Below are 227,324 nucleotides of genomic sequence, written 5' to 3' on the forward strand. Positions count from 1 at the left end.
CCGGCTTTGAAGATGCGCGAGGGAGAGAAGTCGCAGTCATTGACAGCGTTCGGGTTCGGGCCCCAGGCCGGATCACTGAAGCACGCCTCTTCACCGGCGGGCAGTTCAACGAACTGAACGTCATAGGCCGACATCGCCCAATGCGGCTGCCAGAAGGTGATCAGCAGTGGCGATTTGCGTTCGGTCGAAGCGCGCAATTCCGCGATCAGCGCCCCTTCGGACCCTGCTGGTACGGCTTTGAACGGCAATTCCAGACCGGTCATGCGATCCGCGCCCGGAGTACCCCAATCGGCCGGGTAGTCGACCAGACGACCACCGGGCAGAGTTTCCGCCGTCGCAAAGACCTGTGCACAATCTTTCAGTGCTTCCCATGCGGGCAGGCCCGGGCACAGATCGGCCACATGCGCCGGGTATGCGATGCCTTCCTTGGCATCCAGACCCAGATCACCGATTTCGACCACAGTGCCTTCACCGATTTTCTTGGCGTATTCATCGGAAACGTTGGAAGACCAGATTTCCAGTGTCGCGTCGATGTCGCCATCGGCCAGCGCCTGGAACTGGTTCATCATGCCAGCGGTCACATATTCGACGTTGTACCCGGCTGCCTTGAGCATCTCACCCGCCACATGCGTCGTGACGTGCTGGCCGGTCCATTCGTTGATCGCCAGTTTGATCGGTTCATCCACGGCGCCCATATCCGCCGCCTGCGCCGCGCCTGCAACGCTCAGAGCCATTAGGCTTACACTTAGTTTTTTCATGGACTTAACTCCCTGTGATATTTGTTTTGCCCATCCCGGCAAGGATTTTCCCGCCGGTCTTTCTGTCTGATGACAATGCCATGCCGCAGCATGCACAAATTTGGCTGGAAAAGAACAGTGATCCGTTTCCAAATTGTGGAAAAGATTTTTCTGCCAGATTGTTTCCCCCTCCCGGCTCCCTTTACGCATCCAACCCGGCTAGCCCTTGTTTCATTTCGCTAAGACGGGACATTGACTGACGAGTCAATCAGAAAACATTTTGCCACCTTTTGTCGAGAACTTCTTTCAAAAAACCGCATTTTTCTGCGAATTCGGTTATTCCGGGGACTGCCTCAAATCTGGAAACGGTCATATTTTTTATTGCCAAACAAGAACAAAAGACAAACATTCATTGTCGGGCAACATCAAGGTTAGAAAGATGCGAACGTTTGACGAAATCTTTGAAATCGCAGCCGCGCGCCACGGCGGGCCAGAAGCACTGGACGCAAAACTGAGCAAACCGAAATCCCCTGAGGAACTGGCAGCGATGCCCGAGGATCGCTGGCTGTCGATCATCACGAAATGCATCTTTCAGGCCGGTTTCAACTGGAAAGTCATCGAAAACAAATGGGACGGGTTCGAAACAGCCTTTGACAGGTTCGACGTGGGGCGATGCGCGTTCATGGATGATGAGAAGTTTGACACCCTGTTGCAGGATACGCGCATCGTCAGGAATGGAACCAAGATCGCGGCTGTACGGGATAACGCTGCGTTCCTGCTTGAGCTGCGCGAGGAAGGCGGCGTGGGTAAAGTGCTAGGCGGCTGGCCATCTGATGACTACGTCAATCTTCTGGCCATGTTGGCCAAACGCGGGGCCCGACTGGGCGGCGCTTCGGCACAGTACGCGATGCGGTTTGCCGGGCGGGACAGCTTCATTCTGTCCCAGGATGTCACCGCCCGCCTGATTGCCGAAGGTGTGATCGACAAGCCTGCCACCTCGAAGAAAGCGATGGAGGCGGTTCAGAACGCCTTTAATACATGGATGGGTCAGTCCGGGCGATCACTTACGGAAATCAGCCGGGTTCTGGCCATGAGTCTGTGAAAACGGTTTGCGGAATACCCGCAGCGGAATAAGATTCAACTTATGGTTCTGCGTATATTCTTTGCTTCTTTTTTGTTGCTGGCCGCCTGCGGTCGTCAGTTGACCGAACAGGAGCGCGGTTTTGCGGAAACCATTCAGGGGGGAACCCTGAATCTGGATCACATCCGTCTGGTCGAAGGTGCCCCGGTGGCAAACGTGACGTATTTCCGCGAAGAACGCCCGCGACTGGCCTGCCGCGAGCGCATTCTGCCCCCGGTGGACCCCGGGCCGGTGACGGGCAAACCCGCCGCCGTGGCCCTGTTCAACAAAGTCTACTTTGCCCGCGACTGGTATCTGGAGGACTATATGTCGGAATTTCCGGATCAGATGAACCTGCTGGCCGCGATGCTTTTGGCCCATGAGCTGACGCATGTCTGGCAATGGCAGAATCGCCGGACCACGGGTTACCACCCCCTGCGCGCTGCGGCGGAACATGGGGGCCGGAGGGATCCGTATCTGTTCGACCTCGAAACCTCTCCGGATTTTCTGACCTACGGGTTCGAACAGCAGGGCGCGATCGTCGAGGAATACGTGTGCTGTCGCGCATTGGCCCCCCAGGCCAAGCGTACCAAAAGACTGCACGACATGCTGGGCACCCATTTTGATCTGTCGCCCCTGCCGGAACAAGGGCGCGAGCGCCCGGTCCTGATCCCATGGAGCGAAGCCAGGATCGAAGGGATTTGCAGTTAGTTCCGTGCGCGCTGCACGGTTTCCAGATATGCCACCAGATCAACGATCGGCTGGCTGGTCAGGATCGGCTGACCTTCCGGTGTTTTCATGGATGTGTCCTGCCCGTCGAAATAAGGGCCATAGACCGGCATCGGGCTGCCATGGCTGACCAGCGGGTCCCTACCGTCGATGCGGGCGACAACGCGGGCGGTCGGGAACACCCCGCTTTCGCCGGACAATGCGGTCAGATCGGACGGCTGAACAACCAGCACGCTGGCCATCGGCCCCTGCCCGGTTGCGTCAATCCCGTGACAGGTCGCGCAGTAATGCAAATAGAGTTCCTCTCCGGTCGCGGCATCCTGCGCCCAGGCAGCTTGTGCGGCAGCAGCCGAAACCCCGAGAACCAGCATACCGATCGTTGCCTTGAACATCGTATCCTCCTGTCACGATTGACATTTGCAGGGTTGCCCGACAGGCATATGGGCGCAATGATCCAGATCAACGAAATAGGTGCAGAGGGTTCGGGCAATGACACAATACGCAGCCATCATGCTGGCCGCCGGATTTGGAATTCCGATACTGGCCGCTCTTAACGCGGCCCTTGGCAAGGTCATCGGATCACCGACAACGGCAGCTGTGGTGCTGTTTGCAATTGCCCTGGCCGCCTCGGTGCTGACCATGCTGTTGTTTCCCGGTTTTGCAGCCTTGTCCAAGGTTGCGCAAGCCCCGAAACACCTGTTGTTCGCTGGCATCCTGATTGCATTCTATGTGTTGTCGATCACCCATGTCGCCCCGCATTTCGGTGTGGGAAACGCTGTGTTCTTTGTTCTGTTGGGGCAATTGATCAGTGCCGCGGCAATCGATCACTTCGGCCTGTTCGGCGCACAGGTGGCACCCCTCACCCTGATGCGGGCAGGTGGTATCGCGGTCATGGCCATCGGTGTTGCGATCACTCAACTGGCCTGAGCACGCCGCCCTCAAGCCTGACCATGCGATCCATGCGCGCCGCCAGTTCGAGGTTGTGGGTCGCGATCAACGCCGACAATCCCTCGTCCCGCACCAGCGTCATCAGCGCATCGAACACCTGATCCGAAGTTTCAGGGTCCAGATTGCCTGTCGGTTCGTCTGCCAGCAAAACACGTGGCGCGTTGGCAAGCGCCCGGCAAAAGGCCACGCGTTGTTGTTCACCGCCCGACAGCGCCGCAGGGCGGTGGCTGGCGCGCGGGGCGACGCCCACACGGTCCAGCAAATCCAACGCCCGTGCCTGAGCAGCTTTTTCGGACGCGCCATTGGCCAGTTGCGGCAATGTGATGTTTTCCAGCGCCGTAAACTCGGGCAGCAGGTGATGGAACTGATATACGAACCCTATATCCTGCCGACGCAACGCCGTTCTGGTTCGGTCGCCCTTGCCGTTCACATTCTGTCCCCCGATTTCGACGGTTCCGTCGTCAGGCTTATCCAGCAGACCGGCGATGTGCAGAAGCGTTGATTTGCCCGCACCGGACGGCGCAACCATGGCCACGGCCTCACCCGCGCGCAGCTCCAGATCGACCCCACGCAGAACCTGCACCTCGCCCGGTGTACCTTTGAGGTAGGTCTTGGTCAGACCGTTCAGACGCAAGGTGACTTCATTCATAGCGCAGCGCCTCGACCGGGTTCAGCCGCGCCGCGCGGCGGGCGGGGAAATAGGTGACGATGAAAGACAGGCCAAGCGACAGGCACGTCGCCTTGAGCACATCGCTCAGATGCAGTTCGGCCGGCAGAGCGTAGATGCCGCGGATCGACGGATCCCACACGCCACCGCCCATCACGTAGTTCACGAATGAGAAGATCGGATCAATGTAGATTGCAAAGAGGCATCCCAGGATGACCCCCATTGCAGTGCCGATCAGGCCGGTGAACGCACCGCAGATGAAAAAGACACGCAGAACCGATCCTTCGCTCAGGCCGATTGTGCGCAAGATACCGATATCGCGCCCCTTGTTTTTGACCAGCATGATCAGGCCCGAAACGATGTTCATCGCAGCAATCAGAACGAGGATCGACAGGATGATGAACATCACGTTATCCTCAACCTCGAGCGCGCGCAGGAAGCCGCCGGATGCGTCCTGCCATGTCCAGATTTGACTGCGCTCGCCCGACGCCTCAAGAATGGGGATCAGGATCGGGCCGAGGTCTTCGGGCTTGTCCACCATCACTTCGATCTCATCCGCCACACCTTCACGGTTGAAAAAGCCCTGCGCCTGCGAAAACGGCATGTAGACGCGGGTGCGGTCGATGTCATAGCGACCGGCCGAAAACACATAGACAACGCGATAGGCATTCACGCGCGGTGACGTGCCAAAGGCGGTTTTGACCCCGTTGGGCGAGGTCAGTTTGACCACATCCCCGACAGTGACCCCAATACTGCGGGCCACACCCGATCCAATGGCGATTACATCCTCACCTGTCTGGAAGTCCGACAGGTCCCCCGCCGCCTGGTCCGCCTGCGCGATACCCGGCAGGTCGAACAGATCGTCTGGTCGGATGCCAAACACCTCGACCCCGCTGCTGCTGTCGCGGTTGGTGATCAGCACCTGCCCCTTCACCAGCGGTGCGGCACGTTCAACACCGGGCACCAGCGCAATGCGGTCAGTGCGTTCGTTGTAGTCGGCAATTGTCCGATCCACCCGGCCCTGCGCGTCAAATTCACCCGAGGAATAGACTGTCACATGCGCATTGGCGCCCAGAATGGTGCCGACGAATTCAGACCGAAAACCCGAACGGACGGCCAGCGTTGCAATCAGCGCGAACACGGCAAGCGTGATCCCGATCAGTGAGATCCATGTCATCACGCTGACGCCGCCTTCGGCCCTGCGCGCGCGCAGATATCGCCAGGCGATTTTCCATTCAAAAGGGGCAAAGGGCGGGGGTGTCTTGGCCATGCCTGCTCCGGGTTTTCTTGTTTGCGGCGACCCTTTCGGCATTTCGCCCAATGGTCAAGCCGGTTGTCACCCTGAACCGGTTCCTCAGCCTGAATGAGCCGAATCGTTTCGGGACATGACCAAAATACATGTGCAAAACAGGTGTCTTTCAATTCGGGCGCTACACCATGAGTTGTGAAGCGCATCACAGACAGAAGGTGATTGTTTCAGGTATGACGTTAATCATCGCGCATCGTGAGCCACTGAATCGTAAAGGCAACAATAAGTGCGAAATTTTATTACTCTTTTTGATTATTTTCAGAAACTTTGCCACCCTGACCATGGGGGAACACATTTAAAGAGCGGGGGTCGCTCAATGAATTTAGAAATTTCAACCAATGGTGCGGGTGCAATTTCGACCCGTCAGGCTTCAACAGAATTAGATTGTGAAACCGCAGCCTTGCTGCGCGCGGCCATTCGGCCAATCTTTGTCACCGCGGCAAGCTGGGGCAATTTGGCAGACATCCTGAAAGACAAAGGATATCGTCTGGTTTTCCGGCAAGGCCGTTTGTGTATCACGGATCGGGCAACTGATGCGCGGATTTGCGGATTGCGCTTTCTGGATATCGAGTTTCGCGAACTGATCAGCCGCCTTGGCCGTCCGATTGTTGTGGCGACAGGTGACGGAGCCAACGGAGACGTCCTGGCCGAGCGCCCGACGTCGGATCAAAACTGAGAACCGACCGACTGACGCGGTCGGTATTCAGGTAGCTTGGGAAGGGCCGCCAGGTCTGAGCCTCCGGCACCCCATCCAGATCACAGGGTGAGTTTCAACACCACCTCGCAGCAGCAACTGATGGTCGCTTATGCGATCCGCTGGTAAATCTCAGCAACTTTGGTAACGGCCGCCTCGGGGCTCAGTTCCTCGTTTTCGCCAGTGCGGCGACAGGTCAGTTCAACCACACCATTCTTCAGACCACGCGGGCCAACCGTGATGCGCCAGGGCAAACCGATCAGGTCCATCGTGGCGAATTTGCCGCCAGCACGTTCATTGCGGTCGTCATAGAGCGGTTCCAGACCCAAAGCCGTCAGCGCCGTGTAGATCTTGTCACAAGCTGCATCGGCTTCGTCATCGCCCTGCTTGAGGTTGACAATACCGCAATTGAACGGGGTCACGCCCTCGGGCCAGATGATGCCTTTATCGTCATGGCTGGCCTCGATGATGGCTCCTACAAGGCGGCTGACACCGATACCATGGCTGCCCATGTGAACCGGAACCGGTTTGCCATCCGGGCCTTGGACAGTTGCGCCCAAGGGATCGGAGTATTTGGTGCCAAAGTAGAAGATTTGGCCCACCTCAATGCCGCGCGCCACGCGGCGGCGTTCTTCGGGGATCTGGTTGAACAGAGCTTCATCGTGGGTTTCATCAGTGCGGGCGTATTTCGAAGTGAACTCTTCCAGAATGGCTTGACACTGTTCGCGGTTGTCATAATCGATTTCACGATCGCCAAAGGTCAGGTCGGTGACGGCGCTGTCATAGAAAACCTCGGATTCACCGGTATCGGCCAGAACCAGAAACTCATGCGTGTCATCGCCACCGATGGGGCCTGAATCGGCGCGCATCGGAATCGCCTGAAGTCCCATCCGTTCATAAGTGCGCAGATAGCTGACCAGATGGCGGTTATAGGCGTGCAGCGCATCTTCCTTGGTCAGGTCGAAGTTGTATCCGTCCTTCATATAGAACTCGCGCCCCCGCATCACGCCAAAACGCGGGCGGATTTCATCGCGGAACTTCCACTGGATCTGGTAGAGCGTCAGCGGCAGGTCCTTGTAGCTGCTGACGTGGCCGCGGAAAATATCGGTCACCAGTTCTTCGGCTGTGGGCGTGAACAGCATGTCGCGGTCATGACGGTCCTTCATCCGCAGCATCTCTTGACCGTAGTCATCATAGCGCCCGGATTCACGCCACAGATCCGCCGACTGGATTATAGGCATCTGAATCGCGATGTGACCGGCCCGCGCCTGTTCTTCGTGGACGATGTTTTCCAGCTTGCGCAGCACTTTGAAGCCCAGCGGCAACCAGGAATATATCCCGGCAGAGGCCTGCTTGATCATCCCTGCACGCAGCATCAGCCGGTGGCTGACGATCTGAGCCTCGGACGGGGTTTCCTTGAGAACGGGCAGAAAGTAACGGCTCAGGCGCATGGACGGACCTTCAAAGGTAAGAATTCGACTGGACAGGTGATTATGCCAAAGCCCCGCCGGGGGCAATCGCGCATTGGTGTTTTCCGACCTTGCGGCAGTCGGTTTTTTGATTGACCCGCCAATCGGGACTGCCATGGTAGCGGAAACGCAAATTCCATGAGGCGCCGATGCAGACCATTCAGGAACCCGCACGCCAAATCCCCGTCATTCATCAAACCGATGTTCTGGTCGTTGGTTCCGGCCCTGCCGGGTTGGCAGCAGCGCTTGCGGCGGCACGTGCGGGGGCCGAGGTATCTTTGGTTGATCGTTTCGGCTGCATGGGCGGCAATATCACTGCCGTCGGCGTCGAAGGATTTGCCTGGTACCGGCACGAGCAAACCGTCGAGGCAGGCGGCATCGGGATGGAGTTTGAAACCCGCGCCAAGGAGATGGGAGCCGCCGTTCCGGAAAGCCAGTCCCTGAGCTATGAGCTGGACAGCGAAGGATTCAAACTGGTGGCCGACAAGCTGGTCGAAGAAGCGGGCGTGCATCCGATGTTGCATCGGCAATTCGTGTCCCCGATCCTGGAAGGCGACCGGATCACCGGTGTCATCACAGAATCCAAGGCCGGGCGCGAAGCGATTTTGGCCAAGGTCGTCATCGATGCCACCGGCGACGCGGATGTGGCCCATCGCGCGGGTGCGCCGACCCACAAAACTCCGCGCGAGGACATGATGGCGGCCTCGGTCATGTTCCATCTGGCGGGCGTCGACAAGCGGGCCTTTATGGAAGGTGTAAAAGCTGACCCGCAGACCTACAAGGACTGGGGCGGCGGCGGAGAGTGGAACATTGAGACCTCCGGTAAAGAGGACGATATGTTCTCACCCTTCGTGCACAAACCGTTCCAGCAAGCAATCGATCAGGGGCTGATCCCGCCGCATCTGAACACCATCGCCGGCACCTGGGGCGCGATGCATGACACGGGCGAGCTGACATACATGAACCTCATCCATCTGGCCGAGGTTGACGGCACCGATCCCGACAGCCTGACGCGCGGCGAGATTGAAGGTCGCCGCCAGACCATGCTGGCCATCGAGGCGCTGCGACGGTTCATGCCCGGTTGCGAAAACGCACGTTTGCGGAATTTCGGGATGACCATCGGCATCCGCGACACCCGCAAGATCGACGCGGTCTACAACATGACCGAAAACGATGCCCGCCATCAGGGCCGGTTCGAGGATACGATCGGCATCTATCCCGAGTTCATCGACGGCTATGGCATCCTGATCCTGCCAACTACGGGGCGGTACATGCAAATCCCTTATCGCTCGATGCTGCCCAAGGGCATCAAAGGCCTGCTGGTTGCAGGACGGTCGCATGGCGCGGACCGGGTGGCACATGCCGCAACCCGAAACATGGCTTGTTGCGCGGTCTTAGGTCAGGGCGCGGGCATCGCCGCTGCGGTCTCACTGAAAAGCAATCAGGAGCTGGACCAGCTGAATCTGGCACCGGTTCGAACTGAACTGCAACGCCAGGGGGTGAGGATTCACTGATGGACAGTATCCCAACGATTGATATTGCGCCTTTGACTGCCCCGGGAACCGCAGCCTATGACGCGACGGTCCGAGACATCCTTGCGGCCTGTCAGGGGATCGGCTTCTTGTCGATCACCGGGACAGGCGTATCCCGGCAGACCGTGGATCAGGTACGCCAGATCACCCGACAGATTTTTGCCGTCGATGACGCACAAAAATGGGATCAGGCCATCACCCGCGCCAACTATCGCGGCTATATACCCATGGGGTTTTTCACACCCAATGATGGCTCGGGCAAGGCCGACAAGTACGAGGGGTACAAACTGCATCACGAGGTCGCAGCAGACGACCCGGTGCGTGAGGATTGCGCGTTATACGGGCCAAACCTCTGGCCCGACGGTGTACCCGGTGCGAAGGAGGTCATTCTGGGTTACTGGCGGCAACTGGATCGCGTCACCGATCTGTTGCTGGGCGCGTTAGAGGCGGGACTGGATCTGAAAGCCGACGCGCTGCGCAGTGCATTCCGGGTCCCGATGACCAACATGACCCTGCTGCATTACCCGCCACAGGCCGAGGATGAGGCAGGCTATGGTATCCATCCGCACAAGGATACCGACGCCTTGACCATCATTGCCCCCGATCCGGTGGGCGGGCTTGAGGTGCAGACCCGCAACGGCGGCTGGATCACGCCCGACTGCCCGCCCGGTGGTTTCGTGGTGAATATCGGTGACATGCTGGAGCTGTGGTCGGGCGGGCGGTTGAAATCCACGCCGCATCGGGTTGTGAACCGATCGGGGCGGGAACGGTATTCTTTTCCCTATTTCGCGGTGCCCCGTCACGACATCGTCGTCGCGCCTTTGCTGCCGCCCCTGCCCGGCTTTGACCGTCCGGCGGTTCATTGTGGTCACTGGTCGGCCGAGATTTGGCGCACGAACTGGCCCGATGAGACCGCCACCGAAGACACACCTGAATTGGGAACCTTGCGCGGCTGACCCCTGCAAACCCAAGCGCCATGAACCGCTTGCATCATGGGCTTTGATGCGCCAAGAACACCTGCAAGGGCCTGAACAAGGGGATCGCCATGGCTTTGCCGGTTAAGGATCAGCTGAGATACTGGAGCATCGCCGCTGCGGTTTTCGCGTTGATCCTGTGGGCGCTTGGGGATGTCTTGCTGCCTTTTGTCATCGGCGGGGCCATTGCCTATTTCCTGGATCCGGTCGCTGACCGGCTGGAGCGGTTGGGCCTGTCGCGTATGGCCGCCACGGCAGTCATCACGGTCGTCGGTGTTCTGGGGTTTGTACTGGCAATTCTGATGGTGGTCCCTGCGCTGATCACCCAGTTGCTGGATCTTGTCGATGTACTGCCCGATCTGTTCAAACAGTTGCGCAGTTTCATAGAAAAACAGTTCCCGTCATTGCTTGACCGGGAATCGAGCACGCACGCGATGCTGGTGTCCTTTGGCGAAACGCTGAAATCCAAGACCGGCGACGTTATGCAGACGCTGCTGACCTCGCTGGGCTCCGCGATCAACATCGTTGTTCTGTTGGTCATTGTCCCGGTCGTTGCCGTTTACTTGCTGTTGGACTGGGATCGCATGACCGCCCGCATCGGAGAGCTGCTGCCACGTGACCACGCCCCCATCATCAGGCGGCTTGCCGGAGAGATCGACGCGGTTCTGGCCTCGTTCGTGCGCGGCATGGGAACGGTCTGCTTGATCCTTGGCAGCTATTACGCGGTCGCACTGATGCTTGCTGGCCTGCAATTCGGTCTGATTGTGGGCTTTATCGCGGGCTTGGTCACGTTCATTCCCTATCTGGGCGCCCTTATCGGTGGCTCGCTGGCAATCGGGCTTGCGCTGTTTCAGTTCTGGGGCGACTGGGCTCATATCGGGCTGATCGCGGGTATCTTTGCCATTGGACAAGTCACCGAGGGCAATTTCCTGACACCCAAGCTGGTCGGCAGCTCTGTCGGGCTGCACCCGGTCTGGTTACTGCTGGCCCTGTCGGTCTTTGGCGCGCTGTTCGGCTTCGTCGGCATGCTGATCGCTGTCCCGGTCGCCGCAGCATTGGGCGTGCTGGCCCGCTTTGCCACATCGCTATACCTCGACAGCAGATTGTACACTGGTCTTGAAGGTCTGGATCAGGAAACCGAGTAAATGGCCCGACAACTCAGCTTTGATCTGCCTGCCAAAACTGCGCTCGGGCGAGAGGATTTCTTTGTGTCACCGGCCAATGCGCTGGCGGTGGCAATGATCTCGGCCACGTCCTGGCCTGGCAACAAGCTGGTACTGAGTGGGCCTGCTGGCGCGGGCAAAACCCATCTGGCCCATGTCTGGGCCGCTGAAACCGGCGGGCGTATCCTTCAGGCCAGAGACCTGCGATATGACGATGTGCCAGACCTGGCGCGTATGCCGATCGCGGTCGAAGACGTGCCTTTGATAGCCGGTGATCTCGAGCAGCAAAAAACGCTGTTCCACCTGCATAACCTTGTTCTGGCCGAGGGGCACCCCTTGCTGATGACCGGCCGTCTTGCACCGAAATTCTGGGAGTTGCCGCTGGCCGACCTGCAAAGCCGGGTCGAAGGTGCCCATCACGTCGCACTGGATCCGCCCGACGACGCATTGCTGGGCGCGGTTCTTGCCAAGCTGTTTGTCGACAGGCAGCTCAACCCCGGCCCCGATGTCATCGCCTATCTTGTCAAGCATATGGACCGGCGGTTTGAAAGCGCAGCCGACGTTGTATCCCAACTGGACCAACTGGCCCTGGCGGAAAAACGCGACATTACACGCGCGCTGGCCATTCGCGTACTGAACACGGCTCCGGATGAGGTCGAGACCAATGATTGACCCGCTGACGTCAATTTCGCATCCTCAAACAGGACAATCTGGAAGGCACATGGATCAGACCGTCGAAACCGATATCCCGGACTGGGGAACAATCGGAAAGCCCCTGTTTGACAAACCGGATGCACGGGCACTATCCCGCGTCGGGGTTGTCGATGTCGGGTCGAACTCGGTCCGGATGGTCATTTTCGACGGGGCGGCGCGATCACCGGCCTATTTCTACAATGAAAAGGTCATGTGCGAACTGGGGGCAGGCCTGTCCGAAACCGGACGACTGAACCCGCGTGGCCGCGACCGCGCCTTGTCGGCCCTACGACGGTTCCAGCACCTGGCAATGGATCTGGATTTGCCCGGTTTGCACGTTGTGGCCACCGCTGCTGTGCGCGAAGCCTCGGATGGGCCCGAGTTCTGCGATCAGGTGCAGGCTGAAACCGGTTTGCAGGTGGCCATCATTGACGGTGACGAAGAAGCCCGCCTGTCGGCGCAGGGTGTCTTGTTGGGGTGGCCCGGAGCTTATGGACTGATCTGCGATATCGGCGGGTCGTCGATGGAATTGGCCGAAATCGGCGGTGGTCAGGTCGGCCGCCGCGTGACCTCGCCGCTTGGGCCGTTGAAACTGCGTGACATCAAAGGCGGGCGACGTGCGCGAAAAGCGCATATCAAGGAAACGATGGAGGATCTGCGCAATCAGATGGGTCAGCAGCGGGACCGTTTATTTCTGGTCGGCGGCAGCTGGCGTGCCTTTGCGCGGCTGGACATGCTGCGGCGGGGCTATCCGCTGAACGTGCTGCATGAATACCGCATGACCACCAAACAGGTGCGCGAGACGATCAAATACATCGAAAAACACGATAGCGAAAAGCTGCGTGCTCAGGCGGGCGTGTCCAGCTCGCGCATGGCGCTTATCCCTTACGCGATGGACGTTCTGGCGCGACTGATCCGCACGTTCAAACCCAAAGATATCGCCATCTCAAGCTATGGTATCCGCGAGGGCTTGTTGTATGAGCAGATGCCGCAGGAAGTGCGCGACCGCGACCCGCTGATCGAAGCCAGCCGGTTCTCGGAAGCAAAGGACGCCCGCCTGCCCGGATTTGGCAGCAATCTCTATGATTTTGTCATCCCGCTGTTCAGATCCGCACCGCCCAGCAGGGTGCGCCTGATCAAAGCGGCCTGCCTGCTGCATGATGTAAGCTGGCGCGCGCATCCCGATTATCGGGCCGAGGTGTGTTTCGACAACGTCACGCGCGCCAATCTTGGTGGCTTGAAGCACTCCGAGCGTGTCTTCATCGGATTGGCACTGCAACACCGCTATCGCAACAAGCGGGAAGGCAACCGGTTCTCTCGGCTTTACGAGTTGCTGGACGAAAATAGCCAGAAACAGGCCGAGATTCTGGGCAAGGCCATGCGCTTTGGCGCGATGCTGTGGATGCACAACGATGCCAATATGGGGCAGCTCAAGTTTTTCCCCAAGAAGCGAGAGCTGGAACTGTATCTGCCCGAAACCGCTGCCCCCCTGTTCAGCGAAGTGGCTGAAGCCCGGCTGAACGCTTTGGCAGCGGCGCTAAAATCTCAGACTCGCGTGATTGTCAAAGGCTGACTCTTGAGCGGGTCAGATATCTGTGGGTCCTTTGGGCACCTCGATATCTTGCTTTTCGGGCTGAGAAGGCTCTTGGGGCGGTTTTCTGCGGATAATGATATCGCCATTGGGCAGGATCTCGGGTGGTTCATAAACACTCCAGTCATTGACCTCAGCCGCCAGTTCGGCAAGTGCCGGGCCCATCTGCTGCAAGAATGACTGCATTGCCGGGCCAAGCTCTTCCGCCAGACCCAGCAAGTTTTCCAATGCCGGTTCCATTTCCTTGCGCAGACCTTCGAAAAACAGTTCGGCCCCCTGCTCCATCAGGGATTTTTCATTGTCTTCCTGCGCCATCGCAGGCGCGGCAAGGAACATTGAGATCGTACCGATCAGCAAAATGCGTGTCATACCTGACATATAAGGCCCGTGTGGCGGGCTGGAAAGGTCACAGTTCAATATCCAGCGTGACCGGAAAATGATCAGAGGCCGTCAAAAGCGCCTGCCGCAATTCCTGTTCAGTCCAACAGGTGGCATCCTGAAACGGGTGCCAGATACGCCAGGACGGGCGATATGCTTGCAGGTCCGCGGTAATCATTATGTAATCCAGCAAAGCGTCCAGAAATTTGCCTTCCTCAGGACGGGCAAAGCGCGCAGTGGCAGGCACCGGGCCGGGCCGAAACCTGTAGGCTGTGACGGCGTTCGGATCGAACAATCCGGCTTGCAGCAACACCTCGACCGACGAGCGGCCAAAGAGGTGTTCAAACTCATCCAGCCCGGGGCCATCGTTCAGATCGCCCAGCAAAATGACAGGCTGTTTTTGCGCAACATGCCATTCGACGCGCCGTGCAAGCCAGATCGCTTGCGCCAGCTGCTTGCGGCGATTGGCAATCGAGATCCGGATCGCCTCGTCCCGCGATTCGGCACCGTGCGGTGCCTTGGATTTCAGATGTGCCCCGATCAGGCGGATGTTGTGCCCGGCTTGCGTCGTCACCGCCAGTTCCATCGGCGGTTTGGAGAACCGCACGACGTCCTCGGTCGCATCAATATCGAGGTCGATTTTGAACACGCCATCGAACCGGGGGGCTGCCGTATCTGCAATATCTCCCTTGGGGTCATGGCGAACACTCAGCACCGTTCTGTCATAGAGCAATGCCAGTTCCTGATGTGTGTCGTTTGCATAGCCCATCACCGCATCAGACGTGCGCAAGTCGAACGCTTCGGCAAAGGTTTGCAGGGCCCGAACCGTGTTCTGGCGTCTGCCGGTGTTGGGCGCCTCGACGATTACAATCGCATCAGCGTCAATTGCGGTCAGCACCTTGGCAATCGCTTCGACCTGCTGCGCTTTGGTGACGTCGTGCCTGCCAGACCAGCTGTCATCGACGATCAGCCTGTCTTTCTGGTCAAACAGATTGGCGAACCATTCGATATTATAAGTCGCCAGCCGCATCTGATCAGGCCCGCGCGCCGTTGATTTCATCCCAGGCACGATTGATGTCGATCATCTTTTTTTCGGCCAGCCGGATCGCCTCTTCGGGGACACCCCGGGCCATCATGGCGTCGGGGTGCGTTTCCCGAACCAGCTGCCGCCAGACCTTGCGAATATCGGGCAGCGGCATGTCATGCGGAACGCCCAGTACCGTATAAGGATCGTTTGGCGCATCGGGGACAAAACGCGCCCGCAGTGCTTTGAACTGCGCGTCGGTTTGTCCGAAGATCTGGCTGACATCTTCGAGAAATGCGTTTTCGTTCGGATGATAGAAACCGTCCGCCATCGCAATGTGAAAAAGCCCCTCCATCAAGTCACACAGGGTTGTGCTGTCTTCCGAGAACATGCGTGCGATCTTGCGCGCGTAGTCCTGATATCCCGCCACGTCCGTACGGGCCATGTTGAAGACTCGGGCTGCACCTTCCTCATCTTCGCGCGCAATCTGAAACACGTCGCGAAAGGCGGTGACCTCATCACGGGTCACCTGACCGTCTGCCTTGGCCATTTTGGCACCCAGTGCGATGACCGCAATCGTAAAGGCCACGGACCGCTCCGGTGGCGAGCGTAGTTTTTCAAAAACTGCGGTCAGGCTTTCGCCTTGGGCAAGCGCGCTCAGCGCATCGGATATGCGGGTCCAGATCGACATGACCGCACCCTAGCGTCACAATTCGGGACTGTCAGGTGCAACAGGTCATTCAGCACCAAGAATTTTCTGCATCAGCACAAGGTCCAGCCGCTGGCCGAACTTAAAGCCGACTTCGGGCATCACCCCGACTTTCGAATAGCCAAGTGCGGCATGAAACGCCTCAGCCCCCGGATTGGCCGAGGATATGCCCGCGACCAGAACATGAACGCCTTGGGATTGCGCGATTTCCTCCAGCTCTGACATCAACGCACGTCCCACCCCTTTGCCCCACGCATCCGGTGACAGCTGGATCGTATGTTCGCATGTTTGCGCATAACCGGGCCCGGTTCGGAAAGGGCCATATGTGGCAAAGCCGATAACGTGGCTGTCGTGCTCGGCAACCAGATAACCAGGCACGCGTGCCTTGATATCTTCGGCAATCTGGGCGGCGCTGCGCTCGTCCGGCGTGAAAGTGACCAAAGTGTCCCGGATGATCGCATTGGTGATCCGGGCAATGGCTGGTGCATCTGACGCTGTGGCCGGGCGAATGTTCATTCCAGCACCCGAAGCCCATGAGCTGTCTCGATCTCTGCCTGCAAAGCCGCGGGGCCGGTGTCGAACACCACATGATCCAGTTCACCCAGTTGACGGGCCAGTGTCAGGGCGTCGGGGTGATAGACAACCAGGCGTCGCAACCGGCACGCGCTGTCCTGCAACATGTTTGCTGGGTGCAGGTCGCCTTTCCATTCGATAAGGGCGGGAAACAGATTGTCGAACGGCAAGCGCCCCGTTGGCGGAACCGCCATGCGCCATTGCAACGCGCCGCGGGTCAGGTCGATGGGCTGTCCGGTACCATCTGGGAAGATCGACAGCGTGGCCTCGATATCCTCGACCCGGCATATCCAGTTCGTCAAACGCGGGCCGCCCTGAAAATTGTCCAGATCGAACCATCGCGGCCTGCCCGGAGGTTGCGCCTGCGGATCGATGGCAATCGCTTCGAGATAGAGCCCATCCCTGAGACCCAGCAGCCTGTTATGTGTACCGAATTTTTCGTGTTTTCCACCGGGTTGCAGCGCAACGCCAAGCGCCTGTTCGATATGCGCAGACGCTTCTTCAAGCGTTTCGCCCGCGACGGCCAGATGATCGAGTAACATGCGCACCCTCCTTCGAAAAACGACCGGCCCCGAAGGGATCCGGTCGCATGTTTTCGCCATTGGCGCGGGATCACAAGAGCTTTCGTTGAAAGTCTTGCCTTGTGTCAGGGCCGTGCTTGGCGGATCAGGCGCAGAATGTCCTGAGCGGCCTCGGGAATGTTGGTGCCCGGACCAAAGATGGCCTTAACCCCGTGGTCATACAGGAACTGGTAATCCTGCTGCGGGATCACCCCGCCACAGATTACGATGATATCGCCGGCCCCTGCTTTCTTCAGCTCTTCCACCAGCTGCGGTGCCAGTGTTTTATGCCCCGCCGCCTGCGAGGAAATGCCGACCACATGCACGTCATTGTCCACCGCGTCCTGCGCGGCCTCGGCAGGTGTCTGGAACAGCGGGCCAACGTCCACATCAAAACCGATATCAGCAAAGGCCGTGGCGATAACCTTGGCACCGCGATCATGCCCGTCCTGCCCCATCTTGACCACCAGCAGACGCGGGCGGCGGCCCTCGGCCTCGGCAAAGTCCTCGATGGATTTCTGGATCGCGGCAAAGCCTTCGTCGCCCTCATAAGCAGCGCCATAGACACCGGCCAGGGTTTTCACCTCGGCGCGGTGGCGGCCGAATTCTTTCTCCATTGCCATGCTGATCTCTCCTACGGATGCACGGGCGCGGGCGGCTTCGACCGCAGCGGCCAGCAGGTTTCCGCCCTCTTGGGCGGTCTTGGTCAGGGCGTCCAGCGCGGATTGGCACGCGGCTTCATCACGGGTCGCGCGAATGCGTTCCAGCCGCGCCACCTGCGCCTCGCGAACGGCGACGTTGTCGACATCCAGAATGTCGATCGGGTCTTCCTGTTCCTTGCGGTATTTGTTGACGCCGACAATCACTTCGTCGCCCCGGTCAATCATGGCCTGACGGCGGGCTGCGCTTTCCTCGATGCGCAGCTTGGGCATACCCGAGGCAACGGCCTTGGTCATGCCACCCATCTCCTCGACCTCTTGCATCAGGGCCCAGGCTTTTTCGACCAGTTCATTGGTCAGGCTTTCGACATAGTAAGAACCGGCCAACGGATCGACCACATCAGTCACACCGGTTTCTTCCTGAAGCACAAGCTGCGTGTTTCGCGCGATACGGGCCGAGAAATCGGTGGGCAGCGCAATTGCCTCGTCCAGAGCATTTGTGTGAAGCGACTGGGTGCCACCCAGAACTGCGCTCATCGCTTCATAGGCGGTGCGGATGACATTGTTGTAAGGGTCTTGTTCCTGAAGCGATACACCGGAAGTCTGGCAATGGGTGCGCAGCATCTTTGAACGTTCGGACTTTGCTCCAAACTCGGTCATGACGCGATGCCACAGCGTGCGCGCGGCACGCAATTTGGCGATCTCCATGAAAAAGTTCATGCCGATGGCGAAGAAGAACGATAAACGGCCCGCGAACTTGTCCACGTCCATTCCGGCCTCAGTCGCGGCACGGACGTATTCGCGCCCATCGGCCAGCGTATAGGCCAGTTCCTGAACAAGGTTCGCCCCGGCCTCTTGCATGTGATAGCCCGAGATCGAGATCGAGTTGAACTTAGGCATCTCATTCGACGTGTATTCGATGATGTCCGAGATGATCTTCATCGACGGTTCAGGCGGGTAGATATAAGTGTTGCGCACCATGAATTCTTTCAGAATGTCGTTCTGAATGGTGCCGGAAAGGACAGACTTGTCGTGACCCTGTTCTTCACCCGCAACGATGAAACTTGCCAGGATCGGAACAACCGCGCCATTCATGGTCATCGAGACCGAGACCTTGTCCAGCGGGATGCCGTCAAACAGGATCTTCATATCCTCGACACTGTCGATCGCAACGCCTGCCTTACCGACATCGCCAACAACGCGCGGGTGATCACTGTCATAGCCGCGATGTGTCGCCAGATCGAAGGCAACCGAAACGCCTTGCTGGCCTGCTGCCAGGTTGCGTCGGTAAAACGCGTTCGACTCCTCGGCGGTTGAGAAACCCGCATATTGGCGGATCGTCCACGGACGCCCGGCATACATCGTGGCCTTGACACCACGGGTAAACGGGCCAAATCCCGGCAAAGACCCCATATGAGGCAGATCGGCGGTGTCTTCCTGGGTGTAAAGCGGTTTGACCGCGATACCTTCCAGCGTTTCCTTGGTCAGGTCGTCCAACGGACGTCCGCGCAGCTCTTTCTCGGCAAGCGCTTTCCAGTCCTTCGTGTCGGTCATTTCGATTTCCTCTCGTCAATACGGATGGCGGTCGCTGAAAGCGTCCGCGCCAAAGTCCTGCACTTGGCCTGTTCATTCAGGTGCAAGCGCGAAAATGTGGTCACCCGGCGCAAATCGCCGGTCGCAATCGCGGGCACAGGGGCTATATTCGAAAGAACAGGAGGCCACATGACACGCACGCTTGCCTTTGTTTTCTCGGCACTAATCCCTCTGGCTGTCCTAGCGGCAGACGGAACCGCGCCGTCTGATGACAGTTTTGTCCGCCCGGTGGGTGAAAGTGAACTCAGCGAGTTCTTGTGGGTCAAACGCCCCATCGTGGTTTTTGCTGACACGCCTGCCGATCCGAGGTTCCAGCAGCAGATCGATATGCTTGTCGCAGAAGAAGCAGCCATGCGCGACCGCGATGTCATCGTGCTAACAGACACGGACCCGTCTGCCCGGTCCCCGATCCGGACCAAGCTGCGACCGCGTGGTTTCCAGATGGTGTTCGTCGACAAAGACGGTGTGGTCAAATTGCGCAAACCCAGCCCGTGGAGCGTGCGTGAGATTGGCAGATCTATCGACAAGACCCCCCTGCGCGAACGCGAGATCCGCGACCGGCGCGAAGGGGGCTGAACGCTTTCGCCACACCCAATGGCCCCGGCGCGATGCGCCGAGAACGTTGGAATGTATATCGAAAGCGCCAACATGGTCACTCGAACTCGATGATTACGTCGTCCACCGCAAGGCTGTCACCGGGGCCTGCATTGACTTTGGCCACCACGCCCCTCTTTTCTGCACGCAGGATGTTTTCCATCTTCATCGCCTCAATCGTGCAAAGCGCCTGACCTTCCTGCACTTCCTGCCCCACTTCGACATCGACCTTCACGACTAGGCCCGGCATTGGGCAGAGCAGCAACTTCGAGGTATCAGGCGGCAGTTTTTCCGGCATCAGTTTGGCCAGTTCCGCCTGCCGTGGGCGGCGCACATGCACTTTCATGTCAGCGCCCCGGTTGCGAACACGGAACCCGCCCGAGACCTTGCCGATTTTCAGAACCAGCGGGCTGCCATCCACGTCCAGAACCGCCAGCTGATCGCCCGGCGTCCAGTCCGAGGCGACACGCAAGGACGGTCCGTCCTCAAACTTGACCGTTGACCCCTCTTTGTCGGCATTGACCTGCACGGCGAACTCCTGCCCCTGCAATGTCACAACCCAGCGCTTGCCTACTTTGCGTTCGTGATTGTCCATCCGCCCCGACACGCGAGTGCGCCGGATTTCGGCGACGCGGTGCATGGCCGCGCAGGAAGCAGCAATCCGGCGCAGATCAGCTTCGGGCAGCGTGACGCCCTCGAACCCGTCTGGGTATTCTTCAGCAATGAAGGCCGTTGTCATGTCACCGCTGACAAACTTTGGGTGATCCATAACTGCCGACAGGAACGGCAGGTTGTGACCGATGCCTTCCACTTCGAAACTGTCCAGCGCCACGCGCATCGCCTCGATAGCTTTTTCGCGGGACGGCGCCCAGGTGCAGAGTTTGGCGATCATCGGGTCGTAATACATGCTGATCTCGCCGCCTTCGTAGACGCCGGTATCATTGCGCACGGCGGTTTCGCCTTCTGGTGCTTCACCCTGCCATTTGCCGTTGACCAGCAACGGACCAGCCGCGGTTTCCTGCGGCGGGCGATACCGGGTCAGACGACCGATCGACGGCAGGAAGTTGCGATACGGGTCTTCCGCATACAGACGGTTTTCAATCGCCCAGCCGGTCAGGGTCACGTCATCCTGCGTTATCGAAAGCTTTTCACCCGCTGCGACACGGATCATCTGCTCGACCAGATCGACGCCGGTGATCAGTTCCGTAACAGGGTGTTCCACCTGCAGGCGCGTGTTCATTTCGAGGAAGTAGAAGTTCTTGTCTCCGTCCACGATGAACTCGACCGTACCTGCACTTGCGTAGTTCACGGCCTTGGCCAGAGCGACAGCCTGTTCACCCATCGCCTTGCGGGTTTCGGGATCAAGGAAGGGTGACGGCGCCTCTTCCACCACTTTCTGATTCCGGCGCTGGATTGAGCATTCACGCTCGCCCAGGTAAATGCCATTTCCGTGACTGTCGCACAGAACCTGAATTTCGATGTGGCGCGGCTGGGTTACGAATTTTTCGATGAAGATCCGGTCATCTCCGAACGAGTTTGCGGCTTCGTTCTTGGACGACTGAAAGCCTTCGCGCGCCTCTTCATCGCTCCACGCGATGCGCATGCCCTTACCACCGCCACCGGCGCTGGCCTTGATCATGACCGGATAACCGATTTCGTTCGAGATCTTGACCGCCTCGTCCGCGTCCTCGATCAGCCCCATGTAACCCGGAACCGTCGAAACTCCGGCCTCCTGTGCGATCTTCTTCGAAGTGATCTTGTCGCCCATGCTTTCGATTGCACCAACAGGGGGACCGACAAAGGCGACACCTTCGGCCTCGAGCGCCTCGGCGAACTTCGAATTTTCCGACAGGAAGCCATAGCCGGGATGAACCGCCTGCGCGCCGCTTTTGCGGATGGCATCCATGACCTTGTCGATCACAATGTAGGACTGGTTCGCCGGGGGCGGACCGATATGCACGGCTTCGTCGGCCATCGACACATGCAACGCGTTCTTGTCCGCGTCCGAATAAATGGCAACGGTGCCGATACCCATCTTGCGGGCGGTCTTGATGACCCGGCAGGCGATCTCGCCCCGATTGGCGATCAGGATCTTATTGAACATGAAACGTCCTTTGGCTTGGTGTTCCGAAAACGCAAAACGCCGCCGCAGGGAACGATCCCCACGACGGCGTGATGCGCGTTGATGGCTGAGGCGCCAGGCGCCCCGAAAGATTTGCGTTAGTTACAGGTGTTCTGCGTCTTGCAGTACAGCACGTTGCCCGCTGCGCCGACGGCCGCGCCAAACAGCGGGTCGGCATTGAGGACCGCGGCCCCCACAGCCCCGGCACCGCCGCCGAGGATTGCCTGTTCGCCCGTGGTGTCACCGCACGCGGCCAGACCAGCACAGGTCGCCGCAACAAGGATGAGTTTCGAGAATCGCATTGTGTCTGCCCTTTTAGGTTTCTTGGTTCGTTTAGGGCCAGATGCGCGAAATGCGGCTTGTTATTCAATATCAATGGGGTTGCAGGCAGGTTTTGTGCGGGATTTCGCCACTTTTTGGCTGCGCGGCCCACAAAGAAAAACGCGGACAGGTCTATGTGGGGAACACAAGCCTGCCCGCGCAAGGAAGGGGTACGGAATAGTAGGTGCATGTGCGGCGCAGGCAAAGTAGAGCCGCACGGCCCATTCAGATTGCACGGCACAATCCGTTGGGCAAACACAGTATTGTTTCCCAAGGGCAACTCGGCTGGTTTCTGCCCAAGCCGCAACATGGCGCGCAACTTCGTGCCGACAGCATTCATGGGAATTACCAGCGCGATAGACCCGTTTACCGTCACAGTTTCGTGACGAAAGGGGCCGCTTCCGATGTTTTCTGCGACTGCAACATCACGAATCGCCGCTACTGCACAGGCGAAGGAATTCCCTCGCAGCAGTGCGTTAGATGACAGGTTCAAGACGCCGTGATTCAAGAAGCCGAAAAAGGCACATTTTCTTGAGAAATCAGACGGTTCTATTCTCTTTCTCGTGATTTCCAAAGATTTCTGCTGCGTGAAACGGTCCTTGGGCACACTCGCACTCAAAGGAACACCCACATGACTATGACTAGAAAAAAGGCACTCCTGCTCGCTGCCTCTGCGCTCAGTGTGACTGGCACGTTTGCTTTCGCTCAGGACGCCCAGACCCAGGCTGAACTCGACGCTTTGCGCGCACGGATCGAGGCGCTGGAAGCCGGCAAAAGCAGCCCCGCCAACGGAGATTTCCGCATCGGCAACACCGTTCTGGACATTTACGGATACGTGAAGGCCGATTTCTTTTATGACTTCGACTACGATCAGGGGGATACAGCGTTCGTGAATGTTATCGGCGAACCCTCGGCCGCGACCGACGGCACCTTCGGGGCAACCGTTCGCCAATCTCGGATCGGACTGCGTACCACCACCCCAAGCGGGATCGGTGACATTGGCGGACAGCTTGAGCTTGACCTGTTCGGTTCCGGTGGCACGGCTGAATTGCGCATACGCCATGCCAACATCACCATTGGCGACCAGTTCCTGATCGGTCAGTATTGGACAAACTTCCAACCATTGGACACCTACCCGACCACCGTCGAATTCAACGGCCCGGTGGGTATCGCATTCGCCCGTGTCCCGCAGTTGAGATACACTGGGCAGCTTGGCAGCAATGCACAGTTTGCGGTCTCGATCGAAGAGAACGTGAGCGGGTCGAATTCCGATGATCCCGTCCTGACGGCCTCGGCGGAGTATAACGACGGCACATATATTGCCCGTGGAGCCGTTTTGTACGGCAAAGCCAATTCCGGCAATGTCGAAGTGGATCAGACGGGCTTTACGTTGTCGGGCGGCATTCGCCCCTGGCAAGGTGGATTGTTCCAGGTCAACTACGTCACTGGTGAGGCGCTTGGGCCGTACCTGATCGGTCTCGGCGATGCCATTGTCGGAGGACAGGCCAACGATGTGGATGGCTATACCGTGGAATTCAGGCAGGACCTCAGCCCGAAGTTGAACGTTGGCATTTCCTATGGTCGCGAGAGTTATGATCTGCCGACCTCGACCGGCACCCTGTCCTTCACCGAGCTGGAAACGATCCATGTCAACGCGTTCTACAAGGCGACAGACAGTCTGACACTCAGCGCCGAGTATATCTATGGCGAGCGGAACGACGCGCCCACCGGCAGAACCTTTGATGGCAGCCGTGTTCAGCTTGCGGCGCAGTTGAACTTCTGAGACCACACACAAATCCTGCCCGGTTTCGGGCAGGATCTTCCCGAAACCGGCAGTGATTGGCTTATGTACGGCGGCGAATATCACAATCAGTCCATCCCGTCGATGATGTCCGGGAAGGATGCGCGCGCAGCATCTACGTCGATGACAAGCAAGGCATCATAGTTAGCCGGATCAAAGGGGTCTTCTGCCGGAATGACTTCGCGCCCGAACAGCCAGCTCAAACGCCCGGCATCCAGATTGCCCCGTTCGAACGGCTGGTCACCGAAATGGGTCCAAAGGGCTTCCATGAACGCAATATCAGCGCGCTTGTCCGCAGGTTTGCGATCCCGAAACCGCTCCCGCCGCGTTAACGGTGTAACGCCCTTTGGGTTGGCGCGACGAATGGTGAACTGAAAGTCTGTGCCTGAAAGGCGACCGGGAAAACCACGATGCTTCAGCATGAAAGGCCCCCTTGTGTCATACTTGCAGACAAAAGCAATTCGAGCCCGAAACGGGATGGGTTCATGATGCGCACCTCCAAAGCCGCACAGTTGGTTTGAGATGCTTTGTACTCATGGAATCTTGCGGTCATGGTCAAAGCCCCTCCCAGATACACTGGGACTGCTCTAGCCGGTAGGCCTCAAAAAACTGGGTCGCATCAGGGGCGGCATCACCAAACTCAACCGGGCGATCGGACAAAGAGATCACGACCCGCGCCGGCTGCAATTCATGCTGCGCGACATATGGAACGGCCAGAATCTGGCACAGGTGCTCCATATCCTTCGACGCCACATCATACCCGATCCGCCCCACTGACGCGCCTATTCTGGGCGCGATAAAGCGAAAGCGCAGCCAAAGCTCGCCAGGATTGTTGTCCAGCAGGACATCGCTCAGTTGCACTGGCTGGCCCGACGGCACCGGCAGCAACGTATCGGTGTCCGCAAAAGCTGGATGGCTGAAGGTGAGAGCAATCAGACAAATGGCGCGACCCCGGACCCACCAGCGGCGAGCTCCTCCTTCCGGGGTCGCGCGCGCAGTACTATTGGTCTGCGCGGTTCTATGTCTGACGGGTCGGATCATTCAACTATTTGCTGGTTTTTGTCAATTCCGCCTCAATTTGAGGGGGTTTCAGCCTCGGAACCGCTGTGACGGTCAAAGATTGAGCGGGGCGGGCACCCCGCCCCCAGAAGGATCACAGCGGGATATTGTCGTGCTTTTTCCACGGGTTCTTCAGCTGCTTGCCGCGCAAGCTGGCAAATGCCCGGGACACACGTCGGCGGGTCGAATGCGGCATGATCACCTCATCGATGAAGCCGCGCTCGGCTGCCACGAAGGGATTTGCAAATCGGTCTTCGTAATCCTTGGTGTGAGACGCAATCTTGTCCGCATCGTCCAGATCGGCGCGATGAATGATCTCGGTCGCCCCTTTGGCCCCCATGACCGCGATTTCGGCGGTGGGCCAGGCATAGTTGAAATCACCGCGCAAATGCTTCGAGGCCATAACGTCATAAGCACCGCCATAAGCCTTTCGGGTAATCACAGTAACCTTCGGAACGGTCGCCTCACCATAGGCAAAGAGCAACTTGGCCCCATGCTTGATGACGCCGCCATATTCCTGGCTTGTTCCCGGAAGGAAGCCAGGAACGTCGACCAGTGTCAGGATCGGGATTTCGAAACAGTCACAGAAGCGTACAAAGCGCGCAGCCTTACGTGACGAGTCGATATCCAGACACCCGGCCAGCACCATCGGCTGATTTGCGACGACGCCAACGGTCTGACCTTCCAACCGGATGAACCCGGTAATGATGTTCTTGGCAAAATCTTCCTGAATTTCATAGAAATCGCCTTCATCCGCTACTTTGGCGATGAGTTCCTTCATGTCGTAGGGGGTGTTCGGATTCTCTGGGATAAGAGTGTCCAGCGAAGCCTCGATCCGGCCGGGTTCGTCAAAGAACGGGCGCACGGGAGGCTTTTCGCGGTTGTTGAGGGGCAGGAAGTCCACCAGGCGCCGCACCTCGGCCAAAGCTTCGACGTCGTTTTCGAACGCGCCATCAGCGACCGAGGATTTCTTGGTGTGGGTCGAAGCCCCGCCCAGTTCCTCGGCAGTCACCACTTCGTTGGTTACGGTTTTCACCACATCCGGGCCAGTCACGAACATGTAAGAGGTGTCTTTGACCATGAAGATAAAGTCGGTCATCGCCGGGCTATACACTGCACCACCGGCACAGGGGCCCATGATTACACTGATCTGCGGCACCACGCCCGAAGCCATGATGTTACGCTGGAACACTTCGGCATAACCCGCCAGCGAAGCCACACCTTCCTGAATGCGCGCGCCGCCCGAATCGTTGATGCCAATTACCGGCGCACCGTTCTGCACCGCCATGTCCATAATCTTGCAGATCTTTTGAGCATGGGTTTCTGACAGCGATCCGCCAAAGACGGTAAAATCCTGGCTGAACACATAAACCATGCGCCCGTTGATCGTGCCCCAGCCGGTGACGACACCGTCACCCGCAGGCTTTTGTTTTTCCATCCCAAAATCGGTGCAGCGGTGGCTGACGAACATGTCAAACTCTTCAAAGCTGCCCTCGTCCAGCAGAAGTTCGATCCGTTCACGTGCGGTCAGCTTGCCGCGCGCGTGCTGGGCATCGATCCGTTTCTGCCCGCCCCCCAGACGTGCGTGATCACGGCGGGCTTCCAATTCGGAAAGAATGTCTTTCATGACGACTATCCCCTTATAAATTTGCCGGGACCCTACCTGTTTGGGCCGCTCATCCAAAGCTATTTTCGGCAAATTTGCAAAATTTCAGCAACAGTAATTTGGATAACTGCAAAACTGCGAATTTTCACGAGCAATTCTGCGAATGACTGGCAATCCGAAAATCCACGGCTATACATGTGAACCATGCAGTTCAGCTCTGACGCGGTCCACCGCACACCACCCACATTGGCGACGCTTGTTTTACTCTCGGGCCTTTCCGCCCTGAGCATGAACCTGTTTCTGCCCAGCCTGCCAAACATGGCCGAGTATTTCGAAACCGATTACAAGGTCATGCAGCTGTCGATTGCGCTTTATCTGCTGATCAATGCCATTCTGCAAATTCTCATAGGTCCAATCGCGGATCAGGCAGGCAGACGGCCGGTTTTGCTTTGGGGCCTTGGCCTGTTCCTGATGGCAACCCTGGGATGCATCTTTGCCCCCAATGCTACGGTTTTTCTGGCGTTCAGGATGTGTCAGGCGGTTGTGGTCGTCGGTATGGTTCTCAGCCGCGCTGCGGTGCGGGATATGTACGATCAGGATCAAGCTGCCTCGATGATCGGTTATGTGACGATGGGCATGGCCGTGGTTCCAATGATTGGCCCTGCCATCGGCGGCTTGCTGGAAGTGAGTTTTGGTTGGAAAGCGAATTTCTGGCTGCCCTTTGCCGTAGGTCTGCTGACTATGGCACTGACCTATTCGGACTTTGGGGAAACATCGGCAAAAAGCGGCAAGACACTTGTCCAGCAATTCAAGGAATACCCCGAACTTCTAACCTCGCCACGGTTCTGGGGGTACTCACTGGCTTGCGCCTTCTCTTCGGGTTCGTTTTTCGCCTACCTCGGCGGCGCACCGTTCATTGGCACAGAACTCTTCGGCTTGAGCGCGGCACAGGTTGGCATTTATTTTGGCGCACCTGCGGTTGGGTATTTTGTAGGTAACTTTATGAGTGGGCGGTTTTCAGTACGGTTCGGCGTGAACCGCATGGTGCTGTGGGGAAGCCTGTTCAATGCGTTTGGCGTCGCTGTATCGGCATTGCTGTTTTTAGCGGACCGCGGAACCGCACTTAGTTTCTTTGGGTTCATGACATTTGTGGGCGTCGGCAATGGCATGGTCATCCCCAACGCAACCTCGGGCGCGCTATCAGTGCGCCCTCACCTGGCTGCAACCGCCTCGGGCCTGAGTGGCGCCATCATGTTGGGCGGCGGCGCCGGGCTGAGCGCGCTGGCAGGTGCCTTGCTGACGCGTGAAACCGGCGCGATGCCGCTGCTTTGGCTGATGCTGGCAACAGCCGTTCTGGCGATCGTCGCAATTTCAACTGTCGTACGAAGAGAACGGCAATTAGGGCTGTAACCGCTTGCCCCAATGACTTTGCAAAGTTATCCTCGGCAATTGGAAAACTTGCAAAGGCACCCTATGGCCACCCAAAAGCTCTATGCGGGCGCGAAACTGCGCGAAATGCGTACGCGCCTGACTCTGACGCAGCGCGAATTTGCCGCCAAACTGGGAGTTTCACTGCCCTACCTGAACCAGATGGAGAACAACAACCGGCCGATCTCGACCACGGTTGTGCTGGCTCTGGCGCAGGAATTCGGAATGGATGTTACCGAACTCAGCACCGGAGACAGCGAACGTCTTGTTTCAGACATGCGCGAGGCGCTGGCCGATCCTGTTTTTTCGGACATTCAGCCCCCACTGGCAGATCTGCGACTGACAGCTTCCAACGCCCCGGCTCTGGCGCGGGCGTTTATCGAATTGCATAAAACCTATCGGCAGACACATGAACGCCTTGCCTCGCTGGACGAGGCTTTGGGACGCGAAGATGCGCGCATTCAGGCCAGCCCGTGGGAAGAAGTGCGCGATTTCTTCCACTACTGCGACAACTACATCGACGCCGTGGACAGGGCTGCGGAACTGTTTGCCAACCGCGCCGACGGCCCCGGCGGTATCCGGCAAGCCGCCCTGAGCAGCCTTTCAGAGCGTGGAATTCAGGTGGTTTTTTCAGATACGGGCCCCTTGCGCGCTTATGATGTCGACAGCAAAATTTTGCGCCTGTCCTCCCGTGCTGCGCCGCAGACGCAAGTGTTCCAACTTCTGTTGCAGGTTGCGCTGATCAGTCAGGACCAGTTGCTGGAGGCGACGCTGGATTTCGCCAAATTCCAAAGCGACGAAGCCCGCGCCATCGCCAAGATCGGACTTGCCAACTATTTCGCTGGTGCCTCTCTGATGCCTTATACCGCGTTTTTGACCGCCGCTCAGGAAGAGCGTCACGATCTGGAGCTGCTCAGCAACCGTTTCGGGGCGTCGGTCGAGCAGGTTGCACATCGGCTGTCGACACTACAGCGTCCCGGCGCCAAGGGTATCCCGTTCTTCTTCGTCCGGGTTGATCAGGCCGGTACGATCACCAAGCGGCACTCGGCCACACGCCTGCAATTTGCGCGCTTTGGTGGGGCCTGCCCGCTTTGGAACGTGCATCGCGCCTTTGAAACGCCCGGCCATTTCCTGCGGCAGCTGGCGGAAACGCCTGATGGTGTTCGCTATATTTCGCTGGCGCGGGATGTCTCAAAATCTGGGGGCTCGTTTGGCGCTCCGGTCAGACGGTACGCCATAGCGCTGGGATGCGAGGTCCGTCATGCCCCGGCTCTTGTTTATGCTGATAACCTCGACATCAACAATGCCAGCGCCTACGAGCCTATCGGTATTTCCTGCCGCATCTGCGAGCGGCAAACCTGTCACCAGCGTTCGGTCCCGCCGCTGGAACGCCGTCTGAGCATCGACACCCATATTCGCGGCACCCTGCCCTATGAAGTGACCTGATCTTAGTCTGATTTATTATCCCACCGGTGTAGCGTCTCTGGTCACGACGGGGGCAGAGCCCCCGTCACTATGTTTAAGCCTTGGACAGGATCGCCCAAATCTCATCCTTCAGCGCCGCGCGCTTTTTGCGCAGGTCAACCTCAGCCAATTCTTCCATGGGCTCGACATTGGTTTCGGCGCGGTGAACTTCGCGGTTGACCTCATGATATTCATCGGCCAGCCGCGCAAAATGCGCATCCGTTTGCTTGAGCTGGCTCATCAGTTCAACTTTGTCCGGAAACTCTTCGGCCAGTTCATGCGGGGTGTGAGACATCTCTGTTCGCTCCTTCATATGTCGTTGCAAATCAGTGATAGAAGCGTGACCGAGCTTTCGCTTTGACCGGGATCAACTACCCGCAATAATCCCGTGAGTTTCAATACAACGCCACGCGCCATCCTGCCGTGCAGAGGGCAAGTTGTTCTGAAACGTGGCTCAGGCTTATCTGGACAAGAACACTGAACTTTTTGCTAATATACCCCCGGCAAGCGCCGAAAATTTACGCATTCAACCGGGGGCAGTTCAGAAGGATTAACGCTGCGCGGTTGCCCAGCCCGGGTGAATCCACGGGCGGTCATTGGCCTTGGGCAACGGGTCTTTGCCCAGCAGGGAATCCGATACTTTCTCGCCTACCATGATCGAGGGCGCGTTGAGATTGCCGTTGGTGATCTGCGGGAAAATCGAACTGTCCGCGACGCGCAGCCCGTCCACACCGATGACGCGACCCTCAGGATCGACCACCGCACCTTTGTCATCCGCACGCCCCATCCGGCAGGTGCCGCAGGGGTGATAGGCGCTTTCGGCATGTTCCGCGATAAAGGCGTTCAACTCTTCATCCGTTTGCAAAGAGGCACCCGGTTGAATTTCCTTACCGGCGTAAGGTTTGAACGCATCCTGCCCAAAGATTTCACGGGTCAGTCGGATACAGGTGCGGAAATCCTCCCAATCCTCTTCGTGGCTCATGTAGTTGAACTTTATCACCGGTGCGTCTTCAGCCCTGCCCGACCGCAGTGTGACCGCACCCCGCGAGGGCGAGCGCATCGGGCCGACATGTGCCTGGAATCCGTGCCCTTCAGCCGCAGCCTGCCCATCATAGCGGACCGCAATTGGCAGGAAGTGATACTGGATATCAGGGTATTCCACCCCCGGTTTCGACCGGATAAAGGCCGCGCTCTCGAATTGGTTCGACGCCCCTAGCCCCTTTTTTGTAAACAGCCACTGCGCCCCGATCAGGCCCTTGCTGAACAGGTTCCAGTGTTTGTAAAGCGTGATGGGTTGCAGCGAGGCCTGCTGAATATAAAGCTCCAGATGGTCCTGAAGGTTCGCACCCACCCCCGGACGATCTGCTACAATGTCGATCCCATGTTCCGCCAGATGCGCGCCCGGGCCGATACCGGACAGCATCAGCAGCTTGGGCGAGTTGATCGAGGACGCAGCCAGAATGACCTCGCGCCGGGCCTTGATGATCTCTTTCTTGTCGCCACGGATCAATTCCACGCCAGTGGCGCGACCGTTTTCCATAACAACCCTAGACGCAAGGCCCCGCACGATATCGCAATTGTCACGCTTGAGCGCGGGCTTCAGATATGCATTCGCCGCTGACCAGCGCCGCCCTTTCCAGACGGTCTGTTCCATCGGGCCAAAGCCTTCCTGCTTTTCGCCGTTATAGTCGCCGGTGACCTCGTATCCCGCCTGCTGACCCGCATCGACAAAGGCCTGAAACAGTGGGTTCGCACGTGGGCCGCGCGATACGTGCAACGGGCCGTTGGTTCCGCGCCAGGCCGGATCGCCGCCATGACCACCGTCATGCCATGTCTCCATGCGTTTGTAATAGGGCAGCACATCCGCATAGGACCAGCCGTCGGCCCCCATCTCGGCCCAAGTGTCGAAATCGCGTGCGTGACCGCGTACATAAACCATGCCGTTGATCGACGATGACCCGCCGATCACCTTGCCGCGCGGGCAGGCCAGACGGCGGTTGTTCAGATGCGGTTCGGGCTCGGACTGATATCCCCAGTCATAGCGCGACATGTTCATCGGATAGCTGAGCGCGGCGGGCATCTGGATAAACGGCCCCAAGTCGGTACCACCGTGCTCGATCACCAGAACCGAGGCCCCACCTTCGCTCAGACGATATGCCATTGCGCAGCCTGCGGACCCTGCGCCAACGATGACAAAATCTGCTTCCATATTCACAACTCCCCGCCCGCCGGGAAAAACGCCTCCGGCGGGAGTATTTTCAAAAAGACGAAGAGATTACTCGCCGCGTGGGAACCGGGCGTTTTCCTCGACGATGTTCAGATCCATATGATTGCGCATGTAGCGTTCGGACGCTTTTTGCAGCGGCTGATAATCCCATGGGTAATATCCGCCTTGCCGCAGTGCCTCGTACACGACCCAGCGTCGCGCCTGACTGGCGCGGACATCCGCGTCGAAGCGCTCCAAATCCCAGCGGGCCTCGGACTTTGCCCGCAGGGTTTGCAGCGTGCCCGCATGTTCGGGACTGTCTGCCAGATTGGTCAGCTCATGCGGGTCTGCCTCAAGATCAAACAGTTGATCCGGGTCCAGCGCGCATCGATTGTATTTCCACTTGCCATAGCGCAGCGACACCAGCGGCGCGTAAGATGCCTCGGCCGCGTATTCCATAGCCACAGGCGCGGTTCGCGTGCCACCTTGCGCCAATGGCACCAGGTTTTCGCCGTCCGTCCATGGTGCGATTTCGTCCATGTCAACGCCTGCCAGAGCCCCGAGCGTGGGTGTCACGTCGATGGTGGAAACCGGCGTATCGATCCGCCCCGCAGGCAAATCCGGGGACGATATCATCAAAGGTACGCGCGCCGAGCCTTCGTAGAAGTTCATTTTGAACCAGAGGCCACGTTCACCCAGCATGTCACCGTGATCCGAGACGAACAGGATGATCGCCTCTTGCCGTGTCGTTTCGAGCACTTCGAGGATTTCACCGATCTTGTCGTCCAGATAGGAAATATTGGCGAAATAGGCGCGGCGCGACTTTCGGATATCTTCTTGGGTGATGTCGAAGCTACGCCAGTCGTTGGCATCGAAGATCCGCTTGGCGTGAGGATCCTGGTTGTCATAGCCGATATCAGCGATTTCGGGCAGCAGATGCGCGCAATCCTCGTAAAGGTCCCAGTATTTGCGACGGGCGACATAGGGATCATGCGGATGGGTGAAGCTGACCGTCACGCACCATGGGCGGTCATCCTTGCCGCGCGCAAGGTCATACAGTTTGGCCTTGGCGTTATAGGCGACCTCGTCATCATACTCCATTTGGTTGGAAATCTCGGCAATACCCGCGCCGGTCACCGACCCCATGTTGTGATACCACCAGTCGATCCGCTCACCCGGCTTTCGGTAATCCGGTGTCCAGCCAAAATCGGCCGGGTAGATATCAGTTGTCAGGCGATCCTCAAACCCGTGCATCTGGTCCGGCCCGACAAAGTGCATTTTGCCTGACAGACAGGTGTAATAGCCCGCGCGACGCAGGTGATGTGCGTAAGTTGGGATATCGCTGCGAAACTCTGCCGCGTTGTCATAGACGCCGGTGCGTGAGGGCAATTGACCGGACATGAAGCTGGCCCGCCCCGGCGCGCAAAGCGGCGACGCAGTATAAGCGTTGGCAAAGCGGGTCGACCGTTCGGCCAGTTTCTTCAGGTTCGGAGCATGAAGCCAGTCAGCGGGACCGTCGGGAAAGAGGGTTCCGTTCAGCTGATCCACCATCAGGATCAGAATGTTTGGTTTTGTCATTTTTCAGCCTCGAGCAGAGTATCGAGCACGCGCATAGCGTGGTTCACGGCCAGTTGCGGTTCTTCCGGGGCGCTGAGTGCTGCGCGAATATAGAGCCCGTCAATCAGGGCAATCATATTCTCGGCAGCCTCAACCGGATCCAGCATCCTTGGACGCAGGGCATGAACCAGATTCGATCTGATGCGCGCCTGATAGATCTGCCACAATCGCAGCGCGTCACTGTTGGTCTGCGCCAACACATAAAACGTCATCCAGGCGGCAGTCACGTCAGGTGTGAAACACGAAGGGGCAAAACAGGCGTGGATAATCGCCTCTGCCCGATTGCCCGGTTTGGCCGCTTTCAACTGGGCCCTGGCTTCGTCGCTGAAGTCGGCGAGGATCTGACGCATTGCGGCCAGAAATATCTGATCCTTTCCGCCAAAATAATGGTGTGCCAATGCGCTGGACATGCCCGCGCGTTTGGCAATCTGGCTTACGGTTACATCCAGGGATTTCTTGACACCCAGTTCAGCAATCGTCGCTCGAACAATCGCGTCCTTGCGGATCGGCTCCATTCCAACTTTTGGCATCGCTTTCCCCATACAGGTGTCATGCGACCAAGCTAGGATGTTTTTATTGACTCGTCAATCAATGTAAACACTGAGATGTCTTGTTACAGCTTCGGCGCAATACTGGGAGGCGTCAAGTCCCGCCGGTTCAACATGAACTCGCGCCATGAGATGAAGCTTACAGCGCCCAGTATCAGGGTTCCGCCAGCCACAACCCAAAGGTCGACGCTTTCGTGGAAGATTGCTGCACCCACAAGCGTGGCCCAGATCAACTGCAGGAAAGTGACGGGTTGTGTGACGGCCACAGGCGCGGCCTGCAACGCCAATGTCATGAAGTAATGACCTGCGGTCGCAAAGCTGGCCACCAGAAACAGAACCCCGAGTTCTTGCATACTGGGCCGGGTCCAGACGGCAACCGCAAAGGGGATCAAGGCTATGGTTACCCAGATGGACAGATGCGCCACAACAACCGAAGGTGGAACGTCGCGGACAAGAAGCTTGGCCAGCAAATAGGACCCGCTTAGCATCAGGGCCGTTCCGAGCATGGCAAGGTGACCTTGTGAGACTTCGCGAAACCCGGGGCGCAGGATGACCAGCACGCCCACCAAAGCGACCAGAATCGCGGCGACCCTGCGAAAAGCCAACTTCTCACCCAGAAACAGGGCTGCACCCAAGGTGACATAAACCGGCGTCATGTAGTTCATCGCAGTTACTTCGGCCAAGGGAATTTGTGTCATGGCGAAGAACCAAAGCATGACAGCAATCGCGTGTACTACACCGCGCAAACCGAACAGCGTCAGCAGGCGGGGTGTCAGCCGGGTCGCCATGATCGACCGCAAGGCCGGTAACAGAAACACCAATCCCAGCGCATAACGCAGGAATGCGGCCTGGATCGGATTCATCGTCGTGCCCAGAGATTTGACCAATGCGGTCATCACAACAAAGGACAGCCCGGCGGCAAACATCCAGAACATAGCGGCAAGCGGGCGCGACGAAACGGCAAGCGATGTCATGGCTTAGGTTGAACACCGAAACCCTGCCGGGAACAACCCTTCACATGACAACAAGTTTCAGTGCGATACCCAGCATTACGACACCGATCACTGCATCCAGCACCTGCCAGGCGCGCGGGCGCGCAAACACCGGAGACAGAACACCTGCGCCGTATCCAAGTGAAAAGAAGAAGGCAAAGCTGGACGTGACCGCCCCGATGGCAAATTCGACCCGGTCATCATACTGTGCCGAGATGGAACCGATCAGAACCACTGTATCCAGATAGACATGCGGGTTCAGCCAGGTGAAGGCGATAACGGTAAGCATTGCGGTTTTAAGGCTGGTTCGCGGGCCGTTGCCCGTTTCCATTACCGCGCCACCCCGCAGGGCAGACCCGAAACTGCGCAGCCCATACCACGTCAGAAAAGCGGCCCCGCCAAATCGCAGTACAGGTTCAAACCAGGGGGCTGAATGCGCCAGAGTCCCGAACCCTGTGACGCCTGCAACAATCAAAACCGCGTCAGACATTGAGCAGGTCAGGCACAGAAGAAACACATGTTCACGCCGCAACCCCTGTCGGAGAATAAAGGCGTTCTGTGCCCCGATGGCGAGGATCAGACTGAAACCCAGCGCGAAACCGGCGATCATGGACGTGGGCATGGGACCTCCTGCTATTGCAAGACGTTGACTAAGATCGTCGGTGCGATCTATCAAATTAAAGATGTTATCCCGAGTTAAGCCTGACTAATGTTGCTGGATCCTCTTCACCTGTCCGCTTTGTCTGCCATTCTGCGTCATGGCAGCTTTGATGCGGCTGCGGCAGAGCTGGCGGTGACGCCCTCGGCGATATCCCAGCGGATCAGGGCGCTTGAGGATCGGATTGGAGCCACCCTGATACATCGGAGCACCCCTTGCACCGGAACGCCCGCCGGGCTGCGCATCGCCCGTTACGCGGAAGATGTCGGACTGCTTGAGGCACAGCTGGTTCGAGAGCTTACGCTGGAGCAGGAATCAAGGTCCGCCCGCGTCCGCATTGCCGTACCGGCAGACAGTCTGGCCACCTGGTTTGTTGATGCGATGGCGCAGGTGCCTGACATGCTGTTCGATCTGGTGATCGACGATCAGGATCACTCCGCAGACTGGCTGCGGCGGGGCGAGGTAAGCGCCGCCGTCACCGTTGGCGGCCAGACAGTGACCGGGTGCGACGCGATCCCATTGGGCGTGTTGCGGTACCTGCCAACGGCCAGCCCGGAATTCATCAACACCTGGTTTCGGGACAAAGTGACCGAGGCAGAACTGGGCAAGGCACCCTGCCTGGTTTTCAACCAAAAGGACGGGCTGCAAAGGGCCTGGATTGTTCAACACACTGGCAAACGTCTGTCACCCCCGTCTCATTTCCTGCCTTCTTCACAAGGATTTGTGGACGCGGCGATTGCCGGGCTTGGGTGGGGTATGAACCCCGCGGCTCTGGTGCAGGAGGCTTTGAAACAAGGGCTGTTGCGCCCCATCGTACCTGATGCGCCGTTGGATGTCGCGCTGAGCTGGCAGGTTGGGCGTGTTCTCGCGCCCGCACTCAAACCACTGACCCAGGCTGTCAAAAAAGCTTCAGAACGGATTTTGCTTCCGCCTCAAAGCGACTAAACAAACACGACATTTTCGGAGGAACCGATGTTCTCACGTGACGCTCTTAGCTATGACCCCATTCCCCTGCCGGATCGATGCGACATCAGCGATACAGACATGCTGGGCGCGGCGCAGGCATTTTACGAAAAGATGCGTCAGCGTCATACTGTACGGGATTTCAGCCCCCGCCCCGTTGCCCGTGAGGTAATCGAAACCAGCCTGAGCACCGCGGGTACCGCGCCGTCAGGCGCCAATCACCAACCCTGGCATTTTGCAGCCATCTCGGACCCTGCCCTGAAACACCGCATCCGGGAAGAAGCCGAAGAAGAAGAACGCCGATTCTACGCAGGTGGCGCCGGGGATGAATGGATCAAGGCACTGGAGCCCATCGGCACCAACGCGGTCAAAGAACATCTGACAATCGCCCCCTGGCTGATCGTGGTTTTTGCCCAGCGCTGGGGGCAATTCGAGGATGGAACGCGGTACAAGAACTACTACGTCCCGGAAAGTGTGAACATTGCCACCGGCTTTCTGATTGCCGCGCTTCATCACGCGGGCCTCAGCACCCTGACCCACACCCCAAACCCGATGCGGTTTCTGAACGACGCGCTGGACCGGCCCGCGTCGGAAAAACCAACCATGATTATCGCGGTGGGACACCCGTCAGAAGGAGCGACTGTGCCTGCTGTGGCAAAACTCAAGAAACCCCTGGAAGAGATTTCATCCTTCTTCTGAGGCTTTCGCGACGCTCGCCAAAAACTCAATTCGAGGGCTGTTCCGCCTTTTTTCGTTCTGGTTGCATCATGCGGTAGCAGTTTATACAGGACACCAGACTGGCGACGACGATGAATGCGACGGCCATCGCGACCTCGTGCATATGGGCGACAGCGGCAAGGCCCGCAGACAACAACACCGCGGTTAAACGCGCGAACGCCTTGACCGCCGCCGATCCCCGCACCCGCTGCTCTTTGGGTGCCACATCCAGAAAATAGAGCTTACGCGCACTGCTGGTCCCGGTCACAGCAACGGTGACAACGAACAGTGCAATTGCATGCAAGTGAATCTGATGGTCGATGCCCAAATAGTGGAACACCAAAAGAACACTGCCTGTTGCGGCGACCATCAATGTCCCGACCACCATGACCGCACGATGGGATTTCATGTTGATGATTTGCCACAGAGGGCCCGATACAAGATATCCCGAAGCGGAAGAGACGATCATCGCGGTCAATCCCTGTGTCGAGCTGTGATGCGCTTCGGCTGCGATGAGCGCGAAGAACGGAACGGACAGCGACACAGCAACCAAGGGCAGACGCATGATCATATAGCTCCGGAACCACTGGTATTCGAACATGCCCAGAACACCCTTGATATTCGCCTTAATCGAAATGCCCCTTTCGGACTCCTGCGGTGTCGTCGGCGCGACCTCACGCGCGGTTTCTGTTATCGCCAGCATGAACAGACCAGACAGCAGGAAGAATAAAACCGAAACGCCAATCATGACTGAATGGCGCGAAAAGGGTGGATTATCCTTGGTGATCTGATGCACCAGCAACGCAAGGCCAATGGCACATAGCCCCCCTGCACCAAGCTGTAGATATTGCATGATCATGCGCGAACGCGCCTGAACATGGTCCCCTAGCAGATCCGTAAGCATCAAGGTCTGCACTTCGCTGACAAGCCCGATCACAAGAAATACAGACAGGAAAACCACTGCGATCAATGGGACAGCCCCGGTCGCGGCCGCAGCTATTGCCAGAACCAGACAGGCGCCAATGACCGCTTCGGTCAACGCAATTGCATGTTTCTTCCGGCTTCTTGCTGCAACGGGTTGCGCCAGAAAGAAGTCGGCAATCAAGCAACCGACCATCCGCACCGACACCAGTGCCCCTGCTACAAACATCGGCAACTCGAAGGAAACGGCTAAAAACGGCAAAACAACCGACGGGCTGCCGAGCGTCCAAGCGACCTGAGACAGGATACTTTGCCCGGCCAGGACGGGCACGTTGCGCTTGGTCTGATCGGAAGTTTCGGATGTCATTCGTACTGTGTCTTCGTGTTTTCTGTATTTCCCGCACTTTCAGCCTAAGCGCATCGAATGTTTCAGCCAATAATTCAATAAGACCATCAAAAAACAAAAAACCCGGCCGTGCGACCGGGTTTCAATGAGTTGGTATTGGGTCAGCTTAAAGCTGCGCCATGACCTCGTCGGTGGCTTCGAAATTGGTCGTGACACGCTGCACGTCGTCATCGTCTTCCAAAGCATCTACCAGCTTCATCAGCTTTTGCATGTCTTCCAGGCCCAGTTCCGTCGTTGTGGTCGGTTTCCAGACCAGCTTGGTGGATTCTGATTCTCCAAGCGCGGTTTCCAATGCAGAGGAGACATCGTTCAGATCGGTATCGGCGCACCAGATGATGTGACCGTCATCCGAGCTTTCGACGTCTTCCGCGCCCGCTTCGATGGCCGCCTCGAAAATGGAATCTGCATCCCCTGCGGTCACCGGGTAAACAACCTCGCCTTTGCGTTCGAACATGAAACCGACCGAACCGGTCTCGCCCAGGTTGCCGCCATTCTTCGAAAAGGTCGAACGCACGGTCGATGCGGTCCGGTTGCGATTGTCGGTCATGGTTTCGACAATGACCGCAACACCATTGGGCCCATAGCCCTCGTAGCGGATTTCTTCGTAATCGTCACCTTCACCCGCTTGCGATTTCTTGATCGCGCGGTCGATCACGTCCTTGGGGACCGAGTTCGACTTGGCTTCTTTCACCGCCAGACGCAGGCGCGGGTTCTTGTCGGGATCGGGGTCGCCCATCTTGGCGGCGACAGTGATCTCTTTCGACAGTTTGGAAAACAGTTTGGACCGCGCGGCGTCCTGACGCCCCTTGCGGTGCTGGATGTTGGCCCATTTGGAGTGGCCTGCCATAGTGCGTCCTCGTCATCATGTTTGCGTGTTCGGCGCTCATATAGACGTTTGCGGGGGGCAGGATCAAGAGAGCGGCTTGCGACGACCTCACCGCCTTGTATGGTGACGGCATGACGACAGATCAGATCATTCTTTTCGCGCTTTTCATCACTGTCTTCGGAATGCTGCTTTGGGGTCGGTTTCGATACGACCTTGTGGCTTTTGCCGCGCTTATGATCGGTGTCGTGCTGGGTGTTGTGCCGGTCGATGATGCCTTTGCGGGCTTTGGCCACCCAGCGACCATTATCGTCGCGCTGGTGCTTGTAATCTCTGCCGGTTTGGTCAGGTCAGGTGCGGTATTTCTGATCACCCGAACTCTGGTTGATGCGTCACGGGGGCTGGGCGCGCATATCGCCCTGATGGGTGGGATCAGTGCGATTCTGTCGGCCTTCATGAACAATGTCGCGGCGCTTGCCTTGCTGATGCCCGTGGATATTCAGACCGCGCGAAAAGCAGGTCGGCCCCCGGGCCTTTCCCTAATGCCGCTAAGCTTTGCCACCATTCTGGGGGGCATGGTCACCCTGATCGGCACCCCGCCGAATATCATCATCGCCTCGATCCGGCAGGAAACGCTGGGCGAGCCGTTTCATATGTTCGACTTCGCCCCTGTTGGTGGAATAGCAGCGATCGCCGGTCTGGCGTTTGTCGCGCTGATCGGATGGCGATTGATACCCAATCGCGGCGTGCAACAAGAAACATCCGAGGTTCTGGCCGAATACATTGCCGAACTGACGATTCCGCCGGGCTCTGCCCATATCGGCAAACGGGTCAGCGAACTTTATGAAACGGCCGAAAAATCCGACGTGGCTATCATCGGCCTGATCCGGGATGGAAAACGGCGATATGGCCGGTCAACCCATGCCACACTGAACGATGGCGACGCGCTGGTACTGGAAGCGCGCCCCGAAGCGCTGGACGAATTCCGTTCTGCGCTGAAACTGGATTTCTCGGACACGCGACGGCAGGAGCTGCTGACGGCTGAAGGCGACGGGTTGGAAGTGATCGAAGTGGTTGTTCCGGAAAGTGCGCACATAGCCGGCCGTACAGCGCAGGGTATCGGGTTGGCTTGGCGCCAGAGCACCGTCCTGATGGGCATCTCACGTCAGGGTCGTCAGATCACCGAACAGGTTCGCAAGACCGAGGTTGAACCGGGCGATATCTTGCTGCTGCTTTGCCCCCGTGATCGCAGCGCCGATGTGACCGACTGGCTGGGGTGTCTGCCTTTGGCCGAACGCGGGTTGAACGTGACGGCAAATGACAAGGCCTTGTTGGCCATCGGTCTATTTGCAGTTGCCGTCTTCGCGGCCAGTGTTGGGTTGATTTACCTTCCCGTCGCATTGGGTCTTGTCGTCATAGCCTTTGTGCTGACCAAGGTCATGCCAATCACAGAAATTTATAACCATATCGAATGGCCCGTGGTTGTGCTGCTGGGCTCGATGATCCCACTGGGCAGCGCTTTGGAAACATCCGGCGGCACCGAGTTGATTGCCAATGCGCTGATTCAGCTGACCAATGGTCTGCCCGCATGGGCGATCCTGACCGTACTGATGGTCGTGACGATGACCTTGTCGGATGTTCTGAACAACACCGCCACCGCCATCGTCGCGGCCCCGGTGGGCATCCAGATGGCCCAAACGCTCGGGGTGTCGCCCGACCCGTTCCTGATGACCGTGGCCGTTGCGGCCTCGGCTGCGTTCCTGACGCCTATCGGTCACAAGAACAACACGCTGGTTCTGGGCCCCGGCGGCTATCATTTTGGCGATTACTGGCGCATGGGCCTGCCGCTGGAGGCTCTGATCATCGTGGTTTCCGTCCCCGCCATCCTTGTCTTCTGGCCATTGTGACGGGTAAAGGCTGTTCATGAAACGCTTTTTGATCCTGCAATTGCGCCCGGAAACGGATGCCTCCGACGCAGAATATGCCTCGATCCTGAACCGCAGCGGGTTGTTACCCGAACGCACGCATCGCATCCGTCTGGATTGCGAAGACCTGCCAGAAGGGCTGAAAGTCACCGATTATGCGGGGATTATCGTAGGCGGCGGGCCGGGATGCGTCAGTGATGACCCCGCGACCAAATCCGCGACGGATGCGCGGATCGAAGGAGCGATCCTGGGTTTGATGCCGCAGATTACCGCGCAGGATCATCCCTTCATGGGGTGTTGCTATGGCCTTGGTATTCTGGCCGTGCATTTGGATGGCAACGTGAGCAAAGCCCGGTATGGCGAGCCTGTGGGACCATCCAGGTGCCGCCTGACCCCCGAAGGACAACAAGACCCGTTGACCGCAGAGTTGGACGCCACCTTTGATGCGTTTGTTGGCCACAAAGAAGCGGTTCAAGCCCTGCCCGAGGGCTGCGTTCACCTTGTTGCGTCCGACCCCTGCCCGTTCCAGATGATCCGCTGGGGCCGGAACGTCTATGCCACTCAGTTCCATCCGGAAGCCGATGCCAAAGACTTTGAACAGCGTATCAACATCTACAGGAACCACGGCTATTTCCCGCCCGAAGACGCGCAGAAACTGATCGACCACTGCCATTCGGCGAAGGTCACGCAGCCCGGCGAAATCCTGCGCCGTTTCGTCCAGCGATACGAGTGACCCAACGGCGTGGTTGCCTGCGCCTTTCCGCCTCGCTTAGGCTGATCTGACGCAACTTTGCGAGGGGTTGATTGCGGATCATCAGGTTGCCATTGCCGGCCGCCCTGTTTCGCTGACCCTGCTTTCGGCCGTCTGTGGCATCATGTTGCCTGCCCTGGATCTGCCGTTCACCGCTTTGTTCCGCCGCCGCTGAAAGGAGTGTTCATGACAAACAATACTGCAGATGCGATTATCGTCGGTTCCGGGTTGGCCGGGCTGGCAGCTGCGGCGGAACTGGGCGACCGGGGCAAGAAGGTGATCATTGTCGATCAGGAACCCGAAACCTTTTTGGGCGGTCAGGCGTTCTGGAGCCTTGGAGGCCTGTTCATGGTCGACACACCCGAACAGCGCCGCATGGGTATACGCGACAGCCACGAATTGGCGCTGCGCGACTGGATGGGCAGCGCGCAATTTGACCGTGGCGAAGACGCATGGCCCCGCAAATGGGCCGAAGCCTATATTGAGTTTGCCGCTGGCGAAATGCGGCCATGGCTGCACGAAATGGGCCTGCGCTGGTTTCCGGTCGTTGGCTGGGCCGAACGTGGCGGGTCTTATGCGACGGGGCATGGCAACTCGGTCCCGCGCTTTCATATCACATGGGGCACCGGCCCCGGCGTTCTGGAACAATTTATCCGACGCGTCCGCGACCATGTCAGCGCCGGATTGATCCAGATGAAGTTCCGCCACCAAGTCAGCCATATCATCATGCAGAACGGAACCGCCAAAGGTGTTTCCGGAGAAATTCTGGCCGATGACACCGCCCAGCGCGGTAACAAAACCAACCGCGATGAGGTTGGCGAGTTCGAAGTTTATGCCCCATCAATCATTGTCACGTCCGGCGGTATTGGTGGCAATTTTGACATGGTGCGTCAAAACTGGCCCCGGGACCGTTTGGGTGAGCCGCCCAAAGATATGGTTGCAGGGGTACCCTTTCACGTCGATGGCCGCATGATCGCAATCAGCGAAAAGGCGGGCGGCCATGTCATCAATGGTGATCGGATGTGGCACTACACCGAAGGCGTGCGCAACTGGGACCCGATCTGGCCCGCCCATGGCATTCGTATCCTGCCCGGCCCAAGTTCAATGTGGTTTGATGCCAGGGGCAACCGCCTGGCACCGCCCTGTCTGCCGGGGTTCGACACTCTGGGAACTCTGCGTGAGATCCTGAAAACCGGATATGAATACAGCTGGTTCGTTCTGACCCAGAAGGTGATCAAAAAGGAATTTGCGCTGTCCGGGTCGGAACAAAACCCCGACTTCACTTCAGGTAGCTGGAAAGAGGTAATCCGCCAACGCATTCTGTCCGGTTCCAGCGCAACCGCCCCGGTTGAGGCGTTCAAGGAAAAGGGTGAGGATTTTGTTGTTGCCAACACGCTGACTGAACTGGTCAACGGCATGAACCATCTGGGCGACACTCCGATAGACGAGGCTCATCTGCGTGCCCAGATCGAAGCCCGGGATTTGCAGGTCGACAACCCCTTTTCGAAAGACGCGCAGATGATGGCGATCCTTGCCGCGCGCAATTATCGCGGAGATAAACTGATCCGCACAGCCAAACCGCATAAGTTTCTGGATCCGGCCAACGGCCCGCTGATTGCCGTCAAGCTGCATATCCTGACACGCAAATCCCTGGGTGGATTGCAGACCAATCTGGACAGTCAGATGATTGGATCAGACGGCAATGTCGTGCCGGGCCTGTTCGCTGCTGGTGAAGTCGCCGGATTCGGCGGCGGCGGTTATCACGGCTACAACGCGCTGGAGGGTACATTCCTGGGCGGCTGCATCTTTTCCGGTCGCAATGCCGGGCGTTCAAGGGCTGTCGCCTGACGCACTTTCCCGGTTACTTGCGCATCAGTTTGATCACCGGCTGGCCCTGCGCATCCAGCAGAGCCAGAGCGTTGCCCTGCATCGCGAAGGTCGTGACGTTCTGCAAGGCTTGCAGGAATTGCCGCTCGACCGCGTCCAACGGAGGTGGGCAAGCCATGAGTGTTGCCGCCATGTTGTCAGGAAACGCAATACGATTACCGGAGATCTCGGCCCGACCACTGAACCGGTTGCAGCCGCTGCTGCCTGAAAAGACGCCATCCTGATCAAAGACAAGCTCAGGGCGTTTTTCGGTCTCGATAGGCGCACCATTCAGGCCCGAGGCGGTCCATTGGGTGTTGTCCAGCGTTGCCGCCCCCTGCCCCTGGACCTGAACCAACAGCAGATCGGCGGCATTCTCTGCCCCATTCGTCAGAACCGGGTACACAGTATCTGTGGTGAACAGCAAGTTTTGCCCCTGCATCACTGAAGCCCGCACGCCATAGCGATGAGCATCCATGATCAGCGCGTCGTCATAGGTCAATTTGAACTGCGCGGGCACCCCGCTCAGCGCATACCGTTGCGCGGCAAGAGTGACAGCGGGGGCATCGGCCAGCGAGATATCCTGAAGCTCAACATAAAGGGTTGCGTCCGGTGGCAGTGCAATGCGCTCTCGGTACGTTGCGGTCCCTTCAACAATACCGGCAATAGCGACACTGCTTAAAGCTGCCCAAGTTGCTGCACCCGCCCATATTGCGCGACCCAAATGCTGCATCGGTCAAATCCTTTTGCAAACCCTCTTCGCAAAAGATCGTGTGCCCTTGGGTCTTTGCAAGATGTGCTTCGCCAAAGTGGCGATTCTGCGCCGAAATCACAAAGGCCAGATCAATGGAATAAGAAGGGATGCCAACAATCCGACCGTCAGGTTAAGCGGAACACCCACCTTCATGAAATCGGTGAACCTGTAGCCGCCAGGGCCGTAGACCATCATGTTGGTCTGGTACCCGATCGGTGTTGCAAAGGATGCCGAAGCCGCCACCATAACCGCAACCACCAACGGGCGCGGGTCCATTCCGACGGCCTGGGCCAGCCCGATGGCTATAGGCGTGACCACAACTGCGACCGCATTGTTGGAAACCAGTTCGGTCAGCACCGAAGTCAGCAGATAGATCGCCCAGATGATCAGGAAGGGCGGCAAAGCGCTTAGTCCCGGTGCCACGGCCTCGACAATCAGTGAAACCGCGCCAGAGCTGTCCAGTGAAGCACCGATGGCGAGCATCGCGAAGATCAGCGCCAACAGGCGACCTTCGACAAACGAAAACGCCTCGTCCGCATCGATGCAACGGGTCAGAAGAACCACGGCTACGGCCACAATCGACAACAGCAGGATCGGCGCGACACCCAATGCCGCCAAGACGACGATCCCGACCAGCGCGCCAATTGCAATCGGTGCATGACTGCGACGGAAGGCGCGTGCAGAGGGCTGGCTGACATCCACCATGTCCATGTCCGCGGCAAGGCGCTGGATATCTGCCGGGGCGCCCTCCAGCAGTAATGTATCCCCTACCCGAACCACCAGATCATCCAACTGGCGACCGATATTCTGATTGCGACGGTGAACGGCCAGCACATAGACACCATACCGGCGCCGAAGTCGCATCATTCCAAGGGTCCGACCCACCAAACGGCATCCGGGTGTGATCAGCACCTCGACCGTCTTGGTCTCGACAGCGGAAACCTGATCCACACGCTTCAGCTCTTTGTTGCTCTGTAGGCTCAGAAGTTCGGTCATCTCGGTGCGCAGAACCACGCGGTCACCGACCTGCAATTCAACGCCCTTCAGATTGCGCCGCAGCGATTCATCGCCCCGGACCACGTCGATCAGACGCACGCCGGGGCGTTTGAACAACTGAACGCCGGTCACTTCACGCCCGATCAGGTTGCTGTCGGGCGGAATGACCGCTTCGGTGAAAAACTTCATTCTGGACCGATCGCTGAGCAGCGAGGCCATGCTATCCCGCTCGGGCAACAATCTGGGGGCGATGAAACGCAGATAGATCATGCCGTAGATCACCAGTGCAATCCCCAGCGGCGTGACCTCGAATATCGAAAAAGCTTTCATCCCCTGCGCGCGGGCCACACCATCCACAAGCAGGTTGGTGGACGTTCCGATCAGTGTCAGTGTCCCGCCAAGAATGGCGGCATAACTGAGTGGAATTAGCAGCTTTGACGCGGGTACGTTCAGCGTGCGGGCGATTTGAACAAAAACCGGGATCATGACCACAACAACGGGCGTGTTCGACACAAAAGCCGAGGCCAGCACGACAAATCCCATCAGCAATCCGATGGCAATACGCGGGTTGACCTGCGCCTGCCTTTGCGCGGTCGACGTAAAGGCGTCCAAGGCCCCGGTCCGCACCAAGGCCCCCATGATGATGAACATTGCCCCAATCGTCCAGGGCGCGGGATTGGACAGGACCGCCAGCGCGCTTTGATAGGGCAGGATCCCTGTGACCAGCATCAGTGAGACACCACCGATGGCCACGACCTCGGCCGGATAAACCTCGCGCAGGAACATGACGAACATGCTCGCAACAATCAGCAGCGCCAGAATTGCGCTGCCCGTCTCTGTCAGTGAAAGGAAATTCATTCGTGGTATTCTGTCCGAACCCTGGCCCAAGCGCCTGATGACATGCAGTTTCACGCATTGCGCGTGGCAGGGCAAGCCTGACGTTCGTCAATCAGGCCCGGCTTGTTCCAAACGTCCACCAACGCGCACCATGCGAGCAGATTTGGCCTGGCCGTCGCGATCATCCGTTTCGACGAAAACTCCGCTCAGCGTGGCCTCGCCATTGGCAGGGGTAAACCGGGTCTTGGGCATCCCGGTTATGAACCGGCGCATCGGTTCCTGCTTGTCCATACCAATGACCGAGTCATAGTCGCCGCACATGCCCGCATCCGTCAGATAGGCTGTGCCACCTGGCAGAATCTGCGAATCCGCTGTCGGTACATGGGTATGTGTTCCCACCACAAGGCTGGCGCGCTTGTCGCAATAATGACCCATGGCCATCTTCTCAGACGTCGCCTCGCAATGCATATCGACGATGATGGCCTGTGCCTGTCCACCCCGTGGGTGCGACTTCAGGATAGGTTCAATGGCCGAGAACGGGTCGTCGAATGGCCGTTTCATAAAGACCTGCCCCAACACCTGCACCACCAGAACTTTGCGCCCGCCGGGTGCGTTAAACAGCCGGTGCCCGCGCCCCGGCGCACCCTTTGCATAGTTCACCGGGCGCACGATGCGCTGTTCTTTCTCGATATATTGCAGCATGTCTTTCTGGTCGAACGCATGGTCGCCCAATGTCAGGCAATCTGCCCCGGCATCCAGCAGCAGCTTGGCGTGATCGCCGCTCAACCCCATGCCGTTCGACGCGTTTTCGCCATTGACCACAACGAAATCCAGCCGCCATTCGTCGCGCAGGCGCGGCAAATGTTGCTGAACGGCCGCGCGCCCCGCGCGCCCCATCACATCACCAAGAAACAAAATCCTCATGATCCGGGTCGTAGGTGCTGTGCTGGGCAATAACAAGGCGGAACCGTGAAATTTAAGTTGAGCCGAACTTGAAATTGCATGCAGGCGTGGCAAAGTCTTAGCCATGCGCTTAAATCAAAAGGACATGTTGTGAAGCTATTGGCAATACTGACATTCGGCCTTGTGGTCGCTTCGGGTGTTATGGCGCAAGGCACAAAGACATCCATGCCCAATCCCGCGGCAACCTTTTGCGTCGAGAATGATGGGGTTTACCAACTTCGGAAGAACGAAGATGGAAGCGTCTTTGGTATCTGCATCCTGAAAGACGGTACCGAGGTGGATGCCTGGGACTATTTACGCAGCCACTTTCAGCAATGAGGCTTAGAACGTCAGCACCCGGCTTTCGGTGATAACCATGTTCAGCGGCTGATCGGTCGGCTCCAGCGGCAGTTTCTGCGCCTCTTGCGCGTCAAAAGCGAAACCGATTGCCAGTGTCGCGCGCTTGCCTCGCAATCCTTCCAGCGTGCGGTCATAAAATCCACCGCCATATCCCAAACGCCCGCCGTTGGCATCAAAAGCCACCAGCGGCACAATCAGGATTTCGGGGTCGAAATAATCATCAACCTCGGGCACTCTGGCACCGAATGGGCCGTCTTTCAGCGGTCCTTCTGGCGTCCAGCGCGAAAATTTCAGAGGTTTTCCAGCGGCTTGTATCACGGGAACACCGACAGGTCCATAAGCCGCAGCTTCAGCCATGGCAGACACCGGGTCGATCTCGGTTCGGATTGGCATGTAGCCTGACAAGGGCACGCCGCGATAACCCGCCAGAACCTCGGACAAACGTCCGGCCGCACCGGGAACACGCGTGTCGAACGCGACCTTGCGGCGCGCAAATGCCGCTTTGCGTGCAGCTGCTTTGATTTCAGTCAGATCGGTCACAATAGCACCACACTGGCAAGCCCAAGAAAGATGAAGAACCCCATGACATCGGTTGTGGTTGTCACAAAGGTTCCTGACGCCAGCGCCGGGTCAATTCCCAGACGATCCAGCACTACCGGTACTACCGTACCTGCAAAGCCCGCGATGATCATGTTCACGACCAAGGCTGACCCAATCACGACACCCAGCCAAGGTGAACCGAACCACAGCATTCCCACGGTCCCCAGTACAATGGCAAAACAGAGCCCGTTCAACATGCCCACCAGCAGTTCCCGCCTGATAACGCGCATCACGTTTGAGTTGGTCAGGTCGCGCGTCGCCAGTGCGCGCACTGCAACGGTCAGCGACTGCGTTCCCGCATTGCCCCCCATGGATGCAACAATCGGCATCAGGATGGCCAGCGCGACAAGCTGGTCAATTGCCGCCGCAAATTGTGAGATCACCAACGAAGCACAGATTGCCGTGCACAGGTTTACCGCCAGCCAGGGCAACCGTCGCCGACTGGTGGCCGCCACACTGTCGGACAGCGAGCTTTCGTCGCTCACACCGGCAAGGCGCAGGATGTCTTCTTCGTGCTCTTCATCCAGAACAACCATCGCGTCGTCGATGGTGATCACACCAACCAGACGCCCGTCGGCATCGACCACGGGGGCCGAGATCAGGTGATACTGGTTGAAGGCATAAGCCACATCCTCCTCGTCCTGATCAACGGGGATGATGTGAAACTCCTCTTCCGCCAGATCGCGCAACGGCACTTCACGTCGGGACGCCATCAGCTTGCCCAATGTCACCTGCGCTGTCGGTTTCAGGCGCGGATCGACCAGAACAACATGATAGAACTGCTCGGGCAGATCGTCATTGGCACGCATGAAGTCGATGGCTTGACCGACGGTCCAATGCTCGGGGGCCATGACGACCTCACGCTGCATCAAACGACCAGCAGAACTCTCGGGGTAAGCAAGCGCCTGTTGCGCTGCTAGCCGCTCGGAATCTTCGAGCGCGCCCAGAATGGCTTCCTGCTGCGGTTCCTCAAGATCTTCCAGAAGGTCAACGACGTCGTCGCTTTCCATCTCGCGCACGGCTTCCGCCAGAACCTCGGGGGTCAGAACGGCGATGATTTCCTCGCGAACCGATTCATCCAGTTCAGACAAGATGTCGCCGTCAAATTCCTTATCATAAAGCCGGATCAGCCGGGCCCGGTCATAAGGATTGATCTGCTCCAAAAGGTCAGCGATATCGGCCGCGTGCAGCGGCTCCATCAGCTCAATCAGCTTGTCGCGATCATCCACATCAACCGCATAAAGGATCGCCGCCACGGTCCGGCGATCCAGCGCATACGCGTCTTCGTCCTGGGGCAGATCGTGTTCGGCTTGGTTATTGCCTGTCGTCATGCGCTGCCCCCTTCTTTCGGCGATTGGCCCCTAAATAGAAGAAGCAGCTACCAGAAAACAATGACAATGCGCCGATTTACCCACTTCTTTCGTCTGCCTATGCTACAGCGCGGTCCCAAACAGGTGGAGAACAGGGCAAATGGCGCAAAAGACGCTTTTGAAAGGGCACGTTCTGAGTTTCACAGGCTCACCCTTTGACGGAGAGCCAACCGAAGCGACCCGGCTGGACGAAGCGGTCGTGATTGACAAAGGACGCGTTGCCGATGTCGGCGCGTCCGATGCGCTGATGCGGCGTCACCCTGATGCCGTCATCAAGAACTATGACAATCACCTGATCATTGCGGGTTTCGTTGACCCGCATGTGCACTACCCGCAGACCGCCATGATCGCCAGTTGGGGGAAGCGGTTGATCGACTGGCTGAACACCTACACCTTCCCCGAAGAGATGAAGTTTGGTGATCCTGAATACGCCTCTGAAATCGCCAACCGTTATCTGGATCTGACTGCCGCCCATGGCACCACGACGATGTGCAGTTTTTGCACCATCCACCCCGAAAGCGTGGATGCCTTTTTCACTGCCGCGCAGCAACGGGGACAGCGCGTGGTCGCGGGCAAGACCTGTATGGACCGCAATGCGCCTGAAGGTCTGCGGGACACGGCCCAGACAGCCTATGACCAATCTGCCGCGCTGCTGGAGAAATGGCACCGTGTCGACCGCCTGTCCTATGCCATCACGCCCCGGTTTTCGCCCACGTCCACCCCAGAACAGCTTGAGGCCATGGGCGCGCTTTGGGCGGAACATCCCCATTGCCTGATGCAAACACACCTGAGCGAGCAGACAGACGAAATCGAGTGGGTCCGCTCCCTGTTCCCCGATGCCCGGGACTATCTGGACACTTACGAAAAGTTCGGGTTGCTGGGGCAGAACGGACTTTATGGGCATGTCATCCATCTGGAAGACCGGGAACGCGATCGTCTGCGCGAGGTTGATGCGTCACTGATCCACTGCCCCACCTCGAACACCTTCATAGGGTCGGGTCTGTTCGACATGAACGGCTTGATCCACGATGGCCACCGGATCGGTCTGGCCACCGACACCGGTGGCGGATCAAGTTTTTCAATGCTGCGCACCATGGCTGCCGCTTATGAAATCGGTCAGTTGCGCGGGTGCCCCCTGCATCCGGCGCAATTGCTGTGGCTGGGTACAGTCGGGTCGGCGCGCAGCCTGCGGATGGATGATTGCATCGGCAACATTGCGCCGGGAATGGAGGCGGATCTGGTCGTGATTGATCTCGCCTCGACCCCGGCCATCGCCCAGCGCGAGGCTTGTGCAAACGATGTTTGGGAGGCAATCTTCCCGACCATCATGATGGGTGATGATCGGGCTGTGGCCGAGGTCTGGATCGGTGGGCGGAAGGCCGCTTAGGCCTGCAACGCCTTGGCAAGACTGTTTTGACGCTCAATCACGCGGGGCAGGTCAATCGTCGTGATATGCCCATCCCGCACGATCTGGCGGCCTTCTACAAACAGGTGCTTTACCTGCATCGGACCGGCCAGAAGCAGTGCTGCCGGGTCCCAACTGCCTGCGCATTCGATACTGCGCATATCCCAGACAGCGACATCCGCGCGTTTTCCCGGCATAAGCCGCCCGCAATCAGGACGCCCCAGCACATCGGCCCCGCCACGTGTTGCAATCTCAAATGCTTCGCGGGCCGACATCGCATCTGCCCCATTAACCACCCGCTGCAACAGCAGTGCCTGCCGGGCCTCAAGCATCAGATTACCGTTGTCGTTACTGGCCGAGCCATCAGCGCCGAGGCCGACCTTTACCCCCGCATCGCGCATCGCCCGCACCGGCGCGATGCCTGATCCCAGACGGCAGTTCGAACATGGGCAATGAGCGACACCGGTTTTCGTACGCGAAAACAGGTCAATCTCGGCCCCGTCCAGCTTGACGCAATGAGCGTGCCACACATCCGGGCCGATCCAACCCAGATCTTCGGCGTACTGACCGGGCCGACAGCCGAACTGAGCCTGTGAATAGGCGATATCTTCATCGTTTTCAGCCAGATGTGTATGCAACATCACGCCTTTGTCCCGTGCCAGAAGGGCGGCATCTCGCATCAGGTCCCGGCTGACCGAGAACGGTGAACACGGGGCCAGACCTACGCGGCACATCGACCCTTCGGACGGATCGTGAAAAGCATCCACAACGCGGATCATGTCGTCCAGAATAGCAGTTTCTTCTTCCACCAGGCTGTCCGGAGGCAGGCCGCCATCGCTTTCACCGATGCTCATCGCGCCACGTGTCGGGTGAAATCGCATCCCCAACTCGGATGCGGCAGCAATCGTGTCCTCCAGCCGCGATCCATTGGGGTAGAGGTACAGGTGATCGGAACTGAGCGTACAGCCTGACAGCGCCAGCTCTGCCAAACCGATCTGGGCCGAGGTGAACATCTCGTCTGGTCCGAACTTCGCCCAAATCGGATAAAGTGTTTGAAGCCACCCGAACAGCAATGCGTCCTGCCCGCCCGGCACCGCGCGGGTCAACGTTTGGTAAAGATGGTGATGAGTGTTCACCAGTCCGGGTGTCACCAGACAGCCCGAAACATCGTGAACCTCGCCTTGTGTCTGCAATCCGTACCCGATCCCCGCAATCTGGCCTTCGCGGATCAGAATGTCAGCCCCGGGGAGTTCCTGCCGGGACTCGTCCATCGTCAGGATCAGGTCAGCGTTTTTGAGTAGGATTTCCGTCATGTCGCGCTCCTGCATCTGCCCGTCTCTTGCAAGGAGTGCGAAGGTCGGCGGAAAACGGGCTTAAGAACCGACCGTGTATTATGTACCCGTCATCGGGATCTGCTACAACAGATTTCAGAACCGACGCAGGATCTGAAGGGCCTCTGCATGAATCTCTGCGTTGGCTGCGGCCAATGTCCTACCGCCCTCATGCGCCGGGCCACCTTGCCAATCGGTCACAATTCCGCCTGCCGCCTGAATAACCGCGATAGGCGCCTGAATGTCATACGAGTTCAGCCCTGCTTCGATCACCAGATCTGCCTGCCCAGCGGCCAACAAGGCATAAGCGTAGCAGTCCATTCCATATCGGGTCAGTTGCACCTGTTCCGATACGGCCTGAAACCCGGCCCGGTCATCCGGGGTGCCGACTTCAGGAAAAGTGGTGAACAGCGTCGCCTCCGCCAGAGATTTCGTCCCCCGGGTTTGCAGCTTACTGGTCCCCAGTGGCCCTGTAAGATGCGCACCAGCTGTCGATCCGACAAAGCGTTCGCCAATATAGGGCTGATCAATCACTCCGATGATCGGCCCGTCTGCTGTGCTGAGCGCGATCAGAACGCCCCAGGTTGGTGTGCCACTGATAAACCCGCGCGTGCCGTCGATGGGGTCCAAAACCCAGGTTCGGCCACTGCTGCCCTTGTGCGCACCGTATTCTTCGCCCAACACGCCATCTTCGGGGCGCAACCGGGACAGCACCTCTCGCATGGCTTTTTCGGCGGCCCGATCCGCCGCGGTGACGGGGTCAAACCCTTCGGTCAGCTTATTCGCAGTTTCCAGATTGGTCTGACGAAAAAAAGGAAGAATGGCCGCGCGTGCCGCTTCGGCCATTTCTTCTGCAATTTCAATGTCGCTTAAACTCGCCGGATGCATGGCACTCTGGTGCGGGCATTACCTGACAAAGTCAAGCCAGTCTGATCAGGCGACGTCGCTGAGGACACGTGCAAGTTCAAACAGGCGGCGGCGCTGGTTTTCCGGAATTGCGTAGTAAGAGCGTACAAGATCCAGGGCTTCTTTATCGCCCATCAGATCAGCTGGAACAGATTTCTTGTCCGAGCTGCTTTTCTCTGCTTCTTCCAGACCTTCGAAGAAGAAGCTTACCGGTACGTCCAAAGCCTCGGCAATGTCCCACAGGCGGGACGCGCTGATTCGGTTGGCTCCGGTCTCATATTTCTGGATTTGCTGAAACTTGATACCAACTTGCTGCGCCAATTGTTGCTGGGTCATCCCAATCAGCCAGCGGCGATGCCGAACGCGTTTGCCCACATGGACATCGACGTGATGAGTCATTGGTATTCTCCTCTACTACACACACATTTGTACGGGATCGAGCGACGTCCGAGATCGCAATACCAACAGGGGCTTCCTTAACCGCCCCCTAATCCGGACTGTGCCGTCCCCCGTTACCAGCACTGATAGTCTATATTGCCCGTTTTGAATTTTTTTTCAAGCTGGTTGAGTCGATCCCCCCTCACAAGGGCTGTGGTTGTATGTGTCAAAAGCCCTGTGCGCTTTTCGCTTGCCCCGGTTGGACATGCGACAGATTTTCAGTCGTTTCAGGACGCCGCGCATAAGGAATTGACATCTTGTACAGCCGACGTGCCAATGCCCGAAACACGTGAGGAGCCACATGAAGGCCTTTTGTATTCGATCCGAGGGAGCAGTTGCCCAGCTGTGCGATGTACCGAAACCCGAGCCGGGTGAGGGTCAGGTGCGGGTGGCGATCAAAGCCTGCGGTTTGAATTTCGCTGATCTGTTGATGCAGAAAGGAACGTATCAGGATACACCGCCTGCGCCGTTTACTTTGGGAATGGAAATAGCCGGTGTCGTGGATGCCATCGGTCCAGGTGTGCCCACCCTGAAACCGGGTGATCGGATCGCCGTCTATTCTGGTCAGGGCGGGCTGGCAGAGTATGGCGTTTTCGACGCCGATCGCGCGATCCCGTTGCCTGACACGACCCGTTTCGAAGATGCCGCCGCGATCCAGATTGCTTATGGTACCAGTCACATGGCCCTTGACCACCGCGCCCGGCTGCAACCCGGCGAGACGCTTCTGGTAACCGGAGCAGCAGGCGGCGTTGGGCTGACCGCGGTTGAGATCGGCAAGCTCATGGGCGCCACCGTCATCGCACAGGCCCGCGGCCCTGAAAAGCTGGCCGTTGCCCGTGCGGCGGGGGCCGACCACCTGATTGATACCTCAGAGGATCTAAGGGATCGGGTCAGATCGCTTGGCGGCGCGGATGTCGTCTATGATGCAATCGGCGGCGATGTGTTCAAGGCGGCCTTCCGCGCCACCAATCCCGAAGGCCGCCTGCTGCCCATCGGATTTGCCGGCGGCGATGTTCCGCAAATCCCTGCCAATCATCTGCTGGTCAAGAATCTGACTGTGATCGGTTTTTACATTGGCGGGTATCTGAAATTCCGGCCAGAAGCCGTGCGCGAAAGTTTTGACACTCTTTTCCGCTGGCACGCCGAGGGCCGTATCAATCCACACATTAGCCACGTCTTGCCTCTTGATGAGGTCGCGCAGGGCATGCGGTTGCTGAAAGAACGGAAATCGACAGGCAAAATCGTGATCACCGCCTGACCACAATCAGCCCACTACGGCACGGAGCTGCGTCCCCCCAAGAAGGCGGAAGTTCTGACGCACCAATTGTGCCAGCGCTTTGACAACCGCGTCTCGACCCGGTTCGCCACCATACAGGTTGATCATATGCGCAGGTAGGTCCGGTAACGCACCCCCGCTTTCGATCTGTTCAAGATGTGCGGCTTCGGTACCTTCCAGTGCCGCATACACTGCCAGATCAGCACTGACTGTGGCCTCGATTGTGCGGTCGTTTTCAGTTTCCACCGACAGTTCCCAGGGAATACCGGCTGCATCCAGCGCAGAGATCACCTGTGGTCGAAACAAGCAGCGACGTCCAAGTGCCAAAGGCAGCGGACGCTTGCGCCAGGCCGATCCACCCGGCGCACCTATCCAGCGCAAGGGCAGCTCTGCAATGGTTTCCGCACCGTCCACCGACGTCGGTTCCGTGGTCAGGATCACGTCACATTCGCCGCGTTTGTACATGTCTTTCAACTGCAAGGAATAAGACGAGACCAACTGAACTCGGACCCGTGGGAAATCCGCGTTGAACCGTTGCAGGACCCGTGGGATGGCCGGGTAAACTATGTCGTGAGGAACCCCCAATACCACCTCACCTTCAAAGGCCTGATCGGTCAGTTTCGAGATGACCTCATCATTCAATGCGATCATACGGCGCGCATAGGCCAGCAGTTGCTCGCCAGACGCGGTCAGGGCAATCGTTCTGCCACTGCGGTCCAACAATTGAAGGCCAAGCAACTCTTCCAGCCGTTTCAACTGCATCGAGACCGCAGATTGCGTCAGATGCAGAAATCCGGCAGCGCGAGTCACCCCACCCTGATCCGCCACCGCAACAAATGACCGAAGGGTTGTGATGTCCAGATTCCGCATCTTCACGATTCCTTATGTGTTTCATCAAAAATATTCGTTTTAAAAATATGTCATACTCCCCCATATCAATCAAGGAAATTGATGAAGACGAGATAAACCATCGAGAATGCACGAAAGGACAATAAATATGACCCAAATTGCCATTCATCACCATTGCAATCCCAAGAAGCAATCGCTCGGCACTATCATCAGGCGTGCTGTTTCCCTGAAGCGTCAACGCCGTCGGCTGGCGCGACTTGATGATCGCGCCCTTCAGGACATCGGAGTCTGTAGATCAGAGGCTGATGCCGAAGCCAGACGTTTCGTCTGGGACGCGCCGGAATTCTGGCAGAAATGATGCAAATACATATCTTTAGTTCATGAGTGGCGGTCACGTGTTGCGGATCGCCACTTTTGTTGCGTAAAATAGTAGGTTTTCCGCGGTAAATACTTGAAACACAGCCCTGAGTTGCCGATATTTGCCTAGAACGCTTCCCTCATAGCAGGGGGGCTGAATAATTATGTAAAGGGAGACCCTTTGATGGCACAATTCGACACGATCCGGACGGCGGCCGGCGCGCGCGCTGCCGAGATTGATGAGGGCCTGCGCGCCCATATGAACAAAGTCTACGGCACTATGTCCGTCGGCATGCTGATTACGTTCGCAGCAGCCTGGGCCATCGCGGGCCTGGCAACCACAAGCGATCCGTCAGCCGCGGCGGCACAGTTGAATGCCGATACCTATCTGACATCGCTGGGCTATAGCATTTACGCGTCGCCCTTGCGCTGGGTCATCATGTTTGCACCTTTGCTGTTTGTTTTCGGCTTCAGCGCCGGGATCAACCGCATGTCGGCAGCCGCCGCACAGCTGGTGTTCTACGTTTTTGCTGCGGTGATGGGCATTTCGATCAGCTGGATCTTCCTTGTTTTCACCGGTGAGTCGGTCATCCAGGTCTTCCTGATCACCGCAATCGCGTTCGCGGGCCTGTCCCTGTACGGTTACACAACCAAGAAAGACTTGTCCGCCATGGGCACTTTCCTGATGATGGGCCTGATCGGCCTGATCGTCGCGATGGTTGTGAACATCTTTCTGGCGTCTTCGGCGGTTGCCTTTGCAATCTCGGCCATCGGCGTTCTGATCTTCGCGGGCCTGACCGCCTACGATACCCAGAACATCAAGACCACATACCTGCAAATGGCCCACAGTGGCGATCAGGAATGGCTGGGCAAGGCTGCTATCATGGGTGCATTGAACCTGTACCTGGACTTCATCAACCTGTTCATGTTCCTGCTGCAATTCCTGGGCAACCGCGAGTAATTGCATACCATTGGTATGGGGAAAGGCCGGTCATCAGACCGGCCTTTTTTCGTTTTGAACCAACTGGTGATAGAGCTTGTCCGGCGCACAAGTTCTACCGGAAAAGGCAGCGATGTACGCGCGCCCGGTCAAGAAAAAGCCCCCGCTAGATCGGCGAGGGCATGATACATCAGAAGGTAAAAGACTTAGCTACAGTTCAACGGTACTGCAAAGCCCGAACTACGCTCGGACGTGCCTTTGCGGAACACATCGCCAGCAGGTATACACCCGGTGAAACGCTCGGCCTCTTGCGCAAAACCAACGCCGACCGAGTTGTCGACCTTAACGCTGTTCGTCGGCGTACGAAGGACACCATACAAGGTTCCGTTGACACTGACGGTGCTCAAGAACAGATTCGTATCGCTGCCCTGTAGCTGGACCGCATTGCCCGGCGTCTGCCCGCCATTGTCGATGGCAACGGACGCCACCTTGGATGGATCCACTTCATCAACCAAGAGAGTGACGGTCTGAAGCTCTGCCAGTTCGGCAGGGACGTTCGTTTCGGGCGGCAGAAAAGCGACGGCTCCGGGAACGTCGGAAATCGTGCGGGGTTCGCCATCGATTCCGGTAAACCCGACACCTTTGCGGTTGAACGGGTCTTCACAGGCCGCCAAAGTCAGAACGGCTATTGTGGATAACAAGATTTTTTTCATGGCGGTCAACATTTTGTGGCGATTTGCTCAAGCGTACTTGCAGGTCGGCACAAAAAGCAAGCCACAGGCCATGCGATTGCATCGGTGGCTGATGCGCTCCTGCAACGGCCCCAGATGGGCATGTTGACGTTTCTGGCAACCATCCACCGGAATTCAGCACGAAAAAAGGCCCTGCCAAGCAGAGCCTTTTTGGAAAGTCCAAATGGAACGGAAAGATTACTTGATCTTGCCTTCCTTGTACTCGACATGCTTCCGAACCACCGGATCGTATTTACGAATGGTCATTTTCTCGGTCATGGTGCGTGCGTTCTTTTTGGTCACGTAGAAGTGGCCCGTGCCCGCGGTCGAGTTCAGACGGATCTTGATTGTCGTCGGCTTCGCCATGGTTATCTCCTGCGTCCGGAAAGGCAGGGGCCTTTCGGTTGAATTCCTATGAGCGTGCGCTTTTACGCGCTACGCCGTGCATGTCAAGGCCAATCGGACGATCCTGGCCCAGGAATCGGGCATAGGTTCAACCCGGTAACGTTGGTGCGCCCATATAGTTGTGAATCTGGTCTCTTTCACCGTCCGAAAGGCCCAGCGCAGTGGACAATTGCCGCAAATATGCGGCCTCACGATCATTGTCCAACCGTATTGCCGCCAGAGATGTCGCATAAATCTGCGTTCTGAGAGGCGCCCCAGAATCAGCTGCCAGCCCCATTACGTCGACGGGTGCGTTCAGTTGTTCCTGCACAAATGCGCGTTCTTCGTCGCTGATGTCATCGCCCAGTTCACCCAGGATCGTTTCTTTCTCGTGTTCATCCAATTCGCCGTCTGCCTTGGCCGCCTGGATCATTGCCCGCAACATGAGCTTGGCCTGAGCTTCCATCGCAGCCCCGGCTGGTGTTCCGCCAAACACCGTCTCCATCATGTCGGTGGTTTGCTGGCTGCCAGTTCTGGCCGCCCCCTGCATCGCATTCAAAAGCCCGCCAAGACCGGCGGCACCGGCGGTACTGCCACCCAACCCCATCTTGCCCATCATATCCTGGAGGCCTGTCGCACCTCCGGGAAGGCCGAACTGTTCGGCCATCTTGCCGAGCTGATCCATGCCAAGGCCACCGCCTGCGCCTTGCATCATGTCCTGCAAGCCAGCCATTCCGCCCATTTTCTGGTATTTTTCCAGCCCCTTCGCGGCTGCGAAACCAACTGCAACGGACGCAAGTGTCTTCATAAAGCTCATGACAATCCTCCCGGTTTTTAAAAATATGCCCCAATTCTATCAGAGGAATGCAAAGGCGAATACCACGTTCAACCCCCACGGGATTCTGGACTGTATTTCCAAGCCGGTGAGGACCGGACGGCAGTGACTAAGTTTGTACATATCACGATATCGTGATAGGTTTACCGCGACTGATACGTCCAAGAGGCCGACTTCAGGCTCGACGGCCAAGGCAGTGTAAACAGGTAATGCCCGCGCGGAGCAGTGTTGTTTTACGCAGCTTTTCTTGGGGGGCTATCATGACAGAGTGGGTTATTCAGGGCGAAGAACTGGCCAATTGTAATTGCAATTTCGGTTGCCCCTGCCAATTCAGCGTTCTTCCATCTCATGGCAATTGCGAGGCAGTGGTCGTTTTCGACATCGAAAGCGGACATTATGGCGATACTGATCTGGCAGGTTTGCGGGCAGCAGGTGTTTATCACTGGCCGGGACCGATCCACGAAGGCAATGGTCAGATGCAACTGATCATTGACGAAAGTGCTACAGCCGAACAGCGCGCAGCATTGCAGGCCATCATGACCGGCGAAGACACCGATGAAATGGCGACCATGTGGTACGTTTACAGTGCGATGGCACCGACGAAACATGAAACGCTTTTTGTACCGATCGAATTGAACTGGAACCGCGATGATCGCAGTGGCTATGCCAGGGTTCAAGGGGTCTTCGACGTCGAGGTCAGCCCGATTCCTCATATCGTATCGGGCGCTGCGCACAGGGCATCGATCCAGTTGCCGAACGGCTTTGAGTACCGCCACGCCGAGGCTGCCTCGGGGTCGGCCAAAACAACGGGTGGTGAGATTAGTCTTACCTTTGACGCCACGCACGCTCATCTCGCACATCTGAACCTCTCCGGTCACGGTGTTCTGGGCGCGTAGCCGGAGACCCTCTCATGACCAGACAGAGTGCGACAGCCCCTGCCGGGGCGATTGAGCGGCTGTTGAGGCAGGACAATGCAATCGTGTTGGGCAGCGTCCTTCTGATCATTCTTGCAGCCACCTGGTACACAGTTGCCGGCGTCGGGATGAATATGTCTGCGGTCGAAATGACCCGCATGGCAGGCCCGGTTGGAGAGCCCATGCAGATGGGTTCCGCAACCGTCTGGAGCTTCGGTTACACCCTGCTCATCTTCCTGATGTGGTGGATCATGATGATTGCCATGATGACCCCAAGTGCCGCGCCAGCCGTGCTTTTGTTTGCCGCAACAAAGCGAATGGGTTCTGAGAAAGACCGTGCGGCAAAGTTCAGCCTGTGTTTCCTGTTGGGCTATCTGGTGACCTGGGGTGCGTTCAGCCTGGCTGCAACGGCAATGCAGTGGGAGTTGGAACATATCGGGCTGTCGAACGGGCCGATGATGACAATCCGCTCCGGCCTCTTCGCGGGATGTGTTCTGCTGGCTGCCGGGTTTTACCAGTTTTCGAGTTTAAAGAACGCGTGTCTTCGTTACTGCCAAAGCCCCGCAAGGTTTCTGGCCGGTCACAACCGGCCCGGCCCCTTCGGCGCGTTCAGAACCGGAGCCTTGCACGGCACACATTGCCTTGGGTGCTGCTGGGCTCTGATGTTGCTGCTATTCATCGGGGGGATAATGAACCTCTATTGGATTGTCGGTATCGCCGCTTACGTGGCACTGGAAAAGCTTCTACCCAGGACCAGGTGGTTGGTGCCAGTGTCAGGTGTGACACTGATCGGCACAGGTCTTTGGTTTATCATGGCACCGTTGATTTTTGACATTTGACACGTGACAGCCTTCGGGGTCGGCTGACTGAAAGGCCCTGTAATTTTCGTTAATACGGAGGTTCCAATGCCCATTTTCATTACCTATGCGACTTACTCGCAGGCTGGCGTCAAAGGCATGTTGCAAAAGCCCGAGAACCGCACCGGCCCGGTGAAAGCATTACTGGAGAAAGTCGGCGGTCGACTGTTGTCCTTCTATATGACGACCGGCAGCAATGACGTGGTCGTGATCAGCGAAGCGCCAGACGGAACAGATGCTGTGGCGGTCGGCATGGCAGTCGCGGCATCGGGTGCGGTCACGAACATAGAAACGGTTCGCGCCTGGACCGCGGACGAGTTCGTTTCGGTCACTGAGAAAGCCGCAAGGTTGACGGGGACGTACACGCCGCCCGGAGGATAAAAGGATACGCGCGGAGGGCCTGTAAGCCGGATCTTGTTCCGGGGTTTCCCCCTTCGATGACCATTCCTCTAGGCCGTGCATTGCTGCACGGCTCAAGCTGCCAACCCGGTCCCTCTCGGCCAAGACGCGCTTAGCGGCGGTATCGGCTTGCGCCGACCGGCCCGCGCGGGGACCCTATTTGGCATTGCTCCCGGTGGGGCTTGCCGTGCCGCCACTGTTGCCAGCGGCGCGGTGGGCTCTTACCTCACCGTTTCACCCTTACCCGGGGCCGAGGCCCTGGGCGGTCTGATTTCTGTGGCGCTTTCCGTCGGGTTGCCCCGCCCGGGCGTTACCCGGCACCGTTGTCTTGTGGAGTCCGGACTTTCCTCTCGGGCGTACGCCCCAGCGGCCATCCGGCCCTCCGCGCCTGGGCTGGGTAGGCTTTGTGGTCTGCGGCGTCAAGAGCTGACGGATCAGAGAAGGGGCCAGCCCCTTCTTGGCCTGCGGCCAATTCAACCCCGGGATATTTTTGGCCAGATGAAGAGCGGATCAGGTTGTTGTGCCCGACGGGGTGAGCGCATTCATATCCGCCATGTCCAGCGGACCTTTCGCCCAGGGTCGAAATCGCAATCGGACAGCGGCCAGCAGTTTTGCATCGTCCACGGGGGCGGTGAAACCTGCCATCCGAGCAGAGGCGCGAAATGCTTCTGCATCAGGTGACGTCGGATCAACTCCTGTGCCGCGCGGTTTGGCCAGCGCTTGCCTTTCGAGCCTGTTCCAGTCAAAGCGCGGCCCAGGGTCGGATTTGCGCCCGGGCGCCATGTCGGAATGTCCGATAACTCCGGACGGAGTAATGGACCAGCGGGTCATGATCAGGGGCAACAGCTGTTCCAACACCGCCATTTGCGGCTGCGAAAACGGATGTTTGCCGGTGTTGTCCAGTTCGATCCCAACCGAGCGCGAGTTGATGTCGTCCTTGCCGCCCCATTCCCCTGCCCCGGCATGCCAGGCGCGATCTTCTTCCCGCACCATTTGCCAAAGGGTGCCGTCATTGCCGATCAGGTAATGGGCCGAAACCTCGGAAGCCGGGTCGCACAGGCGATCCAGAGCCGCCAGTGCACTGTCCATGGCCGTATAGTGGATCACGATCAAGAATGGCACCAACCCGCCCCGGCGCTTGCCGAAATTCGGAGACGGATGCCAGATCGGCGTCAGGGCGTCAGTTGTTAACGGCACTGCGGAACGGGCTGGGGTCCCAGCCACAGGCATAGCCGTCGCCGTCTGGGTCCAGACCCTTGCGGTCACGTTGCGGACCGCCGTTGGACAGGAATTCGATCTGAGCCTGATCCGGTGACGGGAATTGCGCACAGTTCCGCTGTGCCTTGGCTTGCAGGTTGAAACCGGAGCGGCTGTAGAGTTGCGTGCCCACCGGATTGGAGGTGCTTAGCGCATATTGTACGATATTCGGCTGGCCGCTCGCCGTGCGCTCAGGCACGGCGGTTGGTGCGACAACTTCGTAGGTCTGGCGGTTTTGTTCAATCCGCGCGGCATCGGATTGGATGCTGCGCCTCTCGGACACGGCCGCGAAGTCCTGCTCGTCAGAGATCGCACTGCTGCTGGAGCCGGAAGCCGGCGACGCGGGGACCGCGGATTGCCCAGACGTGCTGGCCAACGCTGCGGCAGTCTGGTTGGCGATGTCCGCATTCTCACCCGTTGCAAAGGTTGATGCTCCTGACGCGCCCAGTGGTTGCTGGGAAACATCGACCGGAGCCAGCAGCGGATTGACCGCTCCACCCTGGCCGGCCAATTGAGCCTCGCGCCGCGCCTGATATTCAGGCGTGTTGAAACCCGTGCTGGTCAACGGCGCGACATTGGTGCAGGCCGCAGCCAGTGTCAGGGCCGGGACCAAAAGCAAAACACGCATTGTTTGGCTCCGTTTTTGGTAATCCACTTTCCCGAAGGCTTACCACCATTTGCCGGGCTTGGCCACAAATCCGGCTGCGTTTTCCAGCGCATAAGCGGTGTTGAGCAAGTCACCTTCTTCCCACGGGCGCCCGATCAGCTGCAACCCCAATGGAAGACCTTGTGCATCCAGGCCTGCGGGGACCGAGATACCGGGCAAGCCCGCGAGGTTCACGGTAACCGTAAAGACGTCGTTCAAATACATCTGAACAGGGTCCGCCTCGGTCATTTCCCCCAGACCGAACGCCGCCGAAGGGGTTGCCGGTGTCAGAATGGCATCGATGCCCGCGGCAAACACGTCTTCGAAGTCTTTCTTGATCAGGGTCCGGACCCGGCGCGCGCGGTTGTAATAGGCATCATAGAAACCTGCGGACAGCACATATGTGCCGACCATCACGCGGCGCTGCACCTCGGGGCCAAAGCCTTCGGCGCGGGTCTTTTCGTACATCTCGGTGATGCCATCGCCCTGCGCCAGCTGTGCGCGGCGGCCATAGCGAACACCGTCATAGCGGGCGAGGTTCGAAGATGCCTCGGCCGGGGCAATCACGTAATAGGCGGGCAGCGCGTATTTGGTATGCGGAAGCGAGATATCGACAATCTCGGCACCCGCGGCTTTCAGCATCGCTGCGCCATCGGCCCAGAGTTTTTCGATCTCGGCGGGCATACCGTCCATACGGTACTCTTTCGGGATACCGATCTTCTTGCCCTTGATGTCACCGGTCAGCATGGCCTCGAAATTCGGGACCGCCAGTTCGGCACTGGTCGAATCCTTGGGGTCATGTCCGCACATGGTTTCCAGCATGATCGCTGCATCACGCACGTTCTTGGTCATTGGTCCTGCCTGATCCAGCGAGGACGCAAAGGCGACGATGCCCCACCGAGAGCAACGACCATAGGTGGGTTTGATGCCCGTGATGCCAACGAAGGCCGCAGGCTGGCGGATCGAGCCTCCGGTGTCGGTACCTGTCGCAGCCAGGCACAAATCAGCAGCCACGGCAGACGCAGACCCGCCAGACGAGCCGCCCGGTGTCAGTTGCGCATCATCGTTGCCACGGCGCCACGGGCTGACCGCATTGCCATAGGTCGATGTTTCATTGGACGATCCCATGGCGAATTCGTCCATGTTCAGTTTTCCCAGCATCACCGCGCCTGCGTCGGCCAGTTGCTGAGAAACGGTGGATTCGTATTCCGGCTTGAACCCTTCCAGGATTTTCGACGCCGCCTGCGACGGCACACCCTTGGTGCAAAACAGATCCTTGATGCCGATCGGCAGGCCACACATCGACGGTGCGTCGCCACGCTGGATCCGCTCATCCGCAGCCTTGGCGCGTTCCATCGCAATTTCCGGCGTCTTGTGGACAAAAGCGTTCAGCGCATCTGCCTCGTCAATGGCTTTCAGGCAGGCGTCAGTCAGCTCGACAGAAGTGACGTCACCGGAACGCAGGGCATCGCGCGCCTCGGCCAGACCCAGTTTGTTCAGATCGCTCATGTCTTACTCCACCACTTTAGGGACTGCGAAGAACCCTTCGCGGGCATCAGGGGCGTTGGCCAGAACCTTGTCCTGCTGGTTGCCGTCGGTCACCTCGTCCTTACGGCGTTTCAGCCGCATCGGCGTGACCGAGACCATCGGCTCGACACCTTCGACATCCACTTCGTTCAGCTGTTCGATGAACCCGAGGATGGTGTTGAACTCGGATGCCAGCGCCGGGAGCGCGTCATCCTCGACCTTGATCCGGGCCAGTTTGGCCACTTTGGCGGCGGTGCTTTGGTCAATCGACATCGGCTTCCCTCATCTACGTTATGGGGCGTTTACCTGTCTGTTGCGGCAGTCGCAAGACCGCTGCGCCATGGGCCGTCCCGAGTTTGAGATCCACCGCATGACACCCGCCATTCAAAACTGAATGAGTGGTATGCAAAAAAGTAAACTAATTAGTTCAATATTGTCCTTGAAAACTGAACTGTACTGTTCATTTCTAGTTGTGCGACACAACGCAAACCGGAGAAAAACATGAAACCCCTGATGATTGCCGCGGTCTTGTCCGCCACCTTTTTGGCCGCACCGGCCATGGCCTTGGGTATCGACACAAGCAACCTGACACGCACTTTGACCTTCCCCTCGCCCGTGACGGAACCGGTCACTCAGGACAAGGTTAAACCTGCAAAGTGATGCGCAGGTTCCGGCCGGGTCGGATTTCCCCTCTCCGACCCGGCCAAAGCGCATATTCGAGGGTGCACAGCCCAAAGCGAGTCGTTAGCATTGCTGCAAATACCAAATTGGAACTGCATAAGGCACTTGCGGCTCCAATAAGCCAGTGGAGCAGCTGATGAACACGCAAAAACAAGCGGTCTTGGATGCCATCGATGCGGCCAACGCAAATGACCCCAACCGCGATGATGGCCGCCCCGAAGCGCAGCTTTACGGCGAGCGGATGAGCGCAGAGCTTGACCGACTGTTTCCGGGCGCGTCCGACGCCTTGCAGATTGCGGCGCGTGGTCAACATGTGGAGCGGTGGAAACTTGCCCGCAATGAATTCCCTGAAGGCCGGGCGGGTTATCTGGCCTGGCGCAAGGCGCAGGGTGTGCATCACGCGGATGTGGTAATGAGTTTGATGACCCAAGAAGGCTATGACGCCGAGCAGGCCGAAGCCGCGGGTCGCATGTTGCGCAAGCAAGGCATCAAACGCGATGCAGAGGTGCAGGCGCTGGAAGATGTGATCTGCTTTGTATTTCTGAAATGGTATTTCCAGCCCTTTGCGGCGAAACACTCAGCCGAGAAAATCCAAAGCATCGTTGAGAAGACTGCCCGCAAGATGTCGCCCGAGGGCCGCGCACGGGTTTTGTGCGAATTCGACCTGCCGGATCATCTGGCCGCGGCCTTTCAAGACTGAGAAAAGGGCCGCGCCGTTTCACCGACCGAATCATAAGTCTGAAGGATGGTCACGACAGGCCTCCACGACATATGCTCATGATCCACGAGTTTGGGTGAAGCGGCCCCTGATGAGGGCCGCACGATACACTTCGATCATCCAGCCCAGCATAATAGCATTCAGGATATGCCACATGAAATGTGTCCCCACCGGCCATTGAGCACAGAGACGCATATCGAGGGCACGGAAGGCAATCGACAGGATCAGGATCAACGCCCCGATTTTCAGCCCTTTGGCCAGAATCGGATCACGGTCGCGCAACGCAACAGCATAGATCAGGATCAGCAAAGCGACCGGCGCATAAACCGCCGACCCTCCAAGCCCCGGAACCTGTTGGAAAAGTGGGACAGCAGCAGCCGCATAGGGAAGAAAAAGAAGCATTCCCCCGAACGCCAGCCCCAAAGGCATCCTCCAGATGTTTTTGTTCACCGCAAAGATATAGACCAAAATGAACGACAGTATGGGCGCGACATCCGCCAAAGCCGCCCATACCTGCGCATGCGTGTGAAACAGGTAACTGCCAAACCCGATGATCGCCAGAAGCGCCACCAGAACCTTGGCCAGCGGCATGTTCTGATTGCGCACGCGCCGCCACATGACCCATGCGCAAATCAGAAAAGCAGCGTTTGTGACCGCGTTAACGGGCTCTGCCCAGTAGGCTGGAGACAGCCGCTCGCAGTACCCGTCTATTTCACGAAACCAATCCATGGAAATTTACTTATCCGATGTTAGGCTGCCGCCAACAGAATGATTGGGAGGAAATAATTATGAACATTATCTGGTTGGGCCATGGAAGTTTCCGTATCGAAACCCAGGGAAAGGTGCTGCTAATCGACCCCTGGCTGACCGGCAACCCGGTCTTGCCCGAGGAACAGCATGACGCCGCCGTTGATGGCGCCACCCATATCCTTCTGACCCACACACATTTTGACCATGTCGTCGACGTTCTGCCTTTGGCCAAACACCTGAAGATTCCGGTTGTGGGACAATATGACCTGATGGGGTACTGGGCCGAAGCCGAAAGCATCGAGACCATTGGTTTCAACAAGGGCGGTACGGTCAACCTGAACGGGGTCAAGGTAACAATAGTCCCGGCCTCTCACAGCTCAACATTTTCGACACCGGATGGCCTGCGCACGGGCGGCAGCGAGGTCGGCTTCATGATCAGTACCGAGGGCCGCATGGTCTATGTATCAGGTGACACGGATATCATGGCGGATATGGACTGGATGGGGGATTACTACAAACCCGATATCGGCATCCTGTCCGCAGGTGGGCACTTCACCATGGATATGAAAGGCGCCGCCTATGCAGCCAAACGATACTTCAACTTCAAAACTGTGATCCCCTGCCACTACAAGACCTTCCCGATTCTTGAGCAATCCGCTCAGGCGCTGGCAGGTGCTTTGCCGGGTGTAGACGTCATCGAACTGCAGGTTATGCAGGCGATAAAGCTGTAGGGATGATATGACCAGCGACATTGTCCCTTCACCTGAACTGATCGCAGTTGTACGGCGATGGAATCAAGCCGTTCATGACAAGGATCGGGCTGTGCTGGTCAATATGTTGTCATCCTCGGAACACCTGCGGTATCAGGGCTCGGCGGATGAAGAGGCATGGTCCGGGCAGGTGTTTCGCCGTGGCTTCGCGGATCACACCAAGGAAATCCCGGACTATGACTGGCAGGAACATTCGCTGGAAGCTTTTGAATGTGGGGATGTGGGCTGGGCATTTTGCGAAGCGACGCTGACCTTTCATTCGAACGGCAATTCAGCCTGGCACCGCTTTACATTTGTACTGCATCTGGAAGACGGCGTCTGGAAAATGGTGCAGCTGCATGTGTCCAACCCAACCTCGAACATGGAAAAGATCGGCATCGAACATGCGGCGTTGAATGCACTGATCGAAGCCGCAAAGCAGGAGTTCATACAGGATCAGACCGAGGGAACCGCCTCGGTCATGTTCACTGACATTGTCGGGTCGTCAGATATCACCCGGCAATTGGGCGACAAGAAATGGGCCCAGCTTATTTCCGGTCATTTTGATCTGACTGAAAACCTCATCCACGCCCATCAGGGACGGCTGGTCAAATCCCTTGGGGACGGCACGATGTCGATCTTCCCAACGGTCCAGGATGCAATCCAGGCAGCAATCGAGCTGCAAAGTAAGAACGCGTTGGCAAATGCCGAAACACCTCTGGGTCTGCGGATTGGAATTCATACCGGCGACGTCATACAGAAAGATGAGGATTTCTTCGGGTCCGTCGTCAATAAGGCCGCGCGCGTGACAGACGTAAGTGGCCCGAACGAAATTCACGTCACCGACGTAACCAGATTGCTGGTCAGCCCGGCGGGCGGTCTGAAATTCAGCACGCCAAAATCGGTCTCACTGAAAGGGTTCGGCGGGCAGCAGACAGTGTATCGCCTGGACTGGAACTGACAGTAGCCGTCCTGTCAGGCCAGCCTCATTTTTCTTTTCGTTTTTCTGCGAAAAAATCCAGCAGCAGGGTTTCACATTCTTTGGCCGCTAAGCCGTCATAGACCTCGGGCTTGTGATGCGCTTGCGGGTGGGAAAAAACCCTCGCGCCATGGGCCACGCCGCCGGATTTGGGATCGGAAGCCCCGTAATAAACGCGCCGGATACGCGCGGCCGCCAGGGCCGCTGCGCACATGGCGCAGGGTTCCAGTGTGACATAGATATCATGTCCGGGCAGTCTTTCAGATCCAGCATGGGCACAGGCCGCGCGCAAAGCCAGGATTTCTGCATGCGCCGTTGGGTCGTTCGACTCACGCGTCCGGTTTCCTGCCACCGCCACAACAGAGCCGTCCGGCCCGACAATGACCGCGCCAACGGGCACTTCGCCGCGATCCGCTGCAGCGCGCGCCTCACTCAGTGCCTGTTCCATATGCGATTTGAACATCATGCCCCTGACTGCATCAGAAACCTGCCTTTCGCAAGCGCGCGGGATAGGGTATGGCCCAGACATGAACAAGACCCCTCCTCCCGGCGACCGGATCGCCAAAGTCCTGGCCCGCGCCGGCGTCGCGTCGCGGCGCGAGGCCGAACGCATGATCGAAGCTGGCCGCGTGGCCGTAAATGGCAAGGCCATCGACAGCCCCGCCCTGAACGTAACAGAAAAAGACAAGATCGTTGTCGACGGTAAACCGGTCTCGGAACCGGAACCCTCGCGCTTGTGGCTGTATCACAAGCCTGCTGGGCTGGTCACAACAACCCGCGACGAAAAAGGGCGCGATACGATTTTCGACAAGCTGCCCGAAGACATGCCGCGGGTGATGAGCGTTGGCCGGCTTGACCTGAATTCCGAAGGTCTGCTGCTGCTGACTAATGATGGTGCTATCAAGCGCAAGCTTGAACTGCCAGCGACCGGCTGGTTGCGCAAATACCGTGTGCGGGTAAACGGCCGCCCGAAAGACGAAGATTTCGAACCGCTGCGCAAAGGGCTGGTGATTGAGGGAGAGCGGTTCCAGCCGATGACCGTCACGCTGGATCGCCAGCAAGGGGCCAATGCCTGGCTGACCATCGGTCTGCGCGAAGGAAAGAACCGTGAAATCCGCCGCGCGATGGAAGATATCGGTTTTAATGTGAACCGTTTGTTGCGGGTTTCTTATGGACCGTTCCAATTGGGCAATCTGAAGCCGGGCGAAGTCGAAGAAATCCGCCGCCGCGTTATGCGCGATCAACTTGGCCTGGATTCGGATGCCAAACCCGAAGCGGCCCCCAAACGCCCGACGCGACCACAAAGAAAACGCCCGCCCATCGGCAAGAATCCCCGCAAGTGATGCAGGTTCGGCAACCTTCCCCCTAGCGCCAAGCATGCGTATCCCCTAAATTTTCTGTGATTGCTGCTATTTGGGGAGCGTGATGTCCGGAAGCGGAGTGCAAAAATTCGCCTACGCCGTATTGCTGGTGCTTTTGTTTGGCGTGTGCACAGGCGTGCTTGGAGGCTTGTAACGCATGGCAAAGCGATTTGGCGGCAAATACAGCCCTCAGGATGATAAGTCCGGCGACACTCTTCAGCCCCGTGGGCAATTCGATGGCGCGCGGGTCGAACCTGCGGGCGCGCGTGCCAATGTCCTGTTCATACCGGCCATCCCATTGGTATTTCTGTCGCTGAACGACGGCGCGATTGGCATGACCATTGGTCTGATCGCAGCTGGCCTGCTGACGGCAGCTGCGTTTTTGCTGCGCGAAGGTCTGCGGGCCGAAGCCGCGTTTAACGCCCGTAAAACCGCCCGCCGACCTGCTTTTCCGCGTAAAATCTTTGCCAGCCTTCTGACAGGTCTGGGTGCCGCTTTTGCGTCGTACCGGACCGAGTTTCTGAATGCGGAAACGGCATCACAAGTCAGCCTGCTTGCCCCCGTCTTGTTCGGCGCGGCAGCAACCGTGCTGCATTCGGCCTCCTTCGGGTTTGATCCGATGAAAGACAAAGGCATGGAAGGAATTGACACCTTTCAGCAAGATCGCGTTGCCCGGGTCGTTGAGGATGCGGAAAACCGTCTTTCCGAGATGACGGACGCCATCAAACGTGCGGGTGATCGCCGGATCGAAGCCCGTTTAGAACGGTTTCAGGACACTGCACGTGACCTTTTTCGAACGGTCGAGGAAGACCCGCGCGATCTGGCGGGCGCGCGAAAATACATGACGGTTTATCTACAGGGCGCGCGTGATGCGACGGTCAAGTTCGCCGATGTCTATGCCCGGACCCGCGATGCGCAGGCGATGACGGACTACGTCGCGCTGCTGGATGACCTAGAACAGAATTTCGCCGCGCGTACGCGCAAAATGCTATTGGATGACCGCAGTGATCTGACGGTCGAAATCGACGTGCTGCGCGAAAGACTGCAGCGCGAAGGCGTCCGGTTGGACTGACCGGCCATTATTTGAGCGAGGAACATCCCCATGTCCGATGAGATCAAGAACAAGGCGGCTCAGGCCGAAACACTGGTGCAGGAAGTCATCGCAGTTGCCCTGCCCGAACCAAAGGCCGAGGTTATCTCGCTTGAAGAAGCCGACGAACCAGTGAGTGCCGAGATCCGCAAGCGCATGGACGAGATCGACATAAGCAACACCAATTCGATTGTTGCTTTCGGATCTTCCGCTCAGGCCGAATTGCAGGAAATCAGTCAGGCCATGCTGGCGGATGTGCGCAACAAGGATGTTGGCCCCGCAGGCGACAGTCTGCGCAATATCGTGACCACAATCCGCGGATTTTCGGTCAGTGAACTGGACGTGCGCCGCGAGCGCAGCTGGTGGGAAAGGCTGCTGGGCAGGGCCGCGCCATTTGCAAAGTTCACCGCTCAGTTTGAAGAAGTTCAGGGGCAAATCGACCGCATAACCGACGATCTTCTGGGGCATGAGCATACACTGCTCAAGGACATCAAATCGCTGGACCTGCTGTACGAAAAAACACTGGGCTTCTATGATGAACTGGCGCTGTACATCGCGGCGGGTGAAGAAAAGCTGACCGAATTGGACAGCCACGACATCCCCGAAAGGGAAGCTGCCGTTCAGGCCGCGCCAGAAGAAGAGCAAGTGATGAAAGCGCAGGAACTGCGTGACATGCGCGCCGCGCGTGACGATCTGGAGCGCCGCGTGCACGATCTGAAACTGACCCGTCAGGTCACGATGCAGTCGCTGCCTTCGATCCGGCTGGTGCAGGAGAACGACAAGTCTCTGGTCACAAAGATCAACTCGACGCTGGTGAACACCGTGCCGCTGTGGGAAACGCAACTGGCACAGGCCGTTACCATTCAGCGCAGCGCCGAAGCTGCCGCCGCGGTGCGCGACGCCAACGACTTGACCAACGAACTTTTGACCTCGAATGCTGCCAATCTGCGCCAGTCGAACAAGATGATACGCGAGGAAATGGAACGCGGCGTGTTCGATATCGAAGCTGTCAAAAAGGCCAACGCAGACCTGATCGGCACCATCAACGAAAGCCTTGCCATTGCGGATGAAGGAAAAGCCAAACGTGCCGCGGCCGAGGCCGAGCTGCAGAAGATGGAGGTGGAACTGCGCGACACTTTGGCGTCTGCCAAGGCGCGGCGGGATGGAATCGGCGATAACGCCGGTACGGCAGTTCCAGGCTAAAGGCGGGAGTGGCGTGAAGGCCTACGAATATCTGAAAAAGGCGCTGGGGATGGCGGCGGTTTTGGCTTTGGCCAATTGCGATGAAACACTGACTTCCTCGATTCCACCGCAAGCGCGCCCAGCGCCTGTTTCTGTTGCGGCGAATGCCTATGTACCGCCCTCTGCCGCAAGTCAGGATTTGGCGCGGTTTTACCAGCGTGTCGAACGCGACCTTCTGGTGCGGGGGTTATTGCGGACAGACGGGGGCGGCCCTGATACACCTTATGACGCCCAGGATCTGGCGCGAAATTTCGAAACGATTGCGTTCTACAGCGAATATCCGACCCAAAACGTTTCCATCGGTTCGCGCCAGACAGACGGGCAGCTCAGCCGGTGGTCGGGGCCGGTGCGCATCCAGACTGAGTTTGGGCCTTCCGTGCTGCCCGCCGTACGGCAACAAGATGCGGAACGGGTTCAATCCTTTGCGTCGCGCCTGGCGAGGCTGACGGATCATCCGATTTCCGTGGTCTCCCGAAACGCTAACTTCCACGTCTTCTTCGCGGGCAAGGACGACAGCGCCTATGTGGTGTCCCGACTGAAACAGCTGATCCCGAATATCAGTCAGGCTTCGCTTGATCTGGTCGCAAATCCGAGATCGAATTTCGATTGTTTTGTTTTTGCCTCGGCGACAACGGCCTCTCCGTATAAATATGTGCGCGCCGTTGCGTTGATCCGGGCCGAATTGACTGATCTGGTCCGTCGCAGCTGTATCCACGAAGAAATCGCACAGGGGCTGGGATTGTCGAACGACAGCCCGGCAGCGCGCCCATCGATCTTCAATGATGATGACGAGTTTGCCCTGCTGACGAGCCATGACGAAAAACTGCTGACAATGCTTTATGACAAGCGGCTTGAGCCCGGCGTGACAGTCGATCAGGCCCGCCCCATCGTGCATGTCATTGCCCGGGAATTGATGGGGCAGCCGCTCTGACCCCAAGGACAGGAGAACCCAAATGGGAATATTCGATTTTCTGACCGGAGAATTCATTGACGTCATCCATTGGGTTGACGACACTCGCGACACCATGGTCTGGCGGTTCGAGCGTGAAGGCCATGAAATCAAATACGGTGCCAAGCTGACGGTGCGGGAAGGTCAGGCGGCAGTATTTGTGCACGAGGGGCAGCTGGCGGATGTGTTCACGCCAGGTCTCTATATGCTTGAAACTAACAACATGCCGATCCTGACCACGTTACAGCACTGGGATCATGGCTTTCAGTCGCCGTTCAAGTCCGAGATCTACTTTGTCAACACGACCCGGTTCAACGACCTGAAATGGGGGACCAAGAACCCGATCATGCTGCGCGACCCCGAGTTTGGGCCGACCCGCATTCGTGCCTATGGCACCTATACCGTGCGCGTAAAAGACCCGGCCAGGTTCCTTGTGGAAATCGTTGGAACCGACGGCGAATTCACCATGAACGAGATCAGCTTTCAGGTCCGCAACATCATCGTGCAGGAGTTCAGCCGCGTTATTTCGGGATCTGGCATTCCCGTATTGGACATGGCGGCGAACACGGCTGATCTGGGCAAACTGATCGCGGCCGAAGTTTCCCCGGTGCTGGAAGGCTATGGGTTGGAAATGCCAGAATTCTACATCGAGAATATTTCGCTTCCGCCAGCGGTCGAGGCCGCATTGGACAAGCGGACCTCGATGGGATTGGCCGGAGATCTGGGTAAATTCACACAGTATTCCGCGGCGGAGGCGATGACGGCTGCGGCCAGCAACCCCAACCAAGGCGGTGGCATGGGCGCAGGTCTTGGCATGGGAATGGGCATGGCAATGGCACAGCAGATGTCAAACATCGCAGCAGGCCAGCCAAGCGGCCCGTGGGGAGCACCCGCCCCCGCTGCCCCGCGACCGGCAGCCTATGTGGCCCCGCCGCCGCCACCGGTCGAGCATGTTTGGCATATCGCCGTAGATGGGCAGACCAGCGGCCCGTTTTCCAAAGCCAGGATGGGCAGAATGGTCAGCGAGGGCGATCTGACGCGCGACACCTATGTCTGGACCGCGGGCCAGGACGGCTGGAAGAAGGCCGGAGACGTGCAGGAACTGGCGCAGTTGTTCACCATTCTGCCGCCACCGCCGCCGGGGGCCTGACCAAAACGCGATACTCCTCCATCTGTCCTGACACTATTGGGTAATGTATGACACACGCCCCTGACCTTGCAGAGCACCGCTTCCCCTGCCAGCAATGCGGCGCAGATTACCGGTTCAGCCCTGGCGATGGTACGCTGACATGTGATCATTGTGGTCATTCCGAACCCATCGGATCGGGTCCCTGGCAAGGTGCCAGCCTGCGCGAACTGGATTTTGACGCGGCCATTGCGGATCGTCTGCCTGACAGCGAGCTGGAACAGACCCGCGTTCTGTCCTGTCCGAACTGCGCGGCGCAGGTTGAATTCGACCCCAACACGCACGCTGCGGAATGCCCGTTCTGTGCCACGCCGGTGGTAACCGACACCGGTGTGAACCGGCATATCAAACCGAAGGGCGTTCTGCCTTTTGCTTTCGACGAGCGCGAGGCGCATAAGGCGATGAGCGATTGGCTGGGGCGGTTATGGTTCGCGCCAAACGGGTTGAAGGATTATGCCCGCAAGGGCCGCAAGATGCAGGGCATCTATGTGCCTTACTGGACCTTTGATGCCGACACCAAGTCCACCTACCGTGGTGAGCGCGGCGTGATTTATTATGAAACCCACACCGTGATACGGGACGGTAAACGGGTTCAGCAACAGGTGCCAAAAGTGCGCTGGTCGCCCAAATCAGGTCGTGTTGCGCGGTTTTTTGATGACGTTCTGGTGCTGGCCTCGCAGTCGCTGCCCAAGGCTTACACTGACGCGTTACAGCCTTGGGATCTGCCGGCACTTGAACCTTACCAGCCAGAATACCTCGCCGGGTTTCGCGCCGAGGCGTATACGGTTGAACTCAAAGAGGGCTATACCGAGGCCCGCGCGCATATGGCGCGCGTGATCGAACGGGATGTTCGCTTCGATATTGGGGGTGACAAGCAGCGTATCCACGCGGTGGACACCGAGGTGCGCGATGTCACCTTCAAACATATTCTGCTGCCGATCTGGATGGCGGCTTACAAATATCGCGGGCAGACCTATCGATTTGTGGTGAACGGTCGAACCGGGCGGGTTCAGGGGGAACGTCCCTGGTCAGCCATCAAGATCACGATTGCCGTTGTTCTGGGCCTGCTTGTTGCCGGGGTTGTCGGGTATCTGGCAGCCAACGGGCAGCAATAGCAACTGCTTGTACATCTCGCGCGGCATGATCAGCCTAAGGGTCGGAACATAACAACGAGGCGCTAGTGTCATTTGCAGAACTGAATAACCTTCTGGAGAAACGCCATTCCTGCCGGGCCTTCCTGCCCGACCCTGTACCAAAGGAGCAGATCGAACAAATCGTGGCCAGCGCGGCCCGGGTCCCAAGCTGGTGTAACGCGCAGCCGTGGCAATTGGTGATCACAAGCGGCGCAGAGACCGACAGGTTCCGCGCGGCGATGCAAAACGAAGCTGAAACAGGCGCACCGGCCCCCGATCTTCCGTTTCCCGCGTCATATTCAGGCGTCTATCAAGACCGCCGCCGCGCGTGCGGTTGGGCGCTTTATGAAGCAGTCGGTGTGGAACGCGGGGACCGGGCAGGATCGGCCCAACAAATGATGCGCAATTTCGCTCTGTTCGATGCACCGCATTGCGCCATCGTCTCAAGCCCGGCGGAACTTGGGCCATATGGCGCAATGGATTGCGGAGGGTTTGTTACGGCTTTTTCGTTGGCAGCGCAGGCGTTGGGCGTGGCAACCATTCCTCAGGCCGCATTAGCTGCGTATGGCCCGTTCCTGCACAGATATTTTCAGATCCCGGAAGACCGCCTGATCCTGTGCGCAATCTCCTTTGGGTATTCAGACAGAAAGCATCCCGCAAATAACTTTCGCACAGATCGTGCCGCGCTGGGTGACTTTGTCGACTGGCGCGGCTAAACCATCGCTCAGGCAAGATAATCGCCAAGGGGGGAACCGCGTGCGCGCATTGCTGCAAAGAGTTTCGCAAGCCAAAGTATCGGTCGATGGCAATGTCATTGGCGCATCCGGTCCGGGGCTTTTGATTCTTGTCTGCGCCATGCAGGGGGACGATGAAGCCCAGGCTGAAAAACTGGCCCGAAAAACCGCCAGACTCAGGATCTTCAAGGACGACGCGGGCAAGATGAACCGCTCGCTTCTGGATGTAAAAGGGTCAGCCTTGGTGATCAGCCAGTTTACATTGGCGGCAGATACAACAAGCGGTAACAGGCCGGGGTTTTCAACTGCAGCACCGCCCGAACTTGGCGAGCATCTGTATAACACCTTCGCAAACTACCTTGCTGCGCAAGGTGTAGCGGTGGAAACTGGACAATTCGGGGCCGACATGGCCGTTGAACTTGTCAACGACGGACCGGTCACAATCTGGGTGGAGACTTGATGGATACTGAAAAGCAAGCCGTTCAACTTTGGCGCGCCGGGGTTGAGGCCGTTGATGGATACACCGCCACCGAGGCCGCCCTGCACGACATCCCGAAACCGGACCGTATTCTGGCCGTAGGCAAGCCCGCCGCCGCCATGGCACGGGCGGCCTTGGCGCGGTTCGGCACGGTTCCCACGCTTGTTGTGACCAAGGACGATCACGGCCGTGACTTGCCGGACACTGTCGAGGTGATCGAAGCCTCGCACCCGGTTCCGGACAACCGCAGCCTTGAAGGCGGGCGTGCTCTGCGTAAGGCGCTGGAACAGATGGACCCCGGATCACATGTGCTGCTTCTGGTGTCGGGTGGCGCATCTTCGCTGGCCGAAGACCTTTTGCCCGGAAAATCACTGAACGATCTCGAAGCATTGAACCGCAAGTTGCTTTCAGAGGGGATGGATATCGGTGCGATGAACGCTGAGCGGCGCAAACTGTCCCGCATCAAAGGCGGGGGGTTACTGTCGCACTTTGCGGGCGCGCGCGCGACCGTTCTGGCCATCTCGGATGTACCGGGCGACGACCTCAATGTCATTGGATCGGGTATCGGCGCTTTGCCTTCCAGCCACACATTTGGGGCCACCACTCGGATCGTGGCCTCAAACGCCCATGCCCGCAATGCGGTTGTGCAAGCCGCCGAAGCAGCTGGGCTAAAGGTTTGGGCCAATGAAGAGGCGCTGCATGATGACTATCTGAATGTCGCCGCACATCTTGGCCAACTGCTGCGCGGAATGGAAAAAGGCGTGATGGTCTTCGGTGGGGAACCGACTGTGGTCTTGCCGGATCACCCAGGGCGCGGTGGACGAAACCAGGCACTGGCACTTGCGCTGGCGCAGGAGATTGCCGGGCAGTCAAACCTGACAGTTGTTGTCGGCGGAACGGACGGCACAGACGGACCGACCAATGCGGCAGGGGGAATCATTACCGGTGCAACATGGAACGACAGCGGGATGACTGCGCTTATAAATGCTGACAGCGGGTCGTTTCTGGACAAAGCACAAGCCTTGCTGACAACCGGGCCAACTGGCACCAATGTCATGGACCTGGTTGTCGCAATACGTGGATGAATTGACGCATATCGCACCGCGCCGTACCGCAAAGGCTCGGAAACTGGCCTGAAACAGAATTGTATCATAGTATTCTTGTGGAAAGGGCATCGCGCCAAACAAAGTTACTTGCGCTTCGGCCTTCGGCATCAAGGAGAAATATCCTTGCCCGGTCCGCCGAAATAAGTCAACGTTGACTCATGCGTCAACAAAAACCCGAAAAGGGTTAAAACCACTCGATAGGGAGAATACTCGATGAACGAACAAATCACGCATATGGCCGGTCAGGTCACAGCCGGAAAAATGACCCGCCGCGAATTCATGGGGAAAGCCGCGGCGCTGGGTGTTTCGGCTGCGATGGCCAGCACACTGTTCGCGGACGCCGCTCGGGCTGCTGGGCCGAAAAAGGGCGGTGATTTGAAGATCGGCTCTGTCGGTGGCGAATCGACGAACTCTCTGGACCCCGCAACTTACGCCAGCCAAGTGCCTGCGCTTAACGGTCGCCAATTCGGTGACACGCTTGTGGTTGTAGCGCCGGACGGCTCGATTGAATCGCGCCTGTCCGAAAGCGTCGAAGCCAGCGCAGACGCCAAAGTTTGGAACTTCAAGATCCGGCAGGGCGTTGAATTTCACAACGGCAAGACACTTACCAGCGAAGACGTGCTGAAGACCATGCAGCGCCATTCGGACGAAAACTCGAAATCTGGTGCCCTAGGCATCATGAAAGAGATTGAGTCGATGAAAGTTGACGGCGATGTCTTCTCTGTCACCTTGAACAGCCCGAACGCTGACTTGCCCTACCTCATGGCAGACTATCACCTGATCATTCAGCCAGGCGGTGGCCTCGAAAATCCAGGTGCAGGTATCGGTACCGGTCCGTACAAGTTGGAAGTCGATGAGCCGGGTGTGCGTCACGTCTTTAGGAAGTTCGAGAATTACTGGGCGGATGATGCGCACTTTGACAGTGTCGAGATAATCGCGATCAATGATTCCACGGCTCGGACTGCGGCACTTCAGTCCGGTCAGGTTCACCTTATCAACCGGGTTGAACCCAAGGTTGCAGGACTACTGGGTCGCGCACCGGGCCTCAGTGTACAACCCACGACAGGTCGCGGGCATTACGTCTTTATCATGCATTCGGACACAGCACCGTACGACAATCTCGATCTACGACTGGCTTTGAAATATGCGATCAACCGCGAGGAGCTGGTTGAGAAGATTCTACAGGGCTATGGCAGTGTCGGTAACGACATTCCAATCAATGCGGCCTATCCGCTCTTTGATGATACGATCCCGCAACGTCCGTTCGATCTCAAAAAGGCAGCTGAACACTACAAGAAGTCTGGCCACGACGGATCACCGATCGTACTGCGCACGTCTGAAGTTGCCTTCCCGGGCGCTGTGGACGCGGCTCAGCTCTTCCAACAAAGCGCCGCTGCCGCCGGTATCCCGCTCGTGGTCGAACGCGTGCCGGGTGATGGATATTGGTCTGAAGTCTGGAACGTGCAACCCTTCTGCGCCTCTTACTGGACTGGCCGCCCGGTACAGGATCAGATGTATACCACCGCGTATCTTTCGACCGCCGACTGGAATGACACACGCTGGAAACGGCCCGAGTTCGATGACATGCTGAATAAAGCAAAGGGTGAACTCGACACCGCCAAGCGTAAAGAGTTGTACTCCCAGATGGGTCGACTGCTTAACGAAGAGGGCGGTCTGATTTGTCCGATGTTCAACCAGTTTCTCGACGGTGTCAGCGATCAGTTGGCCGGTTGGGAACCTGATCCCTATGACGAATTAATGGGTGGACAAGCCAGCCGCAAAATGTGGTTCGCGTAAAACAGGCCACGGATCATGCATCCTATCATCAAACTGGTTTCCCAGCGCCTCGCGCTGGGACTCCTATTGCTGTTTGGCGCTTCGGCCCTGATTTTTGGCCTGACCGAAGCCCTTCCCGGAGACGCAGCGCAAGCCGTCCTGGGGCAGTCCGCAACCCCCGAGGCCCTTGCAAACCTGCGCGAAGAAATGGGCCTGAACCGGCCTGCCCTGACCCGCTATTTCGAATGGCTGGGCGGTATCGTTCAAGGTGATTTGGGTCAGTCCCTGACCAACAAGCTGGACATTGCGGAAAGCATTGGCAAACGGTTGGGCAACACGTTGTTTCTGGCATGCGCCGCAGCCGTGGTTTCGGTTCCGCTTGCCATCTTCCTGGGCTTGCTGGCAGTTCGCTACCGCAACCGCTGGCCGGACAAGCTGATCTCTGCCATCACGCTTACGACAGTGTCGATACCAGAGTTTCTGATCGGCTACGTGGTGATCTACTATGTCTCGGTAAAGCTGGGCTGGTTTTCCTCGCTTGCGATGATCAACGACTCGATGTCATTCGGGCAAAAACTCAATGCGATCGCGTTGCCCGCTTTCGTGCTGACGCTGGTGGTCTTGGCGCAGATGATGCGCATGACCCGCGCGGCGATCCTCAACCTGATGCAGTCAGCCTATATCGAAACGGCGGAACTGAAGGGGTTGTCAAACTTTCAGGTCATTGCGCGACACGCCTTTCCGAACGCGATCTCGCCCATTGTAAACGTGGTGATGCTGAACCTGGCCTATCTGGTCGTGGGTGTTGTCGTGGTCGAAGTGGTGTTCGTTTATCCCGGCATGGGACAATACCTTGTGGACTCGGTGACCAAGCGTGACGTGCCGGTCGTGCTGGCGTGCGGTGTGGTCTTTGCCGCCGTCTATATCGGGCTGAACATGGTGGCCGATATCGTGTCGATCCTGGCCAACCCAAGACTGAGGCATCCGAAATGATGAAGAATATTCCAATTTCGGCGATGATCGGTCTGTTTTTCACAGGTCTCTATTTCTTTGTCGCCTTAGCCGCGCCTTTGATTGCGCCCTACGGCATGGCCGAAGTGGTTGGCGATGTGTGGGAGCCATCAAGCGCCGAACACCTGTTGGGCACCGACAATATAGGTCGGGATCTGCTGACACGCATGATCTACGGCGGGCGTACGACGATCTTCATTGCGGCTGCGGCTACGATCCTCAGCTTTGTAACCGGCACGTCGCTGGGTTTGCTGGCTGCGGTTCTGGGCGGTTGGGCTGATCAGGTTCTCAGCCGGGCAGTTGATCTGGTCATGTCGATCCCGACCCTGATCCTGGCACTGGTCATTCTGGCCATTGTCCCGGTGACAGTCCCGATCCTGATCCTGGTGATGGGTCTTCTGGACGCGACACGCCCGTATCGCCTGTCGCGGTCGGTTGCCGTCGACATCAACGTGATGGATTATGTCGAGGCCGCCAAGTTGCGCGGCGAAGGCCGTGCCTGGATCATCTTCCGTGAAATCCTGCCAAACGCCCTGTCACCGCTGGTGGCCGAGTTTGGGCTGCGGTTTATCTTTATGGTCCTCTTCATCTCGACCCTTTCGTTTCTGGGGCTGGGCGTTCAGCCACCGCTGGCCGACTGGGGCGGCATCGTGAAGGAAAACAAGGACGGCATCGTTTATGGCATCGGCGCAGCTTTGTACCCAGCTGTGGCCATCGCGACGCTGGCGATCTCGGTCAACCTTGTCGCTGACTGGGTCCTGAACAGAACCACATCGCTGAAAGGAGGCCGGGGATGAGTGATACCCTTCTCAAGGTCCGTGACCTCAAGATCGGTGCAACGGTCTATCCACCGGGTGAAAAACCCCATGACATCGAAATCGTGCACGGGGTCAGTTTTGACCTCGAACGCGGCAAGGTGCTGGGCCTGATCGGAGAATCCGGTGCCGGTAAGTCCACCATCGGCCTCGCTTCTATGGCCTATGGCCGGGGCGGTGTTGAAATTACCGGCGGCGAGGTTTGGGTAAACGGGCGCGATATTCTGAAATCGTCGCATGGCGATATCCGCAATCTGCGCGGCGGTGAGGTTGCGTATGTGTCGCAATCCGCTGCCGCGTCGTTCAACCCGGCCAAGAAGATCATGGATCAGGTTGTCGAAGCTGCGGTTGAGCATAAGAAATTTTCGCGAAAAGAGGCCGAAGGCCGCGCGCGGGAACTGTTCGCCAAACTAGGCCTACCCGACCCGGATAATATCGGTGAACGCTACCCGCACCAGGTTTCAGGCGGACAGTTGCAGCGATGCATGACGGCGCTGGCGCTGTGCCCTGAACCCGATCTGGTGGTGTTCGATGAACCCACCACGGCACTGGATGTGACCACGCAAATCGACGTGCTGATGGCGATCAAAGAAGCCATTCGCGATACCGGTGTTGCTGCTCTCTACATCACGCACGACCTTGCGGTCGTGGCGCAAGTCAGCGACGAAATCATGGTTTTGCGGATGGGGAATACGGTTGAATACGGGTCAACCGATCAGATCATCAACAACCCGCAGGAAGAGTACACGCAGGCTCTGGTCTCGGTCCGTTCGATCGAGCACGAGGAAAAACAGCCCACAGCGGAACCGCTGCTGAGCGTTGACGGTATCACCGCGCGCTACAAGGGGTTGAATTTCGACGTGCTGCACAACGTCAATGTCGAGCTTCATCCGGGTCAGACGCTGGCGGTTGTGGGTGAATCCGGGTCGGGTAAATCGACACTTGCCCGAGTGATCACCGGCCTGCTGCCGCCGCGCGACGGCGAGATTACGTTTGCCGGACGCAAGCTTTCGCCTGACCTTGCCGGACGATCCCGCGAGGACCTGCGCGAGTTGCAGATGATCTATCAGATGGCTGACGTGGCAATGAACCCGCGCCAGACAGTGGGTACGATCATCGGACGCCCGCTGGAGTTCTACTTCAACATGCGCGGTGCCGAAAAGCGCAAACGGGTCGTCGAACTGCTGGACGAGATCGAGTTGGGCGAGAAGTTCATCGACCGTTATCCGGCCGAGTTGTCCGGTGGCCAAAAGCAACGCGTCTGCATCGCGCGGTCACTGGCAGCCAAGCCCAAGATGATCATCTGTGACGAAGTGACATCGGCGCTCGACCCGCTTGTAGCGGACGGTATCCTCAAACTGCTGCTGGATTTGCAGAAGATCGAGGATGTGGCCTATCTGTTCATCACCCACGATCTGGCGACGGTTCGGGCGATCAGCGACAGCATCGCGGTGATGTATCAGGGACGCGTGGCTCGTTATGGTCCAAAGAGTCAGGTGCTCAGCCCGCCATTCGACGACTATACAGACCTTCTGCTGAGCTCGGTGCCCGAGATGCATCTGGGCTGGCTGGAAGAGGTCGTTGCCCATCGCAAAATGGAAAGTGCGGGGAACTGATCTCTGCGCCTGTAACATCACTTTGAAGAAATGGATTCCCGGCGTTTTGCACCTTGGCTGACGTCGGGAATTTATTATTTGGGACGCGATTTGGCAGGCGCGTGGTTTCAACTCGCGTATCGTCCGCATGAAATACTCAGATCAAAGGGCCAAGCCATGGACCGTAAACTACTATTGATCATTCTGGACGGAGTACCATACCGGAATTTCCGCCGCCTGTTCGGCAACCTCGAAGGCTGGGTCGACAGCGGCGAAGCTCGGGTGTGGAAGCACCGCGCAGTGCTGCCTTCAACTTCGGCCAGTTGCTATGCATCGATCCATACGGGCGTAACGCCGCAAGAACACGGCTGCACCGGAAACGGCAACGTCTTTCGCCTGAGCCATAAGGATGTCTTTAGCCAGGTACGTGAGGCCGGCGGCGTGACTGGGGCTGTCACACACAGTTTTTGGTCGCAGTTCTTCAACCGTCACCCGTTCGACTATGTCCGCGACGTCGAATATGACGAGCCAGAGAGCCAGACCATCAATCACGGTCGCTTTCACAGCATGACCGGCTACGGCAAAGACAACCAGATGACCCCGTCCGACGTCGATCTATTTGCCACCTTGACCAATCTGTGTCTGCGCTTTGGGCTGGACTATGGCATCCTGCACACCTGTACACTGGACAGCATGGGTCACCGTTTCTATCACGACTGCGAAGAAATGGATCATGCCTGCTTTGTTGCAGACGAGATGCTGGCCCCGTTCATCCCTCGCTGGCGCCAATTGGGGTATGAGGTGATCGTCACCGCCGATCATGGCCAAGACGAGCGCGGACACCACGGAGGGCGCAGCCCCCTGCAACAGGAAACCGCGCTGTATTACTTCGGCGATGCCGACGGGCCTGACGTAGAAACCGTAATCGACCAGATCCAATTGGCCCCGACCATTCTGAGCCGATTGGGTGCGCCCCTCGCAGACACGATGAGGGCTAAGCCGTTCCTGATGTAACTGACTGACTTCAGTCGTAGGGCCAGATCTCTTGCCCCAGTGCTTCGATAGCGACCGAGATCCGTTCGAAGCTGTCTGCTGCGCGCTTTACCGAGGTTCGCGCACGTAGGTACCCATGAACAAGGCCAAGTTCGTTGATCCAATGGGCCTGACCACCAGCCGCGCTTATCCGCTCGCAATAGACCTTCCCGTCATCGCGGAGCGGGTCACAGTCAGCGGTAATCACAACAGTTGGCGGCAGTTTCGAAAAATCATTTTCCTGTAGCGGCGCATAAGTCGGATCGCCTTGCGGCTGGGCGCCTGTGTATCGGACGGTTTCATAGAATTTGATGTCGTCCAGTGTCAGTAAAGGAGCATGGGCGTGCTCAAGATATGAGCCGCGCGATTGATCTCCACCAAGTCCGGGGTAGATCAAAACCTGCCCCAGAATATTGTCCAGCCGCCCGCGCGCATGGTGGGCAATAGCTGCTGACAAATTTCCACCCGCGCTGTCCCCGGCCAGAACCAGCGGGTCGCCATACTCGACCGCCGCCCATTTCACAGCTGTCCAGCAATCCTGGAACTGCGCTGGATGCACATGTTCAGGACACAGCCTGTAGTCGACTGAAACGACGCGGTATCCCGTCTGCGCACAAAACTCGGCACAGACATCATCGTGGCTGTCCAACCCGCCAACGACAAAGCCACCACCATGAAAATACACAACAGTTCGGGTCGGATGCCCGGCGGAATAATGGCGGACCGGCACGCCATCGGCGTACAGGTCCTGGGTTTCGACACCGGCAGGGCGCGGTTGGCGAAACTGCTTGCACATCGTGTCATAGACCCGACGCTGGTCCTCGATGGACAAATCGACCGCATCATCCGGATAGCTTTCGGTCGTGCGGCGTATGAACGCCCAGGTTTCTTCGTCGATCAGGCGTTCATAGTCCATTGTTCCTCCGGCTTATTTGGACCACTCCCAGGGCCGGGTATATGCGCCCAGCACTTTCGAGACATCGTCTTCCGAAGATCCGTTCGCGTCAAGCTGCGCGACAAGGCCACGCTTTTTATCGTCGATCACCAGAACAACCCGCGCAGCAAGACCCGCAGCGTCAAGAGCACCGTTGTAGATGCGGGTGATGGCGTGTTTGCGCAGGTCCGGCTTGAAAACCTTGCCGACGGCAGTTTTCGGCAACTCGTCAAGAATGGTTATATGCTTGGGTTGTGCGGCTCGCTCATGCACGTGAACTTTGCAATATTCCAGCAGCTCATTTTCAGTGACCGACGCCCCATCAACCAATTCGACAAAGGCGCAGGGCACTTCGCCCGAATGCGCGTCTGGCTGACCGATCGCTCCTGCGAAGGCAACTGCATTGTGACCCAGCAGCGCCTCTTCGATTTCGGCAGGATCGATATTGTGACCACCGCGAATGATCAGGTCCTTGGCGCGACCGGTGATCCAAAGGTAGCCGTCTTCGTCAAACCGCCCCAGGTCGCCCGTACGCAGGTACTTGTCAAAGTGATAAAGACCAATGTTCTTTTCGGCCTCTGTATACGTGTTGCCTGCATACACACCGGGATTCGAGATGCAGATCTCACCAATCTGATCAGTGCCGCACTCTGTCGGCCCATCCGGCCCGTCCAGCAGGATTTTGACATCCGTATAGGGGAACGGAATACCGATCGAACCGATCTTTTTCTCGCCATCCACAGGGTTGCACGAGACCAGACAGGTGGCCTCGGTCAGGCCGTAGCCTTCGACGATGGTGACGCCCGTCGCCTCTTCAAAGCGGCGGAACAACTCCACCGGCAGTGGCGCCGAACCCGAAAAGGCGGTTTTCACGCTTGAGATATCTGCATCCACCGGGCGTTGCATCTTGGCTGATATGGCGGTTGGAACAGTGATGATAAAGCTCACTTTCCAGCGCTCGATCAGCTTCCAGAAATTGTCGAACACACCGTCACCGCGATAACCTGCAGGTGTCGGGAAAATCACATGTGCACCCGACGACACGGCCGCCATCACGATAACATGCACGGCAAAGACGTGGAACATCGGCAGCGGGCACATGATGACGTCATTCTCATCAAACAACAGCGTGTTGCCTAGCCAGCCGTTGTAGATCAGACCCGAGTATTTATGCTGCGCCACCTTGGGCATCCCGGTGGTCCCACCGGTGTGGAAATAACAAGCAACGCGATCTTCTTTGCTGTCCTCGAATGTCAGCGTCGCCGGTTGCTTGGCAAGTTCCTTGTTGAAGTTTTTGTAATCCGCGTGCGCCAGCTTTTCTTTTTCGCCCATCTTGGGGCGCAGGAAGGGAACCAGCCACGACTTGGGCGGCGTCAGGTACCGGTTCAGGTCGATTTCCAGAATGGTGTTGACCTTGGGCGCGTGGCGCACCGCCTCTTCTACCTTTTGTGCAACATCTGTTTTCGGGAAAGACTTTAGTGTAACAACCACTTTGGCGCCTGTCTCGCGCAGGATCGCCGCAATCTGCTCGGGCTCCAGCAACGGATTGATCGGGTTCACGATTCCCGCAACTGCACCGCCCATCATTGTAATCAGTGTTTCGTTACAGTTTGGCAGCACATAGGCCACCACGTCTTTTTCACCGACACCCAGCGAGCGGAACAGGTTTGCCGCCTGATTGACCTTGCCCAGAAGTTCCGACCAGGTCAGGGTCTCAGCCTTGTCCGTGGGCCCGGACAGTAGCTGAAAACTGATGGCGTTGTGGTTGGGAAATCTCTCTGCCGTGCGCGACAGGAGCTGATGGAAGGTGACAGGCAGATCCCGATCCTCCCACGACATTTCCTGTTCCATGCGCGTTTTGTCTTCCAATCCCACAAAGGCCATGTGGTTCCTCCCGTTTTTCTCCCGTGTTTTTGCACGAGCTTGTTGTTCGCATCCAAGATGGAAGCAAAACAAACCTCGCGCAAGCGAGGCCTTAGCTTTGAAAGAGAGTAAACTGTAGAATGACGCTACGGCGAATTCACAAATGCCCGAGCGTCACTCCTATTCTGCTGCTACGCCATCGGTGAACTGCAACCGTGCGAGGCGCGCATATAGCCCATCCTGGGACACCAGATCATCATGGCTGCCCTGCGCCACGATACGGCCCTCGTCCAGCACGACAATGCGGTCGGCTTTCTTTACGGTGGCCAATCTGTGCGCAACAATCAGGGTCGTGCGGCCGGCACGCATCTGATCCACGGCGCCCTGCACCGCTCGCTCACTCTCCGCATCAAGAGCTGAGGTCGCCTCGTCCAGCAGCAGCACAGGTGCGTCGCGCAATATGGCGCGGGCGATTGCGATACGCTGCTTTTGCCCACCCGACAGCATGACACCGCGTTCGCCGACAAAACTGTCATACCCATCGGGCAATGCGGCAATGAAATCATGTGCGATGGCTGCACGGGCTGCGGCTTCTACTTCGGCATCCGTTGCGTCCAGACGACCGAAACGAATGTTTTCGCGGGCTGAGGCGGCAAAGATCACTGGATCCTGCGGCACCAATGACATGTACTTTCGGAAATCTGTGCGATCCAGTTCCCGCAGATCATGGCCATCCAACATCACCCGGCCCGAATTTGGGTCATAGAACCGTTGAATCAATTGAATGATCGTCGTCTTGCCCGCCCCTGACGGTCCGACAAAGGCAACGGTCTCGCCCGGGTTTACCTGAAGCGACAAGTGATCCAGCGCGATTGTATCGGGGCGCGCTGGATAGCGAAAACTTACATCTTCGAACCGGATTTCGCCCCGGACGTCCTTTGGCAAAGGAGCGGGTTTGGCCGGGTCCGAAACCGTATCTTCGGCATTCAGCAACTCGACAAGACGCTCGGTGGCTCCGGCGGCGCGCTGAAGCTCGCTCCAAATCTCGGACAGGGCCGCGACTGAGCCCGCCATGATGATCGAGTAGATCACGAATTGAATCAGAACGCCCTCGGTCATCACACCGTTGCGCACGTCATTTGCACCCATCCACAGAACGCCAACGATGCCTGAAAATACAAGAAAGATCACAATCACCGTCAGCACCGCGCGCGTCTGAATCCGACGCAGCGAAACGGTATAGGACATCTCGGTCATCTCATCAAATTGCTGGCGGCTGGCCTGTTCGTGGGTAAAGGCCTGCACGGTCTGCACCGCCCCCAATGCCTCGCCCGCGTTTCCGGATGACGCAGCGATCCAATCCTGGTTTTCACGGCTGATCACGCGCAAACGCCGACCCAGAATCAATATCGGCACTACCACCACGGGGATAAGCAGCAAGACAAGCCCGGTCAGCTTGGCCGAGGTCAACAGCATCAGAACCAGCCCGCCGATAAACATCAGCATATTGCGCAGCGCGATGGAAACAGATGAGCCAAGAACCGATTGGATGAGGGTCGTGTCGGTGGTAATCCTGCTCAGCACTTCACCGGTCATAATACGTTCGTAGAATTCGGGGCTCATGCCGATCACGCGATCGAACACAGCCTTGCGGATATCGGCAACCACACGTTCCCCCAACCGTGTGACCAACGCATATCTGATACCGGTTCCCGCAGCCAGAACAGCGGCAATGCCCAACGCTGCCAAAAAGTACCAGTCCAGCAATTCACCGTCCTGAATGCGGAAATTGTCAACCACGCGTCGCACGGCCAATGGCAGGGTCAACGTCATGCTGGCCGTCAGGATCAGAGCCAGTGTCGCCCCGATCATCAATAACCTGTAAGGCTTCATAAAGGGCCAGAGCGACCCCAGCACCCCGATTTTCCTTGAGCGGGCCCGCTCTTCGCTAGCGCCAGGAGCCGCTGATTGTGCTGGTTTATTGGCGGTCTGTCTTGCCATGTCCGGCCCTTGTGAATTGAACGCTACAAAGTGAACGCTTTCTTGGCCTCAGCCGTCGTTCCGGTCAAGCATTCCTGCCAAAAACAGCCAGCCATAAGGGCCATTTGACGCAGAAATCAGTGGGGATTGGAGCGGGTAGACGGAATCGAACCGACATAGCCTGCTTGGAAGGCAGGGGCTTTACCATTAAGCTATACCCGCAAATGGTTTGCGCTGGTTAAGTCATGCGCCGGGGCGCGTCAAGCGGGAAGTGTGAAAATTCGCGCGACCAAAACCGTGATATTTCCCGGTGGATGTACGGCCTTCAATCGTGACTGCGGAATATCCGCGTCGAGGAGAAAAACCGCTCAAGTTCCTCAATGCGTTCCTTGCTTTCTTCCCACCGTGCCTCTTGCACTTCAGCGATCAGGGTTTCCGATATCAGCTGCAATGCAATTGTTGAATCCCAGCTGGATGGTGCCTCGACCAGTGCGTGAAAGGTGTAATTGGCGGTCTTGCCTATCGGTGATCCCCACTGGTCGGTGAACAGGATAACCGTCACACCGCGGTTGGACGCGACCTGCGCCAGCTTCTCAAGATAGGCCTCGTATCTGCGGATATCAAAAATCACCAGAACCGAGGTTTCATCCATATCAAGCAGGTACTGCGGCCAAACGTTTGCCGAATTGCCCAGCATCGTCACATTGGGTCGAATAATCTGCATGTGATTGAACAGATAGTCCGCATTTGAACGTGTGATACGCCCGCCCACGACGTAAAGATGGCGATCCGTGTTTGCCAGAAGCTGGGCAACGGTGTCGAACATCTCTTTGTCCAGACGTTCCAGCGTGTGGCGCATATTTGTCCAAACGGCCTGCGCAAACCGCGTTGTGGGATGTTCCGCCTCGTCATCCACAACCCAGGCATCCCGTTTCGAGATCGGCTTTTTGATCTGTGCCGCAACCTCTTCTCGCAGGGCATCCTGCAGGGCGGGAAAACCGTCGAAACCCAGCTTGCGTGCCATACGTATGACCGTCGGGGTCGAGACCTGCGCCGCAGCGGCCAGCTTGGTGATCGATTGCAAGCCGGTCATCGGGTAATCCTGCAAAAGTACCGAGGCCAGCTGCCGTTCTGACCGTGTCAGATCGTCAAGCTCTTCCTGGATCCGCTGTTTGACAAGTTTCGCAACGGTGGCCATCGGCACCTTCGTTTCTCAAATTTTCTACAGGATATGTTCGTTTGTAATTTTGTCTACAGTAATTTTCTTGACAGGTCTGAGGTTGCTGTAACAAATGCTACCTATGCACCACGATTCCGAGACATCAATGCTACTACCAACCGAAGCTCCGGCAGCCCGCGTGCAGAACGCCAACGGCCGGGCACAATGCGTTTTGGTATGCGAACATGCTAGCCGATTCATCCCAGCGTCACTGAACGGATTGGGCCTGACTGAAGACGCCGCATTGTCCCATGCCGCTTGGGATATCGGCGCATTGGCGCTTTCGGTCGAACTGACGAAGGCCTTGGACGCGCCGCTGGTTCATTCCTGCATCAGCCGACTTGTTTACGACTGCAACCGCTCGCCTGAACGTGCAGATGCTATGCCGCAGGTAAGCGAAGTGTTTTCCATTCCCGGCAATGAGAACCTGACAGACACCCAACGCGCCCAAAGAATCCACGAGGTTTATGAGCCGTTCAAACAGCTTTTGTCGTCCACTCTGGACGCGCAGGACCGGCCGCCTGTCGTTGTCACGATGCACAGTTTCACGCCCGTCTACAACGGAAAAACACGATCAGTCGAACTAGGCATTCTTCATGACGAAGACGACAGGGCGGCCCAACTTATGCTGCGCTGTGCCAAGGGCTCGGGTCTGAATGCCGCGTTGAACGAACCTTACTCTGCCACGGATGGCGTCACGCACACGTTGCAGGAACATGCGATCAGTCGGGGGCTTCCGAATGTCATGGTCGAGGTTCGAAACGATCTTATCGACACACCAACGGGAGTAGACCGCATCGCCGGGATTCTGACGCCGATCCTGCAAACGGTAATTGATGCGTATTCGCACACAGAGGCGAAACAATGAGAGTTGAGGTATCGAGATGAAGTTCTTGCGGGGCTACGTGGCGGTCATTGATCGAACGAACCGCTGGATCGGACGCGTCGTCATGTACGGCATTTTCGTCATGATGGGTATTCTGTTCTGGTCTTCGGTCTCGAAAACCTTTTTCGTACCGTCGCTCTGGACACTCGAGATGGCTCAGTTCGCCATGGTGGCCTACTATATGCTTGGTGGCCCTTATTCGATCCAGATGGGGTCAAACGTGCGAATGGACCTGCTTTATGGCGAATGGTCTCATCGCCGCAAGGCCTGGACGGATGCCTTCACAGTCGTATTCCTGATCATTTATCTGCTCATCTTGCTGTGGGGTGGATGGGACAGCCTGATGTATTCTTTCCAATATGGCGGTGAGCGCAGCGCGACGATCTGGCGGCCCTACCTGTGGCCGGTCAAGCTGATCATGGTTATCGGTATCTTCCTGATGCTGCTGCAAGCCGTGTCCGAATTGTTCAAGGATATCTTGCGCCTGTGCGGCGACGATATCCCGCGTGAGGTAATCTGATGTCATACGAGATGATTGCCTTGCTGATGTTCGCATCAATGATGCTAATGATGCTGACCGGCCAGCGCGTCTTTGGTGCAATCGGCTGTGTCGCTGTGGTTTCAGCCTTGTTCCTTTGGGGGGATAGGGGCGGTTACGATCTGGGTTTTGCCGCTGCGATCAAGGTCATGAAGTGGTACCCGCTGCTGACACTGCCCATGTTCATTTTCATGGGATACATCCTTTCCGAAAGTCGGATCGCAGATGACCTTTACAAGATGTTCCATGTCTGGATGGGTGGCTTGTCCGGTGGTCTGGCTGTCGGAACCATCGGACTGATGGTTCTGATCTCGGCAATGAACGGGTTGTCCGTTGCAGGTATGGCGATTGGTGCCACGATTGCCTTGCCGGAGTTGCTGCGCCGGAATTATGACAAGCGCATGGTGACCGGCGTCATTCAGGCCGGATCATCCCTTGGGATTCTGGTGCCACCATCCGTTGTTCTGGTTCTTTATGCCATGATCGCGCGGCAACCCGTTGGCCAGCTATGGCTCGCCGGAGTGATACCCGGGCTAATGATGGCTGCCATGTTCATCATCTACATTGTCATCCGCTGCCGCATCAATCCGTCGCTCGGCCCGGTCCTGCCCGCAGAAGACCGCGACATTCCGTTGCGAGAAAAGCTGCTGCTGTTGCAAGCCGGATTGTTACCCTTGGGCATATTTATGGTGATGATGGTCCCTTTTGTTAACGGTTGGACATCATTGGTGGAATCCTCTGCCATCGGAGCCACCACGGCCATGCTGGCCGCCTTTCTGAAAGGACGGCTGACACGCACGGTTTTCGAGAATTCAATTCGGCACACATTGGGCATCTCGTGCATGTTCATGTGGATCATTCTGGCGGCTCTGGCTTTTGGCGCTGTCTTCGACGGGTTGGGTGCGGTCAAGGCAATCGAAAGCCTGTTCACCGAAAAACTGGGTCTTTCCCCGTGGATGATCCTGGTTCTCATGCAGCTCAGCTTTATCCTGATGGGCACGTTTCTGGACGATACGGCCATGCTGGTTATCGTCGCGCCGCTTTACGTTCCGCTGGTGGGTGCGCTTGGCTTTGATCTTATCTGGTACGGCGTACTTTATACGATCACCACGCAGATCGCTTATATGACGCCGCCATTCGGCTATAACCTGTTCCTGATGCGCGCGATGGCCCCCCCGGAAATATCGCTGCGCGATATCTACAGTTCGATCGTTCCATTTGTTCTGGTGATGGTCTGCGCCTTGGCCATAATCATCATCTTTCCTGAAATCGCGCTATGGCTGCCTAATTATGTCTATGGAAATTAAGTCACAAGACCCCGGCAAGGGGCGAAGTTCAGCAAGACTAAACAGAGGAGAAAAGACAATGACTACAAGACGCAGATTTCTAAGCTCCGCCGGTCTGGCGGGAGCCGCCACACTGGCCTCTCCTGCGATCGTCAAAGCGCAATCCGCCATCAAGTGGCGGTTCCAGACCTATGCCGGTGGCGCATTGGGCGAGCATGTGACCAAGCCAGCCATCGATTACATCAACGCCAATGCCAATGGTGAACTTGAGATCGAACTTTTCTATGCAGACCAAATCGTTCCGACAGGTGAACTGTTCCAGGCCCTGCAACGCGGCACGATTGATGGTGTTCATTCGGACGACGATTCCATGGCTTCGCCTACTCCGCTGCGTCAATTCGGGGGCTATTTCCCCTTCGCGACCAAGCATATTCTGGATGTTCCGGTGCTGTTCAACCAGTACGGTCTGGCTGATATCTGGCGCTCGGAATATGAGAAGGTTGGTGTGACGTGGCTGTCGGCAGCGGGTCAGGACCCCTGCAACTTCAACACCAAAAAGGAAATCAAAAGCCTTGGCGACCTGGATGGGCTGAAGCTCTATACCTTCCCGACGGCCGGGCGTTTTCTTGCCAAGTTTGGCGTTGTACCGGTCAATATCCCCTACGAAGACGCGGAAGTGGCGGTGCAAACCGGTGAGTTGGACGGAATGGCCTGGTCGGGCATCACTGAAGACTACACCGTTGGCTGGGCCAATGTGACCGACTACTTCCTGACCAACAACATCTCGGGCGCGTGGATTGGGTCCTGGTTTGCAAACCAGGAACGCTGGGCCGAGCTGCCCGACCACCTGAAATCGGTTGTGATGGCGGGCGTCGAAGCAGGCCACACCTATCGTAACCAGTGGTACTGGGGCGGTGAAGCGGCCTTGCGCGCAAAGGGTGACAAGCTACAGCTGCGTCAGGTTCCGGCAGCGGAATGGAAAGAAGTGGAAAATGCCGCTATCGAATTCTGGGACGAGGTCGCACAGGAAGGCGAAATTCACCAGAAGATCGTTGGTATCTTCCGTGAGTATAACTCGGTCATTAACCAGGCCGGTGCCCCTTACACCTTCGATTGATATCAAAACAGGGGCGCTGTCATTCGGCGCCCCTACTCAACGCATGAGGTTTGTTTCATGACCGCAACTCTGACTTTCGAAACCCTGAAATCGCTTGTCGCAGACGGCGCGATCGACACAGTATTGGTTTGCATGGTTGACATGCAGGGTCGTTTGATGGGCAAGCGTTTTCATGCAGGTCATTTTGTGGCTGGCGCGTGGGAAGAGACACATTGCTGTAACTACTTGCTGGCCACGGACCTCGAGATGGCGACGCCGGATGGGTATGCCTCGACCAGCTGGGAGCGGGGTTATGGCGACTATGTGATGAAGCCAGACCTTAGCACATTGCGCCCGGTGCCCTGGCTGGAAGGCACCGCGATGGTCATGTGCGATATGCTGGATCACCACACCCATGAGGAAGTGCCACATGCGCCGCGTTCGATCCTGAAGAAACAGGTGAACCGCCTGAAGGCGATGGGGTATGAGGCGATGTGCGCCACCGAACTGGAATTCTTCCTGTTCGCGAAGAGTTTTGATGCAATCCGAAAGGAAGGGTTCCGCGATTTGGAGCCGATCTCGGGCTATAACGAAGATTATCACATTCTGCAGACCACCAAGGAAGAGCATGTGATGCGCCCGATCCGCAACCACCTGTGGGATGCGGGCATCCCGGTCGAGAACACCAAAGGTGAGGCCGAGGCCGGGCAGGAAGAACTGAACATCAAATACGCACCTGCGATGGACACGGCAGAGTATCACTCGATCGCCAAGAACGCGGTGAAAGAAATCGCCTGGCAGCAGGGTCATGCGGCGACCTTCCTGCCGAAATGGCATCATGAAAGGGTTGGTAGCTCGTCTCATGTGCATCAGTCGCTATGGGCGGATGGCAAACCTGCCTTCTATGATGCATCGGATGAGCTGGGCATGTCGGCGCTGATGAAAAGCTATATGGCCGGTCTGCTGAAATACGCCGCTGATTACACGTATTTCATGGCGCCTTACATCAACAGCTACAAGCGGTTTATGAAAGGTACTTTTGCACCGACACGGATCATTTGGTCTGTAGACAACCGTACGGCCGGGTACCGCCTGTGCGGGGATGGCACCAAGGCGATACGGGTCGAGTGCCGTATTCCCGGGTCGGACATGAACCCATATCTGGCGATTGCAGGGATGCTGGCGGCCGGGATCGCAGGGATCGAAGAAGGGCTGGAGTTGCAGCCGCCGACCAAGGGCGATGTCTATCAGGGCGAGACGGGAAAGATCCCGGGTACATTGAAGGATGCACGCAACGCTTTGCACGGATCACAGATGCTGCGCGCGGCGATGGGCGATGACGTTGTCGATCACTATACCCGTGCGGCTGAGGTCGAAATCGAGGAATTCGAGCGCGTGGTAACCGATTGGGAAATTGCCCGCGGGTTTGAGCGGGCTTGAGATGGAGGAAGCGAGGGGCCAGCCCCTCGCGCACCCCGGGATATTTATGGCCAGATGAAGCAGGGATCCTGCTCTCTTTAGAGATGGAGTAACTATGGGGCAGATGTTGCAATGTGTCTCGCCGATCGATGGATCGGTATTTGCGGAACGCGAGGTGCTGTCGCGGGAGGCTGCGTTTGAGGTCGCAGCGCGGGCGCGGGCGGCGCAGGGGGCCTGGGCAGCGCGACCGTTGCAGGAGCGGATTGATCTGGTGATGGCGGGCGTCGCGGCTGTCGGCGCAATGAATGATGAGATCGTTCCGGAACTCGCGCATATGATGGGCCGCCCGGTGCGCTATGGCGGCGAGTTTGGTGGCTTCAACGAACGTGCCAGCCATATGGCAAAGATCGCCGAGACGTCACTGGCCGATATTGCCGTGGGCGAGGATGAAACCTTCAAACGCTATATCAAACGTATTCCGCATGGGGTGGTCTTTGTAGTTGCCCCCTGGAACTATCCTTACATGACGGCGATCAACACGGTGGCGCCCGCGCTGATCGCGGGCAACACGGTTGTTCTGAAGCACGCAACCCAGACTTTGTTGGTTGGTGAGCGGATGGCGCAGGCGTTCCATTCGGCGGGGGTGCCCGAAGACGTGTTCCAGAATGTGTTCCTCAGCCACGACGTGACCAATGACCTCATCGCGGGTAACGCGTTCGACTTTGTGAACTTCACCGGTTCGGTCGGTGGCGGTCAGGCTATGGAGCGTGCGGCGGCGGGGACTTTTACGGGCGTGGGCACTGAACTGGGCGGCAAGGATCCGGGTTATGTCATGGACGACGCCGATCTGGACGCGGCGGTCGATACGTTGATCGACGGCGCGATGTTCAATTCGGGCCAGTGTTGCTGTGGGATCGAGCGGATTTACGTTCACGAAAGCCTGTATGATGACTTTGTCGCCAAGGCCGTTGAGATCGTGAAAGGCTACAAACTGGGCAATCCGCTGGACGCCGAAACAACCATTGGTCCGATGGCCAATGTGCGTTTCGCTGACGAGGTGCGCGCGCAGATTGCCGAAGCGGTTGAGGCCGGTGCGGTCGCGCATATTGAAGCCTTCCCCGAGGATGACGGCGGCGCATATCTCACGCCGCAGATTCTGACCAATGTGACCCATGATATGCGGGTGATGCGGGACGAAAGTTTTGGCCCGGTGGTGGGCATCATGAAAGTGTCCTCGGATGCTGAGGCCATCGCGCTGATGAACGACAGCGAGTTTGGTCTGACAGCCAGCCTTTGGACCCGCGATGTGGACCGCGCGGCGCGTGTGGGCGACCAGATCGAGACCGGCACCGTCTTCATGAACCGGGCCGACTATCTGGACCCTGGGCTGTGCTGGACCGGTTGCAAGAATACCGGGCGCGGCGGTGGTCTTTCGGTCATCGGCTATCACAATCTCACCCGTCCAAAATCCTACCACCTGAAGAAGGTCACCGGCTAAGGACGACGGCCTGCTCGGGGCTGACCCCCTCACCCGAGCAGGTCTCAAATCACAAAGGAAACCTGACATGTCACTTGTTGGAAACTGGTCCTATCCGACCGCAATCAAATTTGGTGCCGGGCGCATCAAGGAACTGCCCGAAGCCTGTGCCGCAGCCGGGATGAAGAAACCCCTGCTGGTCACGGACAAGGGGTTGGCCGATCTGCCGATCACAGCGGCGACGCTGGATATCATGGAGGCGGCCGGTCTGGGCCGCGGTGTATTCAGTGATGTGGACCCAAACCCAAATGAGAAAAACCTCGACGCGGGCGTTGCGGCATACAAGGCCGGTGGGCACGATGGTGTGATTGCCTTTGGCGGCGGCTCGGGGCTGGATCTGGGCAAGATGGTCGCCTTCATGTGCGGCCAGACGCGCCCGGTATGGGACTTTGAAGATATCGGTGACTGGTGGACCCGCGCCGACGCGGATGCAATCGCACCGATCATTGCGGTTCCAACGACTGCGGGGACCGGGTCAGAGGTTGGTCGTGCCAGTGTCATCACCAATTCCGAGACCCACGCCAAGAAGATCATCTTCCACCCCAAGGTGCTGCCAACGGTGGTGATCTGCGATCCGGAACTGACGGTTGGGATGCCCAAATTCATCACCGCAGGCACCGGTCTGGACGCCTTCGCGCATTGCGTCGAAGCCTATTCGAGCCCGCATTATCACCCGATGAGCCAGGGCATCGCACTGGAAGGCATGCGTTTGGTGAAAGACTATCTGCCGCGCGCCTACGCAGATGGCAGCGACATTGAGGCCCGCGCCCAGATGATGAGCGCGGCGGCCATGGGCGCGACCGCGTTCCAGAAGGGACTGGGTGCGATCCACGCCATGAGCCACCCGGTTGGCGCGCACTTTAACACTCATCACGGCACCACAAACGCGGTCTGTATGCCTGCCGTGCTGGACTTTAACGCCCCCGCCATCGCCGACCGGTTCCAGAACGCTGCCGCCTATCTGGGCATCAACGGAGGGTTCGATGGCTTCCGCGCCTTTGTGCAGGAATTCAACGACAGCCTTGGTATCCCGCGAAAGCTGGCAGACCTCGGCGTGACCGAAACCTCAATCCCAACCCTCGTCGAAGGCGCAATCATCGACCCTTCATGCGGCGGGAACCCGATTGAGTTGACCAAAGAAAACCTGACACAGCTGTTCAAAGCAGCACTGTAAAAAAACAAGCGCCCGGCAAGGAACCTGCCGGGCGCTTTAAGAACTGTTCTACCGGTGCCGGATCAATGCCCGGTCAGTACCAGAGTATTGACCGGCATCAGGATCAGGCGCAAACGCAAACCTGCCGCATGGACCACGCCAATTGTGTCAACCACATGCAGGAAAGCAGCTTGCCAAAAGCCCAAATCCTCGTGTTCCAGACGGTCATGGTTGTCGGTGTAGACATTGGCCAGACAGTTGCTGCCTGGAGGAATGTCATCGGCCATACCTTTATACAGCGGCTCCATAAAGACCAGAATTGATCCGGGATTAGTATTGTTCTGTACATCCCGCAATTCATCTGATGGACGGATCTGGCCGGACGGTATGACATCCTGCACCTCGACCACCACAGTGGGGATAACGGTGAAAGGCTTGGTCATGCAGCCCAACTCACCGATCATACCTGGCTTGATCACCTGAGCAGACAGTTGGTTGAAAGCCGCCTGAAAACGGTCATGTCCGGTATGCGATGGAACGAGGATGCCAGCAGGACGCAACAAGGGGCTCACGTAATCACCGACTTGCAGGCTAAACTGCTCGACCCGTCCGGTAACACCGGCGACAATCAGTGTTTTGTCCAACTCGGTCTGCGCGGCGTCCAGCTGTGCTATGGCACTGGCCAGTTGCGCGGGGATCAGCTCCTCGATCTGCTGTTCAACTGCCGCACGTCTGGATTCGGCCGCAACAACCTGCGCCTCACGCTCGGCAACAAGGTTTTCCAACCGCTCAATCTCGGTCAGTCGGACAGCGCTTGAACCTTGGTCGCGCAGGGTCGTATTTCTTTCAAGATCGTCCAAGGACTGCGCCAAAGCCGCCTTGGCACCGGCAATACCGGCATCAGCCTCGGCCAGATCAGTTTCAGCCACTTTCAGCGAGGCCTGAACCTGTGCGATCTGTGCATTTGCCGCCTGAACCTGTGCTGTCTGGCTGAAATCTTCGATCCTGAAAACCGGCTGGCCAGCAGTTACCAGTTCATTGTTCTTAACGAAAATTTCCGAAACACGGCCACCTAGCTGCGGCAGGATCGTCACGGTTCGAAAATAGGACGCTGCGGTTTTGCTGGCTGGGTGAAAATAAAACAGCGTGGTGATTACCGTCAGCGCCAGAATGGCACAGGTCGTAAGACCCCAGCGCAATTCGTACCACATGGTGAAAAGGGTGATCTCGTGACCGATACGTTTGCCCTGAACAAACCGGCGGAACAGATAATCGGGCAGCACCGTGATCAGGGCGCAAAGCAGGGTCTCAATCATGTGTTTTGTTCCTGAACGTCGGTGGATTCTGAAACGCCAGGGGTTGGCGCAGGTGCCTCGGGCACCGGTTCCGGAGCAATCGCACGTCCAAGAGAACGAATGGCATCGGCGATGTTTTTAAGCGGGGTTGCAAAATCCGGAAACTGGAACCCTGCGACCAGTACGGCGGCAATCCAGAATATCCCGTTATGTGTAAATAGTGCCAGCAGTGCCAGAATACCCACCAACTGAAATTGCGGATGGTTGTTCTCGTGCGCCATTTTTTCCGGAACGGAATGAAGCGTCAGGTACCCAACACCGATCAGCACCACGAGAATGACAAAGAAGACGACCATAGCCGAAAAAAGGTAATCGCTTCCGTCAGCTGCGACGACGTATCGGGGAATGTGCCCAGTGGCCATTGGATGAAGATCTGCTGCGGTCACCTTGCCCTCCTGTTCGTTTTGATACTTCTTTGACCGGGTTGAAGCCCAAATTCAAGGCTGCATATATTTTGGAGAATCTTCGAAATGCCAAATGCTTGACCCAAAAAGCTAAATGAAACCCAGAAAACTTGTGGCGAACCTGCTGCGGAAGGAACACAAATAATGATCGATTTCCTCGTCATCGGGGGCGGAATTGCCGGGTTGAGCGCCGGAGCGCGCTTGTCGCAATATGGAACCGTGATGGTTTTAGAGGCCGAAGACGCCTTGGGGTATCACGCGTCGGGTCGCTCGGCAGCCCTGTTTGAAGAAAGCTATGGTCCGCCGTCCGTGGTGGCGCTGAACAGGGCTGGAGCGGAATTCCTGCGCACGCAGGACGGTGGGTACCTGACCCCGCGCGGATTGATGCTGATCGGTTCATTTGACCAGAGCGAAGTTTTCGAAGCCGACCGCACAGACCTGAACATGGAAAGAATTTCGATGGATCAGGCGATTTCGAGCGTTCCGATCCTGAACCCGGCCAAGGTGGGTTTCGCGGCAATCAGTGAAGCCGCATTTGACATCGATACTGACCGTCTGTTGCAGGATTTCGCGCGGACCATTCGCAAGAACGGTGGAACCGTTGCAACAAAAAGCAAAGTAACCGGCATTCGAAAAGAGCGGCATTGGCTGGTCGAGGCCGGGCAGATCTTCGAAGCCGGCAACCTGGTGAATGCGGCCGGTGCATGGGTGGACGAAATCGCCATGCTTGCCGGGGTACCACCTATCGGCATCTCTCCTCGCCGCCGATCAATGGCGCGGCTGCCCGCCCCCGGAGGCCATGATGTATCCGGATGGCCCATGATGCTGGGCACAGGCGAAACATGGTACGCCAAACCGGACGCGGGCAAGCTGCTTGTTTCGCCTTGCGAAGCCGACCCCGTACCACCTCAGGACGCCTATGCCGACGACATGGTGCTGGCCGAAGGTCTGGCGCGCTACGAAGAATTGATGACCGAGGCAGTAACACGGGTCGAAACGAACTGGGCCGGATTGCGCAGTTTCGCACCGGACGGAACCTTGGTGCTTGGGCCCGACCCGATTGACCCGTCGTTTATCTGGTCTGCGGGTCAAGGCGGGTATGGTTTCCAAACAGCACCAGCGGCTTCGCAGTTGTTGTGTGATCTGGTGGTTGGAAACACGCCGGTGCTGGATCCTGACAGTGTCAAGTCGCTGACCCCAAACAGGTTGAACAGATGATCAAACGCTATCTACCGCCCTCTGCGAGTGTCGCCAACGTGGGGGAGGATGGTAAACTTGTTGCCCCGGCAGCAACGCGGAACTCCGATGCGCTTTGTGCGGTGCTACAAGACTGGGCACCGCGCCGCGGGCACGCACTGGAGATTGCAAGCGGAACCGGTCAGCATGTCTGTGCGTTTGCTGATTTGCTGCCCGATCTGACGTGGCATCCCACCGAACCTGACCCTGAACGCCGCAATAGCATCGACGCCTATGCCAGCGCCTTACCCAACGTGGCAAGCGCCGAACATCTGGACGCAACGAATTCGGGCTGGCATGCGCGCTTCCCATCGCAGGACCTGATCGTCTTGATCAACCTGATACATTTGATCAGTTGGCAGGATACCAGAACCATTTTCGCCGAAATCGCTCAGTCCCTGACTGAAAACGGGAGGTTCGTTTTGTACGGCCCATTCAAACGCTCGGGCCAATTGACAAGCGACGGGGACAAAAGGTTTCACGAGGCTCTGATCGGACAAGATCCCGACATTGGCTACAAGAACGACAAAGATATGCTTGGCCTGTTCCAGCAGGTAGGGTTGCGCGTGCTGAAAACCATCGACATGCCCGCAAATAACCTTGCATTTGTTTCCGAGCGCCCTGCCAACTGATCGAGATCAAGGTCAACTTACCACTGCCCGCACATATTCCCGTTATCTTATATGAAAAAGGCACTCAAAATGGCTTGGCAAGAAAAGCTCTCGGCAACTCGTACAAGTTTGCGCAATCTCAACGGGGCCATTCCCGACACGTCGCGCGCATTCGGCGCGCTTGGGAAGGCTGTGAAGGAAGGCGGAACGCTCGACTATAAAACAAAGGAATTTATAGCGTTGGGCATGTCGGTGTCGCTCCGCTGCGAGCCCTGCATTACCCTGCACACCGACGCGTTGGTCAAAGCAGGCGCAACACGCGAGGAGGTGTCCGACGTTTTGGGTATGGCCATTCAGATGGGTGGTGGACCAGCCATGATGTATGCTGCCAAGGCGTTGGAATGTTTCGACGAACTATCCGCGTAACCAACAGAAAAGGCCCCGGAAATTCCGGGGCCTTAGATTGATCAACCGTCCTTGCGGATGGTTTCGTTTTTCGGATCATAGGGGCTGTCGCATGTCACGACAGCATCCCACAGCTTGTCCTGCATCTTGACCTTCAGCTTGGTGCCTTCGACTGCCAGATCAGGCTTCACATAGCCCATGCCGATCGACTTCTCGAACGCGACCGAATAGCCGCCCGAGGTCAGGCGGCCTACACGCTCGCCTTCTGGCGTGTACAGCGCCTCGCGGCCCCACGGGTCAGCATCGGCCGGACCGTCGATCAGCAAGGTGCAGCACTTGGCGCGCACACCGGTCTCCTCCAGCTTGGCCTTGCCGTGGAAGTCCTTGGACAGGTCGACAAAGCGCGGCAGGTCGGCTTCCAACGGGGTCGCATCGCGGCCCAGTTCGGTGCCAAAGGCGCGGTAGGATTTCTCCTGACGCAGCCAGTTCTGGGCACGGGCACCAACCAGCTTCATGCCGTGCTTCTCACCGGCCTTTTCCAGCAAATCGAACAGGTAGTTCTGCATCTCGATCGGATGGTGCAGTTCCCAGCCCAGCTCACCTGTATAGGCCACGCGGATCGCGTTGACCGGGCACATGCCCAGCTCGATCTGACGGGCCGACAGCCACGGGAAGCGTTTGTTGGACAGCGCGGTTTCCGGGTCGGCGTCCTTGATGACTTCTTTCAGAACATCACGCGACTTGGGTCCGGCGATAGCGAAGACGCCCCATTGCGTGGTCACGTCCTGGATTTCGATGTAACCGAACTCCCCCATCTTGTCCTCGGCTGCTTTACGCAGGTAGTCGGCGTCGTACTCGGTCCATGCACCGGCAGAGACGATGTAGTAGTTGTTCTCGCCATTGCGGACGATGGTGTATTCGGTGCGGGTGGTGCCGTGCGAGGTCAGCGCGTAGGTCAGGTTGATACGACCGACCTTGGGCAGCTTGTTGCAGGTGAACCAATCCAAGAATTGGGTGGCACCGGGGCCTTTGACGACATGCTTGGTGAAGGCCGACGCGTCGATCAGGCCAACACCTTCGCGGATCGCTTTGGCTTCTTCGACGGCGTACTGCCACCAGCCGCCACGACGGAACGAGCGTGCTTCCTTGTCGAAATTCTCAGGCGCGTCCAGCGGGCCGAAATAGTTCGGGCGTTCCCAGCCATTCACCCAGCCGAATTGAGCACCGCGCGCTTTCTGGCGATCATAGGCCGGAACGGTACGCAGCGGACGGCAGGCTTCACGCTCTTCGTCCGGGTGGTGCAGGATATAGACGTGCTCATAGCATTCTTCATTCTTGCGCGCCGCGAACTCGGTGGTCATCCAGTTGCTGCTGTAACGCTTGGGGTCCAGCGAGGCCATGTCGATCTCGGCTTCGCCATCGACCATCATCTGTGCCAGATAATAGCCGGTCCCGCCCGCAGCGGTGATGCCAAAGCTGAAACCTTCGGCCAGCCACATGTTACGCAAACCCGGAGCCGGACCAACCAGCGGATTGCCATCCGGTGTATAGCAGATCGGGCCGTTGAAATCATCCTTCAGGCCGGATTCGGCACAGGACGGCACGCGCTCGGCCATTGCCATGTACTGCTCGGCGATCCGGTCCAGATCCAGCGGGAACAGGTCGGCGCGAAAGCTGTCCGGCACACCGAATTCGAACTGTGCGGGGGCGCCGTGTTCATAGATGCCCAGAATCCAGCCACCGCGTTCTTCACGCGCATAGGATTCGTTGTCGGCATCGCGGACAACGGGGTGCTCGGGGTTGCCTGCTTCGCGCCATTTGACCAACTCGGGGTCTTTGTCCATGACGATAAAGGTATGTTCCACCGGGATGGCAGGCATCTTGATGCCCAGCATCTTGGCGGTGCGCTGCGCGTGGTTGCCCGACGCGGTCACAACATGTTCGGCGGTGATTACGACCTGCTTGTCGGAAGGCACCAGGTTGCCGCCCTTTTCAACCATCTTGGTGCAAGTCACTTCCCAGTGCGTGCCGTTCCAGTGGAACGCGTCAGCCTGCATCTTGCGCACGATCTCAACCCCGCGCTGGCGGGCCCCCTTGGCCATCGCCTGGGTCACATCGGCAGGGTTAATATAACCGTCCTCGGTGTGATAGATCGCGCCCTTCAGATCCGATGTCTCGATCAGCGGCCAGCGTTCCTTGATCTGGTCCGGGGTCAGCCATTCGTATTTCACATCACAGGTTTCGGCGGTCGAGGCATAGAGCATGTATTCGTCCATACGCTCTTGCGTCTGGGCCATGCGCAGGTTGCCCACAACCGCGAAGCCTGCATTCAGGCCGGTTTCTTCCTCAAGTGTCTTGTAGAAATCCACCGAATACTTGTGGATATGGGTCGTCGCATAGGACATGTTGAACAGCGGCAACAGGCCCGCGGCGTGCCAGGTGGACCCGGACGTCAGTTCGTCCCGTTCGATCAACATCACATCGTCCCAGCCCGCTTTGGCCAGGTGATAGGCAATCGAGGTCCCAACGGCGCCGCCGCCTACGACCAATGCTTTGACTTGGGTTTTCATAACCGGGCGTCTCCCCTTGAAATCAGTTGACACCATATGGCGTACTTAAGGGGGATAGCGCGACATTCATCCGACCAGTGATATGAAAAAAACGACCCGAATATCGAAAGCGGGTCGCATTTCATTCGCCGCACCGCTGCCCTCAACCACTGGAGCGGCAGCGTTTGCTTGTTCCGACCGAGACGCAGACCATTTTGCCAATTTCTTCCTAGGGATTCTTCACCGCCGGTTCCCGTGATGGCGAAGCCTGCGCCTCTGCCGCGAACCAGCCGTCAGAAAGACCGACACGCGAGGATACCGAGGCAATGTGTTCTTTCATGCCCAGACCATTTTCTGATGCTTTTGCTTGCTGAACATAGTCCAACCCTGCAACGGCCAACCCGCAGATGGCTACAAACGCCGCCAGATATTTTGCGCTCATGTCGCCCATCCTTTGTCCTCAACCCCGTGAAACCAGAACATGTGGACGTTTTGAGGGCGTAAACACGGAACAGAGGCGAATACGGCTACGTGTCGTCCGACAAGATCTTGCCAGGATTCATGATGTTGTCTGGGTCCAGCGCGGCCTTGATCGCTGCCATGTACCGCGTGGCGGCGCCCAGTTCCCTGGTCAGATAAGGCCGCTTTCCCTGCCCAATGCCATGTTCACCGGTACACGTGCCTTCCATGGATATCGCCATGTCGTTCAACCAGCCGACAAACGCCTCGGCCTTGGCAACTTCTTCAACGTTTTCCATGTCGATCAGCAGCAGCGTATGGAAATTGCCGTCCCCCACATGGCCCACGATGGGCGCCAACAAGCCGAGGCCAGCAGCTTTTTTCTGCGTTTCGGTCACACACTCGGCCAAACGCGAGATCGGTACGCAGACATCGGTCGAGATGCCCCGCGCACCGGGGCGCAATTGCAGACACGCCCAATACATATCGTGCCGTGCCTGCCAAAGTTTGTTCCGTTCTTCGGTGGTCGAAGTCGCTGCAAAATCCGTGCCGCCAAACTCTTCGGCGATCTGACCAAAGGTTTCAGCTTGCTCTGTGGCACCGCTTTCCGAGCCGTGAAACTCCAGCAACAACAACGGTGTATCCGGCAGACTCAGCCCGGAATAGGCGTTGGCGGCCTGAACCGACAACTCGTCCAGCAACTCGATCCGGGCAACCGGGATGCCATACTGAATCGTCATCATCACCGCACGGCACGCGGCATCGACGGTCGGAAAGGAACACCGGGCCGAACTGATCGCTTCGGGGATACCCTGCAACCGCAATGTCAGCTCGGTGATGATTCCCAGCGTGCCTTCCGCCCCGATCAAAAGACGGGCCAGATCATAGCCGGCCGAAGATTTCTTGGCCCGGTGCCCGGTACGGATGACCTGACCGTCTGGCATCACGGCTTCAAGGCTGAGAACGTTGTCTTTCATCGTCCCATAGCGCACCGCATTGGTGCCCGACGCGCGAGTGGCAGCCATCCCACCCAGCGACGCATTCGCCCCGGGATCAATCGGAAAGAACAGGCCCAGATCGCGCAGATGGGTATTCAACGCTTCGCGCGTGACACCGGGCTGCACGACACAATCCAGATCCTGGGCATGAACTGCAAGCACACTATCCATTTGCGTCAGATCGACCGAGATGCCCCCCGCTGGCGCATTTACATGCCCTTCCAGTGATGTTCCTGTTCCGAACGGGATCACTGGCACCCGGTGCGCCGCGCAGGTTTTGACGATGTCCGAAACATCCTGCGTCGAATGCGGGAAAACCACGGCATCGGGGCTTTGGTTTTCGATCCAGGTCGTGGTGTGCCCATGTTGTTCACGGACAGCGGCACCCGTTTGCAACCTGTCGCCAAAGCGCTGCTTGAGAATGCTTATGACGGTTTCAATACCAGCTTCATTCCTTGGCAATGCGGTTGCCTGCAACATTGTCATCCTCCCCTGCCCCAAAACATTTCGGGCCTTTCAGCCTATGACTAAAAGGCCCGTTGAAAGCAGGCAATCCCCACTAATACCGAGGGTCTATTCGCCCAGCGCAATCCCTTCGCGGCGCGGGTCGGCACCACCGCTCAGCCCGTCACCGATTTCGATGGCGTGCAGCCCCGAAGTCAGGTCGCGTGCGTTGACTTCAAAACCCAGCTGAGCAAGCGCGTCTGTAAATCCTTCCGCAGAAGTCGCAGCCTCGACATCATATGTTCCGAACCGGTTGACCAGATGAGGCAGGGAAACCGCCTGCTGCACGTCCAATCCCCAATCGGCCCAGGCGATGATGGACTTGGCGACATAGCCGATAATCCGGCTGCCGCCCGGAGACCCGATAGCCAGAACCGGCTCGCCATCCTGCAACACGATTGTCGGGCTCATGGATGAGCGCGGACGCTTGCCAGGCTCCAGCCGGTTGGCAATCGGCACACCGTCGCTGTGTGTCTTGAACGAGAAATCAGTAAGCTCGTTGTTCAGCAGAAACCCGTTTGTCATCAGGCGCGACCCAAAACCATTCTCGATCGTCGTCGTCATCGACAGCACATTGCCATAGCTGTCCACGATCGAGATATGCGAGGTTGACGGCAGCTCCAGCGACACGTCGTCCGCCCAAATCAAAGCATGGTCAAATTCCGGTTGGCCCGGTGCGACCTCGGACAAGGCCACCTCGCTTTCCAGCAAGGCTGCCCGCTGGGTCAAATAACCCGGTTCAACCAGCCCCTTGGTGGGCATGGGTATGAAATCGCTATCGGCCATGTACCGCCCACGATCCGCAAAGGCGAGGCGCGAAGCATCGCCGATCAGGCGCCATGCCTCGGCGCTCTCAGCGCCCATTGCTGCAAGATCATAGCTGTTCAACATCCCCAGAATCTGCCCGACGGTCAGCGCACCCGACGACGGCGGGCCCATGCCGCAAACCTCGTAGGCGCGGTATTCGGCACAGACCGGTTCACGTTCGATCACCTGGTAGAGCGCCAAATCCACCCCTGCAAGAACGCCGGGATTTCCTGGGGCATTGCGAACAGTTCGCACGATATCCGCAGCGATCTCACCTCCGTAAAAACCGGCAGCGCCATCGCTGGCCAGCACGCGCATTGTTTCGGCATAATCCGGGTTCATCAACCGCTGCCCCTGCTGCAACGGCTGACCGTCAGGCAGGAAATATGCGGCTGTTTCGGGAAAGCGCGACAGGCGGTCAGCATCGTTTTCTACAAGGCTGGCCAGACGCGGGGAAACAAGAAACCCTTCATCCGCCAATCGGATACCGTCAGCAAACAGTCCAGGCCAAGACGCGCGCCCCCATCTTCGATGCGCTTCTTCCAGCAGTGCAGGCGTACCCGGTGTACCCACCGACAATCCGCCCACCACCGCATCGAAGAATTTCAGCGGCTCGCCGTTTTCATCCTGAAACAGCGTCGGGGTTGCGGCAAGGGGTGCCGTTTCGCGCCCGTCCAGTGTTGTCATCTGCCCGCTGGCCGCGTCGTACCAAACCAGAAACGCTCCCCCGCCCAGACCAGAAGATTGCGGCTCGACCAGCCCCAGCACGACCTGCACAGCAACCATCGCATCCGCGGCAGACCCGCCCGCGCGCAGCACTTTGGCCCCTGCCTCGACCGCCAGCGGATTGGCCGCAGCTATCATCCAGTTTTCGGATGTGACCGGAACGCCCTCAAGCTTGGCTTCGAGGGCCGCAATAACCTCGTCGGTCATCGCCTGAACCTGCCCTTCTGTCGCGGCTTCGGGTGCAACGGCATCGGCTGTTTCCTGCGCGAACCCCGGTGTCGAAATAGCAAGTGCGGTAGTAAGCAGCAGTGCTGAAACGTGTCTCATCTGTTCTAACCCTCCAATACAATCTTTATTTTCAATCCTGTAAGGATTTTGCCCCCTCTGCAACGATCAGGCATGGCAGCGTGTTATCACAGCGAAGTTTCGCCATTTCCCCTATGGTTCGGTTTCTTCGGCGCGACGATCCTGATCATAGCGGGTCATTCCGGTGAATCCGGGTAGCCACGCCTCGCGCCGTTTGGTCCAGCATTCATATGTCGGTATGAATTGGTCAGGCGCGTCAAGACAGCCCAGATGCACTTCGACTTCGGCACCGCTTCGGGCAAATACTGGAGATCCGCAATCAGGGCAAAAGTACCGGTCAGAATAACCTTTCACATTTCCGGTGATCTTAACCGCATCCGCCGGAAAAATAGCCGCCGCATAGAACAACGCGCCATGGTGTTTGCGGCAGTCCAGACAATGGCAAATCCCGACGCGAAGAGGACAACCCGAAGCCGTGACGCGCAGTTTTCCACAACGGCATCCCCCTTCAAACACGTCCATCCATGATCCTTTCCGACGCGTCAGAGCATCGCAGGCACAACCTGATCCGGTGGGCGGTGGCCATCTTCGAAGGTTTTGATGTTGATGATGACTTTTTCACCCATCTCAACCCGGCCCTCCAGCGTGGCCGACCCCATATGCGGCAGTAGAACCACGTTAGGCAACTGCCGCAAGCGCGGGTTCACACCGGTTCCCTGTTCGTAGACATCCAGCCCTGCGCCCGCAATTTCCCCCGCACGGATCATCCGGGTCAAAGCGTTCTCGTCAATAACCTCACCCCGCGAAGTATTCACGATCACTGCCGAGGGTTTCATCAGCTTCAGTCGGCGCGCGTTCATTAGGTGGAAGGTCGACGGTGTCGATGGACAGTTGATCGATATCACATCCATACGCGCCACCATCTGATCCAGGCTTTCCCAATAGGTTGCCTCTAGTTCTTGCTCAATCTCTGGGCGCAATCTGCGGCGGTTGTGATAATGGATCTGCATACCAAACGCCTTGGCGCGGCGGGCCACGGCCTGTCCAATCCGGCCCATGCCCAGAATACCCAGACGCCGCCCGCCAATGCGACCGCCCAGAAACGCGGTGGGGGCCCACCCGGTCCAGTCGCCTTGCTGCATGACGCTCAACCCTTCGGGAATGCGCCGTGTGACAGCGAGAATCAGGGCCATGGTCATATCTGCCGTGTCGTCGGTCAGCACACCGGGCGTGTTGGACACCAATATGCCGCGCTGCCGCGCCGTCGCCACATCGATATTGTCGACACCGGCCCCGTAATTGGCGATCAGCCGCAACTTTTCACCCGCCTGACCCAATAGCCCGCCATCAATGGTATCGGTCACCGTGGGCACCAGCACATCGGCATCCTGCACCGCTGCTACTAATTCCTCACGCGTCATTGGGGTGTCGTCGTCGCGCAGGCGCACGTCGAACAATTCGCTTAACCGGGTTTCTACTGCCTCAGGCAACCGTCGCGTAACGACAACACTTAAACGTTCTCTTGGCACCTCGGCTCTCCCACTGCTTTGCAAACGGACGCGCGCCATGGCATCGTGGCGCAGGATAAGGCGGGGCACAAGAACCCCAATGGCATTGTGTCGACCTTTTTTCAGAACCGGATCAACAGGCATAAGAGCGGGCAGTCAGTGAGTGGTATTCGACCGGTAAAACGCCGATCTCTGGCGGTAGTTTCCGTATTTCTGGTCATGTTCGGTGTCTGTGCCGCTCAGGCCGAGGTCAAACGCGGATCGGTCACCAACCTGCCCCTGCCCCGCTATGTGTCGATGAAGGCAGCCGAAGGCAACGTGCGACGCGGACCGTCCCTGACCCATCGAATCGACTGGGTGTTCAAACGGCGCGGCATGCCGCTGCAGGTCACTGCCGAATATGGCAACTGGCGCAAGGTCCAGGACCGCGACGGCGCGGGTGGCTGGGTTCACTATGCCTTGTTGTCTGGCGTCCGAACGGTGCTGATCGAATCCGAGATGCTGCCTGTTTATGCCCGCCCCGATCCAGCCTCGCCCGTGAACGCTCATTTCGAGACCGGAGTAGTGGCGCGCCTTGGAACCTGTTCGCAGGACTGGTGCCGGATCACCGCTGGCGGATACCGTGGCTGGACATTGAAATCGAACCTTTGGGGCGTCGATCCTTCCGAAATTCGGGAATAGGCGAAAGACGAATTCCGGTATCCGCGGTTGCGCATCGCCCTGAAAAAGCGCGACAAGGTGTTTGAGTTACCGGCCCAATCGCCGCTTAACTCGACCTAAATGGAGGACGCTATGCGCGCAGTCACTTATTCAGCCTTCGGAGACGCTGTCGATGTCTTGCGTATACAGGATATTCCCCTGATCCAGCCTGAACCAGGTGAAGTCACGGTCGAGTTGTCCTATTCCGGCGTAAACCCCTCGGATATCAAGGCCCGTGCGGGAACCCGGCCGGGTGTCACGGAACCCCCGTTTCCGCTGATCGTTCCGCACAGCGACGGGGCTGGAGTCATCACAGCGGTTGGCGATGGAGTACCCGCGGCGCGGATTGGCCGGCGCGTGTGGATTTGGAACGGGCAATGGCAGCGCGCATTTGGTACAGCTGCCAGCCACATCACCCTGCCCGAATCTCAGGCTGTCGAACTGCCCGAGACAGTGTCACTTGAAACCGGGGCAATTCTTGGAATTCCGGGCCTAACCGCAAGCCATGCGGTGTTCTCGGGCGGCGCACCGGGCGGGCAAACCATATTGATCCATGGCGGGGCGGGCACCGTCGGGTATCTGGCTGTGCAGCTTGCCAAATGGGCCGGAGCCAAAGTGATCGCAACGGCCAGCGCCCGCAACTTTGACCGGGTCAAGGCAGCTGGTGCGGATGTCGTGCTCGACTACACCGGTGAACACCTTTCGGATAAGATCCTCGATGCAAATGATGGGCATGCAATCGGTCGAATCGTCGATGTCGAATTTGGACAGAACCTTGCCACCAACGTTGCCGTCATCGCCGAAAACGGCCGTATCAACGCATATGGATCTGCCCGGAATATGACACCTGTCTTTCCCTTTGGACCCATGATGTTCAAGGCCGTGACGCTCGAAGCGGTTCTGATCTACCTGCTGCCCGCGGACTTGCGCGCCACCGCAATAAAGACATTACACAAGGCACTGACTGATGGCGCACTGATCTGCCCCGTTCACAAGGTCTTTACGTTGGAAGAATGCGCTGCGGCCCATGCGCTGGTACAAGAAGGCAACCGTACCGGAGCGGTGTTGATCGATACCAAATGAGGGGCCTTCAAAAAAAATTTACGGCGCTCGCTTTTTTTGCAAAACGCTCTTGAACCCTGCCATCAACAATCGTAGATAGCCGCTCACCGTTGGGGTGTAGCCAAGTGGTAAGGCAGCGGTTTTTGGTACCGTGTATCGTAGGTTCGAATCCTACCACCCCAGCCATGATTTTCCTATATATCACACACCGACGTCCTCGGGGCGGATTGTAGCGCCTTCTCAGCGGCTTGTCTGACGTCAGCACCATGTTGAGACGCGCAGGTTCATGCCCTTGGGAGAAAATGGGAAAGACCCCCGAGTTTTTTCTTGCCGCAGAGTAAGTGTTAAGGTACCCGCGTTTTACCGGTCCCGATGTGGCTAAGAGGGAATCCGAGGTGCCTTTTGGTGCCAACCGGAACTGCCCCCGCAACTGTAGGCGGCGAGCGCTGTCCATTCCGTCACTGGGCCATTTCGGTCTGGGAAGACAGGACAGACAAAGACCCGTCAGTCAGGAGACCTGCCGGTATGAAACCGAAACACACCGGGCGGGGTTGTCCGGGGAGGTTGCCGAAGAAACGCGCCGGGCGGGCTATGTACCACTCTGCGCTCACAGCAGGCAGAAAAGCGTCTGTTGCTTCGGTAAATGCCCATTCACCCGTTCTCTGGTCATTGACACATGGAGATCGATTGTCATGTTTCTACGCACTGGCCTGATTGGCCTTTCCTTGCTGGCTACCAGCGCTGCCGCCGAAGGAAACTTTCCCTTAACCATCGAAAACTGCGGTCACTCGGTCACGTTTGACGCGCCAGTGACGTCGTCAGTCACGGTCGGCCAAGCCGCGACCGAGGTGCTTTATGCGCTGGGTCTGGGCGAGCAGGTTCTTGGAACCTCGGTATGGTTCAACGAGGTGCTGCCTGAATATGCCGAGGTGAATGCCAAGGTAGAGCGTCTGGCAGACAATGATCCCAGCTTTGAAAGCGTTGTTGCCAAGCGGCCGGGACTGGTCGCAGCGCAATATGAATGGCATGTCGGACCCGAGGGCATCGTCGCCACGCGTGAGCAATTTCACGAACTGGGTATTACAACTTACGTAATGCCTGCGGATTGCGTCGGCAAAGACAATACGGTCGGCGGCGATGGCACCCGCCTGCAAGCGTTCTCGACCGATACGCTGTATCAGGGTATCGAAGAACTGGCGGCAGCCTTTGATGTGTCCGAACGCGGCACGGACCTGGTTGCCAAGTACAAGGCCCGCGAAGCCGCAGCCGTCGCCAAGGCGCAAGCCGTGAAACTGGACGACGTGTCAGCCGTATTCTGGTTTTCATCTCCTGAAATGGAAAGCGATCCGTTTGTGGCCGGGCAGAAGGGCGCACCGGGATACATGATGAGCACATTGGGCATCCGCAACGTCATCGAGACGGATGAAGAATGGCCAACAGTTGGCTGGGAGACCATTGCCAAGGCCAACCCGACAGTGATCGTGATTGCCAAGATGGACCGCCGTCGCTTTGCTGCGGACGACTACCTGAAAAAGCTGGAGTTCCTGCGCGCTGATCCGGTGACCAGCCAGATGGATGCGGTCAAGAATGACAGGATTGTCGTTATGGATGCGCAGGCCATGGACGCCACCATCCGCGCGATCCCGGCGCTGGAGGATCTGGCCGAGAAGCTGGATACCATCGGAAACAACCTGTGAACGAGGTCGCCGCAATCTTTCGGCAGGGTTTCAAGGCCGCGTGCCTAACTGTGCCATTGTTGATTGCGGCGGTCCTTGCGGGCGCGATGATCGGGGAAACCTCGTTGTCGCCCGATTTGGTTCTCTCCGTTCTGGTCAACAAGCTGGCCGGAGCGGACCTGCCCGTCGACCCAATTGATCAGGGTATTATCTGGAGCTACCGGATTCCTCGCGCTCTGGTCGCTGCGTCCTGCGGTGCCGGTCTGGCTGTCGCAGGGGTCGTGTTGCAGGCATTGCTGCGAAACCCGTTGGCTGACCCTTATATTTTGGGCATTTCTGCCGGGGCCTCGACAGGTGCCGTGGCTGTAACCATCGCTGGTTTAGGCGGGGGAGCTTTGTCGCTGTCTTTTGGCGCGTTCAATGGCGCGCTTTTGGCTTTTGGTTTTGTCGCATTGCTGGCCCGAGCCTCCGGCGCAGGCGGCGGGCGGGCTGCGACGGCGCAAATCGTTTTGGCGGGAATTGCCGGGTCTCAGTTGTTCAATGCGCTAACGGCCTTTATCATCGCCAAATCCGCCAATGCCGATCAGGCGCGCGGGATCATGTTCTGGCTGATGGGAAACCTCAGCGGCGTGCGCTGGCCGGATGTATATCTGGCCATTCCGGTGGCCTTTGCCGGCTGGCTTATTTGCCGCTTTCACGCCAGAGCTTTGGACGCATTTATTTTCGGCACTGATTCAGCGGCCTCGCTGGGCATACCGGTGCGGCGGGTGCAGGCAACCCTGATCTTCGCCACCGCGCTGACAACAGCGGTCATGGTTTCGATCGTCGGGTCCATCGGCTTTGTCGGGCTGGTCATCCCTCATGCCGCACGGTTCCTTGTAGGACCGGGGCATCGCAGGCTTATCCCAACGGCCGCCTTGATCGGAGCGGTCTTCCTGATCGGCGCCGATATCGTGTCGCGCATCATCATCCCGGGTCAGGTTCTGCCGATTGGGGTGGTTACCGCCCTGATCGGTGCGCCTGCCTTTGCCGTAATTCTGGTGCGCGGCCAGAGGAACGCCCAATGAAGATCGAGGCGCAAAACCTGACATTTTCGGTTCGCGGCAAGACTTTGCTGTCAGACGTATCGTTTGTCGTGGAGCCCGGCGAAACACTGGCTTTGGTCGGACCCAACGGTTCGGGCAAATCAACTCTGATGCGCCTGTTGGCGGGTTTGGCACGTCCGGTTTCGGGAAAAGTCGTCATAGCGGGCCATCCCGTTTCGCATTTGTCGCGCAGACAGATTGCCCAACGGATTGCCATTGTTGAACAACAGGCTGATACAGCCGAACGCGTAACTGCACGGTCCGTGGTCGAGCTGGGCCGCACGCCCTGGCTGTCGGCCTTACGGCCGTGGCGCGCCGAGGACACCTGGCAAGTCGACAAAGCCCTGCAAACCGTGGAAATGGCCGATATGGCACACAGAGAATGGGCGACATTGTCGGGAGGAGAGCGCCAGCGACTGCACATCGCACGCGCTTTGGCTCAGCAACCGGGACTCTTGCTTTTGGACGAACCGACCAACCATCTGGACATTCATCACCAACTGTCGATCCTGAACTGTGTTCGAATTCTAAAAGTGACGACAGTGATGGCGCTGCACGATCTGAATCAGGCGATGGCCTGTGACCGGGTGGCTGTTTTGTCAAAAGGGCGGCTGGTCTCTCTTGGCCCGCCCGAACATGCCCTGTCTTTGGAAACCGTTTCAGAAGTTTTCGGTGTCAAAGCACAGTGGGGGTATAGTGCCGGCGGGACAGAACGATTTCTGTCCTATCATCTGGACTGACGGATTCCGATCGCTTCTGGTCGTACAGGATATCAGTGTCGTCAGCGCAGCATGTCAGATACGTACAATCTACGGCCTCAAAGCCATATTCCAACGGCGCGCAATCTTGACTTGGGTTTCCTCACAACCCGTCAAGTTGCCCGTCGAATGCTGTCTTGATTCTGACCTGGATTGGATTCGTTCGTATTTTTGCCTTCAAAGATGATCAGCAGGCGCGTTGTCCGAGCGTGGGTCGACCAAACCTCAATGATATGTTCACTACTTGTTTTGAACCGTGAAACAGATTCCTTTTGGAAACCTCTGAGGCCTGACACAAATCACGACACGCCATCAGGTTGAACAGATTGCGGCGACCGCACGTCGATATTGCAGATTACCCCCAATCAAAGCCTCAACTTGAGCCTTAAATTAACGGTAGATTAACGAAACAGGGCACAACAAATCTCTGGATGACAAGTTCTTGATATACTTATGCCAATATCGAGATTTATTGGTGGGTAATCCTGCCGGTCTGTTGACTAGTCCAGTTTTTAACGAGGGGGTATCCCGGCAGGATCAGGGGGTGCCAGATCGGGCCAGTTCGAGGCCAACAGATCGCGGCACCCCCGCCGGTAAGCGCGAACCAGCAACTCATCTTTCTTCAGTTGATCTTGTTGCGCTGCGCGTGGGGTGTGATGCCAAAACTGGATCGGTATACCCGAGAGAAATGCCCCGGATTTTCGAAGCCGCAGGCCACGGCGACTTCGGTAACCGACGCCTCGGTTTGCAATAGCAGTTTCCGGGCCCGTTCCAGCCGCATCTCCATAAAGTATCTTTTGGGGGAAGTATTAAGGTATTTGCCGAACAACCGTTCCAGTTGACGGGTGGAAATACCCAAAACACCGGCAATGAAGGATGGTGAGACAGGAGTTTCGAGACTGTCCTGCATAATATCTATCGCTTTTGCCAGATGGGCATTGCGCATTCCATTGCGCGATTGCAGCGAGACGCGCTGCTTGGCGGTCGCATTACGCACAGTGTTATAGACCATCTGATCCGCAACATCAGTGGCCAGTTCTTCGCCATGGTCGCGTTCGATCAGATGCAGCATCAGGTCTGCGGTCGCGGTTCCACCTGATGCGGTAATGTGTTTTTCGTCGGCGACAAAGACGCTGCGCACCAGATTGACATCCGGAAACGCCTCCATGAATGCGTCGTGGTACTCCCAATGGATCGCCGCCTGCATACCATTGAGGAACCCGGCCTCGGCCAGCAACCACGCCCCGGAACACAATGCCCCGATCCGCGTTCCGCGCGCGCGTTCGCGCCGCAGTGCAGCCAGAAGGGAACGAGTCACGTGGTCACGCATGTGAATGCCCGACAAAACAAAGAGTTGATCACACTTGGGCAGTTCCTCAAGTCCGGAATGCACAAGAGTGACGGATCCATTGGAAGACACGGCCTGCTCGCCCTGTTCGGATACAAAAGACCAGCGATACAGCTCATCGCCACTCACTAGGTTGGCGATCCTCAGCGGTTCGACCGCACAGGAAAAGGCGAGGTGCGAAAACTCCTCGACAAGGATGAAGGCGAAGTGCTGCGTCTGAAGCATGAGCAGGACCATTTCCAAACTGGGCCGACGCCCAAGCGTGAGTCTATTTTGCAGACACCCATGCTGCACGAGATTTTTTTGTATACAAGTTGTATTTTTTAGAAATACAAAAATACGACCACCGCGATTCGGACACGGCAGCCAGAGGACATAGTGAGGCCAAAGGATGAAAGACGAAGCCAAGTCGCGCAAAAATGCGCTCAGAGAACACCTGAAGATGTCCATCCTGACGCTGCGCCTTGGTCCAGGTGACGATCTGGATGAGGCGCATTTGTCCGATGAATTCGGCCTGTCGCGCACGCCTCTGCGCGAGGTGTTTCGTCAACTGGCAGGCGAAGGCTATCTGGATCTGCGAAAAAACCGCAGCGCCCGTGTTTCGGAAATGTCCTACACCACACTGCGCGATTTCTTCCTTGCCGCGCCGATGGTCTACGGGGCCATCCTGCGTCTGGCGGCAGTGAACGCGACTAACGCGCAAATCGAAGAATTGAAAGCGGCTCAGCACGCGTTCAAAGCTGCCCTTCGTTCAGGGTCGGTCGAGGATCGCGCACTTGCCAACAACCGTTTTCATGACGTGACCGGAGAGATGTCCGGCAATGTCTACCTGCTTCCGTCATTCAACCGGCTGCTGATCGATCATGCACGGATTGGCATGACGTTTTATCGGCCGCAGACAGTTGAAATGTCGGAAAACCTATCGCTGGCCAGCCAACAGCATGACGCGATCATCGCAGCCATCAAGGCACGCGATGAAGCTGCGGCGGCGAAACTGGCCGAGGATCACTGGAACCTGTCCCGGGATCAGATCGGGATGTTCGTGATGCCTGACGCACTGGATGTCGCAATGGGTATCCCGCCACTTTCGAAGCCCGCATGAGGACGAAATGAACCCGATTTTCAAGTTCGAAGGAATTTATACTCCTGTGGTCACCCCCTATCACGACGATGGCAGCGTGAACTGGGACACCCTGTCCGACGTGATCGAATACCTGATCGAAAATGGTGTGCACGGCCTGATTTCCGGCGGATCCACGGGTGAGAATTATGCCCAGACCGTGCCGGAGCGGCTGGAACTGGCCAAATTCACGCATAAGCAACTGAAAGGGCGGTTGCCCTTGGTCGTTGGCACGGGCGCGATGCTGACTTTGGACTCGATTGCACTGGCCGCTGGCGCGCGCGATATCGGCGCGGACGCCATCCTGTTGGCCAGCCCGCCCTACTCGGTGCCGACGGATCGCGAAAACGCGCTGAATGCACTGGCCATCGACAAGGCCGCCGACCTGCCGGTGATGCTGTACAACTATCCGCACCGTACCGGCACAATGATGGGAGAAGAGTTCCTTGACCGCGTAGGTCGTAGCCGAAATTTCTGCGGCATCAAGGAAAGCTCGGGCGATATCAACCGGGTGCATCTGTTGGCCCGGGATTATCCGCATATCCAGCTGGGCTGTGGCATGGACGATCAGGCACTGGAGTTTTTCGCCTGGGGCGCACCATTCTGGGTCTGCGGCGGTTCGAACTTCCTGCCAGCGGAACATGTGGCGCTGTATCAGGCCTGCGTGATCGAAGGCAACTTTGCCAAGGGGCGTCGGATCATGTCAGCGATGATGCCGCTGATGCGGGTGCTGGAACAGGGCGGCAAGTTTATCCAGACCATCAAGCATGGCGTCACCATGAACGGGATCGACGCGGGTATCATGCGGCCTCCGCTGAAGGGCCTGAACAAAGATGACAAGCGCGCGCTAGAACAGGTGACGCGCGTGCTGAGAAAGACAATCGCCGACATCGTGGCTGAGGGGTGACAAACATGGATCTGCTGACACAGGACGAGTACAAATCCATCGCCGCAGGTCTGAGCCTGCCGACAGGCGCCTTTATCGACGGCGCGTTTCGTCCGGCGGTTTCGGGCCAGACCTTTGCGACAGAGAACCCTGCAACCGGTGAAATGCTGGCCGATATCGCATCCTGTGGCGCGGAGGATGTGGACTTTGCCGTCAAGAAAGCTCGTGAGGCGTTCGACGATGGCCGCTGGTCCAAACTGCACCCCGCCGAGCGCAAGGATGTGCTGATCCGGCTGGCCAAACTGATGGCTCGCAGCGCCCGTGAACTGGCGGTAATGGAGAGTATCGACAGCGGCAAGACCATCTACGACTGCGAAACTGTTGATGTGCCCGAGACAATCCACTGCCTGAAGTGGCACGCCGAGGCGATTGACAAGATTTACGATCAGGTTTCACCCGCCAGCGACGATCACATCGCCATGGTGGTGCGCGAGCCAATCGGCGTTGTAGGGTTGGTTCTGCCGTGGAACTTTCCGCTGCTGATGTTGGCATGGAAGATCGGGCCAGCGCTGGCGGCAGGCTGTTCTGTTGTTGTAAAACCGGCGATGGAAACCACTTTGACGACCCTGCGCCTTGCCGAATTGGCGATGCAGGCCGGCTTGCCACGCGGAGTATTGAACATTGTTCCCGGTGGAGGGGCCGAGGTGGGCGAACCCATTGGGCGGCATATGGATATCGACATGGTATCCTTCACAGGCTCGACCGTGACCGGCAAACGTTTTCTGACCTATTCGGCGGAAAGCAACGCCAAAGAGGTGGTGTTGGAGATGGGGGGCAAGAACCCTGCTATCGTCATGGAGGATGCCGAAAACCTCGACCGGGTGGCGGCGCATATCGTCAATGGCGCATTCTGGAACATGGGGGAGAACTGCTCGGCCTCGTCACGTCTGATCGTGCATAAGAAAGTGAAGGCCGAGCTGCTGGAGCGCATCGCGCATCACGTCAAACAATGGAACACCGGCGACCCGCTCGACCCCGAAACCCGCATGGGCGCACTGGTGAGCGAAGACCACTACACCAAGGTTTGTGGCTATCTGGATCAGGCCGAGAACGTGGTGATCGGTGGCAAAGCGGACAACGGGTTTGTCGAGGCCACCCTGGTCGAAGTGCCCGGCAACGACGCTGCATTGGCGCGCGAGGAGATCTTTGGCCCTGTCTTGTCGGTAATTGAAGTCTCGGGCTTTGATGAAGCGATCCAGATCGCGAACGACACCGACTATGGCTTATGCGCCTCAATCTTCACGGCCAATGTCAAACGCGCCATACGTGGTGCGCGGATGATCCGCGCAGGCACCGTGACGGTGAACAGCTTCGGCGAAGGTGACATCACGACACCTTTCGGTGGTTACAAGCAGTCGGGTTTTGGGGGTCGCGATAACTCGATCCACGCGCATGACCAGTACACCCAGTTGAAAACCATCTGGATCGATCTGGCCGATGACGCGGATGAGGCCGTCGATTGAGTCGACATGACGCAAAAAGGCTACCCCGGCAGACAGGCCCGTCGGGTTGGAATGCGATTCTGCCGCCCCAAACACCTCTGGCGGTGCTGGAACGGAACCTGACCGCAGATATCACAATAGTTGGCGGTGGGTTTGCCGGGCTCAGCGCGGCGCGGCGGCTGCATCAATTGGATCCTTCCCTGAAAATCGTTCTGCTGGAAGCCGGCCGCTTCGCGGACAGCTCGGCAGGCCGAAATTCCGGGTTTATGATCGACCTGCCCCATGACTTGGCCTCGGACAACTACGCAGGCAAGGGATCAGAGGCAGATCGCGCCACCATTGCGCTGAACCGCAAGGCCATTGCCTTTGCGACCGAAGTGGCCTCCGATTGCGGGCTGCCACAGGAAATGTTCGACCCTTGCGGCAAATACAATGCCGCCGCCACCAAAGCGGGCGACGCGCAAAACCGCGCCTTTGCCGCGCACCTGACCAAACTGGGCGAGCCGCATAAGCTTTTAGATCAGCAGCAGATGCAAGAGGTCACGGGCAGCCCGCACTATACCTCGGGACTTTATGCGCCGGGGACAGTGATGATTCAGCCTGCGGCTTATGTGCGTGCGCTATCCGCCCGTCTGGCCGGGCAGATCGAAGTGTTCGAGCATTCACCCGTCACCGGTTTGGAACAACAAGGCGCAGGCTGGGTGGTCAGCACCAACAAGGCCAAGGTGAGCACCGGGCGGATAATTCTGGCCAATAACGGCCACCTGGAGAGCTTTGGGTTCTACCAGCGGCAATTGATGCACATTTGCCTTTACGCCTCGCTCACAGCCCCGCTGAACGAGGCGCAGATCAAGACACTAAGCGGGAAGTCGCGCTGGTCGGTGACGCCAGCGAACCCGATGGGGACGTCAGTACGGCGCATTTCCGGCAGCTATGGGGATCGCATCCTGATCCGCACCTGCTCCAGCTTTCATCCAACAATCGAGACCAGTCCAATGCGCCTGCGCAATGCAGGCTGGGTGCATGACCGAAAGTTTAGGGAACGCTTCCCGCATCTGCCGGATGTGCAGATGGAACATCGCTGGGCCGGGATGCTTTGCCTCAGCCGCAATGGATCGGCTGCGTTCGGCGAGCTTGAGGACGGTGTCTACTCAGCCTGTTGTCAGAACGGTCTGGGCATTGCACGGGGAACACTGCAAGGCATGGGCATCGCTGAACTGTTGTTGGACCAGCAGTCTGACATCGCCGATCATTTTCTGGCGCAACCGGACTTGCCGCGTTTGCCGCCCGAGCCATTCGCCTCGCTTGCCGCCAACAGCTATCTAATCTGGAAAGAGTGGCGGTCCGGTAAGGAATGAACTTGACCGTCAGTAAGTCTGGTTCAACTCATCTGCTGCCGGAATTTCCCTCTCACGGCGGGCGATATAGTCCAGAAGGGCGTCGTTCTTGGCCTCGTCCAACTTTGGTTCCTGATACTCGGCTAAAAGCTTCCTCGCGTATTTCAGAGCGCGTTCGGTGATTTCAACTTCACCTTCCGCCACCCATTGTTCGATCGAGTTGTTGTCAAACAGTTCGGGCATGAAAAAAGCCGTCTGAAAATTCTCCTGGGTGTGCGGATGCCCCAAATAGTGCCCGCCGGGACCCACATCCGGAATTGCGGCCAAGCCTTCGTCAAAATCATGCCATTTAGGCCCCTCCGCCATCCGATAGGCCATCGCGCATTGTTCCGCGTCCACAACAAACTTGGCGACCGAACAATGCATCCCCGCCTCGTTCCAGCCTGCCGAATGCCAGATGTAGTGGGCCCCTGCATGCAGAACAGCGCCCAGAGTTGTGGCGGATTCGTACCCGGCCTGCGCGTCAAACGTCTTGGCCCCGCCCAGCGTGTTCGAGGTGCGCCATGGCACATCGTAAAAGCGCGCCATCTGACCAATCATGAAATTCATCAGACTGATTTCAGGCGTCCCTGCCATCGGCGCACCGGATTTCATCGAAACGGTTGACAGATAATGCCCCCAAATCGCCGGACAGCCCTTGCGGATCACCTGCGTATAAGCCAGTGCCGAAAGCGCCTCGGCGGTTAGCTGTGCCACGGTTGCGGGTACCGATGCGGGCGTATTGGCACCGCCCAGAACGAAGGGCGAGCACAAAACCGGCTGATTCCGGCGGCAGAAGGCGCGCATTGCACCCAGCATGGTTTCATCCCAGACCAGCGGGCTGTTGCCATTGCAGTTGCCCGTTGTAACCGGGTGGTCATCAATGAACCCTTGGCCGAAAAGGATATCGCACATGTCCATCACGTCTTCGGCATTCCGGGGCGAGGTGGTCATGCCCATGAACGTTTTGTCCGAGTATTTCATCGACGAATAAGTGATGCGCAGGTGCCGCTGGCTGATCGGGTGATCGTAAGGTTCGACGATATGATGGGCCGAACTGTGCAGTGCGGGCATCATGTGCGACAGTTTATGAAACATCGCCAGATCGTCCAGCGTCGGGTTCCGGCGCACGTCGTCAAGATCACGCAGAAACGGCGCGCCGGTCATCGGCACGAAGATCGAGTGCTTGCCGCCGAGAGCGAGGTTCTTTTGCGGATCGCGTGCGTGATAGGTGAATTGCGCCGGAATGGTCGCGATCAGCTCACGCACCATGTTGCGGTCCAGAAAGACCAGCTCTCCGTCAACCTTCGCGCCCGTTTTCTTCCAGTCTTCCACTGCGGTCGGGTCGCGAAACTGGACACCAACGTTCTCCAGAATATTCATGGCGGCCTTGTCGATAAGCTCAACCTGGCTTCCGTTCATAACTTCGCAATGCGGGATGCCGCGGGTCAAACCCGGCAGCATGTCGAAGTTCGGCGCGGTGCGAAGAGCGCGGCGCGCGGAACGCCCACCGGCACGTGCAAGAGTACGGGTCGACAAGGGGCAATCCTCCTGTTTTGAATCAGACTGACGGAAATACGCCGCGTTCACCTCTCCGATTGCGATATGTGTTTGCAGGAAGCGACACCGCCCTGATGACGGTTTTTCGCCGCGCCTGTTCACGTAAGGTCGTTCAGTCATTTTATCTTGTGTGACCTACTTCACTGCCAATCACGTGCAGACATCTGCAACAGATATCCATAAAGTTGTTTCAGGAGGGGCGCTTCAATGCACCACGCGACAGAGATGCTGATCATCGGTGCCGGGTTCTCAGGGCTGACGATGGCGCTTGAGGCACGCAAACACGGCATCAAAGATATCGCCATTCTGGAAAAGGCCGAAGATATCGGTGGCACGTGGCGCGAGAACACCTATCCTGGCGTCGCCTGCGATGTGCCTTCACATCTGTATTCCATGGCGACCCACCCTAATCCGTACTGGAGTCGCGCCTATGCCGGTGGCGCAGAGATACAGGAATATCTGCAAAATGTCGCGCATCAGGAAGGATTGTATAATCTTTGCCATTTTGGGCAGGAGTTGAAATCGGCGAGATGGGATGGCACGCATTGGCAGGTTGAAACCACGGATGGCCAGATCTGGTCAGCCAAGTTTCTGGTCTCGGCCATTGGCGCGCTGCATCATCCCAGCATTCCGGATATTCCCGGCACCGACAGCTTTCCCGGCCCCTGTTTTCATTCGGCCAAATGGGATCACACCGTCGATCTGACCGGAAAGCATGTGGCAGTTGTCGGCACCGGGGCGTCAGCCGTTCAGTTCGTGCCAGAGATTGCCAAGATTGCGCGCCACGTCACCGTTTTTCAGCGCAGCGCGCCTTACGTTATGCCGCGCCCTGACGGCCCGATCGCGCCATGGGTGCGCAAACTTTATGCCTACCTTCCCCTGCTTCCCCGCATCCGGCGCAAACTGATTTTCATGTTCTTCGAGTTCCGTCACCGCGTGTTCAGGGGCGAGGAACGCGCGATGAACTTTGCCCTAAAAATGTGGCGCAAGTCACTGGAAGGCGCGATTGCCGACCCAGAAGAACGGCGCATTCTGACCCCGGACTATCGAATTGGGTGCAAACGCATTCTCAGTTCAAATGACTGGTACCCGGCGCTGGCCCGCGACAATGTCAGCGTCATTCCGCACGGCGTAGCCAGTATCGATGGCAACAGCATCCTCGCGTCAGATGGCACCAGGGCAGAGGCAGACGCGCTGATCTGGGGCACCGGGTTTCAGGTCACCAATGTCGTAGAGAGGTTGAATATTACTGGCACAGATGGGCTAACGCTGCGGTCGGCCTGGACAAACGGGATGTCTGCTCATCTGGGCACAGCGATAGCCGGTTTTCCCAACTTTTTTATCCTTCTGGGGCCTCACACCGGATTGGGGCACAATTCGGTTGTGTTGATGATCGAAGCTCAGGTCGGGCATATCGGCCGGGTTCTGAGCGAGATGCAGCACAAGGAACTGTCGGTGATCGCCCCCGATGCGGCGAAACAGGCGGCCTTTACACGGGAAATGCAGGACCGCCACGCAGACAGTGTCTGGCAGACCGGAGGCTGCACATCCTGGTACATTGATGCGGACGGGCAAAACACGACGCTTTGGCCCGGAACAGTTGCCGAGTTTCAGAAACGCATGTCACAATCGGGATTGGAGCAATACATCCCTATTAGGACCGGAGACAGCTAGATGACAGTTTTTCTTAGCCTGGTTGCGGCCTTTGCCGTCTTTCTTCTGGCCATGGCCCTGTGGACCCGGCGTATAACCCGTCAGGGGCTAAAAACCGTGCCGCAGATGGGCCAGATCGTGCCCGTGCAGGGCGGCAGCATCCACTATGTGGAAAAGGGCAATCCGGACGCGCAGACGGTTATCCTGATTCATGGTCTGGCTGGGCAGTTACAGCATTTTACCTTCGCGTTGGCAGATCAACTGGCCGAGGATTTCCACGTCATCGCGCTGGATCGCCCCGGTTGCGGATATTCAACCCGGGATACGGCAGAACTCGCACAATTGCCGCAGCAGGCCGCGATGATAGCTGAGTTTCTTGAAACCAAGGGTGTGGATCAGGTTGTGCTGGTGGGGCATTCTCTGGGCGGTGCGGTGTCGCTGGCGCTGGCTTTAGACCACCCCGAGCGGGTATCCGGCCTCGCTCTGCTGGCGCCACTGACGCACAGGCTGCCTGAAACACCGGTGATCTTCAAACCGCTCGAGATCCGGACCAAATGGCTGCGCAGCCTGATTGCCAACACGATTGCGGTTCCCATGGCCTCTAAAACAGCACCGCACAGTCTGGGTGTGGCATTTGACCCTGAAACCCCTCCAAATGACTTTCTGGACCGTGCTGGTGGTGCGCTAGGGCTGCGCCCGTCGGCCTTTGTCACGGCCTCGCAGGACGTTATCGGGTTGGATGCCAGCTGCGATGCGCTGGTGGCCAGATACCCCGAGCTGTCGGTCCCCGGCGGGATATTGTATGGCCGCCAGGACGCGCTTCTGTCGCCTGCCCTTCACGGACCGCCGATGGCCAAATATGGTATGAGCTATGAAGAGCTTGACGGTCTGGGTCATATGATCCTGATCACAGAACCGGAGATATGCGCCGCGTTTATCCGCAGGATGGCGGACGCCACGATATTCCGTCAGACGCCCTTGCAGGACCCGGTGACAGAGCCCGTGAAAGAATTCCCCGGTTAGGGCGATTTCCCTCTTGACCCTCCCCGGCCCCTCGCTTACATCGCCTCTCACTCACGGCGGAGTAGCTCAGTTGGTTAGAGCAGCGGAATCATAATCCGCGTGTCGGGGGTTCAAGTCCCTCCTCCGCTACCAAAATCCCCCGACCTTCGAACTAAAACATCACTTCTGGTTTCTCCTTGAATTTCAGCGCTCATCGATCCGGCCGAAGATCGAGATATGGTGCCGCGCGTGTAATTTCGACAGCGTCCTGTACCCCGCCCGTATTCAAGTGGATGTTCAGCTGGCCAGTCCCACTGAACCGCGCGAAATAGGCGAACTCGATCATGTTCAGCGCACCCATATCCTGACACTGAATGACATAGTCTGCCTGAAACTCCGAGTGACTCTCTGCCGTTGTGGAGCCTGTGACTGCGTTCGCCTCACCTTTCTGCTGTGTGATGCCGTATGTCAAAATCACATGGGCCGTCACCGTAGAGCACCCAGCTTCGGGCGGGGTTACGAACAGGTCTAGCGGGTCGGAAAGTTCTGACATTGCTATGGCCACACGCGTGCGGTTGTCATCGTTTTCAACCGGGGATTCAAACCCGACGATGTCCATGCTTGGCACCCTCAGCGCCAAGGCGAACCCGGTGTCCGAAAACACGATATTGATCTGGCCTGAACCATGGTGATGAGGCGTGGAAATCTGCGTTGCTTGCGCTGCAAGTGCCGCAGGAAACAGGAACAAGGCCAGAACCACGCGCTTCATGAACAACAAACCACCTAAAAAGAATCACTAGGATGATTTTAGCCCGAAACATGTACCGCACAATGTGATCCGCCGGATCAAGACCTCGTCAGATATGGGGAGGGTGACCACCGGGCCAGCAACTCCATTTCCCGATAAAAAAACTCAGATTGACAATGTTGACTTTTTAACTCAGTTATTTCAGCGAAAGCCGCCGCGGGAAAAAACCCGCCTGATCTGACAGTTCTGACAAGAAAGTAATGACCTCAATGACCAAGTTGTTTGCAACAGCCAGCGCTTTGACATTTGCGACAGCCACTTTTGCTTTTGCCGGGGATGTACCTGCAAAAGCGGATATTCTGGAAACCTATGCCGATATTGCCGAAGCCAAGTATGACGACAGCCTGATTGCGGCAAAGGCTTTGCGGGATGCAGTCGATGCGCTGATTGCCGAACCCTCGGGCGTGACTCTGACTGCGGCACGGGCAGCATGGGTTGCAGCGCGTGTGCCTTATCAACAGACCGAAGTTTATCGTTTTGGCAATGCAATCGTTGATGACTGGGAAGGCAAAGTAAACGGTTGGCCACTGGATGAAGGTCTGATTGACTACGTCGACGCGGCCTATGGTGGCGCGACGGATGAGAACGAATTTGCGGTTCTGAATGTCATCGCCAACCCCAGCTTCGAACTGTCGGGCGAAACCATTGACGCCAGCGAGATTACTCCGGAACTGCTGAGCGAAACCCTGCACGAAGCTGATGGTATCGAAGCCAATGTCGCGACCGGCTACCACGCTATCGAGTTCCTGCTGTGGGGTCAGGACATGAACGGCCACGGGGCCGGTGCAGGCAACCGTCCAGCCACTGATTATGCAAACGGCGATACCTGCACTGGTGGCAACTGCGACCGTCGTGCCCAGTATCTGAGCGCCGCAACCGACCTGCTGGTCAGCGATCTGACCTGGATGGCCGATCAGTGGAAACAAGGCGGCGCGGCGCGCACGGCGCTGATGGAAAATGAAACGGCGGGTGTCAGTGCGATCCTGACCGGTATGGGTTCACTGTCCTACGGTGAACAGGCGGGTGAGCGGATGCGTCTGGGCCTGATGCTGAACGACCCGGAAGAAGAGCATGATTGCTTTTCGGACAACACCCACAACAGCCATTACTACGATGGGCTGGGCGTTCAGAACGTCTATCTGGGCAGCTATACCCGCATCGATGGAACACCTGTATCGGGCGCATCACTGGCCGAATTGGTAAACGCAACAGACCCGGAACTGGACGCCGAGATGAAAGCGAAACTGGCCGTCACGATGCAAGCCCTTGGCAGGATCAAATCGACCGCGGAAGCAGGGTTTGCCTATGACCAAATGCTGGAACGCGGCAACGAAGGCGGTGAAACCCTGATCATGACCGGCGTCAACGGCCTGATCGACCAGACCAAGACAATCGAGCGCATCGTGACCGCACTGGAACTGGACCAGATTGAATTTGAAGGATCAGACAGTCTGGATAACCCCGACGCGGTATTCCACTAAACAAGAACGCGCGCCGGGGGCTTGCCTGCCCCCGATACACTCAACACGCTGACCCGCCAGCCCACTGAGCCACACAAACTCAAGCCAACATCCATGATTGTCTGCCACTGCACCAACATCTCGGACCACGACATCCGCGCCGCCATCGACTGGATGCGGACAGCCGACCCCCGAACCATCATCACCCCGGGCAAGGTTTACCGTGCTCTTGGAAAATCGGCGGATTGCGGCGGATGCATGCCTCTGTTTCTGGACACGATGCGGTCAAGCGATAATCTCGAAGTACCCATGCAACTCCGCGCCCTGCGCGCGGCAGTATCACAGGAGAGTGCAGATGAAGGGCGATCCAAAAGTCATCGAATATCTCAACAAATCTCTGCGGCATGAACTGACTGCTGTCAGCCAATACTGGCTGCACTACCGGTTGCAGGAAGACTGGGGACTTGGCCACATGGCCAAGAAAAGCCGCGAGGAAAGCATCGAAGAGATGGGCCACGCGGACATGCTAATCGAACGGATCATCTTTCTGGAAGGCCACCCCAACCTTCAGAAGCTAGACCCGCTTCGGATAGGTCAAACACCAAAGGAAACGCTGGAATGTGACCTTGCGGTCGAGATCGATGCACGGGCCTTGTACAAGGAAGCGCGCGAATACTGTCGGGATGCCGGCGACTATGTCTCGATGTCGCTGTTCGAGAAGTTGATGTCCGATGAAGAGGGTCATATCGACTTTCTCGAAACGCAGCTCGACCTCTATGAAAGGATCGGCGAAGCCAATTATGCGCAACTCAACGCATCGAAAATGGACGAAGGCGAATAGCTTTGTCGCCCTGTCGGTGGTCGCCTTTGCGGCCACCCCTTCCCTGTCAGCCGAACTGGTGGATCTGCATCTGAACGTCACCCCCCGCACTGACGATGAACGCGCCCGGATTGCCGTTGTCACGGCACCGCCCCAGGATTTCAGCGCACCGCAGCAATTTGAAGAACTGCCCGCCGGGGCCGCGACAGTTCGGGTTCGTACGGACGCGGATGCGTTCTCGCAACCCTCAGACAACTTGAGCTTTGAACAGGAGCTGAATTTCAAGGTCGGAAACGGGCTGTTCAAGAAGGTTTGGGTTTCGTCGCCCTCATCGACGCTCGCCTCTGACGGGTTGGGGCCGCTCTATAACGCGCGGTCATGCCAGCGCTGCCATATCAAGGATGGGCGCGGGCACACGCCAAACGGGCCCGATGACAACGCGGTTTCGATGTTCCTGCGGGTCTCGATCCCCGGCACGTCGGAATATGGCTATGCAGCGATCGAAGAATACATCGCCACTGTGCCCGAGCCTACCTATGGTGGGCAGATGCAGGATTTCGCACTGGCAGGTCATCCAGCGGAATACCGGCTGGACATCTCGTACGAAGAAATCCCGGTAGCGCTTTCTGACGGTGAAACCGCCTCACTGCGCCGCCCGACTTATCAGGCTGCCGGTCTGGGTTATGGTCCGCTGCACCCGGACGCGATGCTAAGCCCACGTATCGCGCCGCAGATGATCGGGCTTGGCCTGTTGGAAGCGATCCCGGTCGAAGACCTGCTCGCCAGGGCCGACCCCGACGATTTGGATGGGGACGGCATATCGGGTCGTCCGAATATCGTCTGGTCGGTCGAGTTTGACACCCCGATGATGGGCCGGTTCGGTCACAAGGCGGGGATGCCGACTGTGATGGAGCAATCGGCTGCTGCTTTTGCCGGGGATATCGGCATATCGAACCCGCTCTACCCTGCTCCGCACGGGGATTGCACCAATGTTCAGGTGAGCTGCATCAAAGCCCCGCACGGCGACGATGATGAGCGCGGCTTTGAGATCGATCATCAGGGTATGGACCTGGTCGCTTTCTACAGCCGCAATCTGGGCGTGCCGGGTCGCCGCGACGTGGACAACCCCAAGGTTTTGCGCGGGAAAGAGGTGTTTCACACGACCGGCTGCGCGTCATGCCACACACCGTCACATGTCACCCATCGGATGGAAGACCGGCCCGAGCACAGTTTTCAGTTGATCTGGCCCTACACCGACCTGTTGCTGCATGACCTTGGCGAAGGTCTGGCCGACAATCGCCCCGAGGCCCGAGCGACAGGCCGGGAATGGCGCACGCCGCCTTTGTGGGGCGTTGGCCTGACCGAACGCGTCTCGGGCCACACGGAGTTTCTGCATGACGGGCGGGCGCGCACCTTGCTAGAGGCGATCCTGTGGCATGGCGGTGAAGCGCAGGCTGCCCGCGATACAGTAGTGTGGATGCCCAAAGCAGACCGTGACGCCCTGATCAAATTTCTGGAGAGCCTGTGACCCATGCGTTTTCTTACCCTTGTTGCAGTGTTGTTGATGCCACTTGCCTCGCAGGCACAGGATCGCGCACCGGTCCTGATGGATGTGACTGAAACGCATATCCTGCCCCGGTTCGACACCCTTCCGGAAACGACCGGCGCGCTTGTCAGCGCATCATTGGTGGTGTGCGACCCGACCTCACCGGCACTGCGCGAGGCTTATGATGCGGCTTTTGACAGCTGGATTTCAGCCAGCCACCTGAGGTTCGGTCCGACTGAGGTCGATGATCGCGCTTTCGCCATGGCTTTCTGGCCCGACACGAAAGGGTTCACATCCAAAACTCTGTCCCAGCACATCGAGGCTCAGGATGATGCCGTGCAAAGTCCGGACGCCTATGCCGAAACGTCAATCGCAGGGCGCGGGTTCTTTGCCCTCGAACGGATGTTGTTCGATCCCACCTTCGCGGAACAGGGCAATGCCGAATATCGCTGCGCGCTGATCAGGGCGATCACGGCGGACATAGATGCCAATGCCCGGGCGATAGCGCAGGACTGGCACAGCTATGCCCCTAGCCTTACCCTACCCGGAGAGAACAGCCGCTATCGGACGCAGGACGAAGCGATGCAGGAATTGTTCAAGGCCCTGTCTACCGGTCTTGAGTTCACGGCTGACACTCGGCTGGGTCGCCCCATGGGGACAATCGACCGCCCCCGTCCGAACCGGGCCGAAGCGTGGCGGTCCGGGCGGTCTTTACGCCATGTGGAACTTTCACTGATATCCTTGCGGGATTTAGCCGCACGACTTTCTTTTGATCACCCCGAAATCGCGTCGGAACTGGATGCAGCGTTTGCACGTGCCATTCAGAACGCTCAATCCATTGACGATCCCTCGCTGGCCGGGGTTTCAGATCCCCAGGCCCGGTTCCGGATCGAGGCGCTTCAACAGTCGATCCACGATATCCGCACCATCGCCGTGACCAAGCTGGGTCCGACATTGGGGATCAGCGCAGGATTCAACTCGCTGGACGGAGATTAACCCATGACGTCACGCCGTCATTTTCTTGCCGGTCTTGCCGCGACCACGATTTCCCCGGTCCGCGGGTGGGCCTCGGCCGGTTCGCCTGATTTTCTTGCCGCAGGGCTGTTTCCCGACGGGTCCTTTCGACTTGCCGGGTTGAGCACATTGGGCGCGATCGTGTTCTCCGTGCCTCTACCCGGACGCGGACATGCGGCCGCTGCCCACCCGCACAAAGCTCTGGCGGTCGCGTTTGCCAGGCGTCCGGGCACCTTTGCCATCGTCATCGATTGCGCAACCGGCGCGCAGATTGCGCAACTAAAGGCCCCTGAAAGCCGACACTTCTATGGCCACGGCACATTCTCGGCAGATGGCGAGTATTTTTATGCCACCGAGAACGACTACGAAGCCGGGACAGGTATTATCAGTGTCTGGGACGCAGAAAGCTTTTCGCGTCTGGGTGAGTTTTCATCGGGCGGAATAGGCCCGCACGACATGCGCCTGATGCCCGACGGGGAAACGCTGGTGATTGCCAATGGCGGGATCGAAACGCACCCCGAAACCGGGCGCACAAAGCTGAACCTGCCGACGATGGCACCCAACCTGAGCTATCTCACCCTGTCGGGCAGGATCCAAGAGCAGGTGTCGTTACCTGACGAGCTTCACAAGAACTCGATCCGCCATCTGGCGGTGCGGAGCGACGGTCTGGTTGGCTTTGCCATGCAATGGCAGGGCAGCAAGTCCGAACACCCGCCCCTGTTGGGCCTGCATCGTCAGGGCGAAGCCCCGCGCCTGCTTGCCGCGCCGGATCACGAACAAAGCATGTTGCAGGGATACGCTGGCAGCATCGCATTTTCAGCCGACGCCGAGACGATCGCAATCACCTGTCCGCGCGGCAATGCGCTGCACCAGTTTGACACAACCAGTGGCACATTCATCGGCGCCTTCGCGCTTGAGGATGTCTGTGGGCTTGGGGCCGGTGCGAACGGGTTGGTCTTTACCACGGGAACAGGCGCCTTCGGGACATTGACGGGCGCGCGCCCAGCTGTTCGAACCCGCGCCGAATGCCAATGGGACAATCATCTGATCCCGATCCACCCGTCCGCGTAAAATTCGGAATCCCCAATCAGATAGTTTACACTTGGAAGAATCAAACTGCTGCCGTATTGGCGGGCGCGAAACTGGCACCCTACGTTAAGGACCGACTTGATTGAAACAGACGCCCGACGCACCGCATTCCATCTACGGAGTTGAGAAATGGGGCAAAGGCCTCATCGAGGTGACCGAACAGGGCGAGATCGGTCTGCGCAATCCCACGGCCCCCGAGACAGCGGCGATCAGCCTGCCCGGTATCCTCAGCGATCTGGACGACCGCGGCATCAAGGCACCGATGGTCCTACGAGTCGCGTCTTATCTGGAACACGAAATCGCCCATCTGAACGAAAGTTTCCAAGATGCGATTACGCGCGTGGGCTATAATGGCAGCTATCGCGGCGTATTCCCGATCAAGGTAAACCAACAGGCCCAGGTTGTTGACCGGATCGTCGAGTTTGGGAAGAAATATAACTATGGGCTCGAGGCAGGCTCCAAACCCGAACTGGTGATTGCGCTGGCCCATCGTCTGGCCCCTGACGCGCTGATCGTGTGCAACGGCGTCAAAGATGCCGAGTTCATCCAACTGGCGATTCTAAGCCGCAAGATTGGGTTCAACACGGTCATCGTTCTGGAAAGCCCGAAAGAGGCCGACACGGTAATAGAAGTTTACAACGAACTGGGCATCGAGCCCCTGATCGGTGTTCGGGTGAAGCTGACCAACCAGATCAGCGGCAAATGGGAAGAAAGTTCGGGCGACCGCTCGGCCTTTGGGATGAACACCGATCAGCTTATCGCCACGGTAGACAAGCTGAAAGACGCAGGCTTGCTGCATTGCCTCAAGCTGCAGCATTCACATCTGGGCAGCCAGGTTCAGGATGTCAACGATGTGCGCCGCGCTGTGGGCGAAGCCTGTCGCTATTACACCGAGCTAACTCGCGAAGGCGTTCCATTGACTCACCTGGATCTGGGTGGCGGCATGGGGGTCGATTACACCGGCGAAAAGAAAGCTGCCGAAAACTCGATCAACTACACGGTCGAAGAATACTGCGCCAATGTCGTCGAAACCGTGGCCTACGCCATGGACGAGGCAGAGGTGGGCCATCCGACACTGGTCACGGAAAGTGGGCGCGCGGTGGTGGCGACGTCCTCGATGCTGGTCTTCAACGTGCTCGAAAGCACGCTTTACGATGCGCCCAATGGCCCCGAGGTTGATCCGGATGACCACCACTTGGTCTCGGACCTCGCCGCGGTGCACGGATACCTCTCCCGCGACCGTCTGCAGGAATGCTGGAACGACGCCACCTTCTATCGTAACGAGCTGCGCGCCCTGTTTCGTCGCGGCTATGTCGACCTGCGTCAGATGGCCCGGGCCGAACGGATATACCTGTCGCTGATGGCGCGGCTCAAGGCGTTGGCCGCGTCAGAGGATCTGGAAACGGACCTGAACGACCAGCTTGAAAAGGTTGCGGATATCTATCACTGCAACTTCTCGCTGTTCCAGTCGCTGCCAGATGTCTGGGCCATCGACCAGCTGCACCCGATCGTGCCGCTGCAATATCTGAACCAGATCCCCGACCGTCGCGCCGTGCTGTCCGACATCACCTGCGACAGCGACGGCAAGATTGACCGGTTTATTCTGGCCGACGGTGTGTCCCCCAGCCTGCCGGTGCATTCCCTGCCTGAAGAGGACGAATACTTCATGGGCGTCTTCTTCGTCGGTGCCTATCAGGAGACATTGGGCGATCTGCACAATCTCTTTGGTGACACCAACGTGGTCACCATCGACCTGCGCCCGGATGGCGGCTTTGACCTGCTGCACGAACAAGAGGGCGACACGATCAGCCAGGTTCTGTCATATGTCGAGTTCGACCCGCAGGATTGTGTCGCCGCCTTCCGCAAAATGGTGGATGAGGCGATTTCGACTGGCACCCTGAAAGCCAAGGACCGCAAAACCCTGATGAGCGCTTACCGCGACTCGATCAACGGTTACACCTATTACGAATAACCCCTGAGAGGAGATCACCCCCATGGGCACTTTGAGTGGCAAAACACTGGTTGTCGGCGCGGGCGGCGTATCCCACGCTGCCGTGCACAAGATGGCAATGAATTCGGATATCTTCACCGAAATCACACTGGCCAGCCGCACGAAATCGAAATGCGACGCGATCGCCAAGTCGGTGAAAGACCGTGTGGGAGTTGATATCGCGACCGCCGAACTGGACGCCTACAAGGTCGAAGACACCGTAAAGCTGATCAAGGAAACTGGTGCTGAAATCCTCGTGAACCTCGCCCTGCCCTATCAGGATCTGGTGCTGATGGACGCATGCCTTGAGGCGGGCATTCATTATGTGGATACGGCAAACTATGAGCCCGAGGATGAGGCCAAGTTCGAATACCACTGGCAATGGGCCTATCAGGAACGGTTCAAAGCGGCCGGTTTGACCGCCATCCTTGGTTCGGGCTTCGATCCCGGCGTTACATCGGTCTTTGCCAAATGGTTGAAAAAGCACAAGCTGGACACCATCCGCCAGATCGACGTGCTGGACGCCAATGGCGGTTCGAACGATCAGGAATTTGCCACCAACTTCAACCCCGAAATCAACCTGCGCGAAGTGCTGGCCGAAGTGCGCCACTGGGAAAACGGCGAATGGAAACACTCTCCCGCCATGACCCACAAGGTCGAGTTCGATTTCCCCGCCATCGGCCCTAAGAACATGTACCTGATGTATCACGAGGAACTGGAATCGCTCTCGACCCACTTCCCCGAGATCGAGCGCGCCCGCTTCTGGATGACCTTCGGCGACGCCTATATCATGCATGCCAAGGTCTTGGAAAATGTCGGCATGACCCGCATCGACCCAGTGATGCATGACGGCAAGGAAATCATCCCGATCCAGTTCCTGAAAACCCTTTTGCCCGATCCCGGTGATCTGGGCGCGGAAACCAAGGGCAAGGCCTGCATCGGCGACATCGCCACAGGTCAGGCCAAGGATGGCTCGGGCGAGAAGACTTATTACATCTACAACATCTGCGATCACGAAGAATGTTATGCCGAGGTCGGCAGCCAGGCAGTCAGCTACACCACCGGTGTCCCCGCCATGATCGGCGCGGCGCAGGTGCTGAAAGGCAACTGGTCCGAGCCTGGCGTGTGGAACATGGAACAGCTCGACCCGGACGACTTCATGGACATGCTGAACGAACATGGCTTGCCATGGCAGGTCCATGAACTCGACGGCCCGGTTAACTTCTGATCCGCTTTAGCTTCATCTGGCCCTAAATATCCCGGGGGTCCGGGGGCAGCGCCCCCGGCCTCTCCACCAAACGGAGACGCCGGTTATGTCCGACATGATGACCACACAGGCCGGTGACGCCGGCGCCTTCCGCAATTTCGACCTCTCCCGTGTACCCAGCCCCTGCTTTGTGGTCGACGAAAAGGCGGTTGAACGGAATCTGAAAACCCTCGCTGATGTCGGAACCCGCTCCGGCGCGCATGTTCTCAGCGCACTCAAGGCGTTTTCGATGTTTTCGCTGGCCCCGTTGGTGCGCCGGCACCTTGCGGGAACCTGCGCCTCGGGTATCTATGAAGCCCGGTTGGGACGCGAGGAATATGGCGGAGAGGTCGCAACCTTCTGCGCCGGGTACAAAGACGCGGATATCGACGAAATCCTGTCGCTGTCCGATCACGTCATCTTCAACTCCGCTGCCCAAAAGGACCGGTTTCTCGCCAAAGCCCAAACCGCCAAAGTGCAGGTTGGCCTGCGCATCAATCCGGAACATTCCGAAGGCGAGGTTCCGAAATACGATCCCTGCGCCCCGTGCTCGCGCCTTGGCACACCAGTCAGCCAACTGACCGCCGACACGTTGCGCGGCGTTGACGGCTTGCACATGCATACGCTTTGCGAACAGGGGTTCGAACCGCTGCAACGCACGTGGACCGCCATCGAACCGAAGCTCAAACCCTACCTTGATCAACTCAAGTGGCTGAACTTCGGCGGTGGCCACCACGTCACCCGCGATGATTATGACCGCGACGGGCTGGTGGCCTTCCTCAAGGACATTCGCGAAACCTATGGCATTGATGTTTACCTTGAACCCGGTGAGGCTGTGGCGCTGGACGCAGGTATTCTGATCGGTGAAATCCTCGACCTGCCGACCAACGGCATGAACCTCGCGATCACTGATATCTCGGCCACATGTCACATGCCCGACGTGATCGAGGCCCCCTATCGCCCTGCCCTTATGGATGAGGCCGAAACAGGCCATACCTATCGCCTTGGCGGCCCGTCCTGTCTGGCGGGTGACGTGATTGGCGACTACACCTGGGGCAAGCCGCTGGAGATCGGACAGCGTTTTGCCTTCCTCGATCAGGCACATTACTCGATGGTCAAGACAAACACCTTCAATGGCGTCCCCCTGCCCACAATCGCCCTGTGGAACAGCGAAACGGACGAGCTGAAGATCATCCGGCAGTTCGGATATGACGACTTCAAGGACAGACTCTCATGAGCATTTTTCTCGACAGTGAATTGACCGCATCCGAACGCACCGAAGATGCCCGCTTTCGCGTGATCCCGGTGCCTTTGGAGCGCACGGTCTCTTACGGGTCCGGCACGGCCAAAGGCCCCGAGGCAATTATCGAGGCCAGTAATGAACTGGAACGCATCACCGGTCACGCGGAGCCCTGTGTCGAAGGAATTTTCACCGAAGAACCGCTAAATTGTGACGGCCCGTTGCCCGAGGTAATGGAACGCCTTGCGCACCGCACCGAGGCTGCAATTCGGGCTGGAAAGGTACCGGTCACTTTGGGCGGCGAGCATTCCCTCAGCTATGGCGCAGTGATAGGTGTGGCCCGTGCGCTAAACCAACCCATCGGCATCGTCCAAATCGACGCCCATGCCGACCTGCGCAACGCTTATCAGGGCGAAAAACACTCTCACGCCTCAGTGATGCACCTGCTTGCCGAAGAAGGCGTTCGGCTCGCCCAGTTCGGTGTTCGCGCTTTTTCAACTGAAGAGGCCCAAAGCCGACTGAGAAACCACGTCTTTCACGTGGATGCCGAGGAACTGGTGACAGGTAACATCCATTCGGTCGACCTGCCTGCAGACTTCCCCGAGCTGGTCTATGTCAGTTTCGACGTCGACGGGCTGGATCCATCGCTGATGCCCGCCACCGGAACACCGGTGCCCGGTGGGTTGGGCTATTACCAGGCACTGCGACTGGTCGAACACGCGCTCAAGGGGCGCAGATGCGTGGGCTTCGACGTGGTTGAGCTGGCCCCGGACGGCAATGCCGCCTGGGACTTCACCACAGCTCAGATTGTCTATCGCCTGATGGCCGCTTGTTAATCTTCGGCAGTTTCGTTCAGCTCCATATGGCCTTCGCCCTTGCTCAGGATGCGGCGCAGCATGGGTTCAAAAAACTCCAGCGGTTTCGTCGGATAGTCTGGGTCAAACGCCTTCTGATCATATTCATGGCAGAAATAGCGACAGTCTTCCCAATGGGGGCTGTCGCGATACTTGTCACGCGCGTTGCGGTCGCCGCCAAGGTGGTGGTTGTAGTAGTAACCCTGAAACACGCAATGGTGTTTGAGTATCCAATAGGTTTTCTCGCTGACATACGGCTTCATCATCGCCGCTGACAGCTCTCCATGGTTGTAGGGTGACAGAATATCGCCGGTATCGTGGATCAGAGCGGCGACCACCAACTCCTCATCCGCGCCATCCTCATAAGCCCGGGTCGCGGCCTGAAGGCTGTGCTGATACCGGTTGACCGGATAGGGTGTCCATTCCTCGTCCAACGACCGAATAGCGTCGAGGATGCGATCCGGCAGAGCCGCATTATACGCCTCTTCATAATCCATAACGGCGTCCCAGTCGGCCTTGGTGGCACTTTCAAAACTGGTCCAGGTCGGTTTGTGGCTTTTGTCCAGCATGGCTGATCCCTTGGCGTGTTTCCTGAAGTCGACAATATTACGAGTCGCAACTTCAAAAAAATGAATTGATTTTATCACAATGATCAAAAAATACTCTCGGTATGCGAACCAAAGCTTTGAAAACCTTTCTATGTGTGGCTGAAACGGGTGGTTTTCATGCCGCTGCCCGTAAGCTGAATGTGACTCAAACGGCCGTCAGCGCGCGCATTCATCTGATCGAAGAAGAAACCGGCAGACCACTGTTTACCCGCGGCGCCGGTGGTACAGCGCTGACCGAATTTGGCAGACAATTCAAACCGTATGCAGAACAAATATTGTCCCTTTGGGCCTTCGCGTCGCGCGACTTACCGTTGCAGACGCAAAACCGCCCGGCACTTCGGTTGGGTGGTCAGCTCAGCATCTGGGACCCTTTGCTTGTGGATCTGGCTGTTCGGTTTGAACAGCGCTTTGACAAACTGCTGCTGACACTGAACTACGATCACGATCTGAACATGGTTGAAGCTGTGGCGACCCATGTGCTGGACGTGGCGATCACGCATGAAACGCCATCAGACCGACGCGTCACTTATCACGAACTGGAACCGGAGCTTCTAACCCTCGTCAGAACACCGCAAGCAGCAACGGCAGAAAACGATTTGGTCTTCGTCAATCTTGAACTTGGAGAGATCTACCAGGATCACGTTAGATCGGCTGCGCGACGTGCCTCAGGGCAGACCTTGTTTCTTGGCAATTGCATGATGGCGCTACGATATGTCCTGCAAAGAGGCGGATGCGGCTACTTCCCCGACTACGTCATTTCGCAACATCTGGCTTCGGGTGCGCTCGAACGGGTCGAAGACAGTGTAAGCCTGCCGTTGCCGATGTATTTGGTCGCCCGTGGTGATCGCGAAGAATTCGACGACATTCGTTGTTGTCTGGAAGAACTTCGAACCTGAAATCAAGCGGGTGTTGCGATGACCTCGGACCCGCGCGCACGTTTCCGCAAAAGCGGACGACCTGCGACAAGCAGAAAACAGCACGAGATCAACACACCCATAACGGCGGGAAGGTAAAGCAGCGCCCAAAGCTTCGGGTCATCGATCACAACCGGGGACACAAACCCGCGTACGCCTTCAAGCAGCACAAGAATGGTAAAGGCACCCAAAATCTGAGGCCACAATCCAAACCGTGAAAAGCTGCCCAGCATCAGGGTTGAATACCCCGCCAGCGACACGGCGATGCAAATGGCTATCCAAGAAAATCGCTGATGCAGTTCTTCGATCAACTTACCCTGGCTGAACCCCTCGGTTTCTGAAATCGTATCCTGGTTGAGGATCAGATCAGAGGTCGGAATGGCTTCGAGGCTGCGGTTCGTCAACGGGCTTGCGTTCGTCAGTTGCGAAATGTCGTATGATGCGTCCTGAAACAGGGTCGAGGACAGAACCCTGCCCGCTTTGTTCAGGCGCAACGCCACCCCGTCGACCATCACCAGATGAACTCCCGCGTCGTTATTGACCAGATAAGCGGTCACGCTGGAATAGCTGACTGCGTTTTCCGGGTCGCGCCGATCGGACACGAACACCTCGTGCAACGTACCGTCTAAATCGATGCCACCGATGTAAACCGTAACATCTTCGGCGGGGTGCAGAAATTCGCCTTCATTCAACAACTGCGCTGTCACATCTCCTGCTACTTCGGCTTGCCGGTATTCCAGTTGTTGGACCGATGCAGGGCGCAGGAACACACTGATGGCAGCCATCATCAGACCGGTGATCACACCGAACAAAACAACGGCCCGCGCTAGTCGCCACGGGCTTGACCCGGTTGCCAGCATCACTGTCATCTCGCTTTCGCGACTCAATCTGTTGGTCGCATAGACGGCAGCCGCAAATACCGCCATCGGCATAACCGTACGAACAAGCGTTGGCAGGGTCAGCGCGGTGAATTCAAGAAACACCATAGCGGACTGGCCACCGCTGATGACTTTGTCAAACAGGCTGACAGAACGGGTGATCCAGAAGACACCCACCAGGACGAGGGTGAAGAAGCCGAATAAAACCAGCAATTGCCGCAGAAAATATCCATCAAAACGCGACATATATCCTCATCCGGCTGATTGCGTCGTGGCCGGACAATAAGTCAATCGCCCACCCAAGGAAACCTCGATTACCGCCTCAGAACCGGCATCGGCGGCAACCTAGTTATTCGGACATAGGAAGGGCGCGCTCAACCACAAGCGCGCCCAGGCCACAGGAGGGAAAAACAAAACAGCGTCATGTACCGAACGTGAGCGCCAACTCGTAACAGTTGTAAGTAAAGCGGGATTCTAGTGATTGGTCTGTGATTTAGTTCACCTTTGAACCGGTCACATGAACACTCTTATGGACAAGAACCCCAGCAAAAAGTTAACGACACGTTAACGCCTTGTTTCCAGCCCATTCACTGTACTACCAACATAGTGATACCTGTCGGTTTTGGTGAATGTCCGTGACAGGACGATTGCAAATAACAGTATCAGTTGGCACAAGGAGTCCGATGGCAATGCATAAACCTTCGACATCAGAAGCCGCTGCACTGAATGCGCAATTACTGAAAAAGACCGACTCGGATTACGATGTCGCTATGTGGGCCGCGTGTGCATTGATGGCGCTCCACTCAGACAAACCAGCGGTGTTTCAAGAATATCAGAATATGTGGGCTGAAAAACTGGATGCGGTACGCCCGCACGAAAAAACAGGTGCCAACAAAAGATAACAACAGGTCACGATGGCCTCGCGCCATTGTGCCAGTGTTGTCGAAGCCAATGCTGCGACTAGTATTGATCCAAGCGCGAAATAGCTGAAGACAGGTATAGCGAACTCAAAGGCTGAAACCCGTTCATCCTTGGAAATCACAACTTAGTATTCGGACAATTTCAATGGCAGGGGCAGCAGGGTTCGAACCCGCGACCTACGGTTTTGGAGACCGTCGCTCTACCAACTGAGCTATACCCCTGTAGTGAGCCCCAGATATGCCAGCCGCGCGGCGGACTCAAGAGGCTTTTTCAGATTCCGATCCACGAAATGTCCGGACAAACAAGTTGCGCAAAATGCGTGGTGCGCTAAGACAAGGACCGGTTAGCAGAAGGAACCCGGCGTGAACCTCCGTAAGAAGATTGCAGACAGCGAAGCTGTGCTAAACTGGGTGGCGCGTCGGATTGCAAATTATATTCGGCTGGTACACCGCAACACACGTTGGCAGCGCATCGGCTATGAAGAACTGGACCAGTTGGCCGAACAGGGTGAGCCGGTCATCGTTGTTCTCTGGCATCAACGGCTGGCGCAGTCGCCTTATTTTTTCCCGCTGGACAAGGGGCGCATCTGTTCGATTACATCTTCTGCGCGGGCTGGCAGCATGGTGGGTCGCGTGCAAAAGTTGTTTGGAATGGACACCATTGCCATGGCCAGCAAGGCACGCCATGTCGCCCTGTCGCGACAGGTATTAGGCAAAATGAAACAGGGGATATCCATTGGCATAGCGGCGGACGGCCCCCGTGGGCCAGAGCGGGTTTTGTCAACGGTTCCTCTGGTTTGGGCGCGAACATCGGGTAAACGTGTTTTTGGTATTACCTTTTCGGCGAAACATGGGCGAGAAGCAGGAACATGGGATCATCTTTTGATGCCCCGCCCATGGGGTAACGAGGGGGTTTTTCTGTGCCGGGAATGGACAGAAACAGTTCCTCGGAAAGCCAGAGAAGACGAAATAGAAACGCTGCGTTTGAGTCTCGAACAACACATGAACGATATCACGGCCGAGGCAGACCGAATGGTCGGGCGCGAGCCTTGGTCGCCTGACGCTTAACCGCCTCTCAGCCTTTGCATCAAATAGACTTCACTGCCTTCGGGAATCGGTTCGGTCAGTCCGGTCGCGATCACGCGCCCGTCGACAGCGATAGACACGCCAGCGTCGATGGGTGCTTGAAGCTGCGGATGCGCACGCACGAGCGCACGCAGCAATTCTCCGGTGGTTTTGGCCTCGACCTCAACCACCTGCTGGCCCCCGGTCAGTGACCGGAGGCCGGACCAGAGGTGAACCTCAACCATTGCCCTTGAGAGCGGCCAGAATGCGTGGCGGCGACATCGGCAGCCGCTTCATTCGCACGCCAGCCGCGTTGGACACAGCGTTGGCGATGGCGGCCAGTGGCGGCACGATACCCGTTTCGCCCACACCGCGAACGCCAAACGGGTGGCCCGGATTCGGAACCTCGACGATCACGGTGTCGATCATCGGCAGGTCGCTGGCCACCGGGATGCGGTAGTCGAGAAAGATCGAGTTCTGCAAGCGACCGTCTTCGCCGTAGATATATTCCTCGTTCAGGGCCCAGCCGATACCTTGCGCGGCACCGCCCTGATACTGGCCTTCGACATAGGTCGGGTGGATCGCTTTGCCCGCGTCCTGAATGACCGTGTAGCGGGTCACACTGGTCTTACCGGTTTCCGGGTCAACCTCGGCATCGACGATGTGGGTGCCAAAGGACACGCCGGCACCTTCGGGGGTTGCCTCGAAATGGCCCGAGATCGGACCACCGGTTCGGCCCATATCAGCGGTGATATCGGCCAGCGGCATCGGATCGAAATCGCCTGCATTCGGGCCTGAGGGCACCGCACAGCCGTATTCCCATTTCACCGCATCAACCGGGATGCCCCATTTGGCCGCAGCCCGTTCGCACAGTTTCTCGACCGCGTGCCTCGCAGCCTTGATAGTTGCCAGCCCAGACGCATAGGTCACGCGAGAGCCATGGCTTACGTCATTGTAGCCCAGTGTGGCCGTATCGGCGATGGTCACCCGGATATTCTCATACGGGATGCCCAGAACCTCGGCCGCCATCAGGGCCATCGATGCGCGCGAACCACCGATATCAGGCGTTCCGACCATCACCTGAGCCGAGCCATCCTCGGACAAGGCAAGCGACACGCTGGTCTCGCCACCATGGTTGAACCAGAAGCCACAGGAAATACCGCGCCCCTGCCCCGGCTTCAGCGGAGCCGAATAATGAGGATGCGCCTTGGCTGCTTCTAGCGTTTCGACAAGACCGATGCGCTCGTAGGTCGGTCCATAGCTGGCCTTCGTGCCCTCATGCGCGGCGTTTTTCAGGCGTACCTCAACGGGGTCGAGACCCAGCTTGTTGCACAACTCGTCAATCACCGACTCGACCGCAAAGGCACCCATCGGTGCACCCGGCGCGCGGTACGCTGCCTGCTTTGGGCGGTTGGCCATAACGTCATAGCCGATCTGCTTGACGTTGGTCAGGTTGTACGGCGCAAAGGCACACATGGCAGTCATGTCGCCCGGCGCGCCGGGAAAGGCTCCGCCCTGAAGGCGGAAGATGCCCTGAGCCGCCGAGATCGTGCCGTCTTTCTTCATGCCGATTTTGACGTCCATCGAGGCAGACGAAGTCGGACCAGTAGCCCGGAACACCTCGGACCGGGTCATCACAAGCTTGACCGGGCGATTGGCCTTACGGCTGAGCGCTAATGCGACGGGTTCGATGAAAACGGTTGTCTTACCGCCAAACCCTCCGCCGATCTCAGACGCAGTGACACGCAACTGCGAGGTTTCGATCCCCAGAAGCGCGGCACAGGTTTTCTGCGCAATCCAATGCCCCTGCGTCGTGCACCACAACTCACCCTTACCGTCATTACCCAATATGGCCAAACAAGCGTGCGGTTCGATATAACCCTGATGCGTCGCTTCGGTGACGAAACTGTCTTCGATGACCAGATCAGCTTCGGCAAATCCGGCCTCGACATCGCCGTGACCGCTTTCATGGTAGCGGACAACGTTCGGGTGCATTCCTTCCGGCACGGAATAATCCGCAGCTCCTTCGCGGATGACAGGCGCATCCGGTGCCATCGCCTTATCCACATCGGTGACGTGGGGCAGCACTTCGTACTCGACCTCGATCAGCTTGAGCGCGTCACGAGCCGCCAATGCCGAAGTCGCAGCAACCGCTGCAACCGCGTGCCCGTCATATAGCGCTTTCTCACCGGCCATAACGTTTTCCAGAACGTTATAGAATTCGCCTTCCAGACCGGGTTTGAACGGCACGTCAGCAAAGTCGGCACGCGTTACAACAGCTTTGACATCCTTATGCGCCTCGGCTTTCGACGCGTCGATCTTCACAATCCGCGCATGAGCATGAGGTGAGCGCAGGATCGCGCCATGCAGCATTCCCGGGGCGTAGGCATCCGCACCGAATTTGGCGCGACCTGTCACCTTGTCCAGACCGTCCGGGCGGTTGGGGCGGGTGCCGACAAAAGTGAAATCTGATTTACGATCGTCCAGAGCCATTACGACGCCTCCCGCATCTCAGCCGCCGTATCCATCACGGCGCGAATGATCTTGTCATATCCAGTACAACGGCAGAGGTTGCCTGCCAGCCAATACCGCGTTTCTTCCTCGGTCGGGTTCGGGTTTTTCTCCAGCAGAGACTTGGCCGCCACCAGAATGCCTGGCGTGCAGATGCCGCATTGCAGGGCGGCGTATTCGATCATCTTCTTTTGCAGCGGATGCAGAATATCACCGTCGGCAATGCCTTCGACGGTTTCGATCTGCTTACCCTCGGCCTCGACACCCAGCATCAGACATGAACAGACCAGACGGCCATCAACGGTGACCGAGCATGCGCCGCAATCGCCGGTGCCACACCCCTCTTTCGCGCCTGTCAGGTTCAACTTGTCACGCAGACAATCCAGCAGGGTTTCACGCGGATCACACAGGTATTCGACCGCATCGCCATTCACGGTGGTGGTTACGTGGAACTTTTTCATGCGTCTTCTCCCTTCGCGCGGGCATAAGCAATTTTTGCGGCGCGCTTGGCCAGAACGCCTGCGACCTCGGTACGGAACGCGATCGTGCCGCGCTTGTCGTCAATCGGGTTACAGGCGGCAGAGGCGGCGGCGGCCAGCGCTTCCAAGGCTGCATCATCCAGCGTGCTGCCGATAATGGCCTTGGCACAGTCTTCGACCAGCAGAACGGTCGGGGCCACAGCGCCCAGTGATACACGGGCCTCGGTGATGGTGTCGCCGTCAAGACGCAGGTTCACGCCAACGCCAACCACAGCGATGTCCATTTCGGTGCGGGGGATGAACCGCAGATAGGCATCGCCGCCGTTTTCTCCACGTGCCGGGATATTGACCGCCGAGATCAGCTCGCCTTTGGCCAGCGAGGTTTTGCCGGGGCCGGTCGGAATATGCTCGACCGCGACTTCGCGAGTACCGTCCGGACCGGTCACGGTGACGGTCACACTAGCTGCGACCATGGCGGGCACGGAATCAGCCGCAGGTGAGCCGTTACACAGGTTACCGGTCGGTGTTGCGCGCCCCTGCACCTGGGTTGATCCGATCAGGTCCATCGCCTCGACCACACCGGGCCAGTCACGACCCAACTCAGGATGCTCGCTCATTTCGGCACCGGTTGCGGCAATTCCCAACGTCCAGCTTCCATCAGCGTTGCGGGTGATGTCGTGTACACCGTTGATTTTCTTGATGTCGATCAGCGTATCAGGCGTCACCAACTCCGAGCGCAGCTGCACCAATACGTCAGTGCCGCCCGCCAGAAAGCGCGTGATGCCCGTCGCATTTGCGGCCAGAGCCGAAGCCTCGGCAAAGCTGGCGGGGCTGTGATAATCCATAATGCTACCTCGCACCTGTTGGTCAGGGATATCTGGGTTCCGGGCGACGTTAATTCACCACCCACCTGACGTCCATGGGCCGAGCGACCAAATTTCACCGTCCAAAGGTCGCTTTCTGACCATGCTTACAGATCGAGCTCGATCACACCATCCGGCGCCACAGCGCGGCTTTGGCACAGAATCATGGCCCCTTGGCGCTGCTTTTTGGACAGCACGAAATCCCGATGCTCGACCTCGCCCGAAAGGACACCACATTTGCACACACCACAGATACCATCGGCACATTTCACATCCACGTGGAAACCCGCCTCGTTCAGAACCTGCGCGGCATCCTTGTCTGCGGGCACCGGCAGCGTTCTACCAGAACGCGCGAGTTTCAGGGTAAATGGGTGATTTTCGTATTCCGGGGTTTCCGGGACAGAGAAATATTCAAGATGTCGGGCCTCTTCGGGGAAACCCTGATGTTCGGCCGCCTGCATGACGCCATCCATGAACCGATCAGGCCCGCACGTATAGACGTGCCATCCCTGCTGATACCCCGAAAGGATCGCATCCAGATCAGCGCGCGTGCCTTCATCCGAGAAATGGTAGTGGACGCGGTTCGCCCAGGGCATCCCCGCCAGATCATCCAGATACCCCGCACCGCCCCGCGTCCTGGCCGAGTAGTGCAACTCGAAATCCATGCCCAATGCATGCAGGCGATGAGCAAATGCGATCATCGGAGTGATACCGATACCACCCCCCATCAAAATGGTTCTGGACGCCTCTTCGTCCAGTTCGAAATGGTTGATCGGTTTCGATATGAAAACCTTGCGCCCTACGTTGAAAATTCGGTGCAGCAATGCCGAGCCACCCCGCCCTTCATCCTCGCACAGAACACCGATCTGATAGGTTCCCCGTTCTGACGGGTCGCCGGACATGGAGTATTGTCGCAGGAACTCTGGCGCTACAAGCACATCCAGATGCGCACCTGCGGACCATTCCGGAAGCGGCGCACCGTCAAGGGAGGCAAATTCATACTTGGTGACGTCAGCGGTCATCTTGTCGACCTTAGTCACAGCGACCCTCATCACCGGCGCATCACCTGCGACCTGATAGCGATGAATGATCGACATATCCCCCGCAGCTTTGCGCGCCTTGTAGTCTTTGGCTGTCACCAAAGCCTCATAGGCGGCAATTCCTGCCTCGCGATCCATTGCAAACGGATAGGGCCAAGGGTGCGGGGCCAAATAGGCCGGGTAGACCGCCAATGTCTGATCCTCGTATCTAAGGTCCAGATCCTTTTGCAGATCGCGCCGGTTCAAAGGGTGTGTTGTTGGCCGATACGCCCCGTCGGGCTGCAACTCGATATCCCACCACCATTTCTTGGTGTCGTTCAAACCGCCATTGCCAACCGCATCATCCAGCTTGGCCAATGCAGGCGCCGCAGAGGGGATGTTCATCGCGGCCCAACGGAACGGGCGCTCCTTGAAGATACCCTCAAGGTTCCAGGGGCAGGTCTTCATGCACCGCCCGCACATCGCGCCTCCCGGAGTGGTCACGCGGTAGGTCGCGCATTTCTGGCTGTCGGATTTCCAGATTTCATAGCCGTTGAACATCAGCTTTGGCCCAGCCGTGATCGCGCCCGATGGGCATTCGCGCGCGCATTTGTTGCAAGATTCGCAAAAGCTTTGCAGACCGAAATCGATGGGCCTGTCATGCACGATCGGCATATCCGTGGTCACCACGCCTGATTTCAGTCGCGGCCCAAGATAGGGGTTCAGGATCACTTCGCCGATCCGGCTGACTTCGCCCAGACCGGACAGCAACAAAAGCGGAGGTTGCAGAACTTCGCCATCCATCACCGTATGCGCCTTGGCCTTGTAGCCAAGATTGCGGATCTGCTGTGCAATCACGCCACCCAGCAAGGAAAATCGCAGATAGGCGCGCATCGATTGGGCGACGCTGATCCAGTCGTCGCCGCTGGCACCCTCCATCGTTTCATAACCCTGATCGATGATCATGCTGACGGCCTGATCATGGGGCGGCACGATTTCTTCGCCCGTTGCGTCATGGGAATACCATGTCCATTCCGGACACCGGCTGAGACCCACCGCATCGCCCCCCAGAAAATAGGTCGCAGCCTTGATGTTTGCTGCGTTGCGTTGTGCGTCAGATGGCTTGGGCGCGTCAGCGCTTTCACCGTCCTGCAACAGTACAAACGCACCCAAAGCACGGCGTTGGGCAAAACTCGGCGCTGCCTTGCGGACATAATACCCGCCTTTGGCCGCATCCTGTAGCGACTTGCCCATATCTCCGAACTGCGCCCGAGCAAACATATCTGCACGCTTGGGCACACGAGCGACATTCTCTTCATCAATAAAGGTCGTTGGTGTCTCGACCCGTTTGAGTTTCTCAATCGGATGCGCCCCGTCCACATAGCGCCGTTTGGCATATGGGTCACGGTTGAGGGCGTTCTTGGCAAAGCCCGTGCCCAACCACCATGCCGGCCCCTGCGTCCGGAACCAGGGCTGATCGGCCATAGGCTTCAGCGGTTTGTCATGGGCCATCGGCATGTCAGTCGTCACAGCGGCCAAACCAAAGCGCTGGCCCAGCCAGGGCACGACAACCTCTCCATCCTCGACCGAAGCCAACCCGGCGGCGACCGCCAGCTTGCCCAAATCGACGTCGGTCGACATCATGCTGTGCGCCCGCGCGTCAAAGCCCAAAAGGCGAATGTAATTGGCAATGACCACCGCATTCTCGGTCGCCAGCAGACAGGCGCGATGGTCCTGCGCGTCGACTATCCAATCAGCGCCGGGTTCGGACGGGTCGGGATCGCGGTTGTGTTCATAAAGAAAGACAATGCTGTGCCGATGGCTGTCGATCGGCTTGGGCGCGGCCTCCATGCTGTCTTTCAGATCAGCCATGATGACGTCGATCCCGGATGCCAGCGTTTTGGTCTGACGGGTGCGCAACGCGTGGGCAAGCCGGTCAATATCGGGATTGCGGCGGGCCTCGGACAACAGGGCGTCAGATGGCAGTGGACCGCACCCCATCATCGACGCATCGTTGAAGTAGCCGAACGCTTTTATGTGGTTGGCCCGTTCCTGCGGGTTAGATGGAATCTCGGACGCAACCGGGTTCACCATTCCGTCGCGGATGGCGTCCATCATCGCCTGAAACTCACCCATCGCATTGACGATGCTGTCAGGGTGTTCCAGTCGGTGGAAGCTCAGCTCGGCCATAGGGGGCACAAGCGACAGATCCGGCATGTCATCTTGCCGGTCCAAACGCTCCAGCGGGTAGCCGCCCATATGAACGGGCCGGTTTCTGTCCGAGAATAAACGGATCCCCATCGAATATCTCCTGTTGATGCCCGTCCCGTACCCCGCCATGGACAGCAAATCCATTCATGATTAATCATAAATGGTATGAGCAAAATCGATTTCACTGACCTTGATGGCAAAGTTCTACGCACTTTTTTGACGATACTCGAGGAAAACTCGGTCTCGAAAGCCGCAGATCGGCTGGGGGTTACGCAATCTGCGATCAGTCATACTCTGGCCAAACTGCGGCAGGTCCTGGGCGACCCGCTTTTTGTTCGCTCAGGTCAGGGTCTGACGCCAACCGAACGGGCCCTGTCCCTGAAAGAGCCTGCGCAACAGGTACTGGACGGGATGCGCGCGCTGACCGACGGTCGACCGTTCGATCCGCTGTCGGAACGGATCAACATCCGCATCGCCACCAATGACATGCCACGAGAGCTGATCTTTCCACGGTTGCTGCGTGACACACGCGCCGAAGGCGCGCGCCTGCGGTTGGAATTCATCCCATCGGGTGTGCCCGACCCCGAATTGTTGCGCAGCGACCGGTGCCAGTTGATGCTAACCCCGCTGCCGCCCGACGGACCGGATATTTTCCAGAAAAGACTGATCGAAAGCCCGCTGATGGTGTTCTACGACGCCACGCAACGCACGCCCCCGGACAGTTGGGAAGACTATTGCCACAGCGACCATGTCGAGGTGCGATTTGCCGATGGCCGAAACGCCCGCGCCGTCATGCGCGGCGTTGATCAAAGCCAGATCAATCCTGCGGTTGTAACCCTGCCGCATTTCAACGCGATCCCGGCCTTTGTGCAGGGCAGCGACCTGATCTCGACAGATACGGCACTGATGAAACAGGGTCCGTTGGCCGCGCTGGATTGCGCACCTTTACCCTTCGCCTGTCCCCCTGTGTCCATCTACATGGTCTGGCATCAAAGATCGGCCAATGACCCCGCCCACCGCTGGTTACGCGGCCGGATAGAAGCCATCGCAGCGTCCCTTCAGACCTGAGACAGCCGTCAGCTGCGCATAACCAAAGCCAGGTTCGGCTGCGGGACACGGTCACGAGTACTCAACAAAACTGATTGGTCAAACCGCAAATCATTCGCCATCCTGAAACCAAATCAAAACGGAGATCTCAGATGGAGAAAGTAGCACTTATCACAGCAGGCGGCAGCGGCATGGGCGCGGATTCCGCGAGGCGGCTGGCCGCGGACGGTTTCAAGGTCGGGATTCTGTCATCCTCGGGCAAGGGCGAAGCGCTGGCGCATGAGTTGGGAGGCGTCGGTGTAACCGGCTCGAACCAGTCCACGGTGGATCTGCAAAAGCTTGTTGATGCGGCCATGGCCCATTGGGGGCGCATTGACGTCTTGGTCAATTCCGCCGGCCACGGCCCCCGTGCTCCGATCCTTGAGTTGACGGACGAGGATTGGCACACCGGTATGGACGTCTACTTTATGAATGCGGTCCGCACCACGCGGCTTGTGACACCGATCATGCAGGCGCAGGGCGGTGGATCGATCATCAATATCTCGACCTTCGCTGCATTCGAACCTGACCCGGTTTTCCCGACCTCAGGTGTGTTTCGCGCCGGGCTGGCCGCGTTCACCAAACTGTTCTCGGACAAATACGCTGCCGAAAACATCCGCATGAACAACATCCTGCCCGGTTTCATTGACAGTCTGCCCGAAAAAGAAGAATTCCGCGCACGCATTCCCATGGGGCGCTATGGGCGCAGTTATGACGAGGTCGCTTCGGTCGTGGCCCTGCTGGCATCCGAAGGCGGTGGCTACATCACCGGGCAGAATATCCGGGTTGATGGTGGCATCACCCGCTCGGTCTGAATTTCAGATCCGCGCCTTTATCAGATGCGTCAGTGCCGCACCGGATTCGAAAAAGGCGCGGCGCACGCGCGTCCAGCTTTCGCGATGCTCACGCACCACAGGGACCGGCAAAAGCGAGGGGTCACCTGCAAGAAGACTTTCGGCCATCATTCGACCGAACACCGTGCCAGGGCCGATACCACGGCCGGAATATCCGTGCGCGGCCAGAGCGTTGGGGCCAATCTGCGTGATTTTCGGGATATGGTCCGAGGTCATGGCAATCCGCCCGTGCCAACCCTGTTCAAACGGCTGATCGGCAAGCTGAGGATAAAGCTCAGCCAGTTTGCGTCGGACCCATCCGGTATGCGCGCTGCGTCCTGCATTCCCCAGATCACCCATGCCGCCAATGATCATCCGCCCCGCCTGATCCAGCCGGAAGGACGTCATGATCAGCCCGGTATCCCAGCATCCTTCTGCCTGCGGCAGAATGCTGGCGCGCAGATTATGCGACAGCGGGGCTGTAGCGTATTGAAAGTAATAAACGGGAACATAGGCAGGCGCAGTATCTGGCAAGCCAAGGTGATAGGCGTTGGTTGCCTGAATGACGGACTTGGCCCTTACAGTCCCGTCCGGTGTGGTCAACACCCATTGCCCACCTTCGTACCGAAGGGTCTGCACCGCGCTTTGTTCATGGATCTGCACCCCGGCCTGAGACGCGGCACGCGCCAATCCCATGACATAAGCCAAGGGTTGTATTGTTCCTGCGCGAGGGTCGAACAACGCCCCATGAAAAGCATCGCTGCCGGTCCGGTCACGGGCCTGATCCGCCGACAGCAGCGCTACCGGCGCGCCAGACCCGCTTAGCTGCGCATGTCGCGTTTGCAGGTCCTTCAGGCCCGAGGCGGAATGCGCGCAATGCAGGGTTCCGTTGCGAATGGGCTCACATGTGATGCCGTGTTCTTCGATCAGGGAAAAAACGTCTGACGGTGCTTTGCCCAGCAGATCGATCAGGCGATCACCAGCCTCTGCACCGATATGCGCGCGGATCTCATCCGGTGGCAGCCACAGCCCGGCATTGACCAGACCGACATTGCGCCCTGACCCGCCAAACCCGATCTTCTGCGCTTCAAGCAAACAGACCGAAGCGCCGGTACGGGCTGCCGTCAAGGCAGCTGAACACCCGGTATATCCGCCACCTATGATGGCCAGATCAACGCTTGTGTCACTTCTCAGCGGCAGAGCTGTGACTAATTCGGTACATGTGGTCCGCCACAGGGCTTGTTCGGGATCGTTCACGTCAGACCTCTGAGTCTTGTCGGCGGATCATCATACCGCTGCACGTCCTTTGCAAGTGGGCAACTGCGGTCGGGTCAGCAAAGAAAAAACCCCGCAAGCACGGGCCTGCGAGGTCCAAAAGAAGCGAATAGTCCGTCAGGGATGATGACATCAGGCAAGAGGCCGCCCGGATACCTTCAGACGTCGAGCGACCTTGCAATCACCTCTTTCATGACCTCGTTCGTGCCGCCGTAAATCATCTGCACGCGCGCGTCTGCGTAGAGGCGGGCAATCGGATACTCCATCATAAAACCGTAACCGCCGAACAGCTGCAGGCATTCGTGCATGATTTCGTTCTGCACCTCCGAGCCCCAGTATTTGGCCATCGAGGCGGTTGCCGCGTCCAGTTCGCCTGCCTCCAGCTTGCCGATACAGTCATTGACGAAACTGCGCAGAACCTCGGCCTTGGTCTTGCATTCCGCAAGCTTGAAACGTGTGTTCTGGAAATCCATCACCCGCTGACCGAACGCTTTGCGCTCCTGCACGTACTTTACCGTTTCGGCAATGGCAAAATCGATCGAACCCAGCGCCATGATCGCGATATTCAGCCGTTCCCATGGCAGTTGCTTCATCAACTGATAAAACCCATGACCTTCCTCAGCCCCCAGCAGGTTCGTCATCGGAACTTTGACATCTTCGAAAAACAGCTCGGCCGTGTCGTTGCCCTTCATCCCCAGTTTCTTGAGGTTGCGCCCCCTGCGAAACCCCTCGGCCCCTTCGGTTTCGACCACGATCAATGACACACCCCGCGCGCCCTCGGACTTATCAGTCTTGGCAGCCACGATGATCAGATCCGCCGTCTGGCCATTCGTGATGAAGATTTTCGAGCCATTCAGCCGGTAGGAGTTTCCGTCCTTCTCGGCCGTTGTGCGCACAGCCTGAACATCCGAGCCGGTGCTGGGTTCCGTCATGGCAAGTGCACCGACCATTTCGCCCGAAGCCAGTTTGGGCAGCCATTTCCGTTTTTGATCTTCGCTGCCATAAGCGGTAAGATAATGGGTCACGATCGACTGAATACCATAGCCCCAGCCGGCGTCGCCCCGTGCGCCCTGTTCGTACGCGGTGATGGCGTCAAAGCCCATACCACCGCCGACGCCGCCATATTCTTCGGGGATTGCACCAGCCATCAGGCCGGTTTCACCCGCTTTGCGCCAGAAGTCGCGATCAACGGCCCCGTTTTCAACCCAGGTTTCGATATTCGGCGACAGTTCGTCATCCATGAACCGGCCAGCCATATCCGCGAACATGCGGTGTTCGTCGGTGACCCATGCCGCGGTCGAAGTGAAAAGTGACATCAAAGGCTCTCCAAACAGTCTTTCGCAAAAGCCTAACGGTCGGCCCGATTCCCGCCAATCCACGTGACGTGGCGTTCCGACTTCGAACAACGCAACGTTTCTTTGCTAAGTAACTAAAAGAACCTGCTTGTTTTTAAGGAAATTAACTCAGCGCCAATGCCAGCAATTGCTGTGCTGCATCCCTGGCGTCTTCCGCAGGATCACAATTCTTGAGCAAAACCGCGGACACGATTGCCCCTTCCTGCAACAACACGATCTGGCTGGCGAGTTTCTGAGGATCACGCGCACTAGCTTGTTCAGCGACGGACGTGAAATGCTCCAGCAACAGCTGCTTATGTTCGGCAGCCTGCACATGGATCGGATGATCTGTATCCTGATATTCAGCCCCGGCCTTGATGAACATGCAGCCCCGGAACCCATCCTCTTCGAACCATTCCTTCAAGGCATCAAAACTAGCGATGAGTTGCTCGGCCGGTGTTTCTGCCATCTCTTCGATGCGCCGATAGAACCACTCGCGAAAATTCTCATCCCGCAGGCGCAGAGCGGCTACGATCAGGTCTTCCTTGGTGCGGAAATGTTTGTACATCGACGTTTTCGACACGCCCGTTTCCGCCACCAGCTTATCCATGCCGGTCGCGTGAAACCCGTCGCGGTAAAAAACCTTCAGAGCTTTGCTGACAAGTTCATCCCGTTTGTTTGGACGCATGATTCGGCTCCATGGTGTACCGTTCTGTACATATTACCCCGAAACATGAAGTACAACCGGCCTAACACAAATCATTGTTTTCATTAGAATTCATGGCTCGCCTTGAACCGCGCGGAAAATTTTCTGCTTTTCCCCTTGCAAAAGTTAACAGATCGGTACACCTTATTAGAAAGTTAACCGATCAGTACACCAGAGGATTTGACCGATGAAACGTCGCGCCAGCATATTCCCCCCTCAGTACGTTCCATTTCTTCTGACACTGGCCATCCTTGCCGCCTCTCTGACCTGAAAGCCCCCTGCACCATGTCCCGCCCCCCACTTCCCCCCTTCACGTTCGAAACTGCCACACAAAAAGTACGCATGGCCGAAAACGCCTGGAACAGCCGCGATCCCGACCGCGTCACCCCCGCATACACAGATGACAGTCAGTGGCGTAACCGGGCGGAATTTCTGTCAGGACATGGCGAAATTCACGCCTTCCTAAGCCGTAAATGGCACAAGGAGCTGGACTATCGACTGATCAAGGAACTCTGGGCCTTTACCGGTAATCGCATCGCCGTTCGTTACGCTTACGAGTGGCACGACGATAGCGGTCAGTGGTTCCGGTCTTATGGCAACGAGAATTGGGAATTTGCCGAAGACGGGCGCATGTCGCATCGGCATGCCTCGCTGAACGATCACCCCATAGCCGAAAGCGACCGCTTGTTCCATTGGCCATTGGGTGAACGCCCCGATGACCATCTCGGGCTTTCTGATCTGGGTCTTTGAAAGGACATACCGTGCCGCGTGCGTTTTCCGAACTGACCTTCACCCCTACCGTCCGTGCCCATCAGGAGCGGATGGGATCGGCAAAAACCTATGCCAAATTCATTGAAAGTGGCCCGCAACAGGGCCATTTGATCGGCGAGCCGGAAAAACAGTTCATTCAGGCGCGCGACGGGTTTTATCAATCCTCGGTGTCTGAAACAGGCTGGCCTTATGTGCAGTATCGCGGCGGGCCGGTCGGGTTTCTGAAAGTACTGGGGCCCCAAACCATCGGATATGCCGATTTTTCGGGTAACAAACAGTATATCTCGCGCGGGAATCTGGACGGCAACGATCGGGTCGCGTTGATCCTGATGGATTACGCCAATCAACGTCGTTTAAAGATCCTGGGGCGTGTCGAATTCACGGAGGGTCAAGCCGCCGCTGCCAGCTTGTATCCAGAAGAGGCCGAAGCCCCTGCAGAGCGGGCGGTGATCATACGTGTTGAGGCGCTTGACTGGAACTGCCCGCGCCACATCACGCCGCGTTTCACCGAAGCCGAACTGCGACCGCATCTGAACAGTTTGGGCCAGCAACTCGCGCAGTTGCAGGCTGAAAATGAAAGGCTGAAACAAGAGCTGTCAAAGCTCTCGTGACGCGTAAGACACCACAGATTTTATTGAGTATAAACAGGGAATAAGCCAATGGTTCGTTCGGTCTTTCAGCTTTCTGCGGCGTGCCTTGCCGGAGCGGCCCTGATCCTTATGATAATGATGTTTGGTTTTTTTGCTTCGCCCAGCGCCGTCCGAACATCACCACCTTCTGTGTTCAGCACCATCCTGTTCAACCATTTGCAGCAATAGCAATGCCGCGCGTTCAACCGCGACTGGTCTGAACCATCGCTTCGATACCGGCTGCACAAAAATCGATCAGGCGTTCCACTTCTGACACCCTGCCGCCTTGCGACAGGGCCCCGACCCGCCAGCCACTGTTGAGATGCGCCAGCATTGCCGAAACGGAATAGACCTGGCCGCTGGCCAGCAGCGCAGGGTCAACATCTGGATAAAGAGCAGCGATTTCGTCGATAAAAAGCCGGGCGGTCGGATCGAAACACTCTGCCGCGACATCGCGCCAACGGGGATCGACCGAGACATGCGCCACAAGGCGCCCATAGGCCATCCATCCCGAACCGCCTGTTTCTGCCAGTTCCACATAAGGCCGGATAAAACTGTCCAAGATTCCGCGCAGTGTCAGTGGACCCGCCCCTTTGGCCCTGTTCAGCGCATCGGTTCTGATCTGTGCCAGTTTGCCAGCACGACGTGCTATGGCGCGAAAAAACAGCTCCTCCTTGCCGCCGCCATGGTGATGAACAAGGCCAACCTGAACGCCTGCAAGCGCAGCGATATCGCGGATCGACGCACCTTCGAATCCGCGTTCAGCAAAGACTGTTTCGGCGGCATCCATGATTCGCGCTTTGGTTTCCAAAGACCGCTTGGACGGTGCCCTTTGTCTTGGTTTTTCTAAGTTTTTCAGCGTCATGGATTTCATCTTGCCTTATTTTGGTCGTTCGTTCAATTTAAACCTCGCGAACTTTGGGAGGGTTCATGACAGAAACGCGCGACGAATTCGCCCTGATCGGGGCGGGACCAATGGGTTTGGCCGCGGCCAAGGTGCTGAAAGAACAGGGGATCGCATTCCAGGGGTTTGAGTTGCATTCGGATGTTGGCGGTCTGTGGGATATCGATGCCCCAAGATCAACCATGTACGAGTCGGCGCACCTGATCTCTTCCAAACGCATGACCGAATTTGCGGATTTCCCCATGGATGACGCAGTCGCCGAGTACCCCTCGCACCGGGCGATGCGCGACTATTTCCGCGCATTTGCGGATCGTTTCGGGTTGCGTGAGAATTACAAATTCCATGCAGAAGTCACTCAGGTCTCTCCGCTGGGCAATCCGGGTGACGGTTGGCGCGTGTGCTGGCGGGATCAGGATGGCGACCATCAGGCCGAATATGCCGGCGTACTCATTGCGAACGGCACCCTGTCGGAACCGAATGTACCCAGCTTTCCGGGTACGTTTGACGGCGAGTTGATCCATGCCTCACAATACCGGTACCCCAGTCAGTTCGACGGCAAGCGTGTGTTGGTCGTGGGCGCAGGTAATTCCGGCTGTGACATCGCAGTGGACGCGATCCATCACGCGAAACGCTGCGATCTGTCGATGCGGCGCGGGTACTATTTCGTCCCGAAATACGTCTTTGGCAAACCCGCTGACACAATGGGCGGAAAGATCCGTCTGCCGATGTGGCTGAAGCGTAAGGTCGACAGCCTGATCCTTGGCTGGTTTGTCGGCGATCCGCAGAAGTACGGCTTTCCCAAACCGGATTACAGGCTGTACGAAAGCCACCCCGTGGTGAATTCGCTGGTTCTGTATCACGCAGGCCATGGCGATCTGAGAATCCGCCCGGACATTAAACGGCTGGAAGGCCACACTGTGCATTTCAAGGACGGCTCCTGCGACGACTATGACATGATCCTCGCCGCGACCGGATACAAACTGCACTACCCGTTTATCGACAAGGACCTGCTGAACTGGCAAGGCGATGCCCCGCATCTGTATCTGAACACGATACATCCCGAACGGGACGATCTGTTCGTGCTGGGCATGGTCGAGGCCACAGGTCTGGGCTGGCAGGGCAGGCACGAGCAGGCCGAGATGGTGGCGCGCTACATCAAGGGGCTTCGACACGGCTGCCCCGTGGCAGCCGATCTGCAAGCAGAAAAGCAAAAAGACTATACGCGCGCCACCGGAGGCATGAACTATATCGACCTGCCCCGCATGGCCTATTACGTGGACAAGAATACGTACAGAAAGGCTGTCACCGGCTGGATCGACCGGCTGCGGAAGGCCATCGCATGAGTGGCATTGACCAGATCACACTGAATTTCAGTCCGGCGTCTCTGACGCTGTTGAATGCCATTCTGGCAATCGTGATGTTCTCGATTGCCATCGACCTGACGCCTCGGGATTTTGACCGTTTAAGGCGCGCGCCCAAACCAGTGGTTGTCGGATTGATTTCACAACTCGTCGTCCTGCCTGCGCTGACCTTTGTGATGGTGTGGATTACCGCACCGCAACCGTCAATTGCGCTTGGCCTGATCCTTGTCGCGGCCTGCCCAGGGGGCAATATCTCGAACTTCATCACCCACCGCGCGGGCGGGAATGCAGCGCTTTCGGTGTCGATGACAGCCTTCGCCACTATCGGTGCAATCTTTATGACACCTTTCAACATTGCGCTTTGGGGCGGGCTTTACCCACCGACCCGCGCAATCCTGCAACAGACCCAGATCGACCCAATGCAGATCGCAATCCTGGTCGGTCTGATGCTGATCCTGCCGCTGGTTCTGGGAATTACGCTGAATCAACGCCTCCCCGCCTTGACGGCACGGTTACGCGCACCGCTGCAACTTCTGTCGATGGGTATCTTTGCTGGGTTTATCGTACTTGCTCTGGCTGCCAACTGGGGGTTTTTCCTTGGGTTTGCCGGGGCTGTTGCCGGGCTTGTGATCCTTCACAATGCCCTGGCGCTGGGGGGCGGTTGGGTTGTGGCCACTCTGACCGGGCTGTCCCCCTTTGACCGCCGCGCCATCACCATTGAGACCGGAATTCAGAACTCTGGACTTGGGCTTGTCCTAATCTTTGCATTTTTCAACGGTCTTGGCGGCATGGCCGTGGTCGCCGCATTCTGGGGAGTATGGCACGCTATCTCGGGCCTGGCTTTGGCGTCGGTCATGGCACGAACCGAGGCCGCACGATGACCCGCATCCTGATTACCGGTGCTGCCGGGATGGTCGGGCAAACGCTGTTGCCCGAACTTGTGGGGAACGAGGTTTTTGCAACCGATCTGAAACGCCCGGTTAACCTGCCGCAAGACGCCTCATTTTTGTCCATGGATGTTACAAGCGACGCTCCTGCACGTGTGATAGCCAAGGTGAAACCGGATGTGATTGTGCATTTGGCTTCTGTCGTGACGCCGCCACCGAAGATGGCGCGCGCCGTAGCCTATGCTGTCGATGTCGAAGGCACGCGCAATGTGGTGAATGCCGCCATCGCAAACGGGGTGCGCAGATTGGTCGTCACATCTTCCGGTGCCGCTTATGGCTATCATGCAGACAATCCTGTAGCGTTGCGCGAAGACGACCCATTGCGCGGCAACCCCGAGTTTCCTTATTCAGATCACAAGCGTCAGGTCGAAGAGATTTTGGCCGAAGCCCGCAGCGCCGCCCCCGATCTTGAGCAGGTTGTTCTGCGCGTGGGCACGGTTCTGGGGGCTGGAACCGAAAACCAGATCACCGCCCTGTTTCTCAAGCCACGTTTGCTGGCGGTATCCGGCAGCGAAAGCCCGTTTGTCTTTATCTGGACCCGGGATCTGGCTCGCATCCTTCAGCGTGCAGCAACCGACGGGCCAACCGGGATTTACAACGTCGCCGGTGACGGCACGATGGGCGTGACCGACTTGGCCCGCGCCATGGGAAAACCGGTTCTGCGCCTGCCCGCATGGGTGTTGAAAGCGGCCCTAGCCGTGGCGCGCCCACTGGGTTTATCTCGCTATGGGCCGGAACAGGTACGGTTCCTTCAATATCGGCCAGTTCTGGACAACTCCGCCCTGAAATCTGAATTCGGTTATGTGCCCGAAAAAACCAGCGCCGAGGTTTTTGCGCTCTGGCAACAGCAGGCCGGGTTATGAAAACCGCGGTCATCTCCGGCGGTGCGGGCGGTTTGGGACAGGCTCTAAGCCGCGCATTGCAAGCCCGTGGGTGGCGGGTGGTGCTGTTGGATCTTGATGTGTCCGGTCTCCAAACAGAACCGAACCAACTGCCAATTACCTGTGATCTGACAGACCCCGAACAGCTTGCCAACGCAATTCAAAGGTCGATCACGTCAAGCGACAGCATTGATCTGGTCATCTACAACGCCGGGGTTACGCAAATTCGGGGGTTTGACCAGTCTGACACGGCCAGTCACCGTGCACTGTTCGATATCAACTATTTTGCAGCCGTTGAGATGGCTCGTGCATTCTTGCAGCCTCTCCGCGTGTCAAAGGGAACGCATCTGGCTATCTCGTCGGTGGCTGGATTCGCTCCGCTCTGCCATCGCACGGCTTATGCAGCCTCGAAACACGCGCTTGAGGGTTTTTTCAAATCGCTTCGATCCGAAGAAAAGCCACATGGCGTTCAGGTTCAGATTGCAGCGCCGTCTTTTGTGGCCACCAACCCCGACAACGCAATGGAGCAACCCGACGGAACCGCGCGCCCCGGATCGGCCAAGGACGGAATGGACGAAATGAGCCCCGAGAGCGCCGCCGTGGCGATCCTGCGCGGACTGGACAAATCGCAGCCCATGATCCCGGTCGGACGCGTTGCACACATGTCGTGGTGGCTCAACCGTCTGTCACCACGCCTGTATCAGCGCTTAATGGAGCGTAACATGCGCGGGCCGGGATCGTAGAATTTTGCCGCGACCCCCTTGACCTTCCTGTCACTGGAACCCCCATCTGGAGGGCAGAAAACCACGTGGGATGAGTCGCATGGCGCAAAAAGCACTGACAGAACTGAAAGTCACCGGCATGGGATGCGCGTCCTGTGTGGGCCGTGTCGAGGCTGCGCTGCGTAATGTATCTGGTGTTGATGCGGCCTCGGTCAATTTCGCGACTAAGACGGCGCAGGTGGAATTTGACGGGCCGGTTTCGGCCCTGACATCGGCGCTGGATGCAGCCGGCTATCCGGCTGAAACAAGTCAAGCGGATCTGAGCATCGAGGGCATGAGCTGCGCATCCTGCGTTGGTAAGATCGAGCGTGCGTTGGCATCCACCGCTGGCGTAATTGAAGCACAGGTCAATCTGGCAACTCGGACGGCCACGGTGACTTACGCGACAGCGGCAACTACACCCGAGGCGCTGGCACAGGTTATTACCGGAATTGGATACCCCGCGCGTATCCAAAGTGTTGCCGAACCAGAAAGCCGGGAAGACGACGAAATTCAGCGGCTAGCCCGTTCCACAATACTGGCAGCGGCACTGGCCCTCCCCGTATTCACTCTTGAGATGGGCGGGCACGTGATCCCCGCCTTCCACCATTGGATACAGGCGACCATAGGAACGCAGACGAGCCATTTGATTCAATTTGCCCTGACCTCGGCTCTGCTGATCGGACCGGGCCGTGTGTTTTACCGCAAAGGTATCCCGTCGCTGGTGCAGGGCACGCCGGACATGAACGCGTTGGTAGCACTTGGGACCGGCGCGGCTTATCTGTACTCGGTCACGGCAACTTTCGCGCCCGATCTGTTGCCGCAAGGTACAGCCAATGTCTATTTCGAAGCGGCCGCGGTGATCGTGGTTCTGATCCTTCTTGGCCGGATGATGGAGGCACGCGCCAAAGGCAAAACAGGGGCTGCGATCCGAAAACTGGTGGGTTTGCAACAAAAAACCGCGCGGGTCGAACTGGACGGACAGATACAGGACCGGCCAATCGCCGAAATCGTTGTCGGAGATATCCTGCACATCCGCCCCGGCGAGCGTGTACCGGTGGATGCCGATGTGCTTGAAGGCACCTCTTACGTTGATGAGAGCATGATCACGGGCGAGCCTGTGCCTGTTGGCAAGTCGGTGGGAGCGCCTGTTGTCGGCGGCACCGTGAATGGCACCGGCGCTCTACGGGTAAGCGCCACCCGGGTCGGTGGCGACACGGCTCTGGCACAGATCATTCGTATGGTGCAGCAGGCGCAGGGCGCGAAACTGCCTATTCAGGGGTTGGTGGATCGGATTACCTATCGCTTTGTTCCTGCGGTCATCGCTGTTGCGGTGATCACCGTCGCGCTCTGGCTGATCTTCGGCCCCAGCCCGGCCCTTCCCCTTGCGCTTGTCGCAGGTGTTTCAGTTCTGATCATCGCCTGCCCCTGCGCAATGGGGTTGGCGACCCCAACCTCGATCATGGTGGGTACCGGACGTGCGGCAGAACTGGGGGTATTGTTCCGCAAGGGTGATGCGTTGCAACAGCTTCAGCAGGCGCGCGTCATCGCGTTGGACAAGACCGGAACCCTGACGCTGGGACGCCCCGAACTGGACAGCGTGACAACGGCGAAGGGGTTTGACCGGGAGGAAGTTCTGCGACTGGCCGCAGCCCTTGAGGCACGGTCAGAACACCCGATCGCATCCGCCATCACCCGCGCGGGGCCCGCGACACTGCCAGAGGTATCGGATGTCCGTTCGCTTACCGGGCTTGGCCTGCAAGGGTTGGTCGAAGGCCGCGACGTGTTGATCGGGTCGCACCGGTTGATGCAGCAGCGTGGGATTACACTTGGAGCCCTGGCGGAAGAGGCCGAAGCCCGTGCCGCCCAGGGGGCAACCCCTCTGTTCGTCGCTCTGGATGGGCAGGCGGCGGCCACGTTGTCCGTTTCTGACCCGATCAAGCCCGGCACAGTGGAGGCGCTGGAACGGTTGCACCAGATGGGTTTGACCGTGGCAATGATCACTGGTGACAACGCGCGCACCGCGCAGGCTCTGGCCGACCGGCTGGGGATTGATCATGTCACTGCCGAGGTACTTCCCGATGGCAAGGTAGAAGCAATCACGGCCTTGCGGGACCGGTTCGGAGTGCTGGCCTTTGTCGGTGACGGGATCAACGACGCCCCCGCTCTGGCGGCGGCTGATATCGGCATCGCCATCGGAACCGGCACGGATGTAGCCATCGAAACAGCCGACATTGTCCTCATGTCTGGTGATTTGCGGGGCGTCGCGAATGCGACCGAGATCAGCCGCCGGACAATGAAGAATATTCGCCAGAATTTGGGCTGGGCCTTCGGATACAATGTCCTTCTGATACCGGTGGCTGCCGGTGCGCTGTACCCGTTTGGCGGCTATCTGCTGTCCCCAGCGCTGGCAGCTGGTGCAATGGCACTGTCGAGCGTTTTTGTGGTCTCGAATGCGCTGCGCCTGCGCCGTATTCGCGCCAGCGTGCCGGAAGCCTCAGGTACGGCCACCAAAGAGGTGCGCGCATGAATATCGGAGATGTTTCCACGCGCACCGGCCTGCCCGCCAAGACGATCCGGTATTATGAGGACATCAACCTGATCAAACCAATGCGCGACGACAATGGCTATCGCCGGTTTCGCGACCAGGACGTGCACAAGCTGAACTTTCTGGGCCGCGCCCGGGCTCTTGGGTTCACCATCGAGGATTGCCGGACCTTGCTGGCGCTGTACGAAGATGAAACCCGTGCCAGTGCCGACGTGAAACAAGTTGCACGCGACCATCTTGTTCAGATCGAAACCAAGATCGCAGACCTGAACGCCATGCGCGATACGCTAAGCCACCTGATCGACGCCTGCGCCGGGGACGACCGGCCCGATTGCCCGATCCTGCGGGATCTGGGTGGGAAAGGCTGACTTGGGGTTGCCCTTTGGGCGCAGCTTTGCTTTGTCTTCGCCAGAGATTTTGGTCAGGCCTGTTTCGCGGAAGCCGACCGAACAGCGGAGAGGATCACAAAATGGCAAAAGTCGCGTTCCTTGGCCTTGGTGTCATGGGCTATCCCATGGCCGGACATCTGCAAACCGCAGGCCATGACGTCACCGTTTACAACCGTACGACCACCAAGGCCGAGGCCTGGGTCGCGCAGCATGGCGGCGCGATGGCAGCCACTCCGAAAGACGCCGTCAAGGATGCTGAGTTTGTCATGGCCTGCGTCGGCAATGACGACGACTTGCGCATGGTTTGCACCGGTGAGGATGGCGCGTTTCAGGGAATGTCCAACGGGGCCATTTTTGTTGACCACACGACGGTTTCAGCAAAGGTCACGCGCGAGCTTTACGCTGCTGGCCTATCTCAGGGTATCGCTTTTGTGGACGCCCCGGTTTCGGGCGGTCAGGCCGGCGCTGAAAACGGCGTTCTCTCAATTATGTGTGGCGGCGATCAGACAGCTTATGATGCGGCTGAGCCGGTAATGAACGTCTATTCCAAAATCTGCCGTCGCCTCGGAGCCAGCGGCGCGGGCCAGATGACCAAGATGTGCAACCAGATCGCGATTGCCGGTCTGGTTCAGGGTCTCAGTGAAGCCTTGCACTTTGCCGAAAAAGCGGGCTTGGACGGAAAGGCTGTTGTTGAGGTGATCAGCCAGGGTGCTGCAGGCAGCTGGCAGATGGCAAACCGGTATGAAACCATGCTGAATGATCAGTTCGAACATGGCTTTGCTGTGGACTGGATGCGCAAGGATCTGGGGATTTGTCTGGATACGGCCAATGAAACCGGTGCGTCTCTGCCGGTGACCGCTCTGGTCGATCAGTTCTACAAGGACGTGCAGAAACTGGGCGGCGGGCGATGGGACACGTCATCGCTGTTCAAACGTTTGCGTGCCTTGGATTAAGGGGTCGGGGGGCTGTCTGCCCCCTCTTGTCCCTTTGGGCCAATTCACCCCCGAGGATATTTTCGGCCAGATGAAGAGGATCCCGGATGAGCGGGACGGAGAAAGACATGAGCGATTTGGTGAACTTCTGGGCGGACGCGCTGCGCCAAAACTGGGGACTGGACGCACGGTTGACTCGGCTGGATGGCGAATATGATCTGAACTTTCTGGCGCAAGCCACAAATGGTCAGGACTATGTGCTGAAAGTCATGCGCGCGGGGTGCGATGCGAGTCTGGTAGATCTTCAGATCGAAGCGCTTGCGCATATCGCCTCGGAAGCACCGGGGTTGCCGTTTCCCAAGGTGTTCCCGGCGTTGAACGGCGCAATGTTGCCGGAAATTTCCGATTCCGAAGGGAAATCGCGGCTGGTGTGGTTGCAGGAACGCCTGCCCGGGCGCTGCTATGCACAAGCGAACCCGAAATCCGAAGAGCTGATCCTGAAATTGGGTCGTGTTTTGGGCGCAACAGATCGCGCGCTGGAGGGGTTTCAGCATGAAGCTTTGCACCGCCCAGATTTCAAATGGGACCTGACACAAGCGGGTTGGATCAGTGACAAACTGGGCGCCATCAGCGATCCCGCGCGTCAGGCGTTGCTTCGGGATATCTGCAACGAATTCACGGCGATCACGGATAGGCTTGAGGGCCTGCCGAAACAGGCCATTCACAACGACGCCAATGATTATAACGTTCTGGTTGAAGGCGAATTGGGCGAGCGGAGGCGGGTTTCCGGCCTTATTGATCTGGGTGACATGTGTGCAGCACCGCGCGTCTGTGACCTTGCGATCGCCGGGGCCTATGTGGTGCTAGATCATGCCAGACCCGAGCGGGCATTAACTGCTCTCATACGGGGGTACCATGCCGCAAACCGACTGCAAGCCGAGGAGATCGACCTGATCTGGCCTCTGCTGCGGATGCGACTGGCAGTATCTGTCCTCAACTCGACCCTGATGGCGGTCGAAAACCCGGACGATCCATATGTGACAATCTCGCAGGCACCTGCGTGGCGGTTTCTTGAGAATGCATCCGTCAACGGCGGACTGATGTCTGCGCGTCTTCGGGCAGCGTGCGGGCTGCCGGTCGTGGACGGCGCAGAACGCATCCATGCGTATCTGCAAGAACATCGCGGCCGGTTTTCCCAACTGTTCGGTCAGGACCTAAGCGATGTTCCTATGGGGTCGTTGTCGGTTGAAAATTGTGTGTGGCCCCAGAACCCTTTCCACATGCCATTGGCCGAGGCCGCACATGTTGGTGAAGAATACGGCGAAGGGCTGTGGCTGGGCTATTACAACGAACCCCGCCTGATCTATGCCGAGCCGGGATTTCGCAAAGGGCCTTGGAAAGCCTCGGATCGGCGAACAGTGCATCTGGCGGTAGATGTGTTTGCACCTGCCGGGACAGTGCTGCATGCGCCAATGAGCGGGCGGGTCGAAGTGGTCGAGAACCGAGATCAGCACCTCGATTACGGTGCGGTGATAATCCTGCACCATGGAACGCCGGATAGCGATCCGTTCTACACGCTCTATGGTCATCTGGACCCGGAATGCTGTGACCGGTTGAAACCCGGCGATCCGGTGGCACAGGGGGCGGCGTTCGCCCGGTTGGGCGACGCCAGCCAGAATGGCGGATGGGCACCGCATGTGCATTTCCAGCTGGCGCTGACAACCAATGGCATGGAGGCGGATTGGCCCGGTGTCGGCGATCCGGATGAGATGGAGTTGTGGCACGCAGTCTGCCCGAACCCGGCGGCCTTACTGAACCTGCCGGATGACAAGGTTTTCTACCAACCCACCGACAAACAGGCGATCCTGCAAGGCCGCCGCGATCACTTTGGCGGCAACCTGTCGCTGACTTATGATGACCCTGTCATGCTCGTACGCGGGTGGAAACATCACCTGTTTGACGAATGGGGCCGCCCCTATCTGGACGCCTATAACAACGTCCCTCATGTGGGTCATGCGCATCCCCGCATTCAAGCTGTAGCGGCGGATCAGTTGAAGCGGATGAACTCGAATACCCGCTACCTGCATCCGGCACAGACAACTTTTGCTGACAAGATCCTGTCCAAACTGCCCGATCACTTCGAGGTCTGCTTCTTCGTCAATTCCGGAACTGAAGCGAACGAACTGGCCCTGCGGCTTGCCCGTGCCCATACCGGCGCCAAGGGGATCGTGACGCCAGACCATGGCTATCACGGCAATACGAATGCGGCTGTGGCGATATCGGCCTACAAGTTCAACAAACCCGGTGGCATCGGGAAAGCCGACTGGGTTGAACTGGTCGAGGTTGCGGACGACTATCGCGGTTCGTTCAAGCGTGACGATGCGGATCGGGCGCAGAAGTTTGCCGATCTTGTGGACCCGGCCATTGCTGCCTTGCAGGACCGGGGTCAGGGTCTGGCCGGGTTCATCGCCGAAACTTTCCCGTCTGTCGGTGGACAAATCATTCCGCCCAAAGGTTACCTGCCTGCGGTTTATGAAAAAATCCGTGCCGCCGGGGGTGTCTGCATAGCAGATGAGGTACAGACCGGTCTGGGTCGCCTGGGTGAGTATTACTTTGGATTTGAACATCAGGGCGCGCTTCCTGATATCGTGGTGATGGGTAAACCCATTGGTAACGGGCACCCTCTGGGTGTGCTGGTGACGACGCGGGCGATTGCCGACAGCTTCAATAACGGGATCGAATTCTTCTCGACCTTTGGCGGATCGACGCTGTCTTGCCGGATCGGCAAGGAAGTATTGGACATCGTCGATGATGAAGGCCTGCAGGACAATGCGCGTCAGATGGGTGACCGCCTGAAAATCGGGCTGCGCCAGATCGAAGCCGACTTTGGTTGCGTTGGCGATGTACGGGGCATGGGACTGTTTCTGGGTGTTGAGCTGATCAATCCCGACGGAACCGAAGGAACCGAGATTTGCAGCTATGTCAAAAATCGGATGCGTGATCACCGAATTCTGATCGGCAGTGAGGGACCAAAGGACAACATCCTGAAAATCCGCCCACCGCTGACGATTGAGGCCGAGGATGTGGACATGATCCTGTGGGCGCTAAGGGACGTGCTGTCCGAGGTCGGTGACTTCTCTCCTGCTCCGGTTTGCGGTCACGACCATCACCACGCGGGATGCGGGTGCTGCTGAAGGATTGACCCCGGCGCTTTGCCGGGGTTTGACCGTCCTGCAAGCACAGTCAATGCAAAACGGCAGTGCGGGTATCGTGGCCTGTCGTCGGAATCGCATTTCCCGTCGTCATACGCCGGAGCGTCAGGCCCAGTTCCTCCGACAGGGATGCCAGAGCAGGCGCAAAATCCGGGCGCACGATCAGTGACGCCATCATCATCGCGTCTTCGCGTGCCCCTTCGGATGCGGCGGCAACCATTTGGGCAAAACAATTCTCATCCGCGCCCAGACATGCACACCCCAGACCGTGCCTGATTAGCGGGCGTCGACAATGCGTTGCGCAAAGCGAACACAGACGATCCAGCGTCAGCATGGCGGCACGCCCATAATCTGATCCCAGCGCTATGCAAAAATCGCTCGCGATATCAGCGCGACCGCTTTCACCCTGGCTCCACATCCGCAGATACATCACCGCACCCGCTTCGACTGGATCAAGATCCGCCAGACGGCCGACCGCGGCACCGCCGCGCAATGAATGCGCGCTCATTTCGTCAGGATCAGTTTACCTGCACGGGTGATGCGCAGGGTATACAATTGGTCACCCAACTCGATATGGGCCAGGTGGCCACCTTTGGTCAAATCCTCGGCCTTGTGCGCAGGCAGCATCGAGACAGCATAACCTTGGGTTGGGGTCGGGTTCTGTACGTTCATCGGGGCATCTCCAGAGCGAGTCGGCATGGTGCCATACCTGTTGCGTTTCGTTTTATCTGGCTGACCCGAGAGGGTTGGCTTTCCGTTCCTGTCATTAAATCTGATTATTTTAGTAAGGAATGTCAAGCGCTGTTTCAAATCAGGCGTCATTGAGCCGATTGCGCCCCTGAAAACGACGGGTTAAGACTTGGGGCGGGTATTGAAAGGCAAGCAAAACATGACCGCAGCAGTTGTTTTTGATCTGGATGGAACGTTGGTCGACAGCGTCGGGGACCTGGCAGCAGCGGCCAATAAAACGCTGAATGGCGTCGGTCACGATCCTATACCCGTTGATGTGGTCAGAGGGTTTGTTGGCAATGGCCTTCCCAAACTGGTCGAGCGCCTGATGCGACACTGTGATTTGCCCATGGATCGCCACGCGGAACTCACACAACAGACACTGAAGCATTACAATGCGGCCGTCAGTGCAACGACTGTGCCTTATCCCGGAGTTCCCGAAGCCCTGGAAAAACTGAAACAGATGGGGTGCGTTCTTGGTATCTGCACCAACAAACCCGAAGCACCCGCACGTCACGTGCTGGAGGCGCTCAACCTATCCCGGTTCTTCGACGTTGTTTTCGGAGGTGATACATTGCCAATTCGCAAACCGGATCCGGGCCACCTGCTGGAAAGCTTCAAAGCACTTGGGACCTCGGGCACACGCTTGTATGTCGGCGACAGCGAAGTCGACGCAGAAACAGCTGTAAACGCCAGGATACCGTTTCTGTTGTTCACGGAAGGGTACCGCAAAACCCCGGTGGCCAGTATACCGCACACCGTTGCGTACAGTGCATCCGAAACACTGCCGACACTCGTGACCAAATTGATCCAGAACTAAGTACGTTCACACGATGTCAGTTATCAAACGAATGGCTTGGGCTTTCGCGAACCCCTAAAAGTTAAGAGGGGCCGGTCGAGGGGGTGTGACCAGCCCCTCATCGGGGAAAGTATATACCGTGTTTGTGTGTGGTAAGTACGGTAAGTCATGTGTACCCCCGATCGGCAGTTTGCGAAATTGGGGGATTCCCGTAGTTCGGCGAAAATAACTGAAAAACTGGAAAAAGACGCACGTCAGACCACACAATTTACCTGTGATAATTTGCCTGTAAGATAGCCCGACGGTTCGAACATTCGGTTCGCTGGTTGAATGGGTATAGGGTAACCCATGGAAAAACAGGCCAGAAATCAGAGAGCGGCGCATTTGCAAATCCTGCAGGGCATTCTGCCTTTTGACTGTGCGCGCCTTCCGGCGGAAATGCTGGCTGGTCTGAGTTTTGCCTGTCTCGCGATCCCCGAAGTCATGGGTTACACCAAAATCGCCGGCACTCCGGTCATGTCCGGGCTGTATACAATCCTGATTCCCATGGCTCTGTTTGCGCTGTTCGGCTCGTCCCGACACCTTGTTGTCGGTGCCGATTCGGCGACTGCAGCCATCACCGCCTCGGGGCTGGCGGGCTTGGCGGTGTCCGGAACCTCCGAGTATCTGGCACTTGCGTCCTTGCTGGCACTTATGGCTGCCATGCTTTTGATAGGTGCGCGTGTCATAGGACTAGGGTTTCTGGCCGATTTCCTGTCCAGAACGGTATTGGTCGGCTTTCTGACCGGCGTTGGCATTCAGGTTGCGACAGGTCAAATCCCCGGATTGTTGGGCATCGAATCCGCTGGGCACGGAACACTTGCGAGATTGAAGGACGTTTATTTCAACATATCCAACATCAACTGGCCAACCGTGATCGTCTCATCAGCCGTGTTGGGCATTGTCCTAGGATGCACAAGACTGTCGCGCAAAATCCCGGGGCCATTGGTTGCCATAGTCGGGGTAGTCCTGTGCAGTTGGGCCTTTTCATTCGGCACTTCCGGAATCTCGGTGTTGGGAGAGGTTGCCGGCGGTTTGCCCTCCTTCTCGATCCCGGACGTGCAGTGGAGCTGGACCTTGTTCAAACAACTGCTTCCCACGGCCCTGTCCATCTTCGTTGTCATTCTGGCACAAAGCGCCGCCACATCGCGGGCATACGCCTCAAGATATGATGAGACATTCAACGAAAACACGGACCTGATCGGACTGGGTCTTGCAAATTTCGGGGCTGCATTCATGGGAACATTTGTGGTCAATGGCAGCCCCACAAAGACTGAGATGGTCGCCAGCGCCGGAGGGCGCAGCCAGGTAGCGCAGCTGACAACAGTGGTAATAGTTCTGTTGGTTATCCTGTTTCTGACCAAGCCTTTAGCCTATCTTCCCACAGCAGCACTGTCGGCCATCGTTTTCCTGATCGGTCTCAAGCTGATCGACCTGCACGGAATGGCAACAATTTACAGGCAGGCCCGGTCCGAGTTCTGGGTTGCCACGGCAACTGCCACCGTGGTCGTTCTGGTTGGGGTCGAGCAAGGCGTCATTTTTGCCATGGTCTTGTCTCTGGTCGACCACACGCGCAGGGGATATCACCCAAAGAATTCGGTAGTATTGCGCACCGAGTCCGGTGGCTGGCGTTCAAAGGGATTGGAAGCGCCAAACCAGTTCGAACCCGGTCTGGTAATCTACCGGTTTTCACACGGTATGTACTACGCGAACATGCAGATTTTCACCGAGGAAGTGACAACAATCGTTCAGAACGCAGACGGCAAACTGACATGGTTCTGCATCGACGCCTCGGCAATTGACGTTGTCGATTTCACAGCCGGGTTCACTTTGTGCAGTATCGCCAATTTCCTGCGATCCAAGAGGATACGGCTGGTTTTCACGCTGGTCGAGCCAGATGTGAAAGCCGAGCTGGATCGCTACGGCATCACAGAACTGATTGGTGAAACTGCGTTTTATGAAAACGGCAAAGCCCTGCTGGATGCCTATCACACGCGCCCAAATCCCATGTGACCGTTAATCACCTGTAGCTTCGCGCCCTGGACATCTTCCCGTTCCCCGGATTGAAAGAGTTGGTCGGATCGCAGCATTTGTAATGCGCCGCCAAATCGGGTTTGGCTTTGTACATGTGCCCCACATAGTGTTCGGCAGGATATTCCGCACCGCACTCGTCAAACAGGGCCAGCATTGCCGCCTTCAGCGCCCTCGGGTTAGCCCCTTTTTTGACGATCTGTTCTCCGCCATTCAGCGACACCAACCTGCCAATCTGGCACGTCTTGATCAGAACCACCTCGCGGTCATAATTTCCGGGCGGTGTCTACCCTTCGGCCAATCCGGTATTTGCGGCCTGCATGATGACGATCGTGTCGGCTGCGACGCAGGCTTACAGGAAAACGGTGAACATGATGAAAAAAACGGTGCCGTTTGCAGAAAGCCGGTAGACCGCACCACATGTTCGATAAACTCGTCGCCATCCAGCACTGGCAGAACATAAGAGAACACCACCGTGCCGAGGATCAGATAATCGAGCCCGGTAAAGGTGCTCTCCAACCCTGTCCAAAGCATCAGGTTGTTATCCAAAAGATGGGCCAGTCCACAAAAAGCCACGCCCACGCCAGTCAGAACCCATACCACTGGATAGCCAGTGAACAACTCCGAAGGGGTCCAACACAACCAGTTTGCCCGCAAAAAGGTTAGGTTTCCCTTGCGGTTCTTTCGAAAACCCGGCGTCAAATATCTTGACCGGGCGGTTCCAAAAGACCGCCGGGTTCTAACAATGCCCGCTCTGACAGCCATGGGTTAAGTTCTAGTGCCTCGGCAAGGGCAGCGCGCGCGTCGTCAAGGCGCTTCAGACCCAACAATGACAAGGCGCGACCGCTCAGCGCACCTATGTGGTTCGGCGACAACTCGATCGTGACATTCAGATCCTGCAAGGCAGCAGCGAAGTCTTGTCTGAGATAGTTCACAAACGCACGCTGATTGTAGCCTTCGGCGTAGTTCGGGCAGTAATCGACAAGCTGGTCAAGCTCTTCCAACGCGCCCAGTAAATCCCAAGCCTCCCGCCGTGCCATTCCCCGGTCCAGCAAGCCTTGCGCACGCGCATCCGGCGCGTCCGTCCAAAGCTCCCACATCTGGTTGGAAATGGCGCGCGCATCACTTTGCGATTCTGCCTTCCGAACCTGATTGATTAGCGCATCCACACCTTCTGAATGATCCGGAGCATCAGGGCAGGACTGGGCGTGCGCCGCACAAGACAAGGCAACAACAGAAAGAGCAAAGAGGAAAGCATGTGTCATGTACCAAGGATGGCTCGTAATCCTGATCCGTCAAGCCTGATGCTCGAACCCACCCAAACTGCCGGCTTCCTTAACCGCCTCCATCGCCACAAAGGTCGAGGTGCTGGCGACATGCGGCATGGATGAAATCTTTTCGGCCAGAACACGACGATACTCTGACATCGTGGCTGTGCGGACCTTCAACAAATAGTCGAAATTCGAAGCAATCATATGGGCTTGCTCGACCTCGGCAGTTTTTCGGACAGCCGCATTGAACTCGGCCAGTGCCTTTTCGCGGGTATCGGTCAGGCGCACTTCGACAAAGGCAACGTGGTCCAGCCCCAGTCTGATCGGATCCAGCATCGCCCGGTATCCTTTGATCACCCCGCTTGCTTCAAGCCGTTTCAGGCGCGCCTGTGTCGGTGATTTCGACAGACCAATTTCGCGCGCAAGATCGGCGACCGAAATGCGCCCATCCTCGGCCAGAATTCTCAGAATCGACCGGTCAAACCGGTCCAGGTCAGGAAAGTTCATTTGCGCTGCTCTCTGGCGAAATTTCAGGTGTTCCGCCTTCAATTATCGTAAACTCAGGCGATTGTCCTGAGTTTTCGCAGGTATATTGGCACAAAGACCGGAGGACTCATGTCTCATACCCTGCGTACATTAATCGACACCTCAACCTATGCTGACCAGTCGGCGATCCTTGAAACCCTGATCTCTCAGGCCAGCCTGAGCGCCACAGACCGCAGCGCCATCAGCGCCGCCGCCGCGCAGCTTGTGCGCGACATCCGCTCCAGCACGTCTCCGGGGTTGATGGAGGTGTTTCTTGCCGAATACGGCCTGTCCACCGACGAAGGCGTCGCCCTGATGTGCCTGGCCGAAGCGCTGTTGCGCGTGCCGGATGCCGACACGATTGACGCGTTGATTGAAGACAAAATTGCCCCTTCGGACTGGGGCAAGCATCTTGGGCACTCGTCTTCATCCTTGGTGAACGCCTCAACCTGGGCGCTGATGCTGACGGGCAAGGTTCTGGACGAAGGCAAGGCCTCGCCTGTTGGCGCCCTGCGCGGGGCCATCAAGCGATTGGGTGAACCGGTGATCCGTACCGCCGTGTCGCGTGCGATGAAGGAAATGGGGCGGCAATTCGTGTTAGGTGAGTCCATCAACGCCGCGATGGAGCGTGCGCGCGGGATGGAAAACAAGGGATATACCTACTCCTACGACATGCTGGGAGAGGCCGCGCGAACCGAGGCGGACGCCGCGCGATATCACCTGTCGTATTCACGCGCCATCTCGGTCATCGCCGAAGCCTGCACCCATGAGGATATCCGCGCCAACCCGGGAATTTCAGTCAAGTTGTCAGCCCTGCATCCCCGTTATGAACTGGCGCAGGAAAAGCGCGTGATGGATGAACTGGTTCCCCGACTGCGGGCGCTGGCCCTTTTGGCCAAGGCCGCTGGCATGGGGCTAAACGTCGACGCCGAAGAGGCGGATCGCCTGTCTTTGTCACTGCAGGTGATTGAGGCGGTGATGTCCGATCCGGCGCTGGCCGGCTGGGATGGGTTCGGCATCGTGGTTCAGGCTTATGGGCCACGCGCGTCGCTGGTTCTGGACACGCTCTATGACATGGCGGAACGCCACGATCGCAAGCTGATGGTCCGTCTGGTCAAAGGCGCCTATTGGGATACCGAGATCAAACGCGCGCAGGTCGAAGGTGTGGACGGCTTTCCCGTCTTCACCCACAAGGCGGTCACCGATGTGTCCTATATCGCCAATGCGCGCAAATTGCTGGGCATGACAGACCGGATCTATCCGCAATTCGCCACCCACAACGCCCATACAGTCAGCGCCATCCTGCACATGGCCGAAGGTCAGCCTTTTGAATTCCAGCGCCTGCATGGCATGGGCGAGACATTGCATCAGCTTGTGATGAACAGGCAGAAGACCCGCTGCCGCATTTATGCACCGGTTGGCGCGCATCGTGACCTGCTGGCCTACCTTGTGCGGCGTTTGCTGGAAAACGGAGCGAACTCATCCTTCGTCAACCAGATTGTCGACGATAACGTCCCGCCGGAAGTGGTTGCCGCAGATCCGTTTGTTACTGTTCAAACGCCTCCGCCCCCGCTGCCCACCGGCCCCGAACTGTTCCAGCCGGATCGCCCCAATTCCAAGGGCTTCGATCTGCACCACACCCCGACGCTGGACAAGGTTGACGCAGCGCGGGACCAGTTCCGCGCGTATCACTGGTATGCACGGCCCTTGCTGGCTGACGCTGCCAAACCCCAGGCGGATGAGCAGGTAATCAACCCGGCGAATCCTCCCGACAAGCCGGGCGCGGTGGCTCCGGCGAGTGAAGCAGATGTGGAACTGGCGCTGGCTTCGGCAAAGCCATGGCAGGCCCCGGCAGTCGAACGTGCCCGTATCCTGAACTCTGCCGCCGATCTTTATGAAACACATTACGGCGAGTTGTTCGCCCTGCTGGCGCGTGAGGCTGGCAAGTCGCTGCCCGACGCGGTGGCGGAACTGCGTGAGGCGGTGGATTTCCTGCGTTACTACGCCGCCAACATTCCTGATGCCGAGCCCGCTGGCATATTTACCTGCATCAGCCCGTGGAACTTCCCGCTGGCGATTTTTTCCGGGCAGATTTCGGCTGCTTTGGCGACCGGGAACGCCGTTTTGGCCAAGCCTGCGCCGCAGACACCCCTGATCGCGCACCGCGCCATTCAATTGCTGCATGAGGCTGGTGTGCCGCGCGACGCGCTGCAATTGCTGCCGGGTGGTCCGGCCGTGGGCGCGGCGCTGACATCGGATGCGCGCGTCTCGGGCGTGGCCTTCACCGGTTCAACGGCAACCGCTCTCAGGATACGGTCGGCAATGGCTGGGTCCATGCGCCCCGGCACCCCGCTGATCGCGGAAACCGGCGGCCTGAACGCCATGATCGTTGACAGCACTGCACTTCCGGAACAGGCTGTGCAATCGATCATTGAAAGTGCCTTTCAATCCGCAGGCCAGCGGTGTTCGGCACTGCGATGCCTGTACCTGCAACAGGATATCGCAGATGACGTGCTGACCATGCTCAAAGGGGCAATGGATGCCCTGCGCATCGGGGACCCCTGGCTGATCTCTACCGATTGCGGCCCGGTGATCGACGCGCAGGCCCGGCAGGTCATCGCCGATCACGTCGCTACGGCACGGGCCGAAGGACGCGTTCTGAAAGAGCTGCCGCTGCCGCCCGAAGGCATCTTTGTTGCCCCAACGTTGATCGAAATCTCGGGCATTGCCGCGCTGAAGCGTGAGATTTTTGGCCCCGTGTTGCACGTGGTAAGATTCAAAGCGCAGGAGATCGACAAGGTCATCGCGGATATCAACGCAACCGGATACGGGCTGACCTTTGGCCTGCAAACCCGGATCGACGACCGGGTGCAGCATGTGACCGAAGCTATCCATGCCGGAAACATCTATGTAAACCGCAATCAGATCGGTGCCATCGTTGGCTCCCAACCTTTTGGCGGTGAAGGGCTGTCAGGCACCGGTCCGAAGGCGGGCGGCCCGAATTACATGGCCCGGTTCTGTGCACCGGATCGGCAAACCACGACAGAAACCTGGGAGCATTTGGGAGACCTACCTGCTCCTCAGGGCCAGCCTGCCCCAATCCGGACCCGTTCTCTGCCCGGCCCAACCGGAGAATCGAACCGGCTGAGCGAATATCCCCGCCCGCCTCTTCTGTGCATGGGGCCGGGGGAAACGGCAGCGCGCGCGCAGGCTGACGCCGTACTGGCGCTGGGTGGCACGGCCATTCAGGCAACCGGAATGCTTGACCTTCACCGGTTGGAGAACCTGACCGGTATCTCGGGTGTCCTTTGGTGGGGCGACGCTGAAACCGCGCAGCAGATCGAACAGCACCTGGCCCGCCGGAACGGTCCCATTGTGCCCCTGATTCCGGGCAGACCCGACCGCGCGCGTGTGCTGGGTGAACGCCATGTGTGTGTCGATACGACCGCAGCCGGTGGAAACGCTGCGTTGTTGGGAGGTGCGGCATAAGCTTGCCTTGACGCTGGGCGCGCAAAAGCCCAGCGTCACCTCATGTTTCCGATCCGCGACCATAACCCCTCAGGGCGCACGCCTTATGTTGTCTACGCCTTATTGGCGGCCAACATCCTGATCTTCCTCAGCTATGTGGGGATCATGAATGATGCGCCACTTATCAACCGGCTGTTCTTCGACTATGCCATCATCCCGGCGCGGGTCAGTGATGGGGTTGGTCTGGAAACCCTTGTGACATCCATGTTCCTGCATGGGGGATGGATGCATCTGGCCGGGAACATGCTGTTCTTATGGATATTCGGCGACAATCTGGAAGATGAAATGGGCCATCTGCCCTTTTTGCTGTTCTATCTGGTCGCAGGTATCGGCGCAGGTCTGATCCATGTGGTTACAGGGCCGGACTCTCAGGTGCCTACCGTCGGCGCCTCGGGCGCGATTGCAGGTGTCATGGGTGGATACCTGCTGCTGTTTCCCAAGGCGCGTGTGGATATTCTGCTGATCCTGGTTGTCTATTTCAGGGTCTTTACCATCCCCGCTTTCATCATGCTGGGCGTATGGCTGGCGATTCAGTTCTTTGGCAGCGTCACCAGCAACCCGGACGAAGGCGGTATCGCCTATTGGGCCCATACCGGCGGGTTTGCCGTGGGCCTGCTCCTATGCGTGCCATTGTGGCTGCGGCGCGGTGGCGTGCAGTTTTGGAACCGCACGCACGGGCACCCGCCCCACCCAGAGGCAACGTACAAGCTGTCGCAGTCACGTATTCCGCGCGTTCCGCGTCGATAAAGCTGGGCTAAGAGGCGATCAGCCCCGGATGACTTTGGCGAATTGATCAAAGATCGGTTCATTCGAACAGATCACTTCACCATCTTCTAGCGCGTTGCCCTCGAGGTTCAGGGCCTGTACGAAGCCGCCCGCCTCTTTCACGATGATGATACCGGCGGCAACATCCCACGCGTTCAGGCGGCGTTCCCAGAAACCTTCGTACCGACCCGCGGCCACATATGCCATGTCAAGCGCCGCAGCACCCCAACGGCGCACACCGGCGCAAGCGGGCATCAGACGCGCCAGATCCTGCAGGGTTGCAGGCAGGTCAGAACGACCCCCAAAGGGCAGGCCGGTTGCAAAGATCGATTCAATCATGCGGTGACGCCCCGACACACGAATTCGGGTGTCGTTCATCCACGCACCTTCGCCTTTTTCAGCAAAGAACATCTCATCCTTGGCAGCATCATAGATCACGCCAGCAACGATCTTGCCCTTATGTTCCAGTGCAATCGAAATTGCCCAATGCGGCAGGCCATGTAGAAAATTGGTGGTGCCGTCCAGCGGATCGACGATCCAGCGGCGGGTCGGGTCTTCTCCGTCGATGGAACCGCCCTCTTCGGCCAGCCAGCCATAGGTCGGGCGTGCGCCCAGCAATTCGTCCTTCAGGATGGCCTCGGCCGCGATGTCGGCCTTGGAGACAAAGTCGCCCGCGCCTTTCATCGACACCTGCAGATTCTCGACTTCACGAAAGTCCTTGACCAAAGAACGCCCCGCCTTGCGCGCGGCCTTGATCATGATGTTGAGATTTGCACTGCCAACCATTGTAAAAGGGCTCCTGTCCGGTCAAACCGCGCGTATACTGCCGCAAGGCTTCCTTGCCAAGAGGAATGATACGCATAACAGACCCGCAGAAAACGCCTCTACCGGGATTGCAGCTTGTGCGCCTCTTCGCGGGCCAGTTTCACCAGTTCCTGCACGTAGGGTTTATCCAGATCATCTGATCGGACCGCTGCGTAAAGGCGACGCGTGATCCCCTCTTTGGTCAGGGGCCGGGTCACATAGTCCGAGTTGTATTTGACCTCGCGCACGACCCAATCCGGCAGAACCGAGATGCCTCGGTTTGATGCCACCAGAAGCAGGATCACAGCTGTCAGTTCCACCTGCCTGATCGAGGCAGGTTCGACCCGTGCAGGGATCAACAATTGGCTGAACACATCCAGACGTGTGCGTTCCACCGGGTAGGTGATCAGGGTCTGGCCTCGGAAATCCTCAGCCTCGATATAGGCTTTTTCCGCCAGTGGATGGGCTGATGCAGCGACAAAGACGGGGTTGTAGTCAAACAGTTCCACAAACTCGACACCCGGCAGATCTTCGGGATCGGATGAGACCACCAGATCAACCTCTTCCTTCTGCAAGGCTGGAAGGGCGTCGAAGGCCAGACCGGGTCGAATATCTACATCCACATCGCCCCAGGATTTCCTGAAGGATTCGAGAACCGGAAACAGCCATTCGAAACACGCGTGACATTCGATGGCGATATGCATCCGTCCGGTACGCCCGTCCCGCAGCGATGAAAACTCATTCTGTGCCGCCTCGACCTGCGGCAGGATCTGCTCGGCCAACCGCAGCAGACGCAAACCGGCGGCTGACAGCTTCATCGGCTTTGAACGTCGCAGAAACAGCTCGACCCCGGCCTGATCCTCCAACCCTTTGACCTGATGACTCAATGCGGATTGGGTGATGTTCAATTGGTCGGCAGCGCGTGCCAACCCACCACATTCATGGATCGCCTTGATGGTTCGCAGGTGCCGGAATTCAATGTGCATCTCAAGTATCGTTCATGTTGTTGTTGAATAATATGAGTTTGTCTCACAATGCCTGTCATGGCACAAGATAGTCAGTTGATCCAGTGAGGCAGCCATGTCCAAACCCGAAATTTCATTCGAGTTCTTTCCGCCCAAAACTCTGGAGGCTTCTTTCCGCCTTTGGGATACGGTCCAGACATTGGCACCGCTGGAGCCCCGTTTTGTTTCCGTCACCTACGGTGCAGGCGGTACGACCCGGGAACTGACGCGCGACGCGGTCGCAACCCTGCATAAATCCTCTGGTTTGAACGTCGCTGCGCATCTGACCTGTGTTGACGCTTCGCGGCAGGAAACGCTGGAGATCGCCGACACATTCGCACGTGCGGGCGTGCAGGACATCGTGGCCCTGCGGGGCGACCCGCCAAAAGGGCATGATCGGTTCGTACCGCACCCCGAAGGCTTTAACAGTTCGATTGAGTTGATTGAGGCGCTGGCTGAAACCGAAATGTTCAGCATCCGTGTCGGGGCTTATCCTGACAAGCACCCTGAAGCCGCCGACATGTCAGCAGACGTGGATTGGCTGAAGGCCAAACTTGACGCGGGCGCTGACGAAGCGCTGACGCAATTCTTTTTCGAGGCCGAAACCTTCTTTCGTTTCCGTGATGCCTGCGCCAAGGCAGGTATCAATAAACCGATCGTTCCGGGCATTCTGCCGATAGAAAACTGGGCAGGTGCGCGCAAGTTCGCCAAAAGCTGTGGCACACATATTCCCGATTGGGTCGAACAAGCCTTTGAAAAGGCCGTGCGCGACGGGCGTGAGGATCTGCTGGCAACTGCGATCTGCACCGAGTTGTGCTCGGACCTGATCGAAGGTGGCGTGGACAAGCTGCATTTCTATACCCTGAACCGCCCGGAATTGACGCGCGATGTGTGCTTTGCCCTTGGGATCACGCCGCAGGTCGATCTTCAAAACGTCGCCTGACAACTGAAAAATCCAATGATTCGCCCGGGTTACTAACTTGTCCGGGCGTTTTCCTTTTCTTGTGCGTGACCTGTATCACAGTTACATCCGTGAATTCACGCCTTTGCGGAACAATGGATTCTTCGCATCGCGATTGTTGTCAGCTTCCCTCTCAATCAACAGTGAAATTTGACAAAACCATGCCCTCGGCAACACTAGGGGTGTGTAGTTTTTAATGAGTGTTTTGAGTATGGAACCTGTCGATAAGGTCAGGGCACGCACGGATGCCCTGGCAGATCTGGGCCTGAACCCGTCTGCCAATTCCAGTGAAATACGAGAGGCGTGGCGTCACATCGCCTTTCACACGCATCCTGATCACAAGGAAGGCGACAGTTCCGGGTTTTCACGCGCCAAGGCAGCCTATGATTTTCTGCGCAAAGAAGGGCTGGCGACAAAGGGCGGTGCCGCTGCTGGCCCGCCACAACCACGTCGGGCACGGTTGAAGAAACGAATCATCGAGCTTCCGCAGGAGGATATTGCCGCATGCGAGGCGATGCTGAATCCCGGGCAGGCGCTGTCGCATATGAACAGTCAGACTGGTATTCAACCCAAATGCGGCAGCGATGTTGCTGACCATGTTCCCGACGCGGTCGGATGCTATGGGCGGCACCTGACTTACTTTGTCACGACTCCGGTCAATCAGGGCGCAAATCGTGTGGCTTTGCCAACGACCGTTCTGACCAGTGCGCGGCACACCACAGCGGAAATCCTGAGCTTTCAGTCCAGCGACACGGGCGCCGGGGAGGTTGTCATTCCCGATACGATCCGCGAACGCAAATTTCCGGGTGCCAAGAGCGTCAGGATCCGGTTTGACGCCGACCAGACGATACGGGATCAGTTCTGGCTTGCTGGCTGAACGAAAAAGCCCGGCTGGGTAAGCCGGGCTTTGTGCAATTTTGGCCGGGTCAGTTTTTCACCGGACCTTCCGAGGTAAATTTCGGGATCACGCTGGTCGAGGCGTCAGACGGCTCGATACCCGGCCAGTTGCCTTCAGCAAGGTTGATGTTGCCCGGAATGTCTTCTTCGAAGAACCCGACGACCACATCCGTGATGTTGAGATACAGCTTGTCGTCAACGATCCGCCACAAGTTCGGGTTTGCCGGAACCTTGCCACCGCGCGACACGCCATAGGCGCAGTGCCCATCATATTGCGGCGCATAATAGGCCGGGTTTTCCAGAAATTTGTCGCGGTTTTCCTCGGACGAGAATGCCCAGGTTGCACCATTGTATTCGGCAGTAATGCTGGCATTGCCACGCACGCCTTCGTGCTGTGGCTGACCTACCGGTACCTGATCCAGGTTGCGATAGGCGACAACATCATACCCCGAGACGGCAAACCCTGTGCCGTCAATATATTGCGGCCCGGCAAATGCCGGAACGGCCAGGGCCATGGCCGCAGCAAAGGTCAAAGCAAAGCGTTTCATGTAGTTTATCCTTTTCGTTCCAGCGGTATCGGTGACGCCGTGATGGCAGGTCTGGCAAAACAATATGCGATTCCCATTCTGTTCGTAGCCCTCCTCGCGCCGCTGTGACCCCTCTCGAGCAAACGTGAGAGTTTGGTCGCGGATTATTACAAATTATGCCGGAAAAGCTGGGTTGGACTCGGCGGATTGCAACACTACCTGTAAGACTGCACCGAACGCGGCCCGGACAAAGGCATGAAAGGCAAGAAATGAGCGACCAATCTTCGTATACCCCACCAGCAGTCTGGACATGGGATAGTGAAAGTGGCGGACAGTTCGCCAACATTAACCGACCTATTGCCGGCGCAACCTATGACAAGGACTTGCCGGTTGGACGTCACCCATTGCAGTTGTATTCCCTTGCCACGCCCAACGGTGTCAAAGTCACGGTAATGCTGGAAGAGTTGCTGGCATTGGGTCACGAAGGCGCTGAATACAACGCCTGGCTGATCAACATCGGCGATGGCGACCAGTTCGGTTCAGGGTTTGTCGAGGCCAACCCAAACTCGAAAATTCCGGCCCTTTGGGATCGCTCTGGCGACAAGCCGGTTCGGGTGTTTGAAAGTGCCTCAATCCTGTTTCATCTGGCTGAGAAGTTCGGAGAGTTTCTGCCCGCGTCCGGGCCGGAACGGACCGAAGTCATGAACTGGATATTCTGGCAAATGGGCAGCGCCCCTTATCTGGGTGGCGGGTTTGGCCATTTCTACGCTTACGCGCCTGAAAAGTGGGAATACCCGATCAACCGCTTTGCGATGGAGGCAAAACGCCAGTTGGACGTTCTGGACAGGGAACTGGCGAACAAGACCTATATCGCGGGCGAGGAATATACCATTGCCGACATGGCGATCTGGCCGTGGTACGGTCAACTGGTTCTGGGCCGACTGTATAGCGCGGCAGAGTTCCTTGACGCAGAATCCTACAAGAACGTGGTGCGCTGGGCCAAGGCGATAGACGCGCGGCCTGCGGTTCAGCGTGGCCGTATGGTCAACCGCGCCTTTGGCGAGCCGCACACACAGCTTCACGAGCGTCACGACGCCAGCGATTTCGAAACACGTACGCAGGACAAACTGGACGCTGCTGCGGAATAGCAGCGTCCCATCCTGGTGGCACGCGGCGCAACATGCGCCGCGTGTTTGCGTTTTGGTCGTTATTTCAGAATTGGCGGTTTCGCGGGATTGCTGCCCGGAACCTCGCGCACCAGATCTGCAACCTGCGGTTCGGGCAGGTCAAAGCGAAGCCCGGTCTTCGCCAACAGCGCGGCAGCGACGTCATCTGTGGCAAAGAACCCGACATCCATCGCCCCCGCCTCGATCCCGGAAAACGTCAGCGCCTCCGAAGCTGCTTTGGCCAGGGCGGGCTCGGCCCCTTCGATTGCACCGACAAACCCCAGCAAATGACCCTGAGCGCCCGCCTCGGATTTCGTGGCGACCAGATAGGCTGCACTGGCAAGCCCGCCAGCAGTTGCCAGCTTTGCATCAAGGGCGGTCAACAGGCTGTCCGGCAAACCGGCGGGAGGCATGAACTCGGCCAGCTTTTCCTCGACCTCTTCCGGGCCAAGCTGCAACGTTTCGGCCAGCCAGCCCAAGGCCTCGGCAGGCACCAGCATGGATGATGGAGCAGTTTCCAGGTTCAGGCCCAGCCCGATACCCTGACCCGCCAGCATCCCCGACAACACGCGCCCCGACAGCGCAACATAAGGCACGGGCCGCCCGGCAAACCGCGCCAATCGTTCCTCGCGGTCGAAAGCCAACACAAAGCGCCCATCGGCCACATCGAACACTTCGGGCGAGATGTTTTCGCCCACCGCTTCCTCGGTCAGCATCAAAAACAGCTCGCTATCTGCAAGCCGTTCAAAAAACCGCAGACGGGTGGCATCGTTCTGCGGATCTGCCAGCATCGTGGCATGCGCCGTGTCCAACGCTGTGGTTTCAGTCATTCAGCACCTCTTGAACCCGCGCGCGCAGAACCGGCAGCAGTTCTGCCTCGAACCACGGGTTTTTCTTTACCCATGCCGTATTCCGCCAGGACGGATGAGGCAAGGCAAAGACCCGCGGCGCATGGTCCTGCCAGTTCCGAACGGTATCTGTCACCGACCCGCGCGCGCCCAGATGATATTTATGCGCATGACCGCCGACCAACACCGTCAACGGCACCTGCCCCAGTTCCTGCATCACCCTGTCATGCCAGGTATTGCCGCATATCACGGGCGGAGGAAGGTCCGCACCGCGGGCATCATAGCCGGGGAAACAGAATGCCATGGGCACAATCGACACGAGGTCACGATCATAAAAAACAGGTTCATTGACCCCAAGCCAGTGGCGCAGCCTGTCGCCTGACGGGTCAGTAAAGGGCTGCCCCGACTCGTGCACGCGCGCACCCGGTGCCTGCCCTGCGATCAGGATGGGTGTTCCGCGCCGAAACCAAACCACCGGGCGGGGTTCATGAGCAGTTTTGGTTTGCGTAAAGGACGCAGCGCACAGGCGGCACGCGCGGATTTCGCCATCTAGATTTTCCATCTGGTTGCGTAACCTCCCAAAGCTGTTTTGCAAAGATCAGGTGTGAAACCACATAATAAAGGTGCGGCAGATTACCAGAAGTGCAGCGGAATTGCCGACAACCGATCAGTTGTTTGCGGGTTTGGCAGCAACGCATTGAACATTTGTTTCGTAATTCGACATAATGTAGCCAACATGGATTGGTAAAAACCATCCTTTCTGACCGCCTGAAAGCGCGGCGACACAACGGAAACGAGCAGCAGGCCCCGAATGCTAGAGTTCGACAATGTCAGCAAGTCCTTCTGGACCGGGACGCGCCGCAAGGTGATCCTGGACAGGGTCTCGTTCCGTGTCGAACTGGGTACGTCGCTGGGCGTTCTGGCCCCGAATGGTACTGGCAAAACCACACTGATCAACATGATGGCCGGTCTGGAAAAGCCCGACGAAGGTGTGATCCGCCGCGAATGCCGGGTCTCTTTTCCCATGGGTTTTACCGGGGGTGTAACCGGCAAGTTGTCAGCGCTTGAGAACGCGCGATACATCGCCAAGATTTACGGCATGGACCCGGACTATGTTGAGGCGTATTGCAAATGGCTCTGCGGCTTGGGTGAATATTTCGAACAGCCGTTGTCCACCTATTCTTCGGGGATGCGATCACGATTCACGTTTTCTTTGATGCTGGCGCTGGATTTCGACATGTATCTTGTCGATGAAGGGATGCCAGCATCTACCGATGTTGAATTCAACGAAAAGGCAGGGGCGATCCTGAAGGAAAGGTTGCGCACTACGACTTTGGTGATCGTGTCGCACAGCCCGACTGTATTGGAGAAATTCGCTCAGCAAGCCGCCGTTCTGCTGGACGGGCAATTGTACATGTTTGACTCCTTGGAAGAGGCAAAGCAGCTATATGACTACGAAACCCAAGGTTAGAAAGTACAACTGGCGCAACAATCGTCAGGTGGAAGATTCGGCCGAGGCGCGTGCGGATGCAATCTCTCGCATACGGGGCGCGACGCAAGGCCAGGCACCAGCGGCCGAGGCTCAGCCAGGCACGCAAATTGACGACATCAAGCGCGAAGGCCTGACAGGCCGCCAGTTGCGCATCGCGCGAAAACTGGCGCAGAAACACGGACTGGCAGCAACATCGGACTATGATGCGGTGCGCTTGCTGCGCAAGAAAGGCATTGATCCGTTTCAGCGCACGAACCTTCTTGATCTTGCCGCGGCAAAGCCCTCGGCACAGGGCGACAGTTCGAAGGTCAAAGACAAGATCAGCATTCAGTTGCCGCAATCCATTGGCGCAAGCACACCGAACCTTCCGGGACCCGAGCTCAGCCCGGCTGAGCGGCGCAACCTTGAAATCGGTCAGATTCAGAAGGACATCGCGCGTCGACGCAGGCGTAAGCTGTTTGGCCTTTTCGCACGTTTGGCCGCTTTTGTGTTCCTGCCGACTTTTGTTGTGGGGTTCTATTTCTATCGCATCGCCACCCCGATGTATGCCAGCGATTCCGAGTTTCTGATCCTGCAAGCCGATGGCGGGCCAGGCTCTATCGGCGGGCTGCTTGCCGGGACGCAATTCGCCACCACGCAGGATTCCATCTCGGTTCAGTCTTTCCTGGAGTCGAAAGAGGCTTTGTTGCTGCTGGATCGGGACGCAGGGTTTTCCGATGTCTTCAGGCAGGAAAAGATTGATCCGATTCAAAGGCTATCACCCGACGCCACGCTGGAAGACGCATACAAGCTGTTCAAACGCATGATCACCATCGGGTATGACCCAACCGAAGGGGTCATTCGGATGGAGGTTGTAGCACCGGACGCACAGACCTCGACCGAGTTCTCGGAGCGTTTGATCTCTTACGCCGAAGATCGGGTGAATGCCCTGTCCGGCAAGAAGCGCGAAGACCAGATGCGCGATGCATTGGAAAGCTTTGAAGCGGCGCAGGAGGCGCGGCGGCAGGCGCAGGAGGAATTGATCGAGCTTCAGCTTCAAGGGGCGGTGCTGGACCCCGAGAATGTCATTGCCAGCCTGCGCGCCCGCATCAACGAGATCGAGATATTGGTGCAGGACAAAGAGCTTGAACTTGCCGCCCTGCAGGACAACCTGCGCCCGAACAAAGCCAAGGTTGACGGTGTCAAGGCTGACATTGCCCGGCTTGAAAAGGTGCTGGAACAACTGAATGCCGAGATGCAGGATGCTTCCGATGGCGAAAATTCGCTGGCGCGGTTGAGCGTGCGCATCCAGATCGCTCAAGCGGATCTGGCGGCGCGGGACATGATGCTGCAAACGGCAATGCAGCAAATGGAATCGACCCGATCCGAAGCCAATCGGCAGGTGCGTTATCTGACCGTCTCGGTGAACCCGATCCCCAGTCAGGAACCCAGCTATCCGCGCAAGTTCGAAAATACGATTTTGGCATTCCTGTTGTTTGCTGGTATCTACCTCATGATCTCGCTTACCGCGTCGGTCCTTCGTGAACAGGTATCCTCATAAGACTCATGAAACATGTAAAAATCTCCGACCTGACAGTCGGCAACGACCTTCCGCTGACCATCATTGCAGGCCCCTGCCAGCTTGAAACGGCAGACCACGCGCAGATGATTGCTGGCAAGATGAAAGAGGCCTGCGACGCAGCCGGTGCGCAATATGTCTTCAAAGCATCTTATGACAAGGCAAACCGGACCTCGCTGTCCGGCAAGCGCGGCATGGGCATTGATGCGGGGTTGCAGGTTCTGGATAGCATCCGCAAATCGATGGGCATTCCGGTCCTGACCGATGTTCATACCGAAGCGCAGTGCGCCATCGCCGCCGAGGCGGTAGACGTCCTGCAAATCCCGGCGTTTTTGTGCCGCCAGACGGATATGCTGCTCGCTGCGGGCAATACCGGCGCAGTGGTCAATGTAAAAAAGGGTCAGTTTCTCGCGCCGTGGGAGATGCCCAATATCGTGTCCAAGATCGAAAGCACGGGGAATCATAATATCTTGCTGACCGAACGTGGCACTTCGTTCGGCTATAACACGCTGGTGGCTGATATGCGGTCCCTGCCGCAAATGGCCCAAACCGGTTATCCGGTGGTGATGGATGCGACCCATTCCGTGCAGCAACCGGGTGGAAAAGGTGGCTCCTCGGGCGGGCAACGCGAATTTGCTCCGGTCATGGCGCGCGCCGCCGTGTCGCTGGGTATTGGCGCGGTGTTCATTGAAACACACCAAGATCCGGACAATGCCCCTTCGGATGGGCCCAACATGATTCCGTTGGATCAGATGCCCCAACTCATTGACACTTTGATGCGCTTCGATGCGCTGGCCAAAGCTGATCCTATTCAGATTTAACGATTGAGACTTGTTATGACCAAACCGATTCCCGAGGTAACACCAAACACCTGGAGCTTTCTCCGCAACGCAATGATCAAACCCACCGGGTTTCGCGAATACGACGCCCGATGGAAGTATCCGGAAGAGATTAACCTGCCGGGCATGACGGCGCTTGGCCTAGGACTTGGCACGCAAATGCGCAGGCGCGGGATCGAGCCCGTGATCGCTGTAGGAAACGATTACCGTGACTATTCACTGGCGATCAAAAACGCCCTGATCCTGGGTTTGATACAGGCCGGTATCCGCGTGAAAGACATTGGCCCTGCGCTTAGCCCGATGGCCTATTTCGCACAGTTTCACCTGGATGTACCGGCCGTGGCGATGGTTACGGCCAGCCACAATCCAAACGGCTGGACTGGGGTCAAAATGGGCTTTGACCGCCCTTTGACACACGGCCCCGACGAGATGTCTGAATTGCGCGACATCGTTCTGAATGGCGAAGGTCAGACGCATGCGGGTGGATCTTGGGAATTCGTCGAGGGCGTGAAAGAAGCGTATATCGACGACCTCGTCGGCGATTTCAAAGTGTCCCGCCCGCTAAAGGTTGTCTGCGCAACCGGAAACGGCACCGCTTCGGCCTTTGCGCCCGAAATCTTCGAACGGATGGGGGTTGAGGTCGTCCCCAGCCATAACCGGCTGGATTACACTTTCCCGAATTACAACCCGAACCCCGAAGCGATGGAAATGCTGCATGACATGGCGGCAACGGTAAAATCCAGCGGTGCCGATCTGGCACTTGGGTTTGACGGTGACGGTGATCGTTGCGGCGTCGTCGATGATGAAGGTGAAGAAATCTTTGCCGACAAGGTGGGCGTGATCATGGCCCGCGATCTGGCCAAGCTGCACCCCGGATCGACCTTTGTCGCAGATGTGAAATCTACTGGCCTGTTTGCCAGCGATCCCGAGCTACAGGCCCTTGGCGTCAAGGCAGATTACTGGAAAACCGGCCACAGCCACATGAAACGGCGCGTCAAAGAAATCGGTGCGCTGGCTGGGTTTGAAAAGTCGGGCCATTACTTTCTGGCCGAGCCGGTCGGGCGCGGTTATGACTGCGGAATGCGCGTCGCGGTCGAGATCTGTAAACTGATGGACCGCAACCCGGATCAAAGCATGTCCGACCTGCGCAAAGCTCTGCCCAAGACCTGGTCGACGCCCACCATGTCACCCTATGCAGCAGATACCGAAAAATACGATATCCTGCAGCGACTGGTCGACAAGCTGGTTGCCAAAAGCGAAGCTAATGAGACATTTGCTGGCCGCGCGATCAAGGAGGTCGTTACGGTGAACGGCGCACGTGTGATTCTGGACAATGGCAGCTGGGGGCTGGTGCGGGCTTCATCCAACACACCCAATCTGGTGGTCGTGTGTGAAAGCAGCGAAAGCGAAGCTGAGATGCGTGCGATCTTTGCCGATATCGATGCGGTGATCCGAACCGAACCCAGTGTTGGCGATTACGACCAGACCATCTGAAGAAAAATGCTTGGGACATATCTGATTGCCCCAAGCGCAACACTTGCTCAGTTGCCGCCAAACAGTTTGAGCAGCCCTTTCTTCGCCTCTTCTTCAAGCTTGTTCTTGAGCGCATCTTCGATCTGATCGCTGTCCGTGATGGTGGTGTCCAGCTCGTTTCCAACCTTCTCGAAAACTTTCTGTTTCGCGTCGTTTTCCAGCTCTTTAACCTTCACATCTGCCGCCGCTTCGATGACCTTGGACAGGTCCGGCTTGATTGACGGGTTGCTCCACGGGCCAACGATGCGCACAGGCACCGAGATGCCCTGCCCCGAATTGGCACGCAAAGCTACAGGCGTGAACAGATAATCGATATTGCGCGCACCCAGCCCCACGACCCCCTGACCATCGGCGCGGTAATTCTTGAGCGACATAAGCAGATCGTTATTCGTCAATACACCCTGATCGATGATGAAGCTGGCCGACAGGCTGTTGAACACCGTTGTTCCGCCCGATCCGGTCCCCTGCCCCATAAGTCGATCCAGATCGAAACCGGATATTACCCCCGTCCCGACATCCAGATTTCCCTTCCCGCTGAGAGAGCGCATGATCTGATCCTCAGACTGACCGACACCCAGAAACTCAATGGTTCCTGCCGCGCTTCCCGACAGGCGTTCGACACCGGCCAACGTTGACAATGCCTGTTTCAGATCAATCTCACTTGCCGTCACCTTGCCGCCCACGGACAGGCCATTGCGATTGTTGGCAACCACCTGCCCGTTCAACTGACCCGAAAACAACGTCGCCGGATGCATCGCAAGAACCGCCCGCGCGTGATCCAGTGTCAGCGTCAGGTCACTTTTCCCAAACGTCATGCCGGGAACTGCGATTGAGTTGGCCGTCAGGCGAATATTGCCATTCGCCAAAGCCAACGCGGATGCGTCGATTGGGTCTTTTGACCAGCCCTCTTGAACTGGTGAGGCAGATTGAGACGCGCCACCCAGCCCAGCGCCGGTTTCAGATATCTTCGACAGGTCCAGATCGCCCGCATCCAGGCGTGCGACGATCTGAGGGGGATCGGAAATGGTGATATCCGCCTCTCCGACAAACCGGTTGCCATCCAACTGCGCTGTCATATTTCGCAGGGAAATCCGACCGTCCCGCGTATAGGTCATTTGCGAAGAGATATCGGCAACGTTACCCAATCCCGACGGCACAGCCACGCCCGCCTGACCGAAGGCCGCCAGCATCTTTTCTGTATCTTGGGTGATGATCTTTGTGGTTCCGTCCATCTCTCCGGCCAGATTGACGTGGCCGTCAAAGCCAATCTTACCACCCGGTGCAGTCAGGACCAATTCAAGCGCGGTTACGAACCCTGCGGCAAAGCCTGGCAAGTCCGGAATCTTCAAATCAACCTGAACAGCACCTCCGGGTACAGGCATTGATGCCTCCATTACCATCGGTGCAGTGACCTGAGGCCAACTGGCCGACAAGGTTACATCAGGAAAGTCCATCTGCGTGGCACCGTCTTCCACATAGATCAGTCGCGCATTATTAAGCTGCAACTCTTCCAAAGTTACGGCCGACGATGCGCTGGCCGGAACCGTCCCTGCAGACGGTGTGGCAGTCGCGGTGGTCACAGGCACGCTCAGCTCCCAGTTTCCGCGCCCTTGCGAACGCTCCAGCCGCAGCACCGGGTTTTCCGCGAAAACGCGTTTGATCCGCAGATCCCCATTCAAAAGCGCAGCAGCATCCACGCCCACGGCAAGGCTATCAGCGCTCAGCATCGGCTCTGGCCCGGCCCAGCTGGCGTTCCCAAAACGCACGGGCCCGGTTTCCATCCCCAGCACCGGCCAGAACGACAGGCGCACGTCGCCGCTCAATCTCAGTTCGCGCCCGGTCTGGGCTTTGACCTGCTCAGCCAGAATCGCGCCAAGCTTGTCTCCGGGCATCAGCAAAAGCGCGCCAATTACCAGCGCAATCACTGCCACAACAATAAACAGGATGCGTATCAGCCATTTCATGATCTGCTCTCCGCCTTTTGGCTTGTCTTTGCCGCGATCATTCAAATCGCACGTCACATTTGCAAGAGGAAGCTTTCCCCACTATATGCCGCGCCATGACGACGAACCCGCCAAACCTCCGCCCCGACCTGGCTCCGGCCGCCCGGATCACCGAGACACCCCGTTCAAACCAGCCGACGATCGGCATGGTGTCGCTGGGCTGTCCAAAAGCTTTGGTCGACAGCGAACGCATTCTGACCCGGCTTCGTGCTGAAGGATACGGCATTTCGCCCGATTATGCCGGGGCCGATGCCGTCATTGTGAACACCTGCGGGTTCCTCGACAGCGCCAAGGCGGAATCGCTGGACGCAATCGGAGAGGCGCTGGTTGAAAACGGCAAGGTCATCGTCACCGGCTGTCTGGGGGCCGAACCGGATTACATCCGCGAGCACCACCCCCGCATCATGGCGGTCACCGGACCGCATCAGTACGAGCAGGTTCTGGATGCGGTTCACGCCGCCGTTCCCCCTGACCCTGACCCGTTCGTTGATCTGCTGCCCGCCAGCAGCGTTCGATTGACCCCCCGCCACTACAGTTATCTGAAGATCTCAGAGGGCTGTAACCACAAATGCAAGTTCTGCATCATCCCCGATATGCGAGGAAAACTGGCCAGCCGTCCGGCCCATGCGGTTCTGCGCGAGGCGGAAAAGCTGGTCGAAAACGGCGTGCGCGAACTGTTGGTGATCTCGCAGGATACTTCGGCCTATGGGCTGGACCGGAAATACGATGTGAACCCGTGGAAAGACCGCGAGGTGCGCAGCCACATCACCGATCTGGCCCGTGAACTAGGTCAGATGGATGCCTGGGTGCGGCTGCACTATGTCTATCCCTATCCACATGTGCGTGAGTTGATCCCCCTGATGGCGGATGCCGGGTCCAACATATTGCCGTATCTGGATATCCCGTTCCAGCACGCTCACCCGAATGTTCTGAAACGGATGGCCCGCCCCGCCGCAGCGGCCAAAACTCTGGACGAAATCCAAGCCTGGCGCGCAATCTGCCCCGATATCACCCTGCGTTCGACCTTTATCGTTGGCTATCCGGGTGAGTCCGAGGCCGAATTCCAAACCCTGCTGGACTGGATGGACGAGGCGCAACTGGATCGTGTCGGCTGTTTTCAATACGAAAACGTGGACGGTGCGCGCTCAAACGACCTTCCCGATCACGTCCCGGCCGAAGTCAAGCAAGAGCGGTGGGATCGCTTCATGGAAAAGGCTCAGGCCATTTCAGAAGCCAAGTTGCAGGCTAAAGTCGGACAAACGCTTCAAGTAATCGTCGACGAAGTGGATGACGAAGCCGCCACCTGCCGCACCAAATCGGACGCTCCCGAGATCGACGGCAACCTGTTCATTGACGAGGGCTTCGAAGGCCTCAAACCCGGCGATATCGTCACCGTCGAAGTGGACGAGGCAGGGGAATACGATCTGTGGGGGAAACCCGTTTAACGCCAGTAGCCTGCCCCATAGTGTTTTCGGGTCAATAGTTACGAAGTACAGCTCAGGTAGAAAAACCGCCATGAATGGCGGCGAAAATTCCTGAAAAAAGGTGCAGGCGGTCCGTAGTCAAACCGCCTGCGAAAAGCTTACTGAGAAACCGGGTTGCAGACGGTTTGACCTGCTTCGGTTGTTGCCAGTTCATAGCCTGCCGAGCAGCTGGCCGAGCCATACTTGTCATAGTCGGGTTGTACGTAAACAGGGGTCGGTTCTTCCTGCTGCGCACAAGCGGTCAGGACCAGGGCAAATGCGCCAACGGCTGCAAGTTTCAGTTTCATGTCCGTCAATCCTCTATTACTTTTCTGATATTGCCCAGCTTTTCGGGCCGCTTCCAGAGTACGGGCTGAACGGCAATCTGGCAACTAAAACGGTCACTTCCTTGTGAGGAAGAGCGATTCCATGCCAGTTCGAAGCCCAAACGATGATCCTTGCGGCATTACAGCTACCTTTTTGTCTGCATCGTCCTAAACTGTGTGACGTTTCAGCCAAATACGGAGAAGCCACATGTCAGACACACCCGTTATTGCCCAGAAAACCCCTTTTCCAGTCGAAGTTGCCGAAGGAAAAACCTATTTCTGGTGCGCGTGTGGAAAGTCGAACCGGCAACCCTTTTGCGATGGCTCACATAAAGACAGCGGGTTCGAACCGGTGAAATATACGACCGAGACCAGCAAAAAGGTTTTCTTTTGCGGGTGCAAACACAGTGCGAACGCGCCGATGTGCGATGGAACCCATAAAGACCTTTGATCAGCCCTTCAATCTGTTCAGTGTCTCTGAATTTGCACAGAAATCCGGGGCCGTTTCCGCTGGATTCTGCCGCTGAGCCAGCCAGTTGGCGCATTGCGCATCACAGCCCGAGGCGCGACAGCGCGTGACCAGCTCAGCGTATCCTTCGGGCGACAACCGCCCTTCGGCCATGGCTTCGCTCAGTGAAATTCCCATGCTGCGGGAAACAGAGCGCGTCAACCAAAAGTGCTTTTCGACCTCACCCAGAATATCCCGAGGCATCACGCGTCCTCCGCTTGCAAAGCTTTGATGGCCTTGAATCGACCGCGGTTCGGGCATGTGCACGGGGCATGATCAATCTGTTCGCGCCGTTCCAGCGACTCCGGACAGGTTCTGGCCCAGGTACAGCCGCGACACTGTTGCACGATCTCGGCCCAATCCTCATGTTTCAGTTGACCATCCCGATAGGCTGCGGCCAAGTCGGCTCCTGTGACCTGACCCATCCGCAGTACCAGACGAAGGTGGGCCATGATTTCACCGAGTCGTGGCATGGCGAACCTGACAGTTAAGGCATCAATTTGTGCAGTAACTCCTGGTTACGGCAGTATTCCGGTGTCCGCCCAGCGGTCGCCATTTTGTTGAGCAGATCCTGACAATGATCCGGGTTTGGACAATCGGTACATCGCAGAACTGCCTCGGAAATCTGGTCGAAAGACACCTTGCCACCAATGGCTGCTTCCTCAAGATCGATGTCCAGCATTCTGGCCATGTCGTCCACCAATCCGGCATGAAGCCTCAAGGACTCTCGGGTGGGCATGCTGTATCCTTTCCCTTTCGCGCTTTACGAAATCGTAGCGCATCCGGGGCGTCATACTTTGACACAGGTCAAAATTGGGCGCCGATGTGATCCAGATAGGCCCGGGTTGCATCCTGAACGCGGCGAAAGCGGTCCCCGCCCAGCTTTTTGCCTCCGTACCAGCGGGTGACGATGATCACGTGATTGTCCAGCCCTGCACGCTCGATCATCCGCAGGATTACCATACCGGCCCCGCTTTCCCCATCATCGGCCTTCAGTGCACCGGTCGGCAAAGAGGCGGCCCAGGTGTTATGTGTGGCCTTGGCATAGGATTTATCGGACTTCAGTTGATCCAGAACCGCGTCAACTTCCGCGCGCGACGCCACAGGCGCGCCAGATACCGCATATTTCGACCCGCGATCCGTCAAAATTACGCCAAGGCGCACAAGATCGGTCATTGCGTCAGCCCCAGTTGCGTGGCGGTTTCAAGCACGATGTGCACGCGCTGCGCGTTTGGTGGGTGGGTGCCCAGAAACCTGTCGCCAGGATCCGGAATCCGGTCAAAGAACTTCGCCCCAACCAGCGGGTTGTAGCCCGCATTATGTGTAATGATCGTTCCCATCTGGTCAGCTTCAAGTTCAAAAGCCTTCACATAAGCCTGAACACCAACCTGCGCGCCCACTTTCTGAGCCTCTTCTATGTCGGCGGCGTCACCCCCGCGCAGCTTTTCCGCCTTTCCAAACTCAGTGGCGCTTGCGCTGGCATTTTCGCTTTGCCGTGCGATGTGCCCCAGAACGTGATGGGCCGCCTCATGTCCCATGACAAAAGCCAGTTCGTCTGCGTTTTGCGTAGAACGGATCATCGCAACGGTAAAAATGATGGTAGGTTGCCGCTGGTCGTCCAATGTCTGAAAGGCATTGGCGGATGCGCGCGGATTCAGGTCAACGAGAATCTGGAAATCGCATTTCTGAGGCCTTGGTTGCTTCAAACACTGGCTGCGGGCCTCAGCCACGATGTTCTGGCTGACTTCGCGAAAGGTCTGGGCAACATCCTCAGAACCCGGCCCTTCACCCAGCCAGTCCGCGGCAGGCTGCAAGCGCAATGCACCTTCCGCACAGGCCGCAAGCAGCAGGGGAAACACCAAAACAAAGCGTCTGCGCATGTTACATCCTTCGGCTCGGTCTGACTGCGATTTCAACATAGTACCTGCCGCTCAGAGTGACTACACAATGCTTTGAAACGAACGTCTTGCATTGCGCGTCGACGGCTTGCACTCTGTCCTTATGTTTTCGATTGAGCATGAATTCGACTCGACGGTCATAACGCTTGTGGACGAAGGTGAAAAACCCTTGCAGGAAGATGTTGTGATCAACAATTTCGCCGAATGCGTCACGCTGGAACAGTTTGATCCGCGAACCGACCAGGTGCAAAAGATCACCTTGTCGCCCGAACAGGTCCGCGATCTGGCCGCAGCGCTGGACCTGCCCGAGGGTGTTTACCAGATCCGTGAAACGGAACCTTAGGACACATAGACAAACACCTTGTTGCGCGCGGTTTGCCCCTGCTTGAGTGTCAGTGTCGAAGGGGCAACGCGAAGGCACCTCGCAAGGATCGCCTGAACCGCATGGTTGGCTTTGCCACTGTCAGGCGGAGCCGTGACAAATACCATGATCTGCCCGCCTTCCACGATCACCCGGTCGCGCGCGGCCTTAGGTGTTACTTTCAAGTGAAACACTGCCCCGGCGTGCGCCTGCGCGCTGAGATCCGGCAGATCTCGCAGTTTGGGTTTCGCCATTGTCGCCCCTTCCCTCAATAGTCTTGCATGATGGGCGGTGGGATGAAATTGATCCACGCGATCCGTCGCCGCGCCCTTGAAACCCTCGGCATGCCGACCAAGATACAGAGACGTGATGTAAAGGAAGTTAACATATGTCCATGAAAAACCCCGCTGCTCTGGAGTTTTTGCAGTCGCGCCGGTCCCGACCCGCCAAGACACTGGTGACCCCGGCCCCGACACGGGACGAGTTGCGCCCCTTGCTGATCGCAGCTGCACGCAGCCCCGATCACGGAAAACTGGAACCCTGGCGATTTATCGTTCTGGAACAGGGGGCCATGGCAAGACTGGCAACCCTGACCGAGACCTGCGGGCAAAGGCTGAAGAAAAGCCCGGAAGATATTGCAAAAGCGCGCAGCCAATTCGACATGGGGCATCTGGCCGTAGCCGTAATCGAAGTACAAAAACCGTCTGAGAAAATACCCGCAATCGAACAAACCTATTCTGCGGGCGCGGTCTGTCTGGCCCTGCTGAATGCCGCGCTGGCCGCGGGCTGGGGTGCAAACTGGCTGACAGGTTGGCAAACCCACGACCACGACTTCTGTGTCGACGCCTTTGGCCTTGCCAAGAACGAGCGTGTCGCCGGGCTGATACATATCGCCACCGAAGGAACAGCCCCACCCGAACGCCCGCGGCCCGATGTGGCAGCCATAACGGAATGGATCACAGAATGATCATCCTGAACGCCTTTTTCAGCGCACTAAGCCAGATCGGAGATCCCAAGTTCCGTGCCGTTCTGCTGCGCGGTGTAGGTTTGACCATCCTGTTGCTGGGTCTTGCATGTGCCGGTGCGATCAAGTTGATCAACTGGTTGTCGGGCAGTGAAATCTCGCTGCCATTTGTCGGAGCTGTCCCGTGGTTGAACGACGTTCTGAACTATTCAGGTATCGTTCTCGTCCTGGTCCTGCCTGTTTTCCTGATGGTACCGGTGGCGTCAGCCATCACATCGATCTTTCTGGACGAAGTGGCGCAGGCGGTCGAGGACAAGCATTTTCCAGCCTTGCCACCTGCACGACGCATCCCGGTGTCGGAGGCCCTGTTTGACGGCCTCAGCTTTCTTGGCGTGCTGATTGTCGCAAACCTGCTGGCGCTGATCCTCTATGCGATCTTCACCCCGTTTGCGCCCTTCATCTTCTGGGCCATGAACGGGTTCCTGTTGGGGCGGGAATACTTCACGCTGGCCGCCATACGCCGGATCGGGCGGGATAGCGCGCGCCAATTGCGGGCCCGACATTCGACCACGATCTGGGTCGCCGGAACCCTGATGGCCATTCCGCTGTCTATACCGCTGTTGAATCTGGTGATCCCGATCCTTGGCGCGGCGACATTCACCCATATTTATCATGCTGTGTCAGGCCAAAAGGTCTGACACAGATTACCGCGGCTCCAGTTGGTTCAACCAGTCGAGGTCCCGCACTGAAATCACACCGGAAATGATGATCCCGGCAATGATCGCCCACAAAACCACAGCAATGGCGGTGGTGATCCACATCTTGGCTTTCAGGTGATGGACTTCCGGCGCACCCGCATGGGTGCCCGGAACGATATCGTTCAGGTCACCCTGAGTTTTGATGCGAATGGGCAGCACCACAAGCAACGTCATGAACCAGATGACGGCGAACAGCACCAATGCAGCAGTAATGGTCACTTCAGGCCCCCCGGGTTTTGCGGATCATACCTGTTCCAGCTCGACAAGGCAGCCGTTGAAGTCCTTGGGATGCAGGAACAACACTGGTTTGCCATGTGCGCCGATCTTGGGCTCACCCGACCCCAGAACACGGGCGCCGGTCGCTTTTAAATGATCACGAGCGGCGACGATGTCTTCGACCTCATAGCATACGTGGTGAATGCCGCCTGCCGGATTCTTTTCCAGAAACCCGTTGATCGGGCTTTCGTCGCCCAGCGGGTACAAAAGTTCGATCTTGGTGTTGGGCAGTTCGATGAACACAACCGTGACGCCATGATCCGGCTCGTCCTGCGGCGCGCCGACCTTGGCGCCCAGCGCATTGCGGTACTGCTCGGATGCCGCCTCAAGGTCGGGTACGGCGATGGCAACGTGGTTCAGACGTCCAATCATGTCACACTCCTGATGTCCTGCTTTGCGTGGGTTATGGGGGTTGCTCTGCAAAAGGACAAGTGCGCCAAATCGCGCGTTAACGTCGTGTTAGCCACAAGTTCCTAGCGTGAAGCATCTGCTGGATAGGAGAGCTGCCATGGACGATTCGGGCCTCATTGCCACCACCGCCGCCACGCCCACCGCAACGCGGCCCTTGCTGGGACAGACAATTCTGGTTGTTGAAGACAGCCGATATGCCTGCGACGCGATCCGCCTGATGTGCCTGCACAGCGGCGCACGTATCCGACGCGCTGACTGCCTGAAATCGGCACGGCGACACCTGCAAATCTATCGCCCTTCGGTCATTCTGGTTGATATGGGCCTGCCCGACGGGTCCGGAGCCGACCTGATCGCCGAACTGGCCGAAGCTTCACCACGGATCAGCGTGATCATGGGCCTGTCGGGCGACGACGCCACCGAAAGTCTGGCGCACGCAGCCGGGGTGGACGGATTTCTTTCCAAGCCAATAAAATCATTGTCTTATTTTCAGAAGTCCATTCTGGAGCGCCTGCCCGAGGATCGACGCCCAAGCGGGCTCCACTCAGTTCGAGATGAAGTCATCCGCCCCGACCCGATGGCCTATCAGGACGATATGGCGCATATCGCCGATGTCCTTACCGGGCCCAACGATCATCGCACGTGGGATTACGCTGCCCAGTTCCTGCAAGGGGTCGCACGGGAAGCCGATGACAGGCCCTTGGCAGAAGCCGCCCGAAAGCTGGCGCTGTCACGGGCGAACGGCGCACCGATCACCGCGCAGGCAGCGCAGGTCGCCGGCATGGTGCAGAACCGCCTGGAACAAAGAAAGGCGATTTGACGTGATTGCAGCCTACTTCATCACTGCAACGCTTCTGTGCATCTGGGCCTATCGCCAAACACGGCATGCTGCACGTTCAATTCGTGTCAACCGAGGTGATTTGAACAACCCGCTGGACTGACCCACGAATACTCGCTGGCATCAAAATGAAACCGCCCGCTAAATGCGGGCGGCTCTCGTTCAGTCCTGCGGAATGAGGCGCAAACCCAGTTCCATCAGCTGATCTGACGTCGGGTCCGACGGCGCATGCATCATCAGGTCTTCGGCCCGCTGGTTCATCGGGAACATCATGACCTCGCGGATATTGGCCTCATCCGCCAACAGCATCACGATCCGGTCGATCCCTGCAGCGCAGCCACCGTGCGGCGGCGCACCGTAGTGGAAGGCGTTGAACAGGGCACCAAATCGGGATTTCACTTCATCCTCGCCATAGCCCGCCAGTTCAAAAGCTTTCAGCATGATTTCCGGCTTGTGGTTCCGGATCGCACCCGACACCAGTTCGTATCCGTTGCACGCCAGATCGTATTGATAGCCGCGCACATCCAGCGGATTGCCCTGCAGCGCTTCCATGCCGCCTTGCGGCATCGAAAACGGGTTGTGCTCAAAGTCGATAGCGCCGGTTTCTTCGTCTTGCTCGTAGATCGGGAAATCAACGATCCAGGCAAAGGCAAAGCGGTCTTTCTCGGTCAGGCCAAGCTCATCCCCGATCACGTCGCGCGCCTTGCCAGCAACCTTTTCAAAGGCTTTCGGCTTACCACCCAGGAAAAATGCAGCATCGCCGACCCCCAGACCCAATTGCTGGCGGATCGCCTCGGTTCGTTCCGGGCCGATGTTCTTGGCCAGCGGACCTGCGGCCTCCATCCCTTCGCCCTGATCACGCCAGAAGATGTAGCCCATCCCCGGCAGACCCTCTTTCTGGGCAAAGGCATTCATACGGTCACAGAACTTGCGGCTGCCACCGGTTGGCGCGGGGATAGCGCGAATTTCGGTACCTTCCTGTTCGAGCAGTTTTGCGAAAATCGCAAAACCAGACCCGCGGAAGTGGTCAGAGACGACCTGCATTTTGATGGGATTCCGCAGGTCGGGCTTGTCCGTGCCGTACCACAGCGCCGAATCCTTGTAGGAAATTTGCGGCCAGTCCTGATCAACCTTGCGGCCACCGCCGAACTCTTCGAAGACGCCGGCCAGAACGGGCTGGATCGTGTCGAAAACATCCTGCTGCTCGACAAAGGACATCTCGAGGTCGAGCTGGTAGAAATCGGTGGGTGAGCGGTCGGCGCGCGGGTCTTCGTCGCGAAAGCAAGGCGCAATCTGGAAATACTTGTCGAAACCCGACACCATGATCAGCTGCTTGAACTGCTGCGGGGCCTGCGGCAAGGCGTAGAACTTGCCCGGATGCAGGCGCGACGGCACCAGAAAGTCACGCGCGCCTTCGGGCGAGGATGCGGTGATGATCGGCGTCTGATACTCACGGAACCCCTGATCCCACATACGCTTGCGCATGGAGGCCACAACGTCCGAGCGCAGGGTCATGTTCTGCTGCATCGCCTCGCGCCGCAGGTCGAGGTAACGATAACGCAGGCGCGTTTCCTCGGGATATTCCTGATCGCCGAACACCATCAGCGGCAGTTCCTCCGCAGCCCCCAGAACTTCCAGCTCGCGCACGTAAACCTCGATCTCGCCGGTGGGCAGTTTCGGGTTCACCAGTTCGGCGGCACGCGCCTTGACGGTTCCGTCGATGCGGATGCACCATTCGGAACGCACCTTTTCCAGCGCAGCAAAAGCGGCGCTGTCGCCATCGCACAAAACCTGTGTCACACCAAAATGATCGCGCAGGTCGATGAACAGGACGCCCCCGTGATCTCGGACCCGATGCACCCAACCGGACAGGCGAACGGTTTCACCGACATTGGCGGCGGTCAGTGCGGCGCAGGTGTGGCTGCGATAGGCGTGCATGGATCATATCCCTTCGGGCGCAGAATTCGTCGCGCCGATACACCCTGTCAGGCCCGGAAAGTCAAGGCGGGTCGCCCTGTCAAAACGGCCTTTGCACGTTGCCTGAGTAGAAATAGACACCCAGCCCGACCGCAAAGATGATATTACCCACAATCACGTGCAACAGCACCGCATAGAAGAACGAGCCGCGCTGCCTGTAGGCCCATGTAAACAGCAGCCCGCCCGCAAATGTCATGAGGGCGACAATCCAGCTCCAATACATCAGATGCGCGAACGAGAAGATGGCAGCATTTAGCACATAAGCCGCGCGCCCCTCTGGCAAGATCGCGTGATAACGATGGAAGAACAGTGGGCGAAACAGCACAACTTCGCGAAACGACCAGTTGGCCCAATCATAGCGCAGCTCGGCCCATTGAAAGCCCGGTGTCCAATGCAGCAGCAATATCCCCATCCCGGTCAGGGCAAACAGTGCCGGAAACATGCTGTTCGTAGGAAACAAAAGCGCGATGACCAGCGGCGAGACAATATTAAACAGGCCGAACTCAACCCTTAACCGCGGCAATGCAACCGGAGACCCGACCATCGCACCGTCTTTGATCACGTGTCTATCAGCTCCACCCGGATCAGCCCGCGTAGTGAATTGCCCATGTAGGCAGTTTGTGCATTTTTCAGGTCGCTTAGGGTCAGCACGGCTTCGGACACCGTTTCTTTATCCAGCAACTCTTCGCGCAATATGCCGGGCAACAGACCGCTGGACAGCGCAGGCGTCAGAATACGGCCATCCCGCTTTTCGACGAAAAGGTTGCTGATGGTGCCCTCACACAGCTCATCAAGCTCATTCAGGAATAACACTTCGTCTATGCCATCCGTCAGCGCGGCGCGGGCATCGTCATATAGGGCGCGGCGGCTTGTCTTGTGACGCAGCCAAAGATCATTGGAAGCCAGCCGCTGATCAGACAGGGCTATGCGCCAGACCGGAGGGTTGCTGGCCAGAACCCCGGTCGTCAATTCGAACGCACCCGATGCATCCAACGTCAAACGGCACCGCAAGGGTGTGTCGCCCAACGCGCCATCCAGCGCGGCGGTCGCTGCATCCGGGTTAAAGGTAAGGCCAAAGGCCGCAGCGGTTCGGGCCATGCGCGCAAGGTGACGGTCTTTTCGGACAAAGCCCTGATCTGGCCGAAACGCCAGCGTTTCGATCAGGTGGAAATCAGGCTCAGCTGGCGGGCGAAGCGGGCTTTCCATAGCGCCTCCTCATATTCTGCCGGGGCGGTGCTGTCCCAGACAAGACCCCCGCCCACGTTCAGGGTGGCCTGATCGCCTTCCAGCATCAGCGTACGAATGGCCACGTTGAACTCGGACCGGCCATCAGGCGCGGCCCAGCCGATGGTGCCACAATAGATGTCGCGCGGCCAGGGTTCCAGCCCGGCCAGAATTTCCATGGCGCGAATTTTGGGGGCGCCCGTGATCGAGCCGCAGGGAAACAACGCCATCAATATATCGCTGAGCCCTGCGCATTTGAGCAACTGGGCACGGACAAGTGAAACCATCTGATGCACGGTCGCATAGGTTTCGACCTTAAACAGTTCAGGTACATGAACGGAACCGGGCAGCGCGACACGGCTGATATCGTTGCGCAGCAGATCGACGATCATCAGGTTTTCCGCCCGGTTCTTTTCGTCCGTGATCAGAAACGACCGGCGCCGCATATCCTCATCCGGGTCTTCGCTGCGCGGCTGGGTACCCTTCATCGGTCGTGTTTCGATCTTTCCATCCGTGTCCGTGCGGAAGAACAACTCCGGCGAGCGGCTGAGCAAATCGGGCAACCCGACCTGCTGCACCAGCGCGCCATGCCCAACGGGCTGCCCCGCTGCCAGTGCCGCATAAAGGGCTTCACTGCTGCCCGAGACGGTCAGATCAATCGGAAAGGTCAAGTTCGCCTGATAGATATCACCAGCACCGATGGCATCATGCACCACTTGAAAGGCTTCGCCATAACGCGCCTCATCCCAGCGCGGCTGAAACACGCGCACCTCGCCCGCAGGCGTCGGTAAAGCAACCCGATCCGGTGCGCCGTAAACCCCAAAGCACAGCAGGGGCAACCGACGCGCATCCGGCAAAAGATCGATCAGCCTTGGTTCAAGCACATATCCCAGTTCATAACTGGCATAGCCAGCCAGCCAGGCCCCGTCCGCGCGCGCCTCATCCAGCGCCGCCAGAGCCTGGGGCACGTCCTCCGCAGTATCTGCGCGGATAATCCGAGACGGGCGCTGAAACCGGGTTCCACGACCGGCTGATCCCTGATCAAAACGAATACGCACCTGCATCCTCTTTTGCCGTGAAGGGCGATATAGAGAATACTCTGGCAGGGGAAAGGGGGGAAAGCGGCAATTTCGCTTCTGTTTCCGATACCCCTTGAACCTTTCTGCGTGGTCCCTATAACCCACGACAATTTGGGCGCTTGGGCGGTGCCCGCGACTCGTGCAAAATCGAAGGGGCCAGGCCATGCCGAAGAGAACCGACATCAAGTCGATCATGATCATCGGGGCGGGTCCCATTGTTATCGGTCAGGCTTGCGAGTTCGACTATTCCGGAGCGCAGGCCTGCAAAGCCCTGCGCGAAGAAGGTTACCGGGTTATTCTGGTCAACTCGAACCCGGCGACAATCATGACTGACCCCGGACTTGCCGATGCCACCTATATCGAGCCGATCACGCCCGAGGTCGTCGCCAAGATCATCGAAAAGGAACGCCCTGATGCCCTGCTGCCCACAATGGGCGGGCAAACCGGTCTGAACACCTCGCTCGCGTTGGAAGAGATGGGGGTGTTGGACAAGTTCGGTGTCGAGATGATCGGTGCCAAACGCGACGCCATCGAGATGGCCGAGGACCGCAAATTGTTCCGCGAGGCGATGGATCGGCTGGGGCTGGAAAACCCTAAAGCCACCATCGTGACCGCCCCCAAGAAGGCCGACGGCTCTGCCGATCTGGACGCAGGTGTCCAGATCGCTCTGGACGAGCTGGAGGAAATCGGCCTGCCTGCCATCATCCGCCCGGCCTTTACCTTGGGCGGCACAGGCGGCGGCGTGGCCTATAACCGCGAGGATTATATCCATTTCTGCCGCTCGGGCATGGATGCCTCGCCTGTCAACCAGATCCTCGTCGATGAAAGCCTGCTGGGCTGGAAAGAATACGAGATGGAAGTGGTGCGCGACACCGCCGACAACGCCATTATCGTCTGCTCCATCGAAAACGTCGACCCAATGGGCGTGCACACGGGTGACTCGATCACCGTGGCCCCTGCTCTGACGTTGACCGACAAGGAATACCAGATCATGCGCAACGGCTCGATCGCCGTGCTGCGCGAGATCGGGGTGGAAACCGGTGGCTCGAACGTGCAATGGGCGATCAACCCCGATGATGGCCGCATGGTTGTGATCGAAATGAACCCGCGCGTGTCGCGCTCTTCGGCGCTGGCCTCCAAGGCGACGGGTTTCCCGATTGCCAAGATCGCTGCGAAACTGGCCGTGGGTTACACGCTGGACGAGCTGGACAATGACATCACCAAGGTCACGCCTGCGTCGTTCGAACCTACCATCGACTATGTCGTCACCAAGATCCCGAAATTCGCGTTTGAGAAGTTCCCCGGCTCTGAGCCTTATCTGACCACTGCAATGAAGTCGGTGGGTGAGGCGATGTCCATCGGCCGCACCATCCACGAATCCATGCAAAAGGCGCTGGCCTCGATGGAGTCCGGCCTGACCGGGTTTGATGAGATCGAAATTCCGGGGCTGAGCATCGGCCTGTGGGATGAGGTCGAAAGCAGCGACGACAAGGCACATGTCATCAAAGCGATCAGCAAGCAGACCCCCGACCGCCTGCGCACTATCGCACAAGCCATGCGTCATGGCCTGACCGACGACGAAATCTTCGGCGTTACCAAGTTTGACCCCTGGTTCCTGGCCCGCATCCGCGAGATCACCGAAGCAGAGCGCACCGTGCGCAAGGACGGTTTGCCAGTGACCGAAGAAGGCATCCGAAAGCTCAAGATGCTGGGCTTTACCGATGCGCGTCTGGGCAATCTGTCTGGCCGCAGCGAAGATAACGTACGCCGCGCCCGCCACAATTTGGGCGTTACCGCGGTTTTCAAACGCATCGATACCTGCGCCGCCGAGTTCGAAGCGCAAACGCCCTATATGTACTCGACTTACGAAGCGCCGATGATGGGCGATGTCGAATGCGAGGCACGCCCAAGCGACCGCAAGAAGGTCGTTATTCTTGGTGGTGGTCCGAACCGGATCGGTCAGGGGATCGAGTTCGATTATTGCTGCTGCCACGCCTGCTATGCGCTGACCGAGGCCGGGTACGAGACCATCATGGTCAATTGCAACCCCGAGACGGTTTCGACCGACTATGACACATCGGACCGTCTGTATTTCGAACCGCTGACCTTTGAACACGTCATGGAAATCCTGACGAAGGAACAGGAAAACGGCACGCTGCACGGTGTGATCGTTCAGTTCGGTGGGCAAACTCCGTTGAAGCTGGCCAACGCGCTTGAGGCCGAGGGTATTCCGATTCTGGGTACCACACCGGACGCAATTGACTTGGCCGAAGACCGCGAACGGTTCCAGGCGCTGGTCAATGAACTGGGCCTGAAACAGCCCAGAAACGGCATTGCCTCGACCGACGAAAAGGCGCTGGAGATTGCGGAAGAGATCGGTTTCCCGCTGGTCATTCGCCCCTCTTACGTTCTGGGCGGTCGTGCTATGGAAATCGTGCGCGATATGGATCAGCTGCGACGCTATATCAACGAGGCCGTTGTGGTCTCGGGCGACAGCCCCGTACTGCTGGACAGCTATCTGGCGGGCGCGGTCGAACTGGACGTAGACGCCCTGTGTGACGGCACCGACGTTCACGTCGCGGGCATCATGCAGCATATCGAAGAGGCGGGCGTCCACTCGGGCGATTCCGCCTGTTCGCTGCCGCCCTATTCACTGTCGAAAGAGATCATCGGGCAGATCAAGGATCAGGCGTTCAAGCTGGCCAAGGCACTGAACGTCGTTGGCCTGATGAATGTGCAATTCGCGATCAAAGATGATGAGATCTATCTGATCGAAGTGAACCCGCGCGCGTCGCGCACCGTACCGTTTGTTGCCAAGGCCACCGACAGTGCGATTGCATCGATTGCTGCACGCATCATGGCGGGCGAGAAGCTGGCCAACTTCCCGATGCGCCCTCCCTATCAAGAAGGCAAGGACACCAAGATCGCGGACCAGATGACGCTGGCCGATCCGGACATGCCGTGGTTCTCGGTAAAAGAAGCAGTCATGCCCTTCGCCCGTTTCCCCGGCGTCGACACCATCCTTGGCCCGGAAATGCGCTCGACCGGCGAGGTGATGGGCTGGGACCGTGACTTCCCACGTGCGTTCCTCAAGGCGCAGATGGGCGCGGGCATGGTGTTGCCGTCCTCTGGCCGTGCGTTCATTTCGATCAAGGATGCCGACAAGGGCAAAGCCATGCTGGAAGCGGCGCAAGTTCTGGTTGACCAGGGCTTTACGCTCGTGGCCACGCGCGGCACCCAAAGCTGGCTGGACGAACAGGGTGTTGCCTGTGACGTGGTGAACAAGGTGTACGAAGGCCGCCCGGATGTTGTGGACATGCTGAAAGACGGTCAGGTGCAGCTGGTGATGAACACCACCGAAGGCGCGCAGGCGGTTGAGGACAGCAAGGCCATCCGCTCGATCGCGCTGTATGATAAGATCCCATATTTCACCACCGCAGCAGGTGCCAACGCCGCTGCACTGGCGATCAAGGCGCAGGCTGAAGGCGACGTCGAGGTGAAATCGCTACAGGGGTAAAGACCCCTGACCCAAACGAAAAAGCCCCAGAGGAAACTCTGGGGCTTTTCTTTATTTCCAATGCTTTACGTAGGTATTTCCGTCGTTCTCTTTCGTTCGTCACGGGCGAAGAACAGCAGATAGAACACCGGTGCTGCAACCATTGTCAGCACAGTGGCAAATGCCAGACCGCCCATGATCGTCACTGCCATCGAGACGAAGAACGCATCCGTCAGCAGCGGCGCCATGCCCAGAATGGTCGTGACAGCCGCCAGCATGACGGGCCGCAAACGGGACACGGATGCTTCGATGATTGACTCGCGCAGGGGCTTGCCGGTGGCGCGGACCAGATCGATTTCCTCAACCAGAACAATGCCGTTCTTGATCAGCATACCCGACAGGCTGAGCAGGCCCAGAAGTGCCGTAAAGGTGAAGGGCAGCCCTGTTCCCAGCAGGCCGATCACCACGCCGTTCACGGACATCGGCACCAGCAGCCAGATGATGATCGGCTGGCGGATCGCGTTGAACAACAGGACCGAGATCAACACCATGATCAGCAGGCTCAGCGGCAATTGTCTGCCCAGGCTTGCCTGTGCTTTGCGCGAGTTTTCGAACTCTCCACCCCATTCCATCTTGTAGCCGGGTGGCAGATCGATGGCCTCGATGGCGTCGCGCACTTCGGCGTGGACCTGTGCCGCTGTCAGGTCGGGCGGGATGTCGGCGCCGACGGTGATGGTCAGAACCCGATCACGACGGTGAACCAACGTATTGAGCGATTTGTACTCGAATCCATCCACCATTTGTTCAATTGGAACAAACTTTTCCGACTGGTCCGAGTACACGACCTGATCGACAATCGAGTAATCTCCGTCCGCGGGTCGGCGCAGGATAATCGGGATCAGGCGGTCGCGCTCACGGAACACACCACCCGTGATGCCGTCGGTCGAGAATTGCAGAGTGGCGGCGATATTTTCGCGCGTGACACCTGCTGTCTGCGCCCGTTCTGTTGCATAGATCGGTTGCAGCGCCAGTTCCTGTTCGCGCCAGTCGTGATGAACCAGCAGCGCGTTCGGCGATGCTGCTGCCATGCGCTGCACCGCCTCATCGGCAAACTGGCGCAGCACGACCGGGTCGCTGCCCGAGAAGCGGGCCTGAATCGGATCGCCGCCACCGGGGCCAAAGACCAGGCGCTTAGTGCCGAACTCACCTTCGGGGAACTGGACGGACCCAAACGCCTCAAGATCCGCTTGCAGCGCCGGGATGTCGTCCAGGCTTGCTGTGCGGATGACCATGTGCCCATAGCTGGGGTTCGGCTTTTCGGCTGAATAAGTCAGCATGAAACGAGTAGCCCCCTGGCCGACGAAGGTCGTGACCGAGACGACGTCGTCGCGTGCTGCCAGCCACTCTTCGAACACCGCCATGTCTTCGGCGGTTCGTGCAATCGGTGTGCCCTGCGGCAGTTTGTAGTGCACAAAGAACAAAGGCGTGTTGGAGTTGGGGAAGAACTGCTGTTTCATCAGCCCAAACCCGGCATAACACACCACGGTTACGCCGACGAGACCAGCAACAACCAGCCAGCGGAAGCGCAGCGCAAAGCGCAGGATCGCACCATAGGTGCGGAACAGGAGGCCGCCATAAGCGTCGATCTCGCCTGCTTTGCCCTGTTTGAAGAAGTAATGCCCCAAAAGCGGTGTGACAGTGATCGCCAAAACCCAACTGAGCAACAGTGAAATGCCGATCACGGCGAACAGAGAGAACAGGAATTCTCCGGTTGCGTCAGGGCTGAGGCCAATGCCCGCAAAGGCCATGATGCCAATCACGGTCGCACCCAGCAGCGGGATCTGGGTTTTTGACGCCACATCCTCGGCCGCATCGCGCGAGGACTGGCCGCGCAGCATAGATATCTGCATCCCTTCGGCCACGACGATGGCGTTGTCCACCAGCATCCCCATGGCGATGATCAGGGCACCCAATGAGATTCGTTCCATCTCGATCGAAAAGAGCGACATGAACAGAAGCGTGCCGACCACGGTCAGCAGCAAGGTCGAGCCGACAACAATGGCCGCGCGCCAGCCCATGAAGATGCCCAGCACGGCGACTACGATGGCCACTGACATGGCAAGGTTCACGAGAAAGTCGTTCGAGGCCTGCTCGACCACCACTTGTTGCTGATAGATCGGCAGGATTTCGACACCGAAGGGAATGCTTGTGTTCAACTCCGCGAATTTGGCGTCAGCGCGTTTGCCAACCTCGACAATGTTTTCAGTGGCCAGACCCGCGATGCCCAAGGTGAAAGCCTCGGTCCCGTTGTAGCGGATGATAATGTCGGGGTCGTTCTGACGGGCGCGATAGACATCGGACATGTCAAAGAGGTTGATCACCTGCCCTTGCGAACCGACAGACAGGCCCGCAATGGCCGACACGCTGTCCGACCCTTCAGCCGTCAGGATGGTGGTGCGGTCGTTATCAGAGCGCAAGGACCCTGAGGAATTGACCGAATCCGCATTGGCAATCGCCTGGTTGATTGCTTGCAGCGGGACATTCTGGTTCACCGAAATCGCCAGATCGGGTTCGACAAAGATCGCCTCGTCCGGCAGGCCCTGAACCTCGACATCCGCAACGCCGTCAACGGTCAGCAGTTCCCGCCGCAGGAAGGTTGCCAGTTCGTGCTTTTCAGCGTCCGAGAACCCTTGGGCGGTCACCGCATAGAACAGGCCGAACACGTCGCCGAACCCGTCATTCACAAACGGTTGGCCGACGCCCGATGGCAGGCCGCGCGCGGCGTCGCGCACCTTGGCCCTGAGGCGGGTCCAGATGGCAGGCAGTTCGGTGCCGTCGTATGTCGACTTGATCTCAACCTCGATCAGGGACCGTCCGGGTTGATTGACCGAGGTGATGACGTCCACCTCGCCCATCTGCTGTATGGCGGATTCCAGCGGTTCCGATACTTCCAGCGCCACCTGTTCGGCGGTGGCGCCCGGGTATTGCGTGATGACAACCGCGTTCTTGATTGTAAAGGCCGGGTCTTCCAGACGGCCAAGCGATGTGAACCCCCAGATGCCCCCAATGAGAGCAATGAGAATGACCAGCCATGTGTAAAGCGGCCGGTCGATTGAGGCGCGGGCGATGTTCATCTGTCAGCCCCTCAGTTCGCGAAACCGGCGAACCGGCGCACCGTCTGACCATCCGTCAGCACAGCGCCCCCGGCCACAACGACCTCATCCCCATCTGACAGGCCCGTCAGCACCCGGACTTCGCCGGTTTGCGTGGGCTCGATGGTCACTGGGACGCGGCGCACGGTGCCCTCATCCGCCCCGACCGGGGAAAACACCACGACGTTCAGCGCGCCGTTTGCGTCAGCGACTACGGCGGTCGCCGGGACGACGATGCCTGTGCGGTTGTCCTGCACCTGAACGTTGACGGTAACGGAAGAACCGGGAAAGATTTGCAGCCCCTTTGGCGGGGTCAGGCCAAACTGGATCCGGAAAGTTTGACCGACGCTGGAGGTTTCCGCGTCGAATTCACGGATTTCCAGCGGGAAGACTTCGTCACTGACCGGGAATTTCGCGGTGATGAAGAAGTCGTCATTCTGGCCAGAGCGTTGAAACAGGATCTCGGGCACATCGACCACGATGCGAAGTTCCGACATGTCGTGAATGCGGACGATGGGGGTGCCCGCCGAGACAGTCGTAAACGCCTCGACCGAGCGGCTGGAGACCAGCGCGTCAAACGGCGCGGTCAACGTGGCGTGTTCCAGTTCATATTCCGCGTCGCGCAGGGCGATTGCGGCCAGCTGCGCCTCGGTCTCGGCGTCGTCCACGGCCACCTGGCTGGCGGTTGTACCGCGCAGGCGCGACAGGCGGGCGACGGTGCGGTCGGCCTGTTCCTTTTGCAGCCGCGCCCGATCAAGGCGCAGCTCGAACGGTTCCTGATCCAGGCGGGCAATCAGACCATCCTTGGGAATCATGAAGCCTTCGTTGATGGGCATCTCGACAATCTGGCCGGCAACCTGAAAGGCAAGATCAACGGTCTGGCGCGCGGCGACGCGGCCAAAGAACTGCCGCGTGAAACCCGGCGCGGTTTCGCGCACCTGCATGAGTTTCACCGGTTTCGGGGTATCTTGAGCGGCAATCGGGGTTGCCAGAATGGCCAGTGCAAGGCCCAGAGAGGTCAGGAGTTTCATTTCTTCAATCCCTCGGGAATTCCCGTTTTCAATACGTTGTCGCGGATTTTGCGCGCCAGTCGCGCGAATTCGGCAGTTTCTTGTTCGTTTAGGCCCGAGGCCCTGTGAAACAGGTCCCCGGCGGCGGCGACCAGCATGTTGCGGGCCTCTTCGCCCTGCTCTGTCAGCACCAGCAACCAGGCCCGGCGGTCTTCGGGGTCACGCCGCCGTGTCAGGTAGCCCGTTTTTTCAAGGGCATCGGCTGTGGCGGTGATCGTTGACGGGACGCTTAACATATCAGCGGCCAGAACGCCCATGCGCTTGGGCTGATCCAGTTTGATCAGCATGTGGCATTCCGGGTGGTTCAGGTCTGTTTCGATACAGTCGAAGGTCTCTTCCAGTTTCCAGTACAGGGCATAGACGCCCATGATCGCCTGAATCTCGGGGCTGAGGCGGCCCAGTCTGGCGCTGATATCGTCTGGCATTGGGGGGTCTCCGCGCGGGTTACGGGGCGATATACTTCAATTTCTGAACTATTCAAGATATGAAACTGCGCCCCGGAACGAATTCCCTTAGGTCAACATATCTTGATCAAATCACGCCATGACTGCATTTTGGGCGAATCCGAAACATTCAGGACCCGCCATGTATACCCCCGCCATCACCGGTACCGGTGTCTTCACCCCGGAAAACGTCATCACCAACGCGGAGCTTGTTGAAGCGTTCAACGCCTATGCCGACAAGCAGAACGCGAAGAATGCCGAGGCCATCGCAGCCGGGCAGATGGAGGCGATGCAGCATTCCTCGGAAGAGTTCATCGTCAAGGCGTCGGGCATTCAGAACCGCTACGTGATGGACAAGGCCGGGGTGCTGAACCCGGACGTGATGCACCCGACGCTGCGCCAGCGCAACGATGACGAGCCCGGGATCATGACCGAGATGGCAGTGGATGCCTGCAAGAAGGCGCTGGCGCAGGCGGGGCGCACGGCGGCGGATGTCGATCTGGTGATCTGTGCGGCCTCGAACCACGAGCGCGCCTATCCGGCGATTGCAATCGAGATTCAGCAGGAACTGGGTATCGACGGGTTCGGCTTTGACATGAATGTCGCCTGTTCTTCGGCCACGTTCGGCATTCAGGCGGCGGCGGATATGGTGCGGTCCGGTTCGGTGCGCGCGGCGTTGGTGGTGAACCCTGAAATCTGCTCGGGCCATCTGGAATGGCGCGACCGGGATTGTCACTTTATCTTTGGCGATGTGGCAACGGCAACGCTGATCGAGCGGATCGAAGACGCAAAAGGCCCGCATTTCGAAATCCTGTCGACCCGCTGTGCCACCGCCTTTTCCAACAATATCCGAAACAACAACGGTTTCCTGCGCCGGTCGCGCCCCGATGGTGTGATTGACCGCCGCGACATGCAGTTCATGCAGAACGGCCGGAAGGTGTTCAAGGAAGTGTTGCCGATGGTCAGCAAGCATATCAGCGACCATATGGAGGCCGAAGGGGTCAGCAATACCGACCTCAAACGCCTGTGGCTGCATCAGGCCAACAAGACGATGAACGACTTCATCGGCAAGAAGGTTCTGGGCCGCGAACCCGAAGCGGGCGAGCAACCCAATATCCTTCAGGATTATGCGAACACCTCATCCGCTGGGTCGATCATTGCGTTTTCGAAATACTCTGACGATCTGCAAGAGGGCGATCTGGGCCTGATCTGTTCTTTTGGGGCCGGGTATTCGGTTGGATCGGTGATCGTGAAGCGTCACGCCTGATCGGCATTCCGCAAAGCGCTGACGGCCTAGAGATCGGCCGCGAGCTGAAAAACCTGAAACGCGGCCCCTTCCCCACCATCAATCCGGCTGAGATAGGCGGGGGTTTCACCCTTGGCTAGCTGGGATTGCAGCCCGCGCCCCTGAGATGCCCAATCCCAGAATTCGGCACGGGGCGCGGCGGTGCAAAGCAGCACATAGCTTACACCCAGCGCGGCAAGACGCGGACCGGCCTGGGACGCATCCATACGCAAAACCGCAATCTGCGCCTGAATTCCGGCCCGGTTGCGGTGATAATTGCCCGCCAGAACCGAATGATCGGTATAGCGCAGCACCTCTGCCGCATAATCAAAATCGACCAGAACCATTCCGGCTGGCAGGTCTTGCAGGGCCGCGTAGGCCTCGGGCGCTTTGCAGGGGGCGCCGATGTTTTGCGAATCCTGCACAACCTCGACGACGGGTGCCGCAAGGGATGGGCGCGCAAACCGTTCCAGCTGTTTTTCCACGCTGATGCCGATCTTTGGCGAGACGCAGACGATAAAGCCTATCATAGCCAAGCCGGAGAGCGTGCGGCCATGGGTTCTGTAACTGACGTAAAGGGCCCGCAGCACCTGAGCCTGAACAGCCACAAGGGACACGCCCAGAAACGTCATCATCCGGGACTGGTACAGAAACATGGAAAACCCGGTCACAATCAGCGCCAGAAACAGGAGGTAATCCATTTTGTCTTGTGACTGGCGGGCAAAGATCAAGGCCGCCACCGCCGTGATGACAGACATGGCGATCAGGGCCGCAGCCTCGCCCAGATGCCGTTCCAGAACGACGGTGATATTCTGTGCTTCAGCGACCTGGCTGAGCCAGAAGTCGCGCATGTCCTGAGGCAGATCCGCAATCGGGTTTTCAAGGCAGTGGGGTGCAAATGCGTAAGCGCAGCCAAGTGTTACAGCGCCTATCACAAGACACGCGCCGATACGCCCCCAATAGGACCAGCCCGACCCGACCCAGGCTGCTGCACACAGGCACAGGGCCGCGATCCCGGCCGGCAGGGCCACACTGATCGTCAGGGCATCGCAACTTGGAAACAGAAAGCCCTGACGTCCCGTTGTTGCAACGCTGGCCAGCAACAGGGTCAGCGCCAGCCCGGCTCCAAACACCATGGTGTTGCGGCGGGCGGCTGTGCCGGTCACAATCCAGTCAATCGTAAGGAACACCGCGATAATCGCGACCTGCACGATTGATTCGGTTCCGATGGACACCGAAAGGGCGAGGCAGGCACCCAGCCACCCCGCAGCAGAGGGTTTGGCCTTGCGCAGGACAAAGAACATGAGGGCCGCTGCAAACAGCAGAATCTGAACATTGTGGTGGTCAAACGAGAAATAGTCGAACTTCCGATAATGTTCGAGCGTCAGCACACCGACCACCAGTGCCGAAACTGCGCCATTGCGCCCGCCCAAAGCTCCACCGGTGACAGCAAAGGCCCACAGGGTCAGCCCCGCCAGCAGCACCGGCCAGACAAACGCGGTCACTTGCAAGGCGCTGTCGGGTGGCACGACCATCGCGGACAGCGTGTAGAGCCCGGCAATCGGCGCATCGACAAGCCGGGACCAGTGCATCAGCGTGCCGTCACCCGGCCCCAGCCGATGCTGATAGGCGTCAAACCAGCCCTGCCCCGCCAGCAGGTCCTGCACCATGACCCAGCGCATCGCGTCATCGGGGCCTTCCTGATAAGCACCAAACAGCACCGTGGCCAGAAAAAGCGTATAGACAAACAGGAACGACCGCCAAACCATACGGTCTGCGAGAACGCTGTAATTTCCCTGCATTTTCTGCATGGTTTACTGCCCTTGACGATCTTGCCTGCGCCGCAGCTTATCGGAAAGACGTGACTGAATTGAGGCACAGGGTCCGGTTGGTGATCATTCCACAAAGCGCACGACATCTGCTGCAATCCGGGCAGGCGGAATTTGGCCGGTTACGGACCGCAGTCAAGCCTAGCTGACGCTTTCTTCTTCCAGGTGCAGTTTCATTTCAATCAGGACCTGCTGAAGCAAACTGGTTTCTTTCAGCAGCCTTTTGGCTTCGTTCACCGTGATGATGCCATCTTCGATTGCGGATTGATATTCAGTCATCAGCATTGCAAACCGCTGGCTGAGCGCGATGACATCCGAATTCACCCCGCCTGTGCGAGGATCCTCGGTGTTGCGTTCGCTGTAGGACAAGGTGATGTTTTTCAGATCCGCCAGCGCGGATGTCACATGCGGATAAGTTGCTGCGTTTTCAAGCCGAGCCACCGCATCCACGGGCATGAACCTGTCCGCGTGTTCGGCATTGTCCGAATAATACCGGCCCAGGGTCGCCTTGGATTTTCCGGTGATTTCACAAGCAGCTTCTATTCCGACATCTTTGACCAGCGCTTCTGTGTGTTTCTTCAGATAGGCCCCGATATCTGCCATTGATTTACCTTTATTACCTGCAAACGCCCGCCCGGTGTCCAAACCGGGGAAAGCGTCGGGAAATTTCCCATACCTGAGTCATAATTGAAATGTCATACATTGACTATCCCTCAGATAAGCGGGGGATTTTGTGAGTGAGTGGCGGCAGTTCAAGCCGGTAAAGAGTGATTGCAGGGCGGTATTGTTGGGCCTTGCTTTGTTTTGGCCACATGTTGGCCGACGGCGTCGCTGTTGCAGACGCGGGGGTTCCATCCCCTACGAGCCCAGCTCGGCCTCTGCACACGCAACGGCGACGTCGCTTCTTACGACCGATTGCTCTCTTGTTCCTTTTCGTCGGGCGTTTTAGACCCACGCCATGGCAAAGCTGTATTTCAACTATTCCACCATGAACGCGGGCAAGTCGACCGTGTTGCTACAGGCGTCGCACAACTATCGCGAGCGCGGGATGCAGACCTATCTGATGACCGCCGCCCTTGACGGGCGGGCGGGTGCGGGGCGGATTGCATCGCGCATCGGCATATCGGAGCAGGCTGACACGTTCACACCCGAAGATGATGTCTTCGCCATGATCCGATCCCGGCTGGACAAAGGTTCCGTGGCCTGCGTTTTCATCGACGAGGCACAATTCCTGTCCGAGGCGCAGGTCTGGCAACTGGCCCGTGCGGTGGACGATCTGGATGTGCCGGTGCTGGCTTATGGGCTGCGGGTGGATTTTCAGGGCAAACTGTTCCCCGGTTCCGCCGCCCTGCTGGCCCTTGCCGACGAAATGCGCGAGGTGCGCACGATCTGTGAATGCGGCCGCAAGGCCACGATGGTGATTCGGCGGGATGAAACCGGCAAGGCCATCACCGAAGGGGCGCAGGTGCAGATTGGCGGGAACGAGACCTATGTCTCGCTCTGCCGTAAACACTGGCGTGAGGCGGTGGGCGACTAGACCGGGTTGGGCAGCGCCCTGCCCGCGACAAAGGCCGCCACGTTATCCAGCGCCATGTGACCCATGCTGCTGCGCACCTCTTCGGTGGCTGTACCCAGATGGGGCAGCAGGGTGACGTTTTCCATATCGCACAGGGATTGCGGCACTTTGGGTTCAAATTCGTAGACGTCCAGCCCCGCCCCCGCTATCTGACCGGTTTGCAGCGCCGTGATCAGCGCGGCCTCGTCCACCACCTCGCCACGGGCGATGTTGACCAGAATGGCCGAGGGGTTCATCGCCTCAAGAACCTGCGCATTGATCAGGTGGCGGGTTTCCGCACCACCGGGAACGGCAAGCACAAGAAAATCGACCGAGGCGGCGAGTGTTTCAAGGTCAGGTGTGAATTCCGCCGGGAAATCCAGATCTTTTGCATTGCGGGACTGATAGGCCACCTGCATTGCAAACCCGAAATGACAGCGGCGCGCGATGGCCTGCCCGATGCGGCCCATACCGACGATGCCCACGCGCTTGCCGGTCACATGATGGCCCAGCATCTGCGTCGGGTGCCAGCCCTGCCACTGACCCGACCGCACCAGCCGCTCACCCTCACCGGCGCGCCGGGCTGTGGTCAGCAGCAGGGTCATGGCGATATCAGCCGTGGCATCGGTCACCGCACCGGGGGTGTTGGTCACGTCAACCCCGGCCGCACGTGCGGCATCCACGTCGATATGGTTGAAGCCAACACCGAAATTGGCCAGCAGCTTGCAGCGCGGCTGACCTGCATCCGCAAAGACCTGAGCCGAGAACTGATCGCCCAGTGTCGGCACGACCACGTCATAGTCGGCCAGAGCGGCCAGCATCTCCTGCCGTGACATGGGCAGGGTGTTTTCCCGGATGGTCACATCGAAATCGGCGCGGGCGCGCGATTCGACCGCCGGAGTCATCGGGCGCGTGATCAGCAGTTTCATCAGTGCATCCGCCCGCCGGTTGGAACCTTGCCGTCGGGGCCGATCAAAACGATCTCGCCGCTGTCATCGGGCAGACCCAGCACCAGAACCTCGGACATGAACTTGCCGATCTGGCGCGGAGGGAAGTTGACGACAGCCATGACCTGTTTGCCGACCAGAGTGGCCGGATCGTAATGCGCGGTGATCTGGGCCGAAGTCTTGCGCTCGCCAATCTCGTCGCCAAAGTCGATCCACATCTTGATCGCGGGTTTGCGGGCCTCGGGATAGGGTTCGGCGCGGATCACCTCGCCCACGCGAATATCGACCTTGAGGAAGTCGTCGAACGAAATTTCACTCACGCGAGAGCTCCTTGGATCGGTCGGTTGCAGCCTTGACGGCACGATGCAGCAGGTCGGGAAAGCCGGTTTCCTGATGCATCAGCACCTCAAGCGCGGCTTGTGTGGTACCGTTCGGAGAGGTCACGTTGATGCGCAGCTGCGCGGGGTCTTCGTCGGACGCCATGGCCAGTGCCCCAGCACCGGCCACTGTGGACTTGGCCAGTTTCATCGCAAGCTCGGCAGGCAGGCCATGCGCCTCGCCCGCTGCGGCCAGGGTTTCGATCAGATGGAACACATAGGCCGGGCCGGACCCGCTGAGCCCGGTGACGGCGTCCATCTGTGCCTCATCCTCTAGGCGAACGGTCTGGCCCACTGCCGCCAGCAGGTTTTCGGCCTGTTCCATATCGGTTTCGGAGGCGTGTGCGTTGCCGATCAGTGCCGTGACGCCCTGACGGATAGCAGCGGGTGTGTTGGGCATGGCGCGAATGATCGGGGTGTCTTGGCCCAGAACGGATTCGAAGGTGGCAATCGAGGTGCCAGCCGCAACGGAAATGAACAGGCTGGACCCACCGCCCAGCGCCTGAATGGCAGGCAGGGCTTCGCCCATCATCTGCGGTTTGACCGCAACCAGCACCACGGCGGGGGATTCGGGCAACGGTGCGTTGATATTGACGCCCTGCGCCTTCAGCCAATCTGACGGGCAGGGATCGATGACCCAAACGGAAGCTGGCGGAAGGCCGTGTTCCAGCCATCCCGCCAGCATTGCGGACCCCATCTTTCCGCACCCCAGAAGCACAAGCCCCTGTTCAGCCACTCGCGTCATGTCCATTTGCCCCTCCCGCTTTACATATCGGTTCGGGGCAAAGGTTTACGCGCGGCCGTAGGCCTCTGCAATGGCCACTTGCATGGCTTCTTCTGGCCCTCTGTTGCCCCAGGTCACCAATTGGATCGCGGGGTAGTACCGCTCGGCGCTCATGACGGCGGCATTGATCATCGTGTCGATCTGGTCAGCGCTGGCCGTTTGCCCGCCTGCAAGGACCAGACCATAGCGATAGACCATCAGCTTCTGGTTTGCCCAATAGGTAAACGCGCCTGCCCAGCACTGGTCGTTCATCTTGTTGAGCAGCTCATAGAGCTGCATTTCACGCTCGGCCGGTGGTTCCATTTCGAAGCTGCACACCATGCGCAGCGTTTCGTCATAGTTGGACCAGGCCAGCGTGATCGAGTAGGTGCGCCACTGCCCTTCAACGGCCATGGCAATCTGATCGTCCCCAATGCGATCAAAATCCCAGTCGTGATGTTCGGCCAGATGCTCAACAATGTCGATCGGATGAATGTCTTCTTCGAGATACTGCTCGGAAAGGGCCATAATGCCACCTCACTAATCTCTAGCATTTCGGGGCTGGCAGCGCCCCAGCGCTAGTTGCCTGCTCTACAAACCGGGCTTCCCCCATGGGCCTGTACTAAATATGGTGCGATGTGGCGTAAGTTCTGGCAACCCTAATTATTGGGGATAACAGCAATAAGTTGTGGACAGAAGGCAACGGCGATCAAAATATTGGCGCCAGAGTCAGCTTTATCTTGAATAAATTCTGCGACACGTCAGAATACACAGCACCGCACAATCCGGGCTGGATTGCGCGGCGGAATGCTTTGTCCGAAAATTGTGGAAACAGGGAACGCCGGGGCGTTATTTGTCCAGTTTCGCCTCGAGCGCGGCGATGCGGGCTTCGAGTGCCACGTTTTCTTCGCGCGCCTTCTGAGCCATGGCGCGCACGGCGTCAAATTCTTCACGGGTGACGAAATCGCGGTCGGCCAGCCAGCGGTCGATCATCGACTTCATCGCGTTTTCAGCCTCTTCCCGCGCGCCCTGCGCCACGCCCATGGCGTTGGTCATCAGCTGGGACACGTCATCCAGGATTTTGTTGCGGGTCTGCATATCTGTTCTCCGATCTCGCGGTTTACCTGTATATGGGCAAAGAATGGCGCGGGCTCAAGGTTGACTTGACCTGCAAACCCCGGGCAATGAGACGCACATGCAGGCTGTTCTGAATTTCCCCGATCTGTCGCCCGAACTGTTCTCGATCCCGCTGTTCGGGATGGAGTTCGCGTTAAGGTGGTATGCGCTGGCCTATATCGCGGGCATCCTGATCGCGTGGCGGCTGGCTGTTGTGGCGTTGCGCCGCCCGGCACTCTGGCCTGCGGATGGCCCGCCGATGAAGCCCGAACAGCTGGAGGATCTGGTTACCTGGATCATTCTGGGTGTGATTCTGGGCGGGCGGCTGGGCTTTGTGCTGTTCTATCAACCGGCTTATTACCTGTCCCACCCGCTGGAGATCGTGAAGGTCTGGCAAGGCGGCATGGCCTTTCATGGCGGATTGCTGGGCGTGATCCTTGCGTCGTACCTGTTTGCACGACAGCACCGTATCCCCGCCCTGTCGCTGGGGGATCTGGTCGCCTACACCGTTCCGCCCGGATTGCTGCTGGGGCGGCTGGCCAATTTCGTCAATGCCGAGCTGTGGGGCCGCCCGAGTGAGCTGCCCTGGGCGGTCATCTTTCCTGGATATGCTGCGCAGGATTGCCCCGGCGTGGTCGCAGGCATGTGCGCCCGGCACCCGTCGCAGCTGTATGAGGCCGCGCTGGAGGGGGTGTTGCTGGGGGCGGTATTGCTGTGGCTGGTCTATCGGCGCGGCGGTTTTCGCACACCGGGCCTTGTCATGGGGACGTTCCTTGCGGGCTACGGCGCGTCGCGCTTTATCGTCGAGTTCTTTCGCCAGCCGGACGCACAATTCGTATCGCCCGGCAATCCGCTGGGGCTGGCCTGGCATGTGGGCGGGTACGGGCTGACCATGGGGCAGTTCCTGTCGCTGCCGATGATCGCGCTTGGATTGTGGTTTGCCCTGCGTGCGCGGCGGCGGGCGGCATGAGCCTGACCGATCATCTGGTCGCCCGCATCCGGCAGGATGGACCGATGAGCGTGGCAGATTTCATGGGTGAATGCCTGCTGCATCCGACGCTGGGCTATTACACGACCCGTGATCCGCTGGGGGCTGCGGGGGATTTCACCACAGCGCCGGAAATCAGTCAGATGTTCGGAGAGCTGGTCGGGCTGTCTCTGGCGCAGAGCTGGATGGATCAGGGACGGCCCGCACCGTTTACCCTGTGTGAGCTGGGGCCGGGGCGTGGTACCCTGATGGCCGATATTCTGCGCGCCACACGGTCAGTACCCGGATTTCACGAGGCAGCGCAGGTTGTACTGGTTGAAGCATCGCCTGTATTGAAACAGGTGCAGGCGGCAACGCTGAAGGATTACGAGGCGGTCTGGATTGCAACGATCGCCGAACTGCCCGACCAGCCGCTGTTGCTGATGGCCAACGAATTCTTTGATGCCCTGCCCATCCGCCAGTTTCAGCGTGACGGTACGGGCTGGCGCGAGCGTCTGGTGGGTGAGCGTGACGGCGGGTTGACGTTCGGACTGGGCGCGATCGGGCCGCAGGTGGCGTTGAATGACAGGCTGTCGGACACAAAGGACGGTGATCTGGTCGAACTGTGTGCTGCTGCGATTCCCGTTTTGACCGTGATCGCAGGGCGGGTCGCCAGCCATGGCGGCGCGGCATTGATTGTGGATTATGGCGACTGGCATTCGCTGGGCGATACCTTGCAGGCTCTGCAAAACCACGAACATTCCGATCCTCTGGCATCGCCCGGTCAGGCCGATTTGACCGCGCATGTGGATTTTGAGCCTTTGGCCGTTGCGACCCGCGCCTGTGGGTGCAGGCATACGCGCTTGACACCGCAGGGCGTCTTCCTCGAACGGCTGGGGATCACCGCCCGCGCGCAAGCCCTGTCCAAGGCACTGAGCGGTTCCGAGCTGGATGCGCTGATTGCCGCGCATCGGCGGTTGACGCATCCTGATGAAATGGGAAATCTGTTCAAGGTGATGGGCCTTTTCCCGGCCTATGCAGCCCCACCACCAGGATTGGAACCATGACGCTGGAAATTCTGACCTCGGATCTGCTGTCGCCATTTCGCCATGGGTTCTTTACCCGTCGCGGCGGCGCGTCTTCAGGAATTTTCAGCGGGTTGAACTGCGGTCAGGGGTCCTCGGATCAAACCGAGATTGTCGCGCTGAACCGGCGGCGGGTGGCCGACGCGATGGAGGTGGACCCCGAGGCAATGGTCGCGGTGCATCAGGTTCATTCCCCAACGGTTCTGACAGTCCAAGCCCCGGTTGACGGTGAAAAACCCAAAGCGGACGCCATTGTCACAGCAACACCCGGTCTGGCCCTGACGATCCTGACGGCCGATTGCCAGCCGGTTCTGTTCGCCGATCCCGACGCGCATGTGATCGGTGCGGCCCATGCCGGGTGGCGCGGCGCGCTGGACGGTGTTCTGGAAGCGACGCTGGACGCGATGGAGGCGCTGGGAGCCGACCGCAGCAATATCTGCGCCGTGATCGGACCCAGTATTTCCCAGCGCGCTTACGAGGTGGGGCCAGAGTTTCTGGACGCGTTCCTGGCGGATTCGCCGGACAACAGCCGCTTTTTTGCCAATGGTGAAAGTGACCGCCTGCAATTTGATCTGCCCGCCTTCGGGTTGCACCGGCTGCGGCAGGCAGGAATCGGACAGGCCGAGTGGACCCGGCACTGCACATATTCCGACCCTGACAGGTTCTATTCCTATCGCCGGTCAACGCACGCGAACGAGGTCGATTACGGGCGATTGATTTCCGTCATAAGATTGTGATCTTCGTCCAGATTTAGGTGCCCTGCCACTTTTCCGCCACATTTGTTGTGTTGATTGGGCATCAGAATCGTAACGAGTTTTTGCCAGTAATCAGATCGGTATCTGACGTTCGAAAATCGGGCGCTGGCGTGTTGAGTGGGAGGTCCGTCTGACTTCATTTTTCTGTCCGCAAATCATCCCGGATAAGCCTTATCCCTGCCGCAAACCCGCGTCACAAAAGGTTCACAGAGGATGTGGGGAATACACCCCGTTCAGAGCAGGACCAAAAAATGAAGACCAAATCACGCTTTCTGAAAGCCATGGTCGAGGCCACTCGGGACCAGAACCTGGAAATGCCGTGGAAGCGGGTAACAAGCAATTCTGTCAGGGTCGCCAGTCGCATCGCGGCACGACGCTGAGACAGAAAACCCAGAGACCAAGCTGCCGGTCTTATTTGGGTCAACGCGTATCAGGTTCGCTCCGGCCTGATGTATCGCGCGTCACGAGCGAGGGGTTCGTGACTTTTTAGGAGTTGTGTGTGTGCGGGCAATTTCGCCCGTGAAGTACGAGTTTGTCTGGGGGGTCAATGTGTTGACCATTGGAAAGCGAGATTTAGTCGCGTCGCGGGACCGTACCGGTTGCCGCCCGAGGGTCACCCATTTGTTTCAAGGCAAAGAACCAGTTCGCCGGGCGCGTCTGTACGGGGGTACGCCGCGCCTGACCGAACATTTTGAGGGGACGGAATATTAATGACTATTCCTAATTCACTGGCCCGCGCGGCCAGAAATGCTATCGAAACGTCTGTTATGCTGCGGGACGCGCCGCGGCCGGTTTCCAAGCCAAAAGCCCAGCTGCGCCGCTATGAGGTCAGCAGCCTGTTGAAGAACGGAGATGTGGTTCAGACCCGCCACATCGCACCTGCCCTGCCGATGTTTGAAGACGCGTTTTGCGCCTTCACACGTGGATCTTTGGTAGAAACGGAACATGGACCGATGGCAATCGAGGATCTGATGCCGGGGGATACGGTCCTGACGCAGGATGGCGCATCGGAAACCGTGTTGTGGAAGGGATCTGTCACGTTGATCCCCGGACGCGCGGATTCACGTGGCCGGACGCGACCCTTGACGCGGATCATGGCGGATACGTTCGGGATGCAGAAGCCAATGTCGGGTGTCATTGCCGGCCCGGCGGCGCGAATCGTGGGAACACCTGCGCATTTGCGGCACCTGCATGGAGGGCAGTCGATTCTTACACCCGTGTCAGAATTTCAGGACGGGATGGGTGTTATTGAAACAATGCCGCCTACCCCCGTTGAACTGTTTCACATTTGTTTAAAACGCCATTCCGTTATTCGCGTAGATGGATTACAGTTCGAAACATATCATCCAGGTGTGAACGCGGTTCGCATGATCAGCCACTCGCTTCGGTCGATCTATCTGAACCTGTTCGCGCATATCGAGTCGCTGAACGATTTTGGCCCGCTGCTGATGCCGCGCGCCGGAGATGGTGAGATCGACGCGATGACGGCCTGAGCATGATTGTGATTACTGCATTATGGGGGGCATCATGCAGCTGGTAATAAGTTGGGTTCTATCCCTTGCGGTGGCAGCACTGTTGCCACCAATCACCGCGCAACCAAAACGTGTTGGCGTTACGCCATCCGGTTCATACGTTCTTCCAGAACGTCGAACGGTACGCCTGGCTCGTCTTTTGCGCCGCGAATAACGAGCGATGTCTTGACGCTGGCCACGTTTGGCGTGGTCAGCAACTCGCCCGTCAGAAACTGCTGAAAGCTGCTCAGGTCAGGTGCGACGCATTTCAGGATGAAATCCACTTCGCCGTTCAGCATGTGGCATTCGCGGACCAATGGCCATTCGCGGCAGCGGCCTTCGAACGCGCGCAGTTCGACTTCGGCCTGGCTGTCCAGACCGACCATGGCAAATACCTGAACCTCGAACCCCAACTCGCGTGAGTTGACCTCGGCGTGATAGCCGGTGATGAAGCCGGATTCTTCGAGTGTGCGCACCCGGCGCAAACAGGGCGGGGCCGAGATTCCGACCCGTTTTGCCAGCTCGACATTGGTCATACGACCGTCCGCCTGCAGTTCCGCCAGAATCTTGCGATCAATATCATCCAGCCGAGTCGTGACCATCAAATGCTCCTGATTTTTTCGGTTCTTATATCAGCACCCCACACGCGCGCAATAATGTTTCGCAGATGCGCAATTTTCTTTGTTTCCTTTTCGCCTTCTTCCCGTAATCACAAGGCACCCCGGCCCGAGGGGACCTGAACAGTAAGGGGCTTTAAGCCGGGCCAGTCGGTCGCTATATCGGGGCGACGGGCCGCGGGCCCAATTCAGGCAATTCGAGCGGGGGCACCATGGCCGACACAAGACACACCAAGGTTCTGATCATCGGGTCAGGGCCCGCAGGATACACCGCAGGCGTATATGCAAGCCGCGCCATGCTGGAACCCATTCTGGTACAGGGCATCGAACCCGGTGGCCAGCTGACAACGACGACCGAGGTCGAAAACTGGCCCGGCGACACCGAGGTGCAGGGCCCGGACCTGATGGTGCGGATGCAGGACCATGCGAAGGCCATGGGATGTGAGGTGATTGGCGATATCATCAGCGATCTGGACCTCAGCAAGCGCCCCTTCACCGCCAAGGGCGACAGCGGCACCACCTATACCGCTGATGCGGTCATTCTGGCCACAGGCGCGCGTGCAAAATGGCTGGGTCTGCCCTCGGAAGAGAAGTTCAAGGGCTTTGGCGTCTCGGCCTGCGCCACCTGTGACGGGTTCTTCTATCGCGGGCAGGAAATCGTGGTGATCGGTGGCGGTAACACAGCCGTGGAAGAAGCCCTGTTCCTGACCAATTTCGCCAGCAAGGTGACCCTGATCCACCGCCGCGATGAGTTGCGGGCGGAAAAGATCCTTCAGGATCGCCTGTTGAAGAATGAAAAGATCGAACCGCTGTGGTTCCACCAGCTGGAAGAAGTGATCGGCACCGATGCGCCTTTGGGCGTCGAAGGTGTTCGGGTCAAACATGTTAAAACCGGCGAGATCACCGAGATCCCGTGCAAAGGTGTCTTTGTCGCCATCGGCCACGCCCCTGCGAACGAGTTGGTCAAGGACACGCTGGAAACCCATATGGGTGGTTATGTCGTCACCAAACCGGGCAGCACCGAAACCTCGATCCCCGGCGTGTTCGCGGCAGGCGATCTGACCGACCATGTCTATCGTCAGGCGGTAACAAGCGCCGGGATGGGCTGTATGGCGGCACTGGATGCCGAACGGTTCCTGGCCGAACAGGACTGATACATGCTTGAATTCTCTGGCCCTGTCTGGAGAATTCTGTTTGCGTCGCAGGCAGCGACCCCATTGCTGCCTGCCCGCGCGCCTGAGGGGCGCTTTCATCATTCCGGACAGTTCGCGCTTTATGCCTCGCTCAGCGCCGAGGGCGCTTCGGTCGCCATCCGGCGCTACGTCTCGGGGGATGATCCCGACCGCGTGATACAAAGGTTTCTGGTGGAAAACGCGCGGTTGGTGGACTACCGCGGGCAGACGGCTGTCTCGGTGATCTGGCAGGATAATCGTGCTATGGGGGTCCCTTCGCCGACATGGGCTTTTTCGGATAAAGCGCGGGCACTGGGGGCGGACGGCTTGATCTACAGCTCGCGCACGCGCCCCGACCTCAGCCATCTGGTGCTGTTTTGTGCGGACAAGATATCAATTCACTCCCAACACCCTGCCACCCACTGGCAGGCTTAGATTTGCACCCGAAGCCTTGACCTGACCGCGAACGTCCCCGCAAAGTCCAACCACAGCGAACAGCGATACAGGTGGTATTCTTGAAGAGCGCTTTGTGGCGTGGCGGTTGGGCAACCCGGCTTCGGATCGGCAGCGGGTTGGTTCTGTTTGCTTTCGCTTTCTTCCATTTCATCAACATCGGACTGGGCCTGTTTCACACCGATTATCTGCACGGGATGCAGGACGGTCGAACAGCGGTGACGCGGCACAGTTTAATGAGCCTGCTGCTTTATGCGGCGTTGTTCACACATGCCGGTCTGGCCCTGGCTTCGATCGCACAACGCCGGACCCTGCGCATGCCGTTCAGCACGGCGTTGCAGATTGTTCTGGGTCTGCTGATACCTTTGCAGCTGATCTCGCATGTCATTCAGACCCGGGTCGCGCACGAGATCTATGACGTCAATGACGAGATGGGGTATATCATCATCCTGATGTGGCCCAGCACCGTGATATGGATGCAAAGCGCGTTGTTGCTGATCGTCTGGGTGCATGGCTGTATCGGACTGCATATGTGGCTACGGCTGACGAAATGGTGGTCCAGCGCCGTACCCTATCTGATCGGTGTTGCCGTCTTCATCCCCATGTTCGCTTTGGCCGGTCTGCTGACCGAGGGTCGTCGCATTTGGATGGATTTCGCAGATGAGTTTTTGCGGGAACAATATATCGAGCATTACAACTGGCCCTCGCCCGAGGCGTTCCAGACCATGTTCACCGTCAAGGACAATGCCCTTCTGGCGTTCTGGCTGGCCTTGGCGGCCACGGGTCTTGTGTATATCGGGCGCAAGCTGTGGCGGCGCAGGCATTCGGTGCGGGTGAGTTACAGCAGCGGGCCCGAGGTAGATGCCGAAAAGGGTATGACCCTGCTTGAGATTTCGCAGGCACATGGTGTGCCCCACGCGGCCTTGTGCGGCGGGAAGGGGCGCTGCACCACGTGCCGCGTCATCGTTGAAGAGGGCGCCAGCGCCCTGCCCCCACCCGGCGATGTCGAGGCCCGCAGTCTGGCCGCTGTCGGCGCCTCACCGCAGACAAGGCTGGCCTGTCAGATCCGCCCGACGGAACCGACCACCGTTTTCCGCGTTTTTCAACCGGATGGCGGGCGCATCCGCGGGCATGCCAGTCAGGGGCAGGAACGGAAACTGGCCGTGCTGTTTCTGGACATGCGTGGATTTACCGCTCGCACGACCGGTCAGTTGCCCTATGACATCGTGTTCCTGCTGAACCGGTTCTTCGACGCCGTTGTTCCTGCCATCACCAAGGACGGGGGTGTCGTGGACAAGTATATGGGTGACGGGTTGCTGGCGGTTTTCGAAAAACCCGATGCAGCAGCATCCGCCAGCGCGGGGTTGAAGGCTGCGATAGATATCAGCCATGCCCTTGACCGGTTCAACGAGCAGCTTGAGGCCGAAGGCAGCCCCGGCATTCGCATCGGAATGGGCTTACACCTTGGTGATCTGGTGCTGGGTGAGATTGGCGCGCAGGGACATGCCGCGAGAAC

220 protein-coding genes, 4 tRNA genes, 1 other RNA gene, 1 pseudogene and 1 riboswitch (2 of these 227 only partly in view) are annotated in these 227,324 nt (G+C 58.0%); of the genes and pseudogenes, 120 read left to right on the forward strand and 106 right to left on the reverse strand.

All coding sequences use genetic code 11. From position 1 onward, the window contains the following. On the reverse strand, window positions 1–758 hold the 5' portion of the coding sequence (locus ACR0JI_RS04150) for an ABC transporter substrate-binding protein (RefSeq protein WP_209504562.1). 193 nt of this gene lie to the left of the window's left edge; only the first 758 of its 951 coding nucleotides appear in the window; its start codon is at window positions 756–758; its stop codon lies beyond the left edge, outside the window. Window positions 759–1,176: 418 nt separating this feature from the next. On the opposite strand from ACR0JI_RS04150, the gene ACR0JI_RS04155 reads away from it, so the two are divergent. Further along, window positions 1,177–1,839, forward strand: coding sequence for a DNA-3-methyladenine glycosylase I (locus ACR0JI_RS04155; protein ID WP_480493776.1), 663 nt, complete (start codon window positions 1,177–1,179; stop codon window positions 1,837–1,839). A gap of 42 nt (window positions 1,840–1,881) precedes the next feature. Further along, the gene (locus tag ACR0JI_RS04160) at window positions 1,882–2,568 is read left to right on the forward strand and encodes a hypothetical protein (protein WP_480493775.1); all 687 of its coding nucleotides are present in this window, start codon (window positions 1,882–1,884) and stop codon (window positions 2,566–2,568) included. On the opposite strand, the gene ACR0JI_RS04165 is transcribed toward ACR0JI_RS04160, so the two are convergent. Next, entirely contained in the window at window positions 2,565–2,978 is a 414-nt protein-coding gene (locus tag ACR0JI_RS04165; RefSeq protein WP_480475867.1) for a c-type cytochrome, read from the reverse strand. The two genes, ACR0JI_RS04160 and ACR0JI_RS04165, sit on opposite strands and share 4 nt — an antisense overlap. A gap of 97 nt (window positions 2,979–3,075) precedes the next feature. On the opposite strand from ACR0JI_RS04165, the gene ACR0JI_RS04170 reads away from it, so the two are divergent. After that, window positions 3,076–3,513 (forward strand): DMT family transporter, encoded by a 438-nt coding sequence (locus ACR0JI_RS04170; RefSeq protein ID WP_267366019.1) that lies wholly within the window; start codon window positions 3,076–3,078, stop codon window positions 3,511–3,513. Here the strand turns inward: ACR0JI_RS04170 and ACR0JI_RS04175 are convergent. Then, window positions 3,497–4,183 (reverse strand): ABC transporter ATP-binding protein, encoded by a 687-nt coding sequence (locus ACR0JI_RS04175; RefSeq protein ID WP_480475865.1) that lies wholly within the window; start codon window positions 4,181–4,183, stop codon window positions 3,497–3,499. The genes ACR0JI_RS04170 and ACR0JI_RS04175 overlap by 17 nt on opposite strands. Next, window positions 4,176–5,471, reverse strand: a complete 1,296-nt coding sequence (locus ACR0JI_RS04180; RefSeq protein ID WP_480475863.1) for a lipoprotein-releasing ABC transporter permease subunit — start codon at window positions 5,469–5,471, stop codon at window positions 4,176–4,178. Before ACR0JI_RS04180 ends, ACR0JI_RS04175 begins: the two co-directional genes overlap by 8 nt. A 355-nt stretch (window positions 5,472–5,826) precedes the next feature. Here ACR0JI_RS04180 and ACR0JI_RS04185 point away from each other — a divergent pair, with 355 nt between their 5' ends. Beyond that, entirely contained in the window at window positions 5,827–6,186 is a 360-nt protein-coding gene (locus ACR0JI_RS04185) for a hypothetical protein (RefSeq protein ID WP_480493774.1), read from the forward strand. A 128-nt stretch (window positions 6,187–6,314) separates the two neighbouring features. Here ACR0JI_RS04185 and proS read toward each other — a convergent pair whose 3' ends face one another. Next, a complete protein-coding gene (proS, locus tag ACR0JI_RS04190) occupies window positions 6,315–7,655 on the reverse strand; it encodes a proline--tRNA ligase (RefSeq protein WP_480493773.1) in 1,341 nt (446 codons plus the stop codon). 167 nt (window positions 7,656–7,822) lie between these two features. Here proS and ACR0JI_RS04195 point away from each other — a divergent pair, with 167 nt between their 5' ends. The 5 genes from ACR0JI_RS04195 (at window position 7,823) to ACR0JI_RS04215 (ending at window position 13,608) form a co-directional block, all read left to right on the forward strand. After that, complete coding sequence (locus tag ACR0JI_RS04195; protein ID WP_480493772.1) at window positions 7,823–9,187, forward strand: FAD-dependent oxidoreductase; 1,365 nt, start codon at window positions 7,823–7,825, stop codon at window positions 9,185–9,187. After that, entirely contained in the window at window positions 9,187–10,161 is a 975-nt protein-coding gene (locus ACR0JI_RS04200; protein WP_480475857.1) for an isopenicillin N synthase family dioxygenase, read from the forward strand. Before ACR0JI_RS04195 ends, ACR0JI_RS04200 begins: the two co-directional genes overlap by 1 nt. Before the next feature lie 89 nt (window positions 10,162–10,250). Next, window positions 10,251–11,324 (forward strand): AI-2E family transporter, encoded by a 1,074-nt coding sequence (locus ACR0JI_RS04205; RefSeq protein ID WP_480493771.1) that lies wholly within the window; start codon window positions 10,251–10,253, stop codon window positions 11,322–11,324. Continuing rightward, window positions 11,325–12,014 (forward strand): HdaA/DnaA family protein, encoded by a 690-nt coding sequence (locus ACR0JI_RS04210; protein ID WP_209504575.1) that lies wholly within the window; start codon window positions 11,325–11,327, stop codon window positions 12,012–12,014. A 49-nt stretch (window positions 12,015–12,063) separates the two neighbouring features. Further along, complete coding sequence (locus ACR0JI_RS04215; RefSeq protein ID WP_480475851.1) at window positions 12,064–13,608, forward strand: Ppx/GppA family phosphatase; 1,545 nt, start codon at window positions 12,064–12,066, stop codon at window positions 13,606–13,608. A gap of 12 nt (window positions 13,609–13,620) precedes the next feature. On the opposite strand, the gene ACR0JI_RS04220 is transcribed toward ACR0JI_RS04215, so the two are convergent. From ACR0JI_RS04220 to scpA, 6 genes are all read right to left on the reverse strand, one after another. Continuing rightward, entirely contained in the window at window positions 13,621–13,995 is a 375-nt protein-coding gene (locus ACR0JI_RS04220; protein WP_480493770.1) for a hypothetical protein, read from the reverse strand. Between the two features lie 37 nt (window positions 13,996–14,032). Continuing rightward, window positions 14,033–15,034 carry an endonuclease/exonuclease/phosphatase family protein gene (locus ACR0JI_RS04225; RefSeq protein WP_480493856.1) on the reverse strand — a complete coding sequence of 334 codons (1,002 nt, stop codon included), beginning with the start codon at window positions 15,032–15,034 and terminating at the stop codon, window positions 14,033–14,035. A 4-nt stretch (window positions 15,035–15,038) separates the two neighbouring features. Next, window positions 15,039–15,719 (reverse strand): molecular chaperone DjiA, encoded by a 681-nt coding sequence (locus ACR0JI_RS04230; RefSeq protein ID WP_209597848.1) that lies wholly within the window; start codon window positions 15,717–15,719, stop codon window positions 15,039–15,041. Window positions 15,720–15,764: 45 nt separating this feature from the next. Further along, on the reverse strand, window positions 15,765–16,253 hold the full coding sequence (locus tag ACR0JI_RS04235; protein ID WP_480475847.1) for an N-acetyltransferase family protein: 489 nt from the start codon (window positions 16,251–16,253) through the stop codon (window positions 15,765–15,767). Beyond that, on the reverse strand, window positions 16,250–16,852 hold the full coding sequence (locus tag ACR0JI_RS04240; protein ID WP_480493769.1) for a VOC family protein: 603 nt from the start codon (window positions 16,850–16,852) through the stop codon (window positions 16,250–16,252). Before ACR0JI_RS04240 ends, ACR0JI_RS04235 begins: the two co-directional genes overlap by 4 nt. Before the next feature lie 104 nt (window positions 16,853–16,956). Continuing rightward, entirely contained in the window at window positions 16,957–19,083 is a 2,127-nt protein-coding gene (scpA, locus tag ACR0JI_RS04245) for a methylmalonyl-CoA mutase (protein ID WP_480493768.1), read from the reverse strand. A 168-nt stretch (window positions 19,084–19,251) separates the two neighbouring features. On the opposite strand from scpA, the gene ACR0JI_RS04250 reads away from it, so the two are divergent. Further along, entirely contained in the window at window positions 19,252–19,698 is a 447-nt protein-coding gene (locus ACR0JI_RS04250; RefSeq protein ID WP_480493767.1) for a DUF4174 domain-containing protein, read from the forward strand. Between the two features lie 76 nt (window positions 19,699–19,774). Here ACR0JI_RS04250 and ACR0JI_RS04255 read toward each other — a convergent pair whose 3' ends face one another. Next, window positions 19,775–21,820: an ATP-binding protein gene (locus ACR0JI_RS04255; protein WP_480475839.1), complete on the reverse strand. Its 2,046-nt coding sequence runs from the start codon at window positions 21,818–21,820 to the stop codon at window positions 19,775–19,777. 116 nt (window positions 21,821–21,936) lie between these two features. Then, window positions 21,937–22,140: a hypothetical protein gene (locus tag ACR0JI_RS04260; protein ID WP_480475837.1), complete on the reverse strand. Its 204-nt coding sequence runs from the start codon at window positions 22,138–22,140 to the stop codon at window positions 21,937–21,939. A gap of 650 nt (window positions 22,141–22,790) precedes the next feature. Between ACR0JI_RS04260 and ACR0JI_RS04265 the strand changes: the two genes are divergently transcribed. Then, window positions 22,791–23,942 (forward strand): DcaP family trimeric outer membrane transporter, encoded by a 1,152-nt coding sequence (locus ACR0JI_RS04265; RefSeq protein ID WP_480493766.1) that lies wholly within the window; start codon window positions 22,791–22,793, stop codon window positions 23,940–23,942. Between the two features lie 86 nt (window positions 23,943–24,028). Here the strand turns inward: ACR0JI_RS04265 and ACR0JI_RS04270 are convergent, their stop codons facing one another. From ACR0JI_RS04270 to ACR0JI_RS04280, 3 genes are all read right to left on the reverse strand, one after another. Then, the gene (locus tag ACR0JI_RS04270; protein WP_480493764.1) at window positions 24,029–24,382 is read right to left on the reverse strand and encodes a hypothetical protein; all 354 of its coding nucleotides are present in this window, start codon (window positions 24,380–24,382) and stop codon (window positions 24,029–24,031) included. A 133-nt stretch (window positions 24,383–24,515) separates the two neighbouring features. Continuing rightward, window positions 24,516–25,001 carry a DUF6497 family protein gene (locus ACR0JI_RS04275; RefSeq protein WP_480493762.1) on the reverse strand — a complete coding sequence of 162 codons (486 nt, stop codon included), beginning with the start codon at window positions 24,999–25,001 and terminating at the stop codon, window positions 24,516–24,518. 112 nt (window positions 25,002–25,113) lie between these two features. Continuing rightward, window positions 25,114–26,646 carry an acyl-CoA carboxylase subunit beta gene (locus tag ACR0JI_RS04280; protein ID WP_480475829.1) on the reverse strand — a complete coding sequence of 511 codons (1,533 nt, stop codon included), beginning with the start codon at window positions 26,644–26,646 and terminating at the stop codon, window positions 25,114–25,116. A 183-nt stretch (window positions 26,647–26,829) separates the two neighbouring features. Between ACR0JI_RS04280 and ACR0JI_RS04285 the strand changes: the two genes are divergently transcribed. Both ACR0JI_RS04285 and ACR0JI_RS04290 read left to right on the forward strand, forming a co-directional pair. Then, window positions 26,830–28,035: a multidrug effflux MFS transporter gene (locus ACR0JI_RS04285; protein WP_480475827.1), complete on the forward strand. Its 1,206-nt coding sequence runs from the start codon at window positions 26,830–26,832 to the stop codon at window positions 28,033–28,035. Window positions 28,036–28,098: 63 nt separating this feature from the next. Next, a complete protein-coding gene (locus ACR0JI_RS04290; RefSeq protein WP_480493760.1) occupies window positions 28,099–29,499 on the forward strand; it encodes a helix-turn-helix domain-containing protein in 1,401 nt (466 codons plus the stop codon). Between the two features lie 73 nt (window positions 29,500–29,572). On the opposite strand, the gene ACR0JI_RS04295 is transcribed toward ACR0JI_RS04290, so the two are convergent. From ACR0JI_RS04295 to ACR0JI_RS04320, 6 genes are all read right to left on the reverse strand, one after another. Continuing rightward, window positions 29,573–29,812 carry an HP1242/YdcH family protein gene (locus ACR0JI_RS04295; protein ID WP_480475823.1) on the reverse strand — a complete coding sequence of 80 codons (240 nt, stop codon included), beginning with the start codon at window positions 29,810–29,812 and terminating at the stop codon, window positions 29,573–29,575. Between the two features lie 255 nt (window positions 29,813–30,067). Further along, a complete protein-coding gene (gene betA, locus ACR0JI_RS04300) occupies window positions 30,068–31,726 on the reverse strand; it encodes a choline dehydrogenase (protein WP_480475821.1) in 1,659 nt (552 codons plus the stop codon). 66 nt (window positions 31,727–31,792) lie between these two features. After that, window positions 31,793–33,301: a choline-sulfatase gene (gene betC, locus ACR0JI_RS04305; protein ID WP_480493758.1), complete on the reverse strand. Its 1,509-nt coding sequence runs from the start codon at window positions 33,299–33,301 to the stop codon at window positions 31,793–31,795. After that, complete coding sequence (betI, locus tag ACR0JI_RS04310; protein ID WP_480475817.1) at window positions 33,298–33,870, reverse strand: choline-binding transcriptional repressor BetI; 573 nt, start codon at window positions 33,868–33,870, stop codon at window positions 33,298–33,300. The genes betC and betI overlap by 4 nt, the downstream gene beginning before the upstream one ends. A gap of 83 nt (window positions 33,871–33,953) precedes the next feature. Beyond that, window positions 33,954–34,862 (reverse strand): DMT family transporter, encoded by a 909-nt coding sequence (locus tag ACR0JI_RS04315; protein WP_480475815.1) that lies wholly within the window; start codon window positions 34,860–34,862, stop codon window positions 33,954–33,956. Window positions 34,863–34,902: 40 nt separating this feature from the next. Next, entirely contained in the window at window positions 34,903–35,502 is a 600-nt protein-coding gene (locus ACR0JI_RS04320) for a LysE/ArgO family amino acid transporter (protein WP_480493756.1), read from the reverse strand. A gap of 87 nt (window positions 35,503–35,589) precedes the next feature. On the opposite strand from ACR0JI_RS04320, the gene ACR0JI_RS04325 reads away from it, so the two are divergent. Beyond that, window positions 35,590–36,483, forward strand: coding sequence for a LysR family transcriptional regulator ArgP (locus ACR0JI_RS04325; protein WP_480475811.1), 894 nt, complete (start codon window positions 35,590–35,592; stop codon window positions 36,481–36,483). Window positions 36,484–36,510: 27 nt separating this feature from the next. Next, on the forward strand, window positions 36,511–37,200 hold the full coding sequence (locus ACR0JI_RS04330) for a nitroreductase family protein (protein ID WP_480475809.1): 690 nt from the start codon (window positions 36,511–36,513) through the stop codon (window positions 37,198–37,200). Window positions 37,201–37,225: 25 nt separating this feature from the next. Here ACR0JI_RS04330 and ACR0JI_RS04335 read toward each other — a convergent pair whose 3' ends face one another. Both ACR0JI_RS04335 and ACR0JI_RS04340 read right to left on the reverse strand, forming a co-directional pair. Continuing rightward, window positions 37,226–38,506 (reverse strand): MFS transporter, encoded by a 1,281-nt coding sequence (locus ACR0JI_RS04335; RefSeq protein ID WP_480475807.1) that lies wholly within the window; start codon window positions 38,504–38,506, stop codon window positions 37,226–37,228. A gap of 145 nt (window positions 38,507–38,651) precedes the next feature. After that, window positions 38,652–39,392, reverse strand: a complete 741-nt coding sequence (locus ACR0JI_RS04340; RefSeq protein ID WP_480475805.1) for a YebC/PmpR family DNA-binding transcriptional regulator — start codon at window positions 39,390–39,392, stop codon at window positions 38,652–38,654. A 110-nt stretch (window positions 39,393–39,502) separates the two neighbouring features. Between ACR0JI_RS04340 and ACR0JI_RS04345 the strand changes: the two genes are divergently transcribed. From ACR0JI_RS04345 to ACR0JI_RS04355, 3 genes are all read left to right on the forward strand, one after another. Continuing rightward, window positions 39,503–41,275 carry an SLC13 family permease gene (locus ACR0JI_RS04345; RefSeq protein WP_480475803.1) on the forward strand — a complete coding sequence of 591 codons (1,773 nt, stop codon included), beginning with the start codon at window positions 39,503–39,505 and terminating at the stop codon, window positions 41,273–41,275. Between the two features lie 16 nt (window positions 41,276–41,291). Further along, window positions 41,292–42,026, forward strand: a complete 735-nt coding sequence (locus ACR0JI_RS04350) for a glutamine amidotransferase (RefSeq protein WP_480475801.1) — start codon at window positions 41,292–41,294, stop codon at window positions 42,024–42,026. Window positions 42,027–42,230: 204 nt separating this feature from the next. Beyond that, window positions 42,231–43,892 (forward strand): FAD-binding dehydrogenase, encoded by a 1,662-nt coding sequence (locus ACR0JI_RS04355; RefSeq protein WP_480475799.1) that lies wholly within the window; start codon window positions 42,231–42,233, stop codon window positions 43,890–43,892. A gap of 13 nt (window positions 43,893–43,905) precedes the next feature. Here the strand turns inward: ACR0JI_RS04355 and ACR0JI_RS04360 are convergent, their stop codons facing one another. From ACR0JI_RS04360 to ACR0JI_RS04370, 3 genes are all read right to left on the reverse strand, one after another. Next, a complete protein-coding gene (locus tag ACR0JI_RS04360) occupies window positions 43,906–44,643 on the reverse strand; it encodes a YbaY family lipoprotein (protein WP_480493754.1) in 738 nt (245 codons plus the stop codon). Between the two features lie 96 nt (window positions 44,644–44,739). Then, window positions 44,740–46,518: an SLC13 family permease gene (locus ACR0JI_RS04365; protein WP_480493752.1), complete on the reverse strand. Its 1,779-nt coding sequence runs from the start codon at window positions 46,516–46,518 to the stop codon at window positions 44,740–44,742. A gap of 87 nt (window positions 46,519–46,605) precedes the next feature. After that, window positions 46,606–47,421, reverse strand: a complete 816-nt coding sequence (locus ACR0JI_RS04370; protein ID WP_480493750.1) for a TIGR00282 family metallophosphoesterase — start codon at window positions 47,419–47,421, stop codon at window positions 46,606–46,608. Between the two features lie 129 nt (window positions 47,422–47,550). Between ACR0JI_RS04370 and ACR0JI_RS04375 the strand changes: the two genes are divergently transcribed. Next, entirely contained in the window at window positions 47,551–47,778 is a 228-nt protein-coding gene (locus tag ACR0JI_RS04375) for a putative hemolysin (RefSeq protein WP_480475791.1), read from the forward strand. A gap of 3 nt (window positions 47,779–47,781) precedes the next feature. On the opposite strand, the gene ACR0JI_RS04380 is transcribed toward ACR0JI_RS04375, so the two are convergent. Beyond that, a complete protein-coding gene (locus ACR0JI_RS04380) occupies window positions 47,782–48,339 on the reverse strand; it encodes a 5-formyltetrahydrofolate cyclo-ligase (protein ID WP_480475789.1) in 558 nt (185 codons plus the stop codon). Beyond that, complete coding sequence (mgtE, locus tag ACR0JI_RS04385; RefSeq protein ID WP_480475787.1) at window positions 48,336–49,730, reverse strand: magnesium transporter; 1,395 nt, start codon at window positions 49,728–49,730, stop codon at window positions 48,336–48,338. Before mgtE ends, ACR0JI_RS04380 begins: the two co-directional genes overlap by 4 nt. Window positions 49,731–49,869: 139 nt before the next feature. Between mgtE and guaD the strand changes: the two genes are divergently transcribed. Continuing rightward, window positions 49,870–51,156: a guanine deaminase gene (gene guaD, locus ACR0JI_RS04390; protein WP_480475785.1), complete on the forward strand. Its 1,287-nt coding sequence runs from the start codon at window positions 49,870–49,872 to the stop codon at window positions 51,154–51,156. Here guaD and ACR0JI_RS04395 read toward each other — a convergent pair. From ACR0JI_RS04395 to ACR0JI_RS04405, 3 genes are all read right to left on the reverse strand, one after another. Further along, window positions 51,153–52,487 (reverse strand): 8-oxoguanine deaminase, encoded by a 1,335-nt coding sequence (locus ACR0JI_RS04395; protein ID WP_480475783.1) that lies wholly within the window; start codon window positions 52,485–52,487, stop codon window positions 51,153–51,155. The genes guaD and ACR0JI_RS04395 overlap by 4 nt on opposite strands. Before the next feature lie 114 nt (window positions 52,488–52,601). Further along, on the reverse strand, window positions 52,602–53,393 hold the full coding sequence (hisN, locus tag ACR0JI_RS04400) for a histidinol-phosphatase (RefSeq protein WP_480475781.1): 792 nt from the start codon (window positions 53,391–53,393) through the stop codon (window positions 52,602–52,604). A 45-nt stretch (window positions 53,394–53,438) separates the two neighbouring features. Further along, window positions 53,439–53,810: a helix-turn-helix domain-containing protein gene (locus ACR0JI_RS04405; RefSeq protein WP_480475779.1), complete on the reverse strand. Its 372-nt coding sequence runs from the start codon at window positions 53,808–53,810 to the stop codon at window positions 53,439–53,441. A gap of 340 nt (window positions 53,811–54,150) precedes the next feature. Between ACR0JI_RS04405 and ACR0JI_RS04410 the strand changes: the two genes are divergently transcribed. Further along, a complete protein-coding gene (locus ACR0JI_RS04410) occupies window positions 54,151–55,107 on the forward strand; it encodes an NADPH:quinone oxidoreductase family protein (RefSeq protein WP_480493748.1) in 957 nt (318 codons plus the stop codon). Between the two features lie 6 nt (window positions 55,108–55,113). Here the strand turns inward: ACR0JI_RS04410 and ACR0JI_RS04415 are convergent, their stop codons facing one another. Further along, on the reverse strand, window positions 55,114–55,995 hold the full coding sequence (locus ACR0JI_RS04415; RefSeq protein WP_480493746.1) for a LysR family transcriptional regulator: 882 nt from the start codon (window positions 55,993–55,995) through the stop codon (window positions 55,114–55,116). A gap of 127 nt (window positions 55,996–56,122) precedes the next feature. Between ACR0JI_RS04415 and ACR0JI_RS04420 the strand changes: the two genes are divergently transcribed. Together ACR0JI_RS04420 and ACR0JI_RS04425 are read left to right on the forward strand one after the other, a co-directional pair. Further along, window positions 56,123–56,332 carry a YjiS-like domain-containing protein gene (locus ACR0JI_RS04420; protein ID WP_480493744.1) on the forward strand — a complete coding sequence of 70 codons (210 nt, stop codon included), beginning with the start codon at window positions 56,123–56,125 and terminating at the stop codon, window positions 56,330–56,332. 183 nt (window positions 56,333–56,515) lie between these two features. Continuing rightward, on the forward strand, window positions 56,516–57,292 hold the full coding sequence (locus ACR0JI_RS04425; RefSeq protein WP_480493742.1) for a Bax inhibitor-1/YccA family protein: 777 nt from the start codon (window positions 56,516–56,518) through the stop codon (window positions 57,290–57,292). 185 nt (window positions 57,293–57,477) lie between these two features. On the opposite strand, the gene ACR0JI_RS04430 is transcribed toward ACR0JI_RS04425, so the two are convergent. From ACR0JI_RS04430 to ACR0JI_RS04440, 3 genes are all read right to left on the reverse strand, one after another. Then, window positions 57,478–57,984 carry a hypothetical protein gene (locus ACR0JI_RS04430; protein ID WP_480493740.1) on the reverse strand — a complete coding sequence of 169 codons (507 nt, stop codon included), beginning with the start codon at window positions 57,982–57,984 and terminating at the stop codon, window positions 57,478–57,480. Window positions 57,985–58,200: 216 nt separating this feature from the next. Further along, the gene (gene rpmG, locus ACR0JI_RS04435) at window positions 58,201–58,368 is read right to left on the reverse strand and encodes a 50S ribosomal protein L33 (protein WP_037309480.1); all 168 of its coding nucleotides are present in this window, start codon (window positions 58,366–58,368) and stop codon (window positions 58,201–58,203) included. A gap of 127 nt (window positions 58,369–58,495) precedes the next feature. Next, window positions 58,496–59,203, reverse strand: coding sequence for a DUF533 domain-containing protein (locus tag ACR0JI_RS04440; protein WP_480475767.1), 708 nt, complete (start codon window positions 59,201–59,203; stop codon window positions 58,496–58,498). Between the two features lie 278 nt (window positions 59,204–59,481). On the opposite strand from ACR0JI_RS04440, the gene ACR0JI_RS04445 reads away from it, so the two are divergent. The 3 genes from ACR0JI_RS04445 (at window position 59,482) to ACR0JI_RS04455 (ending at window position 61,373) form a co-directional block, all read left to right on the forward strand. After that, window positions 59,482–60,117 (forward strand): DUF1326 domain-containing protein, encoded by a 636-nt coding sequence (locus ACR0JI_RS04445; RefSeq protein WP_209504621.1) that lies wholly within the window; start codon window positions 59,482–59,484, stop codon window positions 60,115–60,117. Window positions 60,118–60,131: 14 nt separating this feature from the next. Beyond that, on the forward strand, window positions 60,132–60,974 hold the full coding sequence (locus tag ACR0JI_RS04450; RefSeq protein WP_480493737.1) for a DUF2182 domain-containing protein: 843 nt from the start codon (window positions 60,132–60,134) through the stop codon (window positions 60,972–60,974). A 66-nt stretch (window positions 60,975–61,040) separates the two neighbouring features. After that, window positions 61,041–61,373, forward strand: a complete 333-nt coding sequence (locus ACR0JI_RS04455) for a GYD domain-containing protein (RefSeq protein WP_480475761.1) — start codon at window positions 61,041–61,043, stop codon at window positions 61,371–61,373. Between the two features lie 6 nt (window positions 61,374–61,379). Here ACR0JI_RS04455 and rnpB read toward each other — a convergent pair. The 5 genes from rnpB to gatC all read right to left on the reverse strand — a co-directional run bounded on the left by rnpB (window position 61,380) and on the right by gatC (window position 65,094). Continuing rightward, window positions 61,380–61,777, reverse strand: an RNA gene (rnpB, locus tag ACR0JI_RS04460) — RNase P RNA component class A. Between the two features lie 124 nt (window positions 61,778–61,901). Beyond that, window positions 61,902–62,621, reverse strand: a complete 720-nt coding sequence (locus ACR0JI_RS04465; RefSeq protein WP_480493735.1) for an N-acetylmuramoyl-L-alanine amidase — start codon at window positions 62,619–62,621, stop codon at window positions 61,902–61,904. Next, window positions 62,572–63,276, reverse strand: coding sequence for a hypothetical protein (locus ACR0JI_RS04470; protein ID WP_480475757.1), 705 nt, complete (start codon window positions 63,274–63,276; stop codon window positions 62,572–62,574). Before ACR0JI_RS04470 ends, ACR0JI_RS04465 begins: the two co-directional genes overlap by 50 nt. 39 nt (window positions 63,277–63,315) lie before the next feature. Further along, the gene (gene gatA, locus ACR0JI_RS04475) at window positions 63,316–64,803 is read right to left on the reverse strand and encodes an Asp-tRNA(Asn)/Glu-tRNA(Gln) amidotransferase subunit GatA (RefSeq protein ID WP_480493733.1); all 1,488 of its coding nucleotides are present in this window, start codon (window positions 64,801–64,803) and stop codon (window positions 63,316–63,318) included. Between the two features lie 3 nt (window positions 64,804–64,806). Next, window positions 64,807–65,094, reverse strand: a complete 288-nt coding sequence (gatC, locus tag ACR0JI_RS04480) for an Asp-tRNA(Asn)/Glu-tRNA(Gln) amidotransferase subunit GatC (protein ID WP_480475753.1) — start codon at window positions 65,092–65,094, stop codon at window positions 64,807–64,809. Between the two features lie 228 nt (window positions 65,095–65,322). Between gatC and ACR0JI_RS04485 the strand changes: the two genes are divergently transcribed. Further along, window positions 65,323–65,481 (forward strand): hypothetical protein, encoded by a 159-nt coding sequence (locus ACR0JI_RS04485; protein WP_209504628.1) that lies wholly within the window; start codon window positions 65,323–65,325, stop codon window positions 65,479–65,481. Between the two features lie 157 nt (window positions 65,482–65,638). Further along, window positions 65,639–66,202 carry a DUF4202 domain-containing protein gene (locus ACR0JI_RS04490; protein WP_480493731.1) on the forward strand — a complete coding sequence of 188 codons (564 nt, stop codon included), beginning with the start codon at window positions 65,639–65,641 and terminating at the stop codon, window positions 66,200–66,202. A gap of 75 nt (window positions 66,203–66,277) precedes the next feature. On the opposite strand, the gene ACR0JI_RS04495 is transcribed toward ACR0JI_RS04490, so the two are convergent. Beyond that, the gene (locus ACR0JI_RS04495; RefSeq protein WP_480493729.1) at window positions 66,278–66,949 is read right to left on the reverse strand and encodes a ceramidase domain-containing protein; all 672 of its coding nucleotides are present in this window, start codon (window positions 66,947–66,949) and stop codon (window positions 66,278–66,280) included. A gap of 59 nt (window positions 66,950–67,008) precedes the next feature. On the opposite strand from ACR0JI_RS04495, the gene ACR0JI_RS04500 reads away from it, so the two are divergent. Together ACR0JI_RS04500 and ACR0JI_RS04505 are read left to right on the forward strand one after the other, a co-directional pair. Next, entirely contained in the window at window positions 67,009–67,701 is a 693-nt protein-coding gene (locus ACR0JI_RS04500; RefSeq protein ID WP_480493727.1) for a metal-dependent hydrolase, read from the forward strand. Between the two features lie 7 nt (window positions 67,702–67,708). Beyond that, the gene (locus ACR0JI_RS04505; protein ID WP_480493725.1) at window positions 67,709–68,680 is read left to right on the forward strand and encodes an adenylate/guanylate cyclase domain-containing protein; all 972 of its coding nucleotides are present in this window, start codon (window positions 67,709–67,711) and stop codon (window positions 68,678–68,680) included. A gap of 25 nt (window positions 68,681–68,705) precedes the next feature. Here ACR0JI_RS04505 and ACR0JI_RS04510 read toward each other — a convergent pair whose 3' ends face one another. Next, the gene (locus tag ACR0JI_RS04510) at window positions 68,706–69,164 is read right to left on the reverse strand and encodes a nucleoside deaminase (RefSeq protein ID WP_480493855.1); all 459 of its coding nucleotides are present in this window, start codon (window positions 69,162–69,164) and stop codon (window positions 68,706–68,708) included. Window positions 69,165–69,225: 61 nt separating this feature from the next. Here ACR0JI_RS04510 and ACR0JI_RS04515 point away from each other — a divergent pair, with 61 nt between their 5' ends. From ACR0JI_RS04515 to ACR0JI_RS04580, 14 genes are all read left to right on the forward strand, one after another. Beyond that, window positions 69,226–70,041, forward strand: a complete 816-nt coding sequence (locus ACR0JI_RS04515; protein WP_480475739.1) for a pseudouridine synthase — start codon at window positions 69,226–69,228, stop codon at window positions 70,039–70,041. 175 nt (window positions 70,042–70,216) lie between these two features. Further along, the gene (locus ACR0JI_RS04520) at window positions 70,217–71,131 is read left to right on the forward strand and encodes a 5-bromo-4-chloroindolyl phosphate hydrolysis family protein (protein WP_480493723.1); all 915 of its coding nucleotides are present in this window, start codon (window positions 70,217–70,219) and stop codon (window positions 71,129–71,131) included. Between the two features lie 30 nt (window positions 71,132–71,161). Further along, window positions 71,162–72,352 (forward strand): toxic anion resistance protein, encoded by a 1,191-nt coding sequence (locus ACR0JI_RS04525; RefSeq protein WP_480493721.1) that lies wholly within the window; start codon window positions 71,162–71,164, stop codon window positions 72,350–72,352. Window positions 72,353–72,401: 49 nt separating this feature from the next. Further along, window positions 72,402–73,322, forward strand: coding sequence for a DUF2927 domain-containing protein (locus tag ACR0JI_RS04530; RefSeq protein ID WP_480476918.1), 921 nt, complete (start codon window positions 72,402–72,404; stop codon window positions 73,320–73,322). Between the two features lie 22 nt (window positions 73,323–73,344). Next, window positions 73,345–74,490: an SPFH domain-containing protein gene (locus tag ACR0JI_RS04535; protein WP_480493719.1), complete on the forward strand. Its 1,146-nt coding sequence runs from the start codon at window positions 73,345–73,347 to the stop codon at window positions 74,488–74,490. A 47-nt stretch (window positions 74,491–74,537) separates the two neighbouring features. Then, entirely contained in the window at window positions 74,538–75,641 is a 1,104-nt protein-coding gene (locus ACR0JI_RS04540; RefSeq protein WP_480475731.1) for a TFIIB-type zinc finger domain-containing protein, read from the forward strand. A 65-nt stretch (window positions 75,642–75,706) separates the two neighbouring features. Beyond that, complete coding sequence (locus ACR0JI_RS04545; protein WP_480475729.1) at window positions 75,707–76,375, forward strand: nitroreductase; 669 nt, start codon at window positions 75,707–75,709, stop codon at window positions 76,373–76,375. A gap of 40 nt (window positions 76,376–76,415) precedes the next feature. Beyond that, the gene (gene dtd / locus ACR0JI_RS04550) at window positions 76,416–76,853 is read left to right on the forward strand and encodes a D-aminoacyl-tRNA deacylase (RefSeq protein WP_480475727.1); all 438 of its coding nucleotides are present in this window, start codon (window positions 76,416–76,418) and stop codon (window positions 76,851–76,853) included. After that, window positions 76,853–77,956 carry a glycerate kinase type-2 family protein gene (locus ACR0JI_RS04555; RefSeq protein WP_480493717.1) on the forward strand — a complete coding sequence of 368 codons (1,104 nt, stop codon included), beginning with the start codon at window positions 76,853–76,855 and terminating at the stop codon, window positions 77,954–77,956. The genes dtd and ACR0JI_RS04555 overlap by 1 nt, the downstream gene beginning before the upstream one ends. A gap of 234 nt (window positions 77,957–78,190) precedes the next feature. Continuing rightward, entirely contained in the window at window positions 78,191–79,774 is a 1,584-nt protein-coding gene (locus ACR0JI_RS04560; protein WP_480475722.1) for an ABC transporter substrate-binding protein, read from the forward strand. A 15-nt stretch (window positions 79,775–79,789) separates the two neighbouring features. Beyond that, window positions 79,790–80,746, forward strand: coding sequence for an ABC transporter permease (locus ACR0JI_RS04565; protein WP_209504642.1), 957 nt, complete (start codon window positions 79,790–79,792; stop codon window positions 80,744–80,746). Further along, window positions 80,746–81,561 carry an ABC transporter permease gene (locus tag ACR0JI_RS04570; protein ID WP_480475720.1) on the forward strand — a complete coding sequence of 272 codons (816 nt, stop codon included), beginning with the start codon at window positions 80,746–80,748 and terminating at the stop codon, window positions 81,559–81,561. The genes ACR0JI_RS04565 and ACR0JI_RS04570 overlap by 1 nt, the downstream gene beginning before the upstream one ends. Beyond that, window positions 81,558–83,195, forward strand: coding sequence for an ABC transporter ATP-binding protein (locus ACR0JI_RS04575; RefSeq protein WP_480475718.1), 1,638 nt, complete (start codon window positions 81,558–81,560; stop codon window positions 83,193–83,195). Before ACR0JI_RS04570 ends, ACR0JI_RS04575 begins: the two co-directional genes overlap by 4 nt. Before the next feature lie 156 nt (window positions 83,196–83,351). Beyond that, on the forward strand, window positions 83,352–84,188 hold the full coding sequence (locus ACR0JI_RS04580; protein WP_480475716.1) for an alkaline phosphatase family protein: 837 nt from the start codon (window positions 83,352–83,354) through the stop codon (window positions 84,186–84,188). Between the two features lie 10 nt (window positions 84,189–84,198). Here the strand turns inward: ACR0JI_RS04580 and ACR0JI_RS04585 are convergent, their stop codons facing one another. The 5 genes from ACR0JI_RS04585 to ACR0JI_RS04605 form a co-directional block, all read right to left on the reverse strand. Further along, on the reverse strand, window positions 84,199–85,122 hold the full coding sequence (locus ACR0JI_RS04585; RefSeq protein WP_480493715.1) for an alpha/beta hydrolase: 924 nt from the start codon (window positions 85,120–85,122) through the stop codon (window positions 84,199–84,201). Window positions 85,123–85,134: 12 nt separating this feature from the next. Beyond that, window positions 85,135–87,024, reverse strand: coding sequence for an acyl-CoA synthetase (locus ACR0JI_RS04590; protein WP_480475712.1), 1,890 nt, complete (start codon window positions 87,022–87,024; stop codon window positions 85,135–85,137). Between the two features lie 159 nt (window positions 87,025–87,183). Continuing rightward, window positions 87,184–89,004: an ABC transporter transmembrane domain-containing protein gene (locus tag ACR0JI_RS04595; RefSeq protein WP_480475710.1), complete on the reverse strand. Its 1,821-nt coding sequence runs from the start codon at window positions 89,002–89,004 to the stop codon at window positions 87,184–87,186. Between the two features lie 127 nt (window positions 89,005–89,131). Then, window positions 89,132–89,205 (reverse strand) — tRNA-Gly (locus ACR0JI_RS04600). 103 nt (window positions 89,206–89,308) lie between these two features. Further along, window positions 89,309–90,181, reverse strand: a complete 873-nt coding sequence (locus ACR0JI_RS04605) for a MurR/RpiR family transcriptional regulator (RefSeq protein WP_267364875.1) — start codon at window positions 90,179–90,181, stop codon at window positions 89,309–89,311. Window positions 90,182–90,308: 127 nt separating this feature from the next. Between ACR0JI_RS04605 and ACR0JI_RS04610 the strand changes: the two genes are divergently transcribed. From ACR0JI_RS04610 to ACR0JI_RS04640, 7 genes are all read left to right on the forward strand, one after another. Next, window positions 90,309–91,070, forward strand: coding sequence for an N-formylglutamate amidohydrolase (locus ACR0JI_RS04610; RefSeq protein WP_480493713.1), 762 nt, complete (start codon window positions 90,309–90,311; stop codon window positions 91,068–91,070). A 16-nt stretch (window positions 91,071–91,086) separates the two neighbouring features. Continuing rightward, window positions 91,087–91,608, forward strand: a complete 522-nt coding sequence (locus tag ACR0JI_RS04615) for a TRAP transporter small permease subunit (protein WP_480475706.1) — start codon at window positions 91,087–91,089, stop codon at window positions 91,606–91,608. After that, window positions 91,608–92,933 carry a TRAP transporter large permease gene (locus ACR0JI_RS04620; protein ID WP_267367377.1) on the forward strand — a complete coding sequence of 442 codons (1,326 nt, stop codon included), beginning with the start codon at window positions 91,608–91,610 and terminating at the stop codon, window positions 92,931–92,933. The genes ACR0JI_RS04615 and ACR0JI_RS04620 overlap by 1 nt, the downstream gene beginning before the upstream one ends. A 58-nt stretch (window positions 92,934–92,991) precedes the next feature. Further along, window positions 92,992–94,029 (forward strand): TRAP transporter substrate-binding protein, encoded by a 1,038-nt coding sequence (locus ACR0JI_RS04625; protein ID WP_480475702.1) that lies wholly within the window; start codon window positions 92,992–92,994, stop codon window positions 94,027–94,029. Window positions 94,030–94,086: 57 nt separating this feature from the next. Then, complete coding sequence (locus ACR0JI_RS04630; RefSeq protein WP_480475700.1) at window positions 94,087–95,448, forward strand: glutamine synthetase family protein; 1,362 nt, start codon at window positions 94,087–94,089, stop codon at window positions 95,446–95,448. 94 nt (window positions 95,449–95,542) lie between these two features. Continuing rightward, window positions 95,543–96,925, forward strand: coding sequence for an aldehyde dehydrogenase family protein (locus ACR0JI_RS04635; RefSeq protein ID WP_480475698.1), 1,383 nt, complete (start codon window positions 95,543–95,545; stop codon window positions 96,923–96,925). A gap of 67 nt (window positions 96,926–96,992) precedes the next feature. Further along, window positions 96,993–98,138, forward strand: a complete 1,146-nt coding sequence (locus ACR0JI_RS04640) for an iron-containing alcohol dehydrogenase (RefSeq protein WP_480475696.1) — start codon at window positions 96,993–96,995, stop codon at window positions 98,136–98,138. 62 nt (window positions 98,139–98,200) lie between these two features. Here ACR0JI_RS04640 and ACR0JI_RS04645 read toward each other — a convergent pair whose 3' ends face one another. Both ACR0JI_RS04645 and ACR0JI_RS04650 read right to left on the reverse strand, forming a co-directional pair. Beyond that, a complete protein-coding gene (locus ACR0JI_RS04645; RefSeq protein WP_480475694.1) occupies window positions 98,201–99,433 on the reverse strand; it encodes an HlyD family secretion protein in 1,233 nt (410 codons plus the stop codon). Beyond that, window positions 99,430–99,834 (reverse strand): hypothetical protein, encoded by a 405-nt coding sequence (locus ACR0JI_RS04650; protein WP_480476916.1) that lies wholly within the window; start codon window positions 99,832–99,834, stop codon window positions 99,430–99,432. Before ACR0JI_RS04650 ends, ACR0JI_RS04645 begins: the two co-directional genes overlap by 4 nt. Window positions 99,835–100,020: 186 nt before the next feature. Between ACR0JI_RS04650 and ACR0JI_RS04655 the strand changes: the two genes are divergently transcribed. The 3 genes from ACR0JI_RS04655 (at window position 100,021) to ACR0JI_RS04665 (ending at window position 102,149) form a co-directional block, all read left to right on the forward strand. After that, complete coding sequence (locus ACR0JI_RS04655) at window positions 100,021–101,094, forward strand: NAD(P)/FAD-dependent oxidoreductase (protein WP_480475692.1); 1,074 nt, start codon at window positions 100,021–100,023, stop codon at window positions 101,092–101,094. Beyond that, on the forward strand, window positions 101,091–101,744 hold the full coding sequence (locus ACR0JI_RS04660) for a DUF938 domain-containing protein (protein ID WP_480475690.1): 654 nt from the start codon (window positions 101,091–101,093) through the stop codon (window positions 101,742–101,744). The genes ACR0JI_RS04655 and ACR0JI_RS04660 overlap by 4 nt, the downstream gene beginning before the upstream one ends. A 69-nt stretch (window positions 101,745–101,813) precedes the next feature. After that, on the forward strand, window positions 101,814–102,149 hold the full coding sequence (locus ACR0JI_RS04665; protein WP_209504659.1) for a carboxymuconolactone decarboxylase family protein: 336 nt from the start codon (window positions 101,814–101,816) through the stop codon (window positions 102,147–102,149). Window positions 102,150–102,190: 41 nt separating this feature from the next. Here the strand turns inward: ACR0JI_RS04665 and ACR0JI_RS04670 are convergent, their stop codons facing one another. The 6 genes from ACR0JI_RS04670 to ACR0JI_RS04695 all read right to left on the reverse strand — a co-directional run bounded on the left by ACR0JI_RS04670 (window position 102,191) and on the right by ACR0JI_RS04695 (window position 110,006). Then, window positions 102,191–104,698: a GcvT family protein gene (locus tag ACR0JI_RS04670; protein ID WP_480475688.1), complete on the reverse strand. Its 2,508-nt coding sequence runs from the start codon at window positions 104,696–104,698 to the stop codon at window positions 102,191–102,193. 208 nt (window positions 104,699–104,906) lie between these two features. Further along, a complete protein-coding gene (locus ACR0JI_RS04675) occupies window positions 104,907–105,119 on the reverse strand; it encodes a hypothetical protein (RefSeq protein WP_480475686.1) in 213 nt (70 codons plus the stop codon). A gap of 85 nt (window positions 105,120–105,204) precedes the next feature. Continuing rightward, window positions 105,205–106,614, reverse strand: coding sequence for an FAD-binding oxidoreductase (locus ACR0JI_RS04680; RefSeq protein ID WP_480493711.1), 1,410 nt, complete (start codon window positions 106,612–106,614; stop codon window positions 105,205–105,207). A 93-nt stretch (window positions 106,615–106,707) separates the two neighbouring features. Continuing rightward, complete coding sequence (gene ggt / locus ACR0JI_RS04685; RefSeq protein ID WP_480493710.1) at window positions 106,708–108,498, reverse strand: gamma-glutamyltransferase; 1,791 nt, start codon at window positions 108,496–108,498, stop codon at window positions 106,708–106,710. A 111-nt stretch (window positions 108,499–108,609) separates the two neighbouring features. Next, window positions 108,610–108,999 (reverse strand): GFA family protein, encoded by a 390-nt coding sequence (locus ACR0JI_RS04690; protein ID WP_480493708.1) that lies wholly within the window; start codon window positions 108,997–108,999, stop codon window positions 108,610–108,612. 20 nt (window positions 109,000–109,019) lie between these two features. Further along, a complete protein-coding gene (locus ACR0JI_RS04695; RefSeq protein ID WP_480482079.1) occupies window positions 109,020–110,006 on the reverse strand; it encodes a 2-hydroxyacid dehydrogenase in 987 nt (328 codons plus the stop codon). Window positions 110,007–110,204: 198 nt separating this feature from the next. Here ACR0JI_RS04695 and ACR0JI_RS04700 point away from each other — a divergent pair, with 198 nt between their 5' ends. From ACR0JI_RS04700 to ACR0JI_RS04725, 6 genes and pseudogenes are all read left to right on the forward strand, one after another. Next, the gene (locus ACR0JI_RS04700; protein ID WP_480493854.1) at window positions 110,205–110,666 is read left to right on the forward strand and encodes an SH3 domain-containing protein; all 462 of its coding nucleotides are present in this window, start codon (window positions 110,205–110,207) and stop codon (window positions 110,664–110,666) included. A 111-nt stretch (window positions 110,667–110,777) separates the two neighbouring features. After that, window positions 110,778–111,767, forward strand: coding sequence for an NADPH:quinone reductase (locus ACR0JI_RS04705; protein ID WP_480493706.1), 990 nt, complete (start codon window positions 110,778–110,780; stop codon window positions 111,765–111,767). A 90-nt stretch (window positions 111,768–111,857) separates the two neighbouring features. After that, a tRNA-Gln gene (locus tag ACR0JI_RS04710) sits at window positions 111,858–111,932 on the forward strand. A gap of 161 nt (window positions 111,933–112,093) precedes the next feature. After that, a riboswitch (cobalamin riboswitch) is annotated at window positions 112,094–112,285 on the forward strand. Window positions 112,286–112,438: 153 nt separating this feature from the next. Beyond that, on the forward strand, window positions 112,439–113,443 hold the full coding sequence (locus ACR0JI_RS04715; RefSeq protein WP_480493704.1) for an ABC transporter substrate-binding protein: 1,005 nt from the start codon (window positions 112,439–112,441) through the stop codon (window positions 113,441–113,443). Further along, complete coding sequence (locus ACR0JI_RS04720; protein ID WP_480493702.1) at window positions 113,440–114,489, forward strand: FecCD family ABC transporter permease; 1,050 nt, start codon at window positions 113,440–113,442, stop codon at window positions 114,487–114,489. Before ACR0JI_RS04715 ends, ACR0JI_RS04720 begins: the two co-directional genes overlap by 4 nt. Beyond that, window positions 114,486–114,995, forward strand: a pseudogene (locus ACR0JI_RS04725) (ABC transporter ATP-binding protein); the annotation flags it as partial. The gene ACR0JI_RS04720 and the pseudogene ACR0JI_RS04725, both read left to right, overlap by 4 nt. Before the next feature lie 892 nt (window positions 114,996–115,887). On the opposite strand, the gene ACR0JI_RS04730 reads toward ACR0JI_RS04725, so the two are convergent. Beyond that, window positions 115,888–116,838 (reverse strand): GlxA family transcriptional regulator, encoded by a 951-nt coding sequence (locus tag ACR0JI_RS04730; RefSeq protein WP_480482085.1) that lies wholly within the window; start codon window positions 116,836–116,838, stop codon window positions 115,888–115,890. A 166-nt stretch (window positions 116,839–117,004) separates the two neighbouring features. Here ACR0JI_RS04730 and ACR0JI_RS04735 point away from each other — a divergent pair, with 166 nt between their 5' ends. Genes ACR0JI_RS04735 through ACR0JI_RS04750 form a run of 4 tightly spaced genes read left to right on the forward strand, consistent with a single transcriptional unit; the run spans window position 117,005 to window position 121,479 of the window. Further along, window positions 117,005–117,715, forward strand: a complete 711-nt coding sequence (locus ACR0JI_RS04735; RefSeq protein WP_480493700.1) for a GntR family transcriptional regulator — start codon at window positions 117,005–117,007, stop codon at window positions 117,713–117,715. 7 nt (window positions 117,716–117,722) lie between these two features. Further along, a complete protein-coding gene (locus tag ACR0JI_RS04740; RefSeq protein WP_480493698.1) occupies window positions 117,723–118,640 on the forward strand; it encodes a dihydrodipicolinate synthase family protein in 918 nt (305 codons plus the stop codon). Between the two features lie 5 nt (window positions 118,641–118,645). Beyond that, on the forward strand, window positions 118,646–120,142 hold the full coding sequence (locus ACR0JI_RS04745) for an aldehyde dehydrogenase (RefSeq protein WP_480493696.1): 1,497 nt from the start codon (window positions 118,646–118,648) through the stop codon (window positions 120,140–120,142). Then, the gene (locus ACR0JI_RS04750; protein WP_480493694.1) at window positions 120,139–121,479 is read left to right on the forward strand and encodes an NAD(P)/FAD-dependent oxidoreductase; all 1,341 of its coding nucleotides are present in this window, start codon (window positions 120,139–120,141) and stop codon (window positions 121,477–121,479) included. The genes ACR0JI_RS04745 and ACR0JI_RS04750 overlap by 4 nt, the downstream gene beginning before the upstream one ends. A gap of 9 nt (window positions 121,480–121,488) precedes the next feature. On the opposite strand, the gene ACR0JI_RS04755 is transcribed toward ACR0JI_RS04750, so the two are convergent. Further along, the gene (locus tag ACR0JI_RS04755) at window positions 121,489–123,036 is read right to left on the reverse strand and encodes a trimethylamine methyltransferase family protein (protein ID WP_480493692.1); all 1,548 of its coding nucleotides are present in this window, start codon (window positions 123,034–123,036) and stop codon (window positions 121,489–121,491) included. Between the two features lie 228 nt (window positions 123,037–123,264). Between ACR0JI_RS04755 and ACR0JI_RS04760 the strand changes: the two genes are divergently transcribed. From ACR0JI_RS04760 to ACR0JI_RS04770, 3 genes are all read left to right on the forward strand, one after another. Then, a complete protein-coding gene (locus tag ACR0JI_RS04760) occupies window positions 123,265–124,731 on the forward strand; it encodes a flavin-containing monooxygenase (RefSeq protein WP_480475658.1) in 1,467 nt (488 codons plus the stop codon). Continuing rightward, window positions 124,732–125,733, forward strand: coding sequence for an alpha/beta fold hydrolase (locus ACR0JI_RS04765; protein WP_480475656.1), 1,002 nt, complete (start codon window positions 124,732–124,734; stop codon window positions 125,731–125,733). A gap of 55 nt (window positions 125,734–125,788) precedes the next feature. Further along, window positions 125,789–125,865: transfer RNA gene (locus tag ACR0JI_RS04770), tRNA-Met, on the forward strand. Between the two features lie 58 nt (window positions 125,866–125,923). On the opposite strand, the gene ACR0JI_RS04775 is transcribed toward ACR0JI_RS04770, so the two are convergent. After that, the gene (locus tag ACR0JI_RS04775; RefSeq protein ID WP_480475654.1) at window positions 125,924–126,481 is read right to left on the reverse strand and encodes a ZrgA family zinc uptake protein; all 558 of its coding nucleotides are present in this window, start codon (window positions 126,479–126,481) and stop codon (window positions 125,924–125,926) included. Between the two features lie 248 nt (window positions 126,482–126,729). Here ACR0JI_RS04775 and ACR0JI_RS04780 point away from each other — a divergent pair, with 248 nt between their 5' ends. From ACR0JI_RS04780 to speB, 10 genes are all read left to right on the forward strand, one after another. Further along, on the forward strand, window positions 126,730–128,001 hold the full coding sequence (locus ACR0JI_RS04780; RefSeq protein ID WP_480475652.1) for an imelysin family protein: 1,272 nt from the start codon (window positions 126,730–126,732) through the stop codon (window positions 127,999–128,001). A gap of 93 nt (window positions 128,002–128,094) precedes the next feature. After that, window positions 128,095–128,388 carry a (2Fe-2S)-binding protein gene (locus ACR0JI_RS04785; protein ID WP_480476910.1) on the forward strand — a complete coding sequence of 98 codons (294 nt, stop codon included), beginning with the start codon at window positions 128,095–128,097 and terminating at the stop codon, window positions 128,386–128,388. After that, window positions 128,336–128,821, forward strand: a complete 486-nt coding sequence (bfr, locus tag ACR0JI_RS04790; RefSeq protein ID WP_480493690.1) for a bacterioferritin — start codon at window positions 128,336–128,338, stop codon at window positions 128,819–128,821. Before ACR0JI_RS04785 ends, bfr begins: the two co-directional genes overlap by 53 nt. Continuing rightward, window positions 128,781–130,328 (forward strand): di-heme oxidoreductase family protein, encoded by a 1,548-nt coding sequence (locus ACR0JI_RS04795; RefSeq protein ID WP_480493688.1) that lies wholly within the window; start codon window positions 128,781–128,783, stop codon window positions 130,326–130,328. The genes bfr and ACR0JI_RS04795 overlap by 41 nt, the downstream gene beginning before the upstream one ends. Window positions 130,329–130,331: 3 nt before the next feature. Beyond that, window positions 130,332–131,342 carry an imelysin family protein gene (locus tag ACR0JI_RS04800; RefSeq protein ID WP_480493686.1) on the forward strand — a complete coding sequence of 337 codons (1,011 nt, stop codon included), beginning with the start codon at window positions 130,332–130,334 and terminating at the stop codon, window positions 131,340–131,342. 3 nt (window positions 131,343–131,345) lie between these two features. After that, the gene (locus ACR0JI_RS04805; protein ID WP_480475646.1) at window positions 131,346–132,431 is read left to right on the forward strand and encodes a DUF1513 domain-containing protein; all 1,086 of its coding nucleotides are present in this window, start codon (window positions 131,346–131,348) and stop codon (window positions 132,429–132,431) included. Between the two features lie 100 nt (window positions 132,432–132,531). Then, window positions 132,532–134,421, forward strand: coding sequence for a biosynthetic arginine decarboxylase (gene speA / locus ACR0JI_RS04810; RefSeq protein ID WP_480475644.1), 1,890 nt, complete (start codon window positions 132,532–132,534; stop codon window positions 134,419–134,421). A gap of 22 nt (window positions 134,422–134,443) precedes the next feature. Continuing rightward, window positions 134,444–135,667: a saccharopine dehydrogenase family protein gene (locus tag ACR0JI_RS04815; protein ID WP_480493684.1), complete on the forward strand. Its 1,224-nt coding sequence runs from the start codon at window positions 134,444–134,446 to the stop codon at window positions 135,665–135,667. 85 nt (window positions 135,668–135,752) lie between these two features. Beyond that, on the forward strand, window positions 135,753–136,922 hold the full coding sequence (nspC, locus tag ACR0JI_RS04820) for a carboxynorspermidine decarboxylase (protein WP_480475640.1): 1,170 nt from the start codon (window positions 135,753–135,755) through the stop codon (window positions 136,920–136,922). After that, a complete protein-coding gene (gene speB / locus ACR0JI_RS04825; RefSeq protein ID WP_480493682.1) occupies window positions 136,919–137,761 on the forward strand; it encodes an agmatinase in 843 nt (280 codons plus the stop codon). Before nspC ends, speB begins: the two co-directional genes overlap by 4 nt. Here speB and ACR0JI_RS04830 read toward each other — a convergent pair. Further along, window positions 137,758–138,348, reverse strand: a complete 591-nt coding sequence (locus ACR0JI_RS04830; RefSeq protein WP_480475636.1) for an HD domain-containing protein — start codon at window positions 138,346–138,348, stop codon at window positions 137,758–137,760. The genes speB and ACR0JI_RS04830 overlap by 4 nt on opposite strands. Before the next feature lie 101 nt (window positions 138,349–138,449). Between ACR0JI_RS04830 and ACR0JI_RS04835 the strand changes: the two genes are divergently transcribed. Then, a complete protein-coding gene (locus tag ACR0JI_RS04835; RefSeq protein ID WP_480493680.1) occupies window positions 138,450–139,283 on the forward strand; it encodes a LysR family transcriptional regulator in 834 nt (277 codons plus the stop codon). Between the two features lie 2 nt (window positions 139,284–139,285). On the opposite strand, the gene lptF is transcribed toward ACR0JI_RS04835, so the two are convergent. After that, a complete protein-coding gene (gene lptF / locus ACR0JI_RS04840) occupies window positions 139,286–140,425 on the reverse strand; it encodes an LPS export ABC transporter permease LptF (protein ID WP_480475632.1) in 1,140 nt (379 codons plus the stop codon). A 443-nt stretch (window positions 140,426–140,868) separates the two neighbouring features. Here lptF and ACR0JI_RS04845 point away from each other — a divergent pair, with 443 nt between their 5' ends. Beyond that, complete coding sequence (locus ACR0JI_RS04845) at window positions 140,869–141,081, forward strand: hypothetical protein (RefSeq protein ID WP_480493678.1); 213 nt, start codon at window positions 140,869–140,871, stop codon at window positions 141,079–141,081. 164 nt (window positions 141,082–141,245) lie between these two features. Here the strand turns inward: ACR0JI_RS04845 and ACR0JI_RS04850 are convergent. Beyond that, a tRNA-Trp gene (locus ACR0JI_RS04850) sits at window positions 141,246–141,321 on the reverse strand. A 141-nt stretch (window positions 141,322–141,462) separates the two neighbouring features. Between ACR0JI_RS04850 and ACR0JI_RS04855 the strand changes: the two genes are divergently transcribed. Next, window positions 141,463–142,167, forward strand: a complete 705-nt coding sequence (locus ACR0JI_RS04855; protein WP_480493677.1) for a lysophospholipid acyltransferase family protein — start codon at window positions 141,463–141,465, stop codon at window positions 142,165–142,167. Here the strand turns inward: ACR0JI_RS04855 and ACR0JI_RS04860 are convergent. The 5 genes from ACR0JI_RS04860 to ACR0JI_RS04880 form a co-directional block, all read right to left on the reverse strand. Then, the gene (locus tag ACR0JI_RS04860) at window positions 142,164–142,409 is read right to left on the reverse strand and encodes a MoaD/ThiS family protein (protein WP_170346142.1); all 246 of its coding nucleotides are present in this window, start codon (window positions 142,407–142,409) and stop codon (window positions 142,164–142,166) included. The genes ACR0JI_RS04855 and ACR0JI_RS04860 overlap by 4 nt on opposite strands. Beyond that, complete coding sequence (locus ACR0JI_RS04865) at window positions 142,402–144,657, reverse strand: xanthine dehydrogenase family protein molybdopterin-binding subunit (protein ID WP_480493675.1); 2,256 nt, start codon at window positions 144,655–144,657, stop codon at window positions 142,402–142,404. The genes ACR0JI_RS04860 and ACR0JI_RS04865 overlap by 8 nt, the downstream gene beginning before the upstream one ends. After that, window positions 144,657–145,136 (reverse strand): (2Fe-2S)-binding protein, encoded by a 480-nt coding sequence (locus ACR0JI_RS04870; protein ID WP_209504694.1) that lies wholly within the window; start codon window positions 145,134–145,136, stop codon window positions 144,657–144,659. The genes ACR0JI_RS04865 and ACR0JI_RS04870 overlap by 1 nt, the downstream gene beginning before the upstream one ends. After that, window positions 145,133–145,999: an FAD binding domain-containing protein gene (locus ACR0JI_RS04875; RefSeq protein ID WP_480493673.1), complete on the reverse strand. Its 867-nt coding sequence runs from the start codon at window positions 145,997–145,999 to the stop codon at window positions 145,133–145,135. Before ACR0JI_RS04875 ends, ACR0JI_RS04870 begins: the two co-directional genes overlap by 4 nt. 125 nt (window positions 146,000–146,124) lie before the next feature. Next, complete coding sequence (locus tag ACR0JI_RS04880; RefSeq protein WP_480493671.1) at window positions 146,125–149,337, reverse strand: reductive dehalogenase; 3,213 nt, start codon at window positions 149,335–149,337, stop codon at window positions 146,125–146,127. A gap of 75 nt (window positions 149,338–149,412) precedes the next feature. Here ACR0JI_RS04880 and ACR0JI_RS04885 point away from each other — a divergent pair, with 75 nt between their 5' ends. Together ACR0JI_RS04885 and ACR0JI_RS04890 are read left to right on the forward strand one after the other, a co-directional pair. After that, a complete protein-coding gene (locus ACR0JI_RS04885) occupies window positions 149,413–150,315 on the forward strand; it encodes a LysR family transcriptional regulator (protein WP_480493669.1) in 903 nt (300 codons plus the stop codon). 131 nt (window positions 150,316–150,446) lie between these two features. Continuing rightward, window positions 150,447–151,148, forward strand: coding sequence for an SDR family oxidoreductase (locus ACR0JI_RS04890; RefSeq protein ID WP_480475618.1), 702 nt, complete (start codon window positions 150,447–150,449; stop codon window positions 151,146–151,148). 3 nt (window positions 151,149–151,151) lie between these two features. Here ACR0JI_RS04890 and ACR0JI_RS04895 read toward each other — a convergent pair whose 3' ends face one another. From ACR0JI_RS04895 to ACR0JI_RS04905, 3 genes are all read right to left on the reverse strand, one after another. After that, window positions 151,152–152,423 carry an NAD(P)/FAD-dependent oxidoreductase gene (locus ACR0JI_RS04895; RefSeq protein ID WP_480493667.1) on the reverse strand — a complete coding sequence of 424 codons (1,272 nt, stop codon included), beginning with the start codon at window positions 152,421–152,423 and terminating at the stop codon, window positions 151,152–151,154. Window positions 152,424–152,599: 176 nt separating this feature from the next. Then, window positions 152,600–153,757: an acyl-CoA dehydrogenase family protein gene (locus tag ACR0JI_RS04900; RefSeq protein ID WP_480493665.1), complete on the reverse strand. Its 1,158-nt coding sequence runs from the start codon at window positions 153,755–153,757 to the stop codon at window positions 152,600–152,602. Window positions 153,758–153,899: 142 nt separating this feature from the next. After that, window positions 153,900–154,463, reverse strand: a complete 564-nt coding sequence (locus ACR0JI_RS04905) for a TetR/AcrR family transcriptional regulator (protein WP_480493663.1) — start codon at window positions 154,461–154,463, stop codon at window positions 153,900–153,902. A gap of 303 nt (window positions 154,464–154,766) precedes the next feature. Here ACR0JI_RS04905 and ACR0JI_RS04910 point away from each other — a divergent pair, with 303 nt between their 5' ends. After that, entirely contained in the window at window positions 154,767–155,231 is a 465-nt protein-coding gene (locus ACR0JI_RS04910) for a nuclear transport factor 2 family protein (RefSeq protein ID WP_480475610.1), read from the forward strand. Window positions 155,232–155,242: 11 nt separating this feature from the next. Further along, the gene (locus ACR0JI_RS04915; RefSeq protein ID WP_480475608.1) at window positions 155,243–155,863 is read left to right on the forward strand and encodes a pyridoxamine 5'-phosphate oxidase family protein; all 621 of its coding nucleotides are present in this window, start codon (window positions 155,243–155,245) and stop codon (window positions 155,861–155,863) included. Window positions 155,864–156,083: 220 nt separating this feature from the next. Here the strand turns inward: ACR0JI_RS04915 and ACR0JI_RS04920 are convergent, their stop codons facing one another. Continuing rightward, window positions 156,084–156,671, reverse strand: a complete 588-nt coding sequence (locus ACR0JI_RS04920; RefSeq protein ID WP_480879330.1) for a TetR/AcrR family transcriptional regulator — start codon at window positions 156,669–156,671, stop codon at window positions 156,084–156,086. A gap of 140 nt (window positions 156,672–156,811) precedes the next feature. On the opposite strand from ACR0JI_RS04920, the gene ACR0JI_RS04925 reads away from it, so the two are divergent. The 8 genes from ACR0JI_RS04925 (at window position 156,812) to ACR0JI_RS04960 (ending at window position 167,798) form a co-directional block, all read left to right on the forward strand. After that, window positions 156,812–158,128, forward strand: coding sequence for a flavin-containing monooxygenase (locus ACR0JI_RS04925; RefSeq protein ID WP_480493660.1), 1,317 nt, complete (start codon window positions 156,812–156,814; stop codon window positions 158,126–158,128). After that, the gene (locus ACR0JI_RS04930) at window positions 158,125–159,027 is read left to right on the forward strand and encodes a bile acid:sodium symporter family protein (protein ID WP_480475601.1); all 903 of its coding nucleotides are present in this window, start codon (window positions 158,125–158,127) and stop codon (window positions 159,025–159,027) included. Before ACR0JI_RS04925 ends, ACR0JI_RS04930 begins: the two co-directional genes overlap by 4 nt. Beyond that, a complete protein-coding gene (locus ACR0JI_RS04935) occupies window positions 158,964–159,956 on the forward strand; it encodes an SDR family oxidoreductase (RefSeq protein WP_480493659.1) in 993 nt (330 codons plus the stop codon). Before ACR0JI_RS04930 ends, ACR0JI_RS04935 begins: the two co-directional genes overlap by 64 nt. Further along, a complete protein-coding gene (locus ACR0JI_RS04940; protein ID WP_480493658.1) occupies window positions 159,953–160,717 on the forward strand; it encodes an SDR family NAD(P)-dependent oxidoreductase in 765 nt (254 codons plus the stop codon). The genes ACR0JI_RS04935 and ACR0JI_RS04940 overlap by 4 nt, the downstream gene beginning before the upstream one ends. A 79-nt stretch (window positions 160,718–160,796) precedes the next feature. Beyond that, window positions 160,797–163,265: a heavy metal translocating P-type ATPase gene (locus ACR0JI_RS04945; RefSeq protein ID WP_480493657.1), complete on the forward strand. Its 2,469-nt coding sequence runs from the start codon at window positions 160,797–160,799 to the stop codon at window positions 163,263–163,265. Then, window positions 163,262–163,651 (forward strand): Cu(I)-responsive transcriptional regulator, encoded by a 390-nt coding sequence (gene cueR / locus ACR0JI_RS04950; RefSeq protein WP_480475593.1) that lies wholly within the window; start codon window positions 163,262–163,264, stop codon window positions 163,649–163,651. The genes ACR0JI_RS04945 and cueR overlap by 4 nt, the downstream gene beginning before the upstream one ends. Before the next feature lie 59 nt (window positions 163,652–163,710). Continuing rightward, window positions 163,711–164,625: an NAD(P)-dependent oxidoreductase gene (locus ACR0JI_RS04955; RefSeq protein ID WP_480476906.1), complete on the forward strand. Its 915-nt coding sequence runs from the start codon at window positions 163,711–163,713 to the stop codon at window positions 164,623–164,625. A gap of 107 nt (window positions 164,626–164,732) precedes the next feature. Further along, on the forward strand, window positions 164,733–167,798 hold the full coding sequence (locus ACR0JI_RS04960; RefSeq protein ID WP_480475591.1) for an aminotransferase class III-fold pyridoxal phosphate-dependent enzyme: 3,066 nt from the start codon (window positions 164,733–164,735) through the stop codon (window positions 167,796–167,798). A 49-nt stretch (window positions 167,799–167,847) separates the two neighbouring features. Here the strand turns inward: ACR0JI_RS04960 and ACR0JI_RS04965 are convergent, their stop codons facing one another. Continuing rightward, the gene (locus tag ACR0JI_RS04965; protein ID WP_480475589.1) at window positions 167,848–168,324 is read right to left on the reverse strand and encodes a hypothetical protein; all 477 of its coding nucleotides are present in this window, start codon (window positions 168,322–168,324) and stop codon (window positions 167,848–167,850) included. Further along, a complete protein-coding gene (hemP, locus tag ACR0JI_RS04970; RefSeq protein ID WP_209504713.1) occupies window positions 168,321–168,488 on the reverse strand; it encodes a hemin uptake protein HemP in 168 nt (55 codons plus the stop codon). The genes ACR0JI_RS04965 and hemP overlap by 4 nt, the downstream gene beginning before the upstream one ends. A gap of 217 nt (window positions 168,489–168,705) precedes the next feature. On the opposite strand from hemP, the gene gph reads away from it, so the two are divergent. After that, window positions 168,706–169,365, forward strand: coding sequence for a phosphoglycolate phosphatase (gene gph, locus ACR0JI_RS04975; RefSeq protein WP_480475587.1), 660 nt, complete (start codon window positions 168,706–168,708; stop codon window positions 169,363–169,365). Between the two features lie 327 nt (window positions 169,366–169,692). Further along, entirely contained in the window at window positions 169,693–171,396 is a 1,704-nt protein-coding gene (locus ACR0JI_RS04980) for a SulP family inorganic anion transporter (RefSeq protein WP_480493656.1), read from the forward strand. Between the two features lie 7 nt (window positions 171,397–171,403). On the opposite strand, the gene ACR0JI_RS04985 is transcribed toward ACR0JI_RS04980, so the two are convergent. The 3 genes from ACR0JI_RS04985 to ACR0JI_RS04995 all read right to left on the reverse strand — a co-directional run bounded on the left by ACR0JI_RS04985 (window position 171,404) and on the right by ACR0JI_RS04995 (window position 173,192). Beyond that, window positions 171,404–171,673, reverse strand: a complete 270-nt coding sequence (locus ACR0JI_RS04985; RefSeq protein ID WP_480493655.1) for a hypothetical protein — start codon at window positions 171,671–171,673, stop codon at window positions 171,404–171,406. Between the two features lie 439 nt (window positions 171,674–172,112). Beyond that, complete coding sequence (locus ACR0JI_RS04990; protein ID WP_480493654.1) at window positions 172,113–172,679, reverse strand: tetratricopeptide repeat protein; 567 nt, start codon at window positions 172,677–172,679, stop codon at window positions 172,113–172,115. Window positions 172,680–172,709: 30 nt separating this feature from the next. After that, window positions 172,710–173,192, reverse strand: coding sequence for an Lrp/AsnC family transcriptional regulator (locus tag ACR0JI_RS04995; RefSeq protein ID WP_480475581.1), 483 nt, complete (start codon window positions 173,190–173,192; stop codon window positions 172,710–172,712). A 108-nt stretch (window positions 173,193–173,300) separates the two neighbouring features. On the opposite strand from ACR0JI_RS04995, the gene putA reads away from it, so the two are divergent. Both putA and ACR0JI_RS05005 read left to right on the forward strand, forming a co-directional pair. Further along, on the forward strand, window positions 173,301–176,699 hold the full coding sequence (gene putA, locus ACR0JI_RS05000; RefSeq protein ID WP_480493653.1) for a bifunctional proline dehydrogenase/L-glutamate gamma-semialdehyde dehydrogenase PutA: 3,399 nt from the start codon (window positions 173,301–173,303) through the stop codon (window positions 176,697–176,699). Window positions 176,700–176,741: 42 nt separating this feature from the next. Continuing rightward, on the forward strand, window positions 176,742–177,485 hold the full coding sequence (locus ACR0JI_RS05005; protein ID WP_480493652.1) for a rhomboid family intramembrane serine protease: 744 nt from the start codon (window positions 176,742–176,744) through the stop codon (window positions 177,483–177,485). Between the two features lie 18 nt (window positions 177,486–177,503). Here ACR0JI_RS05005 and ACR0JI_RS05010 read toward each other — a convergent pair whose 3' ends face one another. Both ACR0JI_RS05010 and ACR0JI_RS05015 read right to left on the reverse strand, forming a co-directional pair. Next, the gene (locus tag ACR0JI_RS05010) at window positions 177,504–178,289 is read right to left on the reverse strand and encodes an inositol monophosphatase family protein (RefSeq protein ID WP_480475575.1); all 786 of its coding nucleotides are present in this window, start codon (window positions 178,287–178,289) and stop codon (window positions 177,504–177,506) included. Between the two features lie 98 nt (window positions 178,290–178,387). Beyond that, on the reverse strand, window positions 178,388–179,293 hold the full coding sequence (locus tag ACR0JI_RS05015; protein WP_480475573.1) for a LysR family transcriptional regulator: 906 nt from the start codon (window positions 179,291–179,293) through the stop codon (window positions 178,388–178,390). 94 nt (window positions 179,294–179,387) lie between these two features. Between ACR0JI_RS05015 and metF the strand changes: the two genes are divergently transcribed. Next, entirely contained in the window at window positions 179,388–180,254 is an 867-nt protein-coding gene (gene metF / locus ACR0JI_RS05020) for a methylenetetrahydrofolate reductase [NAD(P)H] (protein WP_480475571.1), read from the forward strand. Between the two features lie 229 nt (window positions 180,255–180,483). Beyond that, window positions 180,484–181,149 carry a DnaJ domain-containing protein gene (locus ACR0JI_RS05025; protein WP_480493651.1) on the forward strand — a complete coding sequence of 222 codons (666 nt, stop codon included), beginning with the start codon at window positions 180,484–180,486 and terminating at the stop codon, window positions 181,147–181,149. Window positions 181,150–181,198: 49 nt separating this feature from the next. On the opposite strand, the gene ACR0JI_RS05030 is transcribed toward ACR0JI_RS05025, so the two are convergent. After that, window positions 181,199–181,717: a YHS domain-containing (seleno)protein gene (locus ACR0JI_RS05030; RefSeq protein ID WP_480475567.1), complete on the reverse strand. Its 519-nt coding sequence runs from the start codon at window positions 181,715–181,717 to the stop codon at window positions 181,199–181,201. Between the two features lie 248 nt (window positions 181,718–181,965). On the opposite strand from ACR0JI_RS05030, the gene yghU reads away from it, so the two are divergent. Continuing rightward, the gene (gene yghU / locus ACR0JI_RS05035) at window positions 181,966–182,844 is read left to right on the forward strand and encodes a glutathione-dependent disulfide-bond oxidoreductase (RefSeq protein ID WP_480475565.1); all 879 of its coding nucleotides are present in this window, start codon (window positions 181,966–181,968) and stop codon (window positions 182,842–182,844) included. Window positions 182,845–182,903: 59 nt separating this feature from the next. Here yghU and ACR0JI_RS05040 read toward each other — a convergent pair whose 3' ends face one another. Further along, window positions 182,904–183,692, reverse strand: coding sequence for an SseB family protein (locus ACR0JI_RS05040; RefSeq protein WP_480475563.1), 789 nt, complete (start codon window positions 183,690–183,692; stop codon window positions 182,904–182,906). Then, on the reverse strand, window positions 183,685–184,272 hold the full coding sequence (locus tag ACR0JI_RS05045; protein ID WP_480475561.1) for a uracil-DNA glycosylase family protein: 588 nt from the start codon (window positions 184,270–184,272) through the stop codon (window positions 183,685–183,687). The genes ACR0JI_RS05040 and ACR0JI_RS05045 overlap by 8 nt, the downstream gene beginning before the upstream one ends. Window positions 184,273–184,521: 249 nt before the next feature. Here ACR0JI_RS05045 and ACR0JI_RS05050 point away from each other — a divergent pair, with 249 nt between their 5' ends. The 4 genes from ACR0JI_RS05050 to ACR0JI_RS05065 are packed head-to-tail and all read left to right on the forward strand — an operon-like array spanning window position 184,522 to window position 189,093. Next, window positions 184,522–185,181 (forward strand): ABC transporter ATP-binding protein, encoded by a 660-nt coding sequence (locus ACR0JI_RS05050; RefSeq protein WP_209504732.1) that lies wholly within the window; start codon window positions 184,522–184,524, stop codon window positions 185,179–185,181. Beyond that, window positions 185,159–186,742, forward strand: a complete 1,584-nt coding sequence (locus ACR0JI_RS05055; protein WP_480475559.1) for a capsule biosynthesis protein — start codon at window positions 185,159–185,161, stop codon at window positions 186,740–186,742. The genes ACR0JI_RS05050 and ACR0JI_RS05055 overlap by 23 nt, the downstream gene beginning before the upstream one ends. Window positions 186,743–186,747: 5 nt before the next feature. Next, complete coding sequence (kdsA, locus tag ACR0JI_RS05060) at window positions 186,748–187,581, forward strand: 3-deoxy-8-phosphooctulonate synthase (RefSeq protein WP_480475557.1); 834 nt, start codon at window positions 186,748–186,750, stop codon at window positions 187,579–187,581. Between the two features lie 15 nt (window positions 187,582–187,596). Further along, window positions 187,597–189,093, forward strand: coding sequence for a phosphomannomutase/phosphoglucomutase (locus ACR0JI_RS05065; protein WP_480475555.1), 1,497 nt, complete (start codon window positions 187,597–187,599; stop codon window positions 189,091–189,093). A 47-nt stretch (window positions 189,094–189,140) separates the two neighbouring features. Here ACR0JI_RS05065 and ACR0JI_RS05070 read toward each other — a convergent pair whose 3' ends face one another. Next, window positions 189,141–191,096, reverse strand: coding sequence for an AsmA family protein (locus ACR0JI_RS05070; RefSeq protein ID WP_480475553.1), 1,956 nt, complete (start codon window positions 191,094–191,096; stop codon window positions 189,141–189,143). 95 nt (window positions 191,097–191,191) lie between these two features. Here ACR0JI_RS05070 and rimO point away from each other — a divergent pair, with 95 nt between their 5' ends. After that, on the forward strand, window positions 191,192–192,580 hold the full coding sequence (gene rimO / locus ACR0JI_RS05075) for a 30S ribosomal protein S12 methylthiotransferase RimO (protein ID WP_480493650.1): 1,389 nt from the start codon (window positions 191,192–191,194) through the stop codon (window positions 192,578–192,580). 137 nt (window positions 192,581–192,717) lie between these two features. Here the strand turns inward: rimO and ACR0JI_RS05080 are convergent, their stop codons facing one another. Further along, window positions 192,718–192,906, reverse strand: a complete 189-nt coding sequence (locus ACR0JI_RS05080; RefSeq protein ID WP_209504738.1) for a hypothetical protein — start codon at window positions 192,904–192,906, stop codon at window positions 192,718–192,720. A 226-nt stretch (window positions 192,907–193,132) separates the two neighbouring features. On the opposite strand from ACR0JI_RS05080, the gene ACR0JI_RS05085 reads away from it, so the two are divergent. Continuing rightward, window positions 193,133–193,375 (forward strand): CDGSH iron-sulfur domain-containing protein, encoded by a 243-nt coding sequence (locus ACR0JI_RS05085; protein WP_480493649.1) that lies wholly within the window; start codon window positions 193,133–193,135, stop codon window positions 193,373–193,375. On the opposite strand, the gene ACR0JI_RS05090 is transcribed toward ACR0JI_RS05085, so the two are convergent. The 5 genes from ACR0JI_RS05090 to ACR0JI_RS05110 form a co-directional block, all read right to left on the reverse strand. Further along, window positions 193,376–193,636 (reverse strand): DUF6455 family protein, encoded by a 261-nt coding sequence (locus ACR0JI_RS05090; protein ID WP_480475547.1) that lies wholly within the window; start codon window positions 193,634–193,636, stop codon window positions 193,376–193,378. Then, entirely contained in the window at window positions 193,636–193,905 is a 270-nt protein-coding gene (locus ACR0JI_RS05095) for a DUF6455 family protein (RefSeq protein ID WP_480493648.1), read from the reverse strand. The genes ACR0JI_RS05090 and ACR0JI_RS05095 overlap by 1 nt, the downstream gene beginning before the upstream one ends. A gap of 14 nt (window positions 193,906–193,919) precedes the next feature. Next, the gene (locus tag ACR0JI_RS05100; protein WP_480475543.1) at window positions 193,920–194,171 is read right to left on the reverse strand and encodes a DUF6455 family protein; all 252 of its coding nucleotides are present in this window, start codon (window positions 194,169–194,171) and stop codon (window positions 193,920–193,922) included. Between the two features lie 68 nt (window positions 194,172–194,239). Next, window positions 194,240–194,608 carry a YigZ family protein gene (locus ACR0JI_RS05105; RefSeq protein ID WP_480475541.1) on the reverse strand — a complete coding sequence of 123 codons (369 nt, stop codon included), beginning with the start codon at window positions 194,606–194,608 and terminating at the stop codon, window positions 194,240–194,242. After that, window positions 194,605–195,312 (reverse strand): M48 family metalloprotease, encoded by a 708-nt coding sequence (locus ACR0JI_RS05110; protein WP_480493647.1) that lies wholly within the window; start codon window positions 195,310–195,312, stop codon window positions 194,605–194,607. The genes ACR0JI_RS05105 and ACR0JI_RS05110 overlap by 4 nt, the downstream gene beginning before the upstream one ends. A gap of 121 nt (window positions 195,313–195,433) precedes the next feature. Here ACR0JI_RS05110 and ACR0JI_RS05115 point away from each other — a divergent pair, with 121 nt between their 5' ends. Then, window positions 195,434–195,673 carry a hypothetical protein gene (locus ACR0JI_RS05115; RefSeq protein WP_480493646.1) on the forward strand — a complete coding sequence of 80 codons (240 nt, stop codon included), beginning with the start codon at window positions 195,434–195,436 and terminating at the stop codon, window positions 195,671–195,673. Here ACR0JI_RS05115 and ACR0JI_RS05120 read toward each other — a convergent pair. Further along, window positions 195,670–195,945 carry a DUF167 domain-containing protein gene (locus ACR0JI_RS05120; protein WP_480493645.1) on the reverse strand — a complete coding sequence of 92 codons (276 nt, stop codon included), beginning with the start codon at window positions 195,943–195,945 and terminating at the stop codon, window positions 195,670–195,672. The genes ACR0JI_RS05115 and ACR0JI_RS05120 overlap by 4 nt on opposite strands. Before the next feature lie 134 nt (window positions 195,946–196,079). Between ACR0JI_RS05120 and ACR0JI_RS05125 the strand changes: the two genes are divergently transcribed. Next, the gene (locus ACR0JI_RS05125) at window positions 196,080–196,658 is read left to right on the forward strand and encodes a nitroreductase family protein (protein WP_480475535.1); all 579 of its coding nucleotides are present in this window, start codon (window positions 196,080–196,082) and stop codon (window positions 196,656–196,658) included. Beyond that, the gene (locus tag ACR0JI_RS05130; protein ID WP_480493644.1) at window positions 196,655–197,353 is read left to right on the forward strand and encodes an EI24 domain-containing protein; all 699 of its coding nucleotides are present in this window, start codon (window positions 196,655–196,657) and stop codon (window positions 197,351–197,353) included. Before ACR0JI_RS05125 ends, ACR0JI_RS05130 begins: the two co-directional genes overlap by 4 nt. A gap of 6 nt (window positions 197,354–197,359) precedes the next feature. On the opposite strand, the gene ACR0JI_RS05135 is transcribed toward ACR0JI_RS05130, so the two are convergent. Both ACR0JI_RS05135 and mce read right to left on the reverse strand, forming a co-directional pair. Further along, entirely contained in the window at window positions 197,360–197,632 is a 273-nt protein-coding gene (locus ACR0JI_RS05135; protein ID WP_480475531.1) for a DUF1467 family protein, read from the reverse strand. A gap of 24 nt (window positions 197,633–197,656) precedes the next feature. Continuing rightward, entirely contained in the window at window positions 197,657–198,061 is a 405-nt protein-coding gene (mce, locus tag ACR0JI_RS05140; protein WP_480493643.1) for a methylmalonyl-CoA epimerase, read from the reverse strand. Window positions 198,062–198,197: 136 nt separating this feature from the next. Between mce and ACR0JI_RS05145 the strand changes: the two genes are divergently transcribed. Continuing rightward, complete coding sequence (locus tag ACR0JI_RS05145) at window positions 198,198–198,917, forward strand: response regulator (protein ID WP_480493642.1); 720 nt, start codon at window positions 198,198–198,200, stop codon at window positions 198,915–198,917. A gap of 180 nt (window positions 198,918–199,097) precedes the next feature. Here the strand turns inward: ACR0JI_RS05145 and aspS are convergent, their stop codons facing one another. The 4 genes from aspS to ACR0JI_RS05165 form a co-directional block, all read right to left on the reverse strand. After that, complete coding sequence (gene aspS / locus ACR0JI_RS05150) at window positions 199,098–200,873, reverse strand: aspartate--tRNA ligase (protein ID WP_480493641.1); 1,776 nt, start codon at window positions 200,871–200,873, stop codon at window positions 199,098–199,100. 79 nt (window positions 200,874–200,952) lie between these two features. Beyond that, entirely contained in the window at window positions 200,953–201,474 is a 522-nt protein-coding gene (locus tag ACR0JI_RS05155) for a CPBP family glutamic-type intramembrane protease (protein WP_480493640.1), read from the reverse strand. After that, on the reverse strand, window positions 201,471–202,118 hold the full coding sequence (locus tag ACR0JI_RS05160) for an aminotransferase class IV family protein (protein WP_480493639.1): 648 nt from the start codon (window positions 202,116–202,118) through the stop codon (window positions 201,471–201,473). Before ACR0JI_RS05160 ends, ACR0JI_RS05155 begins: the two co-directional genes overlap by 4 nt. Beyond that, window positions 202,073–203,200, reverse strand: a complete 1,128-nt coding sequence (locus ACR0JI_RS05165; protein WP_480493638.1) for an aminodeoxychorismate synthase component I — start codon at window positions 203,198–203,200, stop codon at window positions 202,073–202,075. Before ACR0JI_RS05165 ends, ACR0JI_RS05160 begins: the two co-directional genes overlap by 46 nt. Before the next feature lie 178 nt (window positions 203,201–203,378). On the opposite strand from ACR0JI_RS05165, the gene carB reads away from it, so the two are divergent. Further along, window positions 203,379–206,732 (forward strand): carbamoyl-phosphate synthase large subunit, encoded by a 3,354-nt coding sequence (gene carB, locus ACR0JI_RS05170; protein ID WP_480475517.1) that lies wholly within the window; start codon window positions 203,379–203,381, stop codon window positions 206,730–206,732. Window positions 206,733–206,797: 65 nt separating this feature from the next. Here the strand turns inward: carB and ACR0JI_RS05175 are convergent, their stop codons facing one another. The 3 genes from ACR0JI_RS05175 to ACR0JI_RS05185 are packed head-to-tail and all read right to left on the reverse strand — an operon-like array spanning window position 206,798 to window position 211,358. Further along, complete coding sequence (locus tag ACR0JI_RS05175) at window positions 206,798–209,845, reverse strand: efflux RND transporter permease subunit (protein WP_480493637.1); 3,048 nt, start codon at window positions 209,843–209,845, stop codon at window positions 206,798–206,800. A gap of 11 nt (window positions 209,846–209,856) precedes the next feature. Continuing rightward, window positions 209,857–210,894 (reverse strand): efflux RND transporter periplasmic adaptor subunit, encoded by a 1,038-nt coding sequence (locus ACR0JI_RS05180; RefSeq protein ID WP_480493636.1) that lies wholly within the window; start codon window positions 210,892–210,894, stop codon window positions 209,857–209,859. Then, window positions 210,891–211,358 carry a MarR family winged helix-turn-helix transcriptional regulator gene (locus tag ACR0JI_RS05185; protein WP_480493635.1) on the reverse strand — a complete coding sequence of 156 codons (468 nt, stop codon included), beginning with the start codon at window positions 211,356–211,358 and terminating at the stop codon, window positions 210,891–210,893. The genes ACR0JI_RS05180 and ACR0JI_RS05185 overlap by 4 nt, the downstream gene beginning before the upstream one ends. Before the next feature lie 160 nt (window positions 211,359–211,518). Between ACR0JI_RS05185 and ACR0JI_RS05190 the strand changes: the two genes are divergently transcribed. After that, on the forward strand, window positions 211,519–212,643 hold the full coding sequence (locus ACR0JI_RS05190; protein ID WP_480493634.1) for a beta-ketoacyl-ACP synthase III: 1,125 nt from the start codon (window positions 211,519–211,521) through the stop codon (window positions 212,641–212,643). Between the two features lie 26 nt (window positions 212,644–212,669). On the opposite strand, the gene ACR0JI_RS05195 is transcribed toward ACR0JI_RS05190, so the two are convergent. Together ACR0JI_RS05195 and ACR0JI_RS05200 are read right to left on the reverse strand one after the other, a co-directional pair. Next, window positions 212,670–214,472: a hypothetical protein gene (locus ACR0JI_RS05195; protein WP_480493633.1), complete on the reverse strand. Its 1,803-nt coding sequence runs from the start codon at window positions 214,470–214,472 to the stop codon at window positions 212,670–212,672. Between the two features lie 159 nt (window positions 214,473–214,631). Then, window positions 214,632–215,093, reverse strand: coding sequence for a hypothetical protein (locus ACR0JI_RS05200; RefSeq protein ID WP_480475505.1), 462 nt, complete (start codon window positions 215,091–215,093; stop codon window positions 214,632–214,634). Between the two features lie 355 nt (window positions 215,094–215,448). On the opposite strand from ACR0JI_RS05200, the gene ACR0JI_RS05205 reads away from it, so the two are divergent. Further along, window positions 215,449–216,027: a thymidine kinase gene (locus tag ACR0JI_RS05205; protein WP_480475503.1), complete on the forward strand. Its 579-nt coding sequence runs from the start codon at window positions 215,449–215,451 to the stop codon at window positions 216,025–216,027. Here the strand turns inward: ACR0JI_RS05205 and ACR0JI_RS05210 are convergent. The 5 genes from ACR0JI_RS05210 to ACR0JI_RS05230 all read right to left on the reverse strand — a co-directional run bounded on the left by ACR0JI_RS05210 (window position 216,024) and on the right by ACR0JI_RS05230 (window position 219,230). Continuing rightward, window positions 216,024–216,974, reverse strand: a complete 951-nt coding sequence (locus ACR0JI_RS05210; protein ID WP_480493632.1) for a 2-hydroxyacid dehydrogenase — start codon at window positions 216,972–216,974, stop codon at window positions 216,024–216,026. The genes ACR0JI_RS05205 and ACR0JI_RS05210 overlap by 4 nt on opposite strands. Then, on the reverse strand, window positions 216,974–217,312 hold the full coding sequence (locus ACR0JI_RS05215; protein ID WP_267362951.1) for a tRNA-binding protein: 339 nt from the start codon (window positions 217,310–217,312) through the stop codon (window positions 216,974–216,976). Before ACR0JI_RS05215 ends, ACR0JI_RS05210 begins: the two co-directional genes overlap by 1 nt. Further along, the gene (gene proC / locus ACR0JI_RS05220; RefSeq protein ID WP_480493631.1) at window positions 217,305–218,120 is read right to left on the reverse strand and encodes a pyrroline-5-carboxylate reductase; all 816 of its coding nucleotides are present in this window, start codon (window positions 218,118–218,120) and stop codon (window positions 217,305–217,307) included. The genes ACR0JI_RS05215 and proC overlap by 8 nt, the downstream gene beginning before the upstream one ends. 39 nt (window positions 218,121–218,159) lie before the next feature. After that, the gene (locus ACR0JI_RS05225) at window positions 218,160–218,660 is read right to left on the reverse strand and encodes a type III secretion system chaperone family protein (protein ID WP_209598027.1); all 501 of its coding nucleotides are present in this window, start codon (window positions 218,658–218,660) and stop codon (window positions 218,160–218,162) included. Between the two features lie 321 nt (window positions 218,661–218,981). Beyond that, on the reverse strand, window positions 218,982–219,230 hold the full coding sequence (locus ACR0JI_RS05230; protein WP_480487580.1) for an accessory factor UbiK family protein: 249 nt from the start codon (window positions 219,228–219,230) through the stop codon (window positions 218,982–218,984). A 97-nt stretch (window positions 219,231–219,327) separates the two neighbouring features. Between ACR0JI_RS05230 and lgt the strand changes: the two genes are divergently transcribed. From lgt to ACR0JI_RS05255, 5 genes are all read left to right on the forward strand, one after another. Beyond that, window positions 219,328–220,218 (forward strand): prolipoprotein diacylglyceryl transferase, encoded by an 891-nt coding sequence (lgt, locus tag ACR0JI_RS05235; RefSeq protein ID WP_480493629.1) that lies wholly within the window; start codon window positions 219,328–219,330, stop codon window positions 220,216–220,218. After that, window positions 220,215–221,282: a class I SAM-dependent methyltransferase gene (locus ACR0JI_RS05240; RefSeq protein WP_480493627.1), complete on the forward strand. Its 1,068-nt coding sequence runs from the start codon at window positions 220,215–220,217 to the stop codon at window positions 221,280–221,282. The genes lgt and ACR0JI_RS05240 overlap by 4 nt, the downstream gene beginning before the upstream one ends. After that, window positions 221,279–222,037: a peptidoglycan editing factor PgeF gene (gene pgeF / locus ACR0JI_RS05245; protein WP_267362960.1), complete on the forward strand. Its 759-nt coding sequence runs from the start codon at window positions 221,279–221,281 to the stop codon at window positions 222,035–222,037. The genes ACR0JI_RS05240 and pgeF overlap by 4 nt, the downstream gene beginning before the upstream one ends. Window positions 222,038–222,306: 269 nt before the next feature. Continuing rightward, entirely contained in the window at window positions 222,307–222,435 is a 129-nt protein-coding gene (locus ACR0JI_RS05250; RefSeq protein WP_267362961.1) for a hypothetical protein, read from the forward strand. A 330-nt stretch (window positions 222,436–222,765) separates the two neighbouring features. Next, window positions 222,766–223,548 (forward strand): Hint domain-containing protein, encoded by a 783-nt coding sequence (locus ACR0JI_RS05255; protein ID WP_480493625.1) that lies wholly within the window; start codon window positions 222,766–222,768, stop codon window positions 223,546–223,548. A 119-nt stretch (window positions 223,549–223,667) separates the two neighbouring features. Here ACR0JI_RS05255 and ACR0JI_RS05260 read toward each other — a convergent pair whose 3' ends face one another. Next, window positions 223,668–224,168, reverse strand: a complete 501-nt coding sequence (locus ACR0JI_RS05260; RefSeq protein WP_480493624.1) for an Lrp/AsnC family transcriptional regulator — start codon at window positions 224,166–224,168, stop codon at window positions 223,668–223,670. Between the two features lie 227 nt (window positions 224,169–224,395). Here ACR0JI_RS05260 and trxB point away from each other — a divergent pair, with 227 nt between their 5' ends. The 3 genes from trxB to ACR0JI_RS05275 all read left to right on the forward strand — a co-directional run. Then, complete coding sequence (trxB, locus tag ACR0JI_RS05265; RefSeq protein ID WP_267362965.1) at window positions 224,396–225,337, forward strand: thioredoxin-disulfide reductase; 942 nt, start codon at window positions 224,396–224,398, stop codon at window positions 225,335–225,337. A 3-nt stretch (window positions 225,338–225,340) separates the two neighbouring features. Further along, window positions 225,341–225,790 (forward strand): RES family NAD+ phosphorylase, encoded by a 450-nt coding sequence (locus ACR0JI_RS05270; RefSeq protein WP_480493622.1) that lies wholly within the window; start codon window positions 225,341–225,343, stop codon window positions 225,788–225,790. An 80-nt stretch (window positions 225,791–225,870) separates the two neighbouring features. After that, window positions 225,871–227,324, forward strand: the 5' portion of a protein-coding gene (locus ACR0JI_RS05275; protein ID WP_480493620.1) for an adenylate/guanylate cyclase domain-containing protein. The gene runs 238 nt beyond the window's last position; only the first 1,454 of its 1,692 coding nucleotides appear in the window; its start codon is at window positions 225,871–225,873; the stop codon falls past the right edge of the window.

The organism is Ruegeria sp. N10 (assembly GCF_056531545.1).

Coding starts and splice junctions, on each gene's coding strand:
- ACR0JI_RS04570 (WP_480475720.1), top strand. CDS start 80,746: ATGAAGAATATTCCAATTTCGGCGATGATCGGTCTGTTTTTCACAGGT.
- ACR0JI_RS04290 (WP_480493760.1), top strand. CDS start 28,099: ATGGCCACCCAAAAGCTCTATGCGGGCGCGAAACTGCGCGAAATGCGT.
- ACR0JI_RS05240 (WP_480493627.1), top strand. CDS start 220,215: ATGAGCCTGACCGATCATCTGGTCGCCCGCATCCGGCAGGATGGACCG.
- ACR0JI_RS04485 (WP_209504628.1), top strand. CDS start 65,323: ATGAAACCCCTGATGATTGCCGCGGTCTTGTCCGCCACCTTTTTGGCC.
- ACR0JI_RS05180 (WP_480493636.1), bottom strand. CDS start 210,894: ATGAAACTCCTGACCTCTCTGGGCCTTGCACTGGCCATTCTGGCAACC.
- ACR0JI_RS04905 (WP_480493663.1), bottom strand. CDS start 154,463: ATGCGTCCAAACAAACGGGATGAACTTGTCAGCAAAGCTCTGAAGGTT.
- ACR0JI_RS04250 (WP_480493767.1), top strand. CDS start 19,252: ATGACACGCACGCTTGCCTTTGTTTTCTCGGCACTAATCCCTCTGGCT.
- ACR0JI_RS04745 (WP_480493696.1), top strand. CDS start 118,646: ATGGATCTGCTGACACAGGACGAGTACAAATCCATCGCCGCAGGTCTG.
- ACR0JI_RS04630 (WP_480475700.1), top strand. CDS start 94,087: ATGACCGCAACTCTGACTTTCGAAACCCTGAAATCGCTTGTCGCAGAC.
- rpmG (WP_037309480.1), bottom strand. CDS start 58,368: ATGGCGAAGCCGACGACAATCAAGATCCGTCTGAACTCGACCGCGGGC.
- ACR0JI_RS04325 (WP_480475811.1), top strand. CDS start 35,590: ATGTTGCTGGATCCTCTTCACCTGTCCGCTTTGTCTGCCATTCTGCGT.
- ACR0JI_RS05010 (WP_480475575.1), bottom strand. CDS start 178,289: ATGGTTGGCAGTGCAAATCTCAACATCATGATCAAGGCCGCGCGCAAG.
- ACR0JI_RS04640 (WP_480475696.1), top strand. CDS start 96,993: ATGTCACTTGTTGGAAACTGGTCCTATCCGACCGCAATCAAATTTGGT.
- rimO (WP_480493650.1), top strand. CDS start 191,192: ATGACGACGAACCCGCCAAACCTCCGCCCCGACCTGGCTCCGGCCGCC.
- mce (WP_480493643.1), bottom strand. CDS start 198,061: ATGATTGGACGTCTGAACCACGTTGCCATCGCCGTACCCGACCTTGAG.
- ACR0JI_RS04510 (WP_480493855.1), bottom strand. CDS start 69,164: ATGATGTTCAAATCGCATATGGAACAGGCACTGAGTGAGGCGCGCGCT.
- ACR0JI_RS05080 (WP_209504738.1), bottom strand. CDS start 192,906: ATGAAACTGAAACTTGCAGCCGTTGGCGCATTTGCCCTGGTCCTGACC.
- ACR0JI_RS04280 (WP_480475829.1), bottom strand. CDS start 26,646: ATGAAAGACATTCTTTCCGAATTGGAAGCCCGCCGTGATCACGCACGT.
- ACR0JI_RS04865 (WP_480493675.1), bottom strand. CDS start 144,657: ATGGCTCTGGACGATCGTAAATCAGATTTCACTTTTGTCGGCACCCGC.
- ACR0JI_RS05095 (WP_480493648.1), bottom strand. CDS start 193,905: ATGCCACGACTCGGTGAAATCATGGCCCACCTTCGTCTGGTACTGCGG.
- yghU (WP_480475565.1), top strand. CDS start 181,966: ATGAGCGACCAATCTTCGTATACCCCACCAGCAGTCTGGACATGGGAT.
- ACR0JI_RS05185 (WP_480493635.1), bottom strand. CDS start 211,358: ATGCCAGACGATATCAGCGCCAGACTGGGCCGCCTCAGCCCCGAGATT.
- ACR0JI_RS04260 (WP_480475837.1), bottom strand. CDS start 22,140: ATGCGATTCTCGAAACTCATCCTTGTTGCGGCGACCTGTGCTGGTCTG.
- ACR0JI_RS05255 (WP_480493625.1), top strand. CDS start 222,766: ATGACTATTCCTAATTCACTGGCCCGCGCGGCCAGAAATGCTATCGAA.
- ggt (WP_480493710.1), bottom strand. CDS start 108,498: ATGAGACACGTTTCAGCACTGCTGCTTACTACCGCACTTGCTATTTCG.
- ACR0JI_RS04450 (WP_480493737.1), top strand. CDS start 60,132: ATGACCAGACAGAGTGCGACAGCCCCTGCCGGGGCGATTGAGCGGCTG.
- ACR0JI_RS05110 (WP_480493647.1), bottom strand. CDS start 195,312: ATGCGCAGACGCTTTGTTTTGGTGTTTCCCCTGCTGCTTGCGGCCTGT.
- ACR0JI_RS05145 (WP_480493642.1), top strand. CDS start 198,198: ATGGACGATTCGGGCCTCATTGCCACCACCGCCGCCACGCCCACCGCA.
- ACR0JI_RS04650 (WP_480476916.1), bottom strand. CDS start 99,834: ATGGCCACTGGGCACATTCCCCGATACGTCGTCGCAGCTGACGGAAGC.
- ACR0JI_RS04680 (WP_480493711.1), bottom strand. CDS start 106,614: ATGTTGCAGGCAACCGCATTGCCAAGGAATGAAGCTGGTATTGAAACC.
- ACR0JI_RS05015 (WP_480475573.1), bottom strand. CDS start 179,293: ATGCACATTGAATTCCGGCACCTGCGAACCATCAAGGCGATCCATGAA.
- gatC (WP_480475753.1), bottom strand. CDS start 65,094: ATGTCGATTGACCAAAGCACCGCCGCCAAAGTGGCCAAACTGGCCCGG.
- ACR0JI_RS04705 (WP_480493706.1), top strand. CDS start 110,778: ATGCGCGCAGTCACTTATTCAGCCTTCGGAGACGCTGTCGATGTCTTG.
- ACR0JI_RS04960 (WP_480475591.1), top strand. CDS start 164,733: ATGAGCGATTTGGTGAACTTCTGGGCGGACGCGCTGCGCCAAAACTGG.
- ACR0JI_RS04900 (WP_480493665.1), bottom strand. CDS start 153,757: ATGTCACTTTTCACTTCGACCGCGGCATGGGTCACCGACGAACACCGC.
- ACR0JI_RS04215 (WP_480475851.1), top strand. CDS start 12,064: ATGGATCAGACCGTCGAAACCGATATCCCGGACTGGGGAACAATCGGA.
- ACR0JI_RS04350 (WP_480475801.1), top strand. CDS start 41,292: ATGAAACGCTTTTTGATCCTGCAATTGCGCCCGGAAACGGATGCCTCC.
- ACR0JI_RS04565 (WP_209504642.1), top strand. CDS start 79,790: ATGCATCCTATCATCAAACTGGTTTCCCAGCGCCTCGCGCTGGGACTC.
- ACR0JI_RS04195 (WP_480493772.1), top strand. CDS start 7,823: ATGCAGACCATTCAGGAACCCGCACGCCAAATCCCCGTCATTCATCAA.
- ACR0JI_RS04665 (WP_209504659.1), top strand. CDS start 101,814: ATGGCTTGGCAAGAAAAGCTCTCGGCAACTCGTACAAGTTTGCGCAAT.
- ACR0JI_RS05005 (WP_480493652.1), top strand. CDS start 176,742: ATGTTTCCGATCCGCGACCATAACCCCTCAGGGCGCACGCCTTATGTT.
- ACR0JI_RS04805 (WP_480475646.1), top strand. CDS start 131,346: ATGACGTCACGCCGTCATTTTCTTGCCGGTCTTGCCGCGACCACGATT.
- ACR0JI_RS04540 (WP_480475731.1), top strand. CDS start 74,538: ATGACACACGCCCCTGACCTTGCAGAGCACCGCTTCCCCTGCCAGCAA.
- ACR0JI_RS04265 (WP_480493766.1), top strand. CDS start 22,791: ATGACTATGACTAGAAAAAAGGCACTCCTGCTCGCTGCCTCTGCGCTC.
- ACR0JI_RS04995 (WP_480475581.1), bottom strand. CDS start 173,192: ATGAACTTTCCTGACCTGGACCGGTTTGACCGGTCGATTCTGAGAATT.
- ACR0JI_RS05195 (WP_480493633.1), bottom strand. CDS start 214,472: ATGCAGAAAATGCAGGGAAATTACAGCGTTCTCGCAGACCGTATGGTT.
- ACR0JI_RS04285 (WP_480475827.1), top strand. CDS start 26,830: ATGCAGTTCAGCTCTGACGCGGTCCACCGCACACCACCCACATTGGCG.
- ACR0JI_RS04525 (WP_480493721.1), top strand. CDS start 71,162: ATGTCCGATGAGATCAAGAACAAGGCGGCTCAGGCCGAAACACTGGTG.
- aspS (WP_480493641.1), bottom strand. CDS start 200,873: ATGCACGCCTATCGCAGCCACACCTGCGCCGCACTGACCGCCGCCAAT.
- trxB (WP_267362965.1), top strand. CDS start 224,396: ATGGCCGACACAAGACACACCAAGGTTCTGATCATCGGGTCAGGGCCC.
- ACR0JI_RS04870 (WP_209504694.1), bottom strand. CDS start 145,136: ATGAAAAAGTTCCACGTAACCACCACCGTGAATGGCGATGCGGTCGAA.
- ACR0JI_RS04165 (WP_480475867.1), bottom strand. CDS start 2,978: ATGTTCAAGGCAACGATCGGTATGCTGGTTCTCGGGGTTTCGGCTGCT.
- ACR0JI_RS04530 (WP_480476918.1), top strand. CDS start 72,402: ATGGCGGCGGTTTTGGCTTTGGCCAATTGCGATGAAACACTGACTTCC.
- gph (WP_480475587.1), top strand. CDS start 168,706: ATGACCGCAGCAGTTGTTTTTGATCTGGATGGAACGTTGGTCGACAGC.
- ACR0JI_RS04415 (WP_480493746.1), bottom strand. CDS start 55,995: ATGCGGAATCTGGACATCACAACCCTTCGGTCATTTGTTGCGGTGGCG.
- ACR0JI_RS05115 (WP_480493646.1), top strand. CDS start 195,434: ATGTTTTCGATTGAGCATGAATTCGACTCGACGGTCATAACGCTTGTG.
- ACR0JI_RS04255 (WP_480475839.1), bottom strand. CDS start 21,820: ATGTTCAATAAGATCCTGATCGCCAATCGGGGCGAGATCGCCTGCCGG.
- ACR0JI_RS04470 (WP_480475757.1), bottom strand. CDS start 63,276: ATGCGTGTTTTGCTTTTGGTCCCGGCCCTGACACTGGCTGCGGCCTGC.
- bfr (WP_480493690.1), top strand. CDS start 128,336: ATGAAGGGCGATCCAAAAGTCATCGAATATCTCAACAAATCTCTGCGG.
- ACR0JI_RS05120 (WP_480493645.1), bottom strand. CDS start 195,945: ATGGCGAAACCCAAACTGCGAGATCTGCCGGATCTCAGCGCGCAGGCG.
- ACR0JI_RS04225 (WP_480493856.1), bottom strand. CDS start 15,034: ATGCGGCTGGCGACTTATAATATCGAATGGTTCGCCAATCTGTTTGAC.
- ACR0JI_RS04330 (WP_480475809.1), top strand. CDS start 36,511: ATGTTCTCACGTGACGCTCTTAGCTATGACCCCATTCCCCTGCCGGAT.
- ACR0JI_RS04875 (WP_480493673.1), bottom strand. CDS start 145,999: ATGGATTATCACAGCCCCGCCAGCTTTGCCGAGGCTTCGGCTCTGGCC.
- carB (WP_480475517.1), top strand. CDS start 203,379: ATGCCGAAGAGAACCGACATCAAGTCGATCATGATCATCGGGGCGGGT.
- ACR0JI_RS04345 (WP_480475803.1), top strand. CDS start 39,503: ATGACGACAGATCAGATCATTCTTTTCGCGCTTTTCATCACTGTCTTC.
- ACR0JI_RS04155 (WP_480493776.1), top strand. CDS start 1,177: ATGCGAACGTTTGACGAAATCTTTGAAATCGCAGCCGCGCGCCACGGC.
- ACR0JI_RS05125 (WP_480475535.1), top strand. CDS start 196,080: ATGTCCATGAAAAACCCCGCTGCTCTGGAGTTTTTGCAGTCGCGCCGG.
- ACR0JI_RS04440 (WP_480475767.1), bottom strand. CDS start 59,203: ATGAGCTTTATGAAGACACTTGCGTCCGTTGCAGTTGGTTTCGCAGCC.
- ACR0JI_RS05270 (WP_480493622.1), top strand. CDS start 225,341: ATGCTTGAATTCTCTGGCCCTGTCTGGAGAATTCTGTTTGCGTCGCAG.
- betA (WP_480475821.1), bottom strand. CDS start 31,726: ATGGAAGCAGATTTTGTCATCGTTGGCGCAGGGTCCGCAGGCTGCGCA.
- ACR0JI_RS05205 (WP_480475503.1), top strand. CDS start 215,449: ATGGCAAAGCTGTATTTCAACTATTCCACCATGAACGCGGGCAAGTCG.
- ACR0JI_RS04235 (WP_480475847.1), bottom strand. CDS start 16,253: ATGAACATTCGCCCGGCCACAGCGTCAGATGCACCAGCCATTGCCCGG.
- ACR0JI_RS04645 (WP_480475694.1), bottom strand. CDS start 99,433: ATGATTGAGACCCTGCTTTGCGCCCTGATCACGGTGCTGCCCGATTAT.
- ACR0JI_RS04515 (WP_480475739.1), top strand. CDS start 69,226: ATGAACAAGACCCCTCCTCCCGGCGACCGGATCGCCAAAGTCCTGGCC.
- ACR0JI_RS04420 (WP_480493744.1), top strand. CDS start 56,123: ATGACCCAAATTGCCATTCATCACCATTGCAATCCCAAGAAGCAATCG.
- gatA (WP_480493733.1), bottom strand. CDS start 64,803: ATGAGCGATCTGAACAAACTGGGTCTGGCCGAGGCGCGCGATGCCCTG.
- betI (WP_480475817.1), bottom strand. CDS start 33,870: ATGCCAAAAGTTGGAATGGAGCCGATCCGCAAGGACGCGATTGTTCGA.
- ACR0JI_RS04815 (WP_480493684.1), top strand. CDS start 134,444: ATGGGCACTTTGAGTGGCAAAACACTGGTTGTCGGCGCGGGCGGCGTA.
- ACR0JI_RS04845 (WP_480493678.1), top strand. CDS start 140,869: ATGCATAAACCTTCGACATCAGAAGCCGCTGCACTGAATGCGCAATTA.
- ACR0JI_RS04675 (WP_480475686.1), bottom strand. CDS start 105,119: ATGAGCGCAAAATATCTGGCGGCGTTTGTAGCCATCTGCGGGTTGGCC.
- ACR0JI_RS04940 (WP_480493658.1), top strand. CDS start 159,953: ATGAAAACCGCGGTCATCTCCGGCGGTGCGGGCGGTTTGGGACAGGCT.
- ACR0JI_RS04885 (WP_480493669.1), top strand. CDS start 149,413: ATGAGCAAAATCGATTTCACTGACCTTGATGGCAAAGTTCTACGCACT.
- ACR0JI_RS04780 (WP_480475652.1), top strand. CDS start 126,730: ATGACCAAGTTGTTTGCAACAGCCAGCGCTTTGACATTTGCGACAGCC.
- ACR0JI_RS05130 (WP_480493644.1), top strand. CDS start 196,655: ATGATCATCCTGAACGCCTTTTTCAGCGCACTAAGCCAGATCGGAGAT.
- ACR0JI_RS04595 (WP_480475710.1), bottom strand. CDS start 89,004: ATGGCAAGACAGACCGCCAATAAACCAGCACAATCAGCGGCTCCTGGC.
- ACR0JI_RS04935 (WP_480493659.1), top strand. CDS start 158,964: ATGGCACGCTATCTCGGGCCTGGCTTTGGCGTCGGTCATGGCACGAAC.
- ACR0JI_RS04605 (WP_267364875.1), bottom strand. CDS start 90,181: ATGGCCACCGTTGCGAAACTTGTCAAACAGCGGATCCAGGAAGAGCTT.
- ACR0JI_RS04980 (WP_480493656.1), top strand. CDS start 169,693: ATGGAAAAACAGGCCAGAAATCAGAGAGCGGCGCATTTGCAAATCCTG.
- ACR0JI_RS04365 (WP_480493752.1), bottom strand. CDS start 46,518: ATGAATTTCCTTTCACTGACAGAGACGGGCAGCGCAATTCTGGCGCTG.
- lptF (WP_480475632.1), bottom strand. CDS start 140,425: ATGTCGCGTTTTGATGGATATTTTCTGCGGCAATTGCTGGTTTTATTC.
- ACR0JI_RS05055 (WP_480475559.1), top strand. CDS start 185,159: ATGACTACGAAACCCAAGGTTAGAAAGTACAACTGGCGCAACAATCGT.
- scpA (WP_480493768.1), bottom strand. CDS start 19,083: ATGACCGACACGAAGGACTGGAAAGCGCTTGCCGAGAAAGAGCTGCGC.
- ACR0JI_RS04910 (WP_480475610.1), top strand. CDS start 154,767: ATGTCCCGCCCCCCACTTCCCCCCTTCACGTTCGAAACTGCCACACAA.
- ACR0JI_RS04395 (WP_480475783.1), bottom strand. CDS start 52,487: ATGACGGAAATCCTACTCAAAAACGCTGACCTGATCCTGACGATGGAC.
- ACR0JI_RS04740 (WP_480493698.1), top strand. CDS start 117,723: ATGAACCCGATTTTCAAGTTCGAAGGAATTTATACTCCTGTGGTCACC.
- ACR0JI_RS04205 (WP_480493771.1), top strand. CDS start 10,251: ATGGCTTTGCCGGTTAAGGATCAGCTGAGATACTGGAGCATCGCCGCT.
- ACR0JI_RS04920 (WP_480879330.1), bottom strand. CDS start 156,671: ATGGATGCCGCCGAAACAGTCTTTGCTGAACGCGGATTCGAAGGTGCG.
- ACR0JI_RS04625 (WP_480475702.1), top strand. CDS start 92,992: ATGACTACAAGACGCAGATTTCTAAGCTCCGCCGGTCTGGCGGGAGCC.
- ACR0JI_RS04320 (WP_480493756.1), bottom strand. CDS start 35,502: ATGCCCACGTCCATGATCGCCGGTTTCGCGCTGGGTTTCAGTCTGATC.
- ACR0JI_RS05100 (WP_480475543.1), bottom strand. CDS start 194,171: ATGCCCACCCGAGAGTCCTTGAGGCTTCATGCCGGATTGGTGGACGAC.
- lgt (WP_480493629.1), top strand. CDS start 219,328: ATGCAGGCTGTTCTGAATTTCCCCGATCTGTCGCCCGAACTGTTCTCG.
- ACR0JI_RS04370 (WP_480493750.1), bottom strand. CDS start 47,421: ATGAGGATTTTGTTTCTTGGTGATGTGATGGGGCGCGCGGGGCGCGCG.
- ACR0JI_RS04635 (WP_480475698.1), top strand. CDS start 95,543: ATGGGGCAGATGTTGCAATGTGTCTCGCCGATCGATGGATCGGTATTT.
- ACR0JI_RS04670 (WP_480475688.1), bottom strand. CDS start 104,698: ATGAAAACCCAAGTCAAAGCATTGGTCGTAGGCGGCGGCGCCGTTGGG.
- ACR0JI_RS04700 (WP_480493854.1), top strand. CDS start 110,205: ATGTTCGGTGTCTGTGCCGCTCAGGCCGAGGTCAAACGCGGATCGGTC.
- ACR0JI_RS04295 (WP_480475823.1), bottom strand. CDS start 29,812: ATGTCTCACACCCCGCATGAACTGGCCGAAGAGTTTCCGGACAAAGTT.
- speB (WP_480493682.1), top strand. CDS start 136,919: ATGAGCATTTTTCTCGACAGTGAATTGACCGCATCCGAACGCACCGAA.
- ACR0JI_RS04795 (WP_480493688.1), top strand. CDS start 128,781: ATGCGCAACTCAACGCATCGAAAATGGACGAAGGCGAATAGCTTTGTC.
- ACR0JI_RS04945 (WP_480493657.1), top strand. CDS start 160,797: ATGGCGCAAAAAGCACTGACAGAACTGAAAGTCACCGGCATGGGATGC.
- ACR0JI_RS04580 (WP_480475716.1), top strand. CDS start 83,352: ATGGACCGTAAACTACTATTGATCATTCTGGACGGAGTACCATACCGG.
- mgtE (WP_480475787.1), bottom strand. CDS start 49,730: ATGACGACAGGCAATAACCAAGCCGAACACGATCTGCCCCAGGACGAA.
- ACR0JI_RS04520 (WP_480493723.1), top strand. CDS start 70,217: ATGGCAAAGCGATTTGGCGGCAAATACAGCCCTCAGGATGATAAGTCC.
- ACR0JI_RS04425 (WP_480493742.1), top strand. CDS start 56,516: ATGGCACAATTCGACACGATCCGGACGGCGGCCGGCGCGCGCGCTGCC.
- ACR0JI_RS04430 (WP_480493740.1), bottom strand. CDS start 57,984: ATGAAAAAAATCTTGTTATCCACAATAGCCGTTCTGACTTTGGCGGCC.
- ACR0JI_RS05190 (WP_480493634.1), top strand. CDS start 211,519: ATGTATACCCCCGCCATCACCGGTACCGGTGTCTTCACCCCGGAAAAC.
- ACR0JI_RS05045 (WP_480475561.1), bottom strand. CDS start 184,272: ATGGAAAATCTAGATGGCGAAATCCGCGCGTGCCGCCTGTGCGCTGCG.
- ACR0JI_RS04505 (WP_480493725.1), top strand. CDS start 67,709: ATGACCAGCGACATTGTCCCTTCACCTGAACTGATCGCAGTTGTACGG.
- ACR0JI_RS04560 (WP_480475722.1), top strand. CDS start 78,191: ATGAACGAACAAATCACGCATATGGCCGGTCAGGTCACAGCCGGAAAA.
- ACR0JI_RS04210 (WP_209504575.1), top strand. CDS start 11,325: ATGGCCCGACAACTCAGCTTTGATCTGCCTGCCAAAACTGCGCTCGGG.
- ACR0JI_RS04315 (WP_480475815.1), bottom strand. CDS start 34,862: ATGACATCGCTTGCCGTTTCGTCGCGCCCGCTTGCCGCTATGTTCTGG.
- ACR0JI_RS04760 (WP_480475658.1), top strand. CDS start 123,265: ATGCACCACGCGACAGAGATGCTGATCATCGGTGCCGGGTTCTCAGGG.
- ACR0JI_RS04785 (WP_480476910.1), top strand. CDS start 128,095: ATGATTGTCTGCCACTGCACCAACATCTCGGACCACGACATCCGCGCC.
- ACR0JI_RS04535 (WP_480493719.1), top strand. CDS start 73,345: ATGGGAATATTCGATTTTCTGACCGGAGAATTCATTGACGTCATCCAT.
- kdsA (WP_480475557.1), top strand. CDS start 186,748: ATGAAACATGTAAAAATCTCCGACCTGACAGTCGGCAACGACCTTCCG.
- ACR0JI_RS04590 (WP_480475712.1), bottom strand. CDS start 87,024: ATGGCCTTTGTGGGATTGGAAGACAAAACGCGCATGGAACAGGAAATG.
- ACR0JI_RS04925 (WP_480493660.1), top strand. CDS start 156,812: ATGACAGAAACGCGCGACGAATTCGCCCTGATCGGGGCGGGACCAATG.
- ACR0JI_RS05090 (WP_480475547.1), bottom strand. CDS start 193,636: ATGCCTCGGGATATTCTGGGTGAGGTCGAAAAGCACTTTTGGTTGACG.
- ACR0JI_RS04170 (WP_267366019.1), top strand. CDS start 3,076: ATGACACAATACGCAGCCATCATGCTGGCCGCCGGATTTGGAATTCCG.
- ACR0JI_RS04240 (WP_480493769.1), bottom strand. CDS start 16,852: ATGTTACTCGATCATCTGGCCGTCGCGGGCGAAACGCTTGAAGAAGCG.
- ACR0JI_RS04410 (WP_480493748.1), top strand. CDS start 54,151: ATGAAGGCCTTTTGTATTCGATCCGAGGGAGCAGTTGCCCAGCTGTGC.
- ACR0JI_RS04800 (WP_480493686.1), top strand. CDS start 130,332: ATGCGTTTTCTTACCCTTGTTGCAGTGTTGTTGATGCCACTTGCCTCG.
- ACR0JI_RS04275 (WP_480493762.1), bottom strand. CDS start 25,001: ATGATCCGACCCGTCAGACATAGAACCGCGCAGACCAATAGTACTGCG.
- ACR0JI_RS04880 (WP_480493671.1), bottom strand. CDS start 149,337: ATGGGGATCCGTTTATTCTCGGACAGAAACCGGCCCGTTCATATGGGC.
- ACR0JI_RS05065 (WP_480475555.1), top strand. CDS start 187,597: ATGACCAAACCGATTCCCGAGGTAACACCAAACACCTGGAGCTTTCTC.
- ACR0JI_RS04585 (WP_480493715.1), bottom strand. CDS start 85,122: ATGGACTATGAACGCCTGATCGACGAAGAAACCTGGGCGTTCATACGC.
- ACR0JI_RS04860 (WP_170346142.1), bottom strand. CDS start 142,409: ATGGTTGAGGTTCACCTCTGGTCCGGCCTCCGGTCACTGACCGGGGGC.
- ACR0JI_RS04660 (WP_480475690.1), top strand. CDS start 101,091: ATGATCAAACGCTATCTACCGCCCTCTGCGAGTGTCGCCAACGTGGGG.
- betC (WP_480493758.1), bottom strand. CDS start 33,301: ATGACAAAACCAAACATTCTGATCCTGATGGTGGATCAGCTGAACGGA.
- ACR0JI_RS04200 (WP_480475857.1), top strand. CDS start 9,187: ATGGACAGTATCCCAACGATTGATATTGCGCCTTTGACTGCCCCGGGA.
- ACR0JI_RS05225 (WP_209598027.1), bottom strand. CDS start 218,660: ATGGCCCTTTCCGAGCAGTATCTCGAAGAAGACATTCATCCGATCGAC.
- putA (WP_480493653.1), top strand. CDS start 173,301: ATGTCTCATACCCTGCGTACATTAATCGACACCTCAACCTATGCTGAC.
- ACR0JI_RS05105 (WP_480475541.1), bottom strand. CDS start 194,608: ATGACCGATCTTGTGCGCCTTGGCGTAATTTTGACGGATCGCGGGTCG.
- guaD (WP_480475785.1), top strand. CDS start 49,870: ATGGCGCAAAAGACGCTTTTGAAAGGGCACGTTCTGAGTTTCACAGGC.
- ACR0JI_RS05250 (WP_267362961.1), top strand. CDS start 222,307: ATGAAGACCAAATCACGCTTTCTGAAAGCCATGGTCGAGGCCACTCGG.
- ACR0JI_RS04735 (WP_480493700.1), top strand. CDS start 117,005: ATGAAAGACGAAGCCAAGTCGCGCAAAAATGCGCTCAGAGAACACCTG.
- ACR0JI_RS05260 (WP_480493624.1), bottom strand. CDS start 224,168: ATGGTCACGACTCGGCTGGATGATATTGATCGCAAGATTCTGGCGGAA.
- ACR0JI_RS04180 (WP_480475863.1), bottom strand. CDS start 5,471: ATGGCCAAGACACCCCCGCCCTTTGCCCCTTTTGAATGGAAAATCGCC.
- ACR0JI_RS04620 (WP_267367377.1), top strand. CDS start 91,608: ATGTCATACGAGATGATTGCCTTGCTGATGTTCGCATCAATGATGCTA.
- ACR0JI_RS04455 (WP_480475761.1), top strand. CDS start 61,041: ATGCCCATTTTCATTACCTATGCGACTTACTCGCAGGCTGGCGTCAAA.
- ACR0JI_RS04335 (WP_480475807.1), bottom strand. CDS start 38,506: ATGACATCCGAAACTTCCGATCAGACCAAGCGCAACGTGCCCGTCCTG.
- ACR0JI_RS05210 (WP_480493632.1), bottom strand. CDS start 216,974: ATGAAACTGCTGATCACGCGCCCGATGACTCCGGCGGTCGAATCGCGC.
- hemP (WP_209504713.1), bottom strand. CDS start 168,488: ATGAACGTACAGAACCCGACCCCAACCCAAGGTTATGCTGTCTCGATG.
- proC (WP_480493631.1), bottom strand. CDS start 218,120: ATGGACATGACGCGAGTGGCTGAACAGGGGCTTGTGCTTCTGGGGTGC.
- ACR0JI_RS04220 (WP_480493770.1), bottom strand. CDS start 13,995: ATGACACGCATTTTGCTGATCGGTACGATCTCAATGTTCCTTGCCGCG.
- ACR0JI_RS04360 (WP_480493754.1), bottom strand. CDS start 44,643: ATGCAGCATTTGGGTCGCGCAATATGGGCGGGTGCAGCAACTTGGGCA.
- ACR0JI_RS04160 (WP_480493775.1), top strand. CDS start 1,882: ATGGTTCTGCGTATATTCTTTGCTTCTTTTTTGTTGCTGGCCGCCTGC.
- ACR0JI_RS04930 (WP_480475601.1), top strand. CDS start 158,125: ATGAGTGGCATTGACCAGATCACACTGAATTTCAGTCCGGCGTCTCTG.
- ACR0JI_RS05230 (WP_480487580.1), bottom strand. CDS start 219,230: ATGCAGACCCGCAACAAAATCCTGGATGACGTGTCCCAGCTGATGACC.
- proS (WP_480493773.1), bottom strand. CDS start 7,655: ATGCGCCTGAGCCGTTACTTTCTGCCCGTTCTCAAGGAAACCCCGTCC.
- ACR0JI_RS04655 (WP_480475692.1), top strand. CDS start 100,021: ATGATCGATTTCCTCGTCATCGGGGGCGGAATTGCCGGGTTGAGCGCC.
- ACR0JI_RS04690 (WP_480493708.1), bottom strand. CDS start 108,999: ATGGACGTGTTTGAAGGGGGATGCCGTTGTGGAAAACTGCGCGTCACG.
- pgeF (WP_267362960.1), top strand. CDS start 221,279: ATGACGCTGGAAATTCTGACCTCGGATCTGCTGTCGCCATTTCGCCAT.
- metF (WP_480475571.1), top strand. CDS start 179,388: ATGTCCAAACCCGAAATTTCATTCGAGTTCTTTCCGCCCAAAACTCTG.
- ACR0JI_RS04610 (WP_480493713.1), top strand. CDS start 90,309: ATGCTACTACCAACCGAAGCTCCGGCAGCCCGCGTGCAGAACGCCAAC.
- ACR0JI_RS04615 (WP_480475706.1), top strand. CDS start 91,087: ATGAAGTTCTTGCGGGGCTACGTGGCGGTCATTGATCGAACGAACCGC.
- ACR0JI_RS05025 (WP_480493651.1), top strand. CDS start 180,484: ATGGAACCTGTCGATAAGGTCAGGGCACGCACGGATGCCCTGGCAGAT.
- ACR0JI_RS04270 (WP_480493764.1), bottom strand. CDS start 24,382: ATGCTGAAGCATCGTGGTTTTCCCGGTCGCCTTTCAGGCACAGACTTT.
- ACR0JI_RS04575 (WP_480475718.1), top strand. CDS start 81,558: ATGAGTGATACCCTTCTCAAGGTCCGTGACCTCAAGATCGGTGCAACG.
- ACR0JI_RS04835 (WP_480493680.1), top strand. CDS start 138,450: ATGCGAACCAAAGCTTTGAAAACCTTTCTATGTGTGGCTGAAACGGGT.
- ACR0JI_RS04445 (WP_209504621.1), top strand. CDS start 59,482: ATGACAGAGTGGGTTATTCAGGGCGAAGAACTGGCCAATTGTAATTGC.
- ACR0JI_RS04465 (WP_480493735.1), bottom strand. CDS start 62,621: ATGCCTGTGGCTGGGACCCCAGCCCGTTCCGCAGTGCCGTTAACAACT.
- ACR0JI_RS04715 (WP_480493704.1), top strand. CDS start 112,439: ATGTTTCTACGCACTGGCCTGATTGGCCTTTCCTTGCTGGCTACCAGC.
- ACR0JI_RS04495 (WP_480493729.1), bottom strand. CDS start 66,949: ATGGATTGGTTTCGTGAAATAGACGGGTACTGCGAGCGGCTGTCTCCA.
- ACR0JI_RS05070 (WP_480475553.1), bottom strand. CDS start 191,096: ATGAAATGGCTGATACGCATCCTGTTTATTGTTGTGGCAGTGATTGCG.
- ACR0JI_RS04990 (WP_480493654.1), bottom strand. CDS start 172,679: ATGACACATGCTTTCCTCTTTGCTCTTTCTGTTGTTGCCTTGTCTTGT.
- ACR0JI_RS04355 (WP_480475799.1), top strand. CDS start 42,231: ATGACAAACAATACTGCAGATGCGATTATCGTCGGTTCCGGGTTGGCC.
- cueR (WP_480475593.1), top strand. CDS start 163,262: ATGAATATCGGAGATGTTTCCACGCGCACCGGCCTGCCCGCCAAGACG.
- ACR0JI_RS05040 (WP_480475563.1), bottom strand. CDS start 183,692: ATGACTGAAACCACAGCGTTGGACACGGCGCATGCCACGATGCTGGCA.
- ACR0JI_RS04775 (WP_480475654.1), bottom strand. CDS start 126,481: ATGAAGCGCGTGGTTCTGGCCTTGTTCCTGTTTCCTGCGGCACTTGCA.
- ACR0JI_RS04490 (WP_480493731.1), top strand. CDS start 65,639: ATGAACACGCAAAAACAAGCGGTCTTGGATGCCATCGATGCGGCCAAC.
- ACR0JI_RS04730 (WP_480482085.1), bottom strand. CDS start 116,838: ATGCTTCAGACGCAGCACTTCGCCTTCATCCTTGTCGAGGAGTTTTCG.
- ACR0JI_RS04230 (WP_209597848.1), bottom strand. CDS start 15,719: ATGTCGATCTGGACCCGCATATCCGATGCGCTGAGCGCGCTTGCCCAA.
- hisN (WP_480475781.1), bottom strand. CDS start 53,393: ATGCATCCGGCGAGTTTAAGCGACATTGAAATTGCAGAAGAAATGGCC.
- nspC (WP_480475640.1), top strand. CDS start 135,753: ATGTCCGACATGATGACCACACAGGCCGGTGACGCCGGCGCCTTCCGC.
- ACR0JI_RS04500 (WP_480493727.1), top strand. CDS start 67,009: ATGAACATTATCTGGTTGGGCCATGGAAGTTTCCGTATCGAAACCCAG.
- ACR0JI_RS05200 (WP_480475505.1), bottom strand. CDS start 215,093: ATGGCAGATATCGGGGCCTATCTGAAGAAACACACAGAAGCGCTGGTC.
- ACR0JI_RS04340 (WP_480475805.1), bottom strand. CDS start 39,392: ATGGCAGGCCACTCCAAATGGGCCAACATCCAGCACCGCAAGGGGCGT.
- ACR0JI_RS05050 (WP_209504732.1), top strand. CDS start 184,522: ATGCTAGAGTTCGACAATGTCAGCAAGTCCTTCTGGACCGGGACGCGC.
- ACR0JI_RS04890 (WP_480475618.1), top strand. CDS start 150,447: ATGGAGAAAGTAGCACTTATCACAGCAGGCGGCAGCGGCATGGGCGCG.
- ACR0JI_RS04405 (WP_480475779.1), bottom strand. CDS start 53,810: ATGACTCATCACGTCGATGTCCATGTGGGCAAACGCGTTCGGCATCGC.
- ACR0JI_RS04555 (WP_480493717.1), top strand. CDS start 76,853: ATGGATACTGAAAAGCAAGCCGTTCAACTTTGGCGCGCCGGGGTTGAG.
- ACR0JI_RS04965 (WP_480475589.1), bottom strand. CDS start 168,324: ATGAGCGCGCATTCATTGCGCGGCGGTGCCGCGGTCGGCCGTCTGGCG.
- ACR0JI_RS04765 (WP_480475656.1), top strand. CDS start 124,732: ATGACAGTTTTTCTTAGCCTGGTTGCGGCCTTTGCCGTCTTTCTTCTG.
- ACR0JI_RS05165 (WP_480493638.1), bottom strand. CDS start 203,200: ATGCAGGTGCGTATTCGTTTTGATCAGGGATCAGCCGGTCGTGGAACC.
- ACR0JI_RS05085 (WP_480493649.1), top strand. CDS start 193,133: ATGTCAGACACACCCGTTATTGCCCAGAAAACCCCTTTTCCAGTCGAA.
- ACR0JI_RS04175 (WP_480475865.1), bottom strand. CDS start 4,183: ATGAATGAAGTCACCTTGCGTCTGAACGGTCTGACCAAGACCTACCTC.
- ACR0JI_RS04830 (WP_480475636.1), bottom strand. CDS start 138,348: ATGCTGGACAAAAGCCACAAACCGACCTGGACCAGTTTTGAAAGTGCC.
- ACR0JI_RS05175 (WP_480493637.1), bottom strand. CDS start 209,845: ATGAACATCGCCCGCGCCTCAATCGACCGGCCGCTTTACACATGGCTG.
- ACR0JI_RS05160 (WP_480493639.1), bottom strand. CDS start 202,118: ATGGAAAGCCCGCTTCGCCCGCCAGCTGAGCCTGATTTCCACCTGATC.
- ACR0JI_RS04185 (WP_480493774.1), top strand. CDS start 5,827: ATGAATTTAGAAATTTCAACCAATGGTGCGGGTGCAATTTCGACCCGT.
- ACR0JI_RS05030 (WP_480475567.1), bottom strand. CDS start 181,717: ATGAAACGCTTTGCTTTGACCTTTGCTGCGGCCATGGCCCTGGCCGTT.